This window comes from Anabaena cylindrica UHCC 0172 (assembly GCF_034931625.1).
GTDB classification, from domain to species: domain Bacteria; phylum Cyanobacteriota; class Cyanobacteriia; order Cyanobacteriales; family Nostocaceae; genus Anabaena; species Anabaena cylindrica_A.
Genome location: NZ_JAYGGY010000078.1, coordinates 1 through 195863 on the forward strand (window position 1 = coordinate 1; position 195863 = coordinate 195863).

The following is a 195863-nucleotide window of genomic DNA, read 5'->3' on the forward strand; positions in this document are numbered from 1 at the left end:
TAGAAAACAAGAATTAACTTCCGAACAGAAAGAAAAAAACAAAGAACTAGCTTCTGAACGAATCTTTGTTGAACACGTAATTCGTTTAGTCAAGATATTTAGAGTAGCTCAAGAAAGATTCAGATTGAATTCACATAAGTATGAGCAGATAATTATGATAATTTGTGGACTTGTTAGATTACGAATTGGAACATTTATCTTCTAGTTATGAGAACATCGAATTATGAACAATAAAATTATCAAAGAAGAGATAATATTTTTGTCTAATTCCCAACAGCACACATCTGTAATGCTTATTCTAGTGTAGAACGTGAGGATATTTGCAGTTAGCAATCGCTTTCCAAAAAGTATTCATAGTAGGAGTTTGACAGTTTTCGGAGATGTCTAATGGGTGATGTTGGGTTTCGTTCCTCAACCCAACCTACATTTGCCATGCCATTTGCGGAAGCTTAGTGGTATAATTTGAACACGGGTTTTAATCCCCAACTATATCTCTTTTGCAAAATTCACTTCAATTCCAGTATGAAAGTAGTATCTATTATTAACTATAAAGGTGGCGTTGGCAAAACCACTATCACCGCTAATCTGGGAACGGAATTAGCCTGTAGAGGGTATCGAGTGTTATTAATTGATGCTGATCCTCAGTGCAGTTTAACATTTTCCTTTTTTAATTTCGATAAATGGGATTGGTTTGAAGAAAAAGAACTGACGTTAAAGACATTTTTTACTTCATTAATAAAGCCTATTGCTAATTCTAAATCATTTAGTGATGTGAGAGTTAATCCAAGTAACATTAATAAAAAAATACAAGAACAGGGTGGAAAAGGTTCATTACATTTAATTGCTTCTCACTTAGAATTAATTAATATTGATATGAAACTTGCTGGTATTTTGGCAGGAGGAATTGACAGACATGAACAAGCAGAAAGATACTTCAATTGTTTTAGTTCAATTTCTAAAGGATTAGAAAAATTACAATCAAACTATGACTTTGTTTTAATTGACTGCCCTCCCAATTTCAACATTGTCACTAAAACATCTATAGCAGCTAGTAACTACATCTTAATACCATCAAGGCCGGACTATCTATCAATATTAGGCATATCATATTTAAAGAAAAGTGTTACGGATTTTGTCGAAGAGTATAATGACTATACAAAAAAAGCTAACATTCCAGTGATTTCTCCTAAAATTATTGGAGTAGTATTTACAATGGTAAAGGTTCATGCTGAACGACCAATTAATGCTCATCAAAGATTCATGGATAATGTTGTAAAAGAGCAAAAAATAAAGATTTTTGATGCTTTTATTAGAGAGTCTCAAAACATATTTGCAACAGCCCCAGAAAACGCAACTCCTGTTGTTTTAGGTTCATCTTCACCATCACATATTGTTAAAGAAATTAAAGAAATGGTAGATGAATTTGAATATTTGATTAATTAGATTGCTAGAAAATACTATGAATAACTACCAAGTTAACAACGAACATCACAATGATATTCCAAAGGAAGTAATTGAATTATTCGGAAAACAATGGATAAAATTTAATGATGAGCAAAAAAATGATATTTTGCAAGGTAACGCTCAACTTAGGGTAAATTGTTCTTATCCAAAAGCTGTTAAAAAGAAAGATATTTCATCTCGCAAACCTATTGATAAAACTCATCAATATGAAAATTTAGACTATACTCAACTTTCACAAAGATTAGATGAGTTAAATTCAAAAGAAGAGGGATTAGACTTTTTAAAATCGTCTTTCTCTACAAAAAAATCTCTAGAGTCTTTTGCAAAATTTTTGAAAGTCTCGACACAAAAACAAAATCTACAAGAACTGAGAGAAAGTATTGTTTCTGCAACAATAGGTTATCGGTTAACAATACAGTTTATTGAAAAAAGAAGAAGACCAAAACTAGAGGATGAATTTTTAGATGAAAATGAAAAATTTACTCAAGTAGTTAAATTTTGTATTTTTATTGATCTGGAATTGTATTTTCTTCTTCATATTGAGCTATTGCTTGTTCAATTATTTCATTATTCACATCTGTCAGATCAGATTTAGAATAAATTGTAGTGAGTATAATTCCTTGAGCATTTTTTAGATAATAAATCACTCTATATCCTCCACTTTTTCCTTTTTGAATGTTACTATTTTTAATACGAACTTTGAAAACTTGATATTTAACACCCGCAATTCTATCTCCAGGAATTTCACCTGCTTGTAGTTGATCAATTAAAGGTTGAATATCACTACGAATGGAACGATAGCGTTTAGCTAGTTCTCGCAAATCTCTTTGAAAACGAGGAGTAAGAGCAATTTCAATTGATAGTGGTTCATTATTCTGCATCTATTCCTTCCCACATTTGTGAAAGGGGTATAGTTTGTCCACTTAATGCTTCTTTTATTCCCTGATGAATACCTTCAATGACAATTTCTGTGGGTGTTTCTTCAAGAGATGAATTTTTCTCTAATTGGAAAATAGATTTTTGAATAAGTTGCAGTGCATAAGTTTCCACAGACAGTCCTTGCTGTTGTGCTTCCTGTATTAAATACTGTTCTAATTCTGGTGGTAAGCTGAGGGTTAGTGTCATAAGTCTATTGTGGGTAACTTTATATATTGTAAACCTGCAAAAACAAAAAATTAACTCCAAAATACTAATAAGCGTTGTTGGGTTTCGTTCTTCAACCCAACCTACGATTTATAATTGATCGGATAACCTGCACACCTACATTTAGGCATGAAACTGTGACCGAAACTGGAAAATACAAAGATACCGTCAACTTACCCAAGACTAACTTCGATATGCGGGCAAACGCAATCAAGCGCGAACCCGAAATCCAAAAATTCTGGGCAGAAAATAACATTTATTCTCAACTTTCAGAAAACAACCCCGGCGAATTATTTATACTGCACGATGGACCTCCCTATGCTAACGGCCAGTTGCATATTGGTCATGCCTTAAATAAGATTCTCAAAGATATTATTAACCGTTACCAACTCCTACAAGGTCGTAAAATTCGCTACGTTCCTGGCTGGGATTGTCACGGATTGCCGATTGAGTTGAAAGTTCTGCAAAATATGAAACAGGCAGAACGGCAAAATCTCACACCTTTGCAATTGCGACAAAAAGCCAAAGAGTTCGCACTGAAGACTGTTGATGAACAACGGGAAGGCTTTAAACGTTACGGGATTTGGGGTGATTGGGAAAATCCTTATTTAACCTTAAAACCAGAATACGAAGCCGCGCAAATTGGCGTATTTGGGGAAATGTTCCTCAAAGGTTATATTTATCGCGGTTTAAAGCCTGTGCATTGGAGTCCTAGTTCTAAAACCGCTTTAGCAGAAGCTGAGTTAGAATATCCTGAAGGTCACGTTTCTCGCAGTATTTACGCGGCTTTCCCGGTGGTGAAGGTTTCCGAAGGGTTGAAAGCTAGTTTGGATGCTTTCTTACCTGATTTAGGCGTGGCTGTGTGGACTACTACACCCTGGACTATTCCCGGTAATTTGGCTGTGGCTGTGAATGGTGCGTTGGAATATGCGGTGGTGGAGGTCTCACGCAAAGGCGCAAAGGCGCAAAGGGAATGCAGATATCTGATTGTTGCGGCTGAGTTGGTGGAAACGTTAGCTGCTAAGTTGGATGCTGAGTTGACTGTGAAGGTGCGTTTTTCTGGTCAGGATTTGGAAGGTACTATTTATCGTCATCCTCTTTTTGACCGTGAAAGTCCGGTGGTGGTTGGTGGTGATTATATCACTACTGAGTCAGGAACTGGGTTGGTACATACTGCGCCTGGTCATGGTCAGGAAGACTACATTGTTGGTCAGCGTTACGGTTTGCCGATTCTTGCTCCTGTTGATGATAGTGGGAATTTTACGGATGAAGCTGGTAAGTTTGCTGGCTTGAATGTTTTGGGTGAGGGGAATCAAGCGATTATTGACGCTTTGAATGAAGCGGGTTCTCTGTTGAAGGAGGAAGCTTATCCTCACAAGTATCCTTATGATTGGAGAACGAAGAAACCGACTATCTTCCGGGCTACTGAACAATGGTTTGCTTCTGTGGCTGGTTTTCGGGAAGATGCTTTAAAGGCTATTTCATCTGTGCGTTGGATTCCCGCACAAGGTGAGAATAGAATTACACCTATGGTTGCAGAAAGATCCGATTGGTGTATTTCTCGTCAGCGTTCTTGGGGTGTTCCTATTCCGGTGTTTTATGATGAAGCAACTGGGGAAGTTTTGCTCAATGAGGAAACTATTAACCACGTTCAAGCTATCATTGCCGAGAAGGGTTCGGATGCTTGGTGGGAGTTGTCGGTGGCGGAGTTGTTACCGGAACAATATCGCAATAATGGCAAGAGTTACCGCAGAGGTACGGACACGATGGATGTCTGGTTTGATTCTGGTTCTTCTTGGGCAGCGGTAGCCAAGCAAAGACCGGAGTTATGCTATCCTGTCGATATGTATTTGGAAGGTTCTGATCAACATCGGGGTTGGTTTCAATCTTCTCTTTTAACTAGTGTGGCAGTTAATGGTATTGCACCTTATAAAACGGTTTTAACTCATGGTTTTGTCTTGGATGAAAATGGACGAAAAATGAGTAAATCGGTAGGGAATGTGGTTGATCCCCAAGTTATGATTAACGGTGGAAAAGACCAGAAGAAAGAACCTGCTTATGGTGCAGATGTTTTGCGGTTGTGGGTTTCTTCGGTTGATTATTCTGGTGATGTCCGGTTGGGTGGTAACATCATTAAGCAATTAGCTGATGTGAGAAATAAGATTCGCAATACGGCACGGTTTTTGTTGGGTAGTTTGCATGATTTTGATCCTCAAAAAGATGCTGTAGATTTTGATGATTTGCCAGATTTAGATAAGTATATGTTGCACCGCATTCGTGAGGTGTTTAATGAGGTGACGGAAGCTTTTGATAGTTTCCAGTTTTTCCGCTTTTTCCAAACTGTGCAGAATTTCTGTGTTGTGGATTTGTCGAATTTCTATTTAGATGTTGCGAAGGATAGATTGTATATAAGTGCTGCTGATGCTTTCCGTCGTCGTAGTTGTCAAACGGTGTTGCAGATTGCTTTGGAGAATTTGGCGAGAGCGATCGCACCAGTTTTATGTCATACTGCTGAGGATATCTGGCAATTTATCCCCTACGAAATGCCCTCTAAGTCAGTGTTTGAGGCTGGTTGGGTGCAGGTAGATGAGGAATGGGAAAATGAAGATTTAGCCGAATTTTGGGATACTCTGCGTACACTCCGCAACGATGTTAATAAGGTTTTAGAACAAGCGCGGATAGAAAAAATGATTGGTTCTTCCTTGGAAGCGAAGGTTTTACTGCATATTCCTCATAAACAGTTACGCGAAGCTATCCAAGGTTTCAATCCCTTGCAGGGTAATGGTATTGATGAATTGCGGTATTTATTGCTGACTTCCCAAGTGGAAATTTTAGATGCCGCTACCAAGATTTCCGGGCTGAAATATACCACCACCACAGAAGATTGGACTATAGGCATAGTAAACGCAGATGGTGAAAAATGCGATCGCTGTTGGAACTATTCTACTCATGTTGGTGAATCTGAAGAACATCCTTTACTGTGTGAAAGATGTGTTCCCGCATTAGCTGGGGAATTTTAATATCATATAATGTAAAGGTTTAGCAGTGCTAAATCTTTACAAAATCAAGACTCAAAGTATTTATAAATCCTCATTTCTCGTAACCGTTCAGGGGGTGTAAAGAAGACGAAAAACCACCCAGAAAATCAAGCAATAAAATTAGGCAGCTTTCAACTTTTCAGAATCATCAGAACAAGCAGTAGCTTCTGGAAGCAAAGAAGGCGCAGTTTGACCACAACGAGTAGCTAGTCTCTCGCTTGATAAAAATTTAGCATTTGATAAAAGTCAAAACCTTCCGCAAAGTGAAACCATTAAAGTAACGAATGTACCTTTTTCATTGAGTATCACAGTTGGTTGACAATAATTTGTTGCAGTTCTAAAAGCATATTGCCTCAGAGATTGTCAATTTTTTGAGAATTGTCTTTCTTTATAATATGACCAAAATTTAAAATCTAACTTTCACATTCACCTCCAGTAGGTATTTCCTGTAAAATCAACATCTGAAAGATAGTGAAACAGGAGAACCCAGGCGTGCCTACACTCGGTGTAAATATTGACCATATCGCTACCATTCGCCAAGCTAGACGGACAGTAGAACCAGATCCTGTGGCGGCTGCGGTGTTGGCAGAATTAGCAGGTGCAGATGGAATTACCGTACATTTACGGGAAGATAGAAGACATATTCAAGATAGAGATGTGCGAATTTTAAGGCAAACGGTGCGATCGCACTTAAACTTAGAAATGGCTGCAACTGATGAAATGTTGGGAATTGCTCTCGACATCAAACCCAATTATGTAACATTAGTACCCGAAAAACGCGAAGAAGTCACCACAGAAGGCGGTTTGAATATTGTCGGGCAAGTTGCTAGAATAGGTGAAATAGTTGATAAACTGCAAAGTGCTGGCATTCCCGTAAGTCTGTTTATTGATGCCGAAACAGCACAAATAGAAGCTTCTGTCAAGGTGCAAGCTAAGTTTATTGAACTACACACAGGGCAATATGCAGAAGCCAAAGACGAAACAACTCGCCAACGTGAATTAGCTTTATTAGCGCAAGGTTGCGAGCAAGCGATTAAAGCAGGGTTGCGGGTCAATGCCGGACATGGACTCACATACTGGAATGTTTACCCCGTAGCGGCGCTTCCAGGCATGGAAGAACTCAACATTGGTCATACTATCATCAGTCGGGCAGCTTTGGTAGGAATGGAAAGAGCAGTCCGAGAGATGAAACAAGCCATACTGGGTAATTGGTAATGGGTAATTGGTAATTGGTAATTGGTAATTGGTAATTGGTAAATATTTATCTTTCCCCTGCCCTCTGCCCCCTGCCCTCTGCCTTTTGCCTCCGAGGGGTGTTAGCTGCGAAATCCTAGAAAAAATAAAGTCACATTTGTAAAACTCAGACTTCTATGACTTCCACACAGTCTAACAACCTGCCGCTTTGGGTACAGGATCGGGATACAGTGATTGCATACAGTACTCATGCCCAATGGCGTTATCAGACACCACCAGATTATAGTCGTTCAAAAGAAAATCTGGCTAAAGAGAGTATCTGTAATCACTTAGACGGTACACTAGAAGCGATCGTGCAGAACTTGGTGAGAACCTTGGAAATGGAGGTATCTTTCAAAAGTAACCCCCAGCAATGGTTATCTATTGCTAATGATCAGTTTCGAGCCAGTACTAATGGGGGTCAAGAGTACACCGCAGCCGATTTATCTGCCCAGGGTACTTATAACCTATTTATGGCTGATTCCGAACATTACAAAGCTTCTGAAGAAAGTTTTGAATCATCGGCTAAAATCTTTCACAGTACATTTCCTCAAGGTTTTCCTTGGGAAGTGCTGGAAGTTTATTCAGCCCCACCTATTGTTACGTTCAAGTGGCGACACTGGGGACATTTCCAGGGTGCTTACAAAGAGTTTGCACCGACTGGGGAGACAGTGGAAATTATCGGTATGAGTGTAGCTCGTGTCACCGATGATTTAAAAGTTATATCCTTGGAACACTATTTTGACAACAACCTGTTTTTGGAGAAACTGACAGCAGGTGGCAAACTAGTAAATAGTGAAAGCAAGGAAAAAAATGGTGGTGGTTGTCCCTTTAGTTCTTGGTTTAAGGGATTCAAAAAAAGTTAACTGATTTGGGTACAGAAATGCTCCTGTACCCTATAAATTGTTAAATAGTAACCAAAGGATATGAAAATGCAAACATACTATTACGTCTTGGCTAGTCAACACTTTCTACTCGAAGAAGAACCAATACACGAAGTTTTGAAAGAACGCACTCGTCATTACCACGAACAAGAAAAAGAAATTGATTTTTGGTTAGTTAAGCACCCAGCTTTTCTGGAAGCACCGGAAATGAAGCAGATAAAAGCAAAGTGTCCTCAACCTGCGGTGGCAATTATTTCTACTAATTCTCAATTTATTACTTGGTTAAAATTGCGATTAGAGTATGTAATCACCGGGGAATTTACGGCTCCTTCCGCAACAATTTCTGATCCTTTGGCATCTTTGACAACTGTTTCATAAAGTTCCATATATTTTCTTATCAGTTGCTGAGATAGAGGAGAGTAATGATAAATATTTGTTTATCTTTATTTATGTTTATTTGCTCTTCCTCTACAAATTTAAAGGTAAGAACAAGTAGGGTTTGCTGTTCGCGGAGCGTGCCGTTAGACATATAAAGCAAAAACCTATATATAGCAATTACCATTCAAGTGAGGTACAAGTTGTAATAATTAAACGCAGATGGACGCAGATAAACGCAGATGATTTTGTACTTCACTCGACTAGGAAACGCTATATATCAATAGTTTGAAGGTTGAAAATATAAATAAGATGCAAGGAATAAGCGTTGATACCATCAAAAAACTATCACTTAACCCGATTCAAGACTATTCTTACCTCCTTCTAATTCTTCCTCTTGCTAATTCTTCCTCCTGACTCCTAGCCCTAACGAAAAGACTTTTTTAGCAAGCCCTAAGTAGTTTTATACATCTTGTAAAATACACAATATCAGGTATCCAATGTTTGTGCAAAGAATTCATTTTTTAACAAGTGCTTTATTATTAGCGATTGCTCCCTTTATTGGTGGTATTAATTCTGTTTTAGCCCAACAAGCTATTCCTGTGTGTCAACCTCCTAATACAGGTGAGTATCTTTTATTAGTTGTTAGTCCTACAACTAGTAGTCAACAACAATTACGCAGTGCTTTACCATCTGATTTGAAACCTGTTACGTGTAAATATCTGAATGAAACAGTAACGCGGATTGGTGGGTTTAACAAGATTGATGATGCTAATCGTTGGGCAAAATATGTGAACAATATTGTGGGATTATCTGCCATTATCACTACTCGACCCACAGCACCAACAGTAACACCGGCAAGAATTGCACCACCTGCAATAGTTACTTCTCCACCGTTAGCAAATCAGAGAGTCAGCTATAATCCTAAAGTTTTGGGAGATGGTTATGCTGTACTGGTAGATTATTTCAATCGTCCAGAAATGGCAAGTAGTTTGCAAAGAGCAGTAGGGGGTAATGTGGGTCTTGTTTCCTATGGACAACGCCCTTATTTATTGGCTGTTTATACTACCAATCAAACAGAGGCATACAAAACGTTAGAAAAATTAAATGAGGGTGGGTTTTTTGCCCTCTTAGCAGATGGTAGAAAAGTGATGTTACTGCGTTCAGCAGTAAGTTCCAAGTGATTTTTTCAAACAGTTATCAGTTGACAAATAACTCATGATCATTCCTCAATACTTACCTAAAATCCAAAATCTAAAATCCAAAATTGTCTGACTAATAACTAATAAGCTGCTCTAGATAACCAATAAATAGCTACACCCAAAACCGCACCAGCTATGACTTGAACTGGTGTATGTCCAAGTAATTCCTTGAGACGGTCTTGGTTAAAGTCTGGTTTTTCGTGAAATAATTCGTCAATCATTTGATTGAGTATGCGAGCTTGTTTACCGGCTGCTTGACGCACTCCAGCTGCGTCGTACATGACAATGATGGCAAAAATCACGGCTACAGCGAAATCAGGAGATGCCCAACCTAGAGTTTGTCCGACACCAGCGGCTAAGGCTGTTACCAAAGCTGAATGGGCGCTGGGCATACCTCCGGTGGTTACTAAGACACGCATATCTATTTTGCGATGTTTGATGACTTCAAAGATGAGTTTTAATCCTTGAGCAACAAAACAAGCTACAAGAGCAACCAGCAGCACCCTGTTGTTTAAAATGTCGCCTATGTCCTGCATGGTGTTTTGGTTAGGTAATTAGTTAAATATGGGCAGTGGTTGTGTGTTGAGGAACAGTTTTTATGTAAGCCAAAATGCCAAATCCGCCTAGTACAGCAGAAATTGTTAAATAGATGGATATATTTAAAGCCTTCTGCTTTTTAGGTTTTGACGTTAGTGATTGCGACTAACTATATAATGAGCGATCGCTTGCAGAGGTATGGCTTTGTCTCCATAAGATACCAATTCTGCACAAGCTGACTCAACTAGTTGTTGGGCTTTTACCCGTGATTCGTCAATTCCCCACAGGCTGGGATAGGTGACTTTCTCGGCTTTGAGGTCTTTACCTGCGGTTTTCCCTAGTTGCTCTTGGGTAGAGGTGATATCCAGAATATCATCAATGATTTGGAATGCCAGTCCAATATTTTGCGAATAACGAGTTAATTTTTCGACATCTTCAGCAGATGCACCAGCAATAACTCCGCCACAAACAACACAAGCTTCTAAGAGGGCGGCTGTTTTGTGGTTATGAATAAAATTCAGTGTTTCCAGGGAAATATCTGACTTACCTTCTGAATCTAAATCTACTACTTGACCACCAACTAAACCAGCCGCTCCCAAGGCCTTACCCAATCGAGCAATTACTTGTAAAGCTCGCTCTCTCGGCACGTTTTGGGGTGTTTGGGTGGCGACAAACTCAAAAGCTAAAGCCAATAAGCCATCCCCTGCTAAAATCGCAATATCTTCGCCGTAAACCTTGTGATTGGTTAATTTACCGCGACGGTAATCATCATTATCCATTGCGGGGAGGTCATCATGAATCAACGACATGGTGTGGATCATTTCCACTGCACAAGCCGTTGGCATGGCCATTTCAATTGTGCCACCAATCATTTCTGAGGTAGCAAGACAAAGAATGGGACGCACGCGCTTACCTCCGGCTAATAGGGAGTAGCGCATGGCTTCATAAATTTTTTCTGGGTAAACGACAGGAATAGCCTGATCTAAAGCATTGTCACAAAGCTTTTGTCGTTCTTTGAGATAGGAGGCGAGGTTAAACTTGGTTTCCTCTGATTTTTTCTGAAAGTTATCCGTTGCTACCATTCCTAGAGTCCTAAAATTTTCAGTTGCTTGCAATATATATGAAGATTTTACGGTGTGCTGGAGCAGAAAGATTCACTGGTAATTTTATTTTTGGATTTTAGATTTCGTAGTGAGCGCTCAGTCGAACGATTTTGGATTTTAGCTTGATTTTTTAGTTGAAACTAGGGGTTTTGAGCAAAAAAATCTTAAATCGTTACAGTTACACTCAGTTTAGAATTATTACTGCTGATAGTAACTACCAAGGTAGTCAAGAAAGCATTGATTACTCCAAGCCTTAAACCAACTGCTTTTACACTCACCACTCACCACTCACCACTCACCACTCAGTACTCGGTACTCGGTACTCTAATTACCCGTTGCACTTAAATAGCTAGAAACTGTATTTTGCAATAGCATAGCGACTGTCATTGGCCCGATACCACCAGGAACGGGGGTGATATATTCTGCCACTTTAGCCGTTGATTGAAAGTCGATGTCACCAACTAAACGACTCTTACCATTGCTATCAGTAATGCGATTTATCCCCACATCTACCACGACAGCGCCCGGTTTCACCATCTCAGCAGTGATGAGTCCGGGAAGGCCTGCGGCAGCAATGAGAATATCAGCATTTTGGGTGATGGATTTTAAATCATGCGATCGCGAATGGGCTATGGTGACAGTGGCATTAGCTTCTAATAGCATCAAGGCCATGGGCTTACCCACTAAAATACTACGTCCTACCACCACTGCTTGTTTTCCCACCAAAGGAATTTTATATTCTTCTAGCAGTCGCATGACACCAGCGGGGGTGCAACTGCGTAAACCCGACTCACCCCGCACCAGTCTTCCTAAGTTCACTGGGTGAAGTCCATCTGCGTCTTTATCGGGTGCAATTTGATGTAACAGTGCTATTGAGTCTAAATGATTAGGTAAAGGCAACTGTACCAAAATCCCATCTACCCGTTCATCTTGGTTAAGTTCACTAATTACTTCCTCTAGCTCTGTTAAGGTAGTTGCGGCAGGAAAATGCTTACCAAAAGAGGCAATACCCACTTTAGTGCAGGCTTTTTCTTTATTACTTACATAAGCTGCTGATGCGGGATTATCCCCCACCATCAACACTGCTAAACCAGGAGGTCGGCCAATTTTGGGTTGTAATTGTGCGATCGCATCAGCCAATTCTTGATGTATTTTAGCAGCTAATGCCTTACCATCAAGCAGTTTGGCAGTTTGTGTTTCCATAAAATTTACCTGTAAAGGAACTGGGAACTGGGGGAGAATTATCTCAAATGACCAATAACTAATGACTAATGACTATTTTCTCAGATTAGCTGCGTCAACTGAAGGATAAAGAAGAAAAGGATAAATTAAAAACAGTTGTTCTGTCCATTTCCTGTAATCAGCACAACTTGGTATGAATGGAAACTTGATAAAACTGGTAACAAGGTCAGAATTCATGCAAAAATCCTCTCAATCGCTTGCGTTTAGGCAACAAGCAAAACTTATTTCTATGAAATCTTTTTACCAAGGATTAAGCGTTTTTCTGGTACTAGGACTTTGTAGTTGTGGTAACGGAAAACCTGGGGAATTGAACTTAAATAATCTGAGAATTGGCGCTAACGTTACACCGATTCAGGCAATTAAACCAGCACAAGACAAACGTACTACTACAGTTTACATCCAAGGCAAGGTAGAAAAACAAGCTCCTTTAGTTAAACAGCAAGCATATCAAATCGCTGACTCAACAGGCAAAATCTGGGTTGTGACAAATCAAAAAAATTTCCAAGTGGGACAAGATGTAGTGTTGAAAGGTAAAGTAAAATACAAAAGCATTCCTTTAGCTGGTCAAGAGTACGGAGAGATTTATTTAGAAGAAGAATAATGAAAATCAACAAAAAGGGATTACTATCCTGCACACAAAACCATCAAACACACGTAATTCCACATAAAAAATCCCAATAAATTTATCCAAAGGAGTAATTTATGAATAATCAAATACCACAAGTAGCAATTGTAATTCTCTACCAAAACGACAAATATCTCATGCAGCTACGCGACAATATCCCCAATCTCGCTGCTGCTGGTTGCTGGGGATTATTTGGAGGACATTTAGAACCAGGAGAAACCCCAGAAATTGCACTCGTGCGAGAAGTAATTGAAGAAATTGGTTACGAATTACCATCTTTTAGCAAATTTGGAATGTATTCCGACGAGAAAGTTATCCGTCATGTTTTTCAAGCACCATTATTAGTGGAATTAGATCAATTAGTTTTAAGCGAAGGTTGGGACATGGGACTATTAACACCAGAAGATATTCACAGAGGTAATTGTTATTCAGCCATAGCAAATGAAGTCAGATCCTTAGGAACTACTCATCAAAAAATCATGTTGGACTTTATTAATAAAAAATGAAAAATTTCTATATTCTAATTATATAATTCCCAATCAATGCCGATACCCGATCATTTAAAACTTAATAAATACAATGGAATTAGTTTCATGCAAATAGCAAATAAACTACCGCAATGGGTAAGTATAGGTTTAGCCTTTCCTATCATCATTCTTAATTCTTGGTTATCAATTCAAGTTGTACATTATTTTCAACCCCTAGTCAGCGTTGTTGCTGCTGCAATTTTATTATCTTTTGTTTTAAACTATCCGATTAAATTTTTTCAGAAACGCGGAGTACCTCGTAGTTTAGCAATTGTGGGAGTATTGCTATTAGCTATAATATTTCTGGGTGCTGTAGGTGTTATCTTAGTACCATTAATTCTCGAACAACTGAACGAATTAGTTAATATTCTTCCCTTCTGGATTGAGTCTGGAACTGATCAACTACAAGCATTTTTAAATTGGGCAGCTACACAACAACTACCTTTGAATTTAAGTGGTGTAGCAACTCAGCTTTTAGAAAAAATTTCTAATCAATTTCAGTCATTTACTGGCAAAATACTTGGTTTTGCCTTCGATACAATTGGCGCTTTAGTAAATATCATCCTCACATTAGTCCTAACCGTTTATCTAATCTTAAATGGAGAAAGTTTGTGGAATGGAATCTATCAATGGTTTCCGCGAAATATTGGTACAAAAGTTAGAGATTTATTGCGAGAAGATTTTCAAAACTATTTTATTGGTCAAGCAACATTAGGTGCCGTATTAGGTGTGGTAGTGACTCTGGCATTTGTAGCGCTACGAGTCCCCTTAGCATTACTTTTTGGCATCGCAATTGGTCTTTTTTCTCTCTTTCCTTTTGGTACAGGTATAGGTATTGCTATAGTCAGTTTATTGGTAGCGTTAAAAAACTTTTGGTTAGGGGTAGAAGTTTTAGGAGTAGCTGTTGCTATTGATCAAATAAACTCTAATGTTATCGCACCGCGTATTTTGGGTAATTTAACAGGTTTAAATCCTGTTTGGGTAGTAATTTCTTTATTGTTAGGTGCGAAGTTGGGCGGCGTTTTAGGTTTGTTAGTGGCTATTCCTCTCGCTAGTTTTATTAAGGATATTGCTGATAGTTGGCGGGCTGGTGAGTTGAGGAAGATTGAAGAGGTAATTGAAACGCAGAGGGGCGCGGAGGTTAGCGCGGAGGTTCGCTGAGGGTTGTTGATGATTTTTGGGTGGGGTTGATTTTGGTTACGATAAAGATAAGCAATATTTTCGGAGTTGATTATGCTTAAAAAACTCATTCTCGAAAATTGGAAAAGTTTTCGTTATGCTGAACTTCCACTTGATCCTTTGACGGTTCTGATTGGAACTAATGCAAGTGGTAAGTCTAATGTGGTTGAAGCTTTGGAATTTTTGCAAAGAATAGCTAATAACGAGAAAATTGAAACAGCTTTAGCAGGAGATAAAACACTTTCTCCTATTCGTGGTGGTGTAGAATGGGCTGCACGAAAGCCTGAAAATAAATTCTCACTAAAAGCTTCAGTTCAGTTAGAAGATGGTGACAGTGATTATATTTATACTATAAAAGTAGCAACAGAACCTTTCGCTCGTATTTTAGAAGATTCTATACTAATTCAAGATTATCAGAATAATAATCAACACAATCCCGATAGTTATTATTTATCCAAATTGAATTATAAATATAGTTTATTACAAAAAAAACCTATTTCTACAAGGTTTGAATTTTTAGATGAAGAGTCTGGTGGCTTAGATAACTAATATACCCAAATATTAGCAACAATTCAAAATATTTTTATTCTCAATCCCATTCCTTCCAAAATACGTGATTTTTCACGGCTTTCTGAGAATATGGAAAGTGATGGATCAAATATTGCCGGTGTATTAGCAGCATTATCTGATGAAAAAAAAATAGAAGTCGAATCAACTTTATCTTACCACATAAAAGATTTACCAGAAGGTGATATTAAAAAAGTATTTGCAGAACCAGTTGGTAGACTTAGAACAGATGCAATGCTTTACTGCGAAGAAGAATGGAAACCTGGAGAAATTACAGAAATTGATGCTAGAACTATGTCAGATGGAACATTACGCTTTTTAGCAATTATCACAGCATTACTCACACGCCCAGAAGGTAGTCAAATTGTAATTGAAGAAATAGATAATGGTTTACATCCTTCCCGTGCAGCATTATTGGTAAAAATATTAAAAGAAATTGGCACTAAACGCAATATTGATATTTTACTAACTACCCATAACCCTGCTTTACTTGATGCTTTTGGTTCAGAGATAGTTCCATTTGTAGTTGTTGCACATCGAGACTCTGAAACCGGAGAAAGTAAACTTACTCTTTTAGAAGATATTGATAACTTCCCAAAATTGTTTGCGTCATATTCTTTGGGACAAATGACAACTAAAGGCGCAATTGAACGCAGCCTTTCTCATGGGGAGTAATTGAAATCATGAGAAAAGTTTTATTAATAGATACGTCTTTATTGTGTGTCTGGTTAAAAGTTCCAGGAAAAGAAACTGCGGGTAATAATAAATGGGATTTTGAACTTGTCAATGAGAAAATTCAATTAGAAATTGAAAAAGGAACAACTTTGGTACTTCCATTAGCTACAGTTATAGAAACAGGTAATCATATTGCACAAGCTAAAAATACAAGTTCAGACAGTAAACTGATAACATCTAAAAGATTTGCAAAAATCATGATTGATGCTGCTGATATAAACAATCCTTGGGCTGCTTTTAGCGAACAAATTGTACTTTGGGACGCGGAAGGATTGAAAAAATTAGCAGATAAATTTCCTAATCAAGCTGTAGAAAAAACTTCGATGGGAGATGCTAGTATTGTAGTCATAGGTTGGCATTATCATCAAAAAGATTATGACGTAGAATTTCTGACTGATGATAATGGTTTGAAATCTCAAGAACCACCACAACCAACTCCACCTACACGTCGTAGTAGCCGCAGAAAATGATAAAGTGAATGAATAGTATTTTAGATAGATATTTTAATATTAGGAGAAAAGAATGGAAGGTAAAAGATTTATTCATAAAATTAAATTAACAAACTTTCTTTCCTATGGAAGTGAGGGAGAAGAAATTGAACTACAACCATTAAATGTGTTAATTGGACCAAATGGTTCTGGTAAATCGAATTTAATTGAAGCAATTGGATTGTTGCAAGCAACACCAGGAAATTTAACGGCTCCTATTCGGGAAGGAGGAGGTGTAAGTGAGTGGCTTTGGAAAGGTGAAAAAGGTATTCCAACAGCCGAAATTGAAGCAATTATAGATTACCCACAAGGAATAATGCCTCTACGTTATAAACTTGGGTTTACTATGGTTAATCAAAGGCTGGATATAGTAGATGAAGTTGTAGAAAATGAACATCGAAACTATGAAGAGGCAAAAGATGTATATTTTTTCTACCGCTATCAAAACGGACGACCTAGTTTAAATGTGAGAAGTATTCCTGATGGACAAGCAGGTACAGATACAGGTAGAATTCCACGCAGCTTACGTCAAGAAGAAATTAGTCCAAATCAATCAGTATTATCCCAAAAAAAAGATTTAGATTCTTATCCAGAATTAACTTATTTAGGCAATGAATTTTCTAAAATTCGTACTTATAGAGAATGGAATTTAGGAAGATATACACCGCCAAGAATGGCGCAACCTGCTGATTTACCTAATGATTTTCTAGATGAAGATGCTAGAAATTTAGGTCATGTTTTAAATAATTTAGATTATGCAGGAAAAAAACCAGAATTACTCCAGCATTTACAGAAATTCTATCATGCAGTAGATGATATTACGGTTAGAGTAGAAAGTGCCACATTGCAGGTATTTCTTCGTGAAAAAAAATTGGGTTCAGCAGTTCCAGCAACAAGGCTTTCAGATGGTACACTTCGTTATTTATGCCTATTAACTATACTATGTCATCCCAGTCCGCCACCTTTAATTTGTATTGAAGAACCGGAATTAGGTTTACATCCAGATATCATGCACATCATAGCTGAGTTACTAATTCAAGCTTCTCAACGCACCCAACTAATTGTAACTACCCATTCTGATGCTTTAATTACTGGTTTAAGTCAATATCCTGAATCTGTGTTAGTGTGTGAACGCAATAATCAAGGCTCTTATCTTAAGCGTCTTCAAAGTGATAGATTAAAAAAGTGGTTAGAAAAATATACTCTTGGCGATCTTTGGCGTATGGGTGAAATTGGTGGAAATCGTTGGTAATGGAGATTTACATTTATATTGAAGGTGCGGGAAATGAAGATGATACTGAACTAATGCCTAGACAACGCCTTGGGTTTCGTAGTGGTATCATAAGTGGAAAAGAAACAACTAGAAGTTTAAGTCCTGGTTTTTATAATTTTTTCCAAGAACTATATGAGATTGCTGACAACAATGATATTAAAATTAGGTTGATTATGTGCGGTTCGCGCGTAACAGCTTATCAAAATTTCAAATGGGGATTGGCAGATCATTCTGAAGCTTTCAATATTTTACTTATAGATTCTGAATCTCCAGTCTCTCCTCATGATACTCCTTGGCAACATCTTAGAAAAAGAAGAGATGATCAATGTTGGATTCAAGGAGATGATCTCAATTATGATGATGATCAATGTCACTTTATGGTTCAAGCAATGGAAGCATGGTTTGTCGCTGATATTGATGCTTTAAGAAACTTCTATCGTGAAGGATTTAGAGAAGAACAAATTATGCGTGGCATGGCAAGATATGAAAATGTAGAACAAGTTTCCAAAGCTACGTTATTTCAATGGTTAAAAGCAGCAACTCGTAATTCCAAGAATGGTACATATAAAAAAGAAACTAAACGCGCTCATGCTTTAGAAATTTTGAAACTTCTGAATGCTTCTACAGTTCGTCAAGCTTCCCCTTATTGCGATCGCATTTTTACCACTCTAACAGCAGTCATGGGCGTATCCAGCAGTAGTGCGGACTAAAAATAAATAAACTTTAAGCGATCGCACTCCCAGCACCCCACATAAAGCTATCATCGGATAAATTGCCTAATCTGTGCCTAAACTCTCAGCATCTACCATGACGACTCCGACACCAGAACAAAATCAACCTATTACACCTCTTAGCGATACAAATCTGGTAGAAGACCGCAGCAAGCTGAGTAAGATGTATCAGCACTATGTAGAAATGAAGGATAAATATCCTCATGCGTTGCTGCTATATCGCGTCGGTGATTTTTTTGAAACTTTTTTCCAAGATGCTGTAACAGTATCTAGAGAATTAGAATTAGTTTTAACCAGTAAACACGGTGGTGAACTCGGCCGCGTCGCTATGACCGGTGTACCCCACCACGCTTGGGAACGCTACACAACCCTACTGGTAGAAAAAGGTTACGCTGTGGTGATTTGCGACCAAGTGGAAGACTCTGCTGATGCTATTGGTTTGGTAAAACGCGAAGTTACCCGCATCCTCACACCGGGGACTTTGTTAGAAGAAGGAATGTTAAAAGCAAGTCGTAATAATTACCTGGCGGCTGTGGTAATTGCGGTTAACCATTGGGGTTTAGCCTACGCAGATATATCAACAGGGGAATTTCTCACCTGTCAAGGTAGTGATTTAGAGCATCTTACTCAAGAACTAATGCGGTTGCAACCTTCAGAGGTGCTATTCCCCACCAATGCACCAGATTTAGGTACTTTACTACGTCCAGGGGAAACTTCACCGTCTCTTCCCCAATGTTTACCACCAACATTTTGCTATAGTTTGCGATCGCAACTGCCTTTTTCCCAAGCTGAAGCTAGAAGTAAATTATTGCAGAAATTCAAAGTGCGATCGCTTGAAGGTTTAGGTTGTGAACATCTCCCCCTCGCTGTTCGCGCCGCTGGTGGACTATTAGAATATATCGAAGATACCCAAAAAGAAAACACCGTTTTTCTGCAACTATTAAATACCTATACCCTGACTGATTATCTCATCGTTGACCACCAAACCCGACGCAACTTAGAAATTACCCAAACCGTTCGTGATGGCACATTTCACGGTTCTTTATTGTGGGCTTTAAATAGAACTAGTACCGCAATGGGTGGACGGGCTTTAAGAAGATGGTTGTTACAACCGCTACTTGATATTAAAGGGATTAAATCACGCCAAGATAGCATTCAAGAATTAGTTACAAATACCCCTCTTCGTCAAGATTTACGGCAGTTATTACGACAAATCTACGATTTAGAACGTTTAACAGGTCGTGCAGGTTCAGGGAGAGCAAATGCACGGGATTTAGTTGCTTTAGCTGATTCTCTCTCCCGTTTACCTGAATTATCATACATAGCATCAGAGGCGCAATCCCCATTTCTAAAAGCTTTGCAAAAAGTACCCGCTGTACTGGAAGAATTGGCAAAAAAATTACAACTTCATATAGTAGAATCACCACCTATTCATCTCAAAGAAGGAGGATTAATTCGTCCGGGGATAAACCCACAGTTGGATGAAAGAAAAGCGACTGTGAAAGGTGATCAACAATGGATTGCAAATTTAGAAGTTGATGAAAGGGTGAGAACGGGAATTCCAAATTTGAAAGTGGGATTTAATAAAACTTTTGGTTATTACATTAGTATTTCTCGTTCCAAATCTGATCAAGTTCCCGATAATTACATTCGTAAACAAACTCTGACAAATGAAGAACGTTACATCACTCCAGATTTGAAGGAACGAGAAGCGCGAATTCTCACAGCTAGGGATGATTTGAATCAGTTGGAATATGAGATTTTTGCAGCTTTGCGGGAAGAAGTGGGTAGTCATGCGGAAATTATTCGCAATATTTCCCGTGCGGTAGCGGCTGTAGATGTGTTGTGTGGTTTGGCGGAATTGGCTGTACATCAAGGTTACTGTCGTCCTGAAATGCTTGCGGGGCGAGAGATTGCGGTTGTTGATGGTCGTCACCCAGTGGTGGAACAGTCTTTACCTGCTGGGTTTTTCGTTCCTAATTCTACGGGTTTGGGTGGAGAAACAAACCGCAGAGACGCAGAGAACGCGGAGGAGGAGAAGCCTGATTTGGTGATTTTGACGGGGCCAAATGCGAGTGGGAAGAGTTGTTATTTGCGTCAGGTGGGGTTAATTCAGTTGATGGCACAGATTGGTAGTTTTGTGCCGGCTCGGTCTGCTAGGCTGGGAGTGTGCGATCGCATTTTTACCCGTGTTGGGGCTGTGGATGATTTAGCAACTGGTCAATCTACTTTTATGGTGGAGATGAATGAAACTGCAAATATCCTCAATCATGCAACTGCTAAATCTTTGGTTTTGTTAGATGAAATTGGTCGCGGAACTGCAACTTTTGACGGGTTATCAATAGCTTGGGCTGTAGCAGAATATTTAGCCGTAGAAATTCAATCTCGAACTATTTTCGCCACCCATTATCATGAGTTAAATGAACTAGCTAGTATTGTTCCTAATGTAGCTAATTATCAAGTTACAGTTAAAGAATTACCTGACCAAATTATCTTTTTACATCAAGTTCAACCAGGTGGTGCTGATAAATCCTATGGTATTGAAGCTGGAAGATTAGCCGGCTTACCAGCGGTGGTAATAAAGCGGGCAAAACAGGTAATGGGACAAATAGAAAAACACAGTAAAATTGCAATGGGTTTGCGTGAAGGACTTTAATTATTTCGATTACTTCATGCAGGGGCGTATTGTAACGCCCCCTAAAAATTATTAAATAGTTTTTTCTAAACAGTCTTTCAATTGTTTGGCAACTACTCTAACATAAGGTTCATTAAGTAGAGAAAGATGAGAACCAGGAATATGATAAATATCTAATTCACCTGTAACTATGTCACCCCAACCAAATTGAGAATCGTATTTTATACCTATTTTATCGGTTCGATTTTCATCCTTAGTTCTAAACAAAGCTACTCTACCTACATAAGCAGGAAAAGTATATTTCTCCAAAGCTTGGGTATTAGCATCAATGATTTGTAAATACTTATCAGTTTCTGGTGACTTTGAGGATATATCTAAAACATGAGATGCAACATTTAAAGAATAATTGTATGCCTTTTTAATACAGTATTTAGTGTGTCGGCTCCAACCTATAACTTTTTTCAAAACGTAATCATGACCACCTTGGATGATATTCTTTAAATGTAAAGGAATTCTTTTCAACACTGATAATCTTTGGAAATACCCTGGACGACAGGTATCAAACATAGCTACAAGACTTACTTTTTCACCTTGCTTTTGCAGTTGTTGCGCCATTTCATAAGCAACTAAACCACCAAAAGAATACCCTCCTAAAAAATAAGGCCCTTGTGGTTGAATAGTCCGTATTTCTTGAATATAGTGCGCGGCCATGTCTTCCACCCGAACGAAAGGAGGCTGTTTTCCATCTATTCCTTGGGGTTGAAGTCCATAAACAGGTTGTTCTAACCCTAAATGTATTGCTAAATGACGATAACATAGCACTTCTCCACCCAGAGAGTGAATAACAAACAAAGGTGGTTTAGAACCTTGGGGTTGAATTGCTACCAGAGACGATTGGTGTGATTTTGCTGATAAGGTATTTACTAAAATTGGTTCTTGACGGATAATTTGAGCGATCGCACTCACTGTACCAATAGGAAATAAAGATGCTAATGGCAGTGTTTTACCAAATTTATCCTCTATAGCCGCAAATAACCGCACAGCCAAGAGCGAATTTCCCCCCAATTCAAAAAAGTTATCTTCTGTGCCAATAGGTTTAACACCTAAAAATTCTTCCCAAATTTGTGTTAGTTGATATTCTATATCATCACAAGCAGGCACAAAAGTTGCAGTTATTTCTGGTTTTACTAACTCAGGATCTGGTAAAGATCGGCGGTCTGTTTTACCATTAGGTGTTAATGGCAAAGCATCCAAAAATATAAATGCACTAGGCATCATGTAATCTGGGAGTTTATCTTGTAAATATTGCCTTAATTCCTTAGTAGTAGGTGCAGGTTTTTGTTTGGAAACAACATAAGCTACTAAACGGTTTTCTCCAGGAATATCTTCACGGGCTATAACTACAGCTTCTTTGAGAGTGTCAATATTCAAAAGTTCCATTTCAATTTCTGTAACTTCAATTCTGAAACCTCTAATTTTTACCTGAAAGTCTATTCTTCCCATGTGGACTAAACAACCATCAGCCTCAATACGCCCTAAATCACCAGTGCGATATATCCTTTCACTTTCATTTTGAAGATCAGACAAAAATACAGCTTTTGTCAGTTCTGGTTTTTGCCAATAACCAAGAGCTAAATATTTACTTTTAACAGCAATTTCGCCAATGCTACCATTTTCTATTTCTGCCCCATTTTCGTCTAACAACACAACTTCCATCCCTTCAACACCATAACCAATGGGGACATTGCTACCCATGATTTCCGTATTTTTATCAACAATAAAATTCCTAAAGGTTCCAGTTTCAGTTGCGCCTAAACTTGCATACAAAATACAGTCATCAGCAAAATATTGTTTGTAGTTCTCCACATCTCTAATTAAGGTAGCTTCACCACCTAATTTTACTAAGCGAATATGAGGAAACTGTTTTCTACTTGTAAGAACTTCCACAAAATGCCGCAACAGGGTAGTAAAGGAATGGTAAATAGTAATTTCTTCTTCAATTAGCCAATTGACTAAATTATTTAAGCCCTGTTTTTTCACATCATAAGAATAAAGAGATGCACCATTTAACAACGTATATAAAATACATAATAATCCTCCCAATGCACTACATGAATAGAGAAAAACTACTCTATCTTCTGGGCTAATCAGTAAAGTATTAGTATCAGTCATGCAGTAATGTAATGAATTAATATGACTCTGCACTACTCCTTTTGGTTTACCAGTTGACCCACTAGTGTAAATTATGTAAGCTGGTGTTTCAGGCAATACATGAATATTTGGATTTTCATCGACAACATCGTTAATATTTTCATCAATATTTAATATAAGACAATTATTATTAGCTAATTCATGAGCTAAAGCTAAATTTTGATTATTGGTAATAATCAGAACAGCTTGAGAATCTTCTAAAATATAAGCTAGTCTATCAATGGGAAATGTAGAGTCTAAAGGTACAATGATTTTTCCTGTTTTCAATCCCCCAAAGATACTAGTAATGAAATCTGCACCTTTTTCAAGTAATAAAGCAATAACTTCTAGTTTTTCTCCTTTTTGGGAAAGAATATTATTTGCTAATCGGTTCGCATTTTTATTTAGTTGTTCATAAGTTAGAGTTTCAGTACTAGTTTTGACAGCAATAGAGTGAGGATATTTCTTAACGTGTTGTTCAAAACGAGTAGCGATAGATTGTTCAATATTTTCTAATTCAAATCTAATAAAGCCTTCAGGAGGAGTAATTAATTTGTTGCAAACAAACTTTTGGTTGAAAAGCTTTTTGGGAATTGTCCGGTAAATATTACTCATTTGTACTCTAAAAAGTAGGTTTATGTTAGAAAATGATCGTAAAATGCTGAAAATGCTTAATTAACAAAGCATTAGATTATACTCACAATAAGTTAATTATTTGATTTTATAGGTAAGGGTTTAGCATTGCTAAACCCTTACGCATATAGGGTTTTCGTAATCTTATAAAAGGTTGAATCTCAATATATATATTTCGCTTTTGGTCTTACAGAAATATTTTTATATTGATTACTCAAAATAAATGGTACTGCCAATAATTAAAAATTGCCAGGAATACCTATTATCTTTCATAAAATCTTTATTTACACTTTAAATTCCAGAATTGTATCCCTATTTACTAAAAATATGCTATAAATTAAACACTTTTTTGACTATTACTTATTTGATCAACATGATAATCTTCAACCTGCGGAATATTGAGATAAAAGTGCTTATCTCTCCTATTAAGCATTCTTTTCTGGCTACGTTAAAAATATACTCATTTATTCTCAACCAGCAAACTGTAATCGGTGTTTTGTTTATGTTTAGACCAATAGAATTGAGTTTTACAGTTTGTATTGCCAAAAATTTTCTTGTTATGGGCAGATTGCAAACCAAACCTACTGTATAATTAATGACTACTAAATCAGAATATAGATAAATAAATAACCCAAAATGAGCCAACAGGAAATCGACCCTCCCAAACAAAGCCAAGGTGCAAAAAAATCTGCTATTTTACCCTTAAGCTTGTACCTGTTAGCATTGCTCATTTCCCCCTTCACAGCTAAAAAAGCTACAGCCCAAATTGTTCCTGACAATACCCTCCCAGTTAACTCTCAGGTACAATCAGGATGCAGTATTTGTGAAATCAATGGCGGTACAGTTAGGGGTGTAAATTTATTTCACAGCTTCAAAGAATTTTCTGTACCTACTGGTGGTGAAGCCAATTTCAATAATAGTTTGGCAATTCAAAACATCCTCACACGAGTAACAGGTAACTCTATCTCCAATATTGATGGACTGATTCATACTAATGGTAGTGCTAACCTGTTTTTTATCAACCCCAATGGAATTGTCTTTGGTAACAATGCCAGTTTAAACATTGGTGGTTCTTTTATAGCGAGTACAGCCAACAGCATCAAATTAGCAGATGGTACGCAGTTTAGTAGTCAAGTTTCTCAAAGCACACCATTATTGACTATCAGTATGCCTATGGGATTGCAATTTGCAGATCATCCTCGTTTAATTCAGGTAAATAGTAAAGTTACTGGATTGCAGATACAACCAAATCAAACCTTAGCTTTCGTCGGTGGTGATATCAACTTAAAGGGTGCAACGCTAAAGACAAATGGAGGAAGATTGGAATTGGGTAGTGTTGCTGGAGAAGGTTTAGTGAGTCTTAACTCCACCAACCAAGGATTTTCCCTGGCTTATGATGGCATACAACAATTTGGCAATATTCAACTAACTGCTGAAGCTAATGTTGATACTAGTGGCATCGGTGGGGGAGAGATGCAGATACAAACTGGTAATCTGCAAATGAGTGAAGGATCACGCATTGCATCTTTAACGTTGGGGTCATTACCAGGAGGTAATATAACCATTAATGCCACTGATACTATAGAAATAATTGGTACTGGTGAATTTGAGAAAAAAGCAGCAAATATTCTCGATCCCAGCACTGATGTTTCTGAAGGACGGGATGGTTTTTTTATCCTTAGTAATGGTTCTGGCAGTACCGGAAATTTAGAAATTAATACAAATAAATTGATACTTAAGGATGGAGCTATTTTACTAGTTTCTGTCATTAATCAGGGTAATGCTGGTAATCTCAACATTAACGCCTCTGAATTAGTAGAAGTAATTGAATCTTTATTAGCAACAGGAAATCGACTCCAAAGTAGTGGAGATGCTGGTAACATCAATATTAAGACAAAAAATTTGCTGCTTCAAAATCGAGGATCTATTGCCAGTAGTTCTTTGGCTACAGGGAAAGCAGGTAATATTAATATTAATGCTTCTGAATCAATTCAACTAACCCCAAGTGAAACTTTTTACCAAGTATTTGATGATATAAATGTTAATACAAATATCAACTCTTCTACCGTGGGCATTGCTGATTCTGGAAATATAGAAATTAGCACTAAGCAATTAATTTTAAGAAAAAATACTGCTATATCGGCTTCCACTTTTGGCTCTGGGAATGGTGGTAACTTAACAATTAATGCCTCTGATATTCACTTGATTGCTAAAGGATCTGAAAGCTTTGTAAATGCTTTAGGTACTGCATCAGAAATTGGGGCAACAGGTAACGGAGGTAATTTAAATATTAATGCTAATACTTTGCAAATGCAAGATGGCAAAATTAGTGCTGGTGCTGTTGGTATCGGGAATGGCGGAAACTTACTTATTAATGTTAATAAACTGCAACTTCAAGAAGGAGCAGAAATCAGCGTTTCCACTGTTAATGCAGGTAAAGCCGGAACCTTAACAGTCAATGCTGTTGATACCCAACTAGCGGGTACTGATATTAATGGATCATCCAGTGGTTTTTTTGCCAGTTCTGGTTTAAGTGCAACAGGGGCAGCAGGAGATATAAAAGTTAATACTAATAATTTGCAAATTCTCGATCGCGCTACAATCACTGTAGAGGCTTTAGGCTCAGGAAATGCAGGCAATTTGAGCTTGAAAGCTAACTCGATTTTGATGGATCAATTTAGTACTATTAGTGGTAATAGCCTCAGTAATAGTACTGCTACTAGTCAAGAGCAAGCTAGTATTAATTTACGTTCTCAAAATTTGATTATGCGTAATGGTAGCAAAATCACTACTAATGCGACTGGTAACAATGTGATTGGTGGCAATATCACCATTGTTACTGATGTTTTAGCAGCAGCAGAAAACAGTGACATTAGTGCCAATTCAACTGATTTTCGTGGTGGTCGAGTGACAATTACTACTCAAGGTGTTTTTGGGACACAGTTTCGAGATCAACTAACTCCAGAAAGTGATATTACTGCCACTGGGGCAAGTCCAGAGTTTAGTGGTACAGTTCAAATTAATCAGTTATCTACTGATCCCAGTCAAGGTTTAATTGATCTCTCTACTAGTGTGATTGATACTGATAATCAGGTTTCTCAGGGATGTGCAGCTGGTAGCAAATTTGCCAGTCGAGAAAATCAATTTACTATTATTGGCCGTGGTGGATTACCATCTAGTCCTGATGATTTATTTACGGGTACAACAGCATTAGTCGATTTGGTAGAACTAGTGCCTAATCAACAAAATAACCAAGATATTCAACCTGTAGGTGCTAGTGACAGTCTACCGACAGAGATTGTGGAAGCGCAAGGATGGGTTGTCGATGCCAAAGGTCAAGTTAATTTAGTTGCTCAATCAGCAAACGTTCTACCCCACGGTCTTATTCTATCTAAGACTTCTTGTTCTGCACCTTAACGGTTAATTAACCTAAGAATGTCAATGCCTAGATTAGTACTCTAACTCTAGACTAAAATAGGACTAGAGGCAAAATTTGAAATTACTGAGTAATAGCGCTCAGTTAAATAGAAGCAAAATGGGATTCTTTGATTCTGAGATAGTTCAACATGAAGCCAAGCAGCTTTTTGAAGATTATCAATCGCTGATTAAGCTTGGCAACGACTACGGCAAATTTGACCGCGAGGGCAAAAAGCTGTTTATCGAGCAAATGGAAGCAATGATGGATCGATATCGCATCTTTATGAAGCGTTTCGAGCTATCAGAAGACTTCATGGCACAAATGACCATAGAGCAACTAAAAACTCAGCTAGGTCAGTTTGGCGTTACCCCACAACAAATGTTTGAGCAAATGAATGTCACCCTCAATAGGATGAAAGCCGAACTGGAAAAAACGCCTTGAAGGGAGACTGGGGAATGGGGACAGAGTATTTATCTTTTTTCTGCCCCCTGCCTCTGCTTCCTAATTTGATTTAGGACGAGAAAACTGAGAAGTTGACTTGAATTTCTCTACAGGTACACCCTTGAGAGCTTTGACCATAAAATCACGCCAGATAGGAGCAACCATACCACCACCTGTAGCACCGCTAGACAATTGACGGTTATCATCTCTCCCTACCCAGACAGCAGTTGTGAGTTGTGGTACTGTTCCCACAAACCAAATATCTTTTTCTGAGGAAGTTGTACCCGTTTTACCTGCAACTGGGCGGTCTAGAGCAGCACCTTTTCCAGTACCACCGTTAACTACAGATTGCAGTACATCTATAATTGCGGCCGATGCCCAAGGATCAAGGACGCGCTGCGGCTTGGGCGTGTTGTCTAGTAATACATTACCACTGCTATCTGTGACTCGCACAATTACCGTTGGTGGTGACTGCCAGCCATAATTAGCAAAGGTAGCATAGGCACTAGCCATTTCTAGAGGAGTGACACCGATCGCACCTAATGGTAGAGAAGTAACAGGTTCCATTGGACTCATAATGCCCAAGGTACGACAAGTTTCAATCACTCTATTCATGCCTACGGCTTTACCAATCTTAATTACAGGAATATTACGAGACTGGGATAAAGCAGTACGAATTGACATTGCGCCGCTAAAGCCGCCATCATAATTTCTCGGATAGTACCAACCATTACCATCTCGGTAACTAACTGGAGAATCTACAACTGTGCTATCTGGACTATATTTACCAGTAGCAAAGGCAGTATAGTAAACAAAGGGTTTAAAAGAAGAACCCGGCTGACGTTGAGCTTGGGTGGCGCGGTTGAACTCACTGGCTTTAGAATCTACACCACCTACTAGGGCTTTAACAAAATGAGTCCGAGGATCAACTGCCACAAGGGCAATTTGATTTTTGTATAACCCCCGACCCAGTAGAGTTTTATGCCACTTGCTGACTGTTTCTTCTGCCATTTCTTGAAATTTAGCATCGACAGTAGTCTGTACCCGCATTCCGCCTTTTAGCAATGCGTCACGCCCAAACTTTTTCGCCAATTCTTGGGCTACGGTATTGGTTATGTAAGGTGAGGCACTACCTTGAAATGACCTGATTCTTCCCAGTTTGATTTGTTGCTTGAGAGCATCGTCATATTCTTTCTGGGTGATCCAAGTCAATTGCAACATCCGGTCCAGCACTTCTTTTTGTTTCAGTTTTGCCAGCTTCATACTAGCGAAGGGGCTGAATTCTTCAGGTGCTTGGATTAAACCAGCCATCATTGCTGACTCACCCAAAGTTAAAAATTCTGCTGATTTGTTAAAGTAACTCCGTGCTGCTGTTTGTACGCCGTAATTGTTATGACCCCAATAAACTTGATTGAGGTACATTTCTAAAATTTGGTCTTTAGTAAGAATTTGTTCTAACCGAATTGCTAGTACAGCCTCTGCTAATTTGCGAGTAAAGGCACGTTTTTGAGACAAAAACAGGTTTTTGACTAACTGCATGGTGATGGTGGAACCACCTTCTTTTACACCACCTGCAACTAGATTGACGACTACAGCCCGGCCAACACCAGTAGGGTTAATACCGTGGTGGGTGTAAAAGTGACCATCTTCACTCGCTAATACTGCCCGTTTCAGATTTGGGGAAATTCTATCTAGGGGTACGACTTCGCGGTTAGCTTCACCATGAAATCTTGTTAAAAGTTTACCTTTAATGTCATATATGTATGTAGTTTCTGAAGGAGAAAAGTTACGTAATTGTCTTACGTCTGGCAAATTGCGGAAACTAGTGGCTAGTCCAACCAGTCCCCCGGCTACAATAGAGCTTGTTAACAGCGTGATAGATAGCAGAGTAGCGCCGGTTACTTGACCTACTCCTTTAAAAAACTCAAATCCAGATGAAGCCTGCTCTTGTGGCTGTTTGTCTTCAAAAGTCCTAGACGACACGGCGTTCTCACTTCCTCACTAGTAAATATAAATGTAATTGATGGAATGAAAAAAGTCGGTTAATTTTTTGCAATTATAGTAGTTTGGCAGAGGAAAAAACGGATAATTTGCCAGTGAACATAACTAACTTAATTTCTAAAGTGCAAAATGTAGTTAATGGCGGATTTTATAGTATGGCGCAAAATTTCTCTTGGTTACATCGCGGTGTGACAGAAATTTTTCCTCAACCCCATGATGAGAGTGAAACTGAAAGTCTAGAAAAACGTTTAGCAAATGCGAATCGTCCTTTAAGAGTCAAGCTGGGTATTGATCCTACTGGTGCAGATATCCATCTTGGTCATAGCATACCTGTGAGAAAACTGCGAGCTTTTCAAGATGCTGGTCATACGGCTGTTCTGATTATTGGCGATTTTACGGCTCGTATTGGTGATCCTACTGGGAAATCTGATGTGCGTCGTCAACTGACAGAGGCAGATGTAAAGCAAAATGCCCAAACTTATCTTGATCAAGTTCGTCCTATTTTAGATTTTGACACACCTGGTAGGTTAGAGGTGCGTTATAACTCAGAATGGCTTTCTCGTCTCGATTTGGGTAAAACCCTGGAATTACTGTCTACTATGACTGTGGGACAGATGTTAGCTAAAGAAGGCTTTGCAGAACGTTACAAAAAAGAGAGTCCGATTTTTTTGCATGAGTTCCTGTATCCTTTAATGCAAGGTTATGATTCTGTGGCGGTTGAGTCTGATGTGGAGTTAGGTGGGACTGATCAAAAATTTAACATTGCTGTGGGGCGGGATTTGCAACGTCATTTTGGTCTCAATCCTCAGTTTGGGTTATTGTTACCAATTTTGATTGGTACAGATGGTGTCCAAAAGATGTCTAAGTCTTTAGGTAATTATGTGGGTTTGTCGGAACATCCTTCGCAAAAGTATCAAAAACTCCAAGGTGTGCCAGATAATTTATTGTCACAGTATTTTGAGTTGCTGACAGATTTACCTTTAGATAGTTTGCCAGAAAATCCACGCGATCGCCAGGAGTTTTTAGCTTGGGAAGTTGTCAGACAATATCATGGTGAAGCGGTGGCTAATGAGGCTAAGGAGGCTGCAAAAAGCGGCGGTAAGGAAGGGGCATTACCGGAGTTTTCTTTAAGGTCTATACCTCAATTTCCAGTAAAATTAGCTTTTATTCTCGGTGCTTCTGGTTTGTGTAAAAGTACGGGAGAAGGAAAACGGAAAATTCAAGAGGGTGGTGTGCGTTTGGATGGTGAGAAAATTACTGACCCTGACACCAGTTACCAACAACCTAGCGAATTGCACGGTAAAGTTTTACAAGTTGGTAAAAAGAACTTTGTTCGACTTGTTCCCTATACCGTAGACGAGGTGCTAGAGAGTTTATAGAAATAGTAAGGTTCTGCAATTTGCTCAAAATAAGTGTGGGCATTTATTACAGTGAACCGTTTGCACACACTGATTTTTAACACAGATACACGGGTAGTTAAATTCTTTACTCCTGAACTTCTGAACTCCTGAACTCCTTCTTCTGACTAATGACCAATGACCAATCACCAAATTATTGTTCCTTTAGATGTACCAGATTTAGAAAGTGCGATCGCTCTTGTGGATAAACTTCCGCAAGTCACTTTCTGGAAAGTCGGTTTAGAACTGTTTACCAGCACAGGCCCTGCAATCTTAGAAATTCTCAAATCCCGCCAAAAACGTATTTTCCTAGATTTGAAATTTCACGATATCCCCAACACTGTCGCGGGTGCTTGTCGTGCTGCGGCTAGTTATGGGGTGGATTTATTGACAATTCACTCTACTAATGGTAAAGATGCCCTGAAAGCTGCCACAGAAGCGGTGCAGGTAGGCGCAGAAAAAGCGGGTACAAAACCACCCAAATTAATTGCTATTACTCTGTTAACTAGCATTTCAACCAGACAATTGGCGTTTGAATTAAAAATACCCTTAGAACTGCCAGAATTTGCCTTACAAATGGCGCTTTTAGCTCAACAATCAGGATTAGATGGTGCTGTGTGTTCACCCCAAGAAGTGGGACAATTACGGGAAAGTTGTGGAAGTGACTTTTTGCTGGTTTGTCCTGGTGTGCGGCCAACTTGGGCTGAAAAAGGAGACCAAAAGCGATCGCTCACACCCTCTCAAGCTATCAAAGCCGGTGCAGATTATTTGGTAATTGGTCGTCCTATTACTGCTGCAACTGATCCTGTGTTAGCGTGGCAGAAAATTACCGAAGAACTGTAGGGGCGTATTGCAATACGCCCCTACATGGGTCTTATTTATCCACAATCTGCTGTGTGTAGCTACCAAGGTGATTAGGAAATCAACTCATGATAAAATTTAGACACAAACAGATTTTCAACTCTGTCACCTATTGCTTGTGGTTAGTAGCCTGTAATTGCTGGCTATTCATTTCTCCTGCTTTTTCCAAAACTCTCTCCACCGAACCTGTAAACCCAGAAATAGGTAGTTCTTGCTCGGAGCAAAGTCTAGAAACTTTAACTACCAAGTTATTGTTAGATTTACCTAGTTACGCCAACCGTGTCACCCAACGTTCTCGTCGCCTCAGTCGCAGTGTTGATATCTTCCCCTATGTATTGGTAGCTGGTAAACCTGAGTTTCAGCCTTTACCTTTAAATCCTGGGATTGATACCGCAAATAAATATGAATCAGAGGGAGTAGAGCAAGTCTTATTTACTACCTTTGAAAGGCAGTATTTAAATAAAAAAGCTGTAGAATTACAACAATTTCATTGGTTGTTTTTGACAAAAACTAAAAATGCTTGGAATGTGGTGATGATGTTTACTCGCACAGGTGAATATCCAGTTAAACCACCTGTTGCACCAGTGAGAGATAGTAGTAGTGGTGCGATCGCTCAAGGTGTTAAACTTTGGTTACGCGATTGTGAAGCTGGAAGTGTGCGAAAGCGATAATTCGGGAATATATTTTTTAATTTATTTAATTTAAATGTCGTATTTAGCTAAGATTTTGCTATATCCAATCAAGTCATTGGATGGAATAGAAGTAGAAAAAGCGACGATTTTACCTAGTGGCGCACTTCAATATGACCGCGAATTTGCTATTGTTGATTCACAGGGTAAATTCGTAAACGGGAAACGTCATGCAAAAATCCATTTATTGCGCTCAGAATTTTCTTTAAAAGAAAGAATTATTCACCTCAAAATTCCTGATAGCGACGCACCACGAACTTTTCATCTTGATAGAGAACAGCCAGAATTAGAAGCAACATTAAGTGATTTTTTCGGGTTTGCTGTCAAATTAACCCAAAACACAAATATGGGTTTTCCTGATGATACCAAGTCACCGGGAGCAACAGTAATTAGTACAGCAACTTTGACAGAAGTCGCTTCTTGGTTTCCTGGTATGAGTGTAGATGAAATGCGTCGGCGAATGCGTGCCAATATTGAATTTGATGGTGTACCTGCATTTTGGGAAGATAGGCTGTATACTGCCAGCGGGGAAACTGTACCTTTTATAATAGGAAATGTGCAGTTTTTGGGAGTTAATCCCTGTCAACGTTGTATAGTTCCTACAAGAGATTCTTCTTTAGGTGAAGCTTACCCCAACTTTCAAAAAATATTTGTGCAGAAACGTCGAGAAACTCTTCATGCTTGGGTAGAGGTATCAAGATTTAATCATTTTTATAGATTAAGTGTGAATACAAAAGTAGCTAAATCTGAAGCTGGTAAAACTATAGAAGTTGGCAATAAAATCGAAGTCTCTTCATAACAAAGTTAGATAAATATAAAACCTGTAAATCCCTACCCGAGTTGAGATATTTTTTAGCCGAGATGAACCTCATGACCTAGAAATTACAGATATCTATCTTGAAACGGGTGGTGAAATAGGTATTAGTATATAATTATCGAAATTAATGGTATAAATAATAATGGACACCAGTTGTAATTCGGCGAAAATAACAAAAAAAGGATAGATACAATGTAATGTGTAAAATACTAAAAAAATTAAAAGTCGTATACTACTTTTCTTGAAACCTTAAATCATACTTCAGACACAAGTTAACAGATATATGGCATCACTTAAAAAAGGATTAATTGTACTTATTCCTTACCAATCAGGGCAGGACTATAACTCAAACGAAGATTTTATGTTCTGGACTAGCTACAAGTATGGCTCTATAGAATACTCTACAGAGGGGAAAGGAAACTTTGATGCTGAGTTTGATTCGGAAGTTTTAAGTGAAAATTATTTAGATTCAGAAGAATATGAAGAAGATTATGAGGTTCGTTGCGATAACTGTTCATCGGAATCAGAATTTCCAAAGGTATTATTAAATCCTGAAACTGGCAAGTTACAATGGGCTATTCTTAGTTTGGTTGGTAGTGGAGGTAAATGGATTGTAACTCCCAATGAAGATATTTATGAAGAATCAACTTATTTACCAGTATTCGTAAATACGAGTAGCACAAGAATTGCCTTAAAAACTGTGTCAGGAAAGAAGTCTTCTGGCAATATACCATTAGTAGAAGAAGCATTTGACATACCAGATCCAGGTGACTGTTTTTGCTATGCAGATGAGGAAGACTATGAAGTTTTAACTATTGATCAAATGATAGAGAGATTAGAGTCGAGTACCAGTGAATATATATTACGAGAACTTGAAAACATGGGTGATGGTGATGATATGTGGAAACAATTTCAAGATTGGTGCAGGCGCAGACTTAACTATGAACTGAGAGATAGAAATACTTGAGATACTTGAATATATTGAATTGAACCAAATTTTGCAACATTTTTATAATAATGATTTTCAAATTAACAAATACTATAATTAACCACATTGACGTAATAAGATGAGTTACGTCCAGAGATTTTTTCCCTAACTCCGTTGTGTATGATTTTCTTTACGCTCAATTAGCTCAACATTCCAAATTGTTGTGCTGTAGATTTGTTTAATCTCTTCGTAACTCTTTCCATTTAACTCTGCTTTCCTGAATAGCTTGTCTAATCTGTCTTTGGCGTTTACTCAAAGAAGATGAGGCTGTTTTAACCTCGACAAACCAAATATCACGCAGAGTATCTTCATCTAACCCATCAAAAACAACAAAGTCTACTGGACTACCCACAAATCTTGCATCTTTTGGATTAAAACTAAAATCTGGGAGATATGGAATAAAGTGTTCTGTAACTTTTCCCATAATTACAGATTTACTTCTGTGAATAGCATCTTCCCTAATAGATTTACTATTTTCTTCTATCCATTGCTGAAATTGCATCTTAGCTTCACGTATAGCTATTTCTCTTTGTTCGTTCCTAATAGAATCTATATTTTGAGAACACCATATCTCATATTGTTCCTTTGCTTTTTTTGTAGATTGTTCACTTACCAGTAGTGCGATCTTTTGTTGAGCAATATTTTCTTGTTCTCTCTTTATATATTCATAATCCTTTTTTTTCCAAGCTTCGTAATGTTCCTTTGCTTTCTGCGCTACACTTGCGTTGGCTCGATAAAGTTGATAGGAAAGCCCTAAAATTACAAGAATTAGTAAAAGAACAAACAGTTCCATTTAGAATACTGGCTAAATTTAATTGTATAAGTGTTAATGTAGCTTAACATGAGATTAAGCTAAAATTTGGATAAACCCGGTAATTTTCAGAACGAGAAGAGCCTTTTCACCTTTTTTGATTTTGCGAGTAATTTTTAACTGGTCTATGAGAAAATGACCAAAGTGAATATAGCTTTTCCATTACCCGTCATTCCGAATTTCATCATACTTAGCCCTTACAGCCTGAATATCCTGCCACATCAACCATTTAGGCGAACCTTTTTCCTTGGAAGGGTTACGCAACAAATAAGCGGGGTGGAAAATTGGCATACATAAACGCCCTTCCCACTCCAACCATTGACCGCGAATCTTCGTAATTCCCTGCTTACTGCCTGTAATGCCTTTGACAGCGGTTGCACCAGTTAATAAAATAATTTTTGGGTCAACTAAACGAATTTGTTCTAATAAATAAGGCTTGCAAGCTGCCATTTCATCAGGTGTAGGAACCCGATTTTCTGGAGGACGGCATTTATTGATATTGCAAATATATACGTCGTTCTCTGTACTTAATTCTACCGATGCCAAAATTTTCTCTAATAATTGCCCTGATTTACCTACAAATGGTAAACCGGTTTCGTCTTCGCTTTGTCCTGGTGCTTCCCCAATAATCATAATTTCGGCTTGGAGATTACCTCGTCCTACCACAGCATGAGTGCGATTTTCACCCAACCCACAACGACGGCAATTATTACAGTGTTGTGCTAAGTCGGCCATATCAGCATATGTCCCCGACGGAATCGGAATTTTTGCATCTGAGGGAATCAAATCTCGTTGGTTAAAGGTTGATTCGTTAAAGAGGTTAAGTTGGGTGTCGCTGCTCATGAAAATGGTGGTTTTAGCTAAGAAATTTCTTTAAAGTAGACGTTTGTTGAATAAAGCAATTTGTTTGAATTCCATTGTATCAAGTAATTGTTGCTAAAGATTCAGAATACAAAATGTTTGATATAGCAAGGAGGTCTTAACTCTTAACAGAAGAAAAAAATATTCTTCATCCTTCCTTTTTTTCTAACTCCTGACTCCTGACTCCTAAATTTTTACAATTGTTGTTGAGGTTTATTTATGCTCAATTACAATGCTTCCGGTGGGGAAATATCCGAGCTAATGCAAACACCAGTAGTACTAGATTTAAGACCTGGTTTAAAATTAGCTTCTGTCTTTTGAGTTGATTGACATAATGATGAAGATGTAGGAACAATCACTTGAGAATTTTGGATGGTGTGATTGTTTGTTTGCTGAGATACAAAGGATAATCCCCCCAAAGCTCCAGCGACAAGGGCTGTGTAGCCTACATATAAATGTATGGGACGGATTTCTAAGTTTAGTTTTCCAGAAGATTTTTGGGAATGATACCAAGAGGGCAAAACTGATTTTGTCTGATTGGGTATCGGTAAGGTATTAGCTAAAATTGTGCCATTTAACCCTAAAGCATTGCCCATGACGCGGATAAAACCACGAATCAAGACATCTTCTGGCAATGACTCAAAATCAGCATTCTCGACTGCTTGCATCTGATGAACTGATATATGAGTGTAAATATTAAGTTTTTGCAGAGTTAGACCTTGAAACTCTCGTGCTTGCTTGAGTTGTTGACCAATTTGAAGTAGGCTTTCTAATCGCTGTTCTGCTGCTAGTTGTGCTGCTAGTTCACTTTTGGAAAGTTTTTGATGTTGCCGAAACCATCTGTTTGGTGTTTTGGGTTTGTCTTCCACGGTCTTATTTGCTACTACATCAGGTTTAGATTTAGTTGTAGATGACAAACTACTGGGAGTATTATTAACCAAACCTAGTTGTGGGCTGGATGTAATAATTTTTGAATTTTGCGGTGAATTACTAGATGACTCTAAATCTACATTTGATAACTCAATGTCATCTATTTTGGGATGGGTATCTATAACCATCTCATGTTTTTTTGCAAACTGCTTAAATGCTAAACTAATCGCTTCTCTACCGACAGCCTTAAATAATGATGTTGCTTGTTCGTCGGATGAACCAAGCAATTTCTGTACATTAGCGACAGCAAGGCGATATACTTTACTACGGTGTAGTTCAGATTCTATCTCTCTGAGTAGCGATCGCAATTCGTCTTTGCTAATTTGAACAGTAGAATTGCCAGGAATGTTGAAAAAATACGCAGATGCCATAGTCATGATCTAAGTCCTTCCGGGTGCTATGGGAAACAGTGGTTTGACCTGAGTAATTTCTTCTGTAATTAATTGCGACATCCGGAGTTATGAGTATCATTTTCGATTATTTTTAGCAAAGACTCATAATTATTACTAACAATATTTTCTTAATAAGCACAAATAGACCAATAATATGAAAAAAATAATGTAACTATTTCTACTTGTAGCGGCAAATAAATAATCCTTACAATAGAGGTAATAGATGATTTTTTTAGTTAGAATATATGTTCTGTATATCTATTTTTCCATTTGACAATTTGAGAGTAAGGATAAATACAGTTATAGTTTTTAACTGCTTAGGTTTGATATTTTCGGTTAAAAATTTGCTTGAAGTATCAAAATGATTGTTAATGAATTTAAACTGTACACTAAATTTATATACAAATAGTTTACGTATTTACTCCAGAGGTGATGACAGTGAATGTTTTAAATGAGGCACAACAAGAACGGCTAAAAGAAATAACTGCCAATTTACGACACATTAGACAAGAAAAATCTATCCGGTTAGAAGAAATAGCTGCTCAAACTCATATTCGACTAGTTTTTTTACAAGCTTTAGAAGAATGGAGATTTGAGGAATTACCTGAGCCTATTTTTGTGCAAGGATTTATTCGTCGCTATGCAGATAAATTAGGATTGGATGGGACTGTTATCGCAAATAGTTTTCCAATTAATGTTGTCCCTCTAGAATTTAATCATTCAACTACAAAATCAAGTTTATATATACCACTTTTTGTTCCTTATATTTTTTTATTAATAGCTGCTTCTGTTGGACTATTTTATTTACTCAAACCTAAACTTACAGGCACATCATTAGCTAAGAGGCAAAACCCAATACCTAGCGTTCAAAAAGAAACCCTACCATCTCCAAGTCCAAATATTTATACAACTGCACCATCTCCAATTATTAAAGCTACTCCCTTCGCAAAAATACCTTTAACTAGTCAGTCTCAACCTTCTACAGATGTTGCTATTACTTTGGAACTTAAAGGACTATCGTGGCTGCAAGTAAAAGCTGATGGCAAAACTGAATTTGAAGGAACTCTAAGCAAGGGAGAAAGCAAAACTTGGACAGCTAAAAAATCTTTGACTGTACGCTCTGGTAATGCGGGTGCGGTGTTGGTATCTGTTAATGAAGAACAACCTAAACCATTAGGAAATGAGGGTCAAGTTAAGGAAGTTACATATAGTAATTAGGTAAGAATTCAGGAGTCAGGAGTCAGGAGGAAGAATAGTCTTGAATCTGGTCAAGTGATAGGTTTTTGGTTTATATGCCTAACGGCATGATCCGCGAACAGCAAGCCCTAATTAGTAATTCGTAATTAAATATTACAGATGTTTGAAAAATCCTGGATGATGTATCAACAATATAGTTTTTTGTTTTATACAAATTGTAATTTCCTCAACATCCTCTAAATTAATTATTGATAATTCATTAACTAAAATATGAATTAATTACGAATTACGAATTATCAAGCTATTTTCGCTGTTTGAAGATGCCAATTAGTTGATTGCTCATAAGCATACGCTACTTGTAAAAGTTGATCTTCTCGTAGCACTTTACCAATCAACTGTAATCCAATTGGTAGACCTTTGCTATCAAAACCACAAGGTACGCTGATACCTGGTAAACCTGCAAGATTGACGGGAATAGTCATTAAGTCATTTAAATACATACTTAAGGGATCGGTGATTTTTTCGCCGGCTTGAAATGCTGTGGTAGGAGCAGTAGGAGTGACTAAAACATCAACTTGTTGAAAGGCTTTTTCAAAGTCTTCTTTAATTAAAGTGCGGACTTTTTGCGCTTGCAGATAATATGCATCGTAATAACCTGCGCTCAGAGCATAAGTACCAATCATAATCCGGCGTTTGACTTCTGTACCAAATCCGGTGGAGCGTGTACGGGTATACATGGAAAGCAGATTGTCTGCATCTGGAGAACGCAAGCCGTATTTAACGCCATCGTAACGAGCTAGATTAGCTGATGCTTCAGAGGGAGCGATTATATAGTAACTGGGTACGCCATAACGGAAGCGGGGACAGGAAATGTAGTGAATTTCTGCGCCTAGATTTTCTAGTTGGGCGATCGCTTTCTTAACTGCTGATTCTACTTCAGAATCTAAACCTTCACCAAAAGTTTCCTTAATTACACCGACTTTCAGCTTTTTTCCTGCTGGTAATTCTGGGGTTAAGCTGGCTGCGTAATCGGGAATTTCGACGTTTAAGCTGGTTGCGTCTTGGGCATCATATCCTGCGATCGCACTCAATAATATAGCCGCATCTTCAACTGTACGTGCAAAGGGGCCAATTTGATCCAAAGACGAAGCATAAGCTACCAACCCATAGCGAGAAACTAACCCATAAGTCGGTTTCATCCCCACCACACCGCAAAAAGAAGCTGGTTGACGAATTGAACCCCCCGTATCCGAACCCAGGGAGACAACGCATTCTTCAGCCGCTACAGCCGCAGCCGAACCACCAGAAGAACCACCAGGAACCCGTGAAATATCCCAAGGATTAGCCGTGATTTGATAAGCAGAGTTCTCTGTAGAACTCCCCATTGCAAACTCATCTAAGTTAGTTTTACCAACCATGACAGCCCCAGCAGTTGCCAGTTTTTGCGTTACCGTTGACTCATAAGGCGGGATAAAATTTTCTAAAATTTTCGAGGCGCAAGTGGTGCGAATACCCTTGGTACACATATTATCTTTGATACCAATGGGAATCCCTGCTAAGATACCTATTTCTTCCCCAGCAGCGATTTTTGCATCCACAGCACGAGCCTGATCTAGAGCCTGTTGTGCCGTTACAGTTAAGAAACTGTGCAATTTTGGCTCTAACGCTTGAATGCGGTCTAAAGCTTCTTGCGTGATTTCAACAGCAGAACGTTCTTTTTTTACTAGCTGTGCGTGCAACTCGCGGATGGATGCCATAATTTTTCTCTTTATTAATCAAGTCATTGATTTTAGCATTTACAGGACTGAGGATGGTGTTTTGTTGGCTGGTGGGGTTATTGCACGCAAAGACGCAAAGGGAGGTTTGAGTGTTTGATCATCCTAAATGATACTTTCTGTTTAATGCAGTATCAGCATCTTGCCCGATTAAGAAAATAAGGTAACATCTTTAATATGCCCGCAAAAGACATCTATCACAATGCTGTTAAAAATGCCTTAATTAAAGAAGGCTGGATAATTACAAATGACCCTCTACATTTAAAATGGGGTCAAAAAGATATGTATGTAGATTTAGGAGCAAAACAACTTTTAGCAGCAGAACAAGGAACTAAAAAAATTGCCGTAGAAATCAAAAGTTTTGTTAGTCCTTCAGAAATGGCAGACTTGAAAGATGCTATTGGTGGATTTGTTTTGTATCGTGCTGTTATGAATCGTCTAGAACCTGACAGAATTTTATATTTAGGAATACGTGATGCTGTATTTACAGATTTATTTGAAGAACCGATTGGTAAACTTTTAATAGAAAGTGAAAATGTGAATTTACTTGTTTTCAATCCTGAAACTGAGAGGATAACGCAATGGATACCTTAGATAATTATCGCTGTATTATTAAAGAAGTTTTAGTACCTTATACACAAATTGCTTACTCTTATGGAGTGATTGAATGTAAAACAGTTTTTGATAGTGAAAATGATAGTTATTTGTTAATAACTATTGGTTGGCAGAATGCCAAAAGAATTCACGGTTGCCTAGTTCATATTGATATCATTGATGGCAAAATCTGGGTACAAAGAGATGATACAGAAGATGGTGTTACCTATGAATTAGAAGCGGCAGGAATTCCTAAAGATAAAATTGTGTTGGGTTTTCATCCGCAAAATGTTAGGCAATATACGGGATATGCTGTGATTTAAGTTTAATCAATAAATGAGAATCAAAACTAAACAAAAGAGCAAGATGAGTATAAAACTAAACCTACCACCAGAACTAGAAAACGAACTTCATACTGAAGCTTCCCAACTCAATGATAGAATATTGAACTGATCAGCGTTAACCTAAAATTCAGTAAAGAAACAAATTTTTATGTTCTACAAAATTCCACTACTGCTTACACCTCAACCAGAAGGAGGTTTCACAGTAACTTCTCCACTCTTGCCAGAATTGATAACTGAAGGTGATTCTATGGATGAAGTTTTAGTCAATGTTAGAGATGCCTTTGAAGCAGTGCTTGAAACATATCAAGATTTAGGTAAAGAGCTTCCTATCAATCTACAATCTCTAGACCACAATTCACCAGCTTTGATAGAAACAATTATCTCCATCAGATGAACTATAGAGAAGTTGCGAAGAAATTATCTAAACTTGGATGTGAAGAAATTCCTAGACGTGGTGGAGGTTCACATAGAAAGTGGTTTAATCCAATTACCCAGAAAGCGACTGTAATTCCTGATTGGAGTGGCCGCGATCTAAAACTAGGAACGTTACACGCAGCCATAAAACAACTAGGAATTGAGTGGTCTGACTTTGAAGAAGTATAACAAATTATTATGATAATAATGATGTCTATAGTGGATAAATTGCGATCGCCTATCTCGTAGGTTGGGTTAAGGAACGCAACCCAACATCAATATTGCTGTTATTGATATTTGTTGGGTTTCATTTTATTCAACCCAACCTACAGTGCTAAACCGATTATTACCATAATTACAAAAAGTTGATAAAATGAAGGTATAACTCAAGTTATACTCAGCTATGAAAATAGCAATTTCCATCCCTGATCCTCTGTTTGAAGCTGCTGAAAAATTTGCCAAACATAAAGGCTTATCTCAAGATTCCGTTGTAAATGTTTCCCAAATAATTACTGTGGATAAGTCGTTTGTGATAGAGCAAGTGAGACAGATAGAAGATAGAATCATATTGCACGTTGATGAAAGTCTTCGTTGAGTTATAGCTTTATAGGTGGTTAATTGTATTTTTATAGATACTTCAGTCATGCGATCGCTTATCTTGTAGGTTAGGTTAAGGCTTATAATATTGAAATTAAGAAAGTAGTTGGAGCCGCCCTTAACTATGAGGGTGAAAATCAAAAAATAATTAGGAAGAAAGCCCAGTGGCTAAACATCAATCTCAACAACGCTCACAACAACAGGTCTCTAGCACAGAGACAAAAGTTACTGAAAACTCTTTCCAGAAGCAACTGCAAGAATTGCTGAATCAGCAAAAATATCGGCAAGCATTGGAAGAAATCAAGAAACATCAGCGATCGCATCCTGATATTGAATTTACTCCCCCAGAATCAGAAATTTGGTTGCTACGGGGTCAGCAAGAATGCCAAAAACAAGATTTTAAACAGGCAGAAAAATCCTTTGGCCGCGCTCTAGAATTTGGTTTGGTGGGAGAAGTTCATTACTGGCAAGCTAAATGTTTGTTGGAGTTGAAGCAACTAGATGCGGCATTAAAATTGCTCAAAAATGCTTTTGAGGCAGGTACTCTACCGAAAGATTACAGCATCTGTTACGTAAAACTCTTGTTCCTCAAAGGAGATACCACTACAGTTGAGCAATTAATTCAGGAACAATCTAAACGCTTTAGTGCTAACCAACTCCACTGGGTACGAGGTGTTCTGGCGCTAAAAAATGGGCAACCAGAAACAGCTTTGACATCTTTTGTGAAAATTAAGCGAGCCGTCACTGATGGAGATTTGCCCATTGCTTGGGTTGTTTACACTCAACAAGTCAGCGGTAATTGGGATGCTGCGGCTCATCTTTTGGGGTTGAAATCAACTTTATTTGGTCAACCAAAGTATTTGGAGCATCCAATTTTAGAGCGATTGGCAATTTTCCAACATGGAAAAATAGGACATGGAAAAACAGAACCAGAATTCCTCCAATCTTTAAATCCGCGAACAACAGTAGATAAAAATAGCCAACAGGCATTAGTGGCATTGCGAATGCTGCAACTGATTGACCAAGGTAATCACCATGATGCTGCCCATTTGCTGTTAAAGATGGAGCGACGTTCCTCACGCTTTCCAGAATTAGAAAGTCTCCGTCCATTGCTGTTTACCCTAGCCGGACAACAAGCACGGAATCAAAGAGAACTAAGCTGTGCTGAACTATTCTGGCAGCCTTTATTGACAGAGCAACCCTTTAATCCCCAACTGGCAATCAATCTCTTAGAAGTTTTCGATGCCAATGATAACAATCAAGAACGCCCACGTCTGTTAACACGATTTTTGAAGTGGTTAGAACAGGAAGCAAAACGCAATCCTCAAGAATGGCCGGCACAACGATTGAAAGCGACTCAAGCACATCTCCACTGCTGGATGGCAGATGCTTACATGGCAATAGATCGCTCTCGTGCAGGTTTGGGAGCTTTACAACAAGCAGAGCGCATCTGTCCGACCTCACCAGAGGTAATAGGGCGTAAGGGATTAATTGAGGCAATAGAAGAAAATTATCCGGAAGCGATCGCACTGACTACCCAAGCACTAGAAGGTGGATGTCGTTATGAAGAAGTTTATAGTGCCTTACTTGCTTCTTGGGAGGAAGTAGGAAACAAACAAGCACTCAATGAAGCTCGTCGCAAATTTGGCAAGCACTTTGGGGATCTGAATATTGAACCTGAAGTGGAAATATTGCCTTGGATAGATGCTCTATCTACGTTAAATTATCCCTTATTTAGTCGTTTGGTGGAGACAGGAGATTCGACAGATCCGCCAATCCGCGCTTGTCAGATATTTGTGAATGCAGTCCAAAGTCTGCCTAATTCCGGCGGTCGGGTTTCATTAGACCAAAAAGCGGCAGCCCAAGTATGGGATACTATTCTTCAAAGATTAGCAGGTCAAGAACAAATTGCTGTATTGCAAGCGATCGCTCTTTCTATCCAACTCTTCGCCAAACGAGAAAAAGGTATCGCTGCTTTACTCAGTCAGTATCAGCAAAAGTTAATCAACCTATCCATAGAATATCCAGAAGCCAGAGTTGCCAATTTAGTTGTCTTAGCTGTTAAAGAAAATAGTCTCAAAAAACTAGAGATTCCTGTGCGTTCCTACCTCGACACCATGCCCCAACCAGGCAATGCGATCGCAAATATTCAACTCCAAGCACGCCGTTTTGGTGAGATTACAACCCTTGTACCTTTCCTAGATGAAGCACTACGTCGGGAACCACAAAACCCTTTATTGCTATTAGCTAAAGCTACTACTTACCATGTTGATCATCCAAATTATGAACAATTAAAGCAACAGGGATTTGAATTAGCCCGTCGTCTACAAGATGCCAAAGCATTACAAGCATTTCGGGAAGAACAGGCATTTCTTAATGCTAGAGAAACTCAGGATGCCATGCCAGATCCAGAGGAATTTGATAATCTCGATATGTCAAATTTTGATGATTTATTAGGAGGGATGCTGAAGAAATTATTAGGCAATAAAATCCCTAAAGATGAGTTTGAACGGATGCTTCCAGAACTCAAGCAAAGGATGTTAAACAGTATGCCTGATTTTTCAGATGAAGATGATGAAGACGACGACGATGAAGATGAAATAGATTTAGATTTTCTCTTTAGAAACGCACCACCTACATCTAAAAAACGCAAGGGTAGAAAAAAAGCAGGTTTTCAGGAATTGTTGTAAAAGTCAAATATCAAGAGTAATCGAACGCAGATAAACGCAGATAAACACAGATAAAGACTGATAGTTTAATTGATGTCATCTTAATTGGAAATTATTTATGGCTGACCACTACGAACGCTTAGGAATTTCACCAGAAGCAACAAGCGCCCAAATTAAAGCGGCTTATCATGCCAAGCTACGTGAATTCCCGGCTCATACTTATCCAGAAGAGTTTAAGGAAATTCGAGGAGCTTATGAAGCACTTCGTAAAGGAGAAACAGGTCAATCTGAGGATTTCTTGAAATTTCGTCCTCTAGAAGCAGAACTGAATCTAGAGATATTAAAACAGTTGCGAGAAAAAGCCCTAAGTCAACTAGAAGTTAGCTTAGATGATTTAATTCGTTCCACATTTTAAATAATTAGAACTTACGCATTGACAGAACACAACAAATATGTGATATGGATTTCAGTCTCTTGTAGGGTGCGTCAGACTTGATAATTTGGCACAATTAACAGATTTTCTACATCTGACGCACCTTTATAATAAGTTGTCCCAAAAGCCTGAAATAACCAATTATCGTTGATTCATATCATTTCCAATTTGTATAGTGCGTAAGTCCTAATAATTGATAATGTCCACTAACTATTGACCAATTACCAATTACCAATTACCAATGACAAATGACAAAGAAGTTTTATTTACCAAATTTCTAGATTATTTACAATCAGAACAATTACCCCCCGAATATTTAGGCGAACCACCATCATCTGCTAATATCTTTGATACCTATCAAATGGTGGCAGAATGGACTGCTCTCCGCCATGAAATTAAGCAACAGGGTAAATTATTGCATTCTACCCAAGATACTCTGATGCAAGCATTGGCAGTGACTCGTTCAGATCAAGAACAGATGCCAATGCGTTTGGAAGAAATTCAAAAACAAGCATTGGATAAATTTGAGCGGCAGCAGGAGAAATTCCTCAAAGATTTACTGAGTATTATGGATGCTTTAGATCAGGCTTGTACTTACTGGCAAGAAGAATTAGAAGCATTATCTACTACCTCAAATTCAGAACCAGCAACACAAAAAGGCTTCTGGGAAAAACTAGGAGATTGGATTAATGGTAATTCTACTCAATCTAGTGAGCCAGAAAAATTACCAATATCAGAATCATTAACTGAAATTTTCACCAGCAATCAGCAGGGAGTAGAGTTAATTAGGCGATCGCTTTTAGAAATCCTCAAACAACGCCGTGTTGTTCCCATTCCCGCCCAGGGCAAACCCTTTGATTCCCAGACGATGTATGCTGTAGGTCGTGAGTCAAGAGCAGAAATGGCAGATAATACCGTGATTCAGGAAGTAGTACGGGGCTATTTATGGGGCGATAAAGTCTTGAGAGAAGCACAGGTAATTGTAGCGACACAAAAATAGAGGAGTAATTATTAAGCGATTCCTAGGTCGCGCTTCGCTATCGCCTAACTCCTCAAATCGCCAATATAAGCCCCAATTTGTTTAAGTCCCTGCAAAACTTGGATACGTTCTGCTGTATTTTCAAGTAACCGATAAGTATGCGATCGCGTATATTGAGGGACATTTTGGTGGCGGTCGCATTTCAAAAACAATACTTCTCTGCCATTTGTAACCATTCCATAGCAACTTGACTGTAAATTAGGAGCGCTCAACAAGTAAGTCAGTGCTTGAGGAATTCCTGCGGTAACGTCTAGCCTTGCAGGTTTTGATTCGATTACCAAAATCCAAAAACTATCTTGGATTACCAAAATATCAATTCTGCCTTGAACCGCGATAGCATTAGCTTCATCAGCAACTTCGATACTGGTACTGACTTCTGCTTTTACCAAAAAAGGAAATTGATAGAAACCAGCCAAATCTAGCAATGGCGATACTACGACAAGCTTAACAATTTCTTCGAGGGGCGCTTCCTCTTGACTGAGATAGGTATAGTTGCGAGTGAGGCGATCTAGTCCTTGTAGTTCCGCTTCGGTTAGTGTTGGTGAATTATTTAACCATTCATCAAAAAAGCGATCGCTAGTGTCGAGTCTCAAACCAAAGGTTTGACGGAGGTTTCTAAGGGTAAGGCTACTAGCATTTGTAATCACAGTTAAATCCTTGCAGTAATTACATGAAGTTTAGGAACTTGATTTGGGTTCTAATAGTTAATAATACGATACATATAAGGAAAAAAGAGATCGTCTTTAGGAGAGAGATGGTTGAGGCGATCGCTCTATCGCTCTATAAAAAATAATTGGAGCGGACAATATTGTGATACTTTGGTTTTGAGTTGGGGCGATCGCCTCCAAAAACTTATATGCCAACAGGGATCGCTCGTAGAGCGTGTCTGTTTTCACATACAATTCCGTGGGGCTTGACAGGATTCAGGATTCACCTGTAATGCTAGAAAAATGTTCTATAGAAAATTTCTGTATAATAACTAGTTATACCAAACCGATTAGGGATTTGTAGATAATTAATGATTCCAATTGGGTCATTGACAATTCCCCTTTTTCCTTAACTTGTCACAAATGATGATAGCCTATAAAAAACTCATGTATACAGAAGAGCAAATCAAAAATTTATTTGGAGATCCTGCGGTAAAATACATAAAACATAAAAATACAGGTGGTGTTAGTAACAGTAAAGGTAACACTTATGAAAACATCTTTGCTATCTACAAAATATCCTTATTATCTAAATGCGTTTTAGAATGTAACAAAGAAATTTACTTATTAAGCCAATGTCTATCCTTTATTGATGACTTAATTATTGAACTTGTCTCAGAAAATACGCTTCAACACTATCAACTTAAAAACAGTTCTGCTATAACTTGGGGAACAGGAGAAAAATCAATAAATGACGACTTTAAAAAACAGTATGAATTAAACCAATCAATTTCCAAGGTGTCAAAACTTGCGCTAGTAGTCTCTTCTTCAGAACTTCGAGATAAATTACAAACGAATATTCCCAATGATATTAAAGATTATAGCCAAGTTATTTACTTCTATTTTGCCGATAGCCTACCTAAAATAATTTCCCAAGAACCTGATTTTAGACATTCATTAGAGTATTTATGTGCTTTTAATAACCCAGAACCAGATAAAATTGAATGTCTGGCTACAGTTTTACTTGGTGCTTGGGGAGCGAGTAATAAATCTAAAGTATCTATTATAGATATTCTCAACAAAGCTCAAAATTGCAGCCCTTCATATATTCGTTCCTTTCAAGCAAAACTACAGCTAGACCCAGAAGTAAGAGATATTTTTGATAAAATAGACGGTTTTACCTATAATTTAAGCAGAGGCTTTTTACAATGGGAGTATTTCGACGGACTAAATGAAGGAACAATATATTACAGTATCGAAACCACAAAGTTTCAAAAACTTCAGGAACTTATCAAGAAAAATCACCCCACTTCCTTCGATGAATTGGAGGTATTCTTAATATGACTAGGCTATATTCAGACATTTGTAATCAAGACATTCAGCAATTACTGGAAACATTAGCCAATAAGAATGTTAAACCAGACAAATACAAAGATACCATGACCAAGATAGGGATGAATCTTGGTAATTTTCTCCTCTCTGAAATTAATGATAAAAATTCTGATGTATACGTAGCTTGTACCGTAGAAGATGCTGATTTTTTAGCTAAAGGTATAATGTTAACCTTAGAAGAACATCTACATAATATTGGCTTTGCTTGTTTCTGGAATAAGCGATTTTCTCCTTTTGAAATTGAAGATTTAAAAGTAGCTCCTATTCTCAAAAAATATCAAGAACCTGCTCATGAGAAAGTTAAATATTTGATTGTAATTAAATCTATTATTTCTGGTGCTTGTGTAGTCAAAACTAACTTGATTAACCTGGTTCAAAAAATAGAACCAGAGAAAATATTTATAGTTGCACCTGTCATTTATCGAAATGCAGAGCAAAAACTTCAAAATGAATTTGCAGAAAATATCTATAATAAATTTAAATTTTTTTACTTTGCTAAAGACGATAAACGCACCGAACAAGGTGAAGTAATCCCAGGAATAGGAGGTAATGTCTATTTAAGATTGGGATTTGAGGGACAAGATCATAAAAATGAATATATCCCCGAAATCGTGAAAATGAGACGTTCTAAATTTATCCGTCAAAAACAGGAAATTCATCATACTTAATGATAATTCAATGTCTGAATCAGGATTTACAAGATCAAGTACGATCGCAGATCCTGTAGAGTGCGTTAATAAAATGTAACGCGCCTTGTCTTTGTTTGGATTAAAGTAATTTATTCAGGGCGATCGCTGTATAACAAATCATTGGAGCAGAAAATATTTTGGTTTTTAGTTGAAGGCGATCCCTACGGCGAGACAAGCGATCGCAAAGGTTCAGGAATTTATAGGCGATCGCTATATTTTTTATACTAAGCAACACACTAATCCTGGGGCGGAGTTGTCAGTCAAAAACTCTCAACGGATTCAAAAGGGTTGATCAGGGAAACGCCTGTCCCGGAAAAGTCCTTCACATTCCGTGTGACTAGGGTTAAGCCGCAGGTGAGGGCAGTGGCGGCAATCTGTTTATCCAGAGTATTTTGGGGGTGGGGAACGCGCAATTTGCCCCAAACCTGAGCCTCAAGTGCCGTGAAATCTAGAATATGGTCGGCGTAGTCTTCTAAAACCGTCTGCAACCAGTCTTCTAGCAGATCGGCTTGGTGTTGATCACCGCGATACCTGATCAATTCAACACCTCGCCGCAGTTCGCCAATGGTGATGACACTGAGATAGAGCGGGGCAGCGAGATCAGTCGCTTGCTGGAAAAATTGCAGGACACCTGGGTTCGCCTTGCTGTTTTTTCGGAGTTCGCTAATAATGTTAGTATCAATCAAATATTTGTCTGATTGTGTCATCCTGTACCCGCTCGTAGTCTGAATCGTTGCCAACATTGGGGATATGGCATAGTACCTCTGCAAAAGATTTTCGTTGCGGTTGCAGCAATGCCTGTTCTAAAATTTTGCGGTGTTCGGCTTCAGCACTGACCCCATGCTGAGTTGCCCGTTTTTTGAGGGCTTTGACAATAGTTTCATCAATGTTACGTACAATTAAATTTGCCATAAACGAACTCCGTTTGGGGGATATTCTCAATTATTTGAATGATAGCATTGATATCATTCTAGTTGCCTTAGTTTAGCGTCGTACCCCTTCGGGGAAGCAAGCTACGCGGAGCGTTTTGAAGAGAGCGAAGCGATCGCTGTATAACAAACCATTAGAGTAAACAATATTGTGATACTTTAGTTTTGAGTTGGGGCGATCGCGCAAATGCTGACCGAAGATATCGCTTGCTGCTCAATTCAAGCGTTAGGAGCTATTTTTTATTAAAGTCTAAATATCTAGGTTGTTTAACTTTTTGTTAAGATTGAGAGAGTCAGGTATAAAGAAGTTTGACCCTAAGCTGGGTAATAGTTCGATTATGACTAATATGCAAGTTGTATTATCATCTCAATCAAAAGTCTCTGTTGTCAAAGTTAACAATGGATATCACGTTAACGTTAAGTTAGAAAGTGATAGTTATATTCATAATTTTTCATTTGAAACAGTCAGAAGTGCTGGAGAACTTGCATCGAAGATATTGAAAGTTAGTAAATTAGATTTACAACATTGGACGAAGCACGAAAATACAAGTGATCTATCCGATAAATTCTTGATTCATCATCACAAAAAATCGAAAGCTCATCTTTGGGAAGGACTTGACACGTTTTGTCATATGTGGATCACTGGCGGACTTGGTGACGGTTATAATCTCTTTGACACTGATTTAGATAGGCGTATTTGCACAATGTGTTGTAATCAGCAAAGAATCCTTACGCTCAATTCAGGCAAGGATTAAAGTTAAAGAGACTTGGCTTAAGCCAACAAAATTTCTGCCGTTAGCCTCCAAACCAGAAATATGATTCTTGACACGACAATGCAATTGCATTACCTTGGAGATAGAATTTAACCGATAGGTTGAGAGGTCGCTATGGCTGTAATACCAGCCCCATCTTCAGAATCTACTCTTACTGATCGCTATCAGACTACAATACCTGAACCCGTTCGCAAGTTCCTTGGCTTGGATAAGCGTGATAAAATCTGCTACACTATCCAGCCTGATGGTAAGGTAGTGATTTCTCGCATTGACAAGACAGAAAGCGATCCTATACTTGGGCAGTTTCTAAATTTTATTGCACGAGATATCCAAAATAATCCTCAGCACTTACAAGCGATTAGCTCTGATTTAGTAAACCGTGTTCAGTCCTTGGTTGCTGAAGTTGATATTGATCTTGATGCACCACTCTCTGACGAGGATGAATAAGTTTGTCTGTAAATCAGCCGCTAGTCATTAATGGGTGGAACATATTTGCTCATCCTCTCTTCCTTAACCAGTTTGAAGAACTTCTGACCCAGGTTGAACATTTGCATCAAAAGTATCCTCAAGACTACAAGAAAAAAAACGCCACAAAGCGTCTAGCTGCCATAGCAAAACTGGCATTTGATGTTATTCTTCAAGATCCAACACGTAGTGATTATCGCCAAGGTACTACTCTTGGTGACGATTACAAACACTGGTTTAGAGCAAAATTTTTTCAGCAGTACCGACTGTTTTTTCGATATCATCTGGAGAGCAAAATAATTGTTTTCGCCTGGGTTAACGATGAGAACTCTAAGCGCTCCTATGACAGTACCACAGACGCTTATCGAGTTTTTAAGAAAATGCTGGAAAGTGGTCATCCTCCAGATAATTGGCATGATTTACTCAAAGATGCAAAATGTGCAACTAATCGTTTAGAGAAAGCCGTCAACGCAGAAATTTAACTACCAACTTAAAAATTATAAATTATTTAGTCAATATATTGTAATCTTATCTCTAATGGTGAAGCCGTCATGCTGCCAAAATACGGTATTTTGTAATTACATTATGGTGTGAGCTTGCGAAATTGCACCAGGGGCAAATAACTTTTAAATTAAATTAGAAATTTTATGAAAGCAGTCGGTATTGATTTAGGGACAACAAATTCAGAAGTAGCGATTGTCGAAAACGGACAGGTGCGGGTATTACCAGGAGAAGATGGCGACCTGATTTTACCTTCCTGCGTAGGGTTTAGCGATACGGGTAAAGTGCTGGTGGGAAGAGAAGCACTGCGTCAGTATGCTGCTGCTCCTGAACGCACGGTGAAGTCAATTAAGCGGTGGATGGGAACTGACCACAAAACCACTTTAGGCGATAAAGAATACTTACCTCATGAAGTTTCCGCTATCATTCTCCGCGCCCTCAAACAACGGGCTGAGAATGCTTTGGGAGAAACAATTACCCAAGCCGTGATTACAGTTCCCGCCTACTTTACAGATGCTCAACGGCAAGCAACTAAAACCGCTGGGGAAATAGCTGGTTTGGAAGTACTGCAAATTATCAACGAACCAACAGCGGCCGCTTTAGCTTATGATTTGCGTTCTGAAGAGACAGAACGGGTTTTGGTTTATGACTTGGGAGGTGGTACTTTTGATGTGTCGGTAGTGGAAATTACAGGCGAAGTCACAGAAGTATTAGCTACTCATGGTAACAACCGCTTGGGTGGAGACGATTTCGACAGGCTTTTGCAACTCTATCTAGTGGATCTATTTCGTAAACAGCATAGTGTAGATGTTCCAGATGATGCGCCTACCCAAGCTCGTCTTCTGCGAGCAGCAGAGCAGTTAAAAATTGATTTGAGTTCCCACGCTTTTGCCACAGTTCGGGAAGCCTTTTTAGGTAGTAAGGGCAAGACGGCATTACATTTAGAGACAGAAGTAGCGCGAACAGATTTGGAAAAGTTGATTCGCCCTCTATTAACAGAAACCTTAGAGGCAATTGACCGCGCTCTCACAGATGCAGACCTAATGCCCGGTGACATTGACCGGATTATCTTAGTTGGTGGTTCGACACGCATTCCCTTAGTCCAAGAAATGATCTCAGAGCATCTGGGACAGACTCCCAGTGATGGTATTCAACCAGACCTTTGTGTGGCATTGGGAGCAGCTTTACAAGCTGGGGTGTTGGTAGGTGAATCTGTAGATGCTATTCTTGTCGATGTGATTCCCCATTCTTTGGGTATTTCTGCGGCTGTGACTACACCAATGGGGATTATGCCCGGTTACTTTAGTGTGATTATTCCCCGCAATAGCGTTGTTCCCGTTTCTCGCTCCCAAGTTTATTCCACCGTTTCTGATGAACAAGAAATTGTAGAAATTGAAGTTTTTCAGGGAGAAAATGCGATCGCTGAGGAAAATGTGCCGCTAGGTGATTTTAAGGTGGAAAACTTACCACCCAAACCAGCCGGGGGCATTCAAATTGAGGTTCACTTTGACTTTGATATCAATGGCATTCTCACTGTCACCACTACTGAGAAAGGCAAAGGGCAACAAGGAACGCTAGTAGTGAATAATGCAGGTATCCAGAAACTTTCTAGCCACGAATTGAAGCAAGCCAGGGCAGATTTAGATGCATTATTTGAAAGTGATGAAACAATTGAAATCTCCAGCGAAGAGATCAGCGAAACAGTAGAAATCGCACCAGAATTAGCCGCACTTTTAGATCGCGCTCAACAAACACTTCTGACGGTAGATCCTGAACAAGCAGAGGAATTACAAGATATATTAACCCAGATTGAAAATGCGATCGCGAACAAGAGTGCAGAATTACCCCAGTTACAAGAAGAACTCTCAGATTTTCTTTACTACGCAATTTCCAATGAGTCGGAGTGAGAAATCATGAAATGTCCTGTCTGTGGTGTAGTATATCGTCCGACAAGGGGAGCAGGGAAGCAAGGGGGAGAAACTGACAGCAATACTTCTCCATTGCCCTCTGCCCCCTCTCCAACTTGTAGACGCTGCAAAGCCGACTTATCTGACTTGATCAGTCTGCACGACCAAGCCATCTGGTATCACAGACAAGCACTGTATTTATTGCCAAAAGGTTTTTATCCAGAAGCCGCAACGCGCAATAATCAAGCTCTAGCTTTGTATTACAGCAATGCAGACTTCCATGCCTTAGCTGGTAAATTATCGGCATTGCAAGGAGAATGGCAAGATGCGATCGCATTTTGGCAACAAGCACTCAAGTTTGACCCACAAAATGCGATCGCTGGTAATTGTCTAGAAATGATCAAGCTAATGGCAAAAAGTAATTGAATCTGTCATAGATAGAAAAAGTCTTGAATCAACTGAGAAGGGGATATTTGAACCAAATTAATCAGGTTTTCCGTAAAAAAAAAGTTACGCATTGACAGAATAACAAAATAGTGAATTCCTAAATATAGGTTGTCTACTTTCTAGGTATCGGACAATTTAGAGAAATCACTAAACCATCCACAGCGCAATGCAATCTAGACCTATACACCTTATTTTTGTTAACCTTAATAGTGATTGCATAATCTAGAACACATAGATAATATTTTTTTCAATGCGTAAGTCCTATTTTACAAAAGCTAAGTAATATGGTTAAAATAATTTCCCGTCAGTACGTAGGTCAAGCCAATGTTTATGATATTGGCGTTGAAGAGGATCATAATTTTGCCATAAAGAATGGTTTTGTCGCCTCTAATTGCTTCAACAAATCCCACTCTACCGCCTATGCTTATGTAACTTATCAAACTGCATATTTAAAAGCAAATTATCCCTTGGAATATATGGCTGCACTGTTAACAGCTAACAGCGGCGATACTGACAAAGTGCAGAAATATCTGAACAACTGCACAACTATGGGGATTGAAATAGATCCACCGGATATTAATCGCTCTGGGTTAGATTTTACACCAGCAGACAAGAAGATTTTATTTGGCTTTTCCGCAGTGCGAAATGTGGGACAAAATGCGATCGCAGGAATTCTGGAAGCTAGAACAGAGGGAGGTGAGTTTAAATCCCTAGGCGATTTTTGCGATCGCATCGACTTACGTACAGTTAACCGTCGAACTTTGGAATCATTGATACAGTGTGGAGCCTTTGACAAAATTCAATCCAACCGCCAACAATTAAGCCGTGACTTAGAATTAGTATACGATTGGGCGCAATCTCGTGCTAAAGATCGAGCCAGTGGACAGGGAAATCTGTTTGATTTAATGGGTGGTGGTTTTGCCAGTAATAATAATCAACAAAAATCAAATAACGCCTTTGAATCTGCTCCCAAAGCTGAACCAACTTCAGATTTTCCTCCCCAAGAAAAATTGCGGATGGAAAAAGAATTATTAGGTTTTTATGTATCGGCTCATCCACTTAAAGATATCAAACAATCATCATCACTTCTGGCACCAATTAACTTAGCTCAGTTAGGAGAACAAAAAGATAATACAATACTTTGTGCCGTTGTCATGCTCAATAATGTCAAAAAAGTGGTGACAAAAAAAGGCGATCCAATGGCAATTTTACAAATAGAAGACCTAACTGCATCATCAGAAGCAATCGTCTTTCCCAAAAATTATGAACGAGTTGCTTCACTGCTACAAGTTGATGCCAGATTAATCATTTGGGGTAAAGTAGACAAACGAGATGATCAAAATCAATTTATCGTTGAAGATGCAGAACCAGTTGAAGAAGTCAAGATGGTAATGGTGGAATTAAATCCCCAAGAAGCTGGTACTATTGAAGTCCAGCATCGCCTCAGATCAATTTTAAAAGAACAGTCAGGAGATAAAGATAAAGCGAAAGTTCCAGTAATTGGCATTATTCAGTCAGGTAATTCCCGTCAACTTGTGCGTTTTGGTAAACAATTTTGGGTACAAGATTCTTTCTCAACTGTGCAATCGTTAAAAAACGCTAGATTTCCTGCTCAAGTAAAACAACTGACGGATAATTCATAATGGGCTATACTGTGAACACTTACATACCCATCAGAGCTTTAAGTAATTAATTTTTGTAACCCAGGTCTAAATTCCTATAATTTAGTTAAACTGGGAAAAGTATCAATTAGCGCAAAAACGAGGTAAAGAGAAGGTGTTAAGAACACTTTTGCTGATCACCGTTGGATTCTTACCCTCCCTGTTGTCCTTATGGGTGATTCGCAAAACCCAGCAGCGGACACGCGCACGCATTAGACAAGCTGCTATTAACTCTTCCAGGATGCAGATTAGGCAATATATCAGACCCGTTGAGAACCTTGAAATTGATAGCGAAGCACGACCTAGTAATCGCTATTATCTAGAAGGCGTAGGCTATTTGGTAGGTGATATTAGTTGTCAATTTAACGCTCGTTCTGGTTACGTCCGTTGTGCTGTTAATCCTAGTGGTCCTTGTCAGGACTGTCGTCACTATGAACCAAGGGAATTAGCTAATAGCGAAAAACAAAGTTAAAATAATTCTTAATAATGCCAACCGTCGGCTACAGCAACCTAATTCGTAAATTGATATTTAAGGTAAGGGTTTGATGACAATTTATTTTTATAACACTCGTGATCAATATGGTTGTTTTTCTAATTTCTCATCTCATGGTTTTATATTAGATGATTTATATTGGTTTACCAGCGAACATTACTTTCAAGCACAGAAGTTTATTGGTACACCTCATTTAGAACAAATTCGTCTCGTTAAAACTCCAAAAGACGCTGCAAAAATGGGTAGAGAAAGAACTCGTCCCTTACGTTCCGATTGGGAACAAGTAAAAGATAATATCATGCGAAAAGCCTTGCTATGTAAGTTTTCTAGCCATGCAGATATTAGAGAGATCCTCCTAGCTACAGGCAATGAAGAATTAGTTGAAAATTCGCCCATAGACTATTATTGGGGCTGTGGATCTGATGGCAGTGGAAAAAATATGCTGGGCATCATTTTAATGGAAGTACGGGAAACAATACAACTGAACTAAATGTTCTAATCTAGAAACATTGCTAACTTTACAGTATAATGTTATTAATATCTACCACAGCTAATGTGGAAAATAGGTATTATTAGAGGTAATAGAGTAAGTCATAAAATTTAAAGTAGTAACCGCAGTATTAGGAGTAAAATTACTATGTCTACATTACAAAAAGTAAAGAAATATTACAAATGGTTTTGGGAAGTATCTCTAGGTGGTGAATATGACGCTTGGGGTACTAGTACCTACTTTATGGAACTGGGTGGGGATTTTTATGCCCGTAGACAAATAGAAGTTTATGAAAATGGCAATGTTCTATTCTATGATAGTAAGCATTTTGCCGATAATTACGGAATGTTATGCGATAAAAGATTAGATGATGGAAATATCACAGAATTTGAAATTTCCGCAGCAGAATTTGAACACGAATGGGAAAGCAAAACACCCATAAATAAATAATGAGAGGAGGGTTAACAAACAAAACCCACCACCGTAATCAATTGTGATTTTCAAAGCCAATGTCAGCCGCTACAAAATCTTTTCGTGTCGATGATCTCTTAGTGCAGATTTACAACACTGAAGCGGAAATGGCAGAAGATGCTGCCAAAATCGTACAAGAGTATTTATATAATCTGCTCCAGCAACAAGATCAAGTTGCTTTGTTATTAGCCACAGGAAACTCCCAGCTTCAATTTCTTGATGCTTTAATCGCTTTAGGTGGTCTAGATTGGTCACGGATAACCTTATTCCATTTGGATGAATATTTGGGAATCACTGCTGACCATCCTGCTAGTTTTCGGCGTTATTTACGGGAGCGTGTAGAACAGCGGGTATCTCCACAACGATTTTACTATATAGAAGGGGACACATTAGAACCTGTAGCCGAGTGCGATCGCTATACCAAACTACTAAAAGCTCAACCCATTGACCTCTGCCTTCTTGGTGTCGGTGAAAATGGTCATTTAGCTTTTAACGACCCAGCAGTAGCAGATTTTCAAGACTCCGCTAGTGTCAAACTGGTAAAACTAGATCAAGTTAACCGACAGCAACAAGTAAATACAGGATACTTTTCTCACATAGACACCGTTCCTCAATATGCTTTTACCGTTACTATCTCCATGATTTGTGCAGCCAGAAAAATCATCTGTCTAGCACCAGCAACACGCAAAGCCAAGATAGTCCAAGAGATATTACAAAAAACTGTTATCACAAATTGTCCAGCCTCAATTTTGCGTAAACAACCGCAAGCAACCTTATTTTTAGATATAAATTCCGCTCAATTACTCTCTTGAATTGCTACATTTTGCCCTTGGCTTAACATGATCATGTTGAAGCTTCCACATACATGACAGGTTTAGCAGCAGTCAAATGTTTCATCTTGCTGGTGCGATCGCTGTGGTAGGTGTAGATACTTGACCAGAGACGGTACAATATGCTAGAAAACACTATCAAGAGAATAATGTAGAATTTGTTTGTGCTGATGCTCTTGCTTTCGAGTGGAAGGAGCATTTCGACATTATTGTTTCTTTTGAGACAATAGAACACCTCCTCTATCCTGATAAATTTCTGGATCGTCTCCCCTATCTCCTGCTTCCAGAAGGCAAGTTGCTACTGTCAGACTCACTCGGTGAAACTCGGCATATAGATCCCTATCACCTCCATGTATTTAGTCAGGAGGATGTGTTTGCACTACTTGAAAAAGCAGGTTTTTTGGTAGCACAGTACCATTGTGATGATTGGTGTTTGACTCGTATATATCTTCCGCTTTGGAGATAACTCTATTCAAGCGCTAGGACAAATATGCGTGAACAGTTTTTGACTTTCAGAGGATGGTAACTTCTGCGTGATTTTTGCTTTCGAGGCATTATTCATGTGCCTGAATTAGTGGTTGCAGCCTAAGCAATAAAAAATTCGGTTGTCGAAAAGCGTCAAACTCCTACATACCTCGATTAATTAAGGCAAGAGGCAGGGTTTACTCGCACTTGCATTTTTTAAACGGATATCTTTTGTATTTTTACAGAAAACATAGGTATTTTTTAAGCTTTTGGCGATCGCTACGGCGAGTGTAGCAATTGCTATTTAACTATGAATAGTCTTATTTTGTAACACTAGTATACTACAGCATGAAATGCAAAAAACAGCTTACATACGGCAGTATATTTACTATTGTTAGTACTTATGCTTAGATAATATTAAATCACATCTTATTTATAGGTAAAAATAATCTCTGAGAACCTATTAATTTAAATATTTAATCAACAATAAATGTATTTTTTAGTACAAAAAATTGCATCTCTCTCGGTTAATTATAGGTCATGAAGTGATAATTGCAGACTTTAAATTAAATATCTCAAATTCTTTCCTAGAGAGCATTTTTATTTTTTGCATCAAGCAATTTTTATGTTGTTTATCCCCTCTTAGTAAAGGCATAAGGGTTAAGTAATACTATATAGATAATGTCGCAAAATGCTATCCGTGGGCATCTTATGATTTGTCAAGTTAAGGAAGGTTTCAAATTTTCATAAAAAATATATTTTATATTTATACACTGCTGTTTTATTATTGTTATCATGTCATACAGCAATAGCAAAACCACCTAAATCTTCTTAGGTTCTCAGGTGACAAAAGCAGCTTTGACAACGGCACAACCCCCAAGTATTTATATTTAGATACTTGAGATGTGAATAGCTCAATTAATGATATTTTTCCATTACTATGTGGGTACAAAATTATCTAAAGGCTATGAATGTCTTTTTAGTATGTGCATTAAAGGAGCTATGTCAGTACTGGCATTTTTATTCGAGTAAATGCTTCAGTTATGCGATTAGTGACTTAATGTCTGATTACTTCGGAGCTTGTGGACATTGAATGGCCTTGAGTCATTGAATCAAACGCGTTTCCAGTCAGTAGCCAACAAAAACAACAATAAATATTCAATACATCTCGTAAGAAACAGTGAAGTATCAAAAATCCAAGTTTTACCGTTCTTTAGTTGCGATCGCATTATTAGCCAATGGTTCTTTCCAACTACTAGCACCTGCAATGGCAGAAGGAACTACCGCAGGTGAAACTATTAGCAACACCGCAACCGCTACTTACGAAGACCCAAATAGCCCAGGAACAACCTTAAATACCACTTCCAACACAGTCACCATCACCGTTGCAGAAGTCGCAGGTATTACCGTTACAGCCGCAGGAATAGTAGATGACAACGGTGGAACTGTAGCAGTTGGAGACCTATTAATCTACACCTACACCATCACCAACGTTGGTAACGACCCGACCACATTCCGCATTCCTAACTTAGCCACCACTACTGGTCCGGGTACAGTATCAGGAAAGTCAGGCGGCACTATTACAACTAATAATCTCCAATACAGCACTGACGGCGGCACAACCTGGATAGAAATTACTAATACTGAAGCAATCACACCCTCCGTTGCTCCTAACGGCACTGTATTGGTTCGTGTGCCAATAACTGTACAAGCAGGCGCTCAAACCGGTGACTCTATTGGAGTTACCCTAGGTAAAACCCCTGGTAATGCTCAAAACCAACTTCGCATCCCAGATGGTGGTGACGTATACACAGTAGATAACGCCGATGGTACTACTAATGAAGCAGCTGGCGCACCCATCAACGGGACACGGGAAGCCAGCGCCGTTCAGGATATTAAAGTTGGTGTCACAGCAAAAACTTACGCATTAGCTACCATTCTCAAAGTGCGTAGTAATTATGACAATAATGCAACTGTAAATGATATTACAGATGACACACTAACCTACAATCTAGGTTTGCGTGTAGAAAGCAATGATGTTACTGGCAGTGGCATCACCCCAGCACCTTTAGCCGGTACAACCATCAATGTTGATACTGCTGATGGTTCTTATATCCTCGTTTCTGATGCAATTCCCGCAGGTACACAACTAGCAGTAGCACCCACTCCGCCTACTGGTTGGGACGCAGTTTATACTACATCTGATCCAGCGACGTTTAACGCCAATGCAGCACAATGGAAACGCTTCCCCTTACAAGGTGCTGATACCTTGGCAGGTATCACCCGTGTCGGTTTTATCAACAAAACCAATACCATAACTTCCATTGCTCCTGGTACAACAGTCAATGGTTTTTCGATTCAGTTAGCGATGCCAACTGCGACTTCACCATTAAAAGTTATCAACATCGCCCAATTATTTGGTCAAACCCCAGGTAATAATCTCCCAGTTTATGATGAATCCGGTGACCAAAATCCCAGTAACTTCGATGGTTCTACACCACCCGTTGGTACAGATACGAATGCTGATGGTCTTCCTGATGATTTAACTACTAATGTTACTGATGGCTTAGTAACAGACGCAGAACTAGCAGCAACAGGAACAGATACAAGCAACAATAATACTGGTACTGGTGAAGGTGGTGAAGCCAACGTCTTCGATGTTGTAGTAGTAGGAGCTGCATCAGTTCTGAATGGTCCACAAGGTGTACCAAATGCCATTGGTCCAACAGATAATAATGATGACTTCACCAATAAATCAGCCCTTGTTCCTGCTGGTACAGCACCAGGTTCTACACTTGATCCGCAGTCAGTTGGTTTCACTAATACTCTTCAGAACAGTGGTACCGACCCAGGTGATATCACACTAGAGCCAACCGTACCAGCAAATCCATTAGACTTGCCTGATGGAACACAGGTAACTCTTACCTATAATGCCCAATCTGTTATCTATACCTACGATCAAGGTGCAGGAACTTTCAACACCGCTGGTACACCAATTACAATCCCAAATGTTGCTCCTGGTGCGACTATTAATTATGGTGTAGAAGTGAATTTACCAGCAGGTACTCCATTATCAACTGATACTATTGCCCAGTATGCAGGCGATACAGAATTTGGCTTCCCAGTCCCCATCACTGCCACAATTAATGTAGCAGGTACTACGACAACAAATACCACCATTGACCGGGTATACACTGGTTACTTGAAACTGGTGAAACTCTCACGAATTTTACAAGGAACTGGTCCAGCAGTTGGTACAGGTCAAGATAACTTTGAATCTACACCTGCGGTCAATGGTATTGATCCTAATTCCACTGTTACTGATGTACCCAGAACTCCAGCACCAGGCAATATTATTGAATACCTAATTCGGTACACAAATATTTCCGATGCCCAAGCTGGTACAGGTAATGTGATTTTGAACGCTGACAAAATTGTAATTACTGAAGATGGCACTACAGGCACTAACAATTGGGCTTTAGATAATGACACTAATGGTCAAAGTGATACTAGCAATATTGTTGGTTCAGCCAAAGATTCAGGTGCTTCTACTATCAACTTCTTTAGTGGTAATCCAGCTACCACCGGTAGTATTGATCAAACTGGTACTACAGTGAATACTGATGTCACCAAATATATCAATCAAGTCACGGGAATAGTTGCACCAGGTGTCCAAAGAACATTCATTTTCCAACGGAAGATGAATTAATCTTATGTCTGTCTGAATACTGATCACAAGTAATTAGCCAGACTCGATATAACCTATATCTAGCGTTGCTGCTAGTATCCGCAACGCTCCAGAGAATGTTGAAAAAGTCTAAGAGGACGTTTGAAAAGTCTCTCATTGTGTATCACATATTTTCAGATCCCCCCAACCTCCCTTAAAAAGGAGGGCTAAATTCATCAAAGTCCTCCTGAGAAAGAGGGATTTAGAGGGATCTACAGGTGTTAAATACCACACGAAAAACTTTTAAAACATCCTCTAAGGTTGTATCAAGAAAAATCCTTTTTTAAGCAATACTGTAGCCAAATCGAAAAAAGTCTTGATTTGTAGGTTGGGTTGAGGTATGAAAACCAACAAATGCGTTGGGTTACGCTGTCGCTTAACCCAACCTACAAAAAATGGACAAGGTATTGTTAAGGGTAAAATAATCTTCTCAAAGTCTTCCTTAGAAAAGAGGATTTAAGAAGATTAAAATTTGTGAATACATGAGCTACATAGAAAAAACACAATCAACAAATTAATCAAAGCAGGTAATAACCATGAAACAAGTTTATATTGCCAGTATTGGTGCAATTTCCTTGATGATAGCAACACCATTAATAGGTCAAATGCCTGGTGTAACTTCTCTCTTTCAGTTAGAAAGTGCAACCGCTCAAAATAGCAAGAATCAATCACAGCTACAGTTGCAATTGGTAGCAGAAAAGCAGGTAGAAACGCAGGATCAACAAGGCAATAAAATCAAGAAATGGGAAGCCTTGAAAAATCAAGCTGTGGTTAAACCAGGGGATGTATTGCTGTATACATTAAAGGGAGAGAATAAGAGCGATCGCCAACTCAAAAACCTCACTTTAAATCAACCCATACCCAAACAAATGTCCTATGTCTTGAAAAGTATTAATACTAGCAGCAATACCACTATCACCTACAGCATTGATGGTGGACGCACTTTTGTCAAAAATCCCACTATTAAAGTTACCCTTCCTAACGGAACAGTAGAAACTAAACCAGCACCAGCAACTGCTTACACTAATATCCGCTTACAAGTACCAACAATTGCAGCTAAAACCACATTTAAAGCCACTTATCAAACCCAAGTCCGCTAATCATAAGAAATTTGTAATGGGTAAACACTTTTTTAAAATTACCCATTACTAACTGGTTTAAAAAATCTGTTTTACGGAATATCAAAAATAATTTTTGCTGTATTTAATGAAGATTTTTTAGTTATTAAATAACTAATAACATTGTGGAAAAAATTGGACATGATTAATAAACGTAAATCTAGAAAAAAATATTTTATTCGTAAATTATTGCCAAGACTGATAACAGCAATTATTTTAGGTTTGATTTTGCAAACTCCCATAGCTACTATAAATAGGGTAATAGCCCAAAATACAACAATTATCACAAATCAGGCTGAATATACCTATATAGATCCTGCAAATGATGAAGGTGAATTTAAAGCAAGTTCTAGTAAACTTGACTTTAATTTTGGTTCATTAGTTGACCCTCTAGGGCGGATTTTAGGTTGTGCTGGTACACTCTTACCAGACTATACAGGTTTCTCTGTTGGTGTGTATGAAGCTAACTCTAATGATCCCACAGGATCTGAGTTAGGAAATTTAGTTTCCTTAACACGGACAGAACTACCAGATATTCCTAATAATAATATTCCTGGAGGAAAAGCACCAAATATTGAAAATAGTAATCCATATTTTATTACCAATAATCCAGCAGGTGTTTATAATTTTCTTCTTGATCCCAACAAAGGTCAAACCCAACCAGGGAAAGCTTATATTTTTGTGATTAATACCCCAGCTAATTCTATCTATAAACAACGCCGAATTAAAATTGTTATTTTAGATAGCATTGATATCGGAGGAACAGCTAACAAAGTTATTCGTTATCTTGCCACTTCCTTGGATGGACAGCCAATCAATTTAACAGGTGAAACAGCAGTAGAAGCCACAACTGTTTTAGTTAATAATGCCGAACTCCAAGGACTAAATTTATTAGCCCTTGAACTAACAACAAACCTGTGTCAACCCAGTCAAGTACAGATCATCAAAACAGGCGATCGCGCAACTGCTGAACCCGGAGACACTGCCATCTATCGCGTATCGCTCAAAAATCAATCAGATGCAGATTTGAATAATATTATAGTCACCGATAACTTACCTTTAGGCTTTCAATTTTTACCCAAATCTGTCCGGGGAGAATTAGAAGGAAACCCAGTTAGTATTACCAACGAAATTAACGGTAATACCATCACCTTCCGCACAAATATTACTCTTTTAAGCTCAAAAATTCTCAACATTGCTTACGCTGTTCAACTAACCAATGATGCTCAAAGAGGGACAGGTCGAAATAGTGCCATTGTCAATGCACAAAGAATAGATAACGGCTTTAGTGTCAAAGATGGGCCAGCAACTCACCAACTAAAAATTAGACCAGGAATAGTCAGTGATTGCGGTACTTTAATAGGTCGCGTATTCCTAGATAAAAACTTTGATGGTGAACAACAAAATGATGAACCAGGAATACCTAACGCAGTAATTTTTCTGCAAGATGGGAATCGGATCACCACAGATCCTAATGGTTTATTTTCCGTAGCCAATGTTTTACCTGGAAGTCATACCGGAGTTCTTGATCTGAGTAGTATTCCTGGTTATACCCTCGCTCCCAATCACAAATTCCGTGAACGTAATAGCCAATCTCGTTTAGTGCGTTTAGAACCAGGTGGTTTGGTGAGAATGAATTTTGCTGTCACCCCCATCTTTCAGGAGCAAGTAAAGAAATGAAATCACAACTGCACCATATCAAGAACCTGAAAGCTATAGGGGTAATAGCTGGTGCTTGTAGCTATCTATTTTATCCTCATGTAGTCAAAGGAGAAACCGCTAAGGATAATCCCCAGACCCATAAACCTTTAGATAATCCTACAAATATTAATGAGCAAATAACTGATCAAGAACTTGCTCTACCACCCAAAGTGACTGAATATCAGTTGCCAAAAGATGTTGTGGCGAAAATTGAATCACCCATTACCACAAACTCAGAATTTTTTCCAACAACTACAACCCAAATAGCACAAGATGAGGTTGTAAAAATTGAATCACCCACCACCGCAAACTCAGAATTTTCTCCAACAACTTCAACCCAAATATCAACAGCAGTCAAAATTCTCACACCAACAGAAAATAGGATTTTTGATGTTCCAGCTACTACAGTAATATTGCAATTTCCTGTAGGTAGTCAAGTGGAATTGAGGGTCAATAATACACTAGTAGACCCTTCTTTAGTAGGACGGACTGAAACTGATACCGATACCAATTTAATAACGCAGACATGGTATGGGGTTTCTCTCCAACCAGGCAAAAATACCCTGTCAGCACAAATAGTAGGAGCAACTACGCCTCCAGACACCGTAGAGATATCAGTACGAGGAACACTCAAGCAATTAACCATAGAAACTCTAGAAGCGAATATTCCTGCTGATGGACGTTCTACTGCAACCATCAAGGGTCAACTCATTGATGACAATGGTAATCGCTCCAACCAAGATGGTGTAGTGACTCTAGAAACCAGCGCTGGAGAATTTATTAGTGCAGATTTTAAACCCGACCAACCAGGGTTTCAGGTAGAAGCAAAAACAGGAGAATTTACCGCTCAATTACGTTCAGACTTGAAAGCCCAAACCGTGAGGCTTCGCGCTTCAATTAATAATTTAGAAACCTTTACTCAACTAGAATTTGCAACAGCTTTACGTCCCAGTTTAGTGACGGGAGTCATAGATATTCGTTTAGGTGCTAGAGGGACTGATTATTATGGTAAATTGCGTGATTTTTTACCACCGGATAAAAATAATAATACTCAATTAAATTTTCATTCAGAAATATTTGCCACCGGAAATATTGGAGAATGGTTATTCACTGGAGCATATAACAGTTCCCGTCCTTTAAATGAAGATTGTAACTGCGAAAATCGTTTATTTAAAACTTATCAAGCCAATGAACAAAACTATCCTGTTTATGGTGATAGTTCCAAACTTGATGTTACCGCACCTTCTATTGATAGTGTCTATGCACGTCTAGAGCGTTCCACAGGGATTCCTGGTGTTAGCCCAGATTATTTTATGTGGGGTGACTACAACACAGAAGAATTTTCTCGCCCCTCCCAACAATATACCGCTACGACCCGTCAACTTCATGGTTTTAAAGCTAACTATAATTGGGGAAATCTACAAATTACAGGTTTTTATGGTAATAATGTCGAAAGTTTTCAACGAGATACTGTAGCCCCTGATGGTACTAGTGGCTATTATTTTCTTTCTCGGCGCATATTAGTTCCTGGTAGTGAAAATGTCTTTATTGAATTAGAAGAATTAAATCGTCCAGGTACTGTTATTAAACGTCAACAGTTGAATCGGGGTGCAGATTATGAAATTGATTATGATCGCGGAACTTTATTATTCCGTGAACCTATACTTCGTACTGATATTGATGAATTTGGACAGGTATTAGTAAGACGGATTGTTACCACTTATCAATATGATTCACAAGATTCTAATAGTAGTATTTATGCAGGTCGTTTTCAATATAATTTGGATCGCACTCTTAACCAAGAAACTTGGATAGCAGCAACTTATTTAAAAGAGAATCAAGGGTTGTATAACTTTGAACTCTATGGTGCAGATACACAAATTTCTTTAGGTGATAGTGGTAAAATAATTGGCGAATATGCCCATTCTAGTAATAGTTCTGATTTGATGGGTAGTGTCAGTAGTCAGGCTTATCGCTTGGAAGCTGAAGGCAAGATTTTTAATGGTCTTCAAGGTCGCGCTTATTATCGTTTTGCTGATACAGGTTTTGCTAATAATGCTACAGTTAGTTTTGTTCCTGGACAAACTCGTTATGGGGCGCAACTAACAGGTAAACTGACCAATACCACTAACTTGCGGGTTCAATATGATCATGAAGATAATTTTGGTATTGCACCCCTACCTTTAGACACTTTTGAAGAATTATTTGCACCTCGTTCTCAGGCTATCCCAGGGAGCAACGTTGATAACTCGTTAACAACCATTACAGCAGGTATACAACAACGTTTAGGTAAAGCTACTTTTGATGTAGATTGGATTCACCGGAATCGAAAAGATCGCATTGATAACAGTAGTGGATTGACAAGTAATTCTGATCAGTTGCGATCGCGTTTGTCTCTTCCCATTACTAATAGTCTCACTTTCCAGGCACAAAATGAACTTACCCTTTCTGCTAGTGCTGATAATGTTTACCCTGACCGGACTATTTTAGGACTAAATTGGCGAGCTATTCCTGGTGTCAATGTCAGTTTAGCTCAACAGTTTTATAGTAGTGGTCAAGATAGTGGTAAATCTATCACTAGTTTAAGTGTAAATGGCGAACATAAACTTGGTTCAGATACTACTTTAACAGGACGTTATACGATTTTAGGTGGGGCGAATGAAATCACCACTCAAGGAGCTATTGGTTTAAATAATCGCTGGACTGTTGCTCCTGGTTTGCGGTTGAATTTAGCTTACGAACACGTATTTGGTAGTTTTTTTGGTAACACTGGAACAGGTCAAAAATTTGCTCAACCATACTCCTTTGGTCAAGCTGCTTCTGCGATTGGTTTTAATGGTGGTGATAGCTATAGTGTCGGTCTGGAATATAGCAATAATCCCCAGTTTCAAGCCAGCGCTCGTTATGAACATCGCACTTCTTCTAGTGGTAGTAATACAGTCATTTCTGCGGGTGCTACAGGGAAAATTTCTCCCTCTCTTACTGCTTTAGTCCGCTATCAACAAGCTAATGCTGCTAACCAAAAACTATCAGGATTAGGTGACATTATTAATTTAAAAATGGGTTTGGCTTACCGTGATCCTAAAAATGATAAATTTAACGCTTTATTGCGGTATGAATATCGCCAAAATCCGGCAACAATTCCTGATACAATTTTGTTAGGCAGTGGGACGGGTTCTCAAGATCATACCTTTGCCATGGAAACTATTTATGCTCCTAACTGGCAATGGGAATTTTATGGGAAATATGCACTACGAAATAGCACTTCTTATTTAGCTAATGATTTGGCTGGTACAAGTACAGTGAATTTAGCTCAATTTCGGGCTACTTATCGCTTAGGATATAGTGTGGATCTGGTGGGAGAAACTCGTTGGATAGGTCAATCTAATTATTCAGAAACAGGTTTTGTAGTCGAAGCTGGCTATTATTTAACTTCTAATTTGCGCCTTTCTGCTGGCTATGTTTTTGGCAAAGTTGATGATCCTGATTTTTCTGGTACTCGTTCTGCCGGTGGTCTTTATTTAGGTCTGACTGTCAAACTCAACGAATTGTTTGATGGTTTTGGTCTGCAAAAACCTACACCGTCTCCAGCAAGAGAAAAGTTAAAAATATGAAAATCAATATGAAACTGTCATTACTAAGTAGCTACTCAGAGAAATTAATTAGTAGTCTGGCCTTTATTTTATGTATTTGGGGACAAGGGATACAACCTAGCTGGGCTGAGGGCAGCAAAGAGTTAGTCTCTAATGGTGGATACAGACCTTATCTAGAATGGACTGATTTAGTCTCTGCGGGTATTCCTCGGAGAACAACCCTAAAGGTTTACGTACAAGCTGGGGAAACCGTTAATCTTGGCTCTAGTGTGCATACAAGTAGTAATGGTACTCAAGATATTGTCTATAGAAGTCCCTTTAATAGTCAAAATGGTGCTTGTAATGTTCTATCTACTGGTTTTGGTTTAATTGACACCGTTGCCAAAGAAACAGCAGGGCCTTTACCCAATGTTGGTGGTTACACTCCTTGTAGCTTTGTAGCCTCAGAAACTGGTATTTATGAAGTTGAATTTCGTTCTCCGGTTTTCAGTCCTGGAGGTAGTAATCCGACTGTTGTTACAGTCACGAATCCATTTCCTATAAATAATAATCAACAAGGAGGAGTCGCAGCTTGGGATATTACAGTTAGAAATACAGGTGGTACTGCCCAAAAAGGGAGGGTTTTTACCAACTATATTGCGATAAATATGGGTGCAAATGCTAATGGGAGTAATCCCATAGGACTCAATTCCAAGCTTTATATTCAAACTAAAGATGGATATCGATATGAAACTGATATGAATGGAATCGATCCCTTTGCTTTTATCTTTTTTGCCAATAGTCGGGGATATATTGACAAAACTAATAACTCCACTCTTTACCATTCTGCTGGTGGTGCTACTACTAATGCTCTGAGCTTCTCTGGTAATGTGGCAGTTCAAGACCCAAGTTTGCCAGATACACTCACAGATATTACCCACTTAGTTTTTTTTAATCAACCAGATCCTTCAGCATTGATAGGACTGGGGATTCCCATAACAGCAATTCTACCAGTAGAACCAACTTCTTTTCTATTCACTGGAGGAACTGGAGGCAGTGGAAACCAAGCACCAGTTGGGGTAGGAGGCAATTTTAGTTTCAATTCTAGTACATCTGGCAGTTATCAAATTATTATTGATACTAATAACGACAACATTTTTGATCCCAGTGTTGATCGCGTTTTGCAAAACCCATCATTTGTAGGTTCTAATGTAGTGTTATGGGATGGAAAAAATGCTAGTGGAGTTGACCTATCACCCCTCCCAGGAAATGCGCCATATAATGCCAGAATCACAGCGAGGGCAGGGGAATATCACTTTCCTATGTTAGATGCTGAGAACAATCCATCGGGGTTTAAAATCACGATGCAAAATCCCCCTGGTCCATTTAGTAATTTCCTAGATGTGAATGGACAGCCGATTGGCCCAACTACTGTTTACTACAATGACAATAACTATACTACTGCCAATGGAGTATCTGTTAACTTAAATCCCACAGGAGGACAAGTAGCTACTAATCCTCGTAATGCTGCTTTAGGAATTAATAGTGCAGCTGGAGAGCATGAATTTAGTGGTGTCTATGGTGATTTTAAAGGGATAGATACTTGGGCCTATTTTTCGAGTCAGGGTGTATTTACTCCTTTGGTCATTACTGCAAACCAGCAAGCTAATGTTAAAGGTACTAAATCAGTGCGCTTTCTAGCGGATACTGATAATAGTGGCACAGTGACTGTGGGCGATACTGTCGAATATACTATTACTTATTCCAATCTAAATCCTGGTAACAGCGACGCTATTAATTTTGTTATTAAAGATGCACTACCCCCGGAATTAACTTTTGTCAGTGCAGTGATGACTGCTGTTACGCCAGGGAATAATATTACAATTAATTCTAGTTACAATGGCTCTGGTAATGTTACTAATTCTGGTACTTTACGTGTAAATGATACTATCACGATTAAAGTTACTGCCACAATTAATAGTTCTAATGGTGGTAATCCTATTAGTAACCAGGCAAGTGCTGATTTCAATACACCGGATAATCCTTTAGCATCAGTTGGTATTGTGTTGACAGATGCAGATTCTGCTACTGCTACTACTGATCCACCTGCTGTGAATAATTATTTTTTACAAGTTACTGACGATGGTATAAATATAGGTAACAATCCTGCTAGTAGCGCAGACGATGACCCTACCTTGTTTACAGTTACAAATACTCCTCCAGGGACGCTGCTATTAGTTAAACGGATTACTGGGGTTAATGGTTCAACCATGAACGATGGCAATAATCTTGGTGCTTATATTGATACTGCCAGCCCCTATGATGATAATCTCATTACGGTGATTGACCCTAATTTGCAGCCAGATACTGATCAATGGCCAACACCTCTGAGTACGTCTCTAGCGGGAGAAGTTAATGGAGGTATGGTAAAACCTGGGGATGAAGTTGAATATACGATCTACTTTTTATCAATGGGACCACAAGATGCAGTTAATGTAAGTTTGTGCGATCGCATTCCTTTAAATCAAACTTACCTACCCAGCAAATACAATAATGTCAATCAGGCTACAAATGGATTACCTGGTGCAGATCGGGGCATCTTAGTACAAAAAAATAACACCCCACTATCTTACACAAATGTTAATGATGGTGATGACGCTAGATTCTATGCCCCCGGAGAAACATTACCTTCAGTCTGTGGTACAGATCCGAATATAGAAGGGGCTATTGTCGTTAATTTAGGCACTTTACCTGGTGTCAACAATAACTCAGTGGGAGCCTATGGTTTTGTCCGTTTTCAAGCTAAAGTGCGCTAATTAGTAGAAAAGCATAAATATTGTTATTTACTAAAGCATTATCTATACACTTTAAGTAAGCAACGCATCCGGACAAAACTATAACGTAAACTAAAAATACTATATCACCTTTTTATGTGTTACGTATAAAAGCGCTAATAATCAATTCTACCAAGCTGTGAAATTAACTACTATTTGCGCCATAAAGCAAGAATTATGGCACGATGGAAAGAAGCTCTTGCAATGAGAAGTCCGAAAGCTGGTTTTAACTCTGAGGAACTTTAGCGATCGCTTTCCTCCTGGTAAACTGTAAACAAACAAAGGAATCACCCTCTGTTCCTAGTCCGGCACCATCTATGGATTGTGCATGATCCAAAACGGAAAAACATATTCTTGATTGTGTTTTTTGCTCGGTACTGCTTCACCTGCCAATGAGAAACTAGATCAAGGTCTTCATGAAAGCCATAACCTGGCAAAATGTCGTTAGTTTCGCATTGTCAGCAAAATTCTTGGCGAAAGAATATTTATTATCGTCGGAATGCTTGTGTTTGGCTGCGAAATAAAGAATATATACTCCAACCTTGACTATTAAATGAATCCAGATAACTCAGAAACTTACATAAATCATCCAACGTGGGGTTTGCTATATAAGATCTGTATGGTTGATGAAAACCAAGATCTATTCACTACACTTTATGCCCAACGCTTATTTTTTTTGGTAACAAATGACGTTAAAGGTATTAAATTTCAATCCCTTGGCCGGACTGAAGCAAGAATGATGCTGGAAAATCGCTTACGTACTTTGCGTCGCAATGGCAAGTCCCAGGAGTACGATCAGCTTCAGAGTGTTTTCCAACGCACCTTCCAATGAATAGTTCTCTTCATGAACATATTGCTAACATTCGCTCCTCACTTCCTCCTTCAGTGCGGTTAATTGCTGTAAGTAAGTTAGTACCAACCGAACTGATGCGGGAAGCATACACCGCCGGAATTCGTGATTTTGGTGAAAGTCGTATCCAAGAAGCTGCCAGTAAACAAACCGAGTTACAAGATTTGCCGGATATTACTTGGCACTTTATTGGCAATTTACAAAGCAATAAAGCTAAAAAAGCTTTGGAATTATTTGATTGGATTCACTCCGTCGATAATCTACAAATAGCCCAGCGTTTAGATACTCTGGCACAACAATTAGGGGTGAGTCCATTGGTTTGCCTACAAGTCAAAATTCTCCCCGATCCTAGTAAGTCTGGTTGGATGATACCAGAATTATTACCTGACTTGGCAGCACTTAACCAATGCCAGAACTTAAAAATTCAAGGTTTGATGACAATTCCACCTCGTGGCTTAGATCATGAGACAATTTTGCAAGTTTTTGACCGTACTCATCAACTAGCCCAAGAAATTGCTTCACAGAACTGGTCAAATATAACCATGCAACATTTATCAATGGGTATGTCAGGGGATTACGAATTAGCAGTGCAAACAGGTGCAACGATGGTAAGATTAGGAACCGTATTGTTTGGGAAACGAGGTTGACATTTTTTACGTCTAGCTTTGAGTTGGGTATTAAAAACAATGAACAAATCATATCTAAGCAAATTCAGTAACTTCCGTTTGCATAAGTGTCTAATGACCAGGGTATTGACAAATGTAATTAGTAAGACAGAATGAGATTGAAATAACTTTCAGTTGCTTCTACCTTTAGGATATAATTTTAACTCATTAAATGTCCACATAAGGTATAGTCCTTTTTAGAACAGTGTTTTCTTCATGAAACCCTGTACTAGAGACTACAACCAGCAATAGAATTGCTGAAGGCAGCAGCTACTATAACTGGCTACCAAAATTTACAGCCAGATCAATTAAGGTAATTTCCACTGGGAGCGTACACAATGAACAATATATTTTCCAAACTCAGAGACTTTGTGGGGTTGAATGAGCAAGTAGAATACGAGTATTATGAAGAAGAGCCAGATACCGATGGCTACCAAAATCTCTATCAGCAAGAAAATCCCCAACCAGAACCACAAGAAACTACTGCTACCCCTAATCGACGTTGGCGCGAACCTGTGCCTACAATGGGGGATGAAGTAGCCGCAGCAGGGTCAAAGCCTATGAGTAACGTAATTGGTATGCCAGGCGCAATTAATGGAATTTCTGAAGTTTTAGTACTTGAACCACGTACTTTTGAAGAAATGCCCCAGGCAATTCAAGCATTGCGTGAGCGTAAATCGGTAGTCTTAAATTTGACAATCATGGACCCGGATCAAGCTCAACGGGCAGTTGATTTTGTTGCCGGTGGTACTTATGCTCTAGATGGACATCAAGAGCGGATTGGAGAAAGTATATTTTTGTTTACGCCCAGTTGTGTGCAAGTCAGCACTCAAGGTGGTTTTTTACATGAAGTACCACAACCAGTTGCCCGTCCCTCTCGTCCTGCAAGCACCACTCCAGCTTGGGGAAATGAAGTTAACCGGATGGCACAATAAAAAAGTTAAATTAGTCATTAGTCTTTTGCCCTTTGTTCTACCATTAGGCAAGTTGCCTTTCCGGCATTTATGTTATTTGTCGTGATCTGGATGACTAATGACCAATGACCAATGACTATTAACGAATGACTATTAAATTTGGCTTAATTGGTGGCGGGGTGATGGGAGAAGCTTTGTTATCCCGCCTCATTGCTTTGGGGATTTATCAAGGTTCAGAAATTCTAGTTAGTGAACCTCAAGTTTCTCGACAGAGTTTTTTACAGCAGCAATATGATGTGGGTGTGACGACGGATAATTGTCTGGTTTTGGCTGAGGCTCAAGAAGCGGTGATGTTGGCAGTCAAGCCCCAGATATTTAGTGCGATCGCACAAGAATTAGCAGATATATTACCTATAGAACATTCACCCCTAATTATTTCTATCTTGGCAGGTGTGCCTTTAAAGCAGCTAGAAGCCGCCTTTCCGCAAATGCCAGTTATTCGCGCTATGCCCAATACCCCCGCTACAGTAGGCGCAGGAATAACGGCAATTTGTCTAGGTGCTTATACCCATCCCATCCACCAGCAAACAGCACAACAAATTTTTTCAGCGGTGGGGGAAGTTGTAGAAGTTCCAGAAACCCTCATGGATGCGGTGACAGGCTTATCTGGTAGTGGCCCGGCTTATGTGGCGTTGATGATAGAAGCATTATCAGATGGGGGAGTTGCAGCGGGTTTACCGAGGGTAGTTGCTAAACAATTAGCTTTACACACGGTATTAGGAACAGCCAAACTCTTAGAAGAAACTAAATTACACCCCGCAGAACTCAAAGACAGAGTTACCAGTCCTGGTGGGACGACAATCGCCGGAGTTAGTCAATTAGAAAAAGCTGGATTTCGCTCCGCTTTAATTGAAGCTGTCAAAGCTGCAACAGTTCGTTCTCAGGAATTGGGTAAATAAGACTGGGAACTTTCTAAATTACGATCACTTTGATATGCAAGTGCAAAGAGAAAGCTAGTATCAAGTATAACTGTCATACTTGCTCATCTCGATGTAAACTCCAACCGCGAATAGGATCAACTTCATTTGCCAGAATTTCTTCATCTCGCTCTGAAACATCCTTTTCTAGTGAATTTCCCAAGGCCGCAACTGAAAACAAAAAGTTTGCACTGGTTTTTTGGGACTGTTGTTCAGTTGCTTTATAGCGCAGGTAATCAACAAAATTGATGAGTTCAGCGAGGGAATCTTCTGGCAATGTCTTAATCGACTCGATAATCTGCTCTCGGTTTTTGGTTAATGTATCCATATCTTCTTTAAAGGAATGCTATTTATATTATTCATCGCTTGCTTCCCACTTTCAAGGTTTATTGTTCATTGTCAGGTAAGTGTTCGCATGAGAATAGAAAGTTACTTTTGTGAGACTATTATTGGCTATGAAGTCATCTAAAATTGCTTGAATTACAGGTACACTAACAGCATTACCAAACTGCTTGTATGCTGAACTATCATCTGGATGAACAATATAAGACTCTGGAAAGCCTTGTAATCTTGCACATTCACGAGGCGTTATTCTTCTGGGTCGCCCATTTTGGACTACACCCAACTTATTAGCATCTGATGATGTTAGGGTTATGGAAATACTATCTGGATCGAGAAACTTAAACACCTCAAAAGACATATTTCCACTTACAGGATTATATCTTCCATTCATCTCTTTAAGATATTTTTTGTCAATGAGTGAATTAATAATATTTTCGATATTTTGATGATCAAAAAATGTCTTAATTTGTTCTAGAGTTAAGCTTTTACCATCTTGGTGATCACCAAATTCTTTATGCCTTCTATGGGATATTAAGGCATCCATAAAATCACGTTCATCCTTTGTACACTTGCCTTTAATACCTAAATGCCAAGAATGGATAGAATTGCCCCCACGGAAGTCAATAAGACGAACCCCATGAAGCTTTTCAAATTGACCATTTACAGCATCAAAAAGTTGCTGTTCAAATTTTTGTGAGAGATAATAATTTTCAGAAACTTTTTTTTCTAGAATATCTTTAACCTTAACAACTGTATAACTATCAGCAAAAAGACTTAGCTGATATAGCTGTTCCTTAAAAGTATGGGAGTCAGTAGCACCTCTATCTGACATAAGTTTAATTACTGGCTTTTTCCCAAGTAGCCCTAGTATGTATATACGAACACGATTCTGCGGTACACCAAAGTTACTACTGTTGAGTAAAAGATAATGAACACCGTAACCAAGTTGTTCTAAAGTATGAATAATTGTTTTAAAGGTTCTACCCTGATCATGTGTTGTTAAACCACGGACATTTTCAAGCAGAAAACCTTGTGGTTTATGAATTTTTAGTAGTCTTTCAATTTCAAAAAAAAGCGTCCCTCTTGTATCTCCAAAGCCTTGTTGTTTACCAGCATAAGAAAAAGATTGGCAGGGAAAACCAGCAAGCATAAAATCAAATTTAGGTATGATATCAATTTCTCGGATGTCTCCCGTAGGTAGATCACCAAAGTTTAGTCTATAAGTTTCAATAGCTTTTTTATCAATTTCAGAGCTAAGTACACATTGAGATTCTATTCCCAAAACATCACACGCCTGCTGAAAACCGAGGCGCATTCCACCAATACCGGCAAAAAGATCAATAAAACGAATCATGGCAAACTCTCACGCAAAAAATCAACTAAAACATCAAACTCACTATCAGAATAAGCAACTGTACAATCGCTATGCTGGCAAATTGTAGAGATAGCAGCAGAGCGTTCAAAATTTCCAGCCCCATCAATTACATAAGCTATTTTGTGACCAGCAGTGTTCATAAGAGCTTGCCTTTCAGATGCCTGTGCTGCTTTTCTTTCTATTGTGCTGTTGGTGGTTACTTGAAAACTAACTTCAATTCCAACCTTTGTACCTGCTTTTGTGACAACTACATCAAAAGGCATTCCAGTGGTTTTACCATAACCCTGCAATATAATTGACCCATTGCTGGTAATATTAAATTCATTTCCCAATTTTTCTTTTAGGTACTCGACAATATAACGTTGTGCTAATTGTCCTAATGAATTGGCATTTGCACCGCGCGTTATTTGACTAACAACTATATAGTTTTGCTTTATATGATGGTCTAATGCAACCTCATCACCAAGTAAAGAACCAAGAATACAGACATCTAAGCCAGCATAGTCTGAAACTTCAGACGTACTGGCATAAAGCAAAATCATAGTCATATCACGTTTAAGTCCGTCCAATGGTTTATCCAATTGCAGCCCCTTTCCATCAATATTCAGCTTTTTATTATCTAATTCGCCTTTGACGGGCATTGACTCAAAAACATATTGATACTTTGTCCCTTTCCAGACATAATCCATTACTGGTTTAGCTGCCTGATCTCTTTTAGTAAAAATATTTGTGAAACTTTTTCCTAGCTTTTTCATGGGTTCACCACCATAGTCTGAAATGACAACTAAGTGCTTTAGGAATAAGTTTGCGGGAAACTTCGCTGCTTCCACAAGATCGAAGACTTGTGTAGGAGTCTTTTTGCTCAATTGTAAAATTGAAATGAAATCGTCTTGTGTTTCAAGTAATCTAGGAATAATACTTATCGTTGCATTTTTATTCTTTAAATTTTCAGGCCACCACATTGCAGCGTAGGACTGTAAAGTAATGATGTCTCTAGAGTAATTCGTCATATAATAATACAATTTTTTGACTGTACATGACAGGCATTTTAGCTTTTGACAAGAGAATAAGCAAAAATTGTTATTGTGTTTTTGGAGGTTATCAAAAACGGAAATTATGAAGGTCGAAATTGGGAACGTAGCAGTGACAATATAAATACAACTACCGGGACAAAAATCCGCCATGCAAGGACTAGCGGTTACTGAAACTATCACCACGATTGCAGAAGCAGAAAAAAGATTTGGTTTGAGTCGCAGTGAATCTCAGGATTTTTTTACAGAATGGCATGATCAATTACCTGAGATTAGCCCTAATGACCGTACCAACCTAGAAATTTTATGGAAGCGTTATATTTATCACCGTTCTGGTGGACATTTATTGGAAAGTACGGTGATGCTATTACTCGTTTCTCCATTACTGACCGTTGCTGGTTTATACGATCCACCTTTTCGCATCAAAGCTGAAGAATCTGTGCAGATAACAGTAGCTGATAGCGAAGAAACTCTACAGGGCCGAATAGATGTGCTGGTATTGTGCGATCGCCTGTGGATAATAGTTTTAGAATCAAAAAAAACCATGCTATCAGTTTGGTCAGCATTACCACAAACTCTTGCTTACTTGATGGCTAGTCCAAATAGCGATTTGCCGACTTTTGGAATGCTAACCAATGGCGATGATATTGTCTTTGTCAAGCTAGAAAATCAAAAATATGCCATGTCAAGAGTATTTGCACCTCTAACTACCCAAAGCGAATTAGAGTTTGCGTGTCGAGTCCTACGCAAAATTGCAGAAACATTGATTTGAATTCAATTCCCACTGAATGCGATCGCCTAGAGCAAGTAAAACCCTCTGGGGAATTTTGAAAGTTATTGATTGGTAGTCAATACCAGTCAACAATTGCCAGTCCCGAAACCCTGGAAAACTCCTTGACATTGTGAGTAACTAAAGTTGATTGAAGTGCTATGGCTGTCCCGGCAATCAAAACATCTATTTGACCGATTGGAGTTCCTTGCTGCTCCAACTCAGCACGAATTTTAGCAGCAGCAAAAGCAGCTTCTCTATCAAACAGAACCAGGTTAACTCGGCTCAGAAGTTCTTGAAGTTGCTGAGTGCGTTTTGCGGGTGAAGTGGACTTAGCAATGCCAACTTGTAATTCAAAAAGAACAATTGTAGGAATACTAATTTCTTGAGCAGAGACATTAGCAAGATTTTGAGCAACTTTTCCTTGACCTTTGAAATAATAAATCAGGGTGTTAGTATCCAAAACGTACATCTAGAGGCTCTCCCGCAAGATATCTTGTCCAGATTCAGCGCGAATTTCTTCTAAAGTGGGAAAATCATCTTTCCAAGTTCCAGCAAGTGAATACACAAATTCTGACCAAGGTAACTGATCAATATTGTTGACAGTTTGGTTAGCATTTAAATGTTTCGCACGGATAAATTCAGCAAAAGTCAGAATCTCATCAGCCTGATCTTGGGGAAGGGTTTTGACGATCGCATAAATCTGTTCAGCAATGGTCATAATAGAGTTCTAGGTAAATAGACGGCCATTGAATGAGATCGGTGAAATTATTCTATTGTAGATGTTCTGATCGAAAACCCGATAGCTCCGCCCCCAGAACTTGTGCTTTAGCTGTCAACGTAGCAAATCACTAATCACGTTATGATAGTAAACAGTCTGGTTGCTAATGATGATTGAGTGAACTATCCTGCCCCATCTTCAGAAATTGACTTAGGGTCAATATTTCCCTTTGAACTGGATCAATTCCAGCTAGATGCGATCGCCTCCTTGAATGCTGGACGCTCCGTAGTTGTCTGTGCGCCCACGGGTTCAGGTAAAACATTAATTGGGGAATACGCCATTTATCGCGCCCTGGCGCGGGGGAAACGTGTATTTTACACCACTCCCCTCAAAGCGTTATCGAATCAAAAATTACGTGACTTTCGAGAAAAATTCGGGTTTGAACAGGTCGGACTGTTAACAGGTGATGCGTCCATCAACAGGGATGCACCTATTTTAGTCATGACCACCGAAATTTTTCGCAATATGCTCTATGGCACACCCATTGGGCAAATCGGTATTTCTTTAGTAGATGTTGAGGCAGTGGTGCTAGATGAGTGCCACTACATGAACGATCGCCAACGAGGTACAGTTTGGGAAGAATCCATTATCTACTGTCCCCGTGAAGTGCAACTAGTCGCCCTTTCTGCCACAGTTGCCAACAGTGATCAACTTACCGACTGGCTAAATCGTGTTCATGGCCCCACAGACCTCATTTACTCCGATTTTCGCCCAGTTCCCTTAGAATTTCACTATTGCAATCCCAAAGGGCTGTTTCCCCTACTCAATGACAGCAATACAAAAATTAACCCCCGCCTCATTAAACGTGGCAAAAAAGGCAAACTAGAAAAGGGCAGAAGTGGTAGACCAGAAGCTCCTAGTATCATATATACCCTCAGCCAACTAGAGCAGCGGGATATGCTGCCAGCTATTTATTTTATCTTCAGCCGTCGGGGATGTGATAAAGCCGTGGCTGAAGTGGGTGATTTGTGGCTAGTAAATAATGACGAATCCCAAATATTACGACGGCAAATCGACGATTTTCTCAACCGCAACCCTGACGCTGGACGTTCTGGACAAATTGCCCCCCTCTACCGGGGTGTTGCTGCCCACCATGCCGGAATTTTACCAGCGTGGAAAGGGTTAGTCGAAGAACTATTTCAACAGGGATTAATTAAAGTCGTCTTTGCCACCGAAACCCTCGCAGCGGGAATTAATATGCCCGCCCGGACAACAGTTATTTCCACCCTTTCTAAGCGTACTGACAACGGACACCGCCTGTTAAAAGCTTCCGAATTCCTGCAAATGTCAGGTCGGGCTGGTCGCCGGGGTATGGATTCACAAGGTTATGTGGTGACAGTGCAAACACCATTTGAAGGGGCAAAAGAAGCATCCTATTTGGCTACATCTCCAGCAGATCCCCTCGTCAGTCAGTTTACACCTAGCTATGGGATGGTGCTGAATCTGCTGCAAACTCACACTTTAGAACGAGCCAGAGAACTGATAGAACGCAGTTTTGGCCAGTACATGGCGACTTTGCATTTAAGACCAGAGTACGATGAAATTGGGGAAATAGAGGCAGAATTAGCTAAACTCCAGGCAGAATTGGCTGAAATTGATGAAAATGAATTGGCAATATATGAAAAATTACGGCAACGCCTAAAAGTAGAACGCCATATCTTTAAAACCCTGCAAGAACAAGCACAGGAAGATAGACAAGAACAACTGTCGATGATGTTGGATTTTGCCATATCTGGAACAATGTTGAGTCTCAATGACAAAAACATGACAGCGACTTTACCCATAACAGCGATATTAGTGGGGAAAGCAACAAGTCCTGGTCAAACTTCTTACTTCGTCTGTTTAGGGCAGGATAACCGCTGGTATGTGGCCACAACTGCTGATGTAGTTGATTTGTATGCTGAATTACCAAGGGTTGAGATATCGCCGGATATCTTACCACCGTCAGAATTGGCTATAAAACGGGGACAGTGTGTTAGTGGTAGCCAAGAAACATTAGCGATCGCACAAAGCATACCCGATCCCGGCGAGTTTATGTATATGCCTCCAGAAGTAGCCGAACAACTCAGCCGCGTTAACGCCGTTCAAGCACAACTAGAAAATCACCCCATACATCAAACAGGTAATGTTGCCACTATCTTCAAACGCAGAGCGCGTTGTGTGGAATTAGAAGCAGAACTTGAAGAGGTGCAAGGGCAAGTAGAACAACAATCCCAACGACATTGGGAAGAATTTCTCAATTTAATTCACATCTTGCAGCAATTCGGTGGATTAGATAACTTACTACCCACACAATTGGGACAAATGGCCGCCGCTATTCGGGGCGAGAATGAATTATGGTTGGGTTTAGTCATCGCTAGTGGCGAATTAGATAATTTAGATCCCCATCATTTAGCTGCCGCTGCTGCGGCTTTAGTGACAGAAACCCCACGCCCAGATAGCAAAGTGCGCTTTGATCTCAGTAGTGAAGTCGCAGATGCTTTGGCAAAATTACGCGGAATTCGTCGCCAATTGTTCCAAATACAACGACGCTATAATGTTGCCCTACCTATTTGGTTAGAGTTTGAATTAATTGCCATTGTCGAACAGTGGGCATTAGGAAAAGAGTGGGTAGAACTATGTGCAAACACCACGTTGGATGAAGGTGATGTGGTGAGGTTGTTACGCCGGACATTGGATTTATTATCCCAAATTCCTCATGTTCCCTATGTACAGGACTCTTTACGGCGCAACGCTCAACGGGCTATGCAGCTAATTGATAGGTTCCCTGTCAATGAAGGAACGGAATAATTAATAAATTGCAAAATAAATTGCATAATTTGGACAAAAGAATATAGGACTTACGCACTATACAAATTAGACATCATCTGCATCAACCAAAATTAGTCATTTCCGGTATTTAGTAAGGTGCGTCAGATGGCAAAACTTTTTGTTAATGCATAAGTCCTAGAATATATGAATTTACCCATACGCTAATGAAAAAGGCATGACAGTTTCAAATTCCGTTAACGTATTGGTGAGTTTATATTGCCATTTTCCTGATTTATCTTGTTTCCAAAAACAGAAAGGTTGAGAGAGAATATTTCCATAATTATTCAATTGTTGCAAATACTCTTGGGGTGTGATTCCTACCTTCTTTGCAGCTTTAATGATGATTTTAGCAATTGCAAAGTTATTTTTATAATCTACATAGTTTAAAATAAAAGTAGTTTCACCAAGGCTAACTTCCAAATCTTTATTATATGGAAAAAAATCTTCAGTTCGCCAATAAGTCAGTCCTTGAATTTCTTGCTTAAGAGTGATTATATCAGTGATATTTGGTTCTGTATACATAACTAACTGTGTAACTCCTAATTTTTCGTTTGCACAAAGAATTCTTTTTTTGTTTTTGGCGCTATATAGAAATGTTACATACAATATCTCTACATGAGCATTAAGCAATGATTATTAGCTTTACAAAAGCCCCAGAATACTTGATAGTGCTGCTGATAATTTCCTTAATTTTGCCACTTTTATAGCCTTCTTTATTTATTGAACTCGAAAAAGTCTATCTCATACAATTTAGGATTCAGCATATTTTAGGTTAAGGTTTAGTAAAAGTTGTCAGTAGTAAATAAAAACGGTTTTCACATCTTATAAGGTAGTATTGTCTTCACTTTTTTCATAATGAAGTAAGAATATGCAAATCTTGTGGATATTCTGATCATTTGTAAGCAATGAAAGCAGCATAATCATATCTTGTAACCAGAAATATTGATGTCAATAATACAACTACATATAAAAGCAATTAATCGCTCAATATCAATAGGGCTTACGCAAACATTATACTCAATATTTCTTGTAGGAAAAAGTTCAAAGCCTCTCCCCGCAACGAGGAGAGGTTGGGAGACAATACTTGTCGGCTAAGGCTCAAAAGTCATTATATGGTAGGTTGGGTTGAGGCACGTATCCCTGACGGGAGGCGAAGCCATAACCCAACATTATCAAGGATTTTGTTGGGTTTCGCTGTCGCTCAACCCAACCTACATTTCCTTAACCGAGCAGTATTGGGTTGGGAGAGGGGTGTTTACAGTATACTTGTATACTTTCTTGAAGATGTCGAATTAGAGACAGGGTTTTCATCCCCTCGATTACTTACGAATTATTTAAAAAAATTATGCATTTAAATGTATCCAAGAAAATATGATTTGTACCTAATTTATAGAATTTTTCCATTTTGTATCACAGAACTAGAGATTTAGTGTTAATTTATACGATTTTAAATTTGGACAGTCGTTATACTCATTCCAAAGGTTCTACCTGGGAATTGATGAAGTGGCCAAGCCACTTCATTTTTATTGCCAAAAAATTGATTTTTCAATCATTAACTAGCTCATCACGCCATTTTTCGCGGTTTTCCCGTTCTTCAATTTCTCGTGTCTCACTATCACGTGAGAGTTCTCCTGGACGAAGCGATCGCTCTAAGTTCCAAGTCCCCCACTTCAGAGATTTTTGTCTTTCCAGGTGGTTGATAAATTGTGTAATTGATTGATCCGCCTGGATAGGGGTTTTTAAATTAAACTGAATTGTCTCAAAAATTCTACTGTCATTCTCAATGAAGTACTGAGCTAAAATTTTCGTCAGCCACAGCAAAAATTTATTGTACAACCTACCAAAAATACTTGGCCTTTTTTTAGTAATAAAAATTGCCTGTCCTTCAGCTTTTCCATCTTCAATGAGGCGCAAAGTAAACATAATGTAAAAATGAAGGAATTCAGGTCCCACTGTTACCATCCCAGTAGAACCATACCAATAACATAGACTGTAAGTAACAGGATTTTTATAGAAAGGACGGATCAGTTTAATCAAAAAAGAATCGGGACTATCCTGTGTAGTGTTACTGAAGGTAATAGCATTTTCATTCAGTTCCTGTTTTTCAAAATTAAATTCTGATAGCATCTTATGGACTGTATTGAAGTGTTGTGCATCAATAGCATTTATCATCACCACATTAGGGTGACATCTTGTTATAAAACGCGCCCCAAAAGTGCTTTCACAATCCTCAATTTCTAACTCTGGAATAAAGGGTAAAGGTTGTTGTGGTGTTTCTCCAGTCCACACCCAAATCATTCCATATTTTTCGGCAGTAGGCCAAGCTTTTGCCTTAACAGGAAGTGGCTCATCTAAACAGGGAATATGAACACAAAAACCTTCAGAGTCATATTGCCAATGGTGAAAAAAACATCGTAGTTCATTACCTTCAACTTTGCCTTCAGCCAGATGAGCGCCCATGTGTGGACAGTAAGCATCAAAGATAACTGCTCGTCTATCTTGACCACGATAAATAACTAGTTCTTTCCCCAAAATTGTTACAGGTTTTACTTCACCAACCCGTAACTTTCGAGAGGGTATTACCCAATACCATCCTTCAATAAAACGCTCTGGGTTATTGAAAGTTTTAAGTTTCCGGGAGTAGCTCAAGTTTTCAGCGTTGACATTCATTTTAGGGTTTCACTTGCGGGGAAGCGGTTAATTTATAGATATCATGTCAAGCTGATCAAAACAGTTATTTTCAGTACTAGGAGAATCATTACAGCCAATAATTTTTAAAAGTTTCATCTCCAGACAGATTTTTGAATTTATGTAATAATAACAACAATAATAATTTAGGAATCTGTTATGTTAACGCAGAATAAACAACAACTTTTAATTGGTCAGGTAACAGAACTAAGTGGTATTTCAATTCGTACAATTCGCTATTATGAGAGCGTAGGTTTAATTCAACCATCAGGAAGGACAGAAGGTGGTTTTCGTCAGTTTTCTGCTGATGTCTTAACTCGGTTAGCTTTTATTAAAAGGGCGCAACATTTAGGTTTAAGTTTGGAAGAAATTCGAGAGATTTTACAAGTTTATGATCACGGACAGCCTCCTTGTGGTGAAATTCAAGAAAAGTTGCAAGAAAAGCTATTACAAATAGATAATCAAGTTGAACAATTGTTAACTTTGCGGTCAGAAATAAAGGGGCTACTTTCAGGTTGGCAAAGTATGGAAAGCCAACCCCAGGAAACTATTTGTCCTATTATTCAAAATAATTATAAAAATCCGATTTAAGTTTTGAGATTTTCTCATAATTAGGGCTAGGAATCAGGAGTCAGGAGGAAGAATTAGAAAGAAGTAAGAATAGTTTTGAATCTAGTGAAGTACAAAATCATCTGCATTTATCTGCGTCCATCTGCGTTTAATTATTACTGCTTGTACCTCACTTGAATGGAAATTGCTATATTAATTTGGTGCTGCTTTTGATTTACTGAAGACAAACCACCAAAGTTCTAAGCCAATTAAACCTAAACCTGATACTGTCACCACAACTTTTACACCTAAAGGTTGTTCAATTGCATGAAATTGATTAATTTGCTGTGAATGAGAATTGGCCATTTCTGCTGATGCTGGGCTTGATGTCAATAACACTAAAAAAATAAGACTTACCCAAAGGATTTTTTTATTTAACATTTATTTGATTCCTGGTTGAAAATTACGTAATCTTAAAGCATTTGTGACTACAGAAATAGAAGATAAAGCCATCGCTGCACCTGCGATAATGGGATTGAGTAACCATCCAAAAATAGGGTAGAGAATACCAGCTGCTACAGGAATACCAATGATGTTGTAAATAAAAGCAAAGAAGAGATTTTGCTTGATATTATTGATAGTGGCACGACTAAGTTGGATAGCGGTGACAATGCCTTGTAAGTCTCCAGAAATTAAAGTAAGATCACTAGCTGCGATCGCCACATCTGTGCCTGTACCAATGGCTATACCCACGTCTGCTTGGGCTAAAGCTGGTGCATCATTAATTCCATCCCCTACCATAGCGACGATTTTAGACTGGGGATTTGCACCTTTATTCGCCAGTTCTCCATTTTGCAATGACTTGACAATAGCCACTTTTTGATCTGGACGGACTTGGGCAAAAACTTGGGTAATACCGACTTGTTGGGCGATCGCATCGGCTGTGAGGCGATTGTCTCCAGTTAACATTACCACTTCTAAACCTAATTTCTGTAATGCTTGCACAGCAGCGGCTGAGGAAGGTTTAAGAGCATCGGTAATACCCATAATTCCTGCTAATTCCCCATCAACAGCGATTAAAATTACCGTTTTACCTCCAGATTCCCAACCAACTTGATACTTTTCTAGAGAAACTGTATTCATCCCCAATTCTGTTAACCAGGTTTGTGTGCCGATTTGCACCAGATGATCATTGACAATTCCCTGGACACCACAACCTGCTATAGCAACAAAATCCTCAACTTTCGCTAAATTTACCTCTTGGGATTCTGCGTACCTGACTACTGCTTCAGCTAGGGGATGCTCAGAATTTTTTTCCACAGTTGCCACTAACTGTAATAATTCCAGTTCATGATGATTATCTGTACCTTTGACAGTGGCAAAATCTGTAACTGTGGGTTTACCTTGAGTTAAAGTCCCCGTTTTATCAAAAATAATAGTTTCAATTTTGTGAGCTAATTCTAAACTGTCAGCACCTTTAATTAAGATGCCATTTTCCGCACCTTTACCAGTTCCTACCATCACAGAAGTAGGGGTAGCTAAACCCAAAGCACAAGGACAAGCGATAATCAACACACCCACCATCGTGATGATAGACAGGGTAAAGTTACCCATAAAATTAAACCAGATCACAAAGGTAAAAATAGCGATCGCAATTACAGCCGGCACAAACCATCCCGTTACCTGATCTGCTAACCGCTGAATGGGTGCTTTTGAACCTTGCGCTTCTTGTACTAACTTAACAATTTGCGCCAAAAACGTATCTTGACCCACTCTAGTAGCTCTAAACTTAAAACTACCAGTCTTATTCATTGTTGCCCCAATTACCTCATCTCCTGGCTGCTTTTTCACAGCCACACTTTCACCTGTTACCATTGCCTCATCTACCGTTGAAGCACCATCAATGACTTCCCCATCTACAGGAATCTTTTCTCCAGGACGCACCAAAATCTCATCATTAATTCTCACTTCCCCAATAGGAACATCTATTTCTACCCCATCACGGATAACTTTGGCAGTTTTAGCTTGTAATCCCATCAATTTATGGATAGCTGCTGAAGTTTGTCCCTTAGCACGATGTTCAAAAAACCTTCCCAATAGAATTAACGTGATCACCATTGCAGCGACTTCATAATAAACATGAGGTTGCAAACCTTGGGCAATAAAAAACCCTGGAAAAATTGTCACAACTAAAGAATACAAATAAGCTGCACCTGTTCCCAAAGCAATTAATGTATCCATCGTTGCTGTACGGCGTTTTAGAGACTTCCAACCATTGCGGAAAAAAGACCCACCACACCAAAACTCCACAGGTGTAGTCAAAACCAATTGCAACCAAGGATGATGAAGAAAATCAGGAATAAAAGGTAATTTTAGTCCAGTCATCATGGGGAAAGAACCCACAAATAGGAAAATACTAATTACACCTCCTACCCAGAGTTTAAGTTTCAATTCTCGTTCTTCTGCTAACTGAATTGCTTTTTGAGTATCATCTTCATCTGGTTGTGCCGATAGCGAAAAAGACGAGTAACCCGCAGCTTCAATAGCAGCTTGAATTTCCTCTACATTAGTTTGTTGAGAATCATAATTAATAGTTGCTTGCTCGGCACCAAAATTAACATTGCTATCAATTACGCCAGGAACAGAAAGTATTGCTTGTTCAATATTGTTCGCACAGGAAGCACAACTCATGCCTCGGAGTTTAAGTGTGAGATTATCCATATTACTACCTTTGAATAATTTGAAAATAGGGGGATTTAAACCCCCATAATTTAGTTAAGCAGGAGGATAGCCAGCCGCAACTAAAGCTTCTTTAATTGCTGTTTCTGATACTTGAGTATCTACATTGACAAGCTTGGTTTTTGGATCAGCCTCAACAGTGGCGTTAGTATCAATAGCTTTAACTGCATTGGTAATATTGGTTGCACAAGCAGAACAAGCCATTCCGGGAACTGTAAGTTTAATTGTCATAGGTTTAAATGAGTGAGTGCAAAAAATTAAGATTTAGCTAGATACAGTTGCTGTAATTTTTGAACTGGGTTATTTGGCGTTTTGATGATATCTTGAGATAAGTTATAAATTTGTGACTGAGTAGCATTTTGAGCGGCATTGTCGGTTATCATCTGCTCAGAAATGTTGAGGGCAGTTCTGCCAAACATTAGTAATTTGTTTAGCTTTGTTGCTAAATTTCCGGCTCAGAGTTATTTGTATATTCATCCTAGACCCTCTAGTTGGCTAGAGAGTCAACATCTTTTTGGATATTTATTTTAAAAAACACAAAACTTTACCCTTTTGATATGGATACTCCGCAACTTTTGCGAGATTTACCTTCTAAATTTGAGCCACTGCGACTGTTTCTAGAGTCACAGTTGTTGTCTTATATCAAAATCAGCAGCCAAGAGGTTGGCCAGCTAAACGAGGATTCAACAGGAGATCCTCTCAAACTTTGGCAAAGCAAAATTGGTGGCAATCCCTATCTGCCACATGACTATGAACATCCGCGCGATCGCATCACTGGAGAAATTATGCCGTTGCTGATGCAAGTAAACTGTGCAGATGTACCCCAAATTGCTGGTTTTGATTTTCCGCAGCAGGGAATTTTGCAATTTTACCTGGGTTATGACGCAGCGATGTCTGAACTCAGCCCAGAAGTATGTCGCGTCCTCTATTTTCCAGAAGTTTTGGCAGTTGAAAGTGATTTAGTCACAGACTTCAGCTTTATCGACAACGAAGATACTCTCCGCGACTATTCAGAAATTTACGCCTTAGAGTTTTCATCTGCTCAAGAGGTGTTTTGGTATCCTCGCCATGAGGAGATTCAGCCGCCTGAAGCACTGGCAGACCTCTATGAAGAATTTAGTCTAGAATTTACTGAAGATTGCTCTGGCGATAAGCTGGGAGGATTTGCGGATACATCTTCTTGGGATGTTGGAGCAGCCACGGAAGGCGTAAAGGGTCGATTGTTGCTAGAACTTGGGCAAACATTCTTCAATGGCGAATTTTTTTACTTTTTTATTGAAGATGCTGATTTAAGAAATCGGGATTTTAGCAAAGTTGAATTTCGGATCATGTTTACTTAAAAATTGGGCGTTTCTGAATTTGAGGTATGAAAATTTAAAATTCCATTTCTCAAATTCTTACTCTTTGCGCCTCTGCGTGAGACAAATTCATACTTTCATTTACCAACGCCAAAAATTGAACACTCTTCATCTATCTCTATGTCCCAGATATCGCTCCCCTAATCACTTCTTCAAAACCTAACTTTCAGTGATCTTGTGCGATCGCTTTCTGCTTAGTGATATGACAAAAACCTTAGCTCTAGCACCTTCTTTGAGCGTGTTACAAAATTGACATTTACAAGGTGAGGAAGATTATGAATTTTAAAGTAAAGATTTTGGGACTTTGTAGTAAAATAATTAACCAATACTTGTTTAATCAAAAAAATACCAAGGATATTTATACTATGACAGACATTAATCAATATGTTACAGATTATTTGGATTATTACTGCGGTTTAGAAGATTCGCCAGGATTTGCTGTTTTACTAAAAGGGGAATGGGGTTCTGGAAAAACATGGTTTATTAAGAAATATCGGGAGAAATTAGAAGCAGAAATAAAAAAAGATGAATATCAAATTATTTATATTACTCTTTATGGAGTAAAGAATATAGATGATATAGCATATATATTTTTAGAGCAATCAATCCCTACTTTAGCATCCTCAAAGTGGTCTAAGCTGGGATTTAATTTTATTAAACTTATTTTAAATAGCCAGAAAATTGATTTAGAGAAATTAAAAATAGATTTTTCTAAATATATTGTCAATAACAAGAAAATTTTAATATTTGATGACCTAGAACGTTGTCAAATAGATATTAGTAATATCATGGGATATATGAACTACTTTGTAGAACAGCAAGGATCGAAAGTAATTATTATTGCTAATGAAGATATAATATTTGACAACTACAAAGACACCAAAGAAAAATTAATAGGTAAAACATTTAATATTGCTCCTGACATTGATAGTGCATTAAACGGTTTCATTAAAAATATTGAAGATTCAGATATTCAGAAATTTCTTATAAAAAATGCTGAATTTATAAAAACATTATACGGACAAGCAAAATGTACAAATTTAAGAATACTCAAACAAATCATTCTTGATTTTGAGCGAATTTATGAAAAATTAGATAAAGAAAAAAATAAGCAGGAAGTTCTACAAGAAATTATTAAAGTGCTAACAATTTTTTCTATCGAAATTAAAATGGCAAATTTGCAGCCAAAAGATATTAACAAATTATTAGATGCACAGGTGGAGATACAAGCTAGGAGAAATACAAATAGAAGAAATGGTTCTTTTTCTGAAGAAAACTCAGATGTACAAGAAGATAAAAATAACCTTCAAGAAATATGTGATAAATACTCCTATTTACAAATATATGATCCATTTCCTAGTGCGATATGGTGGGAAGATTTTTTTGATAAAGGTATTGTTAATAGTAAAGAATTAAATAAAGAAATTGCAAATAAATACTATCTTGACGATAACACGCCTAATTGGTTAAGATTATTTTACTTAAATGGACTTAATGATGATGAGTTTGATAAATATCGTGAAATTGTAGAATCGGAATTTAATAACAGAGAATACAAAGATATATCAATTATAAAACATATTGTTGGATGTTTCTTATATTTCTCCAATAATGGGTTATATGTCAAAGCTAAAGAGGAAATTCTGAAAGATGCAAAGATTTATATTGATGATTTAATTACTAACTTAAATAGTAATAATCAATTGGAAGTTTTAGAATTGATTAATGAAAATAATCAAGATAGTTCCGTTAATCCTATATCTAATAGTGATTTTAGACTAGGCTTTTATAGTCAAGAGATCCAAGAATTTAAAGATTTTTATAATTATATTGATGAAGTTCTCAATAAAAAATTGTCTAATCCTCAATATATGGGTAATTTAGCTCAGGAACTACTAGAAATCATGAAAAATGATGTTAAAGAATTTTATAGTATGATTTGTATTCAGTCCCTTACTAATAAAAAAATAAGACGCAAATATGATGAAATACCTATATTAAAATACATACCACAGCAGAACTTTGTAGAAACACTTTTATCTATGAAATATGATAATAAAAAATATGTTTTCTGGGCATTAAAAGAAAGATATAAACAAATTGATGTTCATTTTTATCCAAAATTAATAGAAGAAATAGAGTGGTTAAAAATGGTTCAAGACCTACTGCTTAAAGAAGTTGATAAAAGACAAGGTAAACTAAGTGGCTATCAACTTAAAGAACTTATTGATAGAAATCTGTCTAAAGCAATAAGCACATTAGAAGATATACAAATACAACAGATTAATAAATCAGTGAATTAAAACTTTAGTTAACTATCCTAGCACTAATACAATTCTGGTATAACCTGAGTTATAACCTAAATTTTTATAACATTTTGCTAATACAAAGTTTTTAAAATTAATTTGAGTGCAGATATTTACGCTATATTGTACAATATAGTTGTACAACTTCTGAAAAAAGAGAATGTTAAACAAAGAAACCACATACTCTCAAGCAAGGTTGAATTTAGCAACTATCTTAGATCAGGTGTGTGACCAACGGGAAATTGTAGTAATTAAACGTCGTAATGAGAAAAATGTGGCGTTAATTGCCGAAGATGAACTTTCCAGCTTACTAGAGTGTGTTTATTTATTGAGATCACCTGAAAATGCTAAACGTTTATTTCGAGCTTTAGAATGGAGTGAAACAGCAATGGAAACTCCTCAAACAGTGGCTGAATTAAAAGAGGAGTTAGGAATTGAGTAGTAAGAAAAAAAAGCTAGATACTCATAATGAAGAAAAAGAATTATCTGGTTATTTTCCTATCTTCAGTCCTGATTTTAAAGCAGATTTAGCTTGGTGGTATAATCATGATAAGAAAAAAGGGGATAAAATACTAGATTTAGTAGCGGATATTCTTGATGGTCAACCGTTTACAGGCTTAGGTAAACCTGAACCTCTTAAATATATTGCTCCTGATACTTGGTCACGACGGATAGATTTAGAACATCGTTTAGTTTATAAAGTCACAGAGAATAAAGTGTATTTTTTACAAGCTCGCTATCATTATGAATCAGATTAAAATCAAAAGACAAAATTCTTCAACACTTACGCAAAATATCTCTTAAACTCTCATTTCTCTGTGTCTCTGCGCCTCTGCGGTTAATTACTCCGTAAGTCGTCCGTAACTCCTATGAATTACTGATTTTTTTATCAACTTCTTTATGTCCCAGGTATCGCCGCTCCCCCCATTGCTTCAGCCAGACCTACCATTAACCGCTCTTGCGCCCATGCAGGATGTGACAAACCTCTGGTTTATGAAGGTCATTGCCTGCGGCTAATGCGACGGGTGCAGACTGAAGTAGAACTGTTCGATCTGTGCGATCGCATTCTCCTGACTGAAGGAACAAAAACTTTAGCCCTAGAACCCTTCTTACTGTCCGTTCGCTGATTTTGAGCCGAAAAGCCTGCTAATAATATAAGGACGGGCAGGACTTGTACTGAGCTTGTCGAAGTATGCCCATCCCACAAGATTGGATCATCTTTTTTGTGGAATTCTCTTAGTGTTAGTCATGTGTCTTCAGAGTCCATTCATTTGCCTTAGTTTTCAGATAAATTAGATAAACAAATACATTAATTCCTCGCTATTTACAGAAATCGTAGTTAATGCTACATACAATCGTATAAACCGTAGTTAATATTAGAAAAATATCGCACTAGAAGAAAAAATTAAGAACAACCCTTTTGTTCTTGTTCATCTTCATATCTTGCGGATTACCGCATATAGGAGTCTATCTTCAACAGTAATTTTTCTGCAACTAATAGCAAGTAGTAAAACTACGTAGTCGAATAATCTCATCTTTTAAAGCATTAAGTTTACCCCAAAAGATTGAGGCAGGTATGATCACAAACCTGTCATTATACGCAATAAGATAAACGCAAAGGAGTTTACCATGCATCGACAAATGTGCTGGTTATCTAAGTCTGGTAGTGATGGAGAAAAAATATTGCATTTGCAGACTTCACTTGGACAACCTTGGCGGCCTTACACAGCTTTTCCCCAATTTTCAGTACCAGATTATCAAATACCCGGTGGTTCTAAGGGCTGGGCAACTTATCAAAAACTGTTAAAAGCAGGCTGGACTTTGGTACATAATGCACGGGCTAATGAGTTCAGCAGCAACTATACAGAGTCAACAGTAGATAATTAATAGCCTCTGGAATAGCTATCACCAAGGGAATCAGCTGCTCCTTCTAAAATACCATCTTCTGTCAGTGATAATTCAATGGGAGGATTCCAGACTTAGGGACGCATCTCCATCACTCCTAATACTGCTTTCTCCAATATTAGCCTCTGTAAATACGTTACTTTTTGTCAATTGCTTCTACTAGACTGGCGCTCTAGAGATAATTTGTAAATTGGCGTACTTTCTGTATTTTTACCCCAAAATTACCCCAAAAAATTTGGGACGAGTATCATACCCGTCCCTTTTCTTATAACTATGAGGCTTGAATTACCTGGTTTTAGGTTGTTTTTCTAAAGGCGACACCCGGATTTGAACCGGGGGTGAAGGTTTTGCAGACCCTTGCCTTACCACTTGGCTATGTCGCCGGACTCACAATTACTAATATTACCACTATTTTCGCTCAATTGCATCATCTGGCTGAAGAAAATTTTATGGACAGGCCAGATACCTGTCCTACGGTGATTCAGGAGTCAGGATTTATTTTGACTTCATCGGCAAAGTTGCCCCAGCGGACAAAGTAAAATGGCCCAGCGACAGAACCCCAGACGTGTTCATCAGTTTCGGGATTGCGTCCTCTGTCGCGGCTAATGAATTTTTCACCGTCAATTTCAAAATCACTATCCAAATAGGTTGTTTGCCCGTTGCGGACGACTATGCAGCCCTTTCCCGGCTCAACTGTGCCTTTGAAGTGACTACCAGCCCACTCTACGATCATGTTACAACCAGAAAGTTTTTCCAAGCGATCGCTCGTTAACTTCTGCAAACGTCCTAAATCACGGGATGCACCAAAAAAGTCTTTTTCGTCTTTAACAGTATAGTTTTCAATGTGGATTTTATCCCCTACAGTCATCAACTTCAATACCCGTAACCGATAGGGGTCATTGAGCATATAGTCATAAGCTTGTTCTACAAACAAACTCACCCCTGATAACAGTGAGTAAGGTAAGGGACGCATACATACACGAATATGGGCAAAAAAAGCCGGATTCTCAAACACTTGCGCTTGGTTGCTAAAATCAGCAGCCATCCACCGGGCTAAAGTGGCAATATCTGTAGAATGAGTCATAGCAATTTTGGATTTTGGATTTGATACACATTGGCTAATTTTAAACCTCGGCGTGTCACTGGGACAGTCCTGAGTGTTGAGTAACGTAGATGCTTCTGTGGCCTTCCTCAGAATGCGCTGAGTAAAAAGTAAAATTAATTCGCCAAAATCCAACATCCAACATCGAATTAACCAAAACGTCCAGCTACATAGTCACGGGTACGACTATCTAAGGGGTGATGAAAGATTTGGCCTGTAGCCCCAAATTCCACCATTTGTCCAATGCGACTTTCATCAGTGCTAAAGAAAGCAGTAAAATCAGAAACGCGGGTCGCTTGCTGCATATTGTGGGTGACAATAGCGATCGTTAACTCAGACTTCAAGCTGTGAATCAATTCTTCAACTTTCATAGTCGCAATGGGGTCAAGGGCTGAACAAGGTTCATCCATTAGCAAAACTTTCGGTTTCACAGCCAAAGCACGGGCTATACAGAGACGCTGTTGCTGTCCACCAGAAATACCTAAAGCTGATGTATGTAGCTTATCTTTGACTTCATCCCAAAGTGCTGCACCCTGAAGGGCAGATTCGACAATTTCATCTAATTCTACTTTCGGACACCTACCAGCTATTCTCACACCATAAGCAACATTCTCATAAATACTCATCGGAAAAGGATTTGGTTTTTGAAACACCATGCCAATTTCTCGACGGAGACGATTGATATTGATACGAGGATCATAAATATTTTGACCAAGAAATTCTACTTTTCCTTCAACTTTTACTTTCCCTTCTAATTCACTAATGCGATTTAGAGTCTTAATGAAGGTAGATTTACCACAACCACTAGGGCCAATAATTGCCGTTACTTGGTTTTTACAGATATCTAGTGAGATGCCTTCAATAGCTTTAGAAGTGCCGTAATAAAAACTCAGATTTTTGACTGTGATGGCTGGAATTAGGTTACTCATGCTCAGATAGTATGCACAACATTTTTTACTTGATCCTACTTTTGCTAATAATTACGCGAGAGAGAAGGCTGAAAAACAAAACTAAGCTCAGTAGAATTATTGAAGTAGTCCAAACTAATTGGTTTATTTTTGGGTCAGGATTGTTGTAGAGGTTAAAAATTAATACGGGTAAAGAAGCTGTGGGACTCAATAAGCTATCCGACCAATTTTGACTAAATAAAGCAGTAAAAATCAGTGGTGCTGTTTCACCCGCAGCACGGGCAACTGCCAGGGAAATTCCTGTTGTAATTCCGGGTATGGCCGCAGTCACAACAATGCGAAAAGTCGTTTGGAAGCGAGTTCCTCCTAAAGCCGCAGAAGCAAGACGTTGTTGTGTAGGAATCAGTTTTAAGGCTTCCTCTGTAGTCAGTGTAATAATTGGTAGCATGATTACAGATAAAGCAAAGCCACCCGCAAAGGCACTGAACTGTTTAGTTGTTAATACTATCAAACCATAAGCAAATATACCAACAATAATCGAAGGTACACCTGTGAGAATACTGGCTATAAAACGTACAAAATTAGTGATTTGGTTAGTTTGACCAAATTCTGCTAAAAATATTCCTGTCATTATGCCGACAGGAATGCTCAATATCGCGGCAATACCAACCATTGTCAGAGTACCAAGAATGGCATTAGCAAATCCATTATCAATGACTGGCTTCAGCAACATTTCTAGATTGAAACCCGATATTCCCTTGCTAATAATTTCCCACAAAACTGAGAATAAGGGAATTAGAGCTAATGCACTTAAACCAAAGGCCAGTACATTCATTGCAATTGCAAATAGTCGTCTCTCAGCTGGTAAAGGATTATGCAATTCCCCAGCTAGAGATTTATCTATTTCTGAATTTAGATAACGGCTCATATTAATTTTAAATCTTACTTTATTTATTTTTATTGCCAACCAACTGCACTAATAATACAGCACCAATATTGACCAACAAAGTTACAGCAAAAAGAATCAAACCTAAATAAGTTAATGCTCCAATGTGTAATCCTGGTTCTGCTTCGGCAAATTCATTAGCTAAAATAGAGGGAATTGTATAAGCTGGATCAAGTAAAGATAAACTGATTTGGGCAGAATTACCAATTACCATTGTCACTGCCATTGTTTCTCCCAAAGCACGGCCTAGAGCCAGCATAGCTGCACTCACCATTCCTGAAAAACCTGCTGGTAACAAAACCCGAAAAATAGTTTCCCAACGAGTACTACCCAAGGCCATAGACGCGCTACGTAATTCTTTGGGTATGACCATTAATACATCACGAGAGATTGCTGCCATTGTCGGCAGAATCATAATAGAAAGAATAATGCCAGCAGTTAACATATTATTTCCGGCTGGATATTCTGTATTAAAAATTGGGATGAATTTAAAGGTACTACCTAACCATGCTTCTAGGGGTTCTATAAAAGGAATAAATACAAAAATACCCCATAAACCGATAATGACGCTGGGAATAGCAGCAATTAATTCTACAATAAAAGCTAAGGTACTTCTGACGGAACTTGGCAAAAAGTCTTCACTCGTCACCAAAGCGACTGATATGCCGACTGGTATAGTTAATAAAATTGCGATCGTACTACTTACCAAAGTTCCATAAATATAAGGTAATGCTCCAAATATCTGATTACCTGTATCCCAATCTTGTTCCCACAAAAAGCCTAACCCAAATTTTACAATAGCTGGTTTTGCTTCTAAAAAAATTACCCAACTCATTAGAAATAATATAGCTACAGTAATTATGGAAAAAAGATAAACTAGCCATGTAAATCCTTGATCGAAGTGAGAAACCATCCCTCCATTAGCTTTCAAATCAATACTCTCAGCACTTAAATTCAATTTATCTGATGAATTATGATTATTTGAGTTGAATAAATTTGCCATGAGAAATTATGAAAATAATTGCATAGAAATAGAGTGGGCTATGCCCACCCTTAAAAAACACAGTCAAAACAATTCGTAATAATGCTTTTGTTACACTAGGATCACTACGAATTCAGTCGTTATTTTGCCTTAAAATACGACAAATTACTTGACTGTGCTATTTACTGTTTGTAAAACACGATTGACAACATTGCTAGGAATTTTGGTGTAGTTGAGGTCATCGTTATATTGTTGACCATCTGTAAGTACCCAGTTGATCCATTTTTTGATCGCATCAGCTTTAGATGGATTGGAATAATTTTTATAAACCATCATCCAGGTCAGACCAACAATAGGATATCCTTGTCCTGGATCTCCAATAAATACGCGGTAGTTATCTGGAAAAGTAACTGTTGATAAAGCTGCATTTGCAGATGCTAAAGAAGGAGCAACAAATTCTCCTTTTTTATTTTGTAATTCTGCTGATTTTAGTTTGTTTTTAGTAGCATAGTCATATTCAACATAACCAATAGAACCGGGAGTACGAGATACTAAAGCAGCTACACCAGGATTGCCTTTCCCTTTGAGGACATTTTTGAGAGTCCACTTAGGAGCAGTATTAGCTCCAATTCTGCCTTTAAAGTAACCATTAATGCTACTTAAATGATTAGTGAAAATAAATGTTGTGCCACTACCGTCAGCACGGACTACAAATTTAATTGGCTGATTTGGTAAGTTCACACCAGGGTTATCAGCTTTAATTTTAGCATCGTCCCAATTGGTAACTTGTCCAGCAAAAATCGCTGGTAATGTAGTGCGAGATAATCTGAGTTTACTAACACCAGGTAGGTTGTAAACAACTGAAACAGCACCACCTGCTGTGGGTACTAAGATGACACCATTTTTGACTTTAGCTATTTCACTATCTGTCATTGCGGCATCACTACCACCAAAGTCAACTGTTCCGGCTATGGTTTGACGAATACCACCACCACTACCGATTCCTTGGTAGTTCACTTTCAAGTCGGGATATTTTTTCTTAACTTGTTGAGAATACACTTTATAAAGAGGAGCCGGAAAAGTCGCTCCTGCCCCCTGAATAGTTTGTGCCTTTGCTGCAATTGGACTTAGTGCAACAGCCCCAGTTACTAATGAAGCGGTAACTACACGATTAAAAATATTGGTCAAAAAAGTCATACTACCTCTAATTTAAGGAATATTTTCCTAATGCAACTACAACCTTCAATAAGGGTGATTCTTGATGGTTAATTTAAATTAAATGAATGTTGAAGAAAAGATTAACTTTTAGTTAAAATTACTTATATGATATCCAGTATAGCAATCCTATTTAATTCTCAAAGGGTTTGAAGATAAAAGCCTGGTTGGATATGGTAAAAATTTCAAAAAATCGAACAAAAGATGAAAAATAGGAAAAACAAATACTGAATTTTTTTATAGGAAGTGTGCAAATAATTAAAATTTTTATATGATTTTGTTAATTAGTTATTGAGGAGAATGAAGATATTTTATACAAATAAGTTTTAAGCTTTTATATCAAAAATTATTTTTTATTTTTTGAGAATCTACTTACGGAGATACCGAAACACATCTAAATTTTATTGACAAAATAACGTTTTAATGTATAAACGAAGAAGTACCAATTTATCGTTTGATTGATTTTTGCAGAGTCATAGTAATGGACTAGAGTATTGTCAATCTAAAAATGACGGGTTTAGTCGCTAGGTGCGTCTTACCAACTCAAAAATATAAATTCTGGTTTGTGCATTGCTTGTGACTAGCATAGCGATCGCTGTTTCTGTTAATTTAATCTAAATGAAAGGCTTCCCGGTGGAGGCGTTGACGAAAATAAGCATAATTGATTAAATTTAAAGTTATGGCGCTCATAGTTCAGAAATACGGTGGCTCATCTGTTGGTTCAGTCGAACGTATTCAAGCTGTTGCCCAGCGAGTTGATAAAACTGTAAAAGCTGGAAATTCCGTTGTAGTAGTAGTTTCAGCGATGGGGAAAACTACTGATGGACTCGTGAAACTAGCTAATGGTATTTCCAAAAGTCCTAACCGTCGGGAAATGGATATGCTGCTTTCCACCGGGGAGCAAGTTACTATTGCTTTACTGAGTATGGCGTTGCAGGAAATCGGACAACCAGCAATTTCCATGACTGGCGCTCAAGTAGGAATTGTTACCGAAGCTGAACATACCCGCGCCCGGATCTTACATATTGAAACCGATCGCTTGCAGAGGCAAATTAACGCAGGTAAAGTGGTTGTTGTGGCAGGTTTTCAAGGCATATCTAGCACCGGAGATATGGAAATTACTACTTTGGGACGTGGTGGTTCTGATACTTCTGCGGTGGCTTTAGCAGCAGCATTGGGTGCAGATTTTTGTGAAATTTATACAGATGTGCCAGGGATATTGACTACAGATCCCCGGATTGTTCCAGAAGCCCAGTTGCTGTCAGAAATCACCTGTGATGAAATGCTGGAATTAGCCAGTTTAGGGGCTAAGGTGTTGCATCCCCGTGCTGTGGAAATTGCCCGCAATTATGGTGTGCCTTTGGTGGTACGCTCAAGTTGGACTGAGCAGCCGGGGACTTGGGTGACGACGCAGAGAACTCAGGAGCGATCGCTTGTCAATTTAGAATTAGCGCGTCCTGTCGATGCTGTAGAATTTGATAGTGATCAGGCAAAGGTATCTTTGTTGCGTGTCCCTGATAAACCAGGGGTAGCTGCCCGATTATTTGGCGAAATTTCCCGTCAAAATGTCGATGTCGATTTGATTATTCAGTCAATTCATGAAGGTAATACTAATGATATTGCTTTTACTGTAAATACACCTATTCTAAAACGAGCAGAAGCAGTTGCAGTCGCTATTGCCCCGGCATTAAGAAATCAACCAAACTCAGACGAAGCAGAAGTAATTGTCGAAAAAGATACTGCAAAAGTCAGTATTGCCGGTGCAGGAATGATTGGCCGTCCTGGGGTGGCTGCAAAGATGTTTGCTACCTTAGCGGAGGCTGGTGTGAATATTCAAATGATTTCAACCAGTGAAGTTAAGGTGAGTTGTTTGATAGATGCGGCAGATTGCGATCGCGCTATCATTGCCCTATGTAAAGCCTTTGAAATCACCGCTTCCCCTGCCAGTCCTACATTACCTGCTATCCATGCTACCGCCGTTCGTGGTGTCGCTTTAGATATGAATCAGGCACGTTTGGCAATTCGTCAAGTTCCAAATAAACCAGGTATGGCAGCGAAATTGTTCGGTTTATTGGCAGGGTATAACATCAGCGTAGACATGATTATTCAATCCCAACGCTGTCGTGTGATTGATGGTGTCACCTGTCGGGATATTGCTTTTACAGTGGCTAGAATGGATGCCGAAAACGCCCAACAGAAATTAACCCAAGTAGCAGATGAGTTAGGATGGGGTGAAGTAGTCTTGGATAATGCGATCGCTAAAGTGAGTATTGTTGGTTCGGGAATGGTTGGACAACCAGGTATTGCCGCAAAAATGTTTACAGCCTTAGCTGAAAATAAAATCAACATCCAAATGATTGCTACTTCAGAAATTAAAATCAGTTGCGTTGTCGGACAAGATGAAGGTGTGAAAGCTTTGCAAGTTATTCACGCAGCATTTGATTTAGCTGGTAGTGAAAAATTTGTAGTTCCAGCATAATATTGGGTGATTTAACAATAAAAAAGATCCCCGCTTTATCAATTAAAGTGGGGATTTGATAGTTTTATAGTTACTATTTGCAATTGTCTAATACCAAATTAATATGAAGCTGCATAAAATAAAATTCTAAGAATAATTGACCGCAGATAAACACAGATAAAGATGTATTAATCAATGAATTTCAGGATTTCGTACATCCTCACATAAAATTGGTATAAGTCTATAGACATATATATTTAATATGCCTTTTGATGGAAGATCGTAATCATAAAATTATGTAGCCTATTACATAACACTTACTCAAAAAACTCAATTTTATTTCTCTGTGTCCTCTGCGGTTCGTTTTAAAATTGAATTTTCCAGACTTATAATATTGAACAAATCAAAAATAGATTATCAAAGTAATCAAATATGAACCGATTAAAAGGCAAAAATGCCCTCATCACCGGTGCAAGTTCAGGTATTGGACAAGCGATCGCAGTTCGTCTGGCACAAGAAGGTTGTAATATTGCCATCAACTACCGCAAAAGTCCTGCCGATGCGGAAGATACCAAAGAAATGGCTTTGCAAAAAGCCTGTGCAGATATCGAAAATTGTGGTGTTAAATCGCTGTTAGTCCAGGGTGATATTTCTCAGGAAGAAGATATTATCCAAATGGTAAACACCGTGATTGAAAAATTTGGCAGTCTTGACCTTCTGATTAATAATGCCGGTATTCAAAGTGAATGTCCATCCCACGAAGTCAAAACAGAAGACTTTGACCGAGTAATAGGAGTAAATCTGCGGGGTGCTTACCTGTGTGCGCGGGAAACAATCAAACATCTGCTAGATCAAAATCGTTCCGGGGTGATTATCAATATTTCTAGTGTTCACGAAATTATTCCGCGACCAATGTATATCAGCTATTCTATCAGCAAAGGTGGCATGGCAAACATGACTAAAACACTAGCTTTGGAATATGCCCATAAAGGTATTCGGGTTAATGCTGTAGCACCTGGGGCGACGATTACACCTATTAATGAAGATTGGACTGAGGACTCAGAAAAAAAAGCTGTTGTAGAAAGTCATATCCCTATGGGTCGTGCTGGCACTTCTGAGGAAATAGGGGCAGCAATAGCATTTTTAGCTTCTGATGAAGCTGCATATATTACTGGACAAACTCTGTTTGTAGATGGTGGTTTGACGCTGTATGCAGATTTTAGGGAAGCTTGGTCAGCTTGAAAAATAATATCAAGTTGGGCTAATTTTAGGTAAATAAACGTCAGCATTCAGCCGTCAGCTAATGCCTAACGGCACGCTACGCGAACAGCCAAAGAAAGAATTGATAAGCATAAAGAATTGTTGATTACTGATTTAAGTCTCCTCAATTCAAAACCCATAAAACCTGGTTTTAGCTGACTGCTGACTACTATTTTTAAGCTTGTTGGCGTGAAGCTTGGGCGCGTTTGTTAATCTCCGGCCAGTTAACTACATTCCACCAGTTATTTAAATAGTCAGCACGGCGATTTTGATATCTCAGGTAATAAGCGTGTTCCCAGATATCATTAAGATGGGGTTATCTTGATTTGGTGTAGAGGTCAGGGGAAACGCATCTTATCAATAAGGACAATTGAATCTCAATAACGACCTATAAATTCGCATTAATGCCTCCTTATTGACAATACTTTAATCAATCACCATGACTCCAAAAAAATCAATCAAACGATAAATTAAGATTTCTTCGTTGATACATCAAAATTGTATTTTGTCAAGATAATTTAGATGCGTTTCCCCTGTAGAGGTAATTTGCAATTGTCCTTGAGGGTTTTGCATTAAAAAATTGCTCATTTTTATTCATGTAATTGATTCTACAAGTCTTAATAGAATTGAGTTAATAATTGATAGAGTGATTGAACCTAGTAAAGCACTCCAGAAGCCATACCTTAATCTAAAACCTGGTACTATTGCTGCTGCCAATGCAAAGATAATGGCATTCAAAATAAAAAAGAAGAAGCCAATAGTGAGAATAATTAATGGTAAGGTAAACAATGTAAGAATGGGCAACAAAATAGCATTTAAAATCCCAAAAACTATGGCAGAAATTGCCGCCTTACCAAAATTATCTATTTCAATGCCCAAAAATGGCAATCTAGAAATAATCAAAAAGCTCACAGCAGTCACTAGCCAGGTAAGAATAAGTCCTGTCATAAATCATCATTCCTCTCTTTTTTTAACCATAATGAGCTATTTGATGAAAAATTACATCTATATTAAGTACAATATTAGAGCAAAGGAAGCTTTTGGAGAATAGCTTTGCTAGTATTTTGTTAATCTCCAGCCAATCCCCAAATTTTAATTGATCTGTCAATGCTGTAGCTGGCAATGAATTCATAATCGTTGCTCATAGCAATATAACCAATTGGTGCGGTATGCCCCTGTAATGTACATAGTTGACTGTTTAACGCTAAATCCCAAATGACTATTTCGTTATTATCTGTGCAGTAAATTAAAATTCGGCCATTAAAACTCATGAGGCAGGGTGCGGTTCCAGAAGAGGTATACATGATGCAATCGCTCAACAATTCCCAAACACACACCTGATTTTCTCGTATCCCGCAAGCTAAGACTTGCCCATCAGAACCAATTGCAAGTGAATGCACTGTTAAAGCAGGGAGATTTTCTAACTGCTGAACAAGATTTCCTGTCTCAAGGTTCCAGATTTGCAGCATACAGTATTTTTGCTGCTTGAAACGTGCGACTAGAAATTTACCATCTGGGGTAAATAAAAGCGGTGAAACAGAATTAAGTAAATCCTGAATTTCTGAAGTTTTCCATGATGGATATTGAGTAATTAAAGCGAAATCTTGAAATTGATAATAAAAATGACGAGTGCGAGTTTCATAATTCCAAACTCCAAATTCTCCGTTTCTACCGACGGTAGAGCCAATTGCCAGGAAAGGATTTTGCGTTGGGCAAGCAGTGAAACAGTGAGGATTAGGTATTATAGTATGAATAAAATAATCGGGACAATCATCATTAATTAACTTGTGTGTCTCTGTATCTAATACCCAAACTAAGTCTTGAAAACTGATGACTGATACCTTCCCATTTTTACCTAACCTAAATTCATGAGCAGTGCCTAACTCCAAATTTCTTCTTTGCTGCCCTGTTTTTAAATCCCATACATTAACAAAAGAATACTTGTAATCTAAATCCCAATAGCAAATTAGAGTGTTGTTGTAATCTGCAATTGCAAAATAATCTGGATGACGTTGTTTTAAGTTAGAGTAATTTGAATTAAAATCAAAATTTGTTAATGTATGTAAGCATTGGATTTTTCTAAATGGGAGATAGTTCCATATACCTTGCCTAGCAATATCCTCATGGCAATCAGATAACAGCAAAAAAGCTGATTGCCGCACTTCTCTAATGTGATCATTTAATGCCTGAATTATTAACTCAATACCTGCCTGTCCATACTCAAAGGCATCTAAAAGAGCATCTACTTTTTGTTTTGTAGAATTGCTTTGTAATCGACAGCAAATTTTTTCTAATTCTCTCTGAGTTGTAATAGGAGAAGCAGACAAGCTGTGTCTTTCAAAATTCATTTTTAATCATAAAATGTCAATAGTGAATCCAGTATAATATAATGGATTTAACTATGAATCCTTGGTTCTGGGTGTAAAGTTGCTAATATTTCACTTTCCACAATGGCTAATTCATCTAATCGCTTCATAACTTTTTCTCGGTCAAAATAAGTATCTGCTAAAACCCAATATGTTCCAAAGTGTCGCGCTTCTGATGCCATTAAACCACGATAAAATTGAGCTAATTCTGGTTCTGGACAGTTTGCAGCTAAAAGTCCCAAACGTTCGTGGCTGCGTGCTTCAATTAAACCAGTTAAGAGTAAATTATCTAAAAACTGCTCTGGTTCTTTTCTTCTAACCTGTGTTTTTAAACTTGCACCGTAGGGAGGTGCTGATAAAGGTGCTAGGGGAATATTGCGACGTTCTAGCCATTGATTGACTAGTTCAAAGTGTTCTAGCTCTTCCCGTGCGATCGCAGTTAACTCCCTGACCATTTTAGTATTAGAGGGATAACGAAACATAAAATTCAACGCCACACCTGCTGCTTTGCGCTCACAGTGGGAGTGATCAAGTAAAATTATATCCAAATTTGCGATCGCTTGCTCTACCCAAGCATCACTGGTAGGTTGTTTGAGAGCATTGATAGTTGGTAATGGTGAACTCAGCACAGAAAGAATAACTCCAGAGTAAAAAAAATTTTAATTGTCAACTACTTAACGGTTAAGATTATCAAACCAACTTTGCAAATCTTCTGCCGTTGAAAAATCTAATAACGCTTCTCCTAAAACTTCAAGATTTTCAACTGTTAATTCTCTAATCTGAGTTTCAGTTTGAGGAGTAATTTTACCTAATTTGCGCTTAATCAAACGAATAATTAAATTTTTTTCTCGTTCAATACCCTGCTCAATACCCTGCTCAATACCTTGCTCAATTCCCTGTTTCATCCAACTGGTTACAATTTGCATAACCTTCTCCTGTTCTTCTTGTTTAAAGGAACCTAAGTTTGTTTGAAATATTTGTTCTTCCGATTGATTGAGCTTCAGATAAGTATCAATAAAACCTGAAATTAATTGCATTTTTGCGGGATTTAATTTTAAAGTCACTAATAATCGTAAACATTCTGCTTTAACTTTTGGTCTATCGGTTGCAGCTATATTCATTTTCGACATTAAAGCGGAAGCGACTGGATTATCACGATTCAAGAAATCTCGCCAATTTAATTGATTGAGTTGAACAACTCGGTAATTAAATTTCAAAACTTCAAAGTCAGGAAAGTTAATTTGATAATTACTGATAGCTATTTTTTTGGGATTGCTATAGGAAAAAATAACAATCGGATAAATGGGTAAATCAAATTTCTCATGTAAACGAGCGAAATAGCGAAACATTCGTTTATCAAATCTGGAACGTGAAGTAGATTCTGCTTCAATATGGATCAGAAAAAAAGAACGTTCTTCTCGAAATTTTACCTGAGCTATCAAATCTGTTTCATACTTTTCTCCAGCGGTAATATCTGTAAATATCTCCTTATCCAATAAGGTAACAGATTCAGGGTCAATATACTTAATAAGTTCTGGGAAAAAAAGTTCTATAAACTCGATGAAAAATGTTGAAATTAATTCCTTAAACAAGCGGTCATGATCAATATTTTCAGTCACGAGTTTCTACTGGCTTTTTATTGTAGATGTTTCTATCAAAATCAAATTATTTCAGTATAACATAATATTCATCTGATATCAAAGTAAATAGTAATAAAATTACCAGAGATATTCAGAAGTTGAAGAGGCTAATTTTTATATTCGTCGATTTACTAAAGTAGCACTAGCTTGGTCAACTGGCATGACAATAACTTCGTTAATATTGACGTGAGCAGGTCTGGTGGCACAGAAAAATATGACATCAGCTACATCATCAGCGGTAAGAGGAGTAAGACCTTCATAAACCTTTTTTGCCCGCTCTGTATCACCATGAAATCGGACTTGACTAAATTCTGTGTCTACCATACCAGGGTCAACAGAAGTCACCCGCACCGGAGTTCCTAACAAGTCTTGTTTTAAACCTTCAGAAATAGCTTTAACAGCGGCTTTTGTTGCACAATAAACATTACCACCGGGGTAAGTTTGATGTCCAGCTATAGAACCTAGATTGATGACATGACCACGACCACGGGCAACCATTCCTGGTACAATATGACGGGTGACATAAAGCAAACCCTTCATATTAGTATCAATCATTTCTTCCCAGTTTTGAACATCGCCTTCATGAAGCTTATTTAAACCGCGACTCAAACCAGCGTTGTTAATTAAGATGTCGATATTTGACCAATCGGGAGGTAAATTAGAGATTGCGGATTCAACAGACGAGCAACTACACACATCAAGTTGCAATAAATGGATTTTGTCAGCGGTAATATTTAAATTTTCAGCTAACTCCTGCAACCGTTTCCAACGTCGTGCCGCTAAAATGAGTTTTGCACCTGTAGGAGCGAAAATTTGAGCGCAAGCTGCACCAATTCCACTACTAGCACCTGTAATTAAGATAATTTGATTTGCAAGGGAAAGCATTTTTAGTTATGAGATCATTTGTATGGGCGTATTTTTGCACCCATTAGTTATTTTGACACCTTAACAGACAAATTTCCTCAACACCAAGCATATACCTGACATCGTACCGCCAAATTATTTACAATAAATAAGAAAAGCAAACATTTATAAATGTAATCAAAATCAATGGGAATATTTGGATTTGGTAAAAAATCGGGGATGCCTACACCTGAGCAAGCTTTGCCAGGAAGAACAGAAACTATGCCTGTACCCGCAAAGCATCACGTCAACAGTAATCCCCTTAAGCCTCCTTTTCCTGAAGGTTTAGAAACAGCAATGTTTGGCTTAGGCTGTTTTTGGGGTGCTGAACGGAAGTTTTGGCAACTAGAAGGAGTTTACACCACTGCTGTTGGTTATGCGGCTGGCTACACACCCAACCCTACCTATCAAGAAGTATGCAGCGGTATGACTGGTCATAATGAGGTTGTGTTAGTTGTTTTTGACCCGAAAGTAGTTAGTTATTCTCAATTGCTGAAGGTATTTTGGGAAAGCCACAACCCCACACAAGGGATGCGTCAAGGTAATGACTCTGGTAGTCAATACCGTTCCGGAATTTATGTCTACTCTCAAACGCAAAAGCAATTAGCAGAGGCATCACGGGACGCTTATCAACCGGCTCTTAATGGTGCAGGTTATGGGCAGATTACCACAGAGATTTTAGATGCACCTGAGTTTTATTATGCTGAAAATTACCATCAGCAATATTTAGCCAAAAACCCAGGTGGTTACTGTGGTTTAGGTGGTACTAATGTTGCTTGTCCTGTGGGTGTTGCTGAAGCTCCAGTAAGTTAGATAGTACCGAGTACTGAGTACTGAGTGCTGAGTAACTCCATACATAACTAAAGTTAGGGGATTGAAACAAGGAAGCATTATTTCTCGTGCAATCATCTCAAAATAAATATTTTCCTTCTTCCATGAATGACTTCAGGGACTTTAGACTTATTTGTGCTGAGTTCTAACTATGGATCTCATTCATTACTTGGTACTCGGTACTTAGCACTATTTCGGTAACCTTTGTAGAGATGTTCTGTGGAATGTCTCTATGTTCTTTTCTGGAGATATTTATGGAGAATCATCACCTTAGTATTAATTGAATAACAGCGATCGCACCACCCCAAAACATAATACTCATAGGTATGCCAATCATCATGCCAGCGATCGCCCAACCTCTTTGGTGTGCCTGAAAATGTTCAATGCTGCGCCAGCGTCTACTTTTCCAAGCCCACTCATTACCATTTGCTCCGAAAGCGATCGCCATTAGTGACCCAATATAGGGTACAAAACACAGCAATCCATACATCCACACATAATTAGGCCAAGCCCAAAGCCAAGGCATTAGAAATGCTCCCCAATTCCAACCTAAAATTTCTTCTGGCACTTGCTCTGTGCTATTGAAAATACCACACCCAGAATTATTAATAAATTCTTCTCTTCGCAAATTTCTCTTCTTGTTGGCAGATTTAATAATCTGACCTGATTTGAGAGAGTCCAATGCTTGGCGAGCGCTAGTAAAACGTTGTTCTGGTGATGGTTCTGTTAGCTTTTGCAACCAACTGGCAAAGTTAGGACTAATATTAACTCGGTCAACAAATTGCAACCGTAAATCTTTTTGTGGTAAATCTGCTGGAGCAAGACCAGTTAACAAATGAACTAAAGTTGCTCCTAAAGCATACAAATCTGATGCAGGAATCGCCCGACCACCAAATTGTTCCATAGGTGCATAACCATAGGTACCAACAACAGTAAAGGTGACACCTTCTTTCGCAGCTTTATCTTGAACTGCCCCAAAATCAACTAAATAAATCTGATTATCATCACCCCAAATTAAATTACTCGGCTTAATATCCCGATGTAAAACTCCTGGATTTAACTCGTGTAAATAAATGAGAATTTTGAGAATTTGATTGGCAATTTTCCAAGTTTGTTTTTCACTAAACCTGTTACTATGTGCAAGTTTTTCTTTAAGTGATTGACCAGGAATATATTCTTGGACTAAGCCAAACCAGAGATTACGATCATCAATGCAAAAATAATCAATATACTGAGGAATGCGGTCATGATTTAGCTGTTGGAGAATTTCTGCTTCTCTTTCAAATAATTTCAGATCATCCCACTGAACAGCACCACCAAAAGCCAAGAGTTTGACTACCACTAACGAATCTTTTTCGTCCGCAGCTTGTAAATCCTTGGCTAACCAAGTTTGACGAATTCCATTATTACCAAGTTGGCGTTCAATTTGATAGCGGTCTTGTAATATGTGGTCTACTTGCAGCATCTAGCACCTGCTGGCCATTTACATTCAGTTGATTTCCTTACTATTTCAGGATAATCAATTAAATCAGAAAATGGTAAAGGAGGCAGGAAGGGTAAAGGTAAATAGGAAAAAAATATTCTTCTTCCTTCTTCCTTCTTCCTTCTTCCTTCTTCCTTCTTCCTTCTTCCTTCTTTCTCCTGACTCCTGACTCCTGACTCCTGACTCCCGACTTCTGACTCCTGACGAATTATCAAGTTCTCTGAGCCAAATTTGCAACTACTGCTGCTAACTCCGCAGGGTTTACTGGTTTGGGAATATGTAACTGAAATCCAGCTAATAAAGCTTGAGTTCGGTCTTCTGCTCTAGCATAAGCTGTCAGCGCGACTGCGGGAATTTTTCCTCCTTTATCACTAGGCAGACTTCTAATTTTACGAATTAGTGTATAGCCATCTTCTTGAGGCATACCAATATCACTAACTAATATATCTGGGTGGAATTCTGGTAAGGCTGTTATTGCTTCAGGTGCAGAACTAACAGCCATGACTTGAGCGCCATATTGTCCTAAAATTGTAGTTAGCAAATGCCGAGCGTCTGCTTCATCATCAACAATAAGTACTCGTAAACCTTCCAAAATGGATAATTGGTGACTCACAAAATTACCATTCTTCATCGGTGAATACTGTTCTGGTTTATCCCCGTCTATAGCAACGGCTTTCATGGGTAAATTGACGATGAATGTTGCTCCCTGTTCAATTCCTGGACTTGTCGCAGAAACTGTGCCGCCGTGTAATTCTACCAAATGACGGACGATCGCTAATCCTAATCCTAATCCACCGTGCGATCGCGTGGTTGAACTATCAGCTTGGCAAAAACGCTCAAATACATGAGGTAAAAAGTCGGCAGAAATTCCACCACCAGTATCAGTAACTCGAATTTGCACGCGGGAATTAATCCGCTCTATTTGTACCTTAACTCTTCCCCTCTTGGGTGTAAACTTGACAGCATTGGAGAGCAAATTCCACACTATTTGTTGCAAGCGGTTGGCATCACCCGTCACAGTCCCCACTGCTGGGTCAAATTGAGACTCGATCACAATTTCTTTCGCATCTGCGGCCGGACGCACAGTGTCAATAGCCGTTTCCACCACTGGGACAAGTTCAACTGGATGCAGGTTTAATTTTAGTTTGCCGCGAATAATCCGCGATACATCCAAAACATCTTCAATTAATTGTGCTAAAGCATGGCTATTGCGGTCAATTGTCTCCAATGCCCTATTAGTAGTTATCTCATCAAATTTACGGCTTTTGAGTAGCTGTGTCCACCCCAGCATCGCATTTAAGGGGGTACGAAGTTCGTGGGAAAGTGTAGCTAAAAACTCATCTTTGATGCTGTTAGCGGTTTCAGCTTCAGCCCTCGCAGCTTTTTCTCGCTCTAGTAATTGTTCCCGTTCTTGCTCTGCTTGCTTGCGATCGGTAATATCAATCATGAACCCATGCAGTTGCTGTGGACCATTTTCATCCCGAACGATATTCACAATGTCATATAACCAGACAATTCTGCCATCTGCCGCTAACATTCTATATTCAAATTCGTAATTCTCTAGAGAATAAGAACATTGGTGACAATAATTAATAGTCCATTCTTGATCATCTGGATGTATATGGTCTCTCCAAAAATTTTCCCCGTACCAATCATTTGCCGGATAACCAAGAATATCTTCAGTTTGCGGGCCAACATAGGTAATATTTCCAGTGATAGCATCTGCTTCCCAAGGAATTACACGTACTTTTTCTGTGAGTTTCCTAAATTTTGCTTCACTTTGTTTCAGGTCAATTTGTGCTTTTTTCTGCTCTGTAATATCTATAATTAAAACTACGAATCCTTCAACTTTCCCTTGCGAATTGAATTGGGGAACATAATTAACTTTTATATCATGTTTTTTACCATCTTGATGATAAAGTTGGGACTCAAAGCTGACTCGCTCACCTGCCAAGACTTTTTGTACATAGGGGTAAATTGACTGATAAACTGACTCACCTAAAAATTCTCGCAGATGCTGCCCATAAATTTCTGATGTGGATACACCAAACCATTCCTCATATCCTTTATTATTAAAACGATAATGCTGTTGATCATCTATATAAGCAATATTTACTGGCAGAGTATTTGTAATTAAACTCAATTCTTGTTCTCGTTGGCGTAAATTTTCCTCAATTTTTTTGCGTTCACTTAAATCTATAACAAACCCTATTATCTGTTCTGAATTATCTTCTAATAAAGCTAAACCTATCAGCACACTAACACGACTACCATCTTGGCGAATGTATTCTTTTTCAAAAGATTGACATACTCCATTATTTTGTAGTTCTGATATTATATGTTTTCTCTGTTCTAAATGTTCTGGAGGTGTCATTGATGGCCCGGTTATTCTCCCTGACAATAGATCCTCTTGTGTATAACCAACTATGTCTAAAAAGGCATCATTTGCTTCTAAAATGTTACCATTCATATCGGCTATAATCACACCAATAATATTAGAATTTCGCAAACGTCTAAACTTTAACTCACTTGCTGCTAGTCGCTGAACACTCTTTTTTAACTTCTGTTGAGCAGTACGTAATTCTGAGTTAATCCAGTTGATAAATGTTGCTATCAACATAAACAAGATTAACCGCATCACACTATCTGAATTCTCTACATAAAATGAAAAATGTGGAAATAAAAAAAAGTAATCAACGCATAAAATAGATAAAATGTTAGCCAAGATCCCTGACTGAAGTCCGCCATACCATGTACTAACTGCTACAGCGCCAAAAAATAACATGAAGATAGTAGGCTTTAATAATGGCAGAAAAAGCATTGTTAGTAACAAAGCGATACCAACAGATGCTATAGACACAACATACTTTGATAGGAGAAAAACCTTCCCTTTCAATATGGCATCTCCTTTGGTGAGCGGCTTTCTGGAATTTGTCCTCACATTAGTTAAGCATAATTCTATGGTTTCACTCCTATTATGCAACGAGGAACCACACAGCTTAACATTTGCTGATTAATAATCTATCTAAAGTAGTAAAAATCAATGCAAGCAAACACTATCTAGCATAAATACTATATTATACAATTAATTCCTCAGTAGTTTTAATAAAAAATTTTACTAACTGTTAACTTTTTTTGCGCCTACGAGTAAATAAGTAATCATTTCTCCTTTACCTTTAACTTTAATTAAACCGCGCTTTTCCAGGTAATACTTTTCTTTTAACAGATGATAGCTGTTTTCACACACCTGAATTCGACCGGCAACACCATGTGATTCCATTCTACTAGCAGTATTTACCGTATCTCCCCACAGATCATAGGCAAATTTCTTTAAGCCAATTACCCCTGCAACTACTGGACCTGTACTCACGCCAATCCGAATCCGAAATGATTGGTTTGTTTCTTGGCTAAACTGATCTACAGCCTGTTGCATATCCAATGCCATATCAGCTATGGCTATGGCATGATCGCTACGATGATTGGGTAAACCAGCAACAGCCATATAGGCATCACCAATGGTTTTGATTTTTTCTACTCCATGACGTTCTGCTAATTCATCAAACAAGCAGAATATTTCGTTTAAAAATTCGACTAGTTGGGGTGGGGAGGTATGGCTAGAAAGTTCTGTAAATCCGACAATATCAGCGAATAAAACTGTGACTTCTAAAAAACTATCAGCAATGGTAGTATGTTCTTGTTTTAGTTGTTCGGCAATTACTGCGGGTAAAATATTTAAAATTAGTTTTTCCGATTTTTTTTGAGCTAGTTCTAATTCTTGTCTGGCTCGAAATTCTCTTTTTCTCATCTGCTCATATAAATAAACAGAAAATACACAAATTATCCCTGTCCAAAATAGATATATGCCATTTTCAACATAAAAATATAATGGGTGCTTAAATTGTGGACGATAGATCAGATATAATCCTAAATAACAGATAATTGTGCCAATTTGTGATGTGAGATGAGTTCGCCATAGTACAGGAATAAGTGTTGCTTGAGTAATAAACATCAAACTCCAAATATTCGTAAAAGGTTCTACAAAATCAAACAGAACTGCTGTGTAAATTTGGATTACACAAGTGACAGACCAAGATAAATTTAAAAAAAGTATGTGTGGGTAACGACGACCTATTTGAGTCTGGCATAATAACCAACAAATTAAAATGAAGAATTCAATTAAGAAACCTATTCTAAAAGCATTGATTTTTTCCTGTGGTTGCTGATTTACCCAAATAAAAAAAGCCGTCAGTGTTAAACCGACAATTAGCATTATTTTGGTTTGCAACTGGAGGCGCTTGAGTATAAAAAGCTGCCGCTGTTCTCTGTAAGATTCTACCAGGCTGACATCTATTTGCAAGTCCGATAGTTCGGAAGCAAACAACGCCTCTATGGGATTTGTACCAAAATCTCTTTTGGGAATCATGCACTTTTTAAGTTATTAGTAGTTAAATGTAACAAGCTGGGAGAAAAACCTAAATGGGTCGCAACCCCACCTTAACTTTTGATCGTGGTACGTTAATTTTACACCCACCACCACGCAGCAAAGCTTGGATAGATTATGCAACATGGGATGATAGAATCGAAAAATTCCGAATTCCGGCAATTAGATACCGGTGTTTAGTCGAAGCAATGCAAGAGTCCGAGACGGACTTTATTGATGAAGCTAAGGGATTTTATCCCCTAGATTTGGTTGCCAGTTTAGAGATGACTCCCTATCCCCACCAAACTGAGGCTTTAGCTGCCTGGAAATTGGCGGGAAGACAGGGGGTTGTGGTGCTACCCACGGCTGCTGGTAAGACTTATTTGGCACAAATGGCGATGCAAGCGACACCACGGACAACGTTGATTGTCGTCCCAACTTTGGATTTGATGCATCAATGGTATGCACACTTAACAGCGGCTTTTCCTGATGCGGAGTTGGGTTTGCTGGGTGGTGGTTCACGGGATAGAACACCGATTTTGGTGGCTACTTATGATAGTGCGGCAATTCATGCGGAAAGTTTGGGTAATAAATATGCCTTAATTATCTTTGATGAATGCCATCATTTACCGACAGATTTTAATCGGGTAATTGCTGAATATGCGATCGCACCTTATCGGTTAGGATTATCTGCTACACCAGAACGCACAGATGGTAAACACGCTGATTTAAACATCCTCATTGGCAGAGAAGTTTACCGCAAACGGGCTGAAGACTTAGCGGGTAAGGCTTTAGCAGAACATCAAATTGTGCAAATTAAGGTGAAGTTATCTCAACTTGAGCGCGAAAGATATAATAATTTGATTCAAACTCGCAATGATTTTTTGAAACAATCGCGGATTTCTCTAGGCAGTCTGCAAGGTTGGCAGAGTTTTGTGCAAATGAGTGCGCGATCGCAAGTCGGACGCAGGGCAATGTTAGCACATCGGCAAGCAAAAGAAATCGCTCTGGGGACTGACGGTAAAATCAGAATTCTTGTGGATTTGTTAGCAGAACATTACCCAGCACGAATTTTGATTTTTACTGCTGATAATGCTACTGTTTATCGCATTTCTCAAGATTTGCTAATTCCAGCTATTACTCACCAAACTCCTGTGAAGGAAAGGCATCAAATTTTAACTAAGTTTAAGGAGGGTGAATATAATACTTTGGTCGCTTCTCATGTGTTGAATGAAGGGGTTGATGTTCCTGCGGCTTCTATTGCAATTATTCTTTCTGGGACTGGTTCAGCTAGAGAATATATTCAGCGTTTGGGCAGGGTTTTACGTAAGGGTAATATTGAAAATAAACAGGCGATTTTATATGAGGTAGTGGCTGAGGATACTAGCGAGGAGGGTACTTCGGCTCGGAGAAGAGGGGAAAAGAGTAACGAACCGCAAAGACGCGTTCACGAAGTGTCTCGAAGAGAAGGACGCGAAGGAAAGAAAGAGAAGGAAGAGAAGAAGAAGGACAGGAAAGAGAATTTAAAGGTTGTTTATGGGGGTGGGAAGGAAAGAGATTTAAAGGCGGCTGAACAGTTAGAAATTAATTATTCAACTAAGAAGAAAGATGTTACCAACGGAGTTACTGATTCATCGTCAGAACGGGGAAGAAATTATCCCGAAGAGACTGAAACTTGATGATAAACATTTAAAGTTAACGACTGATTTAATTAATTTTTTTCAGGAAGCGGTAGGGAAAACTCAAGGTGTTCTTGAAGGTCAATTATCAGATTTTGAAGGTGATACTACAGATTATCGCATGAAGCGGGGTTTGGCTTATATTCTCAAGAGTAGTTTCTGCACTTTTGAAGTTGTTAGTCCTTTAGAACCACCAATGTTAAGAGAACGAGTATTTGCTTTAGCTGCAAAATCTGTTCCTAGTCGAGAAGCAACAGAAGTAACTTTAACCCAGGTTGCTGATGAGTTAAGTCAGGAATTACAGCAGGAAGTTCTAGCGATTCAAGTGCGTCATGGACTTTATGCTGATTTATCTGAAAATAAAATTTTAACTGCTTTTGACACACCAAAACCAGAGGAAGTATTACATAGATATAATTTATCTCAAGTGCAAGGTGTATTTTATAAAGCTAGTCAATTAGTGTTAACTGCCCATCGCAATGTCCCAGGAGAATATAAGTTATTATTTCGTTATTTAAAGTTGTTTCAATTAATGGCTTATATTGAAGGTGATGCTGACCACGGTTTTACAATTAGCATTGATGGACCGACTAGTTTATTTACTCCTAGTACCCGTTATGGTTTATCAATAGCCAAAATGATTCCTGCTTTACTTCATGTCACAAAATGGAGTTTAGCCGCAACTTTACAAACACGAGATTTTTATACAAATGAATGGAAAACTGGCAGATTTACTCTCAATTCAGAATGTGGTTTAGTCTCTCATTATCCACCTGGGAAGCCTTATGATAGTATGTTAGAACAATCATTTGCTGATAAATGGGATGCCTTAAAAAGCGGCTGGATATTAGAACGAGAAGTTGATTTAATCCCCATTCCTGGCAGTGTGATGATTCCCGATTTTCGTTTAGTACATCCTGATGGACGCAGTTTTTTATTAGAAATTGTTGGTTATTGGCGACCAGAATATTTACAAAAGAAGTTTTCTCAGGTCAGGCGTGCAAATTGCGATAACTTAATTTTAGCAATTTCCGAAAGATTGAATTTAGAAAAAGCCGGTGTAAAATTAAATGATGTCCCTGCAAGAATAGTTTGGTTTAAAGAAAAACTATTACCAAAAGCAGTTTTAGCTGTAATGGAATAAAGGTAAAAGGAAGCGTTAAAATGAAATTTCAGAATAGGTTAGTTATTCCCTAGTTATGAGGTGATTATAGATGTATTATGCTGATATGGCAGTACACGGAAAAGATAGACATTTACAGCTTTTAGTGGAAGTTAAAAATAAACGTGGTGCATCTAAAATTTGGGCTGCTAAAATGCGACGCAATATGTATGCTCATGGTTTACTTCCAGAAGCACCTTTTTTTCTATTAGCACTTCCAGAGAAATTTTATTTGTGGAAAAATATAGGCTTATCTACTGATTTGATAGAGCCAGATTATGAAATTAACCCTGAACCTTTTCTTAAATCTTATTACCCCAAAGCATATACTCAAAATCATGAAATTAGCAGTGAAGGTTTTGAGTTAATAGTTTCGGCTTGGCTTCATCAAATATTAACAATACCATCTGTTGATTTACTCCCACCAAATATGGATTGGTTAGTGAGTTCAGGTCTATTTGATGCTATTCACTACGGACACCTAAAATTGGAAGAACTGGTTTAATATAATGGATGTTTATGTAGAAACGAATTTTGTCTTAGAACTGGCACTACTTCAGGAGCAGCAGGAGAGTTGTCAAAAACTTCTAGACTTGGCAGAAGCAGGACAAATAAATTTGATTTTGCCCGCATTTAGTCTTACAGAACCTTATGAAACGCTGATTCGTAGGGAAAAAAACCGCCGGAATTTATCACAAGATTTGCATAGAGAGCTTTCTCAGCTTGGACGTTCTCTACCTTACCAACAGCAGGTACATACTTATCAAGAGATTACTGAATTTTTGGTAAATAGTGGGAGAGAAGAAAAGCAAAGATTTCAAATAGTTGTAGAGAAGTTATTAGTGGTTAGCAAAGTCATCCCTTTAACAGTAGAGATACTAACCGCAGCTATAGGATATCAGTCTGAGCTTGACTTTACACCCCAAGATGCTATTGTTTACGCTTCGGTTATTGAACATTTGAATCAATCAGACGAACAGCGACGTTGCTTTATTAATAGAAACTCTAAGGACTTTGATAATCCAGATATTCAAGAATCTTTAGATAGATATAGTTGCCGAATATTATTTAATTTTGATGCTGGATTTGGCTATATTAAAAATCGAACTGGGATTGTCTAACTAACTTAAATTCTAATAACAAAACCTGCAACTTACTTTATAACTTAGTTAAGGTTGATATCATCCTCAATAAGATTCCTATGACAGCTATCACCGTCAACTTAAACTCCATTATCCAACTTACCGACAACCAATTTTATCAACTTTGTCGGGAAAATCCTGAAGTCAAATTTGAACGTAATGCAGATGGGAAATTATTGATAATATCACCTACGGGAGGAATAACGGGAAATAAAAATGCTGAAATTGCAGCAGATTTTGGGATTTGGAATCGTCAAACTAAACTAGGAGTTTGTTTCGATTCTTCCACCTGTTTTAAACTTCCCAATGGTGCAAATCGTTCTCCTGATGTCGCTTGGATAAAAAAGGAGAGATGGGATACACTGACAACAGAAGAACAAGAAAAGTTTTCACCAATTGCCCCAGATTTTGTTTTAGAATTAATGTCACCTAGTGATAGTTTGCAAGAAACGCGAGCAAAAATGCAGGAATATATTAATAATGGAGTTAAATTAGGTTGGTTAATTAATCGGAAAATGCGTCAAGTAGAAATCTATCGTCTTTATAAACCAGTGGAAATATTAGAATTTCCTCAAGAATTATCAGGTGAAGATATTTTACCAGGGTTTATTTTAAATATGGAAATTGTTTGGGGATAAATATTAATATTATTTATTTATCAAAAACTAATTAGCCAAAAATTTCAACAACAAATCTTGTTTTTCCAAATCTGTATTTCCTTGAGACTGATTATTCTCCACTACTTTCCAAAAATAGTTTCGTATTTTAGAAATATGTTTAGTTGTTTTATCAACTCCCTTTAAAGTATGAATATTTTCAGGTAAACGTCCACAAAAAACAGATGGAATAACATCTAATAACCACCAATCAAAAAGTTCCCGTCTACCTTGTGATCCTGGAAAAATAGCATAACCCTGGAAGCAATCATCCAATATATTTAATATAGCTTCTCTGGTTTTAACAGACTCCAGCACTTGCAGCAAATTTTCAAAAACATCAACAGCTTCATCAAGAGCTTGATATTGTCCCAAATAATTCTGATAATCCCGAAATGAAACGTTTAAATTTGACTGAGAATGATTTTTAGGATATATCCAATATTGAAAAAGATGCTGAAATACCCTACCAGTTATTGTCTCACGAGGTAAATAAGTTTTAATCGTTGGTTGCACAGCAATTCCCATAACTATAGCCATAAAGAAATAGCAATAACTTATATCTAAACTATTTTTTTCTTTTTCTATTGCATTAAATACTGTGATCAAAGAATCTTCTAAATTTGTTCCCTGAATATCTTTTTCTTCATATAATTCTGCATAAGAATATGACTGAATTTTCTCTATTACTAAACGTAAAGAATCAGGAATTTTAGCTAAAATTAGAGAAGAATTTTTAACTTCAGACAATATGAATTTCATTTTTAATTGCTACTTGGAGGATAAGGATATGTCCAGGAAATATTTATGGTTTGTTAAGATATATCTCTCGGATATTAGCTGCATCTGAGATTAAATTTGGTTCTTCCATATTGGATTTATAATAAAAATGAAATAATTAATGCAGCTTTTTCTAGATTACGGAGTTAAATTAGGTTGGTTAATTAATCGGAAAATGCGTCAAGTAGAAATCTATCGTCTTGATAAACCAGTGGAAATATTAGAATTTCCCCAAGAATTATCAGGTGAAGATAGTTTTACCAGGATTTATTTTAAATATGGAAATTGTTTGGGGATAAATATTAATATTATTTATCAAAATTAATTTTGCTCCCAGATGCGTCTATTGAGGTTTAAGTTTTCAACAATTCCCAACATTAATTGGATATTCTCAAAATATTCACGCATGGGTGTAAAGTTTAACATTGGTGTAAATAGCCGAGGCTCAAAGATATCTTCTGCATAGTCAATGCCAATGTATATCATGTTGTCTATAAAAGAAACATAAATATTTCTATGAGCTTTTTGTCGAAATTTAACTAACTTTTCCATTAAGGTAGTAGACAAGACATATCTAGCTTCAACTTGGTCATTAGCATAGACAGTAAAATACTGATTAAATTTAGGGTCTTCTAGTTTAACTAATTGTCTAGTAGTTTTGGGTAAAGCGTTGATATTGATATTGACAAGATTGGGTACAACTATTGTTTTAGATTTTAGAGTTTTAGGAAAATTGGCTTGAAAAAATAAGCCTTTAAAAATTAATTTTCTAGTTACTTCGTTATTTAATACTTCTTCTTTAAAACTTTGATAATCTATTTTTTTTCCTCTGATCATTTTGCTGAATACATAAGGAGTGCCTTTCAGAGTTTGAATTATTAAAACAATTACATAAAAAGGCAACATCAAACCAAATATCATTTTCCTGATAAATCTAGGGACGTTAGATAATGCGAGTGCTTTCATGTGATATGCAAAATCAAAATATTTTACCCAAGTGTGTTGGATTTCAAATTGGGCAGAAATTTCCGAAAAATAGATTGGTATTTCTCCAATTTTCCCAAAAATACAATCATTTTGAGTGATTTTATTAGCTTTTAATAGAGTTTGAAACATTTGACTATGAGCAAAACCAGACATCATATATCTATCATCCTCTTTTGAAGGTTGCTCATAATAGCTAAGAGACTGATTATAATTGATAAAATCAAAAATCTTTTGAATAATCTTAGATTTAAAACCACTAGTATATGTTTCTGTACATGATGTATAAAAGGCAATCCAGCCCCATAGACATCCCAAAAATATGACAAGAAACAAAAACATTAATTCTAGAGGAATTATGTTATATATAATTATCAGTTTCATGATAACATCTAGCAGCAGAAACTTAATATCAACCACAAATATTATTGCTACAATGATACCAACAACCACTATAGATATTAATACTTGTTTTCTGACTGACTCTAAATCTTGTAAGTCGGTTAATAAGTTCTGTTGACAAAAACTTTTGAACTCTTCTAAGGTTTTCATTTTCATCTCAACAACAGACGCTTGGCTAGATGTTGAGCTAGATTGAGATTGTACTGAGTTAGTTGCCTGAGTAGTTGATTCTTGTGGTGTGGATGATTGAATAATTTCACTTTCTGGTACTAAAATATCCAGAAATTTTGTTGCCCAAATATTGGTTGATGCTTGCTGACTTGTAGTAAGCTGTTTGCACAGTGCGATCGCTTCTTCTAGTTGTTCATTGCCTTTGTAAGCTTTTACTAACCACATCTGTGCCTGATTATAGTATTTTACTTGATCATCAGCACATTGACAAAATTCTTCTAAAGCTTGAACTGCTTCAGCATAATGCTGAAATTTTAATGCTTTATGCCCATTTTTTAATAATTCCTCTGCTTTCTCTGGCGTTAAAGTTGGTTTTTCAGTTGTTGCTAATTGTGTTGATTCGACAGTGCGAGAGTTAGTTGATGTTTTGGTAGAGGTTTCAACAGGTAAAGATTCTAAAAATTTATTTGCCCAAGCTATTATTTGGGGATTTTGAATTGTCAGGAGTCTTTCAGCTATAGTACGGGCTGCTTCTGAATTTTTTGTATGATGAAAACCTTGGACTAAACCTACCTGCGCTTGTAGATATTCCTTAGAATTTGTATTCCCATTGACTTCGCAGATTTGGCAGAAATGTTGTAGTGAATTTATCGCTTCTGGGTAGAGTCCTTGCTTTAAAGAATTCAACCCAGTTTGTAGGAGTTCTAACTCATTCGTAGACATAGAATTTCTTCCAACAATCTATTGATTAAATAGGTTTCTAACATTTACATTTTGTCTTTCTTGGGATGTAGCCTGAAACTGCACTTTTCTCTGATAGTTCATCCCAGAAGCTAAAATGTTAGAAGGAAACATTTCCACTCCATTATTGTATTCTGTGACAGCAGAGTTATAAAAACGTCTAGCGGCAGAAATTTGTTCTTCGACTTCGGTGATTGAGTATTGGAGTTGAAGAAAATTCTGGTTACTTTTCAACTCTGGGTAAGCTTCTACAGTTACTAAAATGTTACCCAAAGCTTTAGAAATTTGGTCTTCTAATTGAATTCTGGTATTTTGATTAACTCGCTCAGAAATTACTTGATTTCTCAGTCTGGCAATCTCTGTTAATGTTGTCTGCTCAAATTCTTTATAATTTTGTGCTACTGCTATCAGGTTAGGAATTAAATCCCATCTTTTTTGCAGTAGTACATCTATGCTTGAAAAAGCATTATCGACTTGATTTTTCTTATAAACCAAGCCGTTGTATAGCTTAGTAAATAGTACAGCTAGTACTAGCGAAATGCTAATCATGATGATGATAACTTTCATAGATTTCGGTGATGATGATTACCCTTGTATTGGAATAGCTGCAAGAATATACTAGATTTTTCAGTATCTAGTATATTCTAAGTATGGGTCTATTTACCCCATAACCCTTATAAATAGAGGGGTTCATAATTTTTTATGTCAGCTTACCCAATAAATTGACCTAAAATTCTTATATGATAGGGTTTTTATACCTTAGCATAGTCAGTGCGGAAGAACCAAGAAAATAAGCTAATGAGATTAAAGTATTAAGTTTTAATAATCAACTGATTAAGTTGACAGAATCACAAAGTGGTGAATCTCTAAATATTAGATTATCTACTTTTTAGGTATCGAACTTTAATATAAATTCTGTGCGAAAATAAACAAATTAGCTAAAAATGAGGATCAATAATGACAAAGACTGAAAAATAAAAGTTAGCTTAATTGCTTCTGAAGAATGATTTGGTAATCGGTAATTATCTTGTTTCTGCCTCCTATTCTTAAGTAGGTGGTTGAGAAAATTTACAACTATGTCATTGCGAACGTAACGAAGTGGAGTGAAGCAATCACAAGGTTTTCAGCGTTTTTACTTTTCGTTACATAGTTCGGTTTATTTATGCCTACCTACTTAATATGACTATAACTGTTACTCGCCCAACTTGGACAACCGACTTAGAACTAGAAATATTTGACAAACTGATTAATCAACACGCACCCCATATACCAAAAAAGCGTTTACATGAAACTAAACCTCCAGAAACAGCAGAGGAAATTGAAAATTTTTACCGTTTTCGTGTAGCAGGTGCGGCTCATGATTTGTTTATTGTTCAAGTTTGCGCTCAGATAATTGGTCAAATTCCTGATCTAGAACTTCAGTTATTTTTAAGCCGCCAAATTGGTGATGATGGCGCACACGCTAATAATACCCGTCAACGGGCGCAAGTTATATCTGGACGTGATCCCATTGAAGATATACAACGACAAGTACAAAAACATTGGGACTATATGGGAGATTTACCAATTCGTAATTGGCAAGGTTTCTTGGCTTTTGAATTACATTATGAAATGCACATTGTGGCATCTTTATTAGTCAATAGTCGTACTAGTAAAATTAGTGACCCAGAATCAGCTAAGTTTTCGGCAACCAAAATTCAACCAGAAGAAGCTTTTCACCGCTTAGGGGTAGTAAAATGGTGGCAACGCAAGTATGACCAAGCCTCCCCAGGGGAAAAAGCAGATTTAGTTGCACAGGTGTTAGAAGTTGATGAAGAAGGTCAAAGAAGGCGAAATCCCTACTTAAAAGAGCATTGGCAACTGACTTATGAAGCTATTGGTACAGATATTGATGATTTACCAAAACTTTATGATGCTTGGCGGCGAGAAGTACTGGCTTACTTCTTAAATATTCCTGTTTCTCAACTTCCTCAACTTGTGAGTGTTAATGAATGTTAGGGACTTCCAGAAAATAAATGATCTCATTTTGTGGGGCAAATATCCTGCCTATCCTTGATAATTAGCGAGCAAGATGCCCACACCACAAGCAATGTTTGTATATTTTTTCATTTGGAAGTTTCTTACATGGAACATCTCTACCAGGGTTTAAAATCACGCACATTTAATTCTCACTCCTATTTCTAATAGGGAAGAAATCCATAATTACGAATTACAAAATAATATAGCGGTTCTCGGTTGAGCGAGATACAAGAACCCCACCCCCGACCCCCACCCCGCAAGCGAGGAGGGGACTATGATGTATCTCATTGTGCATACCGCTATAGGCAGGTAATGCCTACCTATTAGTTTCTTAATTATGGCTCATTTTAATTTTTTCTTAAAGAATGCAATCAAAATATATTACATTTTTTATAGTGTTAAATATTTTTATAAAATAAACTTTCACTATTTAAATAAATTAATTAAAAACTTAATTAAAGACGAGTATTATTATTAATTTATGTAGTTAGAAATACAATTTTCTATAAGATCAGATTTATAATTGTCGGATGTAATAATATGTTTATTAAAAAAGCAAACCAATGAAAGGTAAATTCCCTGCTATTTTAACAAGTATAACTGCTATTTTTAGTATAAATAGCGTCGTGTATGCACAATCAATTACACAGCCTCAATCTGAAAACTGGACTTTAAGTGGCGATTCCTTAGTTAATATTAATGATCGCAGTGCCGAAAATGATTTTGGCAAGTTTTTTGATCAAATCTCCAATAATAAGGCTCAAGAAAACAAAATTTCTGAAGAATTGTCTTTGAGTGAGTCAATATCAATTCCTTTTACTGCTATATTTCTGCAACCGGCAAATCAAAATATTAACGGAAATGATGGATTACAGGTGCAATTAGATTTGAGTGACAACCAATAACTTTCTCAATAATGTTTCAATTCCTTGAATACTTGCTTGCGGGATTGAAACATTCACTATCTACATTGACTGGGAGCGAGAAGCCCTGGCTATAGCTGTATATTTCCTGTCTAATATGGGGTTTTTGGCGCAAGTAAGCCAAATTCAACGTATTGCTAAGTTAATAGCGTCAGGTATTCTAGTGTCTATTACAGTTAATTTTAGTCCACCTTTGGATTATAGCGATCGCAATTTAGATATCATCCTTTCCCAACTCTAAGCACGCTTTCAACAATAATGTCGCTACGCAACTCATAGATTATAGGTTTTGGTTTCGTCAGCGGATTTTGAACTATGGGGCAAATGCTGGAATTTTAACTCCCCAAATGTTGGCAGATGAAATTAAAAAAGAGTATCAAAAAATCTGGGTAAAATCTTAAAATTAAAACGATTATTCTATCAACGTTTTGCAGTAAAATTGTTCCTTTGGATAGAAGAGGTTTTTTAATGACTCGTGTCATCATTGTGCGTCATGGTCAAAGTACATATAACATTGAGAGACGTATCCAAGGACGCACTGATGCGTCAACTTTAACGGATCAAGGTCGGAGTGATGCTGGTAAAGCTGGTGAAGCCCTGAGTAATATAGCATTTACAGCAATATACAGCAGTCCCCTCAACCGAGCGAAGACAACAGCGGAAATCATTCACAGTCATTTGGGAGAAAAGTCTGCTGTAATTCAGATTTCGGAAAATCTGGTAGAAGTGGATTTACCTTTGTGGGCAGGAATGCTGAGTAGTGATGTTAAAGATAAGTTTGCTGATGACTATCGCATCTGGAAAAAACGCCCCCACGAATTGCGGATGATTATCAATGATGCACAGGGGACACGAGAACTATTTCCGGTTCTGGCTTTATATGAACAAGCAAAGCAGTTTTGGCAAGAAATTTTATCTCGTCATCAAGGGGAAACTATTCTCATTGTTGGACATAATGGTATTAACCGCGCTCTGATTAGTACCGCTTTAGGTATTCCTCCCAGTGGTTATCACGGACTACAACAGTCTAATTGTGCAATTAGCGTTTTGAATTTTGCTGGTGGTTTGGGTGAACCGGTGCAATTAGAATCAATGAATCAGACGCAACATTTAGGTGAGGCTTTACCCACTTTGCGACCGAATCATCAAGGATTCCGATTGTTATTAGTACGTCATGGTGAAACAGAATGGAATCGCCAAGGCAAGTTTCAAGGTCAAATTGATGTTCCTCTCAATGATAATGGTAGAAATCAGGCAGGAAAAGCTGGGGAATTTCTCAAAGATGTAGCAATTGATTTTGCTTTTAGCAGCACAATGGCACGTCCAAAAGAGACAGCGGAAATTATTCTCAACCAACATCCTCAGATCAAGTTGGAATTACTGGATGGTTTGAGGGAAATTAGTCACGGAACTTGGGAAGGAAAGTTTGAGGCAGAAATAGAACAGGAGTTTCCTGGAGAGTTGGAACGCTGGCGCAATGTACCTGCTGAAGTGCAAATGCCGTCAGGGGAAAATTTACAACAAGTACGGGAACGTAGTGTAGCTGCTTGGCAGTCAATATTACAAGCTGCTGAGGTGAATCAATTCCAAATTGGTTTAGTAGTGGCTCATGATGCGACTAATAAAACCCTACTCTGTCATATCCTGGGTTTATCATCAGAAAATTTCTGGAATTTCCGTCAGGGAAATGGTGCAGTTAGTGTGATTGATTATCCTTCAGGTGCAAATGGTTTACCAGTGTTGCAAGCAATGAATATCACTAGTCATTTAAGTGGCGGTGTGTTAGATAAAACGGCAGCAGGGGCATTGTAGGGATAAGGTGCAGGGTGCAGGAAGAAAAAAATAAATATATGTTTGGTTTGCTCTCTGTTATGGATTTTAAAGCCGTTATTATTTATGACAGGGGTAAAAAAAAATCTGAAGCACTTTCAGCACTGATAGGTAGTAGCTAATAGCGCATGACAACTGAACTTCTGCAACAAGTAAGGGTAATCGATCCGGTTTCGGAAACTGACCAAGTAAGTGATGTATTGATTGTTGATGGTGATATTCAAGCTATATCACTGCAAATTTCTGATGTTAGTGCTGATACTTCTATTAGAGATTGTCGTGGCTTAGTTCTTGGGACTGGATTGGTTGATTTATATAGCCATTCTGGTGAACCGGGGTTTGAAGAAAGGGAGACTTTGGGTTCTTTTTTGGCGGCTGCTACGGCTGGTGGTTTTACTAGGGTGGCTGTTTTGCCAGATACATCTCCATCTGTGGATAATCCGGCTTTAGTTGCACAGTTACAGCAAAAGAGAGTGGGGGTGAAAGGTTCACCTCATCTTCAGATTTGGGGGGCGATGACTCTCGATTTAGCTGGTAAGCAGTTGACAGAATTTGCGGATTTGGCTACTGCTGGGGTTGTGGGTTTTACTGATGGTAAACCTTGGGAAAATTTGGGAATGGTGAGGCGGATTTTGGAATATCTGCAACCTTTTGGTAAACCTGTGGCGTTTTGTCCATGCGATCGCTCTTTATCCGCAAATGGGATGATGCGAGAAGGTGCAGAGGCTTTGCGTGTGGGTTTACCGACCGTTCCAGCCAGTGCCGAAACTAGTGCGATCGCATCTTTGTTGGAATTAGTCGCCGCTATTGGCACACCTGTACATATTATGCGGGTTTCTACAGCCCGGAGTGTGGAATTAATTGCCACTGCTAAATTTCAAGGTTTACCTGTTACGGCCAGCACGACTTGGATGCACTTGTTACTTGATACTAGAGATGTTAAAAGTTATCACACATCCTTGCATTTAGATCCACCTTTAGGTAATCCCAGTGATGTAACGGCATTGCGTAAAGGTTTGCGTGGGGGAGTAATAGATGCGATCGCTATTGATCACGCACCATACACCTACGAAGAAAAAGTCCAAGCCTTTGCAGAATCACCACCGGGAGCAATAGGTTTAGAATTAGCATTACCTCTACTTTGGCAAAATCTGGTGGCAACAGAGGAATTTACCCCTTTAGAATTATGGCGAGTTTTGAGTAATCAACCAGCAGCGTGTTTGCAGCAAAAAATGAACCCGATTAAACCCGGTGAAAAAGCCGAATTAACATTATTTGATCCTCATCAACCCTGGAAAATCAACAGAGCAAATCTGCATACACTCTCTAATAACACACCTTGGTTCGGACAAGAAATCCAAGGACGCGTTGTACAAACTTGGAGTTAATTTAATCTCAGTTACAAAATAGTAGGTTGGGTTAAGTGAAGCACAACCCAACATAAAAATATAATTGATTATATCTCATCTGCTTACAACTACCACATTTCATCAATCATAATGATATTTACAAGAAAGAATAATCAATAAATCTTCTTCAACTTTGTAAACTAATCTATGTTCATCAGTAATTCGTCTTGACCAGTAACCTTGCAATTCATATTTTAGCGGTTCTGGTTTACCGATTCCAGAAAATGGATCTCTTTGGATATCTTTAATTAGTTCCAGGATTTTTTTAAAGACCTTTTTATCTTCCTTTCCCCATGCACCCAGTTGTTCAAAAGCTTCTGGTTCAAATGCTACTTTTTTCATATTCATCTAAATCAACATAAATTAAGTTCCCTTGATATACATTTTCTATAGCTTTGAGGAGATGTTTTTTGTTAGCTTCTGATTTAAGAAGATAGGTAGTTTCATCTTCTTCTGTGGGTGGTTCAACTAGGATAATAACTTCTACAACTGTTCCTACTGGTAGTTCAGTGGTAGATAGTTCGATTTTGCCATCCTTACCGACAATAGCTTTTTGTTTAATTCCACTGAGCATATTTTTTAATTAGGTAGGTGGGTATGAATATTTGTCTTTGAGATCACCTGAGTTCGACATAAGATAATTTGTGGAAAACTCGCCCCCAGTAGGAGTCTCAAACCCTTATTCTCTCGCTCTTAAAAATCATAACTCCGTTCGCGTAGCGTCTCCGAAGGAGAAACTCCGAACTCCTAACACCGAACTCAGGTTGATTTAGGTTAATTCTACCCAACCTTGATAACCGGTGACGATGCGATCGCCATCTTTGAGAATATGTACTTCTATTTGGTCACTGGCCCAGCTAATTTGGTCTTTTAATGCGGGGTTAAAAACATGAACCCGTTGGTTTCTAGAAGCAACAGGAGACGTAGGAGAATTAACTGCTTGAGATTGAATAAAAGGCCCGTCAATTAAAATATCTAATTGTGATAATAATTCTTGTGAACCCGGAGGTGCAGATTCAGATTGTAGTTGCTTGAGAGTGAACCCAGTAAAAGACATCACATTTAATCCAGCAGCTTTAACCTGACGTGCTAAATTAGCTAATGCAGATGCTTGCCAAAATGGTTCACCACCAGAGAAAGTTACACCTGTGTTATCGGGATTTTTAATAATATCTGCGGCGAGAGTATCAATAGCAACTAGTTGGTTAATTTCAAATGTCCACGAGTCAGGATTAAAACAACCATCACACTCACGAGGACAACCTTGCACCCAAACGACAGCACGACAACCAGGGCCGTTAACTTCTGATTTATCAACATAACCCATAATATTGAGATAGCCTGCGGGAATTTCCTGGAGTGCTAATAATGGTTCTGTTGACTTGGGTTCCATCTCTTTAACTCCTTAAAATAATTATTTTCTGTGCTTCCTACCTTGTGCAACCTGTCTCCTGGAAGAGTAACGCACAGAAATTTGAGTAGCATTTTGAATTGTTTCAGCCATCAAACTGAGTTCTTCAGAGCTAATACAGTTAAAATTCTGACAGGTATAAGTGCGAGATTCGACAATCTCATTACTTCTAGATTCTAACTGATGAACCAGAACACGGGAACGAGAAGGAATGTTAAGTTGAATTTCATCAGGTTGGAGACGCTTCATCAAGTGTATGTAATGTGCTTGAGTTTCTGCTGTCCAAGAAGACAAAATCATGGTTTGTATTGCCATATATCCCCCATATTCTTGTCTAAATTTTTCAATTCCTTGGAAGATATCTGGTAAATTAATTGTCTCTAATGGCTGATTAATTTGCCGTAGTTGATTTGACAAAACAGCATCTAGTTTAATGGCGACTATATCGGCTAGTGATAAAGCGTTACGGACTGATTTATCACCTAGCAGCGTGCCATTAGTTAATACCACTAATGGTTTGTTGATGATGTATGTCGTAGCTTGCAAAATTTCCTCTAAATTCAAGGCGAGGGTAGGTTCACCACTACCACTGACAGTAACTACATCTATAGGTGCTTCTTTTTGTACAAATGCTTGCAAATCAGAGATAACTTGGGTTGTGGGTACAAAAATTCGCCGTTGAGTTGTTTGTTGCTGGATATTTCCCAATTGACAATAGACGCAGTTCAAAGAGCAAGTAGGGCTGATACCAATAGGATCGATACCGAGCGATTGCCCAAATCGCCAAGAATTTACCAGTCCATAAACTGAAGAATACTCTATTTTTTCTGCGTATGATGGGGATAAACTCATAATGACCTCGTTTAACCTAGTATGCAATCTAGTAAATGGAAATCCTACAACAGGATTCTCACTTACAATTTAGAACTAGTTTGTGAAAAACTTGTGGAGAGAGGTCGGGTTATATCAGATATAATCTCGCAAGAATATACTAAAGGTAACAGTGGACCTAGTTGTTCTTGTCCATTCACAGCTAAATCACTGTGACATAAGTACAGTTTTTCAGATACACGAGCGAGTAAATCAGCTAAAATTCTTTTTAATCTTTGTTCTTCTGCTAATTGCTCATCTGCTGCTGTCCAAGGTTCGCCTAATCTATCTTGTAGGAATAAGGTAGCACCAAACAAGGTGGCCGCACCGCCTTTAGCCCAAAGAGGTGAACCTGCATCTAACCAAAAATGCCAACGGTGAAATCTGCGACTAGCACGATATTGGAAGATTGTTGCTAAAGTAACGGCTTTTCTGGCGTTACCAAAGGAACGAATAGGGTAGGGGTTAGCGGTAATTGTTCCCCGTCGCAGTAGTTGAATAAATTCTGCAATGCTGTTACAGAGGCTTTGTTGATTATGCAGTGAGAGTAAGTTGGCATCGGTTTGTCTTAATCTTGTATCAACTTCCCAATAGTGTTGAGCAGTTTCTAGTAATTCCCGTAATGCGGCTAGTTGCTCATAGGAGAGATTTTGATCTTTACACAAGAAGTCTTGAATTGCTTTGTATAGCAGTAAAATTGGTGTGGGTAGAAAATTAGGATTTTGCTGCGATAGAGAAGCGCGATCTAGGACTCGCTTTTGTTCTTCTATCCACTGTAATATTTCCCCATAAGCTCTACTACCTTCATAGCCGATTCTATCCCAGCGTTCAAAGACTGTAACTGGTAGCAAATGTGGGTGATCTGGATGGGGTACAAAACAGGAATCTGCTATTAACCCGGCGCGGACTGGATCAATTCTGGGTTGATGAGATGCTTGTGTTTCCCCGTCATGGGTGTGACTCTGACTTAAAATTACCAACATCTCTGCAACGGCATCCCGGTCTACTAAGCGCCCTAAACCAGGATAAACTAGTGCCAGTAAGGTGAGTAATGCTCTAACAAAAGGCGAACTAATTAGAGGACGTTGGTCATTGAGAGATTCTACGGGGATATTGTGTTTAGTTAAGATTTCTGTGAGAGTATAACGTGCGATCGCATCTAAACCCGGTGCAATAATCGCTATTTCTTCCGGTTCTACCTTTCCCGTCTCAATTCCATCAATAATCACCTCTGCTGTTTGACGCAATAGTTGAGCGCGAGAAGCGGTTTGGATTGGTTGCACAGACGCTGGTAAACGGAAAATCGCCATTGGTTCTGTGACTATTTTCACCATCGGTTTAGCCAGTTGAACCGCTAAACTATCTAAAGGTTGGCTTTTTAAGGTTTCTATCTGACAACGCTGTGCTAACCTTGCTAAATATTGGGGATCTGCACCCAGTCCCCAGCGGATTGCCCCATCAGGATTATAGCTAAAAGCCCCCACTGCACCGTTATCTAAGAGGAACTCAAACAAATTATGCGCGATCGCTGGATAATCATCCACATCATCTGCTAATATCGCCTGATAGCGTCTGACTAAACGCTGCTGATAATCAATATTTTTTAACAAATGTTGGCTATATAATTCCGTAATCAATGCATAAGTCAGCATTCCCCTCTCTAAACACCAATTACGCCAATCTAGCAGCAAAGATGCCAAAAACTCAGGCTCTAAACTATTAACACTTTCCTGAAAACCACTTTGTAAAATCTCAGCAATGTCTTCGCAAGGTGTACCACTATAAGCTGCTAATTGCCATATATCTAATATACGCCTGACTAAGCGATATTCATTTACTCCTGCACTTCTTAATGTCTCTGCATCTAACTGAGAACGCCAAAGTTTTGTTGCTAATTCCTGCTCAGTTTCTGGACGCAATTTTACAGGAAATTGTGCTTTAATCTGCAACGATTCAATTAATAACGGCCAAAATAAAATAACCTCGTCCTGAAGAAACCCCAAAGTAGTTTTAGCGCGAATTGGGTATTTTCCTGAAGTTAAGGATACAATTTTATCACTTAATAAACGGCGATTCTCATCATTAGAGCCTAAAACTAAAACCCCAGGTTCTGTTGGTAGGATATCTGATGTTTGTATTGTGCTTTTAACTTTTTTATTGTTTTGATTTTTCGTATAAAATAATTCTGGATATTGATTCTCAATTTCTATCCAATGACAAAATTGCTCGGCTATACGAGTAGTCTTCCCGCTGCGACTAGTACCAACAATCCAAATAGAATCAGAAACCACAAATACACTCCTTATAGATTTGTTAGTATACCTCGTGCGTTAACTTAAGGTTAATAATCACCAATTATGTTAGATAATCATCTACGATGAGAAACTCTGTCTTTAGTCAAAAAATATACACTTTTTTGCTGGCTGCTTACAGGTGGTACTTACTGACACCAGAACGATCTTTGGAGGAAGCTTACCAAACAGCATTAAAAATTAAGGAAATTGAAGATCAGCATTTCCACGGTAATAAAATATCTGCTGATTCTGCTATGTACAGTAGTAGTGTCATGGATTATTTTGAAGCAAATGTAAAGAAATTATTAAAAAATGTCCGAATGCGACTGACAGAGTTTAAAGCTAGTCGTTGGTTTTCAAACGAATCTAAACAACAAGCAGCCATTAAAACAGGTATAGAATATCCCTCTCCAGCTTTAGTTTTAGAAAAGCTAGAATTTATTGATCAAGTGATTGCTAAATACACAAATGATCAATCAGAAAAAATTCCAGCAGATTTAACTACTCCATCTAAAATTGTAGCAGATAATGCAGTTATTCCCCAACCAAATAAAGCAAAAATATCAATTAAAAATAGTGAAATTAAACCAAAACGAAAAGCTGACACTACAGGAATTTTACCTCGTTCAATTTTAAGTACTATCACTCGTCTACAAGCGGAATTAGACCCTGATTCTGAAAAAGACATAGTGCAGAATTTCCGCCAAACGCAAAAAACAACAATTATATCTATTCGATTTATTTTACTCTTAATTATAATACCATTGCTCACCCATCAAATAGCTAAGGCTGTAGTAGTAGGCCCTTTAGTAGATCATTTTAGAGGCTTGGAAACAGAGCAAATCTTCCTGAATATAGAAATGGAAGAAGAAGCACTTATAGAACTACAAAGATTTGAAGAAAGAATCAAATTTGAAAACATTATTAGTAATGCACCACCCATATCATCTGATGATATAGAAATAAAGATGCAAGAAAAAGCGCAGGAATTAGCTGAGGAATTTCGGGGTGAAAGTGCTAATGCCATTAAAAATGTATTTGCAGATATTTGTTCGGTAATTGCTTTTATTTGGCTGTTAATTATCAGCAAATCTTCTATCTCAGTTCTCAAAGATTTCTTTGATCATGTAGTATATGGATTGAGTGATAGCGCCAAAGCATTTATTATTATCTTATTTACAGATGTATTTGTCGGTTTCCACTCTCCGCATGGTTGGGAAGTCATTTTAGAAGGTATATCACGACACTGGGGATTACCAGCAAATCGTGATTTCATCTTTTTATTCATTGCCACATTTCCCGTAATTTTAGATACGATTTTTAAATACTGGATTTTCCGGTACTTAAATCGCATCTCCCCTTCCGCTGTTGCTACGTACCATAATATGAATGAATGATGGGAAGAATTCTTCTCGTTTCTCGTTCCCATACTCTGTATGGGAATGAATTCTAGAAGACAAGGCTCTGCCTTCCATGAAATTAGAGGCAGAGCCTCTATGGTAGCATTCCCAGTCAGAGACTGGGAACGAGAAGTATGGGAGTCAGGAATCAGAATAATTATTGCATCAGTAATTTAGTGATTCGAGATTTTATTGAAAAATCTAGTGTGATGCTTCAATTTTTATTTATTATGTATCCTGAATCCTGACTATAAATTCGTAATTAATAATTAAATAATTATTCCCTTAGATTAATGCCATGCAAAAGATATTGAACACGACTCTCAGCTTACCTGTGTTTTTAACAATTTTTTTGTTAGAAATGCCAGCCATCAAAAATAAAGATGTAGTTTCTCCAGAATGTCAAGTAACTAAATGGGATTTACCAGTTGCTTTGAAAACTGAAAATACCAAAAATTTACCTGTACTTGTGCAAAGAGTTCCAGTTACTTGTTGTGAAAATGATGCTTCTTGTTTAGATGAAAGGGTTTATGGCGGTGAAAAAGATAAAATTACAGATAAAAAAGTATTGTTAGCATCTATTGATCAAAGTTTAAAATATTTTAAATCTGGTCGTGCTACAAATGCTTATAAAAGATCTAAAATCCCAGGAATTACCCAAGATAGAGTTTATAAAAGCTTGAAAAGATTCCGCCAAATATTGATATCAACTAATTCTGCTAAAGAATTACACGCAGCGATTGAAAAAGAATTTGTATTTTATCAATCTGTGGGTAAAGATAATCAGGGTTCAGTTTTATTTACCGCTTATTATGAACCTTTGTATCTAGCTAGTCGCACTCCTACAGCAGAATTTAAATATCCTGCTTATCGCTATCCTGCTGATTTACAATCGTGGACTAAACCTCATCCTACTAGATTAGAATTGGAAGGTGCAGATGGGTTACAAGGTGCAAAAGGTAAATTAAAAGGTTTAGAATTATTTTGGTTTAAAGATAGACTAGAACCATATATAATTCAAATTCAAGGTTCAGCACGTCTCAAACTAACTGACGGCACACAAACAACAATCGGTTATGCAGGTAATACAGCTTATAATTATAAAAGTTTGGGACGTTTATTAGTAGATGATGGCAAATTACCTTTAGAAGGTTTAACTATGCCAATTATCCTCGACTATTTTCAAAAGCATCCCCAAGATTTAGATATTTATATTCCACGCGATCGCAGTTTTGTGTTTTTTCGAGAAACCAACGGTAGGCCAGCACAAGGTTCTATTAGTGTACCACTCACACCAGAACGTTCCATAGCCACCGATAAATCTTTAATGCCTCCCGGTGCTTTAGCTTTAATTCGCGCACCTTTCCCCTTTGTAAATCCTCAAGGTGAATTAGAACATCGTACAGTTAGCCGTTATGTATTAGATCAAGATACAGGTGGTGCGATTAAAGGTGCTGGTAGAGTGGATTACTTCTTAGGAACTGGTAAAATAGCAGGCGATCGCGCTGGGGTGACAGTTAGCGATGGACAGTTGTTTTATTTACTACTTAAAGCTAATAAGTAGGAGTCAGAAGTCAGGAATCAGGAATCAGGAGTCAGGAGTCAGGAGTTAAAAGAAGAAAGATCAATACAACCCACATTCCTCACTCAGTACTCAGCACTCAGCACTCAGTACTCGGTACTCAGCACTCAGCACTCGTTACTCAGCGTTACTCTTCCATCAATATCAAGCGTAAGGGATCTAAATGTACATACCAAGGAAAAGGTTTGTCTTTAATTGTCACCCACTTTTCCTTATAAACTTCAGCTTGTAAATGATAATCATGGGAATTATCAGCAGGAGAATGTAACTTTAAAAATAACGTCATGCGGTGAGGTGTTTCGCTGGTTCTGACTAACCAACAGGGAAAAGTATTTTCTTGATGAGGATTATTTGTAAAACTAATTTGATGGGCGCGAAGACCAATGTGAGATAATTGATTTGGTATTGATTCCTCAACTTTTAGATGACAACTCCAATCAATTGCTTCTACCTGTTGGGATGATAAAAAAACAGCACGCGAAAAGTTTTTACATCCAGTTAGTTGGGCAACATTCACAGTTGCAGGATGCTGAAAAATTTCATATTTAGAACCATGATGTGCTTCTTTTCCCTGTTCTAATATTAATAGATTGGGACAAAGACGATAAGCTTCTTCCATGTTATGAGTGACAAATAAAGTCACACCAGGATATTCAGCTAAAGTCTCTGTCATTTGTTGTTCTAACTGACTCCGTAAATGTGTATCTAGGGCAGAAAATGGCTCATCTAAAAGTAACGCTTCTGGTTGACTTGCTAACGCTCTAGCTAAGGCTACCCGTTGCTGTTGTCCCCCGGAAAGTTCGTGCGGATAGCGATCGCCTAAACCCTGTAATTGCATGGCTGATAATTGCTGTTCTACCAATAGCCGCAGATTCCCCTTGGGTAAGCCAAAAGCGATATTTTGCGCCACCGTCATGTGGGGAAAGAGGGCGTAATTCTGAAATAAAAACCCAATATGGCGATCGCGTATCGGCACGTTAATTCCTTTGGCTGAGTCAAACAACACCTTACCATTCAAGACTATCTGCCCTTTTGTGGGTGTTTCTATCCCCGCAAGACAACGCAGAATCATACTTTTTCCGGCACCAGAACTTCCCAGCAATCCCAAAGGTTGATTATCGGTGTTAAAAGCTACTTGGAGATGAAAACTAGCAAGTCGTTTTTCAATATCCAGAAACAAACCAGATGTGAGGGAGTTTGTGGGTAAAGAAAAGGCGCGATTTTCGGCTTTTTTTTGTCTCTTTTTATCGGTGCATCTGCGTCGCTGCTTGAGTTCTAGCCAGAAGTTGGTCAGAATAATTCCTGACAGAGAAATTACCATAATAGCGATCGCCCAAAACCAAGCTTCATTCATATCCCCAGCTTCCACAGCAAAATATATCGCCATCGGTATATTCTGCGTTTGTCCAGGAATATTACCCGCTAACATCAAAGTTGCACCAAACTCACCCAAAGCACGGGCAAAAGCTAAAGTTGCACCAGCTACAATGCCAGGAAACGCCAAAGGTAAACTAACCCGCCAAAATATTGTTAATTCCTTAGAGCCTAGAGTTCTCGCTACCCGCAACAGATTTCCATCAATTTGTTCAAAAGCGCCCAATGCAGTCTTATACATTAATGGAAATGAAACCACCGTTGCCGCTACAGCCGCACCATACCAAGTGAATACAATTGTCAAATCAAACGGTTCCAACAATTTACCAACCGGGCCATTCTTCCCAAAAAATAGCAGCAACAAAAACCCCACAACCGTCGGTGGTAAAATCAACGGTGCAACAAAAATACCCTCAATTATAGATTTTCCTTTACCCCCATATCCCAACATCCAATAAGCAGCACCGATACCCAAAAAGAAGGTGATAAAGGTCGCTAACAATGAAGTTTTCAGCGATATCCAGAGGGGTGATAAATCCTGTGGCATAGTTTATATGTTTCCAACTAAGTTGGTATTGTAACATAAACTAGACCTAGATACCCGACTTCTTGCAGATGTCAGGAATCTATAATATTTAATTATATTGCTCTACTTAACTAAATTAGTTAACCAAAAGAAATCACAAATTATCGCTTTCCTAGAGTATTTTTAAATGCTGGTCTTGCTGCTATTCTCTCAAGATATGCAACAACACTAGGATATTGACTATAATCGAGCGATAAAAGTAATTTTGCATAATACAAATACGAAGCAACTGCTATATCTCCAGCACTCAGTTTTTCACCTAACAAAAATGATTTTTGTTGCAAAAATTTATTAAGTGGCGTTAGTAAAATAGGCATTTCTTTTTCGCGGTTATCCGCTGAAAATAAAACTGTAACTTAATTGGTTTTGTAGGTTTTTGACTAGATTCAGAAGGTTGTGTAAAATCACTTTGTGCCAGTGGTAAAGCTAGAAGCGGTTGTATTGGCAGAAAAGTGAAAATAACTGCACTAGTAGGCAGCAAAAATTTTCTCAACAAAATTTGACACATTTTTAATATCTTTTGACAATTATTTACTTTACTTACGAGTAATTAATTACTCTGAATTTCTAATATACACTATATAATATATAACAATCATCAATCATTTTTGAAAATTCTTAAGTGATAGAGATGGAGAAATACTCTCCTTAAAGTATGATTAAAAATCAAATACAAGTCATATTTAATTAACTAATTCTAAATCTATTTGTCTTATATAGCGTTTCCTAATCACATGAGGTATATCATAGCCCCCTCCTCGCTTGCCTACGGTGTACACACATCCTGATCCAGAGAGAGTTTTCAGCCCTAAAAACCGAATTTAACTGTAAATCCAGTTCCCCTCGTCGCTTGCGGGGAGGGGGTTGGGGTTCTTGTACCTCACTCAACCGATAACCGCTATAATCGAATGCAAAAAATATCTCAAGATATACATTCAAATTTTAATTATAGGATTGTTTTTAGCTGCTGATAATGTCATTGCTCAAACATTACCTCTGACATCTAATTTAATTGGTTTTGATACTCCTGAAGGTGAAACATTATTAATTAGTAGTAAAGCACAAGCTGATTTTTTCCCTTTAAGTATGCAATTTATAACTCCAGACAATCTTGCTTATTGCGGAGTTGCAAGTATTATCATGGTGCTAAACAGTTTAAAAATTCCTGTATTGGAAACACCAGAATATAAAAAAATCACGGAATATGTTATATATAACTAGAATAATTTACACAAGTTTTTCACATTCTGTCTCTATATTGTGAATATACTACTTAAAAAAGTGCAGAATGTGGCTATTCCAAAATTCTTTCCTGAAATTTACCTCTCCTGAATCTTTCAACTACTTGAGTAAGGAAGTACAAAAATGGACAGCTTTAGTCTATCAATCAGAAAATTTCTCTAGGATATGTCTATCATGCATGACTTAAAACAATTTACTTTAAGAGATATGTCAGAATGCGGTTTAGCTCTGCGTCATTTAGGCAACGAAGCTAACAGCATGGAAGAAACCAGTAATGCTATTATTCAATATCTTTATAATAATTTAATTGATAAACAGTCTGGAGAAAGATCCTGTGCGCTTATCCGTTTTTTTAAAACTCAATCCTATGGAGAACTCACACCAGAATTACAAGAATATACACATGAAATATTAGATGATCATTTACCAGAAGATAGTCTTAAATGTTTAATATTATTAGCAACTATTGGGCAACTACCAGAATGGAACTCACGACATCAATCTGAAAAACATAAAGTAATTCCCCTCTTAAGCGAAGAGATGATTGCACGCATACCTATGATATTTCAACTTATCCAACAACTAGGACTAAATCTTGGCACTGTAATCCGACCAGATCCAAATTTATTAACTGATTTAGAACAGCGAATGTATAACGTCTTTTATATTCCTGATGCTTTGGATAGTCCTTATATTCCTTCACAAACATCATTTGTAATTCCGTATAATATCAAATCTGTAGTTGGCGTTGGAGGATTATTACCTTCAGGCAACATATTTGTAATTCTCATGTTTTTGAAAGTTGAAGTTTCTAGAATAAGTGTTGATTTGTTGCGTCCGTTAGCACTAAATGTCAAAATGGCAATACTACCTTTTGAGAATGACAGAATTTTCATGGGTCATGAGCAATCTCGTGTTCATGAGAAACCGGTCACGACAACAGATAATAAAGCCTTTGAATATCTCAATTCACAAATAACGACACTAACTCAGTTATTAGATGTATCAGAACAATCTACGATTAGTCAATCAGATCGTCTTGAACAAACAAACATCTACCTTCAGGAAACTTTACAAGAGCTGCAATCAACTCAAATTCAAATAGTTCAGAACGAAAAAATGTCTAGCTTAGGACAACTAGTTGCTGGTATTGCCCATGAAATTAATAACCCTGCTACCTTTCTTCATGGTAATCTTCAATATGCTATGGAGTATACCAATTTAATAGTACAAATTATTCAAAAATATCAAGATTATTATCCAGAACCTCCCAAGGAAATTCAAAAATTAATTCAAGACAATGAATTAGACTTCCTGACTCAAGACCTCGCTAAACTTTTAAATTCCATGATGCTAGGAACGAAACGAATTACTGAGATTGTTAAATCGCTGCGAAACTTCTCCCGTTTGGATGAAGCAGAAATGAAAGAAGTCTATATTCATGAAGGTATTGATAGTACTTTAATGATTTTAGAACATCGCTTACAAGCTAAATCTAATACATATCCTCAAATTCAAGTTATTAAAGAATATAATCAATTACCTTTAATAGAATGCTGTGCTGGTCAAATTAATCAAGTTTTTATGAATATCCTTAATAATGCCATTGACGCATTACAAGATGGTAGTAAATCATGGTTTATAGATAATAAAAAATTAGAAAAACCAAATCATCTATTACCAACTATTCATATTCGCACCGAGGTAATTGATCAAGAATGGGTAAAAATCAGTATTGCTGATAATGGTTGTGGGATGAATGAAAAAGTGTGTGCAAGATTATTTGAACCTTTTTTTACTACTAAAGCAATTGGTAAAGGTACAGGTTTAGGTCTATCGATCAGTTATCAGATTATAGTCGAAAAACATAGTGGACAAATTAGCTGTATTTCTGATCCAGGGGAAGGGACAGATTTTATAATTAAGATTCCTATAAAAGCTAAAAATCCTTGAGTTCGATGTCAATAAAAAGTATCAAATTGATTAATAAAAATACTTGTGCTAAAAAGTATTGCTGGTTGAGCAATCAGCAAATTATTAAATATTTTTTATTTGATCATTAGCGGTTTCAATTAATGAATGTTTTCGGGTCATTAATTTTTCTTTAATCAACAATAATTTAACTCCTTGATTATTGAGAATATAGTCTCTGTGCTTAAAAGTTACTAACTCCTTTTAAAACTGATTTTATGACATCTAATGTAGTTAATGCCATGTTAAATTCTTCAACTTTTATATTTTTTATTGTCACCCTAATTACTCTTGGGGCTTGGATAATGGGACTATCCATTGTCAAGACTCAAAAAATTCTCAAATTATTTAAGACAGAACCAGAACAACTAAGTTGGCAGATCATGTTTTTATTAATGATTTTTTTTCTTGGCGGTTATTTGTTATGCATCTATTTAACAATTGCAGGGCTGATTGAATGGATACCATTGCTTACTGGTCTGGTTTTCTTTTTCGGATCATTATTCGTTCTTTTCAGTGCTACTATCTACTATAGTACCTTGCAACGACTGTTTCTAATACAGGAGAAATACCGCACAGCAAAAGAAAATGCTGAGTCAGCTTTATTTAAATTACAAGAAACTCAGCAAACTCAAATGCAATTAATTCAACGCGAAACTATGTTAGGGTTGGGAAAAATGGTTTCTGGAGTTGCCCATGAAATTAATAATCCAATGAGTTTTATTCATGGCAATTTAGAATGTCTTCGTCAGTATACCCATGATTTACTAAATCTTCTAGCAACTTATACTTCTGTATATCCAAATCCAGATCTCAAAATTGTCAATGCTCTTGCTAACTGCGACCTAAATTTTATCGAGAGCGACTTGCCAAAGCTCTTGCAATCAATGAAAGTTGGCACACTTCGTATTAGGGAGATTGTAGAATCACTTTCTAATTTCTCACGATTGAATGAAGCTGACTATAAAAAAGCTGATATCCATCAAGGTATTGATAGTACACTCGTCATTTTGCAGCATAGACTTAACTGTTATGGTAGTAATAGCAAACCTATTTCAGTGATTAAAGAGTACGGAAAAATTCCTCGTATTTTTTGTAATCCTCGCTTTTTAAATCAGGTATTCCTAAATTTAATTAATAATGCTATTGATGCCTTGATTCAAAAAGTAGCTACTTGCAGTCAAACTAAAGATGAAATACCAACTATTTGGATTAGGACATTTCATTCTCAGGACAATGAAATTACTATCTCAATTGCTGATAATGGTTGTGGCATGAGTAAAGAGATTTGCCAGAGTATTTTCCAACCTTTTTTTACTACTAAGCCTATTGGTGAAGGAACTGGTTTAGGTTTATCTATTAGCCATCAAATTATCGTTGAGCAGCATGGTGGCTCTATCAAATGTACTTCCATGCCAAACCAGGGAACTAAAATAGATATTATATTAGCTATAAACAATTGATTCAAGGGACTTCCAAGAAATAAATTACCCAAAAAAACGTATCGCTAAAGCGAAAGCTATAGCCATACCACAGAGGCACAGAGGACACGGAGAAATGAGTGTTTGAGAGATTTTTTCGTTACGTGGTTGAGTATTTTTTTATTTGGTGATCCCCAAAAGAAATTGCAGACGTAAGGATTCAGGATACAGAATGTTTGATATAGCAGGGAACAGAAAAGAAAAATATTTTCCTTCCTTCTTCCTTGGAAATAATATTACACTACGCCAACTAAGAGTAAGCCACACAATAAATGATCCTGTTTTGTCATGCTGAGTGTAGCGAAGCATCTCGGAGGATTCTTCACTACACTTCGTTCCGTTCAGAATGACATTGGGCATTTCTTTTTGTGGAATTCTCTAATACTGTTTCTTGATGATAGCTGGCGTAGCGTTCAGAAAATTGATAGAGTTTTTACTCCCCAGTAATGGAAAGTTCACTCACCCAAATTCTGGGACAAACTCCCCCTGGTGTTAATTCCACCTCTTTCTCTACATAAACAATGGACTGCAAGACTTCTAAGAAATCACCAGCAACCGTTGCCGACTCAATGCTGGTTTTTTCACCTTTATTAATTAACCAACCATCAAAGGGCAAAGAGAAGGAACCTTGTAAGGATTTGACACCTGCATGAAGAGCTTGTAAATCATCAATTAAAATCACATTTTCCGCAGTTTCTAAACTCAATTCTTTTTCAGTTGTCCCTGCTGCAAAAACATGATAAAAATTGGGACTAACACTCACTTTTGCGCCAATACTAGCATTACCTGTAGGTGTAGTATTGAACCTTTTAGCGGTTCCTGCACTATGAAGAAAGCTAGTTAAAACACCATTTTCTATCAACTTTATTTGACGGGTAGGAGTACCTTCACCATCAAAAGTTTCTGCACCAATATTAGCCGGATGTAAAGCATCATCATAAACTGAAAGTAACGGTGAAGCAAGTTGTTTACCGATATCTTCAGCTTTAGATAAACTTTGATTATCAAGAATACTTTGGGCATTGAATAAATTAGAAAAAGCACCCAATAAACTCAAGAAAGCTTCCGGTGAAAAAACAACTCGATATTTGCCAGTTGTGATTTTTTCATAATTCAAATGACTGATAGTTTTCTCAGCCGTTTCCTTAATACAACCAGCAATATCTAAATCAGCTAAACTTTCTTTAACTCGATAAGCACCAGCACTGCGTGGTTTCTTATTTTCTTCCTCAGTTTTGGTGTAAAGGTAAACCGAAGCTAAAGAGTGAGATTCTGTTCTCACAGCACCATCACTATTGACATAAAACCTGTCACTATCCCTCTGTGCCAAACCATTATAAGGCACACTTGTAATAGCAGGATGAGTAGATAGAAGTTCTTTCTCAGCTACTAATAATTTCTCTATCAGTTCAGAAACTGGAGCTTGGGGTGTTTTTTCGTGGCGTGGATTAGCAATAGGAACCGTTGCTTCTGGACTAAAATCAGGGATGTTTTCCTTCACTCCAAAAAAACTAGCTTCATAAGCAGTTTTTAAAGCCAATTCTAATCCCAAGGGATCTACATCTGTGGTGCTAGTCACACCCATTGTATTGTCTTCATTCCAGACTCTAACAATTACACCAGAACGATTAGAAGCCTTAACTTGTTTCGGTTCACCTTGGTCAACCTGAACGCTTGTATCATCTACGGTTGAGCCGTAAATATCAAACTTTTTAATGCCCAGTTTAGCGGCATTTTCTTGGGCGTAAGTTGCAATTGCTTGGATGTTAGACATGATTGAATTAATTTTTGATTTTTGAACGCAGATAGACGCAGATAAACGCAGATGATTTGGATGGTTTATCTGTGTGCATCTGATGATTTTTATTTGTTGTTTTTATCGTCCACCAACAGTAATAGAATCAACTTTAATATGAGGTTGTCCCACTGTGGTGTAAATGCTGCCACTCACAGAACCACAAAAACCGGGTGCAAGTTCTAAATCTTGGGAACACATAGAAATTTTATTCATAATTTCTTTAGCTTCACCAATTAGAGTAGCGCCTTTTAATGGTTTAGTAAGTTTGCCATTTTCTATTAAATAAGCTTCATCAACACTAAAGTTAAATTGACCTGTAGCACCTACACTACCGCCACCCATTTTTTTACAGTAAATACCTTTATCAACCGAGGCAAATAAATCTTCATTGGTATATTCGCCAGTATCAATATAAGTATTTCGCATCCGACTAGCGGCAGCAAAAGTGTAGTTTTGACGGCGGCCACTGCCTGTTCTCGGATGTCCGGTGCGAACTGAACCGGTTCTATCGGCTAGGAAGTTTTTGAGAACACCTTTTTCAATTAATAATGTTCTTTGTGCTGGCATTCCTTCGTCATCCATATCAATTGTCCCGAAGGCATTTTCTGCGCGTCCTTCATCCCAAGCTGTTAAACTTTCATGGGCAATTTTTTCGCCTTTTTTATCAGCAAAGGGTGTGGTATTGCGTTCAATTTGGGTAGTTTCTAACAGATGTCCGCAAGCTTCATGGAAAATTACGCCGCCAAAGTGATTGGCCATGATGATGGGGTAAGTTCCTGATTCTACGTAATCTGCATAAAGCATTTTACCTGCTGATTCAGCAATTTGTTCAGATGCTTGTTGATAATCCCAAGTTCTTAGGAAGTTAGCATCACTGGTGTTACCTGCACGTTCGGCAATGGAGGCACGATTAGCACCGTCAGCGCAGAGGATATTAAATCCTACTGATTGAGTGAGGCGGATATCACGGGCAAAAGTGCCATCACTGGCAGCAACTAAAACTTCTTGCCAGTCGCGGAAATAGGAAGCGCGGCGTGATTGGACGTGGGTGGCTTTTTTGTTGAGTTGGGCAGTACCATCAAGGAGGACTTCTCCCATTTCGCGGATAGAACTACACAAAGGTAGCCAGCCATCTTTGCCGCGTTTGGTGGCGTAGTCTCTCAGTAATTCTAGGTTAATTTCGGGGATGAAAGCATTAGCTGTAGGTAGTTGCAATCCTAAGATAGAAAGACCTTTTTCTAAAGCTGCTTTTAAACCGGAAAATGTCAGGTTATTGGTGCTGACGTAGCAGTCAGCTTTGCCACGGAATACTCTAACTCCTGCACCTGTGGCTAAACTGGGTGAAATGCTGGTGATGGTGTCGTCTTCTGCTAAACAACTGATGTAGTTACGACGTTCTAAATAAAATTCAATAAAATCAGCACCAGCGGCACGTCCTAGTCCCAAAAGGGTTGCCAGTGGCGCTTCCCAAGTATCATCAAAGCGTTCTGAGGTGGATGAATATTGGAGGGTGGGGAGTTGGTTTGAGAGAAGTAGGGTATTTGTAAGCATGAATTGCCTCATCTGCTGGCGTTATGACTGAAAAAATCCTGGTGTGTTCAGTCTAACAAATCCATGCAAGCGGCTGTTGGTATTTCGACAGTAGGGTTTTCCGCCATATCATCTAATTGTTGTTTTGTGATCTCACTCAAGATTTATAGGATTTAACTCATCTTTCCCCAATCCCTAATCACCGCTTAAGAAATAAAGCCCGATAAACTGGTTCACCTTTTTTCATAGTTCCTATTTCTCGTTCTGTGGGTACTGGGAGGGGATTTGCTGCTAACCATTCCTCTGTATTCGTTTTCTCAAATGCTGGGTGTTCAGAAAAGCGATCGCACATTTCTACGGCAATAAATTTTTGATCAGACTGCACAAAGACAACTCCTCCCTCTGTCAAATAACTGGCTAGTTCTGCCACTAACTCTGGTTGCACTACACGTCGTTTCGCGTGACGGTTTTTAAACCAAGGATCGGGAAATTGAATTGTTACACGTTGTAAAATTCCTGGTGGCAAAGTAGCTAAAACTGGTGTTAATGAATTATTTACGTTGCAAAATAAATAATGCAAATTATTTAAATCCAACTCAGAAGCAAATTTATTAGCCTCAATTACTAACGGTTCCCGAATTTCTAAACCTAAAAAATTCCAGTTCGGTTCTATTTGTGCCATCTCTAGTAAAAACCTGCCCCTGGCACAACCAATATCTAAGTGCAGAGGTTGATTTGGCTGTGCATAAACTTTTTCCCACTCTAGGGGGTTGGCTGGTATTTTATACTTATTAGCAAGTGGGTTAACGTGTTGACGAACTCGAACAACGGCCAAAATAAAATCTCCTTTAAGTATAAGACCTACACAATTAGCATATTAGTCATACCATTTCTTTATTGGTATCAGGTGCGTCAGATGTCAAATATCTGTTGATAATAACTAATTTATAGGTCTGACGCACCCTACAAGAGATATTAAATGTCACACTTGAGTAAGTCATAAAGTCATAAAAATTAAACTCAAATGTATATAAATATTAAGTCTAACCGCTGATCCCCAGTCAGACAAAGCTAGAGTTATACTTTGAAAAAAAGAGTATTTACACTTCAGGTTTTAACATCTTCTTAAAATGAATATGAATTTTCGTTTTGCCATCGTTAGCGACTTACATATTGGACTTCCCCATACAATTTGGGATCATCCTAGCCGCTTTCATCTTGTGGAAGTCAGTATTCCAGCTTTTGAAAGTGTACTAGAACATTTAACAAAATTAGATTTAGATTTTCTTTTGATACCCGGAGATTTAACCCAACACGGTGAACCAGAAAACCACGCTTGGTTACAGACAAGATTATCTCAGCTACCTTTTCCCGCTTATGTTGTTCCGGGTAATCATGACGTTCCTGTATTAAAGGCAAATGAACAATCTATTGCTTTTACAGATTTTCCCCATTATTACCGCAAGTTTGGTTATGAAAACCCTGAGCAACCTTATTACAGTTGTCAGTTACTGCCTGGAGTGCGGCTGATTGGTTTAAATTCTAACTCATTTGATGAACAAGGTCAGCAGGTAGGGCGTTTAAATCCTGAACAACTCAGGTGGTTAGAAGCAGAACTGGCAGAAGTTGAGGATGAATTAGTTTTGGTAATGGTACATCACAACGTTGTTGAGCATTTGCCTAATCAGTCAGATCATCCAATGGCAAATCGCTATATGTTGGAAAATGCACCAGAACTTCTAGCTTTGTTACGTAAATATGGAGTGAAATTAGTATTTACGGGACATTTGCACGTTCAAGATGTAGCTTGTGCAGATGGAGTATATGATATTACGACTGGTTCGTTAGTCAGCTATCCTCATCCTTATCGTGTTCTAGAGTTTCAACGAGATCATTTAGATAGGGAATGGTTGCAGATTGTATCTCATCGGGTGGAGTCAGTGCCTGATTTTCCCAATTTGCAGCAATCATCACGGGAATGGATGGGCGATCGCTCTTACCCTTTCCTCATCAAGCTACTAACCCTACCTCCCCTCAACCTACCATTAGCACAAGCCAAACAACTAGCCCCCGATTTGCGAGATTTTTGGTCAGCTGTTGCTGATGGAGATGGAGTCTTAGACTATCCTGAATTCCCGCTCGAAGTCCGCCATTATATTCAAAAATATGGCGCAATTACTGAAGATAGTCATCCTCACTTAATTGATAACAACAGCAAACTCTTAATTGGTAATCACCAATCACCTGTCGCCTTCTTCCCTCGACAAATTGCAAAAACTGAAGTGTAACCGTGCAGCAAGGTTCTGCCACTGACAGGGCCGATTTCACCACCACAGAAACAGCCTCCCATAGGGATATTATTGAGGTAACGTTGAAATAGCTCAGAATCAAAATTGGATTTACCGTAGAGTCCTGCACCACGTCCCACACAACTAAACATCAAGGCAGCGGATGGGGAGGATTCATTGTTGCTTTGGTCTTGATATTCTTGTAAGAGAAATTCCAGGTCTTCAGCGGAGGCTTGAGCATCGCGGAGGTGAAATTGTAACCTTTGACCAGGACGAACGCGATCGCCTATTGCGATCGCACCAGCGGATGGATCTACTCCCAGTAAATTGCGAATAAGAAAATCTCCCTGCTTTAAAGAAAGCTTAAACTCATTCATTGCTAAACCCACAAATAGAGAATGCTGTGCCAACATCTTCTCTTCTTCACTGAGATTACCAATCAAATCTCGCAGTACCACCAAAGGCACTTTTTCATCCAACTCCAAAATAATATTACGTTCAGCTTTAGTGACTTGTAATGGTTCCCCAATAGGCCTGCATCCTTGGGCGACAATTGTTTCTAGGACAATATCACCACTCAAAGCCAAACCAACCGTACCCTGACGATATAAGCGATTATTACAAAACAGAGCAATGCGATCGCTCACAAAACCCCCACTCGCTTGTCCACCCACAACCACCGAACCAGGATAAGCAAAATCTAACCCCTGCAATAAATCATTAGTTCCCGATGAAAAGGCACTAGACAACAAAATAAACTGGGGTACAGGTGATGGTGGCACACCAAGTAAATCAATCCAAGCATTGGGTGAACTATCCAAATCAGGTAATTGGTCAGCTAGAACATGAAAAGCTTGAAGATTCACCCCCGGTAAATGCGCCAAAGTCAAGCTAAGGGCTGGTTCTGCTTCTACTTCTTGGGTTTGACTTTTTGATGTCGTACCAATTACACCCGCAGCACTACACCCAATTAGCACAGGCACTGAAAGTTTTTCCGCCAACAACGGCAAAAGTCGGGAATACTCACTCGTAAAAGCAGACGAAATGAATACCAGTCCTAGATTCGCAGGTGCTGTTAAAGACGAGACAGCCTGTTGTACCACATCTGCAACAGCTGCTTCCAAAGAATGATGGGTTGATAGGGCATTTGCCCACTGCATTTGGTCTGCCATGAGTTCTGGGCTTCTCTCTGTGTTGAGGCTAGTAGTTGTGCTATTCAGGGAAATTCCATCCTACAAGAGTTGACCACCAGCCCTTTGTATACCCCCATTACCCTGTTAATCACAGACAGCTAACTGGGGCGGTTACTGCCTAATATATCCATTTAAATATCCTAATATATCCATTTCAATATATTGTATTATTGTTTTTCTGTAGTACTGACACCACAAAATCTTAAAATATAGAGAGGAATACACTACAGATGGGGTAATTTGCTGTATTAGTTATCCTTGATCAGATTCCAATACTAACAGATTGACTCAGTGGTTAGAATAGTAAACAAGCAATAGGCAAAAACTACTACAATTTTTGATTTTTTTTCTACACTAGTATAAACAACAGAGAACGAGACTAACCCAATGACCAATATCCAAGAAAAAACCAACATCCAAGAACAAATCCAAGAAGAAATTGAGCAAGCGCGTAATGTCTGTGATATTTCAGGTGGTAACTCAGCAGAGTGTGCTGCTGCTTGGGATGCAGTTGAAGAACTACAAGCTGAAGCTTCCCACCAGCGTCAAAGTAAGCCAAAAAACTCTTTAGAGAAATACTGTGATGCTAATCCAGATGCTGATGAATGCAAAATTTACGAAGACTAGAAATATAAGTTCACTCCTTTTCTTTTAGTTTAGTGGGCAAGCAACCAATATCTATCAACTGAATATCTTGCACCTTAAGTCCACTCCCATATAAAGCTCGCACTTCCCCTTGAATAATAAATATCTAAGTTGGAAAAGAGAGCAAGTTTATACAGAGAGAGGCGAAAACATCAGCTAAAACCCCGAAAAACCCATAAAAATCTTCGTTATTCTGGGTGCGCTGAAGTAATCATACATCAGGGTGAATGCCTAAATTCTTCCTGATAACTTTATAGGTCAGTGCAGAATATCAGCTACAGATTCATGTGTTGCTTGCTTTTTTGCCTAATAAATAGCAAACTATAGAACTTAATGCATCTAAACCTATTCACCCTAGCGAAAAAACTCAGAAGGCAGAAGGAAAGAGAATTTGAACAGCGTTAATTTTTCTTCACATACCTATGTTTAATTTGGCTGAGATACTTAATTAAACAATTCAGATAAATAAATTTATCATTTAGCAACTAACAAAAATTATGCCACAAGTTTGGTTTCGCCCTTATGTTTGGATGGATTATAGATTAGCATTATTATTTGCTTTAATTATTCCCCTGATTCTCCTGATTTGGGCATTTGTACAAAAATCAGAAGGAATACAACGCTTATTAATGATTTACTGGCGAGTAGCAAGTCTGTTAGCAATCACAGTTTACTTGATGATTGGTGGCTTGGCTGTAAGTTTTGTCTCTGGCTTCATAGCTCGTATTCTCATCCCCATTTCGCTCTGGTTTTGGGTAGATATCAACGATGAAATTGATTATCAACCGAATAGTCCGCTGAAATTAATTTTCACATCTTGGCGCTGGGCAATGTCTATTTATTGCATTTTAGGAGCAATCACATTTGTCCCATTTTTAGGTTGTGCTTTTTCAGAAAATGCATTAAGGAAACCATTCTGTAGCGTTTGGGCTGAAGCACCTTTAATGTTTAAAGACTACTTCCACTATAATAGTAAACCTGCTTTTCTCGGATTTTTGGGCATATTGGCTTTAGTAATTTATGTGATTTATTTAGGTATATTTGTGACGGTTAAGTTAGGCAAGCAGGGACGTTCTGCAACACAATAAAAAGAATTCAGGAGTCAGAAATCAGAAGTCAGATCCGGAACTAACAGATTCGAGATTTTCACAAAAATATCAAGCATGATAATCAAAGTCATATTTGTTCTGCATTCTCTATTCTGTATCCTGAATCCTTAAGAGGGTGTTTAAAAAGTTTCGGGTGGTGTTTTAGACACTCGATGATCTTGTTAAGGAGGGAATTAGAGTCAAAGTCCTCCTTAAAAAGAAGGATTTAGGAGGATCTAAAGTTTTTAATACATCACTAACCACTTTTCAAACATCCTCTAAGAATGAAGTATTAAGTATTAAGTTTTAAGTTTTAAGGTTAGTACTTCATCAAATCACCAACTAAGTTACACAGTTTTCTATTGATGAATAATTCCATTGGTAAGCGGCTAGAACAGTACACTATCAAACGTCCTCAAGAAGTTCTAATCATCACGATAGACATGGTTGATGAGCAAGATAAAATAGCCGTCTTCAAGGGCTTTTCTAGTTCTCTAATGCGTCCTACTGCCTCTGATCCAGATATTCCTGTTTTGCCAGATGATGCAATAATTCGCAGTATTGACCGCATAGCTAGTCCTTATAATCCTGAATCACCTCGTTATATTCAACAAGGAATATCTTGGGAAGTTATGCAAGTTTTGTTATTAGAAGTAGGTGTTTAGAATAGGTATACTCAAAACGGATAATTACTAGACTTTTGTCTGGGCAAAAATCTTTGTATGTCAATACTCTTAGCGATTTTAAAAGTTAAATTGACACCCATTAGGGATTTTTTGCTTTTGGAAAAAACTTCGTACAGATGGAGACAGGGTTTAGCAATGCTAAACCCCTATATAAATCAAATCGGACGGCTATATAGCAATTCCCATTCAAGTAAAGTACAAGAACCCCACCCCCAACCCCCTCCCGGCAAGCGATGAGGGGGCTAAGATGTACCTCATAAGAGCGGAAACCGCTGTATATCCAGTAAAAAGTTTGAAAAAGCTAATCAAGCTTGCCTCCTGTGACTAGGCGATACTCAAATTAACTTGGACAATAACATCGTTAAAATCCTTATCACCACCATTAGGTAAATCCTCGAAGCCAAAGATATTATTTCCTAACAGACGAATATGATCTACATTATCGGAGTTAGCACCTAAATATGAGAAGTAAACTGCCGGATCATTATTGGCATTACTATCTAAAACTGCATCTGGTCTGCCATCAACAATAATAAATGGTGCGAAGATAAAACCAGGCTCAAAAATGCCGGTGTAACTTTCCGTACCTTGGTTTTTCACTGTCAAATCAATACCTGCAACACGCCTACTCACTGCGGTTTGGGCATATATAGCCTGCCCGACGAGAACATCTGCTTGACCATCGCCATTGGTGTCAATGCCGCCATTTTCATCAGTCACTTTATAGAAGCCAACAAAGTTGTTAAATGCAGCTTCTCTGTTGACCACAAAATCAGCTTTCACCGATTGAGTTATACTCTGTAAATCGATTAGTTCACCTTGAGAGTCTCCTTGCAAACTTATACCCAAAGGTAAATCTAGATCGGTTTCCTTAATCTTGACTACCAAGTCAGTATCACTACTAGATACACCTTTCCAAGTGATAGAAAACTCTTCTTGTGTCGAACTTACCACGTTGACATTAGTACTAGAGGAAAATAATACCTGCGATGAAGTTTGTCCAGATAGTACATCACTAATGGTGCCGTTGCGTACTAAGAAAAATCTCAAATTTGCACCAAAATCGAATGTCTGTATGTTGGTTAAGTTGTTGGGATTAAAACCATTGGGGTTATTAGCAAGAGACGATAAAATTACCGTTGAGCGATTGAGTGCAGCTTCTGTGTAACCTGTTGCACCAGGGGCAATGCCATCAACTGTACCTTGGATATCATCAACGATGAATACACCCAGTTCATTGACCAGATTAGAGTTACCTTGTTGAGTTTTAATCGAGAGTTTTGCTTGACCACCGTTAATGTTATTTCTAATGGTAAAAACATTCTCTGTGGTATTTGTCAGCTGGATAGTATTCACTGGGTTGACATTGAAGACTAAGTTGTTGGCAGTGACACTGTAGTCTGTACCATCATTGACTTGGAACTTGACATTGGCGTAGTTATTGCCACTAGCAGCAGCAACAGGCTTGAACTTCACTGCGGACGCGTTAGCTACGAGAATTTCTTGGTTAAGTGCGATCGCTTCCCCATTGTCTTGGATGTTATTATTGTTGGCATCTAAGAACAATTGACCTACTACTGGCAACTGGGTAATTCTAACTTTTGTCAGAATATCACCGTTGATATCATTAAATCCGGCATCAGTCACATCAAGAATGTAAATGGTATCTTGATCAATTGTGATTGTCTTGTCAGTTCCTGTAGGTGGGTCATTATTCTCAAGAATTTGTAAACCACCTTCTTCGTTAGCAACGTAAACATATTTACCTACAGCAGTCACACCAAAGGCACTACCATTCGTAATAAATGTTCCTTTGAGGAAAGGTGTAGTCGGATCACTGATATTGATAACTTGTAAACCACCCTCTTGATCAGCGACGTAAGCGTAGTTACCCACCACAGCTACACCAAAGGCACTACCACTAGTATCAAATGTCCCTGTCAGAGAGGGTGTCGTCGGGTCACTGATGTTGATAATTTGTAAACCACTATCTCCGTCAGCGACGTAAGCGTAGTTACCCAACACATTTATGTCATTAGCAAAGTCACTAGTAGCTAATGACCCTACAAGTAAGGGTGTAGTGGGGTCACTAATATTGATGATTTGCAAGCCATCAAAGCCAACGGCGATGTAGGCGTATTCACCCACTACAGTTACACCTTCAGCCAAACCATTAGTTGGGAATGTTGCAGTGAGGGAAGGTGTAGCTGGATTACTGATATTGATGATTTGCAAACCACTGTTGTCGTCAGCGACGTAAGCGTAGTTACCCACTACAGTTAAATCATAGGCAAAGCCATCTGTATCGAATGTTCCGATTAGAGAAGGGGTAGTTGGATCACTGATGTCGATGATTTGCAAACCACTATCGTTGTCGGCAACGTAGGCATAGTTACCAACTACGGTTACACCAAAGGCAAAACCAGTTGTATTGAATGCCCCTCTCAGCCGAGGTATAGTCGGCTCATTATTCTCAAGAATTTGCAAACCACTTTCTTCGTCAGCGACGTAAACGTAGTTACCAGCTACGGTTACAGCAAAGGCACTACCACTAGTATCGAATGTATCGTTGAGGAAAGGTGTAGTTGGATCACTGATATTGATGACTTGCAAACCACCTTCTTTATCAGCGACATAAGCGTAGTTACCCACCACTGTTACACCAAAGGCACTACCACTAGTATCAAATGTCCCTGTCAGAGAGGGTGTCATCGGGTCACTGATGTTGATAATTTGTAAACCACTATCTCCGTCAGCCACGTAAGCGTAGTTACCCACCACAGTCACACCCAAGGCACTACCACTGGTATTAAATGTCCCTGTCAGAGAGGGTGTCGTCGGGTCACTGATGTTGATAATTTGTAAACCACTATCTCCGTCAGCCACGTAAGCGTAGTTACCCACCACATTTATGTCATTAGCAAAGTCACTAGTAGCTAATGACCCTACAAGTAAGGGTGTAGTGGGGTCACTAATATTGATGATTTGCAAGCCATCAAAGCCAACGGCGATGTAGGCGTATTCACCCACTACAGTTACACCTTCAGCCAAACCATTAGTTGGGAATGTTGCAGTGAGGGTAGGGGTAGTTGGATTACTGATATTGATGATTTGCAAACCACTATTATCATCAGCGACGTAAGCGTAGTTACCCACTACAGTTAAATCATAGGCAAAGCCGCTGGTATCGAATGTTCCGATTAGAGAAGGGCTAGTTGGATCACTGATGTCGATGATTTGCAAACCACTGTTATCATCAGCAACGTAGGCATAGTTACCAACTACGGTTACACCAAAGGCAAAACCAGTTGTATTGAATGTACTTTTAGATAACAAATTGGTAGACATTTTTTCCTGGGGTAATTGTTTTTAAACTTGATTTGTGATGTAGCAATTTCCATTCAAGTGAGGTACAAGCAATAAGAATGGAACGCAGATAGACGCAGATAAACGCAGATGATTTTGTACCTCATGAGACTAGGAAACGCTATATTTCCTGTGATTTAAAACTTCAGAAGAGTTATAAGAAGGTAATTTTTCATCACAGTATTGAATTTTTACTGACATTGAACAAGATAATTTCAAAGACTTAAATTCAGCCAAAAAAGCTTTTCAGCCGCTGATAAATTAAATTCAAAGTAGCCTATTATGCACAATGTAGTTATTAAAGAGATGAAGAGAAACCGTTTCATATTTTCCTCAAAGTAAGATTTTTTAATTAACTTTTGTGTTTCTATTTCCAAGGTTGAATGAGTAAAGCCTGTGTAGTGATACCTAAACCAATGAGGGTGATGCAGAAAGCACTGGCCATTGGTAACATTCTGAGCTTGGGTATTTGGAATGATAAATGCTCAAACTTATCTTTGGCGTAGACTAGCATTAACCCGATTCCAGTTAATACTGCGGCTAGACCAAGACTAAAAGCAGAAACCAGTGCTAATCCAAAGCCAATTCTTCCCAGAGCGATCGCACTTAGCAATACTACTAAGGCTGAAGGACAAGGTAACAAACCGCCGGAAATTCCCAAGGCCAACAGACTAGACCATTTCATCGAACCTGCATCACTAGGCGGTAGATGGGAATGGCTATGATGGTGATGATGATGATGTTCATCGTGGCTGTGATGATGATCATGTACATGATCATGGGTGTGAGAAACCTGACTATTTCGCCAGCGACTAATCAACAAATTCAGTCCTATTACCGTCACCATGATTCCAGAGAGGATGCTTAACCAAGGGTACAGTTGCTCTGTCAAAATGAACTGAGATGTGCCGAGTGTGACTAGTCCCAGAGCAAAAATGCCAGCCGTATGAGTAATCGTCATAATTAGCCCTAAAAATATGGCGTGTTGGGCATTACTACGAGAACCTACCAAATAAGCACCGACCACTGTTTTGCCATGACCAGGGGAAAGAGCGTGTAAACCACCCCATAAAAAAGCGATCGCTAAAGCTATGAGAATAGTCAAGAAATTCTGATTTTTCTGGGTAATCAAATTAGTGAAGATATCGTTGCTTCTTCCTATCAAAACATTATCTGAGCGATGAGATAATTGTTTCGATAGTGGAAGTTCTGGTTGACTTGATATCACAGATGGATTCAGTTGCAAAGAAATCCGACTTTGCTCAAGAGGACTGCTGAGTAAATCATTGGGATAATCTCTCAAGCGGTTACTAATACTATTGGAGTTAAAATTACCTTGAATAGGAACACCATTTGTACTCACAGTAATTTCCCGCCAGCCCAAGCGTTGTGGGTATAACTTATCCTCAAACTCAACTAACTGATTCACCCCTATCAACTTCATCGACCCTTGAAAATTACAACTCAACCGCAGTGTAAACAATCCGCCCACACCTGGGGGAAATTCAACAGCCGAATTTACCAAAGAAAGTACAGAAGACTGTTTATTAATTAACAGTTCTAGGTGTGATTTGACCTCATCACATTTTTTGGCTGGGTATTCAACTATCTCTACAGAGTCAGCTTTGCGGTTGCGATTGATATCTAAATGATTAATCTCCTGAAAAGCAGGAATTTCTGCCATATCTAAGACATAATCAATCCCCACACCATTCTGTTTCACCTGCACTCCTGCATAGTGATTGATAGTAAAATTGCCCAAGGGATGAGCATCAGCTTTCGGCATCCACAGAAAACATATTGATAAAATGGCAATGCTACATAAAAACTGATGTAATAGCTTTTTCATCAAGAACTCCCGATGGCGTTATTTAGCCTTCCTGAATTGAGCCTTTAAAACTCTTACCTTTGCGCCTTTGCGTGAAAAAAATTCTTAATCTTTAGGACTTACGCAAAAAATCTCCCAAACTCCTATTCCTCTGTGTCCTCTGTGCCTCTGTGGTTCGTTTCTTCACGATGAAAGCGTAAGTCCTGATCTTAATCAGCAACACCTAATCCAAAATCCAAAATTGCCTGCCGAGCTTCATCAGCATATTTATGATGGAATTGAGGATTAAGGTGAACAGCTTGAGTTAGCCGCTTAATTGCTTCCTCTCGTTTGCCCAAGTGCAGCGCAATCATACCGGCATGAAATTGTAGTAAAGCATCCTCCGTTCCATAGCGAGTTGCCCTTTGTGCAGCCTGTTCTGCCTCTTGCCATTGCCCATTAGCCGCAGCAGCCCAAGCTAAAGTGTCCTCTGCATAGATATCGTCCCTTACAGCTACTTCACTACGGGCAATTTCTAAGGCTTCTGGTAAATGAGTTCCGTGTTCGGTATAGTAGACTGCCAGAGCGCGGTCATAGATGCCTTTAACCTTGCTCAAATAAGCGACTACCCCGATCAAATCTTCCGTCTCATCTGCGCCTTCCTTATCCCCCAGAGCTATTTGAGCATCTGCTTTGTAAGAGAGGGTTTCTACCAACGGCATTAGTTCTATACCTTGGTTAGCGACATTTAGAGCTTCCTGCCAGCGGTGCTGTGCTGAGTAGAGACGAGCTAACCCTGTAAACGCAGCTATATGTCGGGGGAAAAGCTCAAGCGCTTCCCGATATCGTTGCTCAGACAGGGTAAAATCTCCAGAGGCAAAAGCCAGATCACCAGTCCGCACATGAAACCAGGCACGAGTTTCGGCTGGGTTTGTGTAGAAGGAGTCCATTTCCTGCATTGACTCATCTAGTATTTGCCGTGCTGAGGAAAGATTGCCAGTTAATTCTAAGTAACGGGCTAAAACTGCGTTTTTACCAGAATCTGATGTTTCTTGCTCAAGTTTCTGTAATAGTTGGTGAGTTGCTTCATAATTACCCAATTCCATCTGAATGGATGCTTTGAGGGAGATGATACTGGGATTTTTCTCAGTTACATCATCGATCACATTTAAAGCTGCTCGAAACTGATGTTGGGATAATAAAGCGGATGCCAAAAGCATAGAAGAAACTTGATTATTGCTGGGCTGTAGTTCTAGGGATCTATGGGCTGCTTGTTCTGCGCGTAACACGTCTTCTATATCTGCCATTTCTCGAAAGCGTCTCAAATATTGATCGGCTAACAACCGCAGGAAGAATGAAGAATCGGGAGATTGGGCAACTTTTTTCTCATAAACGCTGATAATATGCGATCGCTCTAAATAATCAGGAAATACTAATTGTGACGGCTGAACTGGTAATATCTGCTCAGATTTAATCGTCAGCAGTTGCACAACAGAGGAGTTTATGCCTACAAATCTATTGGTGTAGTCTAAACTTAGCGCTTGTGTATCTGAGGAATTTAGTAAAACCAGCAGGCTAGTTAGAACTAACACCAATAGTATTTTTAGCTGCATAACTCCTACAAAGGATTACCTAAATAAGGGAAAGTAGTCAGAAAGTTGGCATTATCAGGCCCAACATTATCGGTAGTCAATCCTGGATATGTCTGTGTAGTGATCCCTGTAACGGCACTACCAAAGACAACAGATGCTGTCACATCAATTACGTCATCTTTTGGTCTTCTCCCACCAAAGTTGCTGCCTAACTGAGTCCCAAAATAACTGCCAGTGAGTTTAGATAAGTCAGCTTGGATTACATCAGGAATCGCTACAGAAATAACTGCATCAGCTATACCTTGAGGACGGCCAATCGCAGTTATAAAGTTTCTAATGAATTGAGATTGATTGGCAGCGTCTGCTGTTGGTGTCTGAAGATTACTATTATTATGAGCATTAAAGTTCATAAATAGTTCATTCAAAGCTGGAACTGCTAAACGCTCAATCTGAGCAAAGGTTCCTGCTCTGAGTCTGGGAGTTTTTACACTCGTTGTGATCCAAGTACCAATTTTGCCACTACCAAGCAAGCTCCTGGGTAACTCAATTATTATTGAGTTGACATTAAATGTCGCTAGAGTGTCTTGTGCTTGACCAGCTGATCTAAAGGTCAAAACTGTGAAAGGAGGGCTGGGATTAGGTTGCAGGTTATAGTTGCGATCTGGGATGATTTTGAAGAATTGCTCTAGATCGAAAAAGAATGGGTCTTTACGTGTTCCAGCAAAAACCTTGATATCGCTATTGATAGTGAATGGTGTGTTAATTGTCCCTGTGCCACTGACTGGAACCAGAGTGGATTGCGTTCCTATTGTAGTGGGAAAAGCTGGACCTCGAACTGTGACAGTTTGTTGCGAACCTGTGCCATTGAAAGTAAATTGAAGTACGACATCTTCCACATTGTCACCTGTGTTGTCGATCTTGAACTGATAGAGAACACTTGGATCAAATGGCCTAGTCGCACCAGAAACGATGAGAGGGTCGAAATCCATCGCGAGAACGACTTTATTAGGGTCTGTACTCTCAAATACAAACAGATCAGTGAGATCCGCCGCAGTTTGCTTAGTAGCTAAAAAAGTTGTATCTTGGTGGTCTGAAGCTTGTGCTGGCAAGGTTGTATAGGTTAGTAATAACAGCAAAATAGTCAAAAATGCTGTTATAGTACGAAAAAATCGAGTTGCTCCAAGCCACTGAAGCGATCGCTCTACGGAAAAAAATAGCATATCTTAGGGCTGATATATAAACATACACAATATACTTTATTTTAACTCTGCTGAGACTATTCCTAATTTGGTATTTTTAACCGAAATATTGCTGATCACTAAGTAAAAAAAGCAATATCAGCGCTCCTAAAGAGAATCCTAGGCTCTACATTAAATTGTGAATATGTCCCGTTCTGGATACACACTTCCTGTATTTGCTTGTGCTGCTGCTGTAGCAGCTTTACACTGGTTACGTTATCGTCAACCGTTGACTGTAACTTCAGTGGATTTGATTGAACCAGCCGAAGTAGTAGAAGTAGCAATTGAACAGGTAGCCGGAATATCTGAAAATTCTGCTCTGGCTATTACCCGCAGTGATCCAGGAGATAATCTGGATTTGACCAAAAATACACCAATTTGGGCAATGGTGGCATGGTTTGAGGGAGATGGAGAAAGAGTAATTATTAAAGGGGGAGAGGGAATTGGTAAGCAGTTAAATGGTGAAGGAAATGCAGCGATTTATGCTTATGCTCAGAGGTTGTTAACAGAAAATTTGCAACGACTATTAGCACCTGGAGAGAAAATCATAGTCACGATTATTTTACCAGAAGGGCGATCGCTCGCATTGCGAACTTCAAACTCTGCATTTGGTGTGGTAGAAGGACTTTCTCTCTTAGGCACAACAGGTATTTCTCACCCTTTGAGTACACCAGATCAACTCACAGCTTTCCGCAACGAGTTAAAAGACAAAGCTAGTCAATTTGAGACTTTGGTTTTTTGCATTGGGGAAAACGGCTTAGATTTAGCACGAAAACTAGGGATAAATCCTCAACAATTGGTGAAAACAGCTAACTGGTTGGGCCCAATGTTAGTAGAAGCTGATATTTTAGGTGTTAAAGAAATTTTGTTGTTTGGCTATCACGGTAAACTGATCAAACTAGCAGGGGGAATTTTTCACACCCATCATCACTTAGCTGATGGCCGACGGGAAATTTTAGCAGCACACTGTGGCATACTGGGTTTACCATATCCGCATATATACACAGTTTTTTACAGTCCCACCGCAGAAGCAGCATTAAAGTATCTGCGTTCCTTAGACAGCATAGACAATAGCGATTGGGTAAATCAAGTTTATAGGTACATTGCCGAAACCATTGATATGCGTTGTCAAGAATATCTGAAAAGCCACAGTGACAGGGTTACAGATACAACAGTTTGCGGTTCAGTTCTCTTTGATCGCGATCGCCAAATTATCGTTAAGAGTAAAATTGGTTGTATGTTACTAGGAAAATTATGCTAACTTATTATGAATTAACATAAATAAACCAAATAAATAATTAATTTGTTTGATTACCTACATTTAGAGTGATTTTTTGCTTTTAATTACGAAGCCAAATTAATCGGCTAAACAGACGCGGCAAGAGTCGCGTCTATCTATTAGGTGTTTTTGACCATTATTAGCCTAAAAAGCTGGAAATGGTGATCATGTGAAATTAGACGTAAGTATTCAGGATAGAGAATAAAAGCTTTTTAAGTCAACTTTGATGATTTTGAGAAAATATAACTTCTCTTTATTCCTGATTTCATAAGCATTCTAACTCCTGAATTCTTACATTAGACCGATTTATCCTTAAAGACACACTCTCTCCATCATGAATACAGCGGTGACTCTACCAACCGAACAAGCACCTCAAACACAAGCAGGTTTGAGACAGCTTAATCGCCAAATTATTGTAATTTTAGACTTTGGATCTCAATATTCTGAATTAATAGCCCGTCGCATCCGCGAGACTCAAGTATACTCTGAAGTATTTTCTTATCGCACTACAGCGGAACATTTACGCCAACTAAATCCTAAAGGGATTATCTTATCTGGTGGTCCAAATTCAGTATATGCTGATCATGCTCCCCATTGTGACTCAGAAATCTGGAATTTGGGAATACCCATTTTAGGTGTATGCTATGGGATGCAATTAATGGTAAATCAGCTTGGTGGAGATGTTACCAAAGCTGAACGAGGTGAATACGGAAAAGCATCATTATACATAGATGATCCCACAGACTTGCTGACTAATGTTGAAGATGGCACCACAATGTGGATGAGTCATGGAGATTCAGTCACAAAAATGCCAACGGGATTTGAATTACTAGCACATACAGAAAATACTCCCTGTGCTGCTATTGCTGACCACGAAAAGAAACTTTATGGTGTCCAATTCCATCCAGAAGTCGTACATTCTCTTGGTGGCATAGCATTAATTCGCAACTTTGTCTACCACATCTGCGACTGTGAACCCACTTGGACAACAGCAGCTTTTGTAGAAGAATCAATTCGGGAAATTCGCGCCAGAGTAGGTGAAAAGCGGGTATTATTAGCTCTTTCTGGTGGTGTAGATTCTTCTACCCTGGCATTTTTGCTGTATAAAGCTATTGGTGAACAGCTAACTTGTGTGTTTATCGATCAAGGCTTTATGCGTAAATTAGAGCCAGAGCGATTACTGAAGTTATTCCAAGAACAGTTTCATATTCCAGTAGAATATGTTATGGCACGCGATCGCTTCATCACTGCAATTGCCGGTGTGACAGATCCCGAAGAAAAACGTCGCCGCATTGGACATGAATTTATTCGTGTCTTTGAAGAAACATCTAAAAATCTGGGACATTTTGATTACTTAGCTCAAGGTACTCTCTATCCTGATGTGATCGAGTCTGCTGATACTAATGTTGACCCCAAAACCGGTGAACGGGTAGCAGTAAAAATTAAGAGTCATCACAATGTTGGTGGTTTACCCAAAGACCTCAGATTTAAACTTGTGGAACCATTGCGAAAACTATTTAAAGATGAAGTTCGCAAAGTAGGTCGTTCCATTGGTTTACCAGAAGAAATTGTCCAACGCCAACCTTTCCCAGGCCCAGGTTTAGCAATTCGCATTTTAGGTGAAGTCACATCCGAACGGTTAAATATTTTACGCGATGCTGATTTAATTGTCCGTCAAGAAATCAATCAGCGGGGAATGTATAACGAAGTTTGGCAAGCTTTTGCCGTATTACTACCAATTCGCAGTGTGGGTGTCATGGGTGATAAACGCACCTACGCCTACCCCATTGTTTTGCGAATTGTCACCAGTGAAGATGGGATGACAGCCGATTGGGCGCGTGTGCCTTATGATGTCCTAGAAGCCATCTCCACCAGGATTGTCAATGAGGTAAAAGGTGTTAACCGCGTGGTTTATGACATCACTTCTAAACCACCTGGAACTATTGAGTGGGAATAAGAGGCAAGGGGCATTGTTTTCATGATTTCTCACTTTGGAGCAATGCCTCTTCAGCCTATTTACGCTCAGTTATACTAAAAACGGGTTAAAAGTGTCATTCTGTAGCTTGCTTCCCGCAGGGTACGAAGTGAAGAATCTCCGAGATACTTCCCTGCACTACGTTACGGTCAGTATGACATAAGTCCAAGTTTGACCCGTTTGCAGTATAAATCAAGTACAAAGAACTATAGCCAAATTAGTCACATTTTCTCACAATTAACGTTGAGGATCGATCTGTTTTGTGATCGGCTCAAAGCTAATAGTTTCAGATTTGTATGCTGGTGGTTCAACGTGAATTAAAATTCTGACTGGACTAAAGCGTTGTTCTAGTTGGCTTTCTACTTCTTCAGTAATTCGGTGAGCAGTTTCTACATCTGGTGCATCTACTATTAAATGCATTTCTATAAAGATTTGGCGACCGAGGATACCACGAGAAGCAATATCATGACAATTTATCACCCCAGGAACTGAAATGGCGATCGCATGAATTGCTTCAGGTGCGATCGCCATTTCATCTACTAACGAAGGTAAATTTTCTTTTAAAACTGACCACCCACTCCAAAATACCAACAAAGCCACCGGAAAAGCTAACACCACATCTAGCCATTGAAAATTTAGCCACCAAATACCAATCAAACCACCAAGAACAGCAATTGTTACCCAAACATCACTCATTGTATGAGTAGCATCTGCAATCAAAATTGGGCTACCTATCCGCTTACCTACACCACGTTCATAAAAAGTCACAAAAATATTTACCCCCAACACAAGCAGTAATAACCACAATTCTGGTGCTGATATTGTCACAGGTTCACCACCTTTGAGAATTTTTTCCACTGCTCCTTTGAGAATTTCAAAACAGGCTATTCCTAAAAAAGCAGAAATTCCTAAAGCTCCCACCGCTTCAAATTTATGATGTCCATAAGGATGTTCTCTGTCTGGATATGGGGAAGAAAAATGACTCGCAAACAATCCTAAAACATTGTTAGCACTATCCGTTACACTATGTAACGCATCAGCCAACAGACTAAGAGAACCTGTTGAGTACCCTACAAATGCTTTCAATCCCATCACGAATAAATTGAGGAGTAGGGTAATAATTAAAACTTTTCTAACTTCAGCGCGGTTATCGTAAGTCATAAATTTATAATTTCAATTTCTATGACTTCTACTGTAAAACATAAAACACCAATTAACACAAATAAAATTTCTCAAAGTCCTATGCCGTAAGGAATAAGTCTCTTGAATAACTCTAATTTTTAGACAATTTTATTGAGATTTATTTTAAATAAAAATTAGCTAATATATCCATATATTTATGTATTATGGTGACTACCAATAGACTATTATTATCATTAATAGTAAAAATCATTTTCAGTTTTAGTATCTGCTTTTTGAATTAAACAAAAATTTATTTTTTTACCATCTCCGCACTTCCCCATCCGGTAAGATAAGTAATTACCAAAAAGTTGTCATCAAAAAGCGCTATGTCTTCTACTCCTCTGACATTGAACCTGGGTCAAGGTTCCGTTTCCTTTAGTTTTTCAGCCCAAGCAGCACAAGAATTAAAAGCAGCAATAGCTAAATTAATGATGAGTCTGAAAGCTGTTGCTGCTAAACCCACCCCAGGTGGTGGTAAAGTCAAGCCCCAACCTTCCCTAGAGTATTGCTATACAGGTGAAGTCTTTTTAGAAGTTTTTTGCAACCCCAATATTTGGCCTACCCCCTTTGCAGCCAAAGTTTTGCTGACTATTCGCAATATCAACATTCGCGTAACTACAGAAACTGAACTCACTCGCATGATTGAGGATATTAACCAGTACTTAGAACAAGTCAGCTAAAAAAATACTTGCCCAGATTTCTGATATCTGGACAAGTATAAATAAAACAATGACTAATTATTTAGATTGATCGACTTTTAGATATTGCGTAAATCTAGAATAAAAAACTAACACCCAATCCCTTTGGGAGCAATTACGAAACCCAAAGGGAAGCAATCGCTTAACTGGATGAAAACCCATTAAAATCGTCTAGCCTGACCAAAATCATCAATTAAAGATTGATTTAGTCGTTATCCCATTCTTCACGACCAATCAAATCACCAATGCGATCGCGTAATAAAAAGTCACATTTCTCTAACTCACATTCAACACAAACCCACTCTCTTGCTGGGATGTATTGGCAGAGCGTATATATTGGTTGCTGACGACTCAACATTCCCCTTTGTACCAGTTGGCGTGCTTCGTCCTGAATTACATCTAGAGAGTAGTAATTGATAGAAGGCACCGTATTCACACTCATTGTTTTTACTCACAAATTTACAATTAGATAGTGTTCCCAATCTTAATCAGGAACAAAAATGGCAATAATTAGACCTGTGGCTAGGTTTTGTAGTTTGCTATACGGAACTATTATCATTTTGACGCTACAGACCTATAAATTATCTAAAGAAATGTTAAGTTTGTCAATGAATCCTAACATTAATATTTACTCCGCTTTATATTATGAATCCCAATGAGATTAACTAAACTGACCGAGAATTCGGGGTGACTACTATTCAACAGGTTTAACACTTTAATATCTATAATGCCTATAGCTACAATTTAGCAGTTAGAAATAATTATTACAGTATAAAAAAATACTAGTATAATTAATAGTCAGAGCAAACTCTTTCTAGCCGTGCTGTAATGATTTTTTCTAGGCAAAATAAATGACCCATGAGCGGAAATTAAGTATAAACTGTTGCAAATTCCAATAGTTAAGTTACACTACTAAGTTTTGCAGCAACCTATCTGTTAACAATTTTTTAATCTGGAAAGCTTGCCTTGTAGGGTGCGTCAGATATCGTAAACCTGTTGATAATCAGCAATTTATAGGTCTGACGCACCAGCAAAAGATATTAAATGTGACACTTGCGTAAATTCTACTGACTCCTGACTTCTAAATTCTGTTTTGATAAACATAAGTTCTGTCAATTGACCTCAAACGCCAAAAACCTGGACTTTAGCCAGGTTTTGATTTATTTAAGGGACATCCAAATAAAAAAACTACAATTTTTGGATAATTTATTTTTTGGTATTCCCTTAATTACTCAGTACTATTTATTACTCAACGCTTGTTACTCATCAGTCGATTCCTGGTTATCAGCATCAGTTCCTTCTGGTGGACGATCTTGCTTGAGTTGGTTCAATAAACTCAGTAATTTAGTACCTCTTTCAAGGGAATCATCTTCGACAAATATAACTTCTGGCGTGCGACGTAGCCTTACTCTAGCACCCAGTTCACTGCGGACGTAACCAGTTGCTGACTTTAAACCCGCCATAGTTTCTGCCTTAGCTTCCTCTGTCCCATAAATGCTGACGAAGATTTTGGCGTGTTGCAAGTCACCGGAAACATCCACATCGGTAACACTTACGATACCTGTACCCACACGGTCATCCTTAATACCGTTGAGTAACATTTGGCTAACTTCCCGTTTAATTAATTCAGCAACGCGGGAAACGCGGCGATTTGTAGCCATAAAAATTCCGCCTTCTCACAGAGGTTGTACGACATGATATAGATGCAAATTAGAGGGGAAATAACGCTAGGTTGTACCTAAGCCCAGCATAGCCCGGAGAGTTAGCGTTAGGAAAAACAGACTCCCAATAAACAAGCCCAAAAGAGAAATTAAGGTGATTGGGCGTTTCAACAGTGGCATTAATGGCTCAAAGGTATTTAGAAAAATACCTAAGACGATAGTGATCAAGTACCGAGGGTAGCGAAAGACGTTATCCCAAAATCCGTCAAACATTTGAATATAGACTGCCTTGTTATAAAATGTAAGTTTGTTTTCAGGTGCTTATTTAAGACAATTGTAATCTATGATGCTGAAAATAGCTCAATTCATATAAAATATAATTCATTAGTTATATTTAGCTTTAGTTAGTTGCAGAGTTTTAGTTTAATCATTAAGTAAATGGTAAGTCAAATCCCCAAAACAACTTTCCCACGTCCCTTTTTAAAGTGGGCTGGGGGTAAAAATCGGTTGATTCCGCAATATAAAGATTATTTTCCCCAGCATTACCAGACTTACTATGAACCCTTTTTAGGTGGAGGGGCTGTTTTTTTCTATCTGCAACCACCACAGGCAGTTTTAACTGATATTAATGCAGAATTAATTATTACTTATCGCTGCGTTAGAGATCATGTTGAAGAATTAATTGAACTTCTACAAAAACATAAAGAACGACATGATGGAGATTATTATTATGATGTCAGAGCCTATCCTGAAGGCACAGATTTAGAAAAAGCTGCTCGGTTTATTTATTTAAATAAAACTTGTTTTAATGGTCTGTATCGAGTTAATTCTCAAAATAAGTTTAATGTGCCTTTGGGGAAATATAAAAATCCTGGTATTTGTCAAGAAGATTTGCTGAGAGTTGCATCTAAAGCGCTTTCTAGGACTGATATCCAACAAGCAGATTTTACAAAAGTACTAAAGTTTGCACTCAACAGTGATGATTTTGTATTCTTTGATCCTCCTTATTATCCTGTCAGTGAAACCAGCTATTTTACAGCTTACAGTCGCTATTCATTTGCTGAAAGTCAGCAAATTGAATTAAGGGATATATTTGTCAAATTATCTAAAAGTGGCGTTAGAGTTATGCTATCTAATTCAGATTGCAAATTTATTCGTGATCTTTATAAAAATTTCAATATTCGGACTATATCAGCAGCAAGATCAATTAATTCCAATGCTCAAAAACGTGGTCTTATTAATGAACTATTAATCACTTCATATTAGAGGTTTTTATTTGCCCAAGCAATGAATCTATCTAAGCTAAAAACTGCTAATAAATTTGGGTTATCATTAACTCTTGCTTTCAGCCAGTTGCTTGCACCTTCTCTCATTCCTTCACCTCCCATAACTATTATGGTTGGGGCAGGATAAGATAACTGGATATTCATATTCAAGTAAGGAAACTTTTCATCAACTGAACCACCACTTTCTTGCCATTTGCACTCGATAATTAAACCTGATCGCATTGCAGGTATACCAATAATATAAAAGTCTACTTTTAGTGCAGTATCATAAATTCCTGTACCAATATAAACTTCTTTTCCATAACGTTTTGGCAATAAAGCAGCATTAAATAAAAATTCTTTTTGGACATGGTTGCCGACTTGGAAATAATTATGCCCTTTTAATATTGCCTCTATATTACCTTCTAAAATCTTCCCAGACTTATTGGCCCGTCCACCTTGAGTTATAGTCATACTCAAACCCTCTGCTAAAAGTCCTGCTTATTCTAGGATTCCATGAAAGCAGTAACAAAGGGTAATTAGTTGAGTATAAATTTTTGATTTTTTCTCAGAAAGGGTAAAAATAATATGGTACTTTTGTACTTCAAAACAAATGTATTTATGCAAATCTAAAATTGTGACTTCCTACCTTATTCTCTAATTCTCCCGTGACTGGGGGGAGAAATAGAGGAGATATTTGTTTTGTAAGAACAGGTTATAAGGTGGATCAGGGATTCAAATAAATTTAGAAATTTTAGCTTGGCTTCAGCCGGTCTTAACTTCAGCATGACCATTGCGGATAGACCACGCTAATTCTAACATTTGAGTCCAGCGCTTTTGTAGCTGTTTGGGGGTACATTGGACAGCTTTGGCGATCGCTTGATCATTTTCATGAGCAGTTTTTAAATTAAAGATTTGCTGCTGCTGTTCTGTAAGTTGATTCCAAAAAGTATCCCATTGTTGGGAAGATAAACCCAATTTATGTTCTAAACCAGCACCTAACCATTGATGTACCAATTGCCAATGGTGTTGTTTAGCAAACTTCTCGACGTGATATTTAAAGCGTTGTTGCAAATAATCGCGTTGACGGCTGGTAAGTCCGAGAATTTGGTCAATTTCTGGGGCTGAGAGGTCTTGGAGTTTCAAAGAGAGGTAATCCATGCAGTCAGCTTGACCTTGGGACTCCAGATATTTCATCAATTCTGTAATTACGCGATCGCGTTCCGACTCTTCAGAAGGATCAAATGTCGCTTTAGCAACCATTTGTGACCTAATCTGCTGCACCGCTAAATTACGTTGATAAGATTCTGCTTCTTCAGTCTTAGCCGAATCCACAGCCATTTCAATATCTACAGTCGTTTCCTGGGGTTGACGACGAGCAAAACCCTGAGCGCGTAACACAATTAATTGTTGATTAGCACCACCAGGTAAATTAATCCGACGTTTAGCATACTGTTCCGTAAACGCCATATACTCGGCTAATTGTAGCTGAGTGCGCGGTGTGTAATCTTCCGGTAACTCATTTTCTCTTCTAAAAGCCTTAATCGCTTCAATATAAAAAGCTTGGAGAAAATCTTCAATCAAATTGTAACGAGCTTCAAAACCCAACTCTGATCCAGCAATGGTAACGTGGCGATAAACAATAGCACCTAAACTGCTATGTAATTCCACCCTTCCTTGTCTTGAACCCAATTGATAGTAACGCAGGCACTTTTGTAATCGGTGTCTTGCTAAAGTAATCTGCCAAGACCTGATTTGGCCAGAAGTTTGAATGCGGGAGCTTTTATCACAAATGCGTTCTACTTCTTTAGCTATACGCTTTGTTACAGATTGTACACATCCAACTGAAGCTTTTACCTGAGACTGCATTTCCTGACAGAGCAGTTGTACTAAAGTATCAGATTTACTCTCTGATAAGTCTTCGGTCGAAACATCGCTATCAAAAGCAGGTGTAGAATTTGGCAGATTGACGAGGTTAGCTTTCATGACTTTTCCTGGAATTGGTATTGCACCTTAACTAAAACGCAGACACAGTACTTAAAAACAGTCATAACAGGAGAATCTTGCTGGCATTTATCCATCAAGACTCGTCTCTTATACTGTTTATATATAAGACCGTAATAAATTTTAGAAGTTAAGGGCTTGTCAATTGTGTCGCTTTTTTTATCAGCAACTATATCAAAGTTGAGACATCGGTAGTAAGAAGGCGTTAAAACAAATCCAAAATCTGGCAATAGCAAGATTTGCCGCCATCCCGTTTTCCGCGATCCCAGCGTATGTGAGTATGACAATTTTAAAATTGGAGTATGTTTATCACAATTTCCGAAACAGAGATATGCATCTTTTACATCTGTAAGGATTAATTATTATACCCAAGCTGCTGCTGCTTCCCAACCTAAGCCCCTCCGTGTAATTATTGGTTCTTCATCCGTTAAGTCTAAAATGGTAGACACTTGAGAACTTGGCTCTTCACCTGTGTCTATAATTATGTCCACCAAACTATCCAAACGGTCAAACAACTCTACCCTAGACAAAATAGATTCTGGATTTTCTCCTATTTCATCATCTATATCATTTGGTGGTAAATGTGCCGAAGTGGAAATAATGGGATTTCCTAAGGCTTCTAATAATGATAAACAGACAGTGTGATCTGGCACTCGAATTCCTGTAGTTTTCCGCTTGGGACTTTGCACCAGTCGCGGCACTAACTTGGCAGCAGGTAGCAAAAACGTGTAAGGACCTGGTATCAAACGCTTCATAATTCGATAGGCTGTATCACTTACGAAGGCATAAGTCGCCACATTAGAAAGCGAAGGACATAGGAATGTCAGTGGTTTATCATTTGCTAACTGCTTGATTTGCCGCACTCTTTCCACCGCCGACTTAGCATTCAAATCACAACCAATTGCATAGACAGTATCAGTAGGGTAGAGCATGATAGCGCCGCTAGAGAGCGCTAACTTTATCTCATCTATTCGGCGGTTTTGAGGATTATCAGGATGAATTGAAAAAGTTCTTGCCATAAAAGATGCTCACTGGATAATGGGTAATGGGTGATTAGTAATAAAGTTTTACCAATGACCAATAACTAATGACTAATAACAAATTGAGAATTTATGAATAAAATTGCTTATCTTCAATGTCCAACGGGGATTTCCGGTGATATGTGTCTGGGTTCCTTAGTCAGTTTGGGTGTTCCCTTAGAGTATTTAGCAGAAAAGCTCAATGGTTTAGGAATTGAGCAGGAATACCAATTACGGGTAGAACTTGTACATCGGCAAACTCAGCAAGCAACTAAAATCCACGTCGATTTATTACACCACCATCATCACCACCATGAACACTCTCACCATCACGGCCGTCACCTACCAGAAATAGAGGAAATGATTCTCAAAGCTAAGTTGCCATTACAGGCAGAAGCTTGGAGTTTAGCTGTATTTCGCCAGTTGGCAGTGGCAGAAGGGGCGGTACACGGCATCTCACCGGAAAAAGTTCATTTTCATGAAGTTGGTGCTGTAGACGCGATTGTGGATATTGTGGGTACTTGCTTAGGGTTGGATTGGTTAGGTATTGACAGTAATGAGGAAGGATTACCTCTCATTTATTGTTCACCCTTTCCGACTGGAGGGGGAACTGTTCGGGCTGCACATGGTCAAATGGCAGTGCCAGTACCCGCAGTATTGAAGCTGTGGGAAATGCGGAGTTGTCCAGTTTATAGTAATGGTATTGAAAAAGAACTGGTAACGCCGACCGGGGCTGCGATCGCTACTACTTTAGCCAGAAGCTTTGGTTCACCTCCCCCTATCACAATCCAACAAGTGGGACTGGGAGCAGGTTCTCTAGACTTACCCATCCCCAATATACTACGGCTCTGGCTCGGTGAAAGTGCAAATTTACAGACCAATATTCCTGATTTTGCCGATACTAGCCCTAATTTAGAAACCATCTCTGTCCTAGAGACTCAAATTGATGACTTAAATCCCCAAGCTGTTGGTTATGTATTTGAAGCTTTATTCGCTGCTGGTGCGGTAGATGTCTTTACCCAACCCATAGGCATGAAAAAATCTCGTCCAGGGATTTTGTTAACTGTAATTTGTCATCCAGAACATTTAGTCACTTGTGAAGAGATTTTATTTCGCGAAACCACCACTTTAGGAATTCGTCGCACTACTGGACAACGCGCCATTTTACAGAGGGAAATTCAATCAGTGGAAATCCCTGCCTATGGCAAAGTACATATCAAAATAGCATGGAAAGGACAAGCCGCACAAAAAGTAATTATTAATGTTCAGCCAGAATATGAAGATTGTGCATATTTAGCACGAAAACACAATATTCCCTGGCGGGAAATTCAACGTATGGCACTACAGAATTGGTATTTAGAAAATCAATAGGAATTATGCAAATATGACATCTAATATCTCTTGTAGGGTGAATTATACCTATAAATTGGTTATTATCAACAGATGTTTAATGTATGAAAAACTCCACTATAGCAATTCCCATTCAAGTGAGGTACAAGCAGTAATAATTAAACGCAGATGGACGCAGATATAGCTTGCTTCCCGCAGGGTACGCAGATAATTTTGTACTTCATTAGACTAAGAAATGCTATAATATGCCAATTATATGGCTTTTAAATAAAACTAAAATAGGGCAGGATTAAAACCTACCCTATGATGATTATCAAATCAATTAAATTTAATTAATCTCTTGCACTGTTCTATTGATTGCTTGGCCTACATCCTTAGCTGTGCGTTGGATATTTTTGCTAATATCTTCAGTTCCACGCTTTACATTTTTTGTCAAGTCTTTAGCAGTGTTCTCTACATTTTCTTGAACGTTCTCAACACTTTCTTGAACGTTTTCAAGTCCTTGCTTAGTTTCTTTTGTGGCGGTTTTCTGCAATTCTTTTGTAGAATTTTCTAATTTTTCTGCCTTTTGATCCAATTTACGGGAATACTGCTCAGTGCTATCAATATTATCTAATGGATTTTTTGCTTGAGTAGTTGGTCCACTACAAGCTGTGCTAATGATTAACAATACTCCAGCCAAAAAGACAGTTACAATCTGACGTATTTTTAGTTTTTTCAACAGGTTGATCAAATTTTCCACTTAGTCCTCCTTTATCTATACTATGGAAACACGTTAACTAGTTAATCAAGAGAATACCTTTGATTTGGTATTGATACGATTTGCTAACGTTGACAAACTCTGTTTAGTCTAATATTTTATCAATGACGTTGATATCTAGCCTAGGCCACATTATTCTGATCAGAAAAGTCTAATTTTCTCTAACCATAGAGGGAAGTTCTTGAATATAATTACTTTTGACAAATAATTGTATTCTAAAAATAGTGAAAAAGTTTTTACGCTGGGTTATTTTGGGGGGAACGCTATTTTTCTTAGGAAAAGCGTTAAAGGATAATTGGCTAGAAGTTACTTCTATTCGTATTGATGCAGCAGGATGGGCAATTTTAGCAATTGCTACAGGTATAACTTTACTTGCACATACTTGGGCTGGATGGATATGGACTTGGGTGTTGAAAGAGTTAAATCAAACTGTACCAACTTTCCAATTTATCCAAGTGTATCTAAAAACTAATATTGCCAAGTATTTACCTGGAAATGTTTGGCATTACTACGGACGAATTTTAGCGGCTAAAGATGCTAATGTTTCTACTGGTGTAGCAACTTTGAGTGTTTTATTAGAACCTTTATTAATGCTGGCTGCGGCTTTAATTACTATTGTTTTATTTGGTGGTCAACTTGCTATTGATAATGTCAATAATATGGGAGTAAAAATTATCCAATTGCTAAGTTTAGCAGTGGTACTGAGTGCAGTTCATCCTCGGTTTTTGAACCCAGCAATTCGTTTTTTGTACCAATTAAAGAAAAATAAATCTGAATCTGAGAATCAGTCTATTAGTAATTTTATTATTGAACGCTATCCTCTCAAACCTTTATTGGGAGAATTAGTTTTTTTAGGATTGCGTGGTACTGGTTTTATTTTAACTATGTTTGCACTGAGTCCGTTACACTTGAGCCAAATTCCTTTATTACTTGGTGCTTTTAGTTTTGCTTGGGTACTAGGCTTAGTTGTCCCTGGTGCGCCTGGTGGAATCGGCGTTTTTGAAGCTACAGCACTGACAATTTTACAGCCTCATTTTCCTACTGCTTTGGTAATTAGTGCGATCGCTCTCTATCGTCTCATTAGCATCTTAGCAGAAACCGCAGGCGCTGCCTTAGCTTCCCTAGATGAACGCCTTGCTAATTAATTTATATGGCAAGGATTTTAAAATTTTATTGGTTAATTTAGCATAGTAAGTACCGAAGAGCCAGAATGTTTTGACAATGGGAAACCAGATTTTCTCAATTGTTAGGTTTGGTAAAGATAGAAATCTCTGTATTTTTCTTTTTCTACTTTCAAATTTAATCGGAATTGGTAGGGCAGTAGCCAAACCTTCTAAACTTACTTTTTTCACTGATTGCAGCAGAATATACTAAAAACGGGTGGCAACTTTACTTTTAAAATCACTAAGAGTATTGATATACAAGGATTTTTGCCCAGGCAAAAGTCTAGTAATTATCCGTTTTGAGTATAATCATAATTTTGAGTAATATATATTCTGCCAGATTTAATTGACTTTTTAGGTGTAGTTTGTAAAATTCAGGTAACGTTATCAATAGATACTCTTTATTGAGAAAAGTATATCTATCTTTTTTACCATAAATCGGCACAATCTGCATCTGATAAGCTTTTTAGACTATTTCGTCATCCCGTCAGCTTATAATTATGTCTAATTACTCTTCATCATTTTCTGTAACTTCCACTTCCGGAATATTGTTAATATCAGCAGATTCATAAACCATCACCAATTCATTATCTAGTTGATGATTATATCTCCATTCATCTAAAACATCTTTAACTAATACTTCTTGTATCCAAATTTTAGCCACAACAGTTAAAGGCAGTGCTAATAATAATCCTAAAAAGCCAAAGAAAGTAACAAAGAATAACTGAGAAATTAAGGTTACTGCTGGCAATAAAGATACCTGATGTGCCATGACTACAGGGGTGATAAAATTACTCTCAGCTTGTTGAATAAAAAAGTAGAGAATTAAGACAGCAACAGGTTTCCAAGGAGAATCCAAAAGAGCGATCGCCATTGCTGGAACTACGCTCATAGTTGGTCCCAAATTGGGGATTAAATTCATAAATCCTGCTAAAACTGCTAGCGCTAAAGCTGCTTTTACACTCAAAATTGATAAGCCTACCAAGCTCATCAATCCCACTACGAAGATAGCAATAAAAGCCCCTGTCACCCATCCTTCTAATGAAGCTTCACACTTAGCTAAAATTCCCTCTACCCGTCGCCGATAAAATGAGGGAAATAGTCGTATAAATACTTTACGATAAGCATTAGGATCTGCTAAAAACATCCCTGTTAAAACTAGCACTAATAGAATATTCAGAACAATTACCAAAGAGCCAGAAACAAAGGCAAAGGAGTTTCCTAATACTCGATTAAATAAGGGTTGTGCTTCTGATATTAATCCGTTCAAATCGGGGATAAAAGGTACTATTTGGTCAGGAATGTGAGTTCTCTGTTCATCAATCCAATCATTAATGCGTTCAAACCCTTGAGGAACTCGTAAGGTGAGTTCTTGAAATTGCTGGGCAAAGGGTGGCACAATCAGCCAGAAAAAGCCAATTACACCGGCGAAAAAGAGAGTTACTGACAGAACAACAGCAAAGACACGTTTCATCCCTAAGCTTTGCAAACGTTGAGCTAACCTATTTAAGGCAGTTGCTAAAACAACAGCAGCAAATATCAGTAACAGTACTTCTCGTAGTTGCCACAATATATATATGGATATTACTAAGGCGATTAAACCAATCCATTGACCAAGTTTCACACACTAACTCCCAAAACTTACTTTGATAAAATTTTCTAGCTATGTAGCTAGGTTATCTGATTTTAAGGGTTTCTCCCTAGAAAATTGCAGTTAATTTTGCTTTTGTGCTGGAATTCTCCAAAGTAGGACAGTTATCATAATTACAGTAGGCAATAAAATTAGAATGAGTACGTTTGTTGATGTGTCTGGAATCAAAAACATCGGACCGACATACTTAATCAAAAACGATATTACAGTTGAGAGTAGAAGTAGCTTTAGCAAGAAACCTAGTTGATTTTGCATCCAAGTATGGGATATACACGAATTTAAACTGCGCGATTCAGTACTTTGGTTAAGGGAATTTTAGGGTATTCCGTTAAAGAAAATACAACGTTCTACTATGGTAGCTCTAAATGTAGGTGGTGGATTAATACCTGTAGCGTTGGCATTATACCAATTTTCTCAGAGAAATACGCTGGCAATTCTGATAGTTACAGCCATTGTCACTGTTGTCAGATACTTTGTAGCTCAGGGAGGACATCAAGGTAACTGTCAAATTTAGCATCAGTAGCGTTGCTGCAAAATAGATTTTCTTATTCCCCTCAATAGTCAATCCAGAGATGGGGCAAAAAGTAAGCTGATATCTATAATCCGCCTGGGAAAAAATTTGGTAGACTAAGCTTCAATATAATTTTATTTGAGTCTAATTAAGAATAGACTATGTATAAATCGCCTCTACAATTTTCAGTATTGGGTTTGCCAGTTCATGTAATGAAAAATTATCCTAACTGGTTGCTAGAATGCTTAGAACAAGGCAAAGGCACTCATGTGGTAACGCTCAATGCAGAAATGACTATGCAGGCAGAGCGAAATTTATCCCTAGCAGGGGTCATTCAAAATGCTGATCTAGTTATTCCAGATGGAGCAGGAGTTGTTCTCTATTTACAATTTTTGTTAAGGCAAGAAGTACAACGCTGTCCAGGAATTGAATTATCAGAAAACCTGTTACAAGAACTTGGTCAGCTAGAAACAGCCCCTAAGGTGTTTTTTTATGGAGGAGCGCCAGGGATAGCGGCCACAGCAGCAGAGTTTTGGCAGCATCAAGTTCCAGGTTTAAATATAGTAGGGACTCACTCCGGCTATCATTCACCAGAAGAAGAAGAAATATTACGGCAAACTTTAACTCAACTGGAACCACAAGTTATTTTTGTTGGTTTGGGAGTGCCACGTCAAGAATTATGGATTGCCAAAAACCGTCATTGGTGTCCCCAAGCCATTTGGATAGGAGTTGGTGGTAGTTTCGATATTTGGTCAGGAACAAAAACTCGCGCTCCTCGTTGGTTGGCAAATAACAATTTAGAATGGCTCTATCGTTTGTATCAAGAACCTTGGCGTTGGCGACGAATGTTGGCTTTGCCTAAGTTTGCACTAAAAGCTTGTGTTTATAGATTGACCGTAAAAAGTGTCAATGGTGCTGAATGTTAATTGGTGATTGGAGTAGAGGCTGATAACTGCGTGAGGAAAAATGAGGAATGCCAATATTAAAAACTCCAGAAAAGACGGATGCGTCTGTTGACAAGGAAGGAAAAGACGTTCAACAGCAGGCTAGTCAAGCTGAGACAATGGTGGAATTGCGCTCTGTTTCCAAAACTTATGCCAACAGCTATCATGCCCTGCTGGATGTGAGTATAAATATCAAAAAGGGAGAATTTTTGTTTATTACAGGCCCTAGTGGTTCTGGTAAATCGACTTTTCTCAAACTGCTTTATGGTCAGGAATTACCCACACAGGGCGAGGTAATCGTTGATGATTTGAATGTGGCTAACTTGCAGGGCGATCGCTTATCATTCTTCCGTCGTCGGATTGGAATTGTCTTTCAAGACTACAAATTAATTCCTCAGCGCACAGTGTCAGAGAATATAATTTTTGTCCTGCAAGCTCAAGGCTATACTCGTAAAGAAATTCAACGGCGTTTAGAACCTACTTTAAAATTAGTAGGTTTATTGTCTAAAGCTGACCGCTTTCCTGATCAACTTTCTGGAGGAGAACAGCAGCGCGTGAGTATTGCAAGAGCGATTATTGCTACACCACCACTGTTGCTGGCAGATGAACCGACTGGAAACCTCGATCCTGATAATTCCTGGCAAGTTATCCAGATTCTTCAAAAGTTAAACACCTTTGGGGCCACAGTAATTGTTACTACCCATGATGAACAACTGGTCAGACGGTGTAATCATCCAGTGGTACAGGTCAAAAATGGCAGACTGTTTAGAAAATAGTTAGGAGTTAGGAGTCAGGAGTCAGGAGTCAGGAGTCAGAAAGAAGAAGAAAAGCAAACCCTAATTATGAATTACCTCTTGTTTAACTTTTGTAGATACAGGTGCAAGGGGTTTAGCACTACTAGGTAATAGAACTTGTAAGCCATCCAAGGTTTGTAAACTATTTAAAGCTGCTTCTTGAATTCCTGCGTCTTCTTCCTTACTCAATAGAAGTCGTAAGCATTGGACAACATCTTGCTTGATAGAAGCATCAACTTGTTTACGATTGATGAATTTAGTTAGTTGATGCACAGCAATTAAACGCTTCAGGGGATTAGGTTCTGTTAAGTTATTCAACAATTGATCAAGATATTCTTCTTCCTGATTGCTGTGAAGGCTGAAGATTTGCCACACTAACAAAATTAGAGTCAGTAGCGTCCCAACACCTTGAACAATAACACTAGCAGCTATCCAGTGACTTGGAGAATCAACCCAGATTACCGCAGTCATGTAAGTAATGACAGTAGCAATACCACCACTAGCGACTGCTAAAGCTAACCGACTATTGGCAGTGTTCAAAAACCTGCGTATTTCTAACCAACTTAGTTGCCAGTTCCATTTCGGTATTGAGTAAACCAAGCTCATTACCGCAATACCAGATATAAGTGCTAACAGTAGTTTCCAGTTCCAAAACAGCATAGCAACGATGATTGTCAAGAACCCCAGTATGCTTCCAGGTTCAGAGAAACGTTTTAAATTTCGTTGCTTTTGGCTTCCTGTCTTGATTTCTGGAAGCTGATTTATTAATTGCCGCCAAAAAGACGAAGCCTGTGCCACAGTTTTTACCTTCTTGATTATAAAATTACTTAATTTGGGTAATTTACGTTCTAAACAAAACCCCCACAAGAATTATATTTGATTAATGTGTGCAAATCAGAAGTTGTCGCTTGTTACCTGATTAAGGGCATACAAAAAAATAAATTATCCCAAATTTGTAGAGTGCGTGAGAACGATAGTTATTAATTTACCATTATTCAGCCCAAGCATTGCCGTATTTTCCGATAGCGCTCCCAACCCAAAGACATTTAAAAAAATTAGTAGTCCTCAGTCAGGTTGAAAAACAAAACCTAAATTCATCTAGGGTGAAATTACCATCAAAGGAGCAGAATTTAACTTTCTTGATATCGGTTGCTATTACAGAGAGCATAGTATTTGGAGAAATTTCAGAGCCGGAATTGCTCAGATTAGCTGTGGGTAGAACTGATTGGGTAAGCAATTGATCATTCTGGTCGTATGCCTCTAGGACTAATCGCTGTGAGCTAGTAACTAAGGCACTAACCAAGTGTACAGGATGTAAGAAATTAACTTCTAAAAATCCGCTTTTGGGAGATCCCATTAAAACTTTCAGACCTGATTGGCTGGGAAATGCTGGATTTGATGGATGTATGGCTAAGGAATTGTGAAAAATGAGGCCGTGTTGCTTAAATTGATTATCTATTATTTCAAAATAATTTAACTCATCCAAATCCAAACGCATACATTTAGGTAGAGTTACCTTTTCAGCATAGATATCTTCATCTTGCTCTTCTTCGACTATATCCTGCCAAAGTAAAGTTATAATTTCATTTTTTACACCACATCGACTAGGTTGAAATTGTGTATTTTCAATGTTTTTAAGTGTTTGTATTTGATCTGATTGAAGAGTAGCTTGATTTAACATGACACCCCGCTTTACCATTGCCTAGAAATTAATCACGTTTACTTCAATACTTCGACGAGAGAAGTAACCATCCCTCCGTTTTATGATGGGGTTATTCAGTACTCAGTACTACTGATAGTAATGTAGTTGAGTTCTGCAATTATCTGTGATTTATCCGATAGATTAACATGAAAATTCACGTAGGTATTGATGTGGTTCTCATGCTAAATACCATCAAAAAGCGTTATTGCATAGTGGTTTTAGCATAATTTTTTGTAAAATCATCAAAAAAACAATACTAAATCTTTATAAGCTATTGTCGGATTTTACATTTGCTTAATCTAACGATAGTCAGAAGTTATGGTGTTCTGAGTTGACTGATAATAAGTAGGAGTGGGGAGTTTGCCGAAATCAGTTAGCACTTTGGAGTTATCTTAGTGCTGTGAATGTTCATTAGATACAAAAATAAACACGTAATACTTATGTTGAAACCACTAGGTTTTGAGCAATACTCCATAAATACCTCACTAGGTAGGATGGTGTACTATACAGCTACTGGATCACCTTGGCAGGATAAAAGTGAAAAATCTGATCAGGAAACTTTGCTATTTCTGCATGGCTTTGGTGGTGGGTCGTCTGCTTATGAGTGGTCGAAGGTGTTTCCGGCTTTTGCGGCTGAATATCGGGTGATTGCACCGGATTTAATCGGTTGGGGTCGGTCTGAACATCCGCAACGCAGTTACAAAATTGAGGATTATTTGACGACGATTCGAGAGTTTATTGAACAGACTTGTACCACTCCAGTCACAGCGATCGCTTCTTCTTTGACGGCAGCGTTTATAATTCGAGTAGCGATAGCTTCGCTCGCCGCAGGCATCGCTCATCCTGATCTATTTAAGTCGTTAATTTTGGTCACACCCTCTGGAATTTCTGACTTTGGCCAAGACTACTCCCGCAGCTTTTTTGCCCAGTTAGTCAGCGTTCCTTTGGTTGACCGTTTGCTGTATAGTACTGGAATTGCCACAGATGCAGGTATTCGCAGCTTTTTAGAGCAAAGACAATTTGCCGAAAGTAATCGAGTTTATCAAGAGATTGTGGACGCTTATTTACAATCTGCACAACAACCAAATGCTGAATATGCAGCACTATCTTTTGTGCGTGGAGATTTGTGCTTTGATTTGTCTCTTTACATTCAACAGCTAAAAACTCCCACTGCTATTATTTGGGGAGAAAAATCACAATTTACAGGCCCAGAAATTGGTCGTCGCTTTGCAGAAATGAATCCCCAAGCTATCCAGTATTTTCAACCTTTAGAAAATGTAGGGTTAACACCGCAATTAGAATTACCTGCGGTGACAATTGGATTAATTCGTAAATTTTTAACTTTGCTGAATGGGTGATTGGGGATTGGGGATTGGGAAGTAGAGGAAGAAATTTATTTACCCATTACCCATTACCCATTACCCATTACCCATTACCAAAATGCTATTTATCTTTTAAGCGAATATCAATAACGGAAGCATTAAAGTTGTAATTAAAACCTTCTAATTCAAAAGGCATCCCAATTTTTACTTTATTATTACCTAAAACTGGACCGCTGTTGGTAAGTTCAGCCGGGCCTTCTAAGGTCAAAAGAAAATCTCTACTAAAATTATTTGATCTTGGGTCTGGTAATTCTTTGACGGAACCATCTGGTTGAGGAACAGTGATTGTTCTGGGTAGTTCTTGAATAGATTTAATGTCAATTTGACCGTAGGGTTGATTGCGAATAATTACATTTGTTTTACCACCTTTGTTAAATCCTTGTTTAAATAACTGCTCAGGGTCGCGGACGTTTAAACCACGGACTACTAAGTCTACTTCAATAGGTAGTGTTTTTTTACCAAGTTGAGCTACAGAACCGGAAGTTCCGGGAAATATAAAAATGCCGATTATAACTAGTAATATTACCAGCCCAGCACCTAAATCGAGTAAGTTGATTTTGCCGAATAAGCGACCTTTGGAATCTAAAATAGGCATACAAGTTTTCTGAAATTAAAGTGAAGTAATAAATCAAAGCGTCCGCAAGGTGGAGTTATGCGACAGTCTATCATGACTGAGACGGTTCCGAGCAGTGGGAGTAGAAAGCTGAATCAGAAAGCATTTGAGAATTTCTTATTCTTAATCATAGCTTAGACTTTGAGCGTTCTCCGGCTTGTTATGCTGATATCTATACGGTTGTTTAGATTAGGGATATTGAGTTGAGAATGCAACTTAGCTGTCTGTAAATACGTCCTCTATTTTAAGTTCTCACACAACTCTATTTTCATAGGATTATGATTAACTGGAATGGATTTTCGAGAAAATACCGTTTAGGGAGACGACCTTGGTTTTATCCGTTGATTTCCTTAAGTGTTGCTTTGAGCCTGTGCTTGAGTACACCGCTACCAAGCAAAGCTTTCGATTTATTACCGCTGTTATTGCAAGGTGTACAGGTATTTCAGTTGTCGAATATGTCTGATCGCCAGGAAGTTGAGCTTGGTAAGCAGATGAATGATCAATTGCGCCAAGAAGTCAGAATTTCTCGTAATCAACAGCTTAATAGCTATGTAGAGCAGATTGGTAGACGTTTAGTCGCTAATAGCGATCGCTCTAATATCCCTTATACTTTTCAAGTGGTTGAGGATGATGCTGTCAATGCTTTCGCCACAGTGGGCGGTTTCGTTTATGTTAATACAGGGTTGCTAAAAGTTGCAGATAATGAAGCAGAACTAGCGAGTGTTATCGGTCATGAAATGGGTCATATTCAGGGTCAACACCTAGTTAAGCAGATGCGACAAAGAGCGATCGCTAGTGGTGTGGCTACGGCAACCGGCTTAAGTCGCAGTCAAGCAGTAGGTATTGGTGTGGATTTAGCCCTCAATCGTCCTCGTAGTCGTCAAGATGAATATGATGCTGATAGAAGAGGACTACAAACTCTCTCACGCGCTGGCTATTCCCAGACAGCGATGGTTTCGTTTATGAAAAAACTACAAGGGAAGAGTTCTGTTCCCACGTTTTTGAGTACACACCCTGGAGCAAGCGATCGCGTTAAGGCTCTCCAAAATCAAATTAATACCCGACCGAGTAATGGAAGTTATGGCTTGGACAGTTCAGCTTATAAGGCTAATATCCGGGCTTTTTTACGATAAAAAATAAATCATACAGCGGATTGCAGATCAATGAGGTACAGAATCTAAATTCAACGCCAGACACCAAGCCAATACTGTTCGGCTAGGCAAATTCGTAAACCGAAAACCCGTGTAGAGACGTTCCAGGGAACGTCTCCATCAAATTGGGATATTTTCTACTTACTAGCTTGTTCGGTTAGCTTGGTGAGTACGTCATTTGAACGTTCAACAAAAGATTTCATTCCTTCTGCATCAAAGCCTTTTTGAGACATCAATGCTAAATCATAAACGTGTTGACAAATCATTTTCACCAATTGATCTGTAGGTGATTCACCATCACCTTGAATAATACTACCTTGGCTAAGATGCGTCAGGTTTTGAATCAAGGGATGTGCAGTATTTACTAACAAAATATGATCTTCAGGAAAATCAGCATTTTGCTGTTGCATCATTGCGGTCATTTCCCGCATACGACGGAGAATTTCTGGTAATAACACCATTGCGGGTGGTGTACCTTGAGGATCATCTGATTTTAAAGCTTCGGTGCGGATATTAAGTTTGGGTTTATTGAGTGCTTTCTCAAATAATTCTTTGATTGACTCACTCTTAGTTTTGTTAGTGGTGGGATCAACTATTTCCCCATCTTTATTATCCAACAAAGTATTATCTAAGTCAGAATCTACTCGTGTAAATTTGACATCTTGATATTCTCTTTCTAGGAAGTTAATAAAGTGGGTATCAATGAAAGAGTCCATAAATAGGACTTCTAAACCTTGATTTTTGTGTAGTGCGATGTATGTGGCTTGACTCGCTTCATCGGTGCTGTAAAAAACGCGGTTTTCGTTACGTTCTTTGTTGCGTTCTAGATATTCTTTGATGGTGGTGTATGGTGTGCTGCTGTTAGTGTTAGATGGGTTGACATCTTGCCACACATCACTTTCTGAGGATTGTACTTCAACTGTGGGGGTTTCGGCAGTTTTGGTTTCTAATTTGGCGGTGCTGCGGAAAATGAGGATGTCTTCGACTTGTTTTTTAAATTTCTCATCGTTGAGAACGCCAAATTTAACGAAGGTTCCTAAGTCTTTCCAGGCACTGATGTATTGTTCGCGGTTATCGCGGTATAGTTCTTTGAGACGATCGCCTACTTTCTTGGCTATGTAGTCACCAATTCTCTTGACGGTGCGATCGCCCTGCAAGGCACTACGAGAAACGTTCAAAGGTATGTCAGTGCTATCAATTACACCCCGCATGGGCATCAAAAACTGGGGAATAATTTCTTCGCAGTTATCACTAACAAAGACTTGATTGCAGAATAACTTAATTTGTCCCTTTGTCACATCCACATCAGGACGCATTTTGGGGAAATACATAATCCCGTTCATCATAAACGGATAATCAGTATTTAAATGCACCCACAGCAGTGGTTCTTCTTGGAAAGGATAGAGATAGCGATAAAATTCTAAATAATCTTCATCCGTGAGATTACTGGGAGATTCCCGCCAAGCTGCTTTCTGTTTATTTAAAACTTCACCTTCCAGTTTAATGGGAACTGGCATGAAGTCGCAGTACGTTTTCACCAGATTTTTGATTCTGGCTGCTTCTAAAAATTCCTCTTCTTCACCTTCAAGAGTGAGGGTAATGGTAGTTCCGCGAGTGGTGCGGTTTGACTCTGATAAGGTAAAGGCTGGAGAACCGTCACAAGTCCAGTGAACTGCTTGAGAACCTTCTTTGTAAGAGAGAGTATCAATTTCTACTTTTTTCGCCACCATGAAGGAAGAGTAGAAACCTAAACCAAAGTGACCGATAATCGGTTGATCTGATTTACCTTCATACTTGTGGATAAATTCTTCCGCGCTGGAGAAAGCAACTTGGTTAATGTATTTTTTGACTTCCTCGGCTGTCATGCCGATACCAGTATCGCTGATAGAAAGAGTTTTGTTATCTTTGTCAATAGCGATCGCAATTTCGTCTTCGCCGATGTCTCCACTATACTCCCCAGCGCGAGCTACCATTTTTAATTTTTGGATAGCATCTACCGCGTTGGATACCAGTTCCCGCAAGAAGATTTGATGATCTGAATAGAGAGACTTCTTAATAATTGGGAAAATATTCTCAGTATGTATACTGATAGTGCCTTGTTCTAGCATAGTTATCCGTCTGTTTTACTTGCAGAGATCATTCTGAAAATCAATTTTCGACGATATATGTCTTTTTTGAGGTAAGGAATACCTCTTAATTATGATTCGGATTACACTACCATCACGAGAATTAGGGAAAATTGTAGTGACACTAGAAAAACCCAAGTAATATAGTAGTATTAAATATACCCAGTGAATCGAGGATTTGCGGATATCAGATGCTTCAATAGCAGGAATAAAAAATGCGATCGCAGTATGAATCGCGCAAACCAATAAGGGATAGGACTTTTATTGAATGTAGTCAAAAACTTAGTATCGGCTGGCTTGCAAATTCAGGGTTTTATTGATGGGATATTCCCTAAATTTAGGCAAGAATTAGGCAAAGCCAAATAGTAAAAAGCTTGGGATTTAGTGGGTGAGGAGGGAATCGAACCCGCAACCAATTGATTAAGAGTCAACTGCTCTACCGTTGAGCTACTCACCCACACTAGGACTCATGATATCAGACTTTTGAGGCTGGCGCTAGTGTTGCAGTTAAAAAACTGGTTACAGGAGGAATTTGATTGACGACAAGCCTAATGGTAACGGTACGCATTTTTGATAGCATATAATTTCCGAATTTATCAATATTAAAACCCGAAGAAATCATTAGGAGCTAAGAAAAAATGGGTACTTTAACTATCCGGTTACCAGATGACAAACACACAAGATTAAAAGAACTGGCTCAAACTAGAGGAATAAGCGTCAATAAACTAAGTAGGTGGGCATAAATATTTATCGTTGAGACAAGGCAGGAGGCAGAAGGCAGAAGGCAGGAGGGAAGAGGTTTTGAGGCAACTTTACGTTTCGTTACATACTTCTGTTTTTTTTCGCCTACCTACTTAATTGAGGAATTGTCTACCATCGCTTTAACAGAATTTGATGCCCATACCAGATTTAAAGCAATGGCTGCAACTGGAAACCCGGAAGAAGGCTTAAGAATATTCGCAAAACTTGATGATTTGACACAATAACAGCAACTTTGTTGTGCGATAGCGAACGCATTGCGTCCCGGAGGGAACTAGCGCTGCTGCAAGCAGTTCGCCACTAACTTAGTGGTTAAAGCGGGAATCTAATTGTGAAAGTGATTTGATTATCGCTGCTTTCGACATAAATTGAACCGTTTAAACGTTTAATCATTGCTTTCACTAAAGCCAGTTCTAGTCCGGTGTTGGTGGATTTCCAGGGAGAATTGTTAGGAAAGCGGTAAAATGGCTGAAAAACCTGTGTTAGTTCATGACTGGGAATCTCTACACCAGAATGAGTGACTTTTAATTCAACTGTGTCTGCATTCAAGTCAGCGGAGACGGTGATTGATTCACCTGCGGGGGTGGATTTGCAAGCATAATTGAGCAATTCTGTGATAATGCGTTCAAAATCGGTGATATCGGTTTCTAAAAGCGGAAGTTTGTCCTCAATACTCAGATTTAAGTTTTGTTTCTGACAATCGGTAACATCTCGAAAAGACTCGACAATGGGAGTTAGCCAGGTTTGTAAGTCAATGGCGATTAATGTCGGGGGTTCTGGTTCAATTTTGAGATAGGTGAGGGTGAGTAAATCATTAATTAATTTGCTTTCTCGTCCACATTCATTATGTAAAATCTGCAACAGTTGCGGTACTAATTCTAGATCGAGAATACCGTTTGGGGTAAGCAGACTTTCTAGAGTTTGAGCAGCAAGACTAATACTGGTTACGGGTGTGCGGAGTTCTTGAGAAAGGGTTTTGAGAAATTCGTTTTTGTGACGTTCTCGATTTTCTAGTTCTTTTACCTGTGCTTTGCTTGTTTCTTGGAGTTGAGATTGGCGAATTGCGATCGCACATTCATTCGCAACTTCCTGTACTAAGCATATCTCTAATTCCTCAAATATCGTCTCTGTTGGCTTAATTAACCAAATGTTGCCTAAAATTCCCTGAACATCAAAAATGGGACAAGCTAATTGGGAAACAACCTGTACTTGTAGATAATTTCCCGGTAGAATTTCCACAGTTTGCAATGGTTGTTTTTGCAATAATGGCTGATATACTTCAGGAAAGTCTGCAATCTCCCTCATTAATCCCTGACAATGAGGTGAACTAGAACTATATTCACAAATAACTGTAGCTGAAGTTTGGCAAGGGCTATACAGTTCGATTTGACATCGCTCTAGTTGCAATAATTGCCCTAATTCCTGGGTTGCAGTTTGCAGCACTTGGTTAACATCTACACTATCGCGGATTTGTTCAGTCAGCCGTCGTAACAGTGCTTGAAAATTCTGCACCTGATGGAACTGAAATGCGTGCTGTTGCTTTTGTAATTCTAGTTGCTCTTGCAGATATTTTACCTGTTGTTGCAGTTCTGCTTGTTGAGCAGCAATACCAAGTTGAACAGCTATTTGTTTGAATAAATCAATTTCTCCCTGTTGCCATTGTCGCTTTTCTCGGCAATGTTGAGCAATCAAAAGTCCCCACAATGTTTGTTGGCATAAAATTGGTACAACTAAATTAGACTGTACCTGCATGGCAGCCAAAAAATCTCGTTGACAAGGATGCAATCCGGTGGCATAAATATCTTCAACCACATGAATACAACCACGTCTGTAACGTTCCCGATGTTTGGTATCAAAACAGGGATCTTTGATTTTTTTTCCTAGTAGGGGATCACCAGCCGTAATTGTTGATTCAGATATGATCACACCACCATTATCCGGCTCAAAGCGATAAATTAAAATGCGATCGCTCTCTAATAAATGGCGCAGTTCTTTAACTGTCTGCTGGAGAATCGTTTCTAAATCTTGAAACTGGCGAATTCTCAGGGTAATAGCTTCTAGCAAACGTTCTCGTTCTGCTTGTTTGATTCCCGTTTGTTCTGCTAGTTTTGAGGGGGTTATATTGCTACTAGTGCCAATCAGTCTATAAATCTTAGAGTCTGCATCTCGCAACGGTGTTAAGGTTGTACTCCACCAAGTATCTAAACCCTGAAATTGCAAACATTGCTCATAGGAAATTGTTTTGCCAAAGCGCACACAATCACTATAACGCTGGCGGACTCTAGCCGCATCAATGGCACAGAGAATATCCTCTGGTTTTTTACCCCGCAGTTCTTCTGAGCGAATCCCTAGCCACCTTTCATGGGTAGGATTAAGTGCTAGATAGCGAAAATCCCCATCTTCTAGAACATCGACGATAAATATAGATGTCTGCACAGAATCGTACATACTGAGTAGAAATTGCTCGCTACTACTTTTTTCATCTATTTCTGTACCGAAAAAAACCTGCTGAGGTACTGAGTTTGTCAAATTGGAAATTGATTCAACTGGATTTATTTTCATGCGAGAGTCCATATTTAGGTGTTGCTGACTCTTCTAGGCGTTCTTTTGGGATTAATTTTGGTGACAAATAATCCCTAGCGCCTAAAGCTAAAGTATTTTTCAGATTTTATTCATGGATTTTTATATCTTTCTCTAGTTATGAATCGAAAATATCAGCCAGTTAATAGGAGTAAACTTCACCAATATTCCTAGTAACAGCCTAAAATACGTCTATAATGCTGTTAATGGGCTGATACTGAAGTTATTGTTAATAATGTTCTAAGATTCTTGCATATACTGAATTATAAACTAGTATAATCTTTCATATTTGTTACAATTCTTCATACTTCTATGAATTTATCCCTACCCTATGAATATACTGCAAACGGGTCAAACTTGGACTTATGTCATACTGACCGTAACGTAGTGCAGGGAAGTATCTCGGAGATTCTTCACTTCGTTCAGAATGACACTTTTAACCCGTTTTTAGTATACATTGAGAGTTAGGACTTGGGCGTGATTCTAAACAATTTGTAGGCGCTGATTCCTGTCAAAATTCCCACTACCAGCCAGGTAAGAACTAAACCGACAACTTCCCCTAAAAATAACCGTGTGCAGCGGCGTAAAAATAGTCCTAAAATTGAACCAAGAGGTACAGCCACTGCCCAACTTGCCGAACTTACGAACATCCAACACCATGTCCAAGGAACTGATTGGGGGATTGCTAACCACCATTGTGTCAGTCCAATGACGAAACCGCCAGTACCTCCCGAAATAATTCCTAAGAAGATTCTCATAGGTAACAATTCTGTTGACGGTACACACCAACCTACAGCACCTATACCAATAGCTACAATTAGCACCCAGCCTAAGAGAGTTGAGAAGATCCAGCCTAAGGGAAAAATCTTCTGTCTGAGTATATAGCTTTGTGGGAGTGCGATCGCTAATCCACCTACCATAGACTCAATCACACCAATATATTCTTTCTCACCAATCTCAATCAAAAATAAACTTAACAAAAAACCGATCACAGTCGCAAAAGTCCACAGGAAAGTAAATGACAAAAAACTAAATTTAGTTTTTTTAACCGCTAATTGCATCACATCTTTTTTATATTTAAAGGTTTGAAAGCTTGAGTAGGAAACATCTCAGAAAAAACCTTACGCCGTTTTTGTGGTGATTCGGGTGTCATGTAACTCCATAAACTTTCCCAATAGAAAAAAGAAAAGCCAAAAAAATTATGATCGCGAGCAATTTGCACCTTTTCCTTAATGCTATTAATATCCACAGGACTCGCTAAAGTTCCCGTTGATATACCAATACTCACAGGAATCTTAGTCAAAGCCAATTTTATAGCAGGTTTTTCTATTTCCGCAATAAATGATTTTTTATCATCTCGATATACCTGTAAAATCAACTCATCTATTAAATCTTTCTTCACCCAATTTTCCCAATCCTGCAAATAATATTTATACGCAAAATACTGTGAATTAGGAGAAAGAGATATTCTAGCATAAGGCTTAATTGCCTTTACCTCCTGATTAATTTTGGTCATAAAAGTAGTAATTTTATCTGCCCTCCAGCGCATCCATTTGGCATCAAAAGGATCACTCGGTGGACTTTTACCTAAATGTTCCTTTTGATAAAGTTCAATAGTAAAATCATCATACCCAAATTGTACAGGCATTCCAAAATGATCATCAATTTGAATACCATCTACATTGTAATTTTTAACAACTTCCAAAATTAAACTTTTGAGAAATTCCTGTACTTGCGGGTGCAGAGGATTTAGCCAAGCTTGGCGATTAAACACACCACTATTAATTTCTTCTGGTAGATTCTCATCAACAGAATTTATCCCTTCCTGCCCAATTGTTAACCATTCAGGATATAACTTTGCTAATGCAGAATCAGGTGGAGTCATTAACCCATATTCAAACCAAGGAATAACACTCAACTTTTTATTTTTTGCCAATTTTACCAGCTTTGCTAAAACATCTTCATTTCCATGTAATAAATTCATCAAAGGTTGAACTTGTTCTCCTGTAATATTTTGAGCAATATTACTTTTGTAGAAAGTATAACCTCTATTCCAGACTACCGGATAAATTGTATTAAAATTGAGTGCTGCTAATTGATTTATCGCTCGTTCAATACCCCAAGGAACAAAAAGCACACCACTAGCAACATTAGTCAGCCAAACGCCACGAATTTCTGTAGTTACTAAACTACTTTTTTGGGAAGAAATCAAACTTGAAGAAATTGGCAATTCTGTTAAACTAAATACAAATCCTAAACACAAAAATAACAAAAAACAACGGCGTAACACCCTATTCATTTGGTAACTAGACTTAGTTTGATCATATATATATAACTACAAAATCAAATTAGATTTATCAGGATTATGTAATGATATCAATATTTTTTTCATTAAAAATAAAAAATGTAGGTTGGGTTAAGCCACAGTGCAACCCAACCAAAGCTTCGATACAACCTACGTAAATATTGATTTTAGTTACTCGAATAAATTGTATTAGCTTATACCTTGCCAATTAAAATCTCTCCACTCCCGGAAATTGCTGAATTGAAGCCTTTGCTGCTTCACCACAAGTGCGAGGTGTGGGGAAAATCTTTCCAGGATTTGCTAAACCTTGAGGATTAAAAACCTGCCGAACCCATTGCATAGTTTCTAAATCAGCTTCACTAAACATATCTGGCATATAACATTTTTTGTCAGCACCAATACCATGTTCACCAGAAATGCTACCACCTACTTTTACACACAATCTCAGAATTTCTCCTCCTAATTCTTCCACTTTTTCCAATGCACCATGCACGGAATTATCAAATAAAATTAAAGGGTGTAAATTACCATCTCCAGCATGAAAGACATTAGCAATCGGATAACCATATTTTTGACTTAAAGCCTCAATTTCATTTAATACATAAGGTAGCTGAGTCCGAGGAATTACCCCATCTTGCACATAATAATCTGGACTTAAATGTCCAGCAGCAGCAAAAGCCGCTTTTCGTCCTTTCCACAATTTTAATCTTGTTTCTGGATCACTAGCAGTAGTAATATTTCTCGCCCCATTTTTTTGACAAATTTCAGCTACTCGCTTTTTATTAACCTTAACTTCTACTTCTAAACCGTCAATTTCTACTAATAAAATTGCCGTTGCATCACGAGGATAACAATTTGTAGCAACAACATCTTCAACGGCGTTAATACTAATATTATCCATCATTTCCATCCCACCAGGAATAATTCCCGCGCTGATGATATCCGAAACAGTTGCGGCGGCATCTTCAACACTGGTAAAATCTGCCAAAAGCACACAAATTGATTCGGCACTTTTAAGAATTCGTAAAGTGATTTCTGTCGCAATTCCTAAAGTTCCTTCTGAACCGACAAATACACCTGTTAAATCATAACCTGGCATTTCGGGAATTTGTCCCCCAACATCAACAATTGAACCATCAGGAATCACAAGTTTTAAACCCAAAACGTGGTTAGTGGTGACACCATATTTTAAACAATGGACTCCACCTGAATTTTCAGCGATATTTCCACCAATTGAGCAAATAATTTGGCTAGAAGGATCTGGTGCATAATAAAAACCAGCACCGCTAACTGCTTGTGTCACCCAGCTATTTATGACTCCAGGTTGAACGACAGCAAGCTGATTTTCTAAATCAATTTTGATGATTTGCCGCATTAAAGATGTGACAATTAAAACCGAATCTTCTGATGGTAAAGCACCACCAGATAAACCAGTTCCAGAACCCCTCGCAATGAAGGGGACAGAGTATTGATTACAAATTTTGACAATTTCGGCTACTTGTTCTGTGGTGCGGGGTAAAACCGCAACTGGGGGTGTTTGGCGATAGCTGGTTAAGCCGTCGCATTCATAAGTGAGGAGTTCTTCTCGGCGTTTTACTACTCCTTTTTCACCAAGAATTGCAATAAATTTTTTGATGATGGGTTTCCAGTCGATTTGTTTTTTTTCTTGGGTAAGCATAGTCTATTAATGGTAGATGTTTATTTTTACTTTAAGGCTATTTGTGTGTTTATGGAAGTTGATTTTTTCACGCAAAGGCGCGGAGAGGAGGGGTTTTTAATTAAACGGTGAAAATATCTGAATCAGGATATCCAGGATTTAAGGATTTACAGGATTAAGAGATTAAATATTTTTGATTACCACGACATCTTGTTAATCTGCAAATTCCATCAATTATGATAACAATATCTGGATCAGGATGAGTAGGATTAAGTTATTTTCAGGAAGAAATATTTTTTGATAAACACAAAATTCTTGAAATCTTGTAATTCTTTCGCCATTTTGCCAACCAAGATTCATCCAGATGTAATTACGTTTTTCTTCATCTACAACCAAAATAATGTTTCCATATCTTTTTGGGGATGTTGCTGGCATAATTCTACATATTCAGTTAAAATTCTCTTGATTAATTGGGGATACTCATTTAATTTATCCATTTTAAAAAGATTTAGGCAGTCCAGCCTGTTTCAAAACGGCATTAGCAGTGTGACGAGACTTAATACAGCTATCCACCACAAATCGACGCTTTGTAATAGGACTATACCAAATTTCATGATCACCTTTGCCTTGACGTTCAAAATAGCAACCTGCTTCAGAAAGCACTTTTTTCAATTCAGGTGTAAAGGATGTACTCATCTATTAAGCCACCTGTATCAACTCTTGTCTATGACTGATTAACTCAAAGCGAATAGAACCGAAATAATCAGGAGTTACAATTTTATTCAATACCAGAAGTTCAGGAATCATGACGCGCAATTTTTCTGTCAAGACTTCAATTGTACAAGCTTCTGTTACCAAACCAGGAACATCTTCGCTAGTTGCAACCCAAACCTCTGCTTCTGAATCCCAAAATGCTTCAACTTGATAGGTAATTGGTGTCATGATTAAACACTCTATAGACTGAATAGAAAATATGATGGAGTATAAAGATAAATTGCTAATTTTAATCCATTATACTCCATTTTTACTAATTTTTTTGACTATTCTTCTGTTTTTATTTCATCATCACAATATTCCTGAACTTTGAAGTTTCTAATACTTCCTCTCTTTTGGCTCAAACATATTAATCATTACCGGACGATATTGAATATCAATTCCCGCAGGTGAATAATAAGCCATTGTGTGTTGCAGAAACTGACTATCATCTCTATTTGGAAAATCTTCCCGAAAATGTGCGCCGCGACTTTCTTGACGATTTAAAGCTGATGCTAAAATTGTCTTTCCTACTACCATTAAACTCTGCAATTCTAAAGCTTCTACTAATTCTGTATTCCAACAACTGCCTTTATCATCTAAATAAATCTGTGGATATTGTTGTTGTAATACTTCAAGTTTCTCCAACCCTTCTCGCATTAATTCTTCTGTTCTGAATACTCCACAATATTGCGTCATTGTATCTTGAAATTCTTGGCGAATTTGGTTAATTCGATATTTACCTGGTTGTTCTAATAAAGATTGAATTTGTTGCTTTGCTTCGCTAATATAACTTTGCTCGTTTACAGATGGTAATTTGCGGTTCTGCACATATCTGGCTATACTTGCCCCTGTCCGCTTGCCATAAACTACACATTCTAATAGGGAATTACTACCGAGACGATTGGCACCATGAACGGAAACGCAAGAGGTTTCCCCAGCAGCATAGAAGCCATCAACTAAATCGTCTCCACTGCTGCGGACTTGCCCATCAGTGTTAACTGGTATACCACCCATGCAATAATGAATTGTGGGACGGACTGGCATGGGTTGAGTGACGGCATCAACACCTACTAAACGGTGTGCTTCTTCCCAACAGAAGGGAACGCGACTCATGATTTTTTCTTTACCCATGTGACGCAAATCGAGGTAAACAAAGGGTCCGCCTGGGCTACCATCGAGATTGACACCGCGACCGGCACGAATTTCATATGTAATGGCTCTTGAGGTAATATCACGAGGAGCTAATTCCATTCTACTAGGGGCATAATTCGCCATAAAGCGATCGCCCCCAGCATTAATCAAATACGCCCCTTCCCCGCGCACAGCCTCGGAAATCAGCACTCCTACAGGATATAAACCGGTGGGATGAAACTGCACAAATTCCATATCTTCTAAAGGCAAACCTGCGATCGCAGTCATTGCTAAACCGTCACCTGTCGAGGCATAATCATTAGAAGTAGTATTATAAACGCGACCATATCCCCCCGTCGCAAACATTACCGCCTTAGCCCTAACCACCTCAATTTGCCCATCCAACAGGTGAAACATCACCAAACCTTTAGCCTGACCATCTTCCAAAATCAGGCGCATTACATACCATTCTTCGTAAATCTGCACACCATAACGCCGTAAATTATTCACCAACTCGTGCAGAATTGCATGACCAGTTTTATCAGCAGCGTAACAAGTGCGGTTGTGGGAATGTCCACCAAAAGCCCGTTGAGCAATCCTACCATCAGCAAGACGGGAGAACAAAACCCCCATGTGTTCTAAATCAATTACCACATTAGGCGCTTCTTGGGTGAGAATAGCCACAGCGTCCTGATCTGCCAAATAATCAGAACCCTTGACAGTATCAAAAGCGTGCGCTTCCCAACTATCCTCATCATCAACATTTTTCAAAGATGCCGCCATACCACCTTGGGCAGCAACAGAGTGAGAACGAATCGGATGGGTTTTGGCAACTACTGCCACATTTAAACTAGGGTCAGTGCGGGCGATTTCTAACGCAGCCCGACATCCTGCCAAACCACCACCAACAATAATTACATCATGCTCTAACATAAATTTAACTCACATTGCAAAAAAAATACCCCGCCTCTAGACAGGGATGTTATCTCAATTTATTCTGAATACCAATCATCAATCACCCATTTCTCAACTAGTGGCTTGTACTGGTTGTTGCTGAGAAATGTTACCAGGTATAGGTTCAGTCTTTGTCCCTGGTTCTATAGCAGTTAATTCAATATGATTTAACAATGTCGTCACAAAGGCAAAAAGCAAGAAAGGCAATGTGAGAAAAACGACTAGTCCCACTGTAGCTAAAGCATATACAGGTCTTCTTGCACCCATTAGCGCCAAAGCCGATGCCAAACTAATGGTAATTGTAATTAACCAAACAATGATTTGACCGTAAATATCACCAAATGTCAAGGTGCAGACAAACCGATAGTTTTGAATATTATTTTTATTCATTTTATTGCCTCAAGTCTATCCTAATAGGTTCTACCTTAGAGCCATGTTTGGCTGACGCGCATTTTCTCAATATTTTTCCAAGCTTCGTAATATCACTTAACAATTGAGTTGTTAATGATCCAAAAAAGCCAGAAAATTAGTACTTGAGACTGTTCCTACTCTCTTCTTATTTTTATCCCCTAGTTTTAACTATGGGCTAATACTCGGTACTCAATACTCGGTACTCGGTACTACTTAACCCGCGCTTGCTTCACCATTGCAATTAGGGTTTGGTGAGCATCTTCCGCATCTGAGAGAACATGATCAAACTGAATGCGAACTGGTACTGTTTCTCCGTTCACCTGTGCAGTTAAATCCATGCCTTCGGCATCTATTGAGAGCATTTGGGCTGTTGTGGCATTTTTGGCACTACCAAAAGCCTGGGCATAGATAACAACCGCATTGGCATGATCTTCGTTCATGTGTTTGCAGATGCGATCGCTAATTTCTGGAGAAAACTGATCAGACATTGTACGGTTTCCATTGAGATAGATAACTATGCTTCTACATTTTATACTGCAAACGGGTCAAACTTGGACTTATGTCATACTGACCGTAACGTAG

At 38.3% G+C, this 195863-nt stretch carries 176 protein-coding genes, 2 tRNA genes and 8 pseudogenes; 100 read left to right on the forward strand and 86 right to left on the reverse strand.

Annotated features, from left to right (window positions below; all coding sequences use genetic code 11):
* From VB713_RS13920 to VB713_RS13930, 3 genes are all read left to right on the forward strand, one after another.
* Positions 1 to 205: transposase family protein (locus VB713_RS13920; protein WP_323312114.1), on the forward strand; the 205-nt coding region annotated here is incomplete at its 5' end.
* A gap of 317 nt (positions 206 to 522) precedes the next feature.
* Positions 523 to 1443: a ParA family protein gene (locus tag VB713_RS13925; protein ID WP_323312115.1), complete on the forward strand. Its 921-nt coding sequence runs from the start codon at positions 523 to 525 to the stop codon at positions 1441 to 1443.
* A gap of 16 nt (positions 1444 to 1459) precedes the next feature.
* The gene (locus tag VB713_RS13930; protein ID WP_323312117.1) at positions 1460 to 2059 is read left to right on the forward strand and encodes a hypothetical protein; all 600 of its coding nucleotides are present in this window, start codon (positions 1460 to 1462) and stop codon (positions 2057 to 2059) included.
* On the opposite strand, the gene VB713_RS13935 is transcribed toward VB713_RS13930, so the two are convergent.
* Together VB713_RS13935 and VB713_RS13940 are read right to left on the reverse strand one after the other, a co-directional pair.
* Positions 1971 to 2345 (reverse strand): type II toxin-antitoxin system RelE/ParE family toxin, encoded by a 375-nt coding sequence (locus VB713_RS13935; RefSeq protein ID WP_323312118.1) that lies wholly within the window; start codon positions 2343 to 2345, stop codon positions 1971 to 1973. The two genes, VB713_RS13930 and VB713_RS13935, sit on opposite strands and share 89 nt — an antisense overlap.
* Positions 2335 to 2589, reverse strand: coding sequence for a hypothetical protein (locus tag VB713_RS13940; protein WP_323312119.1), 255 nt, complete (start codon positions 2587 to 2589; stop codon positions 2335 to 2337). Before VB713_RS13940 ends, VB713_RS13935 begins: the two co-directional genes overlap by 11 nt.
* A gap of 155 nt (positions 2590 to 2744) precedes the next feature.
* On the opposite strand from VB713_RS13940, the gene ileS reads away from it, so the two are divergent.
* From ileS to VB713_RS13965, 5 genes are all read left to right on the forward strand, one after another.
* Positions 2745 to 5627: an isoleucine--tRNA ligase gene (gene ileS, locus VB713_RS13945; RefSeq protein ID WP_323312120.1), complete on the forward strand. Its 2883-nt coding sequence runs from the start codon at positions 2745 to 2747 to the stop codon at positions 5625 to 5627.
* A gap of 510 nt (positions 5628 to 6137) precedes the next feature.
* Complete coding sequence (locus VB713_RS13950) at positions 6138 to 6860, forward strand: pyridoxine 5'-phosphate synthase (protein WP_323312121.1); 723 nt, start codon at positions 6138 to 6140, stop codon at positions 6858 to 6860.
* A 155-nt stretch (positions 6861 to 7015) separates the two neighbouring features.
* Complete coding sequence (locus VB713_RS13955; protein ID WP_323312122.1) at positions 7016 to 7744, forward strand: SnoaL-like polyketide cyclase; 729 nt, start codon at positions 7016 to 7018, stop codon at positions 7742 to 7744.
* Between the two features lie 66 nt (positions 7745 to 7810).
* On the forward strand, positions 7811 to 8140 hold the full coding sequence (locus VB713_RS13960; protein WP_323312123.1) for an MgPME-cyclase complex family protein: 330 nt from the start codon (positions 7811 to 7813) through the stop codon (positions 8138 to 8140).
* Positions 8141 to 8637: 497 nt separating this feature from the next.
* Entirely contained in the window at positions 8638 to 9321 is a 684-nt protein-coding gene (locus VB713_RS13965) for a hypothetical protein (RefSeq protein WP_323312124.1), read from the forward strand.
* A gap of 98 nt (positions 9322 to 9419) precedes the next feature.
* Here the strand turns inward: VB713_RS13965 and VB713_RS13970 are convergent, their stop codons facing one another.
* The 3 genes from VB713_RS13970 to folD form a co-directional block, all read right to left on the reverse strand.
* Positions 9420 to 9875 carry a divergent PAP2 family protein gene (locus tag VB713_RS13970; protein WP_323312125.1) on the reverse strand — a complete coding sequence of 152 codons (456 nt, stop codon included), beginning with the start codon at positions 9873 to 9875 and terminating at the stop codon, positions 9420 to 9422.
* Between the two features lie 153 nt (positions 9876 to 10028).
* A complete protein-coding gene (gene crtE / locus VB713_RS13975) occupies positions 10029 to 10958 on the reverse strand; it encodes a geranylgeranyl diphosphate synthase CrtE (protein WP_323312126.1) in 930 nt (309 codons plus the stop codon).
* Between the two features lie 345 nt (positions 10959 to 11303).
* The gene (gene folD / locus VB713_RS13980; RefSeq protein WP_323312127.1) at positions 11304 to 12182 is read right to left on the reverse strand and encodes a bifunctional methylenetetrahydrofolate dehydrogenase/methenyltetrahydrofolate cyclohydrolase FolD; all 879 of its coding nucleotides are present in this window, start codon (positions 12180 to 12182) and stop codon (positions 11304 to 11306) included.
* A gap of 268 nt (positions 12183 to 12450) precedes the next feature.
* Here folD and VB713_RS13985 point away from each other — a divergent pair, with 268 nt between their 5' ends.
* The 8 genes and pseudogenes from VB713_RS13985 (at position 12451) to mutS (ending at position 21002) form a co-directional block, all read left to right on the forward strand.
* Positions 12451 to 12822 (forward strand): hypothetical protein, encoded by a 372-nt coding sequence (locus VB713_RS13985; RefSeq protein ID WP_323312128.1) that lies wholly within the window; start codon positions 12451 to 12453, stop codon positions 12820 to 12822.
* 101 nt (positions 12823 to 12923) lie between these two features.
* Positions 12924 to 13352 carry an NUDIX hydrolase gene (locus VB713_RS13990; RefSeq protein WP_323312129.1) on the forward strand — a complete coding sequence of 143 codons (429 nt, stop codon included), beginning with the start codon at positions 12924 to 12926 and terminating at the stop codon, positions 13350 to 13352.
* A gap of 87 nt (positions 13353 to 13439) precedes the next feature.
* Positions 13440 to 14534, forward strand: a complete 1095-nt coding sequence (locus VB713_RS13995) for an AI-2E family transporter (RefSeq protein ID WP_323312130.1) — start codon at positions 13440 to 13442, stop codon at positions 14532 to 14534.
* A 72-nt stretch (positions 14535 to 14606) separates the two neighbouring features.
* Positions 14607 to 15794, forward strand: a pseudogene (locus VB713_RS28265) (AAA family ATPase).
* Between the two features lie 8 nt (positions 15795 to 15802).
* Complete coding sequence (locus VB713_RS14010) at positions 15803 to 16324, forward strand: hypothetical protein (RefSeq protein WP_323312133.1); 522 nt, start codon at positions 15803 to 15805, stop codon at positions 16322 to 16324.
* 52 nt (positions 16325 to 16376) lie between these two features.
* Positions 16377 to 17594, forward strand: a complete 1218-nt coding sequence (locus tag VB713_RS14015) for an AAA family ATPase (RefSeq protein ID WP_323312134.1) — start codon at positions 16377 to 16379, stop codon at positions 17592 to 17594.
* On the forward strand, positions 17594 to 18325 hold the full coding sequence (locus VB713_RS14020) for a DUF4276 family protein (RefSeq protein ID WP_323312135.1): 732 nt from the start codon (positions 17594 to 17596) through the stop codon (positions 18323 to 18325). Before VB713_RS14015 ends, VB713_RS14020 begins: the two co-directional genes overlap by 1 nt.
* A 97-nt stretch (positions 18326 to 18422) precedes the next feature.
* Entirely contained in the window at positions 18423 to 21002 is a 2580-nt protein-coding gene (gene mutS / locus VB713_RS14025; protein WP_323312286.1) for a DNA mismatch repair protein MutS, read from the forward strand.
* A gap of 51 nt (positions 21003 to 21053) precedes the next feature.
* Here mutS and VB713_RS14030 read toward each other — a convergent pair whose 3' ends face one another.
* Positions 21054 to 23786, reverse strand: coding sequence for an AMP-binding protein (locus VB713_RS14030; RefSeq protein WP_323312136.1), 2733 nt, complete (start codon positions 23784 to 23786; stop codon positions 21054 to 21056).
* Between the two features lie 654 nt (positions 23787 to 24440).
* Between VB713_RS14030 and VB713_RS14035 the strand changes: the two genes are divergently transcribed.
* Both VB713_RS14035 and VB713_RS14040 read left to right on the forward strand, forming a co-directional pair.
* Entirely contained in the window at positions 24441 to 27221 is a 2781-nt protein-coding gene (locus VB713_RS14035; protein ID WP_323312137.1) for an S-layer family protein, read from the forward strand.
* Positions 27222 to 27339: 118 nt separating this feature from the next.
* Positions 27340 to 27663, forward strand: a complete 324-nt coding sequence (locus VB713_RS14040; RefSeq protein ID WP_015215072.1) for a DUF1825 family protein — start codon at positions 27340 to 27342, stop codon at positions 27661 to 27663.
* 60 nt (positions 27664 to 27723) lie between these two features.
* Here the strand turns inward: VB713_RS14040 and VB713_RS14045 are convergent, their stop codons facing one another.
* Entirely contained in the window at positions 27724 to 29646 is a 1923-nt protein-coding gene (locus VB713_RS14045; RefSeq protein ID WP_323312138.1) for a transglycosylase domain-containing protein, read from the reverse strand.
* A 173-nt stretch (positions 29647 to 29819) separates the two neighbouring features.
* On the opposite strand from VB713_RS14045, the gene tyrS reads away from it, so the two are divergent.
* The 5 genes from tyrS to VB713_RS14070 all read left to right on the forward strand — a co-directional run bounded on the left by tyrS (position 29820) and on the right by VB713_RS14070 (position 34395).
* Positions 29820 to 31043 (forward strand): tyrosine--tRNA ligase, encoded by a 1224-nt coding sequence (gene tyrS, locus VB713_RS14050; protein ID WP_323312287.1) that lies wholly within the window; start codon positions 29820 to 29822, stop codon positions 31041 to 31043.
* A 156-nt stretch (positions 31044 to 31199) separates the two neighbouring features.
* Positions 31200 to 31904: an orotidine-5'-phosphate decarboxylase gene (gene pyrF, locus VB713_RS14055; RefSeq protein WP_323312139.1), complete on the forward strand. Its 705-nt coding sequence runs from the start codon at positions 31200 to 31202 to the stop codon at positions 31902 to 31904.
* Between the two features lie 86 nt (positions 31905 to 31990).
* Positions 31991 to 32593 carry a hypothetical protein gene (locus VB713_RS14060; protein WP_323312140.1) on the forward strand — a complete coding sequence of 201 codons (603 nt, stop codon included), beginning with the start codon at positions 31991 to 31993 and terminating at the stop codon, positions 32591 to 32593.
* A 34-nt stretch (positions 32594 to 32627) separates the two neighbouring features.
* Entirely contained in the window at positions 32628 to 33410 is a 783-nt protein-coding gene (locus tag VB713_RS14065) for an MOSC domain-containing protein (RefSeq protein WP_323312141.1), read from the forward strand.
* A gap of 301 nt (positions 33411 to 33711) precedes the next feature.
* Entirely contained in the window at positions 33712 to 34395 is a 684-nt protein-coding gene (locus VB713_RS14070; protein WP_323312142.1) for a hypothetical protein, read from the forward strand.
* A 199-nt stretch (positions 34396 to 34594) separates the two neighbouring features.
* Here VB713_RS14070 and VB713_RS14075 read toward each other — a convergent pair whose 3' ends face one another.
* The 3 genes from VB713_RS14075 to VB713_RS14085 all read right to left on the reverse strand — a co-directional run bounded on the left by VB713_RS14075 (position 34595) and on the right by VB713_RS14085 (position 37395).
* Positions 34595 to 35209, reverse strand: coding sequence for a Holliday junction resolvase-like protein (locus VB713_RS14075; RefSeq protein WP_323312143.1), 615 nt, complete (start codon positions 35207 to 35209; stop codon positions 34595 to 34597).
* 180 nt (positions 35210 to 35389) lie between these two features.
* The gene (locus tag VB713_RS14080; RefSeq protein WP_323312144.1) at positions 35390 to 36070 is read right to left on the reverse strand and encodes a uracil-DNA glycosylase; all 681 of its coding nucleotides are present in this window, start codon (positions 36068 to 36070) and stop codon (positions 35390 to 35392) included.
* Between the two features lie 245 nt (positions 36071 to 36315).
* Positions 36316 to 37395, reverse strand: a complete 1080-nt coding sequence (locus tag VB713_RS14085; protein WP_323312145.1) for a helix-turn-helix domain-containing protein — start codon at positions 37393 to 37395, stop codon at positions 36316 to 36318.
* 447 nt (positions 37396 to 37842) lie between these two features.
* Between VB713_RS14085 and VB713_RS14090 the strand changes: the two genes are divergently transcribed.
* The gene (locus VB713_RS14090; protein WP_323312146.1) at positions 37843 to 38628 is read left to right on the forward strand and encodes a helix-turn-helix domain-containing protein; all 786 of its coding nucleotides are present in this window, start codon (positions 37843 to 37845) and stop codon (positions 38626 to 38628) included.
* A gap of 275 nt (positions 38629 to 38903) precedes the next feature.
* On the opposite strand, the gene gatA is transcribed toward VB713_RS14090, so the two are convergent.
* The gene (gatA, locus tag VB713_RS14095) at positions 38904 to 40364 is read right to left on the reverse strand and encodes an Asp-tRNA(Asn)/Glu-tRNA(Gln) amidotransferase subunit GatA (RefSeq protein WP_323312147.1); all 1461 of its coding nucleotides are present in this window, start codon (positions 40362 to 40364) and stop codon (positions 38904 to 38906) included.
* A gap of 195 nt (positions 40365 to 40559) precedes the next feature.
* Here gatA and VB713_RS14100 point away from each other — a divergent pair, with 195 nt between their 5' ends.
* The 8 genes from VB713_RS14100 (at position 40560) to VB713_RS14135 (ending at position 46433) form a co-directional block, all read left to right on the forward strand.
* Positions 40560 to 40976: a XisH family protein gene (locus VB713_RS14100; RefSeq protein WP_323312148.1), complete on the forward strand. Its 417-nt coding sequence runs from the start codon at positions 40560 to 40562 to the stop codon at positions 40974 to 40976.
* The gene (locus VB713_RS14105) at positions 40964 to 41299 is read left to right on the forward strand and encodes a XisI protein (protein WP_323312149.1); all 336 of its coding nucleotides are present in this window, start codon (positions 40964 to 40966) and stop codon (positions 41297 to 41299) included. The genes VB713_RS14100 and VB713_RS14105 overlap by 13 nt, the downstream gene beginning before the upstream one ends.
* Positions 41300 to 41468: 169 nt before the next feature.
* A complete protein-coding gene (locus VB713_RS14110) occupies positions 41469 to 41714 on the forward strand; it encodes a type II toxin-antitoxin system HicB family antitoxin (protein ID WP_323312150.1) in 246 nt (81 codons plus the stop codon).
* Positions 41711 to 41923: a type II toxin-antitoxin system HicA family toxin gene (locus tag VB713_RS14115; RefSeq protein ID WP_323312151.1), complete on the forward strand. Its 213-nt coding sequence runs from the start codon at positions 41711 to 41713 to the stop codon at positions 41921 to 41923. The genes VB713_RS14110 and VB713_RS14115 overlap by 4 nt, the downstream gene beginning before the upstream one ends.
* Positions 41924 to 42137: 214 nt before the next feature.
* Positions 42138 to 42329 (forward strand): type II toxin-antitoxin system PemK/MazF family toxin, encoded by a 192-nt coding sequence (locus tag VB713_RS14120; protein WP_323312152.1) that lies wholly within the window; start codon positions 42138 to 42140, stop codon positions 42327 to 42329.
* 166 nt (positions 42330 to 42495) lie between these two features.
* A complete protein-coding gene (locus tag VB713_RS14125; RefSeq protein ID WP_323312153.1) occupies positions 42496 to 45021 on the forward strand; it encodes a hypothetical protein in 2526 nt (841 codons plus the stop codon).
* Between the two features lie 97 nt (positions 45022 to 45118).
* A complete protein-coding gene (locus tag VB713_RS14130) occupies positions 45119 to 45415 on the forward strand; it encodes a J domain-containing protein (protein ID WP_323312154.1) in 297 nt (98 codons plus the stop codon).
* Positions 45416 to 45674: 259 nt separating this feature from the next.
* The gene (locus VB713_RS14135; protein WP_323312155.1) at positions 45675 to 46433 is read left to right on the forward strand and encodes a nucleotide exchange factor GrpE; all 759 of its coding nucleotides are present in this window, start codon (positions 45675 to 45677) and stop codon (positions 46431 to 46433) included.
* 44 nt (positions 46434 to 46477) lie between these two features.
* On the opposite strand, the gene VB713_RS14140 is transcribed toward VB713_RS14135, so the two are convergent.
* Together VB713_RS14140 and VB713_RS14145 are read right to left on the reverse strand one after the other, a co-directional pair.
* Positions 46478 to 47119, reverse strand: coding sequence for a type I restriction endonuclease subunit R (locus VB713_RS14140; protein ID WP_323312156.1), 642 nt, complete (start codon positions 47117 to 47119; stop codon positions 46478 to 46480).
* A 96-nt stretch (positions 47120 to 47215) separates the two neighbouring features.
* Positions 47216 to 47368: a hypothetical protein gene (locus tag VB713_RS14145; RefSeq protein WP_323312157.1), complete on the reverse strand. Its 153-nt coding sequence runs from the start codon at positions 47366 to 47368 to the stop codon at positions 47216 to 47218.
* A 198-nt stretch (positions 47369 to 47566) separates the two neighbouring features.
* Here VB713_RS14145 and VB713_RS14150 point away from each other — a divergent pair, with 198 nt between their 5' ends.
* Positions 47567 to 48463, forward strand: coding sequence for a hypothetical protein (locus VB713_RS14150; protein ID WP_323312158.1), 897 nt, complete (start codon positions 47567 to 47569; stop codon positions 48461 to 48463).
* Positions 48460 to 49179, forward strand: a complete 720-nt coding sequence (locus VB713_RS14155; RefSeq protein WP_323312159.1) for a hypothetical protein — start codon at positions 48460 to 48462, stop codon at positions 49177 to 49179. Before VB713_RS14150 ends, VB713_RS14155 begins: the two co-directional genes overlap by 4 nt.
* A 100-nt stretch (positions 49180 to 49279) precedes the next feature.
* On the opposite strand, the gene VB713_RS14160 is transcribed toward VB713_RS14155, so the two are convergent.
* Genes VB713_RS14160 through VB713_RS14170 form a run of 3 tightly spaced genes read right to left on the reverse strand, consistent with a single transcriptional unit; the run spans position 49280 to position 50112 of the window.
* Entirely contained in the window at positions 49280 to 49435 is a 156-nt protein-coding gene (locus VB713_RS14160) for a hypothetical protein (protein WP_323312160.1), read from the reverse strand.
* 25 nt (positions 49436 to 49460) lie between these two features.
* The gene (locus tag VB713_RS14165; RefSeq protein WP_323312161.1) at positions 49461 to 49907 is read right to left on the reverse strand and encodes a type II toxin-antitoxin system VapC family toxin; all 447 of its coding nucleotides are present in this window, start codon (positions 49905 to 49907) and stop codon (positions 49461 to 49463) included.
* On the reverse strand, positions 49879 to 50112 hold the full coding sequence (locus tag VB713_RS14170; RefSeq protein ID WP_323312162.1) for a FitA-like ribbon-helix-helix domain-containing protein: 234 nt from the start codon (positions 50110 to 50112) through the stop codon (positions 49879 to 49881). Before VB713_RS14170 ends, VB713_RS14165 begins: the two co-directional genes overlap by 29 nt.
* Positions 50113 to 50467: 355 nt before the next feature.
* Here VB713_RS14170 and VB713_RS14175 point away from each other — a divergent pair, with 355 nt between their 5' ends.
* The 10 genes from VB713_RS14175 (at position 50468) to VB713_RS14220 (ending at position 58149) form a co-directional block, all read left to right on the forward strand.
* Positions 50468 to 50884, forward strand: a complete 417-nt coding sequence (locus VB713_RS14175) for a hypothetical protein (RefSeq protein ID WP_323312163.1) — start codon at positions 50468 to 50470, stop codon at positions 50882 to 50884.
* A gap of 132 nt (positions 50885 to 51016) precedes the next feature.
* Positions 51017 to 51349 (forward strand): type II toxin-antitoxin system PrlF family antitoxin, encoded by a 333-nt coding sequence (locus VB713_RS14180; protein WP_323312164.1) that lies wholly within the window; start codon positions 51017 to 51019, stop codon positions 51347 to 51349.
* Positions 51350 to 51351: 2 nt separating this feature from the next.
* Complete coding sequence (locus tag VB713_RS14185) at positions 51352 to 51849, forward strand: type II toxin-antitoxin system YhaV family toxin (RefSeq protein ID WP_323312165.1); 498 nt, start codon at positions 51352 to 51354, stop codon at positions 51847 to 51849.
* Between the two features lie 165 nt (positions 51850 to 52014).
* Positions 52015 to 53775, forward strand: a complete 1761-nt coding sequence (locus tag VB713_RS14190) for an Hsp70 family protein (protein ID WP_323312166.1) — start codon at positions 52015 to 52017, stop codon at positions 53773 to 53775.
* Between the two features lie 6 nt (positions 53776 to 53781).
* On the forward strand, positions 53782 to 54201 hold the full coding sequence (locus VB713_RS14195; RefSeq protein WP_323312167.1) for a tetratricopeptide repeat protein: 420 nt from the start codon (positions 53782 to 53784) through the stop codon (positions 54199 to 54201).
* 305 nt (positions 54202 to 54506) lie between these two features.
* Complete coding sequence (locus VB713_RS14200; RefSeq protein ID WP_323312168.1) at positions 54507 to 55865, forward strand: OB-fold nucleic acid binding domain-containing protein; 1359 nt, start codon at positions 54507 to 54509, stop codon at positions 55863 to 55865.
* Between the two features lie 133 nt (positions 55866 to 55998).
* Positions 55999 to 56355: a DUF6464 family protein gene (locus tag VB713_RS14205; protein ID WP_323312169.1), complete on the forward strand. Its 357-nt coding sequence runs from the start codon at positions 55999 to 56001 to the stop codon at positions 56353 to 56355.
* Between the two features lie 73 nt (positions 56356 to 56428).
* Entirely contained in the window at positions 56429 to 56866 is a 438-nt protein-coding gene (locus tag VB713_RS14210; protein ID WP_323312170.1) for an NADAR family protein, read from the forward strand.
* 147 nt (positions 56867 to 57013) lie between these two features.
* Positions 57014 to 57316 (forward strand): hypothetical protein, encoded by a 303-nt coding sequence (locus VB713_RS14215; RefSeq protein WP_323312171.1) that lies wholly within the window; start codon positions 57014 to 57016, stop codon positions 57314 to 57316.
* 59 nt (positions 57317 to 57375) lie between these two features.
* On the forward strand, positions 57376 to 58149 hold the full coding sequence (locus VB713_RS14220; RefSeq protein WP_323312172.1) for a glucosamine-6-phosphate deaminase: 774 nt from the start codon (positions 57376 to 57378) through the stop codon (positions 58147 to 58149).
* Positions 58150 to 58180: 31 nt separating this feature from the next.
* On the opposite strand, the gene VB713_RS14225 is transcribed toward VB713_RS14220, so the two are convergent.
* On the reverse strand, positions 58181 to 58366 hold the full coding sequence (locus VB713_RS14225; RefSeq protein WP_323312173.1) for a hypothetical protein: 186 nt from the start codon (positions 58364 to 58366) through the stop codon (positions 58181 to 58183).
* Here VB713_RS14225 and VB713_RS14230 point away from each other — a divergent pair.
* From VB713_RS14230 to proC, 10 genes and pseudogenes are all read left to right on the forward strand, one after another.
* Positions 58334 to 58633, forward strand: a pseudogene (locus VB713_RS14230) (methyltransferase domain-containing protein); the annotation flags it as partial. The gene VB713_RS14225 and the pseudogene VB713_RS14230 sit on opposite strands and share 33 nt — an antisense overlap.
* A gap of 1179 nt (positions 58634 to 59812) precedes the next feature.
* Positions 59813 to 62341: a hypothetical protein gene (locus VB713_RS14235; RefSeq protein ID WP_323312174.1), complete on the forward strand. Its 2529-nt coding sequence runs from the start codon at positions 59813 to 59815 to the stop codon at positions 62339 to 62341.
* A gap of 554 nt (positions 62342 to 62895) precedes the next feature.
* Complete coding sequence (locus VB713_RS14240) at positions 62896 to 63459, forward strand: hypothetical protein (RefSeq protein ID WP_323312175.1); 564 nt, start codon at positions 62896 to 62898, stop codon at positions 63457 to 63459.
* Positions 63460 to 63618: 159 nt separating this feature from the next.
* The gene (locus tag VB713_RS14245) at positions 63619 to 65157 is read left to right on the forward strand and encodes a hypothetical protein (RefSeq protein WP_323312176.1); all 1539 of its coding nucleotides are present in this window, start codon (positions 63619 to 63621) and stop codon (positions 65155 to 65157) included.
* On the forward strand, positions 65154 to 68792 hold the full coding sequence (locus VB713_RS14250; RefSeq protein ID WP_323312177.1) for a TonB-dependent receptor: 3639 nt from the start codon (positions 65154 to 65156) through the stop codon (positions 68790 to 68792). Before VB713_RS14245 ends, VB713_RS14250 begins: the two co-directional genes overlap by 4 nt.
* Before the next feature lie 8 nt (positions 68793 to 68800).
* A complete protein-coding gene (locus tag VB713_RS14255) occupies positions 68801 to 71566 on the forward strand; it encodes a DUF11 domain-containing protein (protein ID WP_323312178.1) in 2766 nt (921 codons plus the stop codon).
* A gap of 571 nt (positions 71567 to 72137) precedes the next feature.
* Entirely contained in the window at positions 72138 to 72416 is a 279-nt protein-coding gene (gene pipX, locus VB713_RS14260) for a transcriptional coactivator PipX (protein WP_015215117.1), read from the forward strand.
* Complete coding sequence (locus tag VB713_RS14265) at positions 72413 to 73081, forward strand: YggS family pyridoxal phosphate-dependent enzyme (protein WP_323312179.1); 669 nt, start codon at positions 72413 to 72415, stop codon at positions 73079 to 73081. Before pipX ends, VB713_RS14265 begins: the two co-directional genes overlap by 4 nt.
* 356 nt (positions 73082 to 73437) lie before the next feature.
* On the forward strand, positions 73438 to 74034 hold the full coding sequence (locus tag VB713_RS14270; protein WP_323312180.1) for a cell division protein SepF: 597 nt from the start codon (positions 73438 to 73440) through the stop codon (positions 74032 to 74034).
* 125 nt (positions 74035 to 74159) lie between these two features.
* Complete coding sequence (gene proC, locus VB713_RS14275) at positions 74160 to 74972, forward strand: pyrroline-5-carboxylate reductase (RefSeq protein WP_323312181.1); 813 nt, start codon at positions 74160 to 74162, stop codon at positions 74970 to 74972.
* 73 nt (positions 74973 to 75045) lie between these two features.
* On the opposite strand, the gene VB713_RS14280 is transcribed toward proC, so the two are convergent.
* From VB713_RS14280 to VB713_RS14290, 3 genes are read right to left on the reverse strand one after another with little or no spacing between them, the layout of a single operon-like run.
* Positions 75046 to 75318: a DUF2281 domain-containing protein gene (locus tag VB713_RS14280; protein WP_323312182.1), complete on the reverse strand. Its 273-nt coding sequence runs from the start codon at positions 75316 to 75318 to the stop codon at positions 75046 to 75048.
* Between the two features lie 51 nt (positions 75319 to 75369).
* Positions 75370 to 76686, reverse strand: coding sequence for a DNA cytosine methyltransferase (locus tag VB713_RS14285; protein WP_323312183.1), 1317 nt, complete (start codon positions 76684 to 76686; stop codon positions 75370 to 75372).
* A complete protein-coding gene (locus VB713_RS14290; RefSeq protein WP_323312184.1) occupies positions 76683 to 77717 on the reverse strand; it encodes a restriction endonuclease in 1035 nt (344 codons plus the stop codon). The genes VB713_RS14285 and VB713_RS14290 overlap by 4 nt, the downstream gene beginning before the upstream one ends.
* A 172-nt stretch (positions 77718 to 77889) precedes the next feature.
* Between VB713_RS14290 and VB713_RS14295 the strand changes: the two genes are divergently transcribed.
* Entirely contained in the window at positions 77890 to 78510 is a 621-nt protein-coding gene (locus VB713_RS14295) for a type I restriction endonuclease (RefSeq protein ID WP_323312185.1), read from the forward strand.
* Between the two features lie 76 nt (positions 78511 to 78586).
* Here the strand turns inward: VB713_RS14295 and VB713_RS14300 are convergent, their stop codons facing one another.
* Together VB713_RS14300 and VB713_RS14305 are read right to left on the reverse strand one after the other, a co-directional pair.
* Positions 78587 to 78979, reverse strand: coding sequence for a type II toxin-antitoxin system VapC family toxin (locus VB713_RS14300; protein ID WP_323312186.1), 393 nt, complete (start codon positions 78977 to 78979; stop codon positions 78587 to 78589).
* Entirely contained in the window at positions 78980 to 79228 is a 249-nt protein-coding gene (locus tag VB713_RS14305; protein WP_323312187.1) for a DUF2281 domain-containing protein, read from the reverse strand.
* A 177-nt stretch (positions 79229 to 79405) separates the two neighbouring features.
* Here VB713_RS14305 and VB713_RS14310 point away from each other — a divergent pair, with 177 nt between their 5' ends.
* Positions 79406 to 82078: an RNA helicase gene (locus VB713_RS14310; protein WP_323312188.1), complete on the forward strand. Its 2673-nt coding sequence runs from the start codon at positions 79406 to 79408 to the stop codon at positions 82076 to 82078.
* Positions 82079 to 82249: 171 nt separating this feature from the next.
* On the opposite strand, the gene VB713_RS14315 is transcribed toward VB713_RS14310, so the two are convergent.
* A complete protein-coding gene (locus VB713_RS14315; protein WP_323312189.1) occupies positions 82250 to 82621 on the reverse strand; it encodes a hypothetical protein in 372 nt (123 codons plus the stop codon).
* Between the two features lie 1023 nt (positions 82622 to 83644).
* On the reverse strand, positions 83645 to 84769 hold the full coding sequence (locus VB713_RS14320; protein WP_323312190.1) for an aromatic ring-hydroxylating dioxygenase subunit alpha: 1125 nt from the start codon (positions 84767 to 84769) through the stop codon (positions 83645 to 83647).
* 177 nt (positions 84770 to 84946) lie between these two features.
* Between VB713_RS14320 and VB713_RS14325 the strand changes: the two genes are divergently transcribed.
* The gene (locus VB713_RS14325) at positions 84947 to 85378 is read left to right on the forward strand and encodes a heavy metal-responsive transcriptional regulator (RefSeq protein WP_323312191.1); all 432 of its coding nucleotides are present in this window, start codon (positions 84947 to 84949) and stop codon (positions 85376 to 85378) included.
* A 171-nt stretch (positions 85379 to 85549) separates the two neighbouring features.
* On the opposite strand, the gene VB713_RS14330 is transcribed toward VB713_RS14325, so the two are convergent.
* From VB713_RS14330 to VB713_RS14345, 4 genes are read right to left on the reverse strand one after another with little or no spacing between them, the layout of a single operon-like run.
* On the reverse strand, positions 85550 to 85777 hold the full coding sequence (locus tag VB713_RS14330) for a hypothetical protein (RefSeq protein ID WP_323312192.1): 228 nt from the start codon (positions 85775 to 85777) through the stop codon (positions 85550 to 85552).
* On the reverse strand, positions 85778 to 88057 hold the full coding sequence (locus VB713_RS14335; protein WP_323312193.1) for a heavy metal translocating P-type ATPase: 2280 nt from the start codon (positions 88055 to 88057) through the stop codon (positions 85778 to 85780).
* Between the two features lie 54 nt (positions 88058 to 88111).
* The gene (locus tag VB713_RS14340) at positions 88112 to 88306 is read right to left on the reverse strand and encodes a heavy-metal-associated domain-containing protein (protein ID WP_323312194.1); all 195 of its coding nucleotides are present in this window, start codon (positions 88304 to 88306) and stop codon (positions 88112 to 88114) included.
* A 26-nt stretch (positions 88307 to 88332) separates the two neighbouring features.
* Positions 88333 to 88494, reverse strand: a complete 162-nt coding sequence (locus VB713_RS14345) for a hypothetical protein (RefSeq protein ID WP_323312195.1) — start codon at positions 88492 to 88494, stop codon at positions 88333 to 88335.
* Between the two features lie 138 nt (positions 88495 to 88632).
* On the opposite strand from VB713_RS14345, the gene VB713_RS14350 reads away from it, so the two are divergent.
* The 6 genes and pseudogenes from VB713_RS14350 (at position 88633) to VB713_RS14375 (ending at position 93626) form a co-directional block, all read left to right on the forward strand.
* A complete protein-coding gene (locus VB713_RS14350) occupies positions 88633 to 89415 on the forward strand; it encodes a DUF1963 domain-containing protein (RefSeq protein WP_323312196.1) in 783 nt (260 codons plus the stop codon).
* Between the two features lie 293 nt (positions 89416 to 89708).
* Positions 89709 to 91736, forward strand: a complete 2028-nt coding sequence (locus VB713_RS14355) for a P-loop NTPase fold protein (RefSeq protein ID WP_323312197.1) — start codon at positions 89709 to 89711, stop codon at positions 91734 to 91736.
* 163 nt (positions 91737 to 91899) lie between these two features.
* A complete protein-coding gene (locus VB713_RS14360) occupies positions 91900 to 92181 on the forward strand; it encodes a type II toxin-antitoxin system Phd/YefM family antitoxin (RefSeq protein WP_323312198.1) in 282 nt (93 codons plus the stop codon).
* A complete protein-coding gene (locus tag VB713_RS14365; protein WP_323312199.1) occupies positions 92174 to 92497 on the forward strand; it encodes a Txe/YoeB family addiction module toxin in 324 nt (107 codons plus the stop codon). Before VB713_RS14360 ends, VB713_RS14365 begins: the two co-directional genes overlap by 8 nt.
* Before the next feature lie 142 nt (positions 92498 to 92639).
* Positions 92640 to 92747 (forward strand): annotated as a pseudogene (locus tag VB713_RS28270) (tRNA-dihydrouridine synthase family protein); the annotation flags it as partial.
* A 621-nt stretch (positions 92748 to 93368) separates the two neighbouring features.
* Positions 93369 to 93626 carry a hypothetical protein gene (locus VB713_RS14375; protein ID WP_323312200.1) on the forward strand — a complete coding sequence of 86 codons (258 nt, stop codon included), beginning with the start codon at positions 93369 to 93371 and terminating at the stop codon, positions 93624 to 93626.
* A gap of 330 nt (positions 93627 to 93956) precedes the next feature.
* Here the strand turns inward: VB713_RS14375 and VB713_RS14380 are convergent.
* The 6 genes from VB713_RS14380 to pstS form a co-directional block, all read right to left on the reverse strand.
* Positions 93957 to 94027 (reverse strand) — tRNA-Cys (locus VB713_RS14380).
* Between the two features lie 98 nt (positions 94028 to 94125).
* Entirely contained in the window at positions 94126 to 94728 is a 603-nt protein-coding gene (locus VB713_RS14385; protein WP_323312201.1) for a chromophore lyase CpcT/CpeT, read from the reverse strand.
* Between the two features lie 167 nt (positions 94729 to 94895).
* Positions 94896 to 95675 (reverse strand): phosphate ABC transporter ATP-binding protein PstB, encoded by a 780-nt coding sequence (gene pstB, locus VB713_RS14390; RefSeq protein WP_323312202.1) that lies wholly within the window; start codon positions 95673 to 95675, stop codon positions 94896 to 94898.
* A gap of 25 nt (positions 95676 to 95700) precedes the next feature.
* Positions 95701 to 96582 carry a phosphate ABC transporter permease PstA gene (pstA, locus tag VB713_RS14395; RefSeq protein WP_323312203.1) on the reverse strand — a complete coding sequence of 294 codons (882 nt, stop codon included), beginning with the start codon at positions 96580 to 96582 and terminating at the stop codon, positions 95701 to 95703.
* Between the two features lie 19 nt (positions 96583 to 96601).
* A complete protein-coding gene (gene pstC / locus VB713_RS14400) occupies positions 96602 to 97603 on the reverse strand; it encodes a phosphate ABC transporter permease subunit PstC (protein WP_323312204.1) in 1002 nt (333 codons plus the stop codon).
* Between the two features lie 144 nt (positions 97604 to 97747).
* Positions 97748 to 98779: a phosphate ABC transporter substrate-binding protein PstS gene (pstS, locus tag VB713_RS14405; RefSeq protein WP_323312205.1), complete on the reverse strand. Its 1032-nt coding sequence runs from the start codon at positions 98777 to 98779 to the stop codon at positions 97748 to 97750.
* Positions 98780 to 99476: 697 nt separating this feature from the next.
* On the opposite strand from pstS, the gene VB713_RS14410 reads away from it, so the two are divergent.
* Positions 99477 to 101276 (forward strand): aspartate kinase, encoded by a 1800-nt coding sequence (locus tag VB713_RS14410; protein ID WP_323312206.1) that lies wholly within the window; start codon positions 99477 to 99479, stop codon positions 101274 to 101276.
* 411 nt (positions 101277 to 101687) lie between these two features.
* A complete protein-coding gene (locus VB713_RS14415) occupies positions 101688 to 102497 on the forward strand; it encodes an SDR family oxidoreductase (protein ID WP_323312207.1) in 810 nt (269 codons plus the stop codon).
* Positions 102498 to 102690: 193 nt separating this feature from the next.
* Here the strand turns inward: VB713_RS14415 and VB713_RS14420 are convergent.
* From VB713_RS14420 to VB713_RS14445, 6 genes and pseudogenes are all read right to left on the reverse strand, one after another.
* Positions 102691 to 102857, reverse strand: a pseudogene (locus tag VB713_RS14420) (Fe-Mn family superoxide dismutase); the annotation flags it as partial.
* Positions 102858 to 103109: 252 nt separating this feature from the next.
* On the reverse strand, positions 103110 to 103463 hold the full coding sequence (locus tag VB713_RS14425; protein WP_323312208.1) for a phage holin family protein: 354 nt from the start codon (positions 103461 to 103463) through the stop codon (positions 103110 to 103112).
* 119 nt (positions 103464 to 103582) lie between these two features.
* The gene (locus tag VB713_RS14430) at positions 103583 to 104863 is read right to left on the reverse strand and encodes a hypothetical protein (RefSeq protein ID WP_323312209.1); all 1281 of its coding nucleotides are present in this window, start codon (positions 104861 to 104863) and stop codon (positions 103583 to 103585) included.
* Positions 104864 to 104910: 47 nt separating this feature from the next.
* On the reverse strand, positions 104911 to 105510 hold the full coding sequence (locus tag VB713_RS14435) for a tRNA-(ms[2]io[6]A)-hydroxylase (protein WP_323312210.1): 600 nt from the start codon (positions 105508 to 105510) through the stop codon (positions 104911 to 104913).
* Between the two features lie 45 nt (positions 105511 to 105555).
* Positions 105556 to 106500: a DUF4351 domain-containing protein gene (locus tag VB713_RS14440; protein ID WP_323312211.1), complete on the reverse strand. Its 945-nt coding sequence runs from the start codon at positions 106498 to 106500 to the stop codon at positions 105556 to 105558.
* Positions 106501 to 106635: 135 nt separating this feature from the next.
* On the reverse strand, positions 106636 to 107406 hold the full coding sequence (locus tag VB713_RS14445; RefSeq protein WP_323312212.1) for an SDR family oxidoreductase: 771 nt from the start codon (positions 107404 to 107406) through the stop codon (positions 106636 to 106638).
* 165 nt (positions 107407 to 107571) lie between these two features.
* Between VB713_RS14445 and msrA the strand changes: the two genes are divergently transcribed.
* A complete protein-coding gene (gene msrA / locus VB713_RS14450; RefSeq protein ID WP_323312213.1) occupies positions 107572 to 108237 on the forward strand; it encodes a peptide-methionine (S)-S-oxide reductase MsrA in 666 nt (221 codons plus the stop codon).
* 283 nt (positions 108238 to 108520) lie between these two features.
* Here the strand turns inward: msrA and VB713_RS14455 are convergent, their stop codons facing one another.
* The 3 genes from VB713_RS14455 to VB713_RS14465 form a co-directional block, all read right to left on the reverse strand.
* A complete protein-coding gene (locus tag VB713_RS14455) occupies positions 108521 to 109720 on the reverse strand; it encodes a serine/threonine-protein kinase (protein ID WP_323312214.1) in 1200 nt (399 codons plus the stop codon).
* A 229-nt stretch (positions 109721 to 109949) separates the two neighbouring features.
* Positions 109950 to 112598: a PAS domain S-box protein gene (locus VB713_RS14460; protein ID WP_323312215.1), complete on the reverse strand. Its 2649-nt coding sequence runs from the start codon at positions 112596 to 112598 to the stop codon at positions 109950 to 109952.
* A gap of 258 nt (positions 112599 to 112856) precedes the next feature.
* A complete protein-coding gene (locus VB713_RS14465; protein WP_323312216.1) occupies positions 112857 to 114161 on the reverse strand; it encodes an adenylate/guanylate cyclase domain-containing protein in 1305 nt (434 codons plus the stop codon).
* A gap of 53 nt (positions 114162 to 114214) precedes the next feature.
* On the opposite strand from VB713_RS14465, the gene VB713_RS14470 reads away from it, so the two are divergent.
* The 5 genes from VB713_RS14470 to VB713_RS14490 all read left to right on the forward strand — a co-directional run bounded on the left by VB713_RS14470 (position 114215) and on the right by VB713_RS14490 (position 118779).
* Positions 114215 to 115837 carry a DEAD/DEAH box helicase gene (locus VB713_RS14470; protein WP_323312217.1) on the forward strand — a complete coding sequence of 541 codons (1623 nt, stop codon included), beginning with the start codon at positions 114215 to 114217 and terminating at the stop codon, positions 115835 to 115837.
* Positions 115767 to 116981 (forward strand): DUF790 family protein, encoded by a 1215-nt coding sequence (locus VB713_RS14475; RefSeq protein WP_323312218.1) that lies wholly within the window; start codon positions 115767 to 115769, stop codon positions 116979 to 116981. The genes VB713_RS14470 and VB713_RS14475 overlap by 71 nt, the downstream gene beginning before the upstream one ends.
* Positions 116982 to 117051: 70 nt before the next feature.
* A complete protein-coding gene (locus VB713_RS14480; RefSeq protein ID WP_323312219.1) occupies positions 117052 to 117504 on the forward strand; it encodes a hypothetical protein in 453 nt (150 codons plus the stop codon).
* A gap of 4 nt (positions 117505 to 117508) precedes the next feature.
* A complete protein-coding gene (locus VB713_RS14485) occupies positions 117509 to 118120 on the forward strand; it encodes a PIN domain-containing protein (protein ID WP_323312220.1) in 612 nt (203 codons plus the stop codon).
* An 80-nt stretch (positions 118121 to 118200) separates the two neighbouring features.
* On the forward strand, positions 118201 to 118779 hold the full coding sequence (locus tag VB713_RS14490) for a Uma2 family endonuclease (protein ID WP_323312221.1): 579 nt from the start codon (positions 118201 to 118203) through the stop codon (positions 118777 to 118779).
* A 27-nt stretch (positions 118780 to 118806) separates the two neighbouring features.
* On the opposite strand, the gene VB713_RS14495 is transcribed toward VB713_RS14490, so the two are convergent.
* A complete protein-coding gene (locus tag VB713_RS14495) occupies positions 118807 to 119547 on the reverse strand; it encodes a hypothetical protein (RefSeq protein WP_323312222.1) in 741 nt (246 codons plus the stop codon).
* 169 nt (positions 119548 to 119716) lie between these two features.
* Between VB713_RS14495 and VB713_RS14500 the strand changes: the two are divergent.
* Positions 119717 to 119876, forward strand: a pseudogene (locus VB713_RS14500) (Uma2 family endonuclease); the annotation flags it as partial.
* Positions 119877 to 119898: 22 nt separating this feature from the next.
* Here VB713_RS14500 and VB713_RS14505 read toward each other — a convergent pair.
* Both VB713_RS14505 and VB713_RS14510 read right to left on the reverse strand, forming a co-directional pair.
* Positions 119899 to 121857 carry a DUF3137 domain-containing protein gene (locus tag VB713_RS14505; protein ID WP_323312224.1) on the reverse strand — a complete coding sequence of 653 codons (1959 nt, stop codon included), beginning with the start codon at positions 121855 to 121857 and terminating at the stop codon, positions 119899 to 119901.
* An 18-nt stretch (positions 121858 to 121875) separates the two neighbouring features.
* Complete coding sequence (locus tag VB713_RS14510) at positions 121876 to 122442, reverse strand: LemA family protein (protein ID WP_323312225.1); 567 nt, start codon at positions 122440 to 122442, stop codon at positions 121876 to 121878.
* Between the two features lie 612 nt (positions 122443 to 123054).
* On the opposite strand from VB713_RS14510, the gene VB713_RS14515 reads away from it, so the two are divergent.
* The 6 genes from VB713_RS14515 to VB713_RS14540 all read left to right on the forward strand — a co-directional run bounded on the left by VB713_RS14515 (position 123055) and on the right by VB713_RS14540 (position 128035).
* Positions 123055 to 123873 (forward strand): hypothetical protein, encoded by an 819-nt coding sequence (locus VB713_RS14515; protein ID WP_323312226.1) that lies wholly within the window; start codon positions 123055 to 123057, stop codon positions 123871 to 123873.
* Positions 123874 to 124457: 584 nt separating this feature from the next.
* Positions 124458 to 124799, forward strand: coding sequence for a hypothetical protein (locus tag VB713_RS14520; RefSeq protein WP_323312227.1), 342 nt, complete (start codon positions 124458 to 124460; stop codon positions 124797 to 124799).
* Positions 124800 to 124923: 124 nt separating this feature from the next.
* Positions 124924 to 125058, forward strand: coding sequence for a hypothetical protein (locus VB713_RS14525; RefSeq protein WP_323312228.1), 135 nt, complete (start codon positions 124924 to 124926; stop codon positions 125056 to 125058).
* Positions 125059 to 125285: 227 nt separating this feature from the next.
* Positions 125286 to 126629: a histidine phosphatase family protein gene (locus VB713_RS14530; RefSeq protein ID WP_323312229.1), complete on the forward strand. Its 1344-nt coding sequence runs from the start codon at positions 125286 to 125288 to the stop codon at positions 126627 to 126629.
* A 14-nt stretch (positions 126630 to 126643) separates the two neighbouring features.
* Positions 126644 to 126769 (forward strand): hypothetical protein, encoded by a 126-nt coding sequence (locus VB713_RS14535; RefSeq protein WP_323312230.1) that lies wholly within the window; start codon positions 126644 to 126646, stop codon positions 126767 to 126769.
* A gap of 6 nt (positions 126770 to 126775) precedes the next feature.
* Positions 126776 to 128035: a dihydroorotase gene (locus VB713_RS14540; RefSeq protein WP_323312231.1), complete on the forward strand. Its 1260-nt coding sequence runs from the start codon at positions 126776 to 126778 to the stop codon at positions 128033 to 128035.
* A gap of 102 nt (positions 128036 to 128137) precedes the next feature.
* Here the strand turns inward: VB713_RS14540 and VB713_RS14545 are convergent, their stop codons facing one another.
* From VB713_RS14545 to VB713_RS14565, 5 genes are all read right to left on the reverse strand, one after another.
* Positions 128138 to 128398, reverse strand: a complete 261-nt coding sequence (locus tag VB713_RS14545) for a Txe/YoeB family addiction module toxin (protein ID WP_323312232.1) — start codon at positions 128396 to 128398, stop codon at positions 128138 to 128140.
* On the reverse strand, positions 128379 to 128630 hold the full coding sequence (locus VB713_RS14550) for a hypothetical protein (protein WP_323312233.1): 252 nt from the start codon (positions 128628 to 128630) through the stop codon (positions 128379 to 128381). The genes VB713_RS14545 and VB713_RS14550 overlap by 20 nt, the downstream gene beginning before the upstream one ends.
* Positions 128631 to 128825: 195 nt before the next feature.
* On the reverse strand, positions 128826 to 129449 hold the full coding sequence (locus tag VB713_RS14555) for a 4Fe-4S single cluster domain-containing protein (protein ID WP_323312234.1): 624 nt from the start codon (positions 129447 to 129449) through the stop codon (positions 128826 to 128828).
* Positions 129450 to 129470: 21 nt separating this feature from the next.
* Positions 129471 to 130319: a radical SAM protein gene (locus VB713_RS14560; RefSeq protein WP_323312235.1), complete on the reverse strand. Its 849-nt coding sequence runs from the start codon at positions 130317 to 130319 to the stop codon at positions 129471 to 129473.
* Positions 130320 to 130381: 62 nt separating this feature from the next.
* On the reverse strand, positions 130382 to 132628 hold the full coding sequence (locus tag VB713_RS14565) for a recombinase family protein (protein ID WP_323312236.1): 2247 nt from the start codon (positions 132626 to 132628) through the stop codon (positions 130382 to 130384).
* Between the two features lie 86 nt (positions 132629 to 132714).
* Here VB713_RS14565 and VB713_RS14570 point away from each other — a divergent pair, with 86 nt between their 5' ends.
* Both VB713_RS14570 and VB713_RS14575 read left to right on the forward strand, forming a co-directional pair.
* Positions 132715 to 134028, forward strand: coding sequence for a proton extrusion protein PcxA (locus tag VB713_RS14570; RefSeq protein WP_323312237.1), 1314 nt, complete (start codon positions 132715 to 132717; stop codon positions 134026 to 134028).
* Between the two features lie 301 nt (positions 134029 to 134329).
* Positions 134330 to 135595 (forward strand): murein transglycosylase A, encoded by a 1266-nt coding sequence (locus tag VB713_RS14575; RefSeq protein ID WP_323312238.1) that lies wholly within the window; start codon positions 134330 to 134332, stop codon positions 135593 to 135595.
* A gap of 145 nt (positions 135596 to 135740) precedes the next feature.
* On the opposite strand, the gene modB is transcribed toward VB713_RS14575, so the two are convergent.
* On the reverse strand, positions 135741 to 137534 hold the full coding sequence (gene modB, locus VB713_RS14580) for a molybdate ABC transporter permease subunit (protein WP_323312239.1): 1794 nt from the start codon (positions 137532 to 137534) through the stop codon (positions 135741 to 135743).
* A 140-nt stretch (positions 137535 to 137674) separates the two neighbouring features.
* Positions 137675 to 137890, reverse strand: a complete 216-nt coding sequence (locus tag VB713_RS14585; protein WP_323312240.1) for a glutathione S-transferase family protein — start codon at positions 137888 to 137890, stop codon at positions 137675 to 137677.
* 556 nt (positions 137891 to 138446) lie between these two features.
* Here VB713_RS14585 and VB713_RS14590 point away from each other — a divergent pair.
* The 3 genes from VB713_RS14590 (at position 138447) to VB713_RS14600 (ending at position 142249) form a co-directional block, all read left to right on the forward strand.
* A complete protein-coding gene (locus VB713_RS14590; RefSeq protein WP_323312241.1) occupies positions 138447 to 138794 on the forward strand; it encodes a phytochelatin synthase family protein in 348 nt (115 codons plus the stop codon).
* A 195-nt stretch (positions 138795 to 138989) separates the two neighbouring features.
* Positions 138990 to 140768, forward strand: a complete 1779-nt coding sequence (locus tag VB713_RS14595) for a sensor histidine kinase (RefSeq protein ID WP_323312242.1) — start codon at positions 138990 to 138992, stop codon at positions 140766 to 140768.
* A 236-nt stretch (positions 140769 to 141004) separates the two neighbouring features.
* Entirely contained in the window at positions 141005 to 142249 is a 1245-nt protein-coding gene (locus VB713_RS14600; protein WP_323312243.1) for a sensor histidine kinase, read from the forward strand.
* Between the two features lie 451 nt (positions 142250 to 142700).
* On the opposite strand, the gene VB713_RS14605 is transcribed toward VB713_RS14600, so the two are convergent.
* The 3 genes from VB713_RS14605 to trmB form a co-directional block, all read right to left on the reverse strand.
* Positions 142701 to 144041 carry a TldD/PmbA family protein gene (locus VB713_RS14605; RefSeq protein ID WP_323312244.1) on the reverse strand — a complete coding sequence of 447 codons (1341 nt, stop codon included), beginning with the start codon at positions 144039 to 144041 and terminating at the stop codon, positions 142701 to 142703.
* A gap of 102 nt (positions 144042 to 144143) precedes the next feature.
* Positions 144144 to 145616 (reverse strand): TldD/PmbA family protein, encoded by a 1473-nt coding sequence (locus tag VB713_RS14610; RefSeq protein WP_323312245.1) that lies wholly within the window; start codon positions 145614 to 145616, stop codon positions 144144 to 144146.
* Positions 145617 to 145794: 178 nt separating this feature from the next.
* Complete coding sequence (gene trmB, locus VB713_RS14615; RefSeq protein WP_323312246.1) at positions 145795 to 146430, reverse strand: tRNA (guanosine(46)-N7)-methyltransferase TrmB; 636 nt, start codon at positions 146428 to 146430, stop codon at positions 145795 to 145797.
* 295 nt (positions 146431 to 146725) lie between these two features.
* On the opposite strand from trmB, the gene VB713_RS14620 reads away from it, so the two are divergent.
* On the forward strand, positions 146726 to 147883 hold the full coding sequence (locus tag VB713_RS14620) for a metallophosphoesterase (RefSeq protein WP_323312247.1): 1158 nt from the start codon (positions 146726 to 146728) through the stop codon (positions 147881 to 147883).
* On the opposite strand, the gene VB713_RS14625 is transcribed toward VB713_RS14620, so the two are convergent.
* Complete coding sequence (locus VB713_RS14625; RefSeq protein WP_323312248.1) at positions 147829 to 149055, reverse strand: FIST signal transduction protein; 1227 nt, start codon at positions 149053 to 149055, stop codon at positions 147829 to 147831. The two genes, VB713_RS14620 and VB713_RS14625, sit on opposite strands and share 55 nt — an antisense overlap.
* 408 nt (positions 149056 to 149463) lie before the next feature.
* Here VB713_RS14625 and VB713_RS14630 point away from each other — a divergent pair, with 408 nt between their 5' ends.
* The 3 genes from VB713_RS14630 to VB713_RS14640 all read left to right on the forward strand — a co-directional run bounded on the left by VB713_RS14630 (position 149464) and on the right by VB713_RS14640 (position 151474).
* The gene (locus tag VB713_RS14630; RefSeq protein WP_323312249.1) at positions 149464 to 149703 is read left to right on the forward strand and encodes a Calvin cycle protein CP12; all 240 of its coding nucleotides are present in this window, start codon (positions 149464 to 149466) and stop codon (positions 149701 to 149703) included.
* Between the two features lie 515 nt (positions 149704 to 150218).
* Positions 150219 to 150809 carry a DUF3177 family protein gene (locus VB713_RS14635; protein WP_323312250.1) on the forward strand — a complete coding sequence of 197 codons (591 nt, stop codon included), beginning with the start codon at positions 150219 to 150221 and terminating at the stop codon, positions 150807 to 150809.
* Positions 150810 to 151174: 365 nt separating this feature from the next.
* Complete coding sequence (locus tag VB713_RS14640) at positions 151175 to 151474, forward strand: hypothetical protein (protein ID WP_323312251.1); 300 nt, start codon at positions 151175 to 151177, stop codon at positions 151472 to 151474.
* A 345-nt stretch (positions 151475 to 151819) separates the two neighbouring features.
* Here VB713_RS14640 and VB713_RS14645 read toward each other — a convergent pair whose 3' ends face one another.
* The 4 genes from VB713_RS14645 to VB713_RS14660 all read right to left on the reverse strand — a co-directional run bounded on the left by VB713_RS14645 (position 151820) and on the right by VB713_RS14660 (position 159480).
* Positions 151820 to 154843: a DUF4114 domain-containing protein gene (locus VB713_RS14645; protein ID WP_323312252.1), complete on the reverse strand. Its 3024-nt coding sequence runs from the start codon at positions 154841 to 154843 to the stop codon at positions 151820 to 151822.
* Between the two features lie 385 nt (positions 154844 to 155228).
* Positions 155229 to 156710, reverse strand: a complete 1482-nt coding sequence (locus VB713_RS14650) for a nickel/cobalt transporter (RefSeq protein WP_323312253.1) — start codon at positions 156708 to 156710, stop codon at positions 155229 to 155231.
* A gap of 188 nt (positions 156711 to 156898) precedes the next feature.
* Complete coding sequence (locus VB713_RS14655; protein ID WP_323312254.1) at positions 156899 to 158281, reverse strand: tetratricopeptide repeat protein; 1383 nt, start codon at positions 158279 to 158281, stop codon at positions 156899 to 156901.
* 5 nt (positions 158282 to 158286) lie between these two features.
* The gene (locus VB713_RS14660; protein ID WP_323312255.1) at positions 158287 to 159480 is read right to left on the reverse strand and encodes a DUF4331 domain-containing protein; all 1194 of its coding nucleotides are present in this window, start codon (positions 159478 to 159480) and stop codon (positions 158287 to 158289) included.
* 163 nt (positions 159481 to 159643) lie between these two features.
* Between VB713_RS14660 and cbiD the strand changes: the two genes are divergently transcribed.
* Both cbiD and guaA read left to right on the forward strand, forming a co-directional pair.
* On the forward strand, positions 159644 to 160759 hold the full coding sequence (gene cbiD / locus VB713_RS14665) for a cobalt-precorrin-5B (C(1))-methyltransferase CbiD (RefSeq protein WP_323312256.1): 1116 nt from the start codon (positions 159644 to 159646) through the stop codon (positions 160757 to 160759).
* Positions 160760 to 161111: 352 nt separating this feature from the next.
* Positions 161112 to 162734 (forward strand): glutamine-hydrolyzing GMP synthase, encoded by a 1623-nt coding sequence (gene guaA, locus VB713_RS14670; RefSeq protein ID WP_323312257.1) that lies wholly within the window; start codon positions 161112 to 161114, stop codon positions 162732 to 162734.
* Between the two features lie 255 nt (positions 162735 to 162989).
* Here the strand turns inward: guaA and VB713_RS14675 are convergent, their stop codons facing one another.
* Positions 162990 to 163913, reverse strand: coding sequence for a cation diffusion facilitator family transporter (locus VB713_RS14675; protein WP_323312258.1), 924 nt, complete (start codon positions 163911 to 163913; stop codon positions 162990 to 162992).
* A 347-nt stretch (positions 163914 to 164260) separates the two neighbouring features.
* Between VB713_RS14675 and VB713_RS14680 the strand changes: the two genes are divergently transcribed.
* Positions 164261 to 164614 (forward strand): hypothetical protein, encoded by a 354-nt coding sequence (locus tag VB713_RS14680; RefSeq protein ID WP_323312259.1) that lies wholly within the window; start codon positions 164261 to 164263, stop codon positions 164612 to 164614.
* A gap of 223 nt (positions 164615 to 164837) precedes the next feature.
* Here VB713_RS14680 and VB713_RS14685 read toward each other — a convergent pair whose 3' ends face one another.
* The 3 genes from VB713_RS14685 to VB713_RS14695 all read right to left on the reverse strand — a co-directional run bounded on the left by VB713_RS14685 (position 164838) and on the right by VB713_RS14695 (position 166566).
* Positions 164838 to 165074 (reverse strand): DUF4327 family protein, encoded by a 237-nt coding sequence (locus VB713_RS14685; protein ID WP_015216113.1) that lies wholly within the window; start codon positions 165072 to 165074, stop codon positions 164838 to 164840.
* 817 nt (positions 165075 to 165891) lie between these two features.
* Entirely contained in the window at positions 165892 to 166293 is a 402-nt protein-coding gene (gene rbfA / locus VB713_RS14690) for a 30S ribosome-binding factor RbfA (RefSeq protein ID WP_323312260.1), read from the reverse strand.
* A gap of 66 nt (positions 166294 to 166359) precedes the next feature.
* On the reverse strand, positions 166360 to 166566 hold the full coding sequence (locus VB713_RS14695) for a DUF751 family protein (protein ID WP_015216116.1): 207 nt from the start codon (positions 166564 to 166566) through the stop codon (positions 166360 to 166362).
* A gap of 165 nt (positions 166567 to 166731) precedes the next feature.
* On the opposite strand from VB713_RS14695, the gene VB713_RS14700 reads away from it, so the two are divergent.
* A complete protein-coding gene (locus VB713_RS14700) occupies positions 166732 to 167559 on the forward strand; it encodes a DNA adenine methylase (protein ID WP_323312261.1) in 828 nt (275 codons plus the stop codon).
* Here the strand turns inward: VB713_RS14700 and VB713_RS14705 are convergent.
* The 3 genes from VB713_RS14705 to VB713_RS14715 all read right to left on the reverse strand — a co-directional run bounded on the left by VB713_RS14705 (position 167556) and on the right by VB713_RS14715 (position 170581).
* Positions 167556 to 168032, reverse strand: a complete 477-nt coding sequence (locus VB713_RS14705; RefSeq protein ID WP_323312262.1) for a PD-(D/E)XK nuclease superfamily protein — start codon at positions 168030 to 168032, stop codon at positions 167556 to 167558. The two genes, VB713_RS14700 and VB713_RS14705, sit on opposite strands and share 4 nt — an antisense overlap.
* Positions 168033 to 168323: 291 nt before the next feature.
* Positions 168324 to 169544, reverse strand: a complete 1221-nt coding sequence (locus VB713_RS14710) for a HetZ-related protein (protein ID WP_323312263.1) — start codon at positions 169542 to 169544, stop codon at positions 168324 to 168326.
* 380 nt (positions 169545 to 169924) lie between these two features.
* A complete protein-coding gene (locus VB713_RS14715) occupies positions 169925 to 170581 on the reverse strand; it encodes an L-threonylcarbamoyladenylate synthase (RefSeq protein ID WP_323312264.1) in 657 nt (218 codons plus the stop codon).
* A 93-nt stretch (positions 170582 to 170674) separates the two neighbouring features.
* On the opposite strand from VB713_RS14715, the gene larC reads away from it, so the two are divergent.
* Positions 170675 to 171952, forward strand: coding sequence for a nickel pincer cofactor biosynthesis protein LarC (gene larC, locus VB713_RS14720; protein ID WP_323312265.1), 1278 nt, complete (start codon positions 170675 to 170677; stop codon positions 171950 to 171952).
* A gap of 307 nt (positions 171953 to 172259) precedes the next feature.
* On the opposite strand, the gene VB713_RS14725 is transcribed toward larC, so the two are convergent.
* Positions 172260 to 172673, reverse strand: coding sequence for a DUF6658 family protein (locus tag VB713_RS14725; RefSeq protein WP_323312266.1), 414 nt, complete (start codon positions 172671 to 172673; stop codon positions 172260 to 172262).
* A 242-nt stretch (positions 172674 to 172915) separates the two neighbouring features.
* Between VB713_RS14725 and VB713_RS14730 the strand changes: the two genes are divergently transcribed.
* Positions 172916 to 173836, forward strand: a complete 921-nt coding sequence (locus VB713_RS14730) for a lysylphosphatidylglycerol synthase transmembrane domain-containing protein (protein ID WP_323312267.1) — start codon at positions 172916 to 172918, stop codon at positions 173834 to 173836.
* A gap of 63 nt (positions 173837 to 173899) precedes the next feature.
* Here the strand turns inward: VB713_RS14730 and VB713_RS14735 are convergent.
* Positions 173900 to 174058: pseudogene (locus VB713_RS14735) on the reverse strand (IS4 family transposase); the annotation flags it as partial.
* Positions 174059 to 174362: 304 nt separating this feature from the next.
* Entirely contained in the window at positions 174363 to 175478 is a 1116-nt protein-coding gene (locus VB713_RS14740; protein ID WP_323312268.1) for an AI-2E family transporter, read from the reverse strand.
* Positions 175479 to 175842: 364 nt separating this feature from the next.
* Between VB713_RS14740 and VB713_RS14745 the strand changes: the two genes are divergently transcribed.
* From VB713_RS14745 to ftsE, 3 genes are all read left to right on the forward strand, one after another.
* Positions 175843 to 176019 (forward strand): DUF1614 domain-containing protein, encoded by a 177-nt coding sequence (locus VB713_RS14745; protein ID WP_323312288.1) that lies wholly within the window; start codon positions 175843 to 175845, stop codon positions 176017 to 176019.
* A gap of 158 nt (positions 176020 to 176177) precedes the next feature.
* Positions 176178 to 176942 (forward strand): WecB/TagA/CpsF family glycosyltransferase, encoded by a 765-nt coding sequence (locus tag VB713_RS14750; RefSeq protein ID WP_323312269.1) that lies wholly within the window; start codon positions 176178 to 176180, stop codon positions 176940 to 176942.
* 47 nt (positions 176943 to 176989) lie between these two features.
* Positions 176990 to 177736, forward strand: coding sequence for a cell division ATP-binding protein FtsE (gene ftsE, locus VB713_RS14755; RefSeq protein ID WP_323312270.1), 747 nt, complete (start codon positions 176990 to 176992; stop codon positions 177734 to 177736).
* Between the two features lie 60 nt (positions 177737 to 177796).
* Here ftsE and VB713_RS14760 read toward each other — a convergent pair whose 3' ends face one another.
* The gene (locus tag VB713_RS14760; RefSeq protein ID WP_323312271.1) at positions 177797 to 178552 is read right to left on the reverse strand and encodes an armadillo-type fold-containing protein; all 756 of its coding nucleotides are present in this window, start codon (positions 178550 to 178552) and stop codon (positions 177797 to 177799) included.
* A gap of 271 nt (positions 178553 to 178823) precedes the next feature.
* The gene (locus VB713_RS14765; RefSeq protein ID WP_323312272.1) at positions 178824 to 179435 is read right to left on the reverse strand and encodes a hypothetical protein; all 612 of its coding nucleotides are present in this window, start codon (positions 179433 to 179435) and stop codon (positions 178824 to 178826) included.
* 461 nt (positions 179436 to 179896) lie between these two features.
* On the opposite strand from VB713_RS14765, the gene VB713_RS14770 reads away from it, so the two are divergent.
* Positions 179897 to 180814 (forward strand): alpha/beta hydrolase, encoded by a 918-nt coding sequence (locus VB713_RS14770; RefSeq protein WP_323312273.1) that lies wholly within the window; start codon positions 179897 to 179899, stop codon positions 180812 to 180814.
* An 85-nt stretch (positions 180815 to 180899) separates the two neighbouring features.
* Here VB713_RS14770 and VB713_RS14775 read toward each other — a convergent pair whose 3' ends face one another.
* On the reverse strand, positions 180900 to 181433 hold the full coding sequence (locus tag VB713_RS14775) for a DUF4330 domain-containing protein (RefSeq protein ID WP_323312274.1): 534 nt from the start codon (positions 181431 to 181433) through the stop codon (positions 180900 to 180902).
* A 296-nt stretch (positions 181434 to 181729) separates the two neighbouring features.
* On the opposite strand from VB713_RS14775, the gene VB713_RS14780 reads away from it, so the two are divergent.
* Positions 181730 to 182584 (forward strand): M48 family metallopeptidase, encoded by an 855-nt coding sequence (locus tag VB713_RS14780; protein ID WP_323312275.1) that lies wholly within the window; start codon positions 181730 to 181732, stop codon positions 182582 to 182584.
* Between the two features lie 155 nt (positions 182585 to 182739).
* Here VB713_RS14780 and htpG read toward each other — a convergent pair whose 3' ends face one another.
* Together htpG and VB713_RS14790 are read right to left on the reverse strand one after the other, a co-directional pair.
* Positions 182740 to 184710 carry a molecular chaperone HtpG gene (gene htpG, locus VB713_RS14785; protein ID WP_323312276.1) on the reverse strand — a complete coding sequence of 657 codons (1971 nt, stop codon included), beginning with the start codon at positions 184708 to 184710 and terminating at the stop codon, positions 182740 to 182742.
* A 403-nt stretch (positions 184711 to 185113) separates the two neighbouring features.
* Positions 185114 to 185185: transfer RNA gene (locus VB713_RS14790), tRNA-Lys, on the reverse strand.
* Between the two features lie 181 nt (positions 185186 to 185366).
* On the opposite strand from VB713_RS14790, the pseudogene VB713_RS14795 reads away from it, so the two are divergent.
* Positions 185367 to 185453, forward strand: a pseudogene (locus VB713_RS14795) (toxin-antitoxin system HicB family antitoxin); the annotation flags it as partial.
* A 129-nt stretch (positions 185454 to 185582) separates the two neighbouring features.
* Positions 185583 to 185714, forward strand: a pseudogene (locus VB713_RS14800) (toxin-antitoxin system HicB family antitoxin); the annotation flags it as partial.
* Between the two features lie 85 nt (positions 185715 to 185799).
* Here the strand turns inward: VB713_RS14800 and VB713_RS14805 are convergent.
* The 10 genes from VB713_RS14805 to VB713_RS14850 all read right to left on the reverse strand — a co-directional run bounded on the left by VB713_RS14805 (position 185800) and on the right by VB713_RS14850 (position 195769).
* The gene (locus VB713_RS14805) at positions 185800 to 188049 is read right to left on the reverse strand and encodes a GAF domain-containing protein (RefSeq protein WP_323312277.1); all 2250 of its coding nucleotides are present in this window, start codon (positions 188047 to 188049) and stop codon (positions 185800 to 185802) included.
* Positions 188050 to 188531: 482 nt separating this feature from the next.
* On the reverse strand, positions 188532 to 189128 hold the full coding sequence (locus tag VB713_RS14810) for a hypothetical protein (RefSeq protein WP_323312289.1): 597 nt from the start codon (positions 189126 to 189128) through the stop codon (positions 188532 to 188534).
* Entirely contained in the window at positions 189128 to 190366 is a 1239-nt protein-coding gene (locus tag VB713_RS14815; protein ID WP_323312278.1) for a glycoside hydrolase family 10 protein, read from the reverse strand. Before VB713_RS14815 ends, VB713_RS14810 begins: the two co-directional genes overlap by 1 nt.
* A 214-nt stretch (positions 190367 to 190580) precedes the next feature.
* The gene (glcD, locus tag VB713_RS14820) at positions 190581 to 192050 is read right to left on the reverse strand and encodes a glycolate oxidase subunit GlcD (RefSeq protein WP_323312279.1); all 1470 of its coding nucleotides are present in this window, start codon (positions 192048 to 192050) and stop codon (positions 190581 to 190583) included.
* Between the two features lie 213 nt (positions 192051 to 192263).
* On the reverse strand, positions 192264 to 192464 hold the full coding sequence (locus VB713_RS14825; protein ID WP_323312280.1) for a hypothetical protein: 201 nt from the start codon (positions 192462 to 192464) through the stop codon (positions 192264 to 192266).
* 63 nt (positions 192465 to 192527) lie between these two features.
* Entirely contained in the window at positions 192528 to 192725 is a 198-nt protein-coding gene (locus tag VB713_RS14830) for a type II toxin-antitoxin system HicA family toxin (RefSeq protein WP_323312281.1), read from the reverse strand.
* Between the two features lie 3 nt (positions 192726 to 192728).
* Positions 192729 to 192971 carry a DUF1902 domain-containing protein gene (locus VB713_RS14835; protein ID WP_323312282.1) on the reverse strand — a complete coding sequence of 81 codons (243 nt, stop codon included), beginning with the start codon at positions 192969 to 192971 and terminating at the stop codon, positions 192729 to 192731.
* A gap of 150 nt (positions 192972 to 193121) precedes the next feature.
* Positions 193122 to 194849: a succinate dehydrogenase/fumarate reductase flavoprotein subunit gene (locus tag VB713_RS14840; protein ID WP_323312283.1), complete on the reverse strand. Its 1728-nt coding sequence runs from the start codon at positions 194847 to 194849 to the stop codon at positions 193122 to 193124.
* A 93-nt stretch (positions 194850 to 194942) separates the two neighbouring features.
* A complete protein-coding gene (locus tag VB713_RS14845) occupies positions 194943 to 195260 on the reverse strand; it encodes a hypothetical protein (protein WP_323312284.1) in 318 nt (105 codons plus the stop codon).
* Between the two features lie 230 nt (positions 195261 to 195490).
* Positions 195491 to 195769: a DUF2470 domain-containing protein gene (locus VB713_RS14850; protein WP_323312285.1), complete on the reverse strand. Its 279-nt coding sequence runs from the start codon at positions 195767 to 195769 to the stop codon at positions 195491 to 195493.
* Positions 195770 to 195863: the final 94 nt, after the last annotated feature.

Coding starts and splice junctions, on each gene's coding strand:
- VB713_RS13925 (WP_323312115.1), top strand. CDS start 523: ATGAAAGTAGTATCTATTATTAACTATAAAGGTGGCGTTGGCAAAACC.
- VB713_RS13930 (WP_323312117.1), top strand. CDS start 1,460: ATGAATAACTACCAAGTTAACAACGAACATCACAATGATATTCCAAAG.
- VB713_RS13935 (WP_323312118.1), bottom strand. CDS start 2,345: ATGCAGAATAATGAACCACTATCAATTGAAATTGCTCTTACTCCTCGT.
- VB713_RS13940 (WP_323312119.1), bottom strand. CDS start 2,589: ATGACACTAACCCTCAGCTTACCACCAGAATTAGAACAGTATTTAATA.
- VB713_RS13955 (WP_323312122.1), top strand. CDS start 7,016: ATGACTTCCACACAGTCTAACAACCTGCCGCTTTGGGTACAGGATCGG.
- VB713_RS13960 (WP_323312123.1), top strand. CDS start 7,811: ATGCAAACATACTATTACGTCTTGGCTAGTCAACACTTTCTACTCGAA.
- VB713_RS13965 (WP_323312124.1), top strand. CDS start 8,638: ATGTTTGTGCAAAGAATTCATTTTTTAACAAGTGCTTTATTATTAGCG.
- VB713_RS13970 (WP_323312125.1), bottom strand. CDS start 9,875: ATGCAGGACATAGGCGACATTTTAAACAACAGGGTGCTGCTGGTTGCT.
- crtE (WP_323312126.1), bottom strand. CDS start 10,958: ATGGTAGCAACGGATAACTTTCAGAAAAAATCAGAGGAAACCAAGTTT.
- folD (WP_323312127.1), bottom strand. CDS start 12,182: ATGGAAACACAAACTGCCAAACTGCTTGATGGTAAGGCATTAGCTGCT.
- VB713_RS13985 (WP_323312128.1), top strand. CDS start 12,451: ATGAAATCTTTTTACCAAGGATTAAGCGTTTTTCTGGTACTAGGACTT.
- VB713_RS13990 (WP_323312129.1), top strand. CDS start 12,924: ATGAATAATCAAATACCACAAGTAGCAATTGTAATTCTCTACCAAAAC.
- VB713_RS13995 (WP_323312130.1), top strand. CDS start 13,440: ATGCAAATAGCAAATAAACTACCGCAATGGGTAAGTATAGGTTTAGCC.
- VB713_RS14010 (WP_323312133.1), top strand. CDS start 15,803: ATGAGAAAAGTTTTATTAATAGATACGTCTTTATTGTGTGTCTGGTTA.
- VB713_RS14015 (WP_323312134.1), top strand. CDS start 16,377: ATGGAAGGTAAAAGATTTATTCATAAAATTAAATTAACAAACTTTCTT.
- VB713_RS14020 (WP_323312135.1), top strand. CDS start 17,594: ATGGAGATTTACATTTATATTGAAGGTGCGGGAAATGAAGATGATACT.
- mutS (WP_323312286.1), top strand. CDS start 18,423: ATGACGACTCCGACACCAGAACAAAATCAACCTATTACACCTCTTAGC.
- VB713_RS14030 (WP_323312136.1), bottom strand. CDS start 23,786: ATGAGTAATATTTACCGGACAATTCCCAAAAAGCTTTTCAACCAAAAG.
- VB713_RS14035 (WP_323312137.1), top strand. CDS start 24,441: ATGAGCCAACAGGAAATCGACCCTCCCAAACAAAGCCAAGGTGCAAAA.
- VB713_RS14040 (WP_015215072.1), top strand. CDS start 27,340: ATGGGATTCTTTGATTCTGAGATAGTTCAACATGAAGCCAAGCAGCTT.
- tyrS (WP_323312287.1), top strand. CDS start 29,820: ATGGCGCAAAATTTCTCTTGGTTACATCGCGGTGTGACAGAAATTTTT.
- pyrF (WP_323312139.1), top strand. CDS start 31,200: ATGACCAATCACCAAATTATTGTTCCTTTAGATGTACCAGATTTAGAA.
- VB713_RS14060 (WP_323312140.1), top strand. CDS start 31,991: ATGATAAAATTTAGACACAAACAGATTTTCAACTCTGTCACCTATTGC.
- VB713_RS14065 (WP_323312141.1), top strand. CDS start 32,628: ATGTCGTATTTAGCTAAGATTTTGCTATATCCAATCAAGTCATTGGAT.
- VB713_RS14070 (WP_323312142.1), top strand. CDS start 33,712: ATGGCATCACTTAAAAAAGGATTAATTGTACTTATTCCTTACCAATCA.
- VB713_RS14075 (WP_323312143.1), bottom strand. CDS start 35,209: ATGGAACTGTTTGTTCTTTTACTAATTCTTGTAATTTTAGGGCTTTCC.
- VB713_RS14080 (WP_323312144.1), bottom strand. CDS start 36,070: ATGAGCAGCGACACCCAACTTAACCTCTTTAACGAATCAACCTTTAAC.
- VB713_RS14085 (WP_323312145.1), bottom strand. CDS start 37,395: ATGACTATGGCATCTGCGTATTTTTTCAACATTCCTGGCAATTCTACT.
- VB713_RS14090 (WP_323312146.1), top strand. CDS start 37,843: ATGACAGTGAATGTTTTAAATGAGGCACAACAAGAACGGCTAAAAGAA.
- gatA (WP_323312147.1), bottom strand. CDS start 40,364: ATGGCATCCATCCGCGAGTTGCACGCACAGCTAGTAAAAAAAGAACGT.
- VB713_RS14100 (WP_323312148.1), top strand. CDS start 40,560: ATGCCCGCAAAAGACATCTATCACAATGCTGTTAAAAATGCCTTAATT.
- VB713_RS14105 (WP_323312149.1), top strand. CDS start 40,964: ATGGATACCTTAGATAATTATCGCTGTATTATTAAAGAAGTTTTAGTA.
- VB713_RS14110 (WP_323312150.1), top strand. CDS start 41,469: ATGTTCTACAAAATTCCACTACTGCTTACACCTCAACCAGAAGGAGGT.
- VB713_RS14115 (WP_323312151.1), top strand. CDS start 41,711: ATGAACTATAGAGAAGTTGCGAAGAAATTATCTAAACTTGGATGTGAA.
- VB713_RS14120 (WP_323312152.1), top strand. CDS start 42,138: ATGAAAATAGCAATTTCCATCCCTGATCCTCTGTTTGAAGCTGCTGAA.
- VB713_RS14130 (WP_323312154.1), top strand. CDS start 45,119: ATGGCTGACCACTACGAACGCTTAGGAATTTCACCAGAAGCAACAAGC.
- VB713_RS14135 (WP_323312155.1), top strand. CDS start 45,675: ATGACAAATGACAAAGAAGTTTTATTTACCAAATTTCTAGATTATTTA.
- VB713_RS14150 (WP_323312158.1), top strand. CDS start 47,567: ATGTATACAGAAGAGCAAATCAAAAATTTATTTGGAGATCCTGCGGTA.
- VB713_RS14155 (WP_323312159.1), top strand. CDS start 48,460: ATGACTAGGCTATATTCAGACATTTGTAATCAAGACATTCAGCAATTA.
- VB713_RS14165 (WP_323312161.1), bottom strand. CDS start 49,907: ATGACACAATCAGACAAATATTTGATTGATACTAACATTATTAGCGAA.
- VB713_RS14170 (WP_323312162.1), bottom strand. CDS start 50,112: ATGGCAAATTTAATTGTACGTAACATTGATGAAACTATTGTCAAAGCC.
- VB713_RS14175 (WP_323312163.1), top strand. CDS start 50,468: ATGACTAATATGCAAGTTGTATTATCATCTCAATCAAAAGTCTCTGTT.
- VB713_RS14180 (WP_323312164.1), top strand. CDS start 51,017: ATGGCTGTAATACCAGCCCCATCTTCAGAATCTACTCTTACTGATCGC.
- VB713_RS14190 (WP_323312166.1), top strand. CDS start 52,015: ATGAAAGCAGTCGGTATTGATTTAGGGACAACAAATTCAGAAGTAGCG.
- VB713_RS14195 (WP_323312167.1), top strand. CDS start 53,782: ATGAAATGTCCTGTCTGTGGTGTAGTATATCGTCCGACAAGGGGAGCA.
- VB713_RS14200 (WP_323312168.1), top strand. CDS start 54,507: ATGGTTAAAATAATTTCCCGTCAGTACGTAGGTCAAGCCAATGTTTAT.
- VB713_RS14210 (WP_323312170.1), top strand. CDS start 56,429: ATGACAATTTATTTTTATAACACTCGTGATCAATATGGTTGTTTTTCT.
- VB713_RS14215 (WP_323312171.1), top strand. CDS start 57,014: ATGTCTACATTACAAAAAGTAAAGAAATATTACAAATGGTTTTGGGAA.
- VB713_RS14220 (WP_323312172.1), top strand. CDS start 57,376: ATGTCAGCCGCTACAAAATCTTTTCGTGTCGATGATCTCTTAGTGCAG.
- VB713_RS14225 (WP_323312173.1), bottom strand. CDS start 58,366: ATGCTCCTTCCACTCGAAAGCAAGAGCATCAGCACAAACAAATTCTAC.
- VB713_RS14240 (WP_323312175.1), top strand. CDS start 62,896: ATGAAACAAGTTTATATTGCCAGTATTGGTGCAATTTCCTTGATGATA.
- VB713_RS14245 (WP_323312176.1), top strand. CDS start 63,619: ATGATTAATAAACGTAAATCTAGAAAAAAATATTTTATTCGTAAATTA.
- VB713_RS14250 (WP_323312177.1), top strand. CDS start 65,154: ATGAAATCACAACTGCACCATATCAAGAACCTGAAAGCTATAGGGGTA.
- VB713_RS14255 (WP_323312178.1), top strand. CDS start 68,801: ATGAAACTGTCATTACTAAGTAGCTACTCAGAGAAATTAATTAGTAGT.
- pipX (WP_015215117.1), top strand. CDS start 72,138: ATGAATCCAGATAACTCAGAAACTTACATAAATCATCCAACGTGGGGT.
- VB713_RS14265 (WP_323312179.1), top strand. CDS start 72,413: ATGAATAGTTCTCTTCATGAACATATTGCTAACATTCGCTCCTCACTT.
- VB713_RS14270 (WP_323312180.1), top strand. CDS start 73,438: ATGAACAATATATTTTCCAAACTCAGAGACTTTGTGGGGTTGAATGAG.
- proC (WP_323312181.1), top strand. CDS start 74,160: ATGACTATTAAATTTGGCTTAATTGGTGGCGGGGTGATGGGAGAAGCT.
- VB713_RS14280 (WP_323312182.1), bottom strand. CDS start 75,318: ATGGATACATTAACCAAAAACCGAGAGCAGATTATCGAGTCGATTAAG.
- VB713_RS14285 (WP_323312183.1), bottom strand. CDS start 76,686: ATGATTCGTTTTATTGATCTTTTTGCCGGTATTGGTGGAATGCGCCTC.
- VB713_RS14290 (WP_323312184.1), bottom strand. CDS start 77,717: ATGACGAATTACTCTAGAGACATCATTACTTTACAGTCCTACGCTGCA.
- VB713_RS14295 (WP_323312185.1), top strand. CDS start 77,890: ATGCAAGGACTAGCGGTTACTGAAACTATCACCACGATTGCAGAAGCA.
- VB713_RS14300 (WP_323312186.1), bottom strand. CDS start 78,979: ATGTACGTTTTGGATACTAACACCCTGATTTATTATTTCAAAGGTCAA.
- VB713_RS14305 (WP_323312187.1), bottom strand. CDS start 79,228: ATGACCATTGCTGAACAGATTTATGCGATCGTCAAAACCCTTCCCCAA.
- VB713_RS14315 (WP_323312189.1), bottom strand. CDS start 82,621: ATGTATACAGAACCAAATATCACTGATATAATCACTCTTAAGCAAGAA.
- VB713_RS14320 (WP_323312190.1), bottom strand. CDS start 84,769: ATGAATGTCAACGCTGAAAACTTGAGCTACTCCCGGAAACTTAAAACT.
- VB713_RS14325 (WP_323312191.1), top strand. CDS start 84,947: ATGTTAACGCAGAATAAACAACAACTTTTAATTGGTCAGGTAACAGAA.
- VB713_RS14330 (WP_323312192.1), bottom strand. CDS start 85,777: ATGTTAAATAAAAAAATCCTTTGGGTAAGTCTTATTTTTTTAGTGTTA.
- VB713_RS14335 (WP_323312193.1), bottom strand. CDS start 88,057: ATGGATAATCTCACACTTAAACTCCGAGGCATGAGTTGTGCTTCCTGT.
- VB713_RS14340 (WP_323312194.1), bottom strand. CDS start 88,306: ATGACAATTAAACTTACAGTTCCCGGAATGGCTTGTTCTGCTTGTGCA.
- VB713_RS14345 (WP_323312195.1), bottom strand. CDS start 88,494: ATGTTTGGCAGAACTGCCCTCAACATTTCTGAGCAGATGATAACCGAC.
- VB713_RS14350 (WP_323312196.1), top strand. CDS start 88,633: ATGGATACTCCGCAACTTTTGCGAGATTTACCTTCTAAATTTGAGCCA.
- VB713_RS14355 (WP_323312197.1), top strand. CDS start 89,709: ATGAATTTTAAAGTAAAGATTTTGGGACTTTGTAGTAAAATAATTAAC.
- VB713_RS14360 (WP_323312198.1), top strand. CDS start 91,900: ATGTTAAACAAAGAAACCACATACTCTCAAGCAAGGTTGAATTTAGCA.
- VB713_RS14375 (WP_323312200.1), top strand. CDS start 93,369: ATGCATCGACAAATGTGCTGGTTATCTAAGTCTGGTAGTGATGGAGAA.
- VB713_RS14385 (WP_323312201.1), bottom strand. CDS start 94,728: ATGACTCATTCTACAGATATTGCCACTTTAGCCCGGTGGATGGCTGCT.
- pstB (WP_323312202.1), bottom strand. CDS start 95,675: ATGAGTAACCTAATTCCAGCCATCACAGTCAAAAATCTGAGTTTTTAT.
- pstA (WP_323312203.1), bottom strand. CDS start 96,582: ATGAGCCGTTATCTAAATTCAGAAATAGATAAATCTCTAGCTGGGGAA.
- pstC (WP_323312204.1), bottom strand. CDS start 97,603: ATGGCAAATTTATTCAACTCAAATAATCATAATTCATCAGATAAATTG.
- pstS (WP_323312205.1), bottom strand. CDS start 98,779: ATGACTTTTTTGACCAATATTTTTAATCGTGTAGTTACCGCTTCATTA.
- VB713_RS14410 (WP_323312206.1), top strand. CDS start 99,477: ATGGCGCTCATAGTTCAGAAATACGGTGGCTCATCTGTTGGTTCAGTC.
- VB713_RS14415 (WP_323312207.1), top strand. CDS start 101,688: ATGAACCGATTAAAAGGCAAAAATGCCCTCATCACCGGTGCAAGTTCA.
- VB713_RS14425 (WP_323312208.1), bottom strand. CDS start 103,463: ATGACAGGACTTATTCTTACCTGGCTAGTGACTGCTGTGAGCTTTTTG.
- VB713_RS14430 (WP_323312209.1), bottom strand. CDS start 104,863: ATGAATTTTGAAAGACACAGCTTGTCTGCTTCTCCTATTACAACTCAG.
- VB713_RS14445 (WP_323312212.1), bottom strand. CDS start 107,406: ATGCTTTCCCTTGCAAATCAAATTATCTTAATTACAGGTGCTAGTAGT.
- msrA (WP_323312213.1), top strand. CDS start 107,572: ATGGGAATATTTGGATTTGGTAAAAAATCGGGGATGCCTACACCTGAG.
- VB713_RS14455 (WP_323312214.1), bottom strand. CDS start 109,720: ATGCTGCAAGTAGACCACATATTACAAGACCGCTATCAAATTGAACGC.
- VB713_RS14465 (WP_323312216.1), bottom strand. CDS start 114,161: ATGATTCCCAAAAGAGATTTTGGTACAAATCCCATAGAGGCGTTGTTT.
- VB713_RS14470 (WP_323312217.1), top strand. CDS start 114,215: ATGGGTCGCAACCCCACCTTAACTTTTGATCGTGGTACGTTAATTTTA.
- VB713_RS14475 (WP_323312218.1), top strand. CDS start 115,767: ATGTTACCAACGGAGTTACTGATTCATCGTCAGAACGGGGAAGAAATT.
- VB713_RS14480 (WP_323312219.1), top strand. CDS start 117,052: ATGTATTATGCTGATATGGCAGTACACGGAAAAGATAGACATTTACAG.
- VB713_RS14485 (WP_323312220.1), top strand. CDS start 117,509: ATGGATGTTTATGTAGAAACGAATTTTGTCTTAGAACTGGCACTACTT.
- VB713_RS14490 (WP_323312221.1), top strand. CDS start 118,201: ATGACAGCTATCACCGTCAACTTAAACTCCATTATCCAACTTACCGAC.
- VB713_RS14505 (WP_323312224.1), bottom strand. CDS start 121,857: ATGTCTACGAATGAGTTAGAACTCCTACAAACTGGGTTGAATTCTTTA.
- VB713_RS14510 (WP_323312225.1), bottom strand. CDS start 122,442: ATGAAAGTTATCATCATCATGATTAGCATTTCGCTAGTACTAGCTGTA.
- VB713_RS14515 (WP_323312226.1), top strand. CDS start 123,055: ATGACTATAACTGTTACTCGCCCAACTTGGACAACCGACTTAGAACTA.
- VB713_RS14520 (WP_323312227.1), top strand. CDS start 124,458: ATGAAAGGTAAATTCCCTGCTATTTTAACAAGTATAACTGCTATTTTT.
- VB713_RS14530 (WP_323312229.1), top strand. CDS start 125,286: ATGACTCGTGTCATCATTGTGCGTCATGGTCAAAGTACATATAACATT.
- VB713_RS14540 (WP_323312231.1), top strand. CDS start 126,776: ATGACAACTGAACTTCTGCAACAAGTAAGGGTAATCGATCCGGTTTCG.
- VB713_RS14545 (WP_323312232.1), bottom strand. CDS start 128,398: ATGAAAAAAGTAGCATTTGAACCAGAAGCTTTTGAACAACTGGGTGCA.
- VB713_RS14550 (WP_323312233.1), bottom strand. CDS start 128,630: ATGCTCAGTGGAATTAAACAAAAAGCTATTGTCGGTAAGGATGGCAAA.
- VB713_RS14555 (WP_323312234.1), bottom strand. CDS start 129,449: ATGGAACCCAAGTCAACAGAACCATTATTAGCACTCCAGGAAATTCCC.
- VB713_RS14560 (WP_323312235.1), bottom strand. CDS start 130,319: ATGAGTTTATCCCCATCATACGCAGAAAAAATAGAGTATTCTTCAGTT.
- VB713_RS14570 (WP_323312237.1), top strand. CDS start 132,715: ATGAGAAACTCTGTCTTTAGTCAAAAAATATACACTTTTTTGCTGGCT.
- VB713_RS14575 (WP_323312238.1), top strand. CDS start 134,330: ATGCAAAAGATATTGAACACGACTCTCAGCTTACCTGTGTTTTTAACA.
- modB (WP_323312239.1), bottom strand. CDS start 137,534: ATGCCACAGGATTTATCACCCCTCTGGATATCGCTGAAAACTTCATTG.
- VB713_RS14585 (WP_323312240.1), bottom strand. CDS start 137,890: ATGCCTATTTTACTAACGCCACTTAATAAATTTTTGCAACAAAAATCA.
- VB713_RS14595 (WP_323312242.1), top strand. CDS start 138,990: ATGCATGACTTAAAACAATTTACTTTAAGAGATATGTCAGAATGCGGT.
- VB713_RS14600 (WP_323312243.1), top strand. CDS start 141,005: ATGACATCTAATGTAGTTAATGCCATGTTAAATTCTTCAACTTTTATA.
- VB713_RS14605 (WP_323312244.1), bottom strand. CDS start 144,041: ATGTCTAACATCCAAGCAATTGCAACTTACGCCCAAGAAAATGCCGCT.
- VB713_RS14610 (WP_323312245.1), bottom strand. CDS start 145,616: ATGCTTACAAATACCCTACTTCTCTCAAACCAACTCCCCACCCTCCAA.
- VB713_RS14620 (WP_323312247.1), top strand. CDS start 146,726: ATGAATATGAATTTTCGTTTTGCCATCGTTAGCGACTTACATATTGGA.
- VB713_RS14625 (WP_323312248.1), bottom strand. CDS start 149,055: ATGGCAGACCAAATGCAGTGGGCAAATGCCCTATCAACCCATCATTCT.
- VB713_RS14630 (WP_323312249.1), top strand. CDS start 149,464: ATGACCAATATCCAAGAAAAAACCAACATCCAAGAACAAATCCAAGAA.
- VB713_RS14635 (WP_323312250.1), top strand. CDS start 150,219: ATGCCACAAGTTTGGTTTCGCCCTTATGTTTGGATGGATTATAGATTA.
- VB713_RS14640 (WP_323312251.1), top strand. CDS start 151,175: ATGAATAATTCCATTGGTAAGCGGCTAGAACAGTACACTATCAAACGT.
- VB713_RS14645 (WP_323312252.1), bottom strand. CDS start 154,843: ATGTCTACCAATTTGTTATCTAAAAGTACATTCAATACAACTGGTTTT.
- VB713_RS14650 (WP_323312253.1), bottom strand. CDS start 156,710: ATGAAAAAGCTATTACATCAGTTTTTATGTAGCATTGCCATTTTATCA.
- VB713_RS14655 (WP_323312254.1), bottom strand. CDS start 158,281: ATGCAGCTAAAAATACTATTGGTGTTAGTTCTAACTAGCCTGCTGGTT.
- VB713_RS14660 (WP_323312255.1), bottom strand. CDS start 159,480: ATGCTATTTTTTTCCGTAGAGCGATCGCTTCAGTGGCTTGGAGCAACT.
- cbiD (WP_323312256.1), top strand. CDS start 159,644: ATGTCCCGTTCTGGATACACACTTCCTGTATTTGCTTGTGCTGCTGCT.
- guaA (WP_323312257.1), top strand. CDS start 161,112: ATGAATACAGCGGTGACTCTACCAACCGAACAAGCACCTCAAACACAA.
- VB713_RS14675 (WP_323312258.1), bottom strand. CDS start 163,913: ATGACTTACGATAACCGCGCTGAAGTTAGAAAAGTTTTAATTATTACC.
- VB713_RS14680 (WP_323312259.1), top strand. CDS start 164,261: ATGTCTTCTACTCCTCTGACATTGAACCTGGGTCAAGGTTCCGTTTCC.
- VB713_RS14685 (WP_015216113.1), bottom strand. CDS start 165,074: ATGAGTGTGAATACGGTGCCTTCTATCAATTACTACTCTCTAGATGTA.
- rbfA (WP_323312260.1), bottom strand. CDS start 166,293: ATGGCTACAAATCGCCGCGTTTCCCGCGTTGCTGAATTAATTAAACGG.
- VB713_RS14695 (WP_015216116.1), bottom strand. CDS start 166,566: ATGTTTGACGGATTTTGGGATAACGTCTTTCGCTACCCTCGGTACTTG.
- VB713_RS14700 (WP_323312261.1), top strand. CDS start 166,732: ATGGTAAGTCAAATCCCCAAAACAACTTTCCCACGTCCCTTTTTAAAG.
- VB713_RS14705 (WP_323312262.1), bottom strand. CDS start 168,032: ATGACTATAACTCAAGGTGGACGGGCCAATAAGTCTGGGAAGATTTTA.
- VB713_RS14710 (WP_323312263.1), bottom strand. CDS start 169,544: ATGAAAGCTAACCTCGTCAATCTGCCAAATTCTACACCTGCTTTTGAT.
- VB713_RS14715 (WP_323312264.1), bottom strand. CDS start 170,581: ATGGCAAGAACTTTTTCAATTCATCCTGATAATCCTCAAAACCGCCGA.
- larC (WP_323312265.1), top strand. CDS start 170,675: ATGAATAAAATTGCTTATCTTCAATGTCCAACGGGGATTTCCGGTGAT.
- VB713_RS14750 (WP_323312269.1), top strand. CDS start 176,178: ATGTATAAATCGCCTCTACAATTTTCAGTATTGGGTTTGCCAGTTCAT.
- ftsE (WP_323312270.1), top strand. CDS start 176,990: ATGCCAATATTAAAAACTCCAGAAAAGACGGATGCGTCTGTTGACAAG.
- VB713_RS14765 (WP_323312272.1), bottom strand. CDS start 179,435: ATGTTAAATCAAGCTACTCTTCAATCAGATCAAATACAAACACTTAAA.
- VB713_RS14770 (WP_323312273.1), top strand. CDS start 179,897: ATGTTGAAACCACTAGGTTTTGAGCAATACTCCATAAATACCTCACTA.
- VB713_RS14775 (WP_323312274.1), bottom strand. CDS start 181,433: ATGCCTATTTTAGATTCCAAAGGTCGCTTATTCGGCAAAATCAACTTA.
- VB713_RS14780 (WP_323312275.1), top strand. CDS start 181,730: ATGATTAACTGGAATGGATTTTCGAGAAAATACCGTTTAGGGAGACGA.
- htpG (WP_323312276.1), bottom strand. CDS start 184,710: ATGCTAGAACAAGGCACTATCAGTATACATACTGAGAATATTTTCCCA.
- VB713_RS14805 (WP_323312277.1), bottom strand. CDS start 188,049: ATGAAAATAAATCCAGTTGAATCAATTTCCAATTTGACAAACTCAGTA.
- VB713_RS14810 (WP_323312289.1), bottom strand. CDS start 189,128: ATGCAATTAGCGGTTAAAAAAACTAAATTTAGTTTTTTGTCATTTACT.
- VB713_RS14815 (WP_323312278.1), bottom strand. CDS start 190,366: ATGAATAGGGTGTTACGCCGTTGTTTTTTGTTATTTTTGTGTTTAGGA.
- glcD (WP_323312279.1), bottom strand. CDS start 192,050: ATGCTTACCCAAGAAAAAAAACAAATCGACTGGAAACCCATCATCAAA.
- VB713_RS14825 (WP_323312280.1), bottom strand. CDS start 192,464: ATGCCAGCAACATCCCCAAAAAGATATGGAAACATTATTTTGGTTGTA.
- VB713_RS14830 (WP_323312281.1), bottom strand. CDS start 192,725: ATGAGTACATCCTTTACACCTGAATTGAAAAAAGTGCTTTCTGAAGCA.
- VB713_RS14835 (WP_323312282.1), bottom strand. CDS start 192,971: ATGACACCAATTACCTATCAAGTTGAAGCATTTTGGGATTCAGAAGCA.
- VB713_RS14840 (WP_323312283.1), bottom strand. CDS start 194,849: ATGTTAGAGCATGATGTAATTATTGTTGGTGGTGGTTTGGCAGGATGT.
- VB713_RS14845 (WP_323312284.1), bottom strand. CDS start 195,260: ATGAATAAAAATAATATTCAAAACTATCGGTTTGTCTGCACCTTGACA.
- VB713_RS14850 (WP_323312285.1), bottom strand. CDS start 195,769: ATGTCTGATCAGTTTTCTCCAGAAATTAGCGATCGCATCTGCAAACAC.